We start from the raw sequence: 171325 nt of genomic DNA on the forward strand, positions 1-171325 counted from the left end.
CACGCAGCTTTTTCATATCACCTGCGATCCACAAGAAGCCGCCCGTGCGCCCATGGGAAATGCACTGGTCGGGGACATTGCCCTAACCCTGAAGGCTTTGACCGATGAGGTTTCCCCGAGCAGTCGCCCAATGCCCGAGCCACTGCAGCATCCGGAGCACTATACGGATGAGCCTCACCTGCTCCGCCCGGAAACCGTTTTCGATGTGATCAACGAGTGCGCGCCGAAAGACGCCATTTACGTGAAAGAGTCCACTTCCACGGTATCTGCCTTCTGGCAGCGCATCGAGATGAAAAAGCCTGGAAGCTACTTTTTCCCCGCAGCCGGAGGGTTGGGTTTTGGCTTACCAGCAGCAGTGGGCGTTCAATTGGCGCAACCACAGCGCAGGGTTATTGGAATCATAGGTGACGGCTCAGCCAATTACGGAATTACCGCGCTGTGGACGGCGGCCCAGTATCGCATCCCTGTCATTTTCATCATTCTCAAGAACGGCACCTATGGAGCGCTTCGCTGGTTTGCCGGCGTGCTTAAGGTTGACGATGCTCCCGGCCTGGATGTGCCCGGCCTTGATTTCTGTGCCATTGCTCAGGGCTATGGTGTGAAAGCCATACATACCGACAACCGAGAGACCTTCCGGCGCGCATTAACGGAAGCACTGGCTGGCAACGAACCTGTACTGATCGAGGTACCTACCGTGACTATCGAGCCGTAACCGCGGGTATAGCTATCCGATCGGACACCTATACCCCTGCGCTGCGACACCCACAACAAAAACAAAAGAGGTGGATATGCAACAGACATCAGTTGCCGAAGTCATTGGTAAAGCACGCTTGAACCGCACACACTTTACGATTTTGTGCTGGGGCTGTTTCATCATGTTGTTTGATGGCTATGACATGGTGATTTATGGATCGGTAGTCCCGCGATTGATGCAGGAGTGGTCCTTAACGCCTGTACAAGCCGGTACGCTGGGCAGCTGCGCCCTGTTCGGCATGATGTTTGGTGGAATGCTGCTTGCCCCACTGGCCGATAGGCTGGGTCGGCGAAAGCTGATCATTTCCTGCACATTGTTGGCCAGTGCTGCAGCCTTCACGACAGGCCATGCCACGACACCGTGGATGCTAGGCACCTGCCGTTTTGTCACTGGGCTTGCCTTGGGCGCGCTAGTACCTAGCTCGATCAACCTGATCAGTGAGTTTGCGCCTGCCTCACGGCGCAGTACGGCTGTTACCGTCATGTCAAGCTTTTATTCCGTGGGCGCAGTACTGTCCGCCTTGCTTGCTATCGTCCTTATTCCCCGCTGGGGCTGGCAATCGGTGTTTTACGTGGCGGTCCTTCCTGTTCTGGCCATTCCATTGATGCTGCGTTATCTGCCGGAGTCCGTAGCGTTCCTGGCGCTTAAAAAGCGTCGTGATGAACTGGACGGGCTACTGCGAAAAATCGATCCAACTTACCAGCCCGGGATGCCACTGAATCTGAATACTCCAACCGCAGCCCAGCAGCGTGCTCGGTTACCGCAATTATTCGAGGGGCGTCAGACGCTATGCACGCTGCTGTTATGGGTAGGCTTCGCAATGTGCATGCTGATGAGCTATGGACTTAATACTTGGCTGCCCAAGCTGATGGTGGCTGCAGGGTACCCGCTGGGGTCAAGCCTATCTTTTCTGGTAACCCTGAATATAGGGGCCACGCTTGGTGCACTATTTGGCGGCTGGCTGGCCGACCGTTGGGGTGCACGTGGCACACTCTGCCTATTTTTTGCCCTGGCTGCGGTCTCTTTGGCTTTACTTGGTTTGAAACCCGGCCCCATCTTACTCAACGCGCTTCTGCTTGTTGCAGGCGCAACCACTATTGGTGGTCTAGCGGTCATTCACGCCTTCGCTGCTTTACTGTACCCCACCCATATTCGCTCGACGGGCGTCGGCTGGGCGGCGGGAATTGGTCGTCTGGGAGCCATTGCCGGCCCGCTGTTAGGGGGCAGCCTGTTCGCCCTGAACCTACCATTCCAGCAGAATTTTCTGGCATTTGCATTGCCAGGACTAATAGGGGCTATAGCTATTGGCTGCATTCACGGTCACTCCCACAACCCTTATTCTGCAAACAAGCAGGCTCGCCCTACCGTAAAAAAACTCGTTTGAACGAAAGGAAACCGGAATGACCGATTCTACACCGAATGCCTTTACCGACTTTCACCTGCAGCCCCTTGGTGGGCAATGGCGCAAGGGTCGCGCAGACAAAACGCTAACGGTTAGTGATCCGTTCAACGGCGAAACTCTAGTCAACATTCCCCAGGCGAACCGGGATGATCTTGACGAGGCCTATCAAAAAGCAGCACAAGCACAACAGGAATGGGCCGCCCAAGGACCTTCTGTACGCGCAGCCGTTCTGCTCAAGGTGGTCGAGATTTTCGATCGCCGCCGCGAAGAGATTATCGACTGGATCATTCGGGAATCCGGCAGCACTCGCTTGAAGGCTCAGATTGAGTGGAGTTCGGCACGCAGTATTACCCTGGAAGCGGCTTCATTCCCCAAACGTGTACACGGACGTATCGTCGAGTCTGACGTGCCAGGCAAGGAAAGCCGCGTTTATCGCTCGCCTATTGGCGTCATCGGCGTGATAAGCCCATGGAATTTTCCGCTCCATCTGACTCAACGCAGCCTGGCACCTGCATTGGCGCTAGGCAATGCCGTGGTGATCAAACCGGCCAGCGATACGCCGATCTGCGGAGGCCTGTTGCTGGCTCGTATTTTCGAGGAAGCTGGCCTTCCCTCTGGTGTTCTCAGTGTTGTTGTAGGGGCGGGTAGTGAGATTGGTGACGCTTTTGTTGAACATCCGATTCCAGGGCTCATCACCTTTACAGGCTCCACACCTGTTGGCCAGAACATTGCGCGCCTAGCGGGAGGAGGCAAATATCTCAAACATGTTGCCTTAGAACTGGGCGGGAACAGCCCCTTCGTCGTTATGGCAGACGCAGACCTGAATCAGGCCGTTAATGCAGCAGTCATGGGTAAATTTTTACATCAAGGTCAGATCTGCATGGCGGTCAACCGTATTATTGTTGAGGAAGATGTCTATGATGACTTTGCTGCACGTTTTGTAGAGCGCGTCAGACAACTCAAGGTAGGCGACCCTTCGCGTGCAGAAACGGTCATTGGTCCGATTATCAACAAGCGCCAGTTGGAAGGGCTTCAACAGAAAGTCGAACAGGCCCGCCAGGAAGGTGCCAAAGTGCTGCTTGAGGGCCATGTCGATGGACAGCTTTTGTCACCTTATGTGTTTGGCGAAGTGACACGCGACATGGATATTGCACGCAACGAAATTTTCGGCCCGCTCGTTGGACTTCTACGTGCCCGAGACGAAGCCCATGCCCTTGAGTTGGCAAACGACAGCGAATTCGGCCTTTCCAGCGCCGTCTTCAGCGGCAATACAGATCGAGCTGTACGGTTTGCCAGGCAAATCAAGGCTGGCATGACGCATGTGAATGATATCTCCGTCAGTGATGAGACCAATGCGCCCTTTGGAGGTGAAAAGAACTCCGGGATTGGTCGGTTCAATGGCGATTGGGCGATTGACGAATTCACGACTGACCATTGGATCACCGTCCAGCACGCCCCTCGTCACTATCCCTTCTGATCAGTATGCCGGTCATGCCACCATGACCGGCCTCTTTCAATATCAAAACTTTTTGATGCTTCTCTTGCAGCTGGTCTCAGCGGCCACTAGACTGCGCACCCATGAACCATTTGCGCGTGCCTACATTTCGCCATGATGACTGCGACGAGCTGGCCGCGCTGTGCAAGGCGGGCGGTGATCCGCTGCGCCTGAATGTGTTACGTGCCTTGGCAAACGATTCGTTTGGTGTACTGGAGCTGGCTCATATCTTCGATACTGGGCAATCCGGGATGAGCCATCACCTGAAGGTACTGTCACAGGCGCGACTGGTGGCGACACGCCGGGAAGGCAACGCGATCTTTTACCGTCGCGCCCTGCCCCGGCTGGACACCCTGGGTGGTGCGCTGCACGCAGCGCTGCTGACGGAGGTGGACGGGTTGCAGTTGCCAGCTGAAGCGCAGGCACGTATTGAGGCTGTACATGCTCAGCGGGCCGAGGCCAGCCGGGATTTTTTCGCCAGGATGGCGGACAAGTTTCAGGCGCAGCAGGATTTGATTGCCGGATTGCCTCAGTATCAGGAGAGCCTTCTGGCCCTGCTGGACACGATGGCGTTTTCGCCAGTGGCAACAGCGATCGAGATCGGGCCTGGAGATGGAGGGTTTCTGCCCGAACTGGCAAGACGCTTCACGTCGGTCACGGCGATTGATAACAGCCCAGCCATGCTGGAGCTAGCGTGTCAGCGATGTGAGCGCGAGCAATTGAACAATGTGTCGCTGGTATTGGCCGATGCCCTGGACAATGCCTTGCTGAGCGCCGACTGCGTGGTCTTGAACATGGTGCTGCATCATTTTGCGGCACCCGCTGAAGCCATGAAATATCTGGCGGACTGGATCCGTCCCGGTGGCAGTTTATTGATTACAGAGTTGTGCAGCCACGACCAGAGTTGGGCCCGGACGGCCTGCGGTGATCTCTGGCTCGGGTTCGATCAGGAGGAATTGGCCCGTTGGGCCGTTGCCGCAGGGCTTGTGCCAGGCGAAAGCCTCTATATAGGTTTACGCAATGGCTTCCAGATCCAGATCAGGCATTTCGCCCGTCCTGGTTCGTAGACGATGCATAGGGTTGGCAGCTTGTCTGTCCAATCCGCAAGAGTGACTGTTTTAGACATGGCCTTCGGGCCGCCTCACCCACCGGTATATAGGAACCGTTAGATGAGCGAATACTCCCTGTTTACCTCCGAGTCCGTGTCTGAAGGACATCCGGATAAAATCGCCGACCAGATCTCCGATGCGGTGCTCGACGCCATCATCGCAGAAGACAAACACGCCCGTGTAGCCTGTGAAACGCTGGTCAAGACCGGTGTAGCCATTGTTGCCGGTGAAGTGACCACCTCCGCCTGGGTAGACCTTGAGCAGCTGGTTCGCGATGTCATCGTCGATATCGGTTACAACAGCTCCGACGTCGGTTTTGATGGCGCTACCTGCGGTATTGTCAACATTATCGGCAAGCAGTCCGTGGACATCGCCCAAGGCGTTGACCGCAGCAAGCCGGAAGACCAGGGTGCAGGTGATCAGGGCCTGATGTTCGGTTATGCCTGTAACGAAACCGACGTGCTGATGCCTGCTCCGATCCGCTTCTCCCACGCACTGGTCGAGCGCCAGGCCGAAGCTCGCAAGTCAGGCCTGCTACCTTGGCTGCGTCCGGATGCCAAGTCCCAGGTGACCTGCCGTTACGATGGCAACAAGGTTGTAGGTATCGACGCAATCGTCCTGTCTACCCAGCACAACCCCGAGGTCAAGCACACCGACCTGCAGGAAGCCGTGATGGAGCTGATCATCAAGCACGTCATTCCGGCTGAACTGCTGCACAAGGACACCAAGTTCCACATCAACCCGACTGGCCAGTTCATCATTGGCGGCCCGGTGGGTGACTGTGGCCTGACCGGCCGCAAGATCATTGTGGACACCTACGGCGGCATGGCCCGTCATGGCGGCGGCGCGTTCTCTGGCAAGGACCCGTCCAAGGTTGACCGTTCTGCGGCATACGCGGGTCGCTATGTTGCCAAGAACATCGTGGCCGCCGGCCTGGCTGACCGCTGCGAGATTCAGGTGTCCTACGCCATTGGCGTGGCTCAACCGACGTCCATCTCGATCAACACCTTTGGCACTGGCAAGGTGAGCGACGAGAAGATCATTCAGCTGGTTCGCGAGCATTTCGACCTGCGTCCCTACGCAATCACCAAAATGCTTGACCTGCTGCACCCGATGTATCGTGCTACAGCGGCTTACGGCCACTTCGGCCGTACTCCCTATGAGATGACTGTGGGTGAAGATACGTTCACTGCATTCACCTGGGAGAAGACAGACAAGGCTGAAGCGCTGCGCGCGGCGGCTGGCCTGTAAGGCTACAACCGACAAGAGAAACCCCGCCTGGTGTGGGGTTTCTCTTGTGCCTATTCGAGGCCGGACATCATCTGGATTGCACGGCGTAGATCATCGTCCGTACAGTCAGAACAGGCACCTTTGGGCGGCATGGCGTTTACACCTTTGATGGCGTTGCGCAGCAGGCCATCCATTCCCCCTTTCTGGCTCGCCAGAACCTCCCAGCTGGCTTTGTCACCTATTTTTGGGGCTCCCAGGAGCCCACTGGCGTGGCAACTCCTGCAACTGCGGTCTATGACCTGAGCGGGATCTTTCCCGGCAGGCTTTTGCTCACGGCTTACCTTACGGGACTCTGCAAGGCAGTCCTGCCCTTGAATACAAACCTTGCCCACCGGCGCCAGCCGCTTCTCCAGGGCGTCTCTGTCTACCTGTTCGGCCTGTGCAGAGAAGGTCCAGATCAACAGCATAAAGGCATATACCAGGATGCCTCGGGCGTTCATACCAGGTTTTTTTGAGCACTGCTAGAAGTTGGCCGGAGTCGTGGCGCTGATCAAACGCGCCGGCTCATCAAATGGATTGCGGAAGCGATGCGGGCGGCTGCTTTCAAAATAATAACTATCGCCTGATTCCAGCAGGTAGGTTTCTCCACCAACCGTAAGCTCCAGACGGCCTTCGATCAGCAGTCCTGCTTCCTCCCCCTCATGAGCCAGCATATCCATGCCAGTGTCAGAGCCTGGCGGGTAGGTCTCGTCGAGAAAGGCAATGGCGCGGCTGGGATGTGCCTTGCCGATCAACCGCATACTGACGGTATTGGCGCCACTGGAAATGTCGATCAGCTCGCTGGCCTTGTATACCACCTGAGTAGCGGACTCGTCTGCCAGATCCATGGAAAAGAACTCCACCAGGGACATGGGAATGCCGCTCAGGACTTTTTTCAACGAGCTGATGGAAGGACTGACACTGTTCTTCTCGATCATCGAGATGGTGCTGTTCGTCACACCGGCCCGCTTGGCGAGTTCGCGTTGTGAGAGACCTTTGAGTTTTCGAATGGTTTGTAGACGAGCACCGACGTCCAAGGGGGGTGTCCTCCTTCTCATGACAGACAGGCAGAGGTGAACGGCAGGCGCCGCAGAGCGCCGGCGCGCCGTATCATGGCAACAGCGTTCAGTATTTACAACAGAACGATGGAAAATCCTGCGCAACCCGACGAGCGCGGTGTTTTAACGGTTATTCACCCGTGTATTGGCGTGGCACCCGTTTCAGGTTGCAAAACAGCTGATAGGGGATCGAGCCACAGAGACCGGCCAGCTGACTGGCGGATACTTGCCTACCCCAAAGCTCTACCTGACTTCCCACCCCCGCTTGCGGCAGGTCCGTGAGATCAACCGTCAGCATGTCCATCGATACGCGACCGACAAGACGAGAGGCATGGCCATCAATCATGACAGGAGCGCCATCAGGCGCGTGCCGTGGATAACCATCCGCGTATCCCATGGCAACCACGCCAATGCGGGAGGGCTGTCGGGTTGTGAAGCGTGCCCCGTACCCTACCGGCTCACCCGGTGGTAGCTCACGCACACTGATGATGCGTGACTCCAGTGTCATGACCGGCTGCAGCTGATCGGCCACAGGCTGTTCGGTTTCAAAAGGCGTAGCACCGTACAGCATGATGCCAGGGCGAACCCAGTCACTGGGCACTTCTGGCCAACCGAGCACGGCAGGCGAGTTCCGCAGACTGGTTGCGCCTTCCAGGCCGGCCGTAGCCCGCTGAAAGGTCTTGAGCTGACCGATAGTGGCTGAGCAATCCAGCTCATCGGCACGGGCGAAGTGCGTCATTTTCACAACCTCGTCAACCTTGCCCGTCGCCTTGATCCGCTTATAGGCTGCTGCGTAATCCTCAGGAAAGAACCCTACCCGGTGCATGCCGGAGTCCAGCTTCAGCCAGACACGGATAAGCCCTGATAGAGCCGTACGTTCAAGCGCCTCGATTTGCCAGGGCGAATGGATGACGCACCACAGATTATGGCGAGCGATCAATTCCAGCTCGCTGGCTTCGAAGAATCCTTCCAGCAGAAGTATCGGTGCCTTGATACCGGCTTCGCGCAGCTCCAGCGCTTCTTCGATACAGGCAACCGCGAAACCATCCGCCTCATTCATCAGTGCCTGCGCACATCGAACAGCACCATGTCCGTAGGCATCCGCCTTGACAACAGCCAGCGCCCTTGCCCCGTTACTGAGTTCACGAGCAAGCCGATAGTTCTGGCGTAAGGCGCTAAGGTCGATCAAGGCACGGGCGGGGCGCATTTTTATCTCTCAGAAAACAGGCGGGTAATGAAAAGACAGGATGTATAAAAAACCCGGCAGGCGCCGGGCTCTTTGGTTCTTTATTTACGGTAGCGCAGCCACCACACTCATTTCGACCAGAATTTCCGGTTCACAGAGTTTGGCTTCCACAGTTGCCCGAGCAGGCGCTACACCTTCAGGCAGCCATTCGTCCCAAACACTGTTCATGCCGGCAAAGTGGGCGTCGATATCTTTCAGATAAACCGTAACGGACAGAATATGGTGAGTGTCCGTACCGGCTTCCTTGAGTAGACGCTCGATATTGGCCAGGGTCTCACGAGTCTGTTGTTCCACACCGGAGTTCAGGTCTTCACCGACCTGACCGGCCAGATAAACAGTACCGTTATGAACAACGATTTCACTCATGCGGCGATTAGTGTGCAGGCGCTGGATGGCCATTCTTACGGGTCTCCTTGGAGTCGCTGTAGCGAGAAATATCAAGGCCTTCGGCGCTGATCTGTGGACGTTTCCTACCGATGACATCCGCCAGGAAACGTCCGGAGCCGCAGGCCATGGTCCAGCCCAGTGTACCGTGACCGGTGTTCAGAAACAGGTTGCGATAACGGGTAGCGCCTACGATCGGAGTACCATCCGGTGTGGTGGGCCGTAGTCCAGTCCAGAAAGTTGCCGCCTGCAGATCCCCTCCCTGCGGGTACAGGTCGTTTACGATCATCTCCAGGGTCTCGCGGCGGCGGGGGTTAAGCGAAAGGTCATAACCCGATATTTCCGCCATGCCACCTACACGGATACGGTTATCGAAACGCGTCAGCGCCACTTTGTAGGTTTCATCAAGAATCGTGGACGTAGGGGCCATATCGCCATTGGTGATCGGCACGGTAAGCGAATACCCCTTGAGCGGGTATACCGGTGCCTTGATGCCAATGGGTGCCAACAGCTGAGGTGAGTAGCTACCCAATGCCAGGACATAGTGATCGGCTGTTATCAGCTGACCATCAATCCAGACGCCATTGAGACGATCTCCTACCGCTTCGAGCCGTTCGATCTTCTGACCAAAGCGGAATTCCACACCCAACTGACGCGCCAGCTCGGCGAGGCGATTGGTAAAGAGGAAGCAGTCACCTGTCTGGTCATTCGGCAACCGCAGCGCACCAGCCAGCTTGTCCTTGACATGGGCGAGCGCAGGCTCGGCGCGGGCGATACCGTCGCGATCCAGCAGCTCATAGGGTACGCCGGAACGTTCCAGCACAGCGATATCCTTGGCAGCGGCATCGACCTGCTGCTGCGTTCGGAATACCTGAGTCGTCCCTAACTGGCGTCCTTCGTAGGCAATACCCGTTTCGGCACGCAGCTCATCCAGACAGTCGCGACTGTACTCGGACAACCGCACCATGCGTTCCTTGTTGATCGCATAGCGCTCGGCCGTGCAGTTGCGCAGCATCTGAGCCATCCAGAGGTACTGATGAATATCGCCGGTCGGCCTGATTGCCAGAGGCGCATGCTGAGTCACCAGCCATTTGATGGCCTTGAGGGGCACGCCAGGAGCCGCCCACGGCGAGGCATAGCCAGGAGACACCTGACCTGCGTTGGCAAAGCTGGTTTCCAGCGCAGGGCCTTCCTGGCGGTCCACCACCACCACTTCAAAACCGGCCCGCGCCAGGTAATAGGCACTGACGGTACCGATTACACCACTGCCAAGCACCAGTACACGCATAACTGTGTCTCCTCGCCGCGAAGAATCGCCTACGTTTCATAAAATCTGAGGCAGATATGAAAAGTATAAAAAGCCTTAAGCAGTGGTATTCACTGAATGAAAGGCTATATTTGGTGTAATTCTTCGGTTAAGACACTATTTTTGGAGACGCCCAGGTATGCGAACCCAGCACCAAGCGAGACGCGAGCTCGACAAGATCGATCGTAACATCCTGCGTATCCTGCAGGAGGACGGCCGCATCTCGTTCACCGAGCTGGGCGAGCGAGTCGGCCTGTCCACGACACCCTGCACGGAGCGGGTACGCCGGCTGGAGCGGGAAGGCGTGATACTGGGCTACTCGGCGCGCCTGAATCCGCAGCATCTCAAGGCCAGCCTGCTGGTCTTCGTCGAGATCAGTCTAGATTATAAATCGGGTGATATCTTTGAGGAGTTCCGCCGCTCCGTCCTAAAGCTGCCTCACGTTCTAGAGTGTCATCTGGTTTCCGGCGCATTCGACTATCTGGTCAAGGCGCGCATTTCAGAGATGGCGTCCTATCGTAAGCTTTTGGGTGACATCCTGCTCAAACTGCCCCATGTGCGGGAGTCGAAGAGCTATATCGTGATGGAAGAGGTCAAGGAGTCCCTGACGCTTCCCGTACCGGACTGAGCCAGGTCTGCACTTCCCTGGCTTGGCGCAGGCGCCTACAAACGTTTATTGTCCGACCTCAACGCTTCGCCAGGATTGTCTTTCATGGATGCAACGACCCATTCATCCACTGACCCACACGCACATGCTTCGTCTTACTACGCGGCAACGGTTAACCGAGCGCTGCAGTTCGCCCCGCTCAAGGGTGAGATTCGGGCAGATGTCTGCGTAGTCGGGGGCGGGTTCTCCGGGCTCAATACGGCTATTGAGCTGGCAGAACGTGGGTATTCGGTTGTGCTGCTAGAGGCCCACCGGATCGGCTGGGGTGCTAGCGGGCGTAACGGTGGACAGCTGATCCGAGGCGTTGGCCATGATGTCGAGCAGTTTCGCCCAGTCGTTGGGGATGAGGGCGTACAGGCATTCAAGCAGATGGGGTTTGAAGCGGTAAACCTGGTACGCCAACGTATCGAGCGCTACGGCATCGAATGCGACCTTACCTGGGGTTACTGCGACCTGGCCCTGAAACCGCGTCACCTGGAAGATTTCCAGGCCGAACTGGAGGAGTTGCATCAACTAGGCTATCCCCATGCGGTTCAGCTCGTTGCACGCGACAGAATCCGCTCCGTAGTGGGTTCGGAGCGCTACCTGGGTGCGCTCATAGACTCCGGCTCCGGTCACCTGCACCCGTTGAACCTTGCCTTGGGCGAGGCCGCCGCCGCCCAGTCACTGGGGGTGCGTCTGTATGAGCAATCTGCGGTCACTCACATCGAGTATGGGTCGGAGGTATGCGTTCATACTGCGCGAGGTCAGGTGCGAGCCGAAACGCTGGTCCTCTGTTGCAACGCCTATCTCAAGGATCTGGAGCCGGCCCTCTCTGGGAAGGTGCTTCCGGCAGGCAGCTACATCATTGCAACTGAGCCACTTCCCGAAGCGTTGGCCGAGGAAATCCTGCCCCATAGTCGAGCCGCGTGCGATCAGCAGATTACTGTCGATTATTTTCGACTCTCACGTGATCGCCGATTGTTGTTCGGAGGCGCCTGCCACTATTCAGGCCGTGACCCGAAGGACATAGCAGGCTATATGCGCCCCAAAATGCTGAAGGTGTTTCCTCAACTCGATCGGGTCACCATCGATTTTCAGTGGGGCGGCATGATTGGAATCGGGGCCAACCGGCTTCCACAAATCGGCCGTCTCAAGGATCATCCCAACGTTTTTTATGCCCAGGCTTATGCCGGCCATGGGCTGAACGCCACGCACTTGGCAGGCCATTTGCTCGCGGAAGCCATTGCTGCCCAGTCGACAGGGTTCGACCTGTTCAACAGCGTTCCTCACGCCACGTTTCCAGGAGGGCAACGCTTCCGCTCTCCCCTGCTTGCCTTGGGTATGCTCTGGTATCGCCTGAAAGATGCCTTCCACTAAAAAGCCGCGGCAGTTACCCGGCGCGGCTTTTGAACGCAAAGCGTTTACAGACCAGTGTTCAGGCTGGTTGCTTCGTCTGCGCCGATGTGGATGTTCATGCATTGAACCGCTGCGCCTGCAGCCCCTTTGCCTAGATTATCCAGACGAGCCACCAGGGTCAGACGCTCCTCATTCCCGAACACGAACAGGTCGGCGCGGTTGGTATCGTTGCAGCCCTGTACATCGAAGAATCCCTCGTCAAGATTGCCGGCATCCTCAACCGGCATGACGCGAATGAACTGCTCGCCCGCGTAATGCCTGGCGTATGCCGCCTGAATCGCCTCGGCATTGGCGCCCTGGGCCAGGTGCTTGACATGCAGAGGAATCGTCACGGCAAGCCCCTTCAGGAAACTGCCCACAATTGGACTGAATACGGGCGCCTCATCAATACGACTCTGCACCTGCATCTCAGGGAGGTGCTTATGTCCCTGGGTCATGCCGTATGGCCGTGGACTGGCCAGCTTGGGCTCATTCCCAGCCTCGTAATCGGCAATCATCTTCTTGCCACCACCGCTGTACCCCGTGAGGGAAAAAGCCGACAGTGGATAATCAGGCGGTAGAAGGCCAGCCTCCACCAGAGGGCGAACCAGCAGGATAAATGCCGTGGCGTGGCAGCCGGGATTAGCAATGCGCTTGCTGGTACGGATTTTTTCACGCTGCCCAGCGGCCAGCTCAGGCAGGCCATAGGTCCAGCTGCTGTCGGTACGAAACGCCGTGCTTGCATCGATGATGCAGGTGTTGGGGTTATCCACCAGCGCTACGGCTTCGCGAGACGCAGCATCGGGCAGACACAGAAAGGCTACATCCGCTGCGTTGAGGAAACGAGCACGCTCGGCTGGATCCTTACGTTTGTCATCGGCGATACGTAGCAGCTCGATGTCATCGCGGCCGGACAGATAATCGAGCAGACGCAACCCTGTGGTGCCTTCCTGCCCGTCAACGAATACTTTGAACGTCATGACTTGCCCTCATGCAAAACGCGCCGGCCAGGCGTTGTATGAAACGGACCTAACAGCCGCAATGGAACATGCATTGTAGCCAGACCCTACTGCTTGACGCAGCCCTATTGCCAAACAGTTATCGGCCTGATGATCGGATCAGCACGCTTCATTGCCCTGCCGGGTGCGCTTTTTACCGGTACAGCAGGCTGCGTCACGAGGCTGTACCTCCTTCATTTCAACGTGTTGTGTCTGGAGAACACTGGTGGTTGAAGCCACAGTAAAATGCCGTCCTGAACCTGGATATTGCCATGCGACACCTGCCTGCGCTGCCCTCTCTCAGATCAATCCATTTGTCTGTTCATGGTTGTCATTGGCTGGCACGCTGTGCCCTGGGTGTATTACACGCCGTCTACTGTATGCTGCAGAAATGGCAGCAGAACGCCAAAACGCGAAGACAGCTGGCTTTTTTGAACGACCGTGAACTAGCGGACATCGGTCTGACCAAAACTGAGCAACAATGCGAGCTGAACAAGCCGTTCTGGCGCTAGTCTTGTAAGGACGGTACATACCGCGCCTTATTGTTCAGGAGAGATTCATGACCCGTTTGCACCTGCTGGGCGCTGCTGCCCTGCTCAGCCTGTCTACTGCTGCGTCAGCATCCAGTTTCTTTGTGACCACCGACATGATCGTCGACGCCATTGATGCGACGTCCGACGCCACATCCGGTATCACCCATTCCATTCGTGACGACAAGATCGTCCTGGCTGCACGTGACGATGCCGCCAGTTTTGTGGCTACCGAAGGCGGCATTCGCGGCGTACGCCTGGAAGCGGCCCTGGATCGTATCCGTGCCCTGCAACCGCAGCTCGAGGCAAGCGACGCTCAGCTGGCCCAGGCCATTCTCACGTTGTAAGTCCATCGGAACGGCACCGCTGGTATCAGCGGTGCCGTTCCGTTAGCCTTGGCCTGTAGTTTTTCTTGAAAGAGTTACCCTACCTGCCTATGCGCCTGCGTTATCTGTTCATTCTAGGCATTGCCGTTACGACCACGCCCGCCTTCGCGTTCGATCCCACTACAGGATTTATTGTTCGCAGCCTCTATGTCACCAGCAAGGTGACCTCCGCTCCGTTCGATAACAAAGTAGTACGTGATGCACGTGACGATGCGGCATTATTTGTTGCCAGCGGCGGGGCTCAGCGTAGCGTTGAGCTTGAATTCGCCTTACGTTGGCTGCGTTCACATAATCCAACGCTGACCGCCAGCGATGAGGAACTGGCTGAGACCATCCTCGCTCAATAAGCTGCTTTACCGTTCCGTTCAGGAGATTTTCCATGCGTCGTTCCTTATTTCTTGCAGCCGCGCTAGTTCTGGGTACGTCCAGCGCCGCGCACGCTCATACCGTTGTAGCGACCAGCAACATCATCGTGCGTGCGCTGGATCGCAGTATCGATTTCACTTCCGATACCACGACCTCCATCCGTGACATGAAAGTGGTGCAGGAAGCCCGTGGCGATGCGGCCAGCTTCGTTGCATCCGATGGAGACATCCGAGGCGCTCAATTGGAAGCGGCCTTCATGACCCTGCGTGAGCGTCTGCCGGAAGCACGCCAGGCCAGTGATACCGAACTTGCCCAGGCGATCCTTGCACTGTGAAACCTGCCCTTCGCCGAGCGCTCCTGGGAAAGCTCGGCCGCCTCGCCAGACCAAGCCTTCTCTGCACCGCGTTTATCGCCTGGCTAGGGGCCGGTAACGCTCACGCGACGCTGAACCTGCATCTGGACGACCACTCATTGTCGCCAGAGCAGGCCCAGGCCACCCAGCAGTTACTCAACGAGGCACTAGGCAAGCTGCCTCCCCGCTTCAAGCAAGCATTGGATGAGGATATCTCCGTCCGCTGGAGCCAGGACCTTGAGCCGCAGGCATACGGTCGTGCAGACCGTCGTACCCTGCTGCTCAATGAGCGCCTGCTACCGGCATTGACTGACGGCAGCGATGCTCATATTCAAACCGGTCGCCCCCACGGCACCCAGCGAGAAGAAATGCTGGCGACCGTTCTGCATGAGCTTACTCATTTTTATGACCGGGAGCGGGCCTGGACTCCAGCCGAGCGCAGGGAAATAATCGCCTGTAGTACCTTGGCCTCCTCAACCAAATCTGCTGACCTGCCTATCCATTGCCAGGGTCAGGCCGGTCGCCGCTACACTTTGTCCGATGATCCCCGCCTGTTGGATCTGGCGGGCTGGCAGGTCAAGGTCAAAAAGCACGGCGCCCGTGAGAGTCGCAACAATTTCATTGCACGCAGCCCCGATATCTACGAGGTAACCAACCCTCGTGAGTTCGTAGCAGTGAACATGGAGTACTTTCTGCTGGATCCCAGCTACGCTTGCCGTCGCCCGGCCCTGGCGCGCTATTTCACCGAGCACTTTGGTTGGTCTCCCCCTCACGATACCTGCTCCAGCAAACTGCCCTATCTGAACGCGGGCAGTGACTTTGGCAAGACCCCGCTAGGCTGGCTTGATCCTGAGCGCGTCTACGAGGTGGACTATCTGTTCGCCGAGGGTAACGAGCATGTCATGAGCCGCTGGGGACACAGTATGCTGCGCCTTGTCGTGTGCGCCCCTGGACGTCCGCGTGGCCCCGACTGTCGCCTTGACCTGCAGGAGCACCTCGTGCTGTCGTTTCGGGCCTTCGTCAACGATGTACAGATCTCCAATTGGGATGGCTTGACCGGTTCCTATCCTTCCAGGTTGTTCGTGCTTCCGCTGGCTCAGGTAGTCGAGGAATACACCAAGATCGAGCTGCGCGGCTTGCAATCCGTTCCGCTCAAACTCAGCCGTCAGGAAATCGCCGATCTCCTGGAGCGGACCGCTCAAACCCACTGGGGTTATGACGGGCATTATTACTTTGTCTCTAATAACTGTGCCGTCGAGACCTTCAAGCTCCTGCATGACAGCGTGCCGCGTCTGCAACAGACTCCGCTCGACAGCATTACGCCAATCGGCCTGCTGGACGCCCTGCGGATAGAGGGTGTCGCCGATACCTCCGTATTAAACGATCAACGTGAAGCCTTGCGCCTGGGTTATCGATTCGACTCCTTCCGGGACCGCTTCCAATCCATGTTCAAGGTTGCTCGTGATCGGCTTAACCTACCTCAGCAGAAAGTCGAAGACTGGCTTGAGCTGGAGCCACGGCAGCGCCGCGAATGGTTCGACCGAGCCGACCTGCGCGCCAGTGCGGCGCTTCTGCTACTTGAGCAGGCCGCACTGCGACGTGAACTGCTCCTCGCTCAGAATGAGCTAAAGGACCGCTCCTTGGGCCAAAATGGCGAGCTGGAAAAAGCCCGCTTCAGCAAGGCAGGCGATGCATTACAACAACTGCTAGCCGATAGCGGTTATCTCAGCCGACCTTCGGAGCTTTTGGGAGCCGGTGGCTATGGGCTTCCACAGCCAGGCGAATGGGATAAATTGACGGCTGAAAGTCAACGACGCCAAACCCACCTGCTCAGCTTACGCGAAACCCTCAACACGGAAGTCCGCACGCTATTGGATAGCCAGATACAGCGAGGTCTTGACGACACCGAAGCCAACCTCAAGCAGTTGGGTGATCACCTGAGAGCCTTACACAAGGCTTCGGGAGGACTGGAGCTGCCATGAGGCAGCTCTCTATTTTTCGCGTCATTCACAAGTACTGGAACTGCTAATATTGTCCGTGCCTTGATCTATAACGATAAGAAACCAACTGGCTGCGCCCTCTGTGACTACCATCCTTCTCGCTCTCTGGCCGCTGTTCGCCCTCATCGTGGCGGGGTACTGGATGCGCCAAAAAGGCTTTCCTGGCGAGGCCTTTTGGCCAGCTGCGGATCGACTCAATTACTTCATTCTTTTTCCATCGCTTCTGTTCAACAATCTCGCTACAGCACCACTTGATGACCCCGCTCTGGCGCATCTGGCGCTGGCGGCCCTGACGGGGCTGGGTGCTTTATGGATTGCTCTGTTGCTTGCTAGACGTTTTTACCACTGGCCTGCCGAGCGGTTCGGCGTCATTGCCCAGGGCACCCTGCGCTTCAATACCTACCTGGGGCTAGCAACCGTAGGCAGTCTACTGGGCAAATCGGGCCTGGGGCAGGCTGCGTTACTGCTGGCCCTGATGGTGCCTACCGTAAATGTCATGTCGGTTTGGGCACTGAAAGCCGAGCGCGGCGCTCGCTTGGGTGAGTTGTTATTACCCGTCCTACGCAATCCCCTTATCCTGGCCTGCGCAGCAGGCGCGTTGGTCAATCTGCTGGGATGGGGACTGCCCTTTGGCACGGATCGGCTACTGGGGCTTCTGGCAGCAACCAGCCTGCCTCTAGGACTTTTCTGCGTAGGCGCCGCCCTGAAACTTCAACAGATCGCCGGCGAATGGCGAGCCATTGGCAGCATGACACTGTTCCGCCTGCTGGCATGCCCTCTCCTGGCAGGGTTGATCGCTTACCTTCTAGGCCTGCCACCTCATGAGAGGCTTCTGCTCGTTCTGTTTTTCTCGCTGCCTACCGCACCGACCGCTTATGCATTGACCCGCCAGCTGGGTGGGGACAGCGCGCTCATGGCAGGTGTGATCACATTGCAGACACTTGTGGCTGCGTTCACATTACCACTGGTGATTTCGCTGCTGGGGGGCAGCCTCCCGCAAGGTTCATGAAAGCTTGCCCGGTTAGGATCAATTATCCAAAGGGTTAATGGCCCACTTATGGCAATGCCATGACGTGCACCTGCGGTACTAACAAAAACAAAGGATTAACTCCATGATTCGCTTGTCCCCAGCAGTGGCCCCCGCCGCTCCATGCCTCTCCATACGCTACTCGTGAGCCCTGAATCGCGCTTCGGTCGTTTCTTCACCTTTCACGCGTAACCGTTGGAGTTTCCCATGCTGACATTCCTTGGCTTCGCCATGGTCGTGACCTTCATGTTCCTGATCATGACCAAGCGGCTCACCCCTCTTATTGCGCTTACTATGGTCCCGATTCTCTTTGCCGTACTGGCATGGGCGTTGGGTAATCACTTTGCCAGTCTTGGGCATATCCAGCTCAATTCGCTTGGTCCCATGATGCTGGATGGATTGCGCACACTGGCGCCTACTGGCGTGATGCTGCTGTTCGCCATCCTCTACTTCGCCATCATGATCGATACCGGCCTGTTCGATCCGGCAGTTCGCTGGATTCTGAAGCTGGTGAAGGGCGACCCGCTCAAGGTTGCCATCGGTACGGTCTTCCTGACCCTGGTGGTATCGCTCGACGGTGACGGTTCGACGACTTACATGATCTGCGTGGCAGCCATGTTCCCGCTGTACAAGCGTCTGGGTATGAATCCGCTGATCATGACGTGCCTGATGCTGCTGTCCAGTGGCGTCATGAACCTTACGCCTTGGGGTGGCCCGACGGCACGCGCAGCCAGTGCGCTGCACGTAGACCCGGCAGATGTTTTTGTCCCGATGATTCCTGCCATGTTGGCCAGCATTGCCTGGCTGTTTGTCCTCGCCTATCTCTATGGACGCCGTGAACGGGCGCGCCTGGGCATTCTGGAAATCCATGAAAGCGAAGGTGCCAAGGTTACCGTTTCTCAGTGCGAAGAAGCCCGCCGTCCTCATCTGCGCTGGTTCAACGGCCTTCTGACCCTGGCCCTAATGGCAGCGCTGGTCAAAGGCATTCTACCCATGCCAGTGCTATTCATGATTGCCTTCGGCATCGCCATGACTATCAACTACCGCAATATCGATCTGCAAAAACAGCGTGTTGCCGCTCATGCGGAAAATGTTCTTGCGGTAGTTTCACTGATTTTCGCCGCCGGGATCTTCACAGGCATCCTATCAGGCACCGGCATGGTGGACGCTATGTCCAAAAGCCTTTTGGCCGTTATTCCGGAAGCGCTTGGCCCGTATATGGCCGTCATCACTGCGCTAGTAAGCATGCCGTTTACCTTTTTCATCTCCAACGATGCGTTCTACTTTGGCGTACTGCCCGTATTGGCCGAAGCAGCTGGTCACTACGGTATCGCTCCAGTGGAAATTGCCCGTGCGTCCATCGTAGGCCAACCGGTGCATCTCTTGAGCCCATTGGTACCTTCGACCTACCTGCTGGTGGGTTTGGCTAAAGTAGAGTTTGGCGATCATCAACGCTTTACTTTGAAGTGGGCAGTCGTGACATGTCTGGCTATGCTGGTAACAGCTTTGTTACTAGGTGTGTTTCCGCTGTTCAGTGGTACCTGAACTAACGAAATTTTCACATTTACCTGATTAGTTTTGTCGGTTTGTTTTCGGTACTCGTCGTACCGACGTTAATGAAGAGGAATTGGAATGGAGTGGCTGACAAGCCCGGAAATCTGGGTGGCTTTCTTTACCCTGACGGCCCTGGAAATCGTATTGGGTATCGACAACATCATCATGATCTCGATCCTGGTGAGCCGTATGCCCAAGGCGATGCAACCACGCACACGTTTCTTCGGCCTGGCACTGGCCATGGTGACACGGATCCTGCTGTTGCTCTCGATCACTTGGGTGATGCGCCTGACGGCCGATCTGTTCCATGTGTTTGGCCAAGGCATCTCCGGGCGCGACCTCATTCTGTTCTTTGGTGGCCTGTTCCTCCTGTACAAGAGCAGTACCGAGATCTATCACGGCCTGGAAGGTGAAGAGGAAGAAAGCGACGAGCCTAAGGGCAAGGGCGGCAGCTTTATCTCTACCATCGTCCAGATCGCGATCATCGACATCGTGTTCTCGCTGGACTCGGTCATTACGGCAGTGGGTATGGTGCAACATGTACCAGTGATGGTTGCGGCGATCATTGTTGCAGTACTGGTGATGATGCTGGCAGCGGGTGGTATCAGCAGCTTCATCGACAAGCACCCTAGCCTGAAGATGCTCGCACTATCCTTCCTGATCGTAGTAGGTACTGTGCTGATCGCTGAGAGTTTTGAGATTCACGTACCCAAGGGCTATGTCTACTTCGCCATGGCGTTCTCGCTGGCAGTGGAAGCCATCAATATCCGCATGCGTACCGCAGCCGCCCGCAAGAAGGCCCAGCAAGGGCATCCTGTGAAACTGCGTAAGAATACGCCGTAAGCCCTACGGCAGTGAAAGCCCCGGTTTACCGGGGCTTTTTTATGGCTTCCTTTCACCAGGCATAAAAAAGCCCACCCGCCTTTCAGCGAGTGGGCTTTTCAGTCGCGCGGTCGGGTTATTACACCTTGCTGCGCTCGTAACGCTTACGATCGTTTTCGTTGAGCAGCTTCTTGCGCAGACGAATCGACTTCGGGGTTACTTCAACCAACTCATCTTCAGCGATGAATTCCAGGGCCTGTTCAAGGGTGAACTTGATTGGCGGAACCAGGGCGATAACCTCGTCCTTGCCGGAAGCACGCATGTTGTCGAGCTTCTTGCCCTTGGTGGGGTTGAGCACGAGGTCGTTGTCACGGCTGTTGATACCGCATAGCTGGCCTTCATAGATTTCATCGCCAGGCGCGAGGAACAGCTTGCCGCGGCTCTGCAGAGTCTCCAGCGAATACGTCAGTGCAGTACCGGTAGCCATGGACACCAGTACGCCGTTCTGACGGTTGGTGACTTCACCTGCCTTGATCGGGCCATAGTGGCTGAAGGTCGAGGTCAGGATGCCAGTACCCGAGGTCAGAGTCAGGAAGTTGTTACGGAAGCCGATCAGACCACGTGCCGGAATGGTGTACTCCAGACGAACACGGCCTTTTCCGTCAGGGATCATGTTGCTCAGATCGCCCTTACGCAGACCCATTTGCTCCATCACGGGACCCTGGTGCTGCTCTTCGATGTCGATGGTGACGTTCTCGTACGGCTCCTGCTTCTCGCCGTTTTCGTTCTCGATGATCACCACCTCTGGACGGCCTACCGCCAGTTCAAAGCCTTCACGACGCATGTTCTCGATCAATACGGACAGGTGCAGCTCACCACGGCCAGAGACCTTGAACTTCTCGGGAGATTCGCCCTGCTCAACACGCAGTGCCACGTTGTGCAGCAGCTCCTTGTCCAGACGGTCCTTGATGTTACGGCTGGTCACGAACTTGCCTTCTTTGCCAGCGAACGGCGAGTCATTGACCTGGAAGGTCATCGAAACGGTCGGCTGGTCAACGGTCAGCGGAGGCAGCGCCTCGACGGTCTGCTGGTCGCACAGGGTATCGGAAATGAACAGCTCGTCCATGCCGCTGACGCAAACGATGTCACCGGCCTGCGCCTCAGGAACCTCGACACGCTGCAGACCGTGGTGACCCATGATCTTCAGAATGCGGCCGTTACGCTTCTTGCCATCGGCACCGATAGCGGTTACCGGAGTGTTGGCCTTGATCGTACCGCGTGCGATACGGCCAATGCCGATTACGCCGAGGAAGCTGCTGTAGTCCAGCTGGGAGATCTGCATCTGGAACGGGCCGTTCACGTCGACCTGGGGGGCCGGTACGTGGTCAATGATGGCCTGGAACACAGCATCCATGTTGTCGTCCATCTTTTCGTAGTCCATGCCGGCAATGCCGTTCAGGGCACTGGCGTAGACGATCGGGAAATCCAGCTGCTCATCGGTGGCGCCCAGATTGTCGAACAGGTCGAAGATCTGGTCGATGACCCAATCAGGACGCGCGCCCGGACGGTCGATCTTGTTCACGATCACGATCGGACGCAGGCCCGCCTTGAACGCCTTCTGGGTCACGAAACGGGTCTGAGGCATGGGGCCGTCTTGCGCGTCCACAACCAGCAGTACGGAGTCAACCATCGACATTACACGCTCTACTTCACCGCCGAAGTCAGCGTGACCGGGTGTATCCACGATGTTGATGTTATAGCCGTTCCACTTGATCGCCGTGTTCTTGGCCAGGATGGTAATACCACGCTCTCTTTCCTGGTCGTTGGAGTCCATGACGCGCTCACCTTCGGCTTCCTTGCGGTCCAGCGTACCGGACAGCTTCAGCAGCTTGTCTACCAGCGTGGTCTTGCCATGGTCAACGTGGGCGATGATGGCGATATTACGAAGATTCTCGATCACTTTTTCAGTCTCGTTATCAAGTTGAGCCGGGCCGCAGCGGCTGATCACAGCAAGCCCGACACGACATTCAGCAAAATTCATTCAAGCCCAAAGGGCATTTAATCCAGAGAAACAAAGGCGCCAATGAGATCTGCGCCTACGAGCAGCCCGACAGGCCTGCCCTCAACCCCGGTCGGGAGGGCGATGGCGAATGCTGCCGCCAAACAGCCCGGGCTGTTTAGTCCGGGCGATAAACACGTACATTCGCATGCCCCTCATTGAGCAAATGATGAGCATGCAGGCGACTCATGACACCTTTGTCACAGTAGAGAAGGTACTGGCGATTCTCGTCCAGTTCCTTGAATCGATTGTTCAGTGCAAAGAATGGCATAGCCTGCACTTCGACACCGTCCACGGCCAGAGGATCATCCTCCTGACTATCTGGGTGACGAATGTCGAGCACGATCTGACCAGGCAGCGCCTGGCTGACTTCCTCAACCTTCAAGTCCTTGCCAAGCTCGTCGATCACCTTGTCGACTGTCATCATCGTAGCGCGCTCAAGGGCTGCGTCCAGGATGGTCATGTCGAATTTGGTTTCTTCGTGCTCCACACGGTAGCCCTTGGCCTTGGTCGTCGGGTTCACCGAAATCACGCCGCAGTACTCCGGCATGTGCTTGGCAAATGCCGCCGTGCCGATCTGTTCGGCCGTGTCGATGATGTCCTGCTTGTGACTGGCCAGCAGTGGACGCAGCACCAGCGTATCGGTGACACGGTCGATTACGGCCAGGTTGGGCAGGGTCTGGCTGGAAACCTGCGAGATCGCCTCGCCCGTGACCAACGCATCGATGTCCAGGCGCTCGGCCATGCGGCTGGCTGCGCGCAGCATCATGCGCTTGAGGATGACGCCCATCTGGCTGTCATCTACCTTGGTCAGGATCTCGCCGACCACCTCTTCGAACGGCACGCTGATAAACAGCACGCGCTGGGAGCGGCCGAATTTCTCCCACAGATAATGGGCAACTTCCATAACGCCCAATTCATGGGCACGCCCACCCAGGTTGAAGAAGCAGAAATGACTGACCAGGCCGCGACGCATCATCTGGTAGGCAGCAACGGTTGAGTCGTAACCACCGGACATGAGCACCAGCACCTGTTCGAGGGCACCCAGTGGATACCCTCCCAGACCGTCGTGCTGCCGATCAATCACAAACAGGCGGTCATGGCGGATCTCAATGCGTGCAAGCACCTCGGGATCCTTAAGGGAAATCCCTGCACCGCCACAGCGCTGGCGCAGTCCGCCCCCGACGTAGCGCTCTACGTCCATGGAGCTGAAATCATGTTTGCCGGCCCGCTTGCAGCGCAAGGAGAATGCCTTGCCGCGAATGCGCTCACCGAAATGCTGGATGCATTTGTCGAGAATATCTTCGAAGTCACCCAGCGGGTATTCATGGACCTCCAGGAAATGACCGATCCCTGGCGTGCAGGATAGGCGCTCGATCATCTCGCGCAGAACCTTCGGCTCGGTCTGCTGTGTTTCGACTTCCAGGTTATCCCACTCACCCTCCACCGTCAGGTTCGGGTCCAGATCCCTCAAGACCACCCGGATATTCTTCGCCAGCTGGCGAATGAAACGCTTGCGCACCGGACGACTTTTGATAGTGATTTCCGGAAAGACTTTGACGATGAGCTTCATGAAATTTTAAAGAAGAGCGGAAACGACGAGAAAAGGTCGACAAGTATAGCTCAAACTGAAAGTTCTGACTTCCATTGGTCTAAATACATAAAAGCACCAATTTGGTGCTATAAAAAATATAAAGCACGCTTTTGGTGCTCGGTGGTCTATTCCAGAGGCACCATTAACGGCCAAGGCCTAGTGTTAGTGCGGCCCTGTCCATTACAGGGCACTGGCACGCTACTTGCTCCCTTGTGAGGCAGTAGCCCTTAGGCGAGGATAGGGCTCTTCTGAAAGCGCAACCGTTTTCAGAAGTGCCCTTGCTACGGGTACACCTGATCCTGGGAGTTACGCCAACCGCTCCCAGCCTCAATCCCTCTGGAGGAAAACATGTCGAAGGCGGTTCAACTGATCAAAGAAAACGACGTGAAGTGGATAGACCTGCGCTTCACGGACACCAAGGGAAAGCAGCAGCACGTTACTATGCCCGCTCGCGACGCCCTCGATGAAGACTTCTTCGAACACGGCAAAATGTTCGACGGCTCCTCCATTGCTGGCTGGAAAGGTATCGAAGCTTCCGACATGATCCTGATGCCGGACGACAGCACCGCCGTGCTGGATCCGTTCACTGAAGAGCCGACCGTGATCCTGGTCTGCGACATCATCGAACCGTCCACCATGCAGCCTTATGAGCGTGATCCCCGTGCGATTGCCAAGGCCGCTGAAGAGTATCTGAAATCCACCGGTATCGGTGACACTGTATTCGTAGGTCCAGAGCCCGAGTTCTTCATCTTCGACGAAGTGAAGTTCAAGTCTGACATCTCCGGCTCCATGTTTAAGATCTTCTCCGAACAGGCGTCCTGGAACACTGACGCTGATTTCGAAAGCGGCAACAAGGGCCACCGTCCGGGCGTCAAGGGCGGCTACTTCCCGGTTCCGCCGGTCGACCACGACCACGAAATCCGTACAGCCATGTGTAATGCGCTGGAAGAAATGGGTCTGGTTGTTGAAGTTCACCACCATGAAGTGGCGACTGCCGGCCAGAACGAGATCGGCGTGAAGTTCAACACGCTGGTAGCCAAGGCGGACGAAGTCCAGACGCTGAAGTACTGCGTACACAACGTCGCTGATGCCTACGGCAAGACCGTAACCTTCATGCCGAAGCCGCTGTATGGCGATAACGGCTCGGGCATGCACGTTCACATGTCTATCTCCAAGGAAGGCAAGAACACGTTCGCAGGCGAAGGCTATGCTGGCCTGTCCGATACTGCCCTGTACTTCATCGGCGGCATCATCAAGCATGGCAAGGCCCTGAACGGCTTTACCAACCCGTCCACCAACTCCTATAAGCGTCTGGTTCCCGGCTTTGAAGCACCGGTCATGTTAGCCTACTCGGCTCGCAACCGTTCCGCCTCGATCCGTATCCCCTACGTTTCCAGCCCGAAAGCCCGCCGTATCGAAGCGCGCTTCCCGGACCCGGCGGCTAACCCTTACCTGTGCTTCGCTGCACTGCTGATGGCGGGCCTGGATGGTATCCAGAACAAGATTCACCCTGGCGATGCTGCCGACAAGAACCTGTACGACCTGCCGCCAGAAGAGGCCAAGCAGATCCCGCAGGTATGTGGCAGCCTGAAGGAAGCGCTGGAGTCCCTGGACGCTGACCGCGCGTTCCTGACCAAGGGTGGCGTCTTCACTGATGAGTTCATCGATACCTATATCGAGCTCAAGAGCGAAGAAGAGATCAAGGTTCGCACCTTCGTTCACCCGCTGGAATACGACCTGTACTACAGCGTCTAAGCCACCGGTTGTACAGCAGAGGCCTCCTTCGGGAGGCCTTTTGCTTATGGGCGCTTGTCATAAGGGCCTGTCAGTGCAACGCTTATGACTTACTTCTTTCTCTATGTGACGCTAGTGTCACCCTAGGAACAGATATGCGCCTGCTGTTCGCCAGCCTAGTGTTTGCCATGACCTTGCCTGTTCACGCCGAAATCTATCGCTCGGTAGGCCCGAACGGCCAAACAGTCTTCAGCGACCAGCCGCCAGCGAACGCGCCTGCCGAACGGGTCGAACTGCAGCGCCCCAACACCGTGAAAGCCGAGACGCCGGCGTCGACCGCGCCCTCTCCGTCCCCGCCCGACACGGGCGCAGCCACGAGTCAGCCTTATCAAACCCTGCGCCTGGATGCGCCTGACGATGAAGCGCTACGAGCGAACAATGGCACTTTTTCCATTAGCGCGACCATAACGCCTGCCCTGTCACCCGGCCATGAACTTCGCCTGCTGGTGGATGGGCAACCTTATGGTGAGCCGGCCCGAGCACCTTTTTTTCATCTGACTAACATAGACCGTGGCACACACAGCTTGGCCATAGAGGTGGTCGAAGGTACACGTGTCGTACAACAGAGCGAGCCCGTTGAGATCACGGTGCAACGCATCAGCCTCAACAGTCCGAGTCGTTGATCCTTACCGATGCGCTTCATTTATCTGCTTGTACTACTCTTCCTGACGCAGCCGACCTTTGCAGCCGTGTACACCTACACCGATGCCGAAGGTAACCGCATCTTCACAGATAGCCCTCCAAAGGGCATCAAGGCCAACCCTGTCACGATTCAGCCTTCCAACAGCATGCCGTCGCCTGCTGCACCACGCACGATCAAGCTGTCACCCTCCAATCCGGATATTCGTAAACCGGTGCAGCCATCCGCCCCACCGCCACCGGCTCAGATCGCGTCCTACCAGATGCTGCGCATTCTTGTACCGGAGCCGGACGCTACGATTCGGAGCAATGCCGGTGAGCTGATCGTAACAGCCACCAGCGATCCAGAACTGATGCCTACTCATTTCTACCGGCTGATTCTGGATGGCCAACCCGCAGGAGCCCCTGGGCGCAGTCCGGTATTTCCACTTGAAAACCTGGATCGGGGCACGCATCAGATCGCGGTGGAGATCGTTACGGAAGGCGGCGTCGTGGTCGAGCGTACGCCTAGCCAACCTTTCCATATGAAGCGCATGTCGCTGTCTCAGCGGCGTCTGGCCAACCCCTGCAAGGACGGTGAGTGGGGTATTCGTCCCGAATGTCCGCTTTCTGAAAAACCCGAAGAAGAATAAAGCGCCAGCCCCTTATGCACCATATCAGTGCAATACTGTAGGCCGCACCAAAACGAGACATCCTGATTAGCTAGAAAACAGCTTAAGGCTACGTGCAGTGCACAGGTTATGGGCTTGCCCTAACACAGGGCAGCCTATTTACGTAGCTTGGTTTGTTTCTTGCATTTTCATGGGTCGTCACATCAAAGCTGATTCGCCATGCCTACGGAAATGATGCATCGTCTGCTGCTGGATAACCTTACGACGGCAGTCATTCTGCTCAACGCCGAGCTGCGCCTTGAGTACATGAATCCGGCAGCTGAAATGCTGTTGGCCGTCAGCGGTCAGCGTAGCCACGGTCAATTCATCAGTGAATTGTTCACCGAGTCGCCGGAAGCGCTCCAAGCCCTTCGTCAGGCAGTGGAGCACTCGCACCCGTTTACCAAGCGTGAAGCACTGCTGGTGTCCACTACAGGCAACAACCTGACGGTGGATTATGCTGTTACGCCTGTGCTCAGCCCTTCTACGACCTACCTGTTGCTGGAGGTGCATCCCAGGGATCGTCTCCTGCGAATTACCAAAGAGGAAGCCCAGCTTTCCAAACAGGAAACGACCAAACTGCTGGTTCGCGGGCTTGCCCATGAGATCAAGAATCCCCTTGGAGGTATCCGTGGCGCTGCGCAACTCCTCTCTCGAGAGTTACCGGACGAGTCCCTGAAGGATTACACGAACGTCATCATTGAGGAGTCTGACCGCCTGCGCAACCTAGTGGATCGCATGCTCGGCTCCAACAAGCTGCCCAAACTGGCACGTACCAATATTCATGAGGTGCTAGAGCGTGTTTGCAGTCTGGTGGATGCCGAAAGCCAGGGTGGTATCTCTCTGGTACGCGATTACGATCCGAGCATTCCGGACCTCCTTATCGACAAGGAGCAGTTGATCCAGGCAGTCCTCAATATTGTGCGAAACGCCATGCAGGCCATTTCCGAACACAATGAGCTGCGCCTGGGACGTATCACGCTGCGGACGCGTGCGCTCCGCCAGTTCACTATTGCCCATATTCGCCATCGGTTGGTGTGCAAGGTCGAAATCATCGATAACGGCCCGGGTATTCCTGCCGACATGCAGGAAACCATCTTCTATCCGATGGTCAGCGGTCGCCCAGACGGGACCGGTCTGGGCCTGGCCATCACGCAAAACATCATTTCTCAGCACCAAGGCCTTATCGAGTGCCTGAGTCAACCTGGACACACTGCCTTCAGTATTTTCCTGCCGTTGGATAAGGAGCCTTTATGAGCCGTTCGGAGACCGTCTGGATCGTCGACGACGACCGTTCCATTCGCTGGGTACTAGAAAAGGCCCTTCAGCAGGAAGGCATGACGACCGTTGCCTTTGAGAATGCGGACAGCGTCATGAATCGGCTCGGCCGCCAGCAGCCGGATGTCATCATTTCCGATATTCGCATGCCTGGCGCCAGTGGCCTGGACTTATTGTCACGCATTCGGGAGGTTCACCCTCGTCTGCCTGTGATCATCATGACGGCACATTCGGATCTCGACAGCGCTGTCGCCTCCTATCAAGGGGGCGCGTTTGAATACCTGCCCAAGCCGTTCGACGTCGATGAGGCCGTCGCGTTGGTCAAGCGCGCCGGCCAGCATGCCCAGGAACAGCAGGGATTCGAGGAGCCCGCTCACCTGACGCGAACACCGGAAATCATTGGTGAAGCGCCGGCAATGCAGGAGGTGTTTCGCGCCATCGGCCGGCTCTCCCATTCCAACATTACGGTTCTGATCAATGGCGAGTCGGGCACAGGTAAAGAGCTGGTTGCCCATGCCCTGCACCGCCACAGCCCGCGTGCGGCTGCGCCTTTCATTGCGCTGAACATGGCCGCCATTCCCAAGGACTTGATGGAGTCCGAGCTGTTCGGCCACGAAAAAGGGGCCTTCACAGGCGCGGCCAACCAGCGTCGAGGCCGTTTCGAGCAGGCCGATGGTGGAACCTTGTTTCTTGATGAGATCGGAGACATGCCAGCTGATACCCAGACGCGCCTGCTGCGGGTCTTGGCCGATGGTGAGTTCTATCGCGTAGGGGGCCATACCCCAGTCAAGGTGGATGTCCGCATCATTGCCGCAACCCACCAGAACCTGGAGGGTCTGGTCCGGGATGGCAAGTTTCGCGAGGACCTGTTTCATCGCCTCAACGTGATTCGTATTCACATCCCTCGCCTGGCTGATCGCCGCGAGGATATTCCAGCGCTGGCCCGGCATTTCCTGGCACGAGCGGCGCAAGAGCTGGCGGTAGAACCCAAGACGCTAAGACCGGAAACCGAGGAGTACATGAAGGGCCTGTCCTGGCAAGGTAACGTCCGGCAACTGGAAAATACCTGTCGCTGGATCACGGTGATGGCGTCCAGCCGGGAGGTACTGATCGATGACCTGCCGCCGGAACTCCTTAGCCAGCCGCAGGATGCGCAACCCGCCGCCAACTGGGAACAAGCCTTGCGTCACTGGGCGGATCAGGCATTGACTCGTGGACAGTCAAGCCTTCTAGACAGTGCCGTGCCTGCTTTTGAGCGAATCATGATCGAGACCGCGCTCAAGCATACCGCCGGCCGCCGTCGTGATGCCGCGGTTCTCCTGGGCTGGGGACGCAACACGCTGACCCGGAAGATCAAAGAGCTGGGCATGAAAGTCGATGGCCCCGATGAAGAGGGTGAAGACTAAGCCCTATAGGCTAAAAGGCGCCTTAAACGGCGCTTTTTATGCCTGAACTTTTTGTTCAAAAAATTATGAAAAGTTGGCACGCCGCCTGCTATGTACTTGGTAACCAACCTTTTTGGGGACCTCGGTACAGGCAGGCTGGGGAATCCCCTTTTTATTTCAAGACCACCTTCGGGTGGTCTTTTTTTGTTCTGAGATAAAAGGCTACTTCTCAGGCCTTTAAAATCAATAGGTTACAGATACAAAGCTGAAGCCCTTCAATTGCACTGGCTTTACAAGAAACACAGCACCATAAAAGAAGAATAATGTTTAGCATTCAAGGCTTGCACCAAAAATGTGCAGCAATTGAAATTTGCCTTAATTGTGCGCACGTTTACTGGCCAGCTGAGATCAGTGGAACCTCAATGACCAATTCCCAGTGGTCGCCTTCCTTTTTGTCCAAGTGGTCCTGAGTAGCCAGGGCTCCTCCTAGTCCAACTACAAGCACGTTGACGTCCTTGCCCTGCTGAGTGACTGACCAGGAAAAGCTGCGTGACTCTTTTGTTTTTACCTGAGCACTTTGATTGCCGCCTACCAAACTTATGTTGGGCAAACGCAGATTCAACGCACCGTCTGGGCGATAGCGCTCATACTGAAGGGCCTTGTTCAGGGACAGCACCAGACGATACATAGGCCTCCCAGAGCCTTCGTCAACGTATTCTGCAGCCTGAGCCACGCGTATCTGAGGAACGATTGGCTGCCGAGGCCCTACATCGCCGTGATAGATCCGGCCGACCATCAGCCCGAACAGCAGCCCGCCCAGTGACATGGCGCCCAACCACACTAGGAGGCGGCGATTGCGAGTCTGTAGCTCACGGCGTAGCTCTTCAGGATCATCCACCCGTTGGAGTTCTCTTTCACGAGCAGCCTTAGCTTCGCGTACCTCGAGAAACAGACGGCGTACGGCATGAAACAGGCGACTCAACATGCCACCGTTCCGCAACCAGCCCATATCCACCGTACGAAGCAGCAGCCATTGTCGCCGGGTGGCGTTACCATACCGCTCTTTATTCCTGTGTTAGCTACCATGTTTGACGTCATTCTGTTCGAGCCGGAAATTCCGCCCAATACGGGCAATATCATTCGCTTGTGTGCCGTTACCGGCTGCCGTCTGCATCTGATCGAGCCACTTGGCTTTGCGCTTGACGACAAAAAACTCCGTCGCGCCGGGTTGGACTACCATGAGTGGTCGACCGTGCGGTGTCACGCATCGCTGTCAGCTTGTATAGCAGATTTACAACCCCGTCGGCTGATGGCCTTTTCTACCAAGGCTACACAGTCCTATGCCGATGTCCGCTATGAAGTAGGCGATGCCCTGCTGTTTGGTCCCGAGAGCCGCGGGCTGCCAGCCGAGGTGCGTGATGCCCTTCCCCACGAGCACCTGCTACGCCTGCCCATGCTGCCGGATCGTCGCAGCCTCAATCTCTCCAACGCGGTAGCCATTACCGTTTACGAGGGCTGGCGCCAGCTGGGCTTTTTCATGCCGGAATAAATCACTGCAGCATAAAAAAACGCCCCGAAGGGCGTTTTTTCTACAGCGTAGATCAGGCCTGACCTGCAGTCTGCATGCGCGACAGCTCTTGAGCGTACAGCGCATCGAAGTTCACCGGCGACAGCATCAGCGCCGGGAAGGAACCACGCACGACCATGCTGTCCAGTGTTTCACGTGCATAAGGGAACAGGATGTTCGGGCAGAAGGCGCCCAGCGCATGACTCATGGAAGAGGCATCCAGACCCTTGATCAGGAAGATACCGGCCTGTTGTACTTCAGCAACAAAAGCGGTGTCTTCACCGTTCTTCACCGTTACGGTCAGCGTGAGGACGACTTCGTAGAAATCTTCGTTCAGCGCCTTCTGGCGGGTGGATAGATCCAGGTTGACGTTTGGCTGCCAGTCCTGACGGAAGATGTCCGGGCTCTTGGGCGCCTCGAAAGACAGGTCGCGAATATAGATACGTTGCAGGGAGAACTGAGCGCCTTCTTCAGTCTGCTGCGCTCCGTTTAGGTTATCAGTCATGACAGAACCTTATTGTTTATCGGTTAATTCAGGCAGAGAGGAGCGGGTCGAGACGGCCTGAGCGCTCGAGCGCATACAGATCGTCGCAGCCACCCACATGGGTTTCGCCAATCCAGATCTGCGGAACACTGGTCCGGCCGGCCTTGCGTGTCATTTCACTGCGCACTGCAGGCTGGCCATCGACGGCAATTTCTTGGTACTTCACACCTTTACTGTCGAGCAGGTGCTTGGCTCGATGGCAGTAAGGACACCAGGCACTGGTGTAGATGATGACTTCAGGCATGAGAGTACCTCCTGTCCGACAATTAGTTTTTCACGAGCGGCAGGTTTTCCCCACGCCAGGTAGAGAGACCTCCCGTCAACCGGGCCGTAGTGAATCCGGCCTGTTGTAGCGGCGTACAGGCAGCGCCGGCCTGCTGACCATTGCTGTCGACAACGATAAGGGTCTTATCCTTGTGCTTCTCCAATTGGGACAGGCTGCTGGCCAGTTTGTCCTGAGGAATGTTCATTGCACCGACGATATGACCGGTAGCGAACTCCTTCTTCGGACGAATGTCCAGCACAATGCCCTGCTCTGTATTGAGAAGCTTGGTCAGCTCCGCCGTTGACAGGCTGCGCCCGCTACGACGTGTCTCGTGTATCAGCAGAAGGATCAAGAGCACCAACAAGGCGCCAACAAGCAAGTAATGGTGAGTGGCGAACTCGATCAGCCGGGAAACGAATTGCATGGCACGAAGTATCCGGAGTCAAAAAATGCTGGCCAGTATACACACGCGACCTCATGCACCATACCCTGCATGCGTGGCGTCGCTAGGCGTTTGGCAGTTACACTTCAGATAACCGTTGCCTTTCGAAACAGCGCTAACAAGAGTCCGAAATCATGGCATTCACACCCAAACCTCTGGTCCTGATCATCCTCGACGGCTTTGGCCACAGCGAGGAAACCAAGCACAATGCCATTTACGCGGCAAAAAAGCCGGTCTGGGATCGCCTGCTGGCGACACAGCCCCATGGTCTGATCTCCGGCTCCGGCATGGATGTGGGCCTGCCTGACGGCCAGATGGGCAACTCCGAGGTAGGTCACATGAACCTGGGAGCCGGCCGTGTGGTGTATCAGGATTTCACCCGTATCACCAAGGCCATCCGCGATGGCGAGTTCTTCGAGAATCCGGTCATTGGCGAAGCCGTCGACAAGGCAGTCGGCGCAGGCAAGGCCGTCCATATCCTGGGCCTGATGTCCGACGGCGGCGTCCATAGCCACCAGGACCATCTGGTTGCCATGGCAGAGCTGGCGGCCAAGCGTGGCGCCGAGAAGATCTACCTGCACGCCTTCCTCGACGGTCGCGATACACCGCCCAGGAGCGCGCAAAGCTCGATCGACCTGCTAGACGCCACCTTTGCCCGCCTGGGCAAAGGCCGTATCGTGTCGCTGATTGGCCGCTATTTCTCCATGGACCGCGACAATCGCTGGGACCGCGTATCCGCTGCGTACAACCTCATTACGGACGGCACCGCGGAATACCATGCGGCAACGGCCACCGAAGGCCTCAACGCAGCGTACGAGCGCGGCGAGAGCGATGAATTCGTCAAGGCAACAACCGTCGGGACTCCCGTCAAAGTGGAAGACGGTGACGCCGTGGTATTCATGAACTTCCGCGCTGACCGCGCCCGTGAACTGTCCCGTGCGTTTGTCGAGCCGGACTTCAAGGAATTCCCCCGTACCCGGACGCTAAACCTGGCAGGCTATGTCATGCTGACCCAATATGCTGCCAGCATTCCTGCACCCAGTGCCTTTACCCCGGAAAGCTTGAACAATGTCCTGGGTGAATACCTGGCCAAGAACGGCAAGACTCAGCTGCGGATTGCCGAAACCGAGAAATATGCGCACGTCACGTTCTTTTTCTCGGGCGGTCGGGAAGAACCCTTCGAGGGCGAGGAACGTATCCTGATCCCCTCCCCCAAGGTTGCCACCTATGACATGCAGCCTGAAATGAGCGCCCCGGAAGTTACCGACAAGATTGTCGATGCGATTGAAAACCAGCGCTACGATGTCATCATCGCCAACTATGCCAATGGCGACATGGTGGGCCATACCGGTGTATTCGAGGCGGCAGTCAAAGCAGTGGAATGCCTGGACGCCTGCATGGGACGCATTGTGGAAGCGCTGGACAAGGTCGGCGGCGAGGCCATCATTACGGCAGACCACGGCAATGTCGAGCAGATGGAAGATGAATCCACGGGTCAGGCGCATACTGCGCATACCACCGAGCCGGTTCCGTTCGTTTATGTAGGCAAGCGCTCCGTTCACATTCGTGAAGGCGGTGTACTGGCCGATGTAGCGCCCACCTTGCTGACGCTTATGGGTATGGAGCAACCCAAGGAGATGACCGGTCGTACGATCATTACCGTGAATTAAATATCACGGCCTGCTCATTTACCCGATTGGGAGTATCGTTGCGTCTCTGAGGACTCAGCGGTACTTCTGATCATCAACCAATAAAAGAGCACCTAGTCATCTACGGCTCGTCTCGCCGTTTTTTTTGCTAGCCGCCCCGTGCATACTAGGGCGCTTCCTCATGGGATATTTGTTACTCGATGCTTCGCGCCCTTACCCTCGTTCTTCTTGCATGTCTGCTTACTCCGGCCGTGGCCGATCAGCGCGAGGATACCCAGCGCCAGCTGGAAGCCACCAAGCGTGACATCGCCGAACTGCAGAAGCTCTTGCAAGGCATCCAGACCGAAAAGTCCGGCGTGCAAAAGCAGCTCAAATCGACCGAAACGGAGATGGGCGACCTGGAAAAGCAGGTCAAGGATCTCCAGGATCAGTTGGATCAAGGTCAGGAAAAGCTGAAGAAGCTGGATGACCAGAAAAAAAAACTCGATCAGTCACGCCTTGAGCAACAAAAACTGATCGCTATTCAGATTCGTGCCGCTTATCAAAGCGGCCGTCAGGAATACCTGAAGTTGCTCCTTAATCAGGAACAACCGGAAAAGGTCAGTCGCACCCTGACCTACTATAACTATGTCAATCAGGCCCGCCTCGACCAACTCGCGACATTCAACGACACCCTGAAACAGCTAGCCGGGGTAGAGAGTGACATTCGTAACGAGCAATCGCAGCTGACCGCTCAGCAAGCCGCTTTGCAGGAGCGGCAGGACAAGCTGGCCGAAGTCCGCAAGGCACGCCAGGAGACCCTGGCCAAGCTGAACAGCGACTACTCCGACCGCAACCGTGCGCTGCAATCGCGTGAGCAGGATCAGGCAGAACTCGGCAAGGTCCTGAAAACCATTGAAGAGACACTGGCCCGCCAGGCTCGTGAGGCTGAGCAGGCTCGCCAGCGTGCACTGGCACAGGCGCGGGAAGCGGAAGAGCGTAGTCGCGCAAGCAGCAAAACGACACGGCCAACGAACACACCGGGCCTTGCGGTGTCTAGTTCTGCACCAGGCTTTGGCGGTCCGTTTGCCAGCGCACAAGGCAAGCTGCCTTGGCCTGTGAACGGTCGCCTGCTGGCACGCTTTGGCAGTCCGCGTGGCGATGACCCGCGCGCCAAATGGGATGGTGTACTGATTTCAGCCAGCGCAGGCACCCAGGTACACGCTATTCATGCGGGCCGGGTAGTGTTTGCCGACTGGTTACGAGGGGCCGGACAGCTGGTGATCATTGATCACGGCAACGGCTATCTCAGTTTATACGGGCATAATCAAAGCTTGTTAAAGAGTGCAGGTGATCAGGTCAAGGCGGGCGATGCGATTGCAACCGTCGGGACCAGCGGAGGTCAGGACACCCCTGCCCTCTATTTCGCCATACGTCAGAAGGGTCGTCCGTCGGATCCGCTTACCTGGTGCCGTGCCCAGGGTTAGTGCCGGACACATTAGGAGCTACGCATGCCGCATTGCTTTCGTCTCACCGCCTTGGCTTTCTCGCTGATAGGGCTGAGTGGCGTTTCAACCGCCTGGGCCCAGCAACAGACGCCAGGAGAAGTGCCCGCCGCGGTGACCCCGGTCGAAGGGGCAGCAGCGCCCATCAACAATGCGCCGCTTCCACTCGAAGAGCTGCGTACGTTCGCTGAGGTGATGGACCGCATCAAGGCAGCCTATGTCGAGCCGGTGGATGACAAGACTCTGCTCGAAAACGCCATCAAGGGCATGCTGAGCAACCTGGACCCGCATTCGGCATACCTTGAACCCAAGGATTTTGCTGAGCTTCAGGAAACCACCAGCGGCGAATTTGGTGGTCTGGGGATCGAAGTGGGTCAGGAGGACGGTTTCGTAAAAGTGGTCTCCCCTATTGATGACACGCCGGCTGCTAAGGCCGGTATCCAGCCGGGAGACCTGATCGTCAAGATCGATGGCCAGCCCACCAAGGGTCAGTCCATCAGCCAGTCCGTGGACAAGATGCGCGGCAAGATTGGCAGTCCGATTACCCTGACTATCGTACGCGGCGGTGGCCGCCCCTTCGATGTCAAGCTCAACCGGGCCGTCATCAAGGTCAAGAGCGTCAAGGCGCAACTGCTGGAGCCTAACTACGGCCTGCTGCGCATTTCGCAGTTCCAGGTAAACACGGGCGATGAAGTAACAAAGGCCTTCCAGCAGCTTCGCAAAGAGAACAAGGGCAATAAGCTCAACGGCCTGGTGCTCGACCTGCGAAACAACCCCGGCGGCGTCTTGCAGGCCGCTGTCGAGGTTGCGGATGCCTTTATGACCAAGGGTCTGATCGTCTATACAAAGGGTCGCATCCAGAACTCCGAGCTGAGCTTCTCGGCCGACGCGGCTGACCCCAGCGAAGGTGTTCCGCTGGTCGTCCTCATCAACGGTGGCAGCGCGTCGGCGGCGGAAATCGTGGCGGGCGCTCTGCAGGATTCCAAGCGTGGAATCCTGATGGGTACGGATACGTTTGGTAAAGGCTCGGTGCAAACGGTTCTGCCGCTTAACAACGACCGCGCACTCAAACTGACCACAGCGCTGTATTTCACACCCAAGGGCCGATCCATTCAAGCGCAGGGCATCACCCCTGATGTGGCGGTCGCACCCGCCAAAGTCACCCCGGAAGACAATCCTGAGTTCTTCAAAGAAGCTGATCTGGCCGGTCACCTGGGTAATGCCAACGGCGGCCCGGATCGTCCTACCGGAAGCAAGGCGCCTAACCAGACGCCCCGCCCGCAAGATGATGACTTCCAGCTGTCCCAAGCCCTCAGCCTCCTGAAAGGGCTGAGCATCACACGCAATCAGTGATCAGGCGTTGGATTGGCTCGCTCCTACTGCTCGCTCTGGCAGCTGGAGCCGCTGCGGCTGAGCCACCACGCCTGAGCATCGTAATCGATGACCTGGGACAGAACCTCTCCCAGGATCGTCGCGTTCTTGGTCTGCCCGGGCCGGTGACCCTGGCCATCATGCCGGGCACATCCTTCGGCGCGACATTGGCTCGCGAAGCCCATAAGGCAGGCCGTACGGTCATTCTGCATCTGCCTATGGATCCCGCGGGCGGCCCCTTCGCCTGGCATCCCGAGCTTTCCGGTGAGGAGCGCCTTAAGCGCCTCGAAAACGCCCTGGCGACTGTCCCCTATGTCAGCGGGGTCAACAACCATGAAGGTAGTCGGATGACGGCTGATCGCCCGGCCATGAGTCAGCTCATGCAAACCCTGCAGGCCAAATCGCTATTTTTCCTCGATAGCCGTACCAGTGCAGCCACGGTTGCAGCCGCCGAAGCTCAAAAGATTGGGCTGGCGAGCCTTTCCCGCGATGTGTTCCTGGACAATGTAAACCAGGCTGATGCAATCGCAGCGCAATTGCAGGAAGGCGTCAGGCTGGCACGCAAGCAAGGCACGGCCGTTCTGATTGGTCATCCTCGTCCAGCCACGCTAAGCGTTCTGGAGCGAGAGCTGCCCACATTGATCGCCAATGGCATCGAGATTATCGATGTCGAGCAGATGATCGCTCTACGCAGCAATAAAGCCATGGCAGGTCATGGCAAGAATGGTGTGTACCGCTAAAACAAAAAACCGGAGCCAGGCTCCGGTTTTGCTACAGGACCGTTGAAGGGTCACAGGTAGTTATTGGTAATCTGATCGACTACGCCTTCCTTGCGCATCTCATCCAGCGTCTTCTGCAGCTTGGCAACTACATCATCCGGCGTATCCTTGTTGACCGCCAGGTATAGGTCTGCCTCATCGATGACCAACGCGGTTTGCAGATTGGACACCCCTTCCTGCTTGGCCAGATACCGAGCCACAACATCGGTCGTTGCCCAGAAGTCGATTTCGCCCCTCTCCAGCTTGCCGACGTTTTCCTGGTCGCGAAGGGACTCGGTAAACGGAATCTTCTTGTCAGCCAGGATCTGGCTGACCGCCGAGCTTTTGTAAGTACCGATCTTGTACTTGTTCGCGCCTTCCAGGTTGGTCAACTTGATATTGCTGGCGTTAGTCGACATTAACACCTTACGCGTCTTACCCAGGGGCCCTACCCATTTGAACTGCGACTCGCGGGCAGGTGTGCGGGACGTGGAGAACAGCGCGTAATTAGGGTTTTCCAGCGCCAGGTTATAAAGCCTGTCCCAGGGGAAACGCAGAGAAAGGGAATAGTTGACTCCGGCACGCTTGAACATTTCACGGACAATATCCGTGCTGATGCCGTCAATCCCGTCATCCTTGGCGAAATTCTTTTCGTCGACAGCCATATTGAATGGCGGGAAATTCTCAGTCAGCAGGACCATCGAGTAATTGTCGGAGACCGCAGCCTTTGCTGCGCCTGCTCCCAGTAACAACCCCAACATCACCACACGCAATATCGACTTGGACATCACTTCAGCTCCTTGTTTCTTATAACTGCTGTGCCACCGGCAAAGGCACAATCGAATGCTTATTTAAAGGTAATGCTCCAGGATGCGCTGGACTTCACCATCCTTGCGCATCTGCTCCAATGCGTTTTGCAGTTTTTGCACCACATTGTCAGGTGTCTGCTTGTTCAAGGCTAAAAAGAGCTGGCTTTCGTTAAACCGCAGAACGGTCTTGAAGTCAGTAACCCCTTGTTGACGCGCTAGATAACGGCCCGCCGGATCGCCGGTGGCCCAGACGTCAATCTGCCCTGCCTGAAGTTTTTGAACGTTTTCCTGATCCCGTAGTGAGAGGTCTAGGTTTATGCCTTGCTTCACTAAACTTTCGGCGATCGCGTCACCTTTATAGGCGCCAATGCGCAAACCCTGACGCTTTACGTCATCCAGGCTGCCAATTTTTAGCGATGAGTCCGCACGGGCAAGCAGAATCCAGTCATCAGGTCCTATCGGCCCCACCCACTTGAAAGAATCTTCCCGCTCGGGGAGACGAGCCGTCACGAAAACGCCGTAGCCAGGCTGCTCCAGTGCGGTCTTGTAGATACGCTCCCAGGGAAAGCGGAGCGTCATCGAGTAAGCAATTCCGGCCCGCTTACAGGCCTCCCGGACGATATCCACGGCTATTCCGCTCAGGCTTTCCTCCTGTGCGAAGTTCTTGCCATCGACCGACATGTTGTAAGGGGGAAAATTTTCTGTCAGCAGATCAATACGATTGTTGGCACTGGCTGCCTGGGCGGCCCCAGCACTCACCATCAACACACTGACCCAAAACGCCATGACAACGTTGAACATGGACACGCCTCCTGCTTTGTTTTGGGCAATTTCTTTAACAGGAAGCGTGCCAAGTGTGACGCAAATCTCTATTTATCGGACCACAATACCCCGTTCAGCCATATAGGCCTTGGCTTGAGGCACGCTGTATTCTCCAAAATGGAAAATGCTGGCAGCCAATACCGCCGAGGCCCTGCCTTCCAGAATACCGGCAGCTAGGTGCTCAAGATTACCGACACCACCTGATGCGATAACAGGAATATTGATGGCCTCACTGATGGCACGTGTCACGCCGAGGTCGAACCCGCTCTTGGTGCCGTCCTGATCCATGCTGGTCAGCAGGATTTCACCCGCGCCCAAGTCCTCCATCTTGCGTGCCCAGGCAACGGCGTCCAGCCCGGTCGGCTTACGGCCACCGTGGGTAAAGATCTCCCAGCGCGGCGTTTCGCCCGGTGCCGAGACCTTCTTGGCATCGATGGCGACAACGATGCATTGCGAGCCAAAACGGTCTGCGGCTTCCCCGACGAACTCGGGCGTAAAGACTGCTGCAGTATTGATCGAGACCTTGTCTGCACCCGCGTTGAGCAGGTTACGAATATCCTGCACGGTACGAACGCCACCGCCCACGGTCAGCGGAATGAACACCTGACTCGCCATACGCTCGACCGTATGCAGGGTGGTATCGCGGCCCTGGTGGCTGGCGGTGATATCCAGAAAGGTGATTTCATCTGCGCCCTGCTCGTTGTAACGACGGGCAATCTCTACCGGATCTCCGGCGTCACGGATATTTTCGAATTTGACGCCCTTCACCACGCGGCCATTGTCCACGTCGAGGCAGGGAATGATTCTCTTGGCAAGTGCCATACGGTATCCCTCGTCTGTCGGCCTGTCTTATGCCTGATAACGATCGCACAGGGCCTGAGCCTCTGCGACGTCCAACGTGCCTTCGTAGATCGCGCGACCGGTAATGGCACCGATGATGCCGGGTGCCTTGGCGTCCAGCAGATTCTGGATATCGCCCAGGTTATGGATACCGCCCGATGCGATGACAGGAATTCGGGTAGCGTTTGCCAGCGCGGCAGTAAACGGTACGTTGCATCCCTGCATCATGCCGTCACGGGCAATATCGGTGTAAACAATCGCCGAAACGCCGTCTGCCTCGAAGCGCTTGGCCAGATCGATTACCTGTACCTGACTGACTTCCGCCCAGCCATCAGTCGCCACGAAGCCGTCTTTGGCATCCAGCCCAACAATAACCTTGCCTGGAAAGGCTCGGCAGGCTTCGGCGACAAACTCTGGTTCCTTAACAGCCTTGGTACCGATAATTACGTAGCTGACGCCAGCCTTTACATAGTGCTCAATGGTTTCCAATGAGCGGATACCGCCACCGATCTGGATAGGCAGGGAGGGATAGCGCTTGGCGATTGCGGTAACCACTTCGCCATTGACCGGCTGGCCTTCGAACGCTCCATTAAGATCAACCAAGTGCAAACGACGGCAGCCGCCTTCGACCCACTTGGCCGCCATGCTTACAGGATCGTCGGAGAAAACCGTGGAATCTTCCATACGGCCCTGGCGCAGACGCACGCAGGCGCCATCTTTCAAATCAATCGCAGGAATAATCAGCATAGATCTCTACCCAAGGCATTCGGGGCGGCCTGCATGGCACAGGTTCAGCACCAGGAATGCGTTCGCTAATGGTGATAAAACGCCACGGGTTGACTTTGCTTGCACTCAAGCCTTGCCATGGCGGCTAGTACAATCAGCCAGGCTTACCAGCGGCCGTCCCAGGCAACAAAGTTCTGGTAGAGCTGCAAACCGCAGGTTGCGCTCTTTTCGGGATGGAACTGCGTGGCAAAGCGCGGACCGTCAGCCAAGGCGGCGGTAAAGTCCACGCCATAATGGCCTCGGCCGGCTACCTGGCGAGCGTTGGCGGCCTCGATGTAGTAGCTGTGCACAAAGTAGAAGCGGCTCTGGTCTGGAATACCATGCCAAAGCGGATGATCGAGGGTATGCGCCACCTCGTTCCATCCCATGTGCGGGACTTTAAGCTTTTCACCATTCTCTACCATATCGGCAGGGAAGCGGCGCACCCGACCGGGAAACAGGCCGACACAGTCAACACCGTTGTTTTCCTCGCTGGTTTCCATCAAGGCCTGCATGCCCACACAGACGCCCAGGAAGGGACGATCCTGGCTGACTTCGCGAACCAGCACATCAATGCCCAGGCGGCGGATCTCAGCCATACAATCGCGGATAGCGCCTACGCCGGGCAGGACGATGCGGTCTGCCTCCCGAATGATCTGCGGATCGCCCGTGACCAGCACGCGTGCGCCGCCTGAATACTCAAGCGCCTTGGCAACCGAGTGCAGGTTGCCCATGCCATAGTCGATGACTGCTACCGTCTGCATCAGAGGCACCCCTTGGTAGACGGCATCTGTCCGGCCATGCGCTCGTCCTGGCTGACTGCCATGCGCAGCGCGCGTCCAAACGCCTTGAAGACCGTCTCGATCTGGTGGTGAGTGTTGATGCCACGCAGGTTATCCACATGCAGCGTTACCTGCGCATGGTTGACGAAGCCCTGGAAAAACTCGATGAACAAATCGACGTCGAAGCCTCCGACCGTAGCCCGGGTGAACGGTACATGCCAGTGCAGACCGGGACGCCCGGAAAAATCGATGACGACCCGGGACAGGGCTTCGTCCAGTGGCACATAGGCATGTCCGTAACGGTAGATGCCTTTCTTGTCGCCAATGGCCTGGGCAAAGGCCTGACCCAGCGTGATGCCCACGTCCTCAACGGTATGGTGATCGTCGATATGCAGGTCGCCCTTGCAATGGATGTCCAGGTCGATCAACCCGTGGCGGGCGATCTGATCCAGCATGTGCTCAAGAAAGGGAACCCCGATGTCGAATCGGGCTTGCCCGGTGCCATCCAGATTGATGGATACCTTGACCTGGGTTTCCAGGGTATTGCGCTCGACGGCTGCCTTGCGTTCGGCCATTACCTGCTCCGCGAAATGAGAGGGCAAAAAAGGGTAAACAGTATAGAAGCCATAGCCAGGAAGCAGAAGCCGTGAAAGGCACCTAAACGCAAACGAGAGGAAGGATGGGACGAGTGGCGGGAAACGCGGCAGGCATTGCACCTGCCGCGAGCGGTATCGCTTAGCCGAACAGCACAGCCGTTTTGCCCAGGGTAATGAGAACACCCCATGCCAACGGAATGACGACCACAGCCCAGGCCAGAATGACCCAAGTCTTGCTGGACGGGTCAGCCGACCATTCGATCACTAGATTGTCGAAGTTGTTGTCGTTGCTCTTGGAACGCTCAACAGCCAGCTCGGCCTCGGTCATGAAGTGCTTGTCTGCCACCGGGCGTACCAGCAGGTTACAGATAAAGCCGAGGATCAGCAGGCCCGACAGGATATAAAGCGTAGTGTCATAGACAGCTGCACGCGGAACCCCCAGGCCCAGCTGGTACTCACGCAGGTAGTTCACCAGCACCGGACCGAAAATACCGGCAGCGGCCCAGGCCGTCAGCAGACGACCATGGATCGCCCCCACCATCTGCGTACCGAAGAGATCCGCCAGATAAGCCGGCACGGTAGCGAAGCAGCCGCCGTACATGGACAGAATCAGGCAGAACGTGAACACGAACAGCGCTACGCTGCCCATGTGGCTGGTCCACGGAATGATCGCGTACAAGGCAAAGCCCAGCGCAAAGAACACGAAAAACGTGATCTTGCGACCGATAAAGTCCGAGAACGATGCCCAGAAGAAACGACCGCCGATGTTGAACAGACTGAGCAGGCCAGTAAAGCCGGCAGCGATCGTGGCGATCTGCGCCAGCTGATCCTTGTTCAGGTCATTGAAGCGGATACCAACGCTGATCAGGCGACCACCGAATACTTCCTGCAGCATGGGCGATGCCATACCCAGGATACCGATACCAGCGGAAACGTTCAGACAGAGTACCGCCCACACCAGCCAGAACTGGGGCGTGCGCCAGGCCTTGCTGACATGCACGTGACGGCTGGTGATCATGTCATTGCCGGTCTTTTTCAGCGAAGGCGACCATCCTTCCGGACGCCAGCCAGGCGGCGGTACACGGTACGCAAGCGCGCCACCTATCATGAAGACAAAATAGACGCCGGCCAGGACCAGGAAGCACTGCCAGACACCAACATCTTCAGCCGTTGCGAAATGGCGCATCAGCATGTCGGCCAGGGGCGCACCGACCATCGCACCGCCGCCGAAGCCCATGATCGCCATGCCAGCCGCCATGCCCCGCTTGTCAGGGAACCACTTCATGAGTGTCGAAACTGGCGAAATATAGCCAAGCCCCAGCCCGATCCCCCCGATCACACCAGCCCCCAGCCAGAGCAGCCAGATGTGGTGGGTGTAAACGCCCATGGCCGAGATCACCAGACCGCCGCACCACAGGAATGCCGACACGATGCCTGCCTTGCGAGGACCGGCGTGCTCCAGCCAGCTACCGAAAAAGGCAGCCGAGCAGCCCAGGAACAGGAAGAACAGGGTATACATCCAACCTAACTGGGAGATTTTCCAGTCGCAGCCCGTGGCGAAAAGCTGATCGAAAAAGCCCATGGTGGGCGCGCAGGCAATGGGTGCATCAATGCCAACGGCGCGAGACAGCGGCAGCCAGAATACGGAGAAACCGTAGGCCATGCCAATACACATATGAATGGCCAGTGCTGCTGGCGGTACCAGCCAGCGGTTGAAGCCATGGGTGGCAACGATCCGTTCCTTGGATAGGAAAGCGGGACGAGCGGAAGTGCCGCTCTGTGTGAGCGTAATGCTCATGAGAAATCCCCTATATGAAGTGTTGACGACTCGCTGAAATGTTCGCAGAAAAGACCGGGCATTCCCCAACGCACCGTTTTTTTCAAAAACGCGAACGAATTCTCCTTTAGTCGGGGCGCGACAATAGAGCGCATGGCGTGTAAATACCAGAGCACAGCACTCAATTTTTCGTGCCTACACGCCAAACGGCATTTACAGCGCGACAGAGAGTCTGAGGCCGATATCGCGCTTCTGACGTTCATCCAGCCAAAACGACCACTTGGCAGCGTTATACTCGGCCAATTACTTAAGTTTTTAGATAAGGACCCGTCAATGAAAGCGTTCGGAAAAGTGCTCGGCCTTGTCTTTCTTGGGCTGCTGCTGATCATCGTGGCGCTGGGCTTTGCCTTGACCCACTTGTTCGACCCCAACGATTACAAAGACGAAATCCGCCAACTTGCCCGGGACAAGGCCAACATCGAGCTGACCCTTAATGGCGATATAGGCTGGAGCCTCTTTCCATGGCTTGGCCTGCAACTTCATGATGCGACCATCGCCAGTGCCACCACACCACAAAAGCCGCTTGCCAACGTACAGCGGTTGGGCTTCTCGGTGCGCGTATTGCCGCTGCTTCGCCATGATGTCGAGATGAGTGATATTCGCGTGGACGGCCTCAACCTGACGCTGGCTCGCGACGAACAAGGCCAGGCCAACTGGGAAAACATTGGCCGCCCCGCACCCGATAAAACCCCCGGTACGCCAAACGACCAACCGGCGGAGCAGCCAGCCGGCCAGGATGATAAGCCACGCCGTCCACTCAAGCTGGATATCGATAGCCTGACGGTCAAGGACTCACGCCTCGATTACAGCGATGCCCGCAGCGGCGCGCATTATGCGTTCGAAGGCCTTGACCTGAGCACTGGCAGCATCCGCGAAGGCACCAATATTCCGCTGAAACTGCTGGGCACCCTCACGACCAATCAACCGCCCGTCAATGCCTCGGTGGTCTTGACTGGCGAGCTGCGCTTTGACAATGCCTTGCAGCGCTACCAGCTGGACAATGCCAACCTGTCCGGCGATGCCACAGGCGAACCCTTCGGCGGACAGCTGCTGAAATATTCAGCGGAAGGTCAACTTCTTCTGGACCGGGCCGCTCAGGTTGCTGAGTGGAACGGCCTCAAGCTGACTTTCAACCAGCTCAAGGCGCTGGGTGAACTCAAAGTGCATGACCTTGAAAAGGCACCCAAGCTTGAAGGCGGCCTGTCCATTGCACAGACCGATCTGCGCGCCTTTCTGACCGGCATTGGTGTCGCCCTGCCGGAAATGGCTGACGCCAACACCCTCAAGCAGGTTGAGTTCAATACACGCCTGTCCGGCAGCCAGAACAGCCTGGCGCTGGAAGACCTGAACCTTGTACTGGATGGCGGCACCTTCTCGGGTCGTATTGCCGTAGAAGACTTCGCCCGTAAAGCCTTGAGTATTGACCTCAAAGGTGATCGCCTCGACCTGGATCGCTACCTGCCCGCCAAGACGGCTGCCGCTCAGCACGAGAGCAATACCGCTCGCCAGAACGAAGTGACTGCAGCCGATGCGGTTGCCAGCCAGGGCAATTCACCGCTTCCCTCCTCCCCCACTCAGCATGCCTGGAGCAGTGAGGACATTCTTCCTGTAGAGCGGCTCAAAGCACTGGATCTGAACGCTTCGCTCAACCTGGATCACTTCGTGGTCACCAAGCTGCCTATTGATAACGCCAGCCTCAAGCTCAACGGTAAAGACGGCCTCGTCACACTGAGCGAATTGCGTGGCGACTTGTTCAGCGGTCGCTTTCAGGCCAATGGTGCCCTTGATGTTCGAGGAATCACACCCAAACTCAGTGTGACCGAACGTATTGCTCAGGTACCGGTTGAAAAAATTCTCCAGGCCCAGGGCCAAAAGCCACCCGTACGGGGGGCGCTGGATCTGGATGCCAACCTGACCGCGCAAGGCAATAGCCAGAAGGCATGGATGGATAGCCTGGATGGAACGGCGCGCTTTCGTCTGAGCAATGGTGTCCTAGCCAATGCCAACCTAGAGGGCCAGCTCTGCCAGGGCATCGCGCTGCTCAACAAAAAGACACTTGCCAGTGCGCATGATGGCCAGGACACTCCGTTCCGCGAGCTGAGCGGTAGTCTGACCATCAATAATGGAGTCGCCAGCAACCAGGACCTGATTGCCCGCATTCCCGGCCTGACGGCCAAGGGCAACGGTGATATCGACTTACGCGTGCTGGGCTTGGACTACCGCATTGGCGTAACCGTCGAAGGCGACAAGAGCGACATGCCCGACCCGGCCTGTCAGGTCAATGAGCGCTATACCGGCATCGAGTGGCCGTTGCATTGCCGGGGTCCGCTGGAGCTGGGCGCTAAGGCCTGCCGCCTGGATCGCGACGGCATGAGCAAGATCGTCGCCCGACTGGCGGGTGATCGACTTAATGAGAAACTGGATGAAAAGCTCGGAGACAAAGTCAGTCCCGAACTCAAAGATGCCATCAAGGGGTTATTCCACAAACGATGAATCCGGAACGCTTTTCCAGCGCAGTCCTGAATTGGTACGACATTCATGGCCGCAAGGACCTGCCCTGGCAGCAGAACATCACCCCTTATCGGGTCTGGGTCTCGGAGATCATGCTCCAGCAGACCCAGGTCAGTACAGTGCTGGGCTATTTTGACCGTTTCATGCAGGCGTTACCCGATGTCCAGGCGCTTGCCGCTGCCTCTGAAGACGAAGTACTGCACCTCTGGACGGGACTGGGGTATTACAGTCGCGCCCGAAATCTGCACAAGACGGCAAAGATTGTCGTCACCGAGCACAGCGGTGAGTTTCCACGTAGTGTCGAAGCCCTCGTGGACCTGCCAGGCATAGGCCGCTCGACGGCAGGTGCCATTGCCAGCCTGTCCATGAACATTCGCGCACCGATTCTGGACGGCAACGTCAAGCGGGTTCTGGCGCGCTATTCGGCACAGTCCGGCTATCCCGGCGAGCCCGCCGTCGCCCGAGCGCTATGGGACGTGGCGGAGCGCTATACACCTCACATTCGTGTGGGCAACTACACTCAGGCCATGATGGACCTGGGCGCTACACTGTGCACACGCAGCAAGCCCACCTGCCTGCTCTGTCCATTGAAAGAAGGCTGCCAGGCCCATCGGCTGGGACGTGAAACGGATTTTCCCGAACCCAAGCCACGGAAGACCTTGCCGCAAAAGCGGACCCTGATGCCACTGATCATCAATGATGACAATGCCATCCTGCTCCACCGGCGCCCTTCTTCCGGGCTCTGGGGTGGTCTCTGGAGTCCACCTGAGCTCGATACGGTCGATCAGCTGGGGGCCCTGATTGAGCGCCACAGCCTGATCATGGAACAGCGTCAGGCCTTGCCTGGCCTTACACATACCTTCAGCCATTTCCAGCTCAACATCGAGCCCTGGCTGATTCATGTGGACAGCCGCAATCAATCCATGACCGAACCGGACTGGCTTTGGTATAACCTCGCCAATCCGCCACGCCTGGGGCTGGCAGCCCCGGTCAAGAAATTGCTCAAGCGCGCCGAAGAGGCGTTGAAAGGAGAAACCGTATGACCCGCACTGTCATGTGCCGCAAGCTCAAGCAAGAACTGCCTGGCCTGGATCGCCCGCCTTATCCGGGCGCCAAGGGCGAGGACATTTACCTGAATGTATCCAAGCAGGCCTGGGATGACTGGCAGAAACATCAGACCATGCTGATCAACGAGCGCCGTCTGAACATGATGAATGCCGACGACCGTAAATTCCTTCAGCAGGAAATGGATAAATTCCTTTCTGGCGAAGAGTACGCGCAAGCCGAAGGATATGTACCGCCCAGTGAATGATCTGGGGGCTAGCCCTTCTGATTTTGGGGCAAACACTTAAGTCACGGTAAAAATTGAATTTTTTTCAACTCGCGCTTGACACAAATCGTTTATAACGGTTTAATGCGCCCCGTTGCCCAGGTAGCTCAGTTGGTAGAGCAGGGGATTGAAAATCCCCGTGTCGGCGGTTCGATTCCGTCCCTGGGCACCATGATTCTAAAAGCCCGATCACTGATCGGGCTTTTTTTTGCCTGCATGTTTGTCCCGCCTCGTATCACTGCCCCGAAAAGGCTTCAGCACGATTCTCTCCCGTTCGCTCAATTGCTCGTCTTGGGTCTTTTATTTGACAACCTGCGGTTAAACAGCTGTAAAGCTTATACAGACCTGTAGATGGAGGAATGAATGAAGCGGCTCAAGCGATGGGTTATTTCTTTGATGGCGGGCTTAAGCCTGTGCGGCACAGCTCTGGCAGCCGACGTTCTCAAAGTGGGCGTTCAAGGCTCGCTTCCCCCGTTCAGTAGCGTTAGTGGTAACGGCAAGCTGACCGGCTTCGATGTGGATATTGCCCAGGCACTGTGTGCAGAACTCAAGGTGCAATGCCAGTTCGTGATCACCAGCTGGGATCGCATGCTGCCTTCACTGAACGCACGCAAGTTCGACGCCATCATTTCCTCAATGTCGATCACACCGGAGCGCGAGCAGCTCGTCTCCTTCACTATCCCCTACTACATGAACAGCATTCAGTTCATTGCCCCCAGGGATAAACCGTTCAGCACAGACCCCCGCGGACTCAAAGGCAAGGTTATCGGTGCCGGCCGCGCGACGCTTTCGGCAGATTGGCTCTCCAACCATCTGGGCGGTCAGGTCAACATGCGCTTCTACGACTCCCAGGAGGAAGCCAACCAGGCCCTTGCAGATGGGCGTGTGGATGCCGTACTGGGAGACCGCTTTGCGCATTACGCCTGGCTGCAGACCCCAGAGGGGCAACGCTTCGAGCTTAAAGGCGAACCCGTCCTGCAAAAGGACCGCATTGCGATAGCGGTACGCAAGAACGATCCGCTGAAAGCCCGCCTGGATGAAGCTCTCAAAGGTATTCTCGCCAACGGGACATACCAGCAGATCAACGCCCGATACTTTCCGTTCAGCCTCTACTGATCACAGCGACAGGGCGGTGCGTTATGCTTCGCCGCCCCGTTAGCCTCCGTGATCGGCATGAGTGAGACCTATCCTGCTTCCTTCCTCCAGGGCAGTGCGTTAGAAGCACGCTTCAATGCCTTGGACAGCTTCCTGATACAGCACCAGGCGCTCTGGCGACCCAAGCCGTTCACCCAGCCAACACTGCCTTGGGAGAAGGCCAACCCGGGGCTATCCTCGTGGCTTCGCACCCGCTCACTTGAAGAGGCGGAGGCTACGCATACACATCCCCATGCACTCAAGGCCCCCTCGCCTTTTCCAGCCTGGGCCGAAGAGGCACGTCAGCTGTGCATGATCGGCGAGTTGCCCAGACAGTACAGCGAAGCGCCTAACAGGCTGAGCGTGGACGTGCCGGGACGCAAATGGCAGCAGGTGGAGGCATTCGCTCACCACGCCTTGTTCAGCAGCCCTCCCTCGCATTGGCTGGACTGGTGCTCAGGCAAAGGTCATTTAGGACGACGCCTGGGCGTCCATGGCGCTGCGTTCGACTGTCTGGAATACGATCCCTCACTGGTAGAGACAGGGCAACGTATCAGCGAGCGCCTGGGGCTTTCAGCCCATCATTATGAACAGGATGTAATGGCTGATTCTGTTACGGAAAGGCTTAAGGCCTTTCACACGCCTGTAGCGCTGCATGCGTGCGGTGATCTCCATGTGCGGTTGATGCAGGTAGCCAGCCAGACAGGCTGCCCTGCCTTGGCGTTAGCGCCCTGTTGCTATAACCGTATCAGCGGCGATGAGTACCGCCCGCTTTCCGCGAACGCCAGGCAGTCAGCACTTCTCCTGAGCAAGGAGGACCTTGGGCTGCCCCTGTGTGAAACCGTGACCGCCGGTGCCCGGGTTCGCCGCCAGCGTGACCTTTCCATGGCCAGAAGGCTGGGATTCGACCTGCTTCAGCGAGAGATCCGCGGAGCCGATGAATACCTTCCTACTCCTCCACTGGCAACCCATTGGTTGCAGTGCACCTTTCGCGACTACTGCCTGGAGCTTGCCACGCTCAAAGGCTTGCCGCCCATCCCTGAGCGCAACTGGGAGGCACTTGAGGCCGCCGGCTGGAAGCGTCTCGCCGCTGTTCGCAATCTTGAACTGGTCCGCGGGCTTTTCCGGCGACCGCTCGAGCTCTGGCTGCTCCTTGATCGGGCGCTCTTTCTGGAGGAACAGGGCTACGAGGTCAGACTAGGCAGCTTTTGCGACCCTAGCCTGACACCCCGCAATCTGATGCTGCTGGCTGAGAAACCTCAGAGAACGGCCGGCGCGCGCCTTACAGGTCGAGCCGGCAGAATGGCTTTCTGTAACGCCACTCCAGCCGGATGCTCAAAACGCAGCCCCGTGGTTACCTTACACTCTTCGGCCAGCCGCCCCTGATCCAGCACAGCCACCCGATGGCACAGCCGCTGTACTAGGCTTAGATCGTGGGTAATCAACAGAAAGGCTGTTCCTTGCGTTTCACGTATTTCGCTGAGCATATCCAGTATCTGCACCTGAAGGACTCGATCCAGATTGGACAGCGCCTCATCCAGTACAATAAGCGAGGGGTTTGATGCCAGCGCCCGCGCAATGCCGACCCGCTGGAGCTGTCCGCCACTGAGCTGGCCGGGGAGCCTGTCAGCTATAGAAGCCGCCAATCCAACCTGCTCCAACAGCTGCGCAACTCGCCGCAAACAGTCCGGCCTGGAAAGACCCATCAAGTGTCGAAGCGGTTCAGACAGACTCCAGCCAATCGAGTGGCGAGGGTTGAATGCGCTTGGTGCATCCTGGAAGACCAACTGGACACGGCGCTGAAACGTACGAAGCGCTTCACCCCGTAGCTCGGATAGCACCTCATTCCGAAAGCTGACGCGCCCGGTTACCGGTCTTTCAAGTCCCAGCAACAGACGCGCCAATGTACTTTTACCACTGCCGCTGTTTCCCAGAAGACCAACGCTTTCCCCTTCGTCAATGTGAAAATCCACACCATGCAATACGGTCTGCAAGGGCCGCCGTGACCAGAAACCTCCCGAGCGATAGCCGTGCCCGATACCCTCAGCGCTGAGCAGTCTCATTCATAATCCTCCGCCAAGGTGAGCGCCTGATGCGCAGCCAGCAGATCACGCGCGGCAGGGCTACATGGTGCGTCAAACAATTGCTCGACAGACGTAGCCTCCACAAGGCTCCCTTCATCCATCACCAACACATCGTGGGCGCAACGGGCAACAACTCCCATGTCATGCGTTACTAGCAGAATTCCTAGATCTTTCTCTTCAACCAGTCGATCAAGTACATCCAGCACACGTGCCTGCATGAGCAGATCAAGATCCGTTGTTGGTTCATCGGCCAATAGAAAAGGGGTTTCAGCCAGCAGTGCCAACGCAATCATCATGCGCTGTAACATGCCGCCACTCATTTGAAAGGAATAAAGGTCAAGCACCTGAGAGGAAGTATTCAGGCCAACATCCACCAGGCAGGCGTCCAGACGCGCCTGGGCATCTGCACCACGGATGTTACGCAGCGCCAGCACCTCGTAGGCATGCGCCCGCATCGTCAGTACAGGATTAAAGGCAGAACGGGGATTCTGCATGATCATGGAAACCTGACGCCCCCGCAGATGCTCGCCGCTCGTCCTTTGTCCGTCGCACAACACGTGTCCTGACACCCTTGTCACGCCTGTGGGAAGTTGATCGAGCATGCCCAGACAGGTCATGGATTTGCCAGAGCCACTGGAACCCACCAAAGCGGTAACACGCCCGGCCCTGACCGTCAGGCTCAGATCCTTGACCAAGACGTGATCATTAACAGCCAAGGTCAGGCCCTGGACTTCCAATACACGACCCATCAATGCCCTCCTGTGCGCAGCGAAGGATCCAGGCGATCCCGCAACGCATCCCCAAGCAGGTTGAAGGCCATTACGGTCAGAAAAATCATAAGGCCCGGCCAGAGTAAGAGTTGAGGATGCGTCCAGAGAAACTCTTTGGCGTCGTTGATCATCACACCCCACTCCGGCGTAGGTGGGCTGACGCCCAGACCGAGAAAGGATAAACCTGATACGTGCAGCATCATGTGGCCGATATCCAGCGAGGCCAGGACCATCAGTTGACCCAGCACGCTTGGCAGGATGTGGCTGACAAAGCTCTGCAGACGTGACGCACCCGCCAGACGGGATGCCAGCAAATAGTCTCGCCCACGCAGCGAGATCACGAGGCTGCGAACCATCCGGGCATACCAGGCCCAATGCGAAAGAGCGATGGCCAGGATGACATTCGAAAGCCCTGTTCCCAGCACACCAATAAAGAAGAGCGCCAGAACAAAGGTGGGTACGGTCATGAACAATTCGCCGACTCGCATCAGCACCGTGTCCAGTCGACCACCGATAAACCCGGCCACACCGCCTACGACAATGCCAAGCGTGAGGATCAGGCATAGCGTCAGCACAACCGTACCCAGGGACAAACGTGCCCCAGTAATGAGGCGCGACAGGACGTCACGCCCCAGATGGTCGGTTCCCAGCCAATGTGCTTCGCTCATCCCCTGTAGCCGCTGGCTCACATCGACGGCAGTCGGATCGTAGAGAGCCAACCAAGGCCCCAGCAGCGTCAAGGCGAGCAGAAGGATGACCAATACACCACCCAGCCAAGCCCCCCATGAGCGCGTCCGGGGTACATTCATCGTCTCTACTAGCATGCCTGTGCTCCTTCCAATCGCGTGCGAGGGTCGAGCCAGGCGTACAGTACATCCACAACCAGATTGCAGAGGACAAACAGCCCGGTCATCAGCAGCGTAAAGCACTGCAATACAGGGAAGTCCCGGTTGTAAACGGCACTGACTGCAAAGCGGCCCAGCCCGGGCCAGGCGAAAATCGTTTCGATGACCAGCGTGCCGCCAATCAATTCACCGACATGCATCCCGATGGCTGTCACGACGGGTAGCCAGGCGTTGCGCAGGATATGTCTGCGCCATACCTGCCCTTCCGGCAGCCCACGCAGGCGTGCGTACAACACATGTCGCTGCCCGCTGGCTTCCAATAGGCTGGCACGAAGAAGCCGCGCGTTGATCGATAACGACATCAGCGCCACTGCCAGTACCGGCATGACCAGATGCGCTATTCCTCCCCGCCCCATGGGAGGCAGCCATCCCAGGGTCACGGAAAACAGGGCGACCATCAGGAACGCTAACCAGAAATTGGGCATCGAGACGCCAAAAAAGGCGATAAACCGTACAAGCTGATCCGGCCAGCCACCCGGTCTGCGGGCCGCCCAGATGCCTAGCGGCAAGCTGACCAGCAAAGTGACCGCCAGCGCAGTGCCTCCTAGCTGAAGGGTGGCGGGCAGGTAATAGAGAAGATCATCCAGGACGGGCCGTCCCGTCACGAATGATGTTCCGAAATCCAGATGCAGCGCGCGCCAGAGCCACATCAAGTACTGCTCAACCAAGGGAAGATCGAGCCCGAGCGTATGCCGCGCCTCCGCCAGGGCCGCGTCCGTAGGCGGAATCTGGGAGAGACGCAGGTAATCCAGAGCAGGATCACCCCGCCCCATATGCAGCAGCACGAATACCAGTAGCGAAACAGCAAGCAGGATGGGTATCAGCAGGGCCAGCCGATAGGCGATATAACGCAGCATGAATTACTCTCCGCCCGGCTTCATGACCTCGAAAGGCACGTCGAAAAGAGTCGAGCCGAACTGCACGTTTTCGACTGAATCGCGGCTTACGCTGGTAGCGGTCAGGTATGAAATCGGCACGTAAACCGCTTGCTCATGCAAAGTAGTCAACACGTCCTTGTAGAGCGCCTGCCGTTTGCCCTCCTCTACCGACGCCAATATTTCACCGATCTCCTGGTCAATGGCGGCCTTCATTGGCAGGCCTTGCTGTGCCTGATAATCCGCATGCCCGGCATAACGCATGGAGCTGACGAAAGAGTGCGGATCGTAGGGTGCGCCCCATGTCTCTGCGAAGATCATTCCAAAGCGACCATCACGTTGGCGCTCTACCAAAGCCCCCTCGTCCTCTCCCTTGAGAACCACATCGAAACCCAGACTACCCAGGTTGGCCTGAACAACCTCAGCCACACTCTTCTGCAATGCATTTGCCCCATAGAAGCACAGCTCCAGGCGTAACGGCTGCCCATTCTTGTAGCGAATCTTCTCGCCTGGACTCAGTATCCAGCCAGCCTGTTCCAGCGCCTCGCTAGCCTTCTCAGGAGAATAGCCATACGGCTTCAGGCCAACATCGGTATACGGCAGGTTGGTTGAGAAAAGCGTATCGGCCCGTGGTTCCAGGCCATACAGGACGTGCTTGACGATCGCATCCTTGTCGACGGCCCAATTGATGGCCTGTCGCACCGCCAGCTCATTGGTAGGCGCAAGGTTGGTATTGAGTGCAATGACCCGGGTCGCCAGAGGCGCTGAGATAGCCGTATGGTAGCCCACCTGTTTCAAGCGAACGAAAGTGTCGGCGGAAACTTCACCCTCGGAACCCTGGATCAGGTCAAGCTGCCCCGTTTCGAGCGCAATCGCCCGCCCACTCGGGTCAGGAATGACCTTGACCAGCACCTCGTCATAGGCAGGCTTTGGGCCCCAGTAATAAGGGTTACGGGCAAAGCGATCAAACTCGCCTCGACGACTTTCAACCAGTTGCCAGGGGCCTGTTCCTATCGGCTGTCCAGGTTGGGCATTGGGCGCTGCAAACCGCAGGGGGCGCACCTGTGCCAACTCAAGCAGGGTAGGATAATAAGGATGCTTTAAAACCAGACGCAGCGTATGGGCATCTGGCGCTTCGGCATGATCGATGGTTTCAACCAGCTCCATCCAGGCATGCCGTTTGCGATTTGCCAGAACGGCTTCGATGTTGGCCTTTGCCGCTGCCGCATCAAACGCGCTGCCATCACTGAAGCGCACGCCATCGCGCAGGGTAAACGTATAGGTCCGTCCATCCGGGGAAATGTCCCACCGGGTCGCCAGCCAGGGCTCGACACTGCCATCGGCCCTATAGCGTACCAGTGGCTCATAGACCATCGCCTGGGCATACATCTGATTCGGTGAATAACCGCGAGGATCAAGCGGCCCGGCATTCGTCGGCCAGGAGTAGGTAAGCACCTCAGCTTGCGCCATAACAGGCAGAACCAATCCCGCTGCCAATAGAAGCACCCCGAGCTTTCTCTTGAAGCCAAGCTGATTCACACTCCCACTCCTGTTATGCGTAGACAAGCGCGGGAGAATAGTCAGGGAAGAGTATGATGTCTACGAGAAAACTTCATACTGAAGGTGATTGGTTTTTATGCAACGAGTAACGATTACACTGGATGACGACCTGTTGGCCGCTGTTGACGATCGTGTGGCGAGCCACGGTTATCAAGGACGCTCCGAGGCCATCCGGGACCTGCTGAGAGAAGGCATGCGCGAGCCCGTCGCGCAAGATCTGCCAGCCGACTCCACCTGTATCGCCACCTTGAGTTATGTCTATGACCATAATGCTCGTGAACTCTCGAAGCGGCTGACCCGTACGTTTCATGCCCACCACGACCTTACGCTGGCTACTTTGCATGTCCATCTGGATCATGGAAGCTGCATGGAGGTCTCAGTGTTGAAGGGAACTACCGCGGAGGTCCGAGAGCTGGCCCAGCATGTCACTGCAGAGCGTGGGGTACGCCATGGCAGAGCGTTCATCGTACCGATGCCCCCTGCCACTCATACCCATGAGCATGACCTCTAAAACCTGTGGATAACTCTGTGCGCAGTTTCTGTATAGCCTGTAGGAAAAGCCCTGATACCAAGGCTCTTGGTAATTTTCAATAGGTGAATAAGAAAATTTCAGCCTTAGAAAAAAGCACTATAAAAAGGAGGCAGACCTGTCCTTATTAGGCCTTATCCATACATTGCTACTGATACTACGAAGCGATCATGGAAACAGACCGGTATCGTTCCTATCTTATCGAGAATGCAGTTGAACTCAGACGCGGCACGTTCACATCGCATAAAGGCCATTATGCCGGCACCCATGCTGGCTATTTTGCTGGCCGCTCTGGATCAAACGATCGTGGCGGTTTCGCTGCCGGCCATCTCTGCACAGCTCAATGACACCGGACTTCTAGCCTGGGTAATATCGGGCTACATGGTTGCCATGACCGTCTCGATGCCGCTCTACGGAAAGTTTGGCGACCTCTATGGCCGACAAAAGATGATGTCGGCAGCTTTCAGCCTCTTACGGTAGCGTCACTCGCTTGTGCGCTTGCCCAAGACATGCCCCAACTGATCCTGGCCAGAATCTTACAGGGCTTGGGTGCAGGAGGGCTGATTGCCGTAAGCCAAGCGGTCATTGGCGACGTCGTACCGCCACGCGAGCGAGGCCGTTATCAAGGCTATATCAGCAGCATGTATGCGCTGGCCAGTATCGCAGGCCCCGTATTGGGCGGCTTGATGACCGAGTATTTATCCTGGCGCTGGGTTTTCTGGATCAATTTGCCCGTTGGCATTGCCGGGCTCTTCATTTGTTACCGCGTTCTAGCCAGCCTTCCCGTGCCCGGCCGCAAGGCCATCATTGACTACCCGGGCATTCTGCTACTGGCTACCGGCCTTACTGCGCTTTTAATGGCTACAACATTGATCGGCAAAGGAGCGCCCTTAAGCAGCGGCTATCTTCTCTGGCTTGCCGCTGCGGCAATAACAGCTTTGACATTATTCGCATACCATGAGCAGCGCGCCAGAGAACCACTTCTGCCCTTACGCCTACTCCGGAACAGAACGGCCGGGCTCTGCTGTATGCTCAACTTCCTTACCAACTTCCAGGCCATAGGGCTAACGCTGCTGATCCCCTTATGGTTTCAAGCTGGCGCCAGCCATGACATGAGCAAAGCGGCACTGCATCTGATTCCGTTTGCAGCGGGCATTCCCTTGGGTGCCTTTACCTGTGGGCGGCTGACCGCCGTGCTGGGACGTTACAAACCTCAGATCCTGGTGGGTACGCTAATCATGCCATGCGCTCTGGTAATGCTTGCCTTTATTGATCCGCGCAGTGGGTTACTGGCCGGCGGCAGTCTGTTTCTGGCAGGACTTGCAACGGGTATGCAGTTTCCCACTGCACTGGTTGCCGCCCAGAATGCTGTTCCACAGGCTGATATCGGGGTTATGTCCAGTACGATTTCGCTGTTCCGTTCATTGGGAGGTGCGGTAGGCGCCGCTGGCTTGTCCGCACTACTCTTGCTATGGCTACCCCCTATGCAGGGTCATGCGGACTCCGTTGAAAACGTGCTGCAGACATACCTGGTTGGGTCAGCCGGTACGATCGATCCATTACGCCAAACGCTTCTTGCAACCTTTCATAAACTGTTTCTGGTATCGGCTGGGCTTTCCCTGCTTGCACTTGCCTGCGCGTTGTCTGTACCCGAGCGTCCCTTGCGCGGCCCGACCGACCAGGCAGATCGATAATCCAAGCGATACGCGGAGCGGTATATCGAGCACGCTCCATCTGAAGCACTTGAAGGAATCCAATGATCTTTCAAGCCGCAAAGACAACAACTGTCACTCAAGGTCTAACGAACAGGTTTCAAAAATAATTTTCTAGAATTTGTAACAGATTCACAGCGACCTTTTATCCCTATGAGCACCGCTTATCGGTGTTGGAATACCTATAAAACTTGAACATCCGCCCACTTTTAACCATTAAAAGGTGATCCAATTCACCTTTTAAAACGACTATAACCACGCCTTCATCTTTTGCTCCTTGAATGAATCGGTAACCACTTATCGAGGGCTTCAAAGTCAAGGAACCTTTGAATCTTCGGGCGGTCCTACCGACGGCTATAGTCACCGTTGAAGCATTCCCTGAGTCAGCGCGATGGAATCCTAAACACGTTCGGTTGTTATCGACTACGAATGTTCATCGATCGTTGTCCATGACTATTCGGTCCTGTTGAAGTTCGTGCATACGTTTATGCACAAGGATGGAACTATGAATTTTAAAGAACGTGGTATTTTACATTCGAATTCATCAGCGATCTCATTATCACATCGCTTGTTAGATTTAATGGTAATTTCCGGAACAGCTTATCTGGCTGGCTCCGTGATTCCTGGCGTCCCCATGAAACCTGAGCACTGGGTAATAGTATTCCTTGCTCTTTTGATATTTCATTTCCTGACAGAAATGAATCAAATGTATCTTTCATGGCGTGGCGAAAGAATATCCAATGAACTAATAAAAATATCAACTTATTGGGTATTAACATTCTCAACTGTTTTCATGGTTGATTATTTCTTCTTTAATGAATCCTTTTTAATCAGCAGTACCATGAAGGCATGGCTGGCTCTTTCATTGATTGGCCTGTGCGGATATCGGGTGCTGCTGCGCTCTGTTATGCACTCGCTGCGAAAAGCCGGTTTCAATACGCGCCGAGTAGCCATCGTAGGTGCCGACAAGATCGGTCAGCGTCTTGCCCATACAATCGACAGAGCGCCATGGATGGGCCTGCAACTGCTCGGTTTCTATGTCGAGAATCCGCTAGACCATCCCGAGCTCAACCGTAGCGAGCCCGGTTTTTCGATTCGCGGCAACCTGGAACAGCTGGTAGACGATGCGCGCGCCGGTTATATCGACAAGGTCTACATCACCCTGAGCATGGCGCACCAGGAGCACATCAACTGGCTGGTGCAAGAACTCAGCGATACGACCGCTTCGGTCTACATCATTCCTGACGTCTTCATGTTCCACCTGCTCCATGCCCGCAGCGAAAGCATCGATGGTTTGCCCAGCATCAGTATCTTCGATACGCCAATGGATGGTGCCAGCCTGATCGTCAAGCGTATCGAGGACATCGTTCTGTCCCTGATCATTCTGTCGATCATTTCCATTCCCATGCTGGTTATTGCCATTGGCATCAAGCTGTCCTCTCCTGGCCCGGTATTTTTCCGCCAGAAGCGTTATGGCATGGACGGCAAGCCGATCGAAGTCTGGAAATTCCGTAGCATGAAGGTCATGGAGAATGGCGAGAAGGTGACGCAGGCGACCAAGAACGATAGCCGCATTACTCCCTTTGGCTCGTTCCTACGACGCACGTCACTCGATGAGCTTCCCCAGTTCATTAACGTACTGCGCGGTGAGATGTCGATCGTAGGCCCACGACCCCATGCGGTTGCTCACAACGAACAGTACCGCAAGCTGGTTCAAGGCTACATGCTGCGCCACAAGGTCAAGCCCGGTATTACAGGGTGGGCCCAGGTCAACGGCTGGCGTGGTGAGACGGATACCCTGGACAAGATGCAGAAGCGCATCGAGTTCGATCTGGACTACATCCACCACTGGTCCTTCTGGTGGGACGTCAAGATCATCTTCCTGACCCTCTTCAAGGGTTTCATCAACAAGAACGCTTACTGAGAACTGCTGCCGGACCTGACGACCGAAAGGTGATTCAGGCCGGCAACAGCTGAACTTTCTAAGGTAGAGATGTCAGAGCTTGCCTGATCGAATCCCAGTAGGAGTTCAGATGCGGAAGACATGTCAGGGTGAGCTCCAGATACGATTGGTAAATGCCATCAAGAGCATCTGATTTCCCGTCTGGAAGAGTTTTCATGATTAAGTCAGTTTTAGTGGTTTGCGTTGGAAATATTTGCAGAAGTCCAATGGCCGAAACGCTTCTAAGGGAAGGCCTGAAAGGGCGGAATATAGAAGTCAGTTCAGCGGGTATTGGTGCATTGGTAGGCCGCCCTATGGATAGTACGGCTCAAGAAGTACTAAGAGAAAACGGACTTGAGCTATCGACACATAAAGCTCGCCAGGTTGATGCAGAAATGCTTCGGAAGGCAGACCTTATTTTGACGATGGAAGAATTTCATTCTCGTTCTGTTGAAAGTATGGCGCCAGAAATCAAAGGGAGAGTTTTTCTGATTGGTAAATGGGTAAATAACCGTGAGGTACCCGATCCATACCGCCTCTCAAAAGAAATGTTCAAAGAAGTACATATACTTTTAGCAAAATGCGTAGATAGCTGGCTTCCATACATTAGATAAGGGGAAGAAGGAATTTCATGACCACGATGCCTCGTTTTACGGCCACTGAAGTTAAGAACGATACCGATATTAATTTCTCAGCACTGTTTGGAATCCTCGTTGATTACAAATGGCAGCTTCTTTCTATTATCGGTATCTTCACTTTCCTCGGTATTGCTTATGCCATGCTGGCTACGCCCATGTATGCATCCAATGCAATGCTGCAGATCGAAGAAAAGAAAGGTGTAACACGCCTGACTGATCAAACATCCGGCATGCCACCGCCACTTCCGGAGGCAGTGACTGAGATCGAGTTGCTCAAATCCCGTCTGGTGATTGGCAACGCGGTCAAGAATCTGCACCTGGATGTTGTCGTAACGCCCAAGTACTTCCCTATTTTTGGTGGCTATGTCGCTCGTCATTTCAAAGCTGAAAGCGAAGACGAAGTTGCCTCCCCTGTTCTGGGCCTGAACAGCTTTGCCTGGGGCGGTGAGGATGTAGAAGTTGCTGAGCTGCGCGTCCCCGACAGCGCCCAGGACAAGCCTATGACACTGAAAGTCGAAGAAAACCAGAGCTTCACGGTTTTCGATGCCGACAATCAGATTCTGCTGCACGGCACTGTCAACCAGCCTGTCGAGCAGGATGGCTATTTCATCCAGGTCAGCAAGCTGCAAGCACGTCCCGGTACTGAATTCACAGTCATGAAGAAGCGACTGTCCAGAACAATTCAGGAATACCAGGGCCGCATCAGCGCAGGCGAGCGTGGCAAGCAGTCAGGCATTCTGTCTGTTGCCCTGCAGGACTCCGATCCTCTGCGTGCTCAGCGCATTGTTCAAGAAGTGATCGATCTGTACGTTGCTCAGAACATTGACCGCAACGCAGCAGAATCGACTCAGAGCCTTGAGTTCCTGCGTAGCCAGATTCCGTCTGTCAAGAAAGAACTGGAAGACGCGCAGCGTGCGCTGAACGAATATCAGACCAACCGCCGCTCTGTTGATATCGACAGCGAGACCAAGGGTGTTCTGGATCAGATCGTTTCGCTGGATGGCCAGATTTCCGAGCTGAACCTCAAGCGTGTTGAGATGAGCCGCAAGTTCACCACTCAGCACCCGGCATTCCAGGCCGTACTCGGCCAGCTGCGCCAGCTTGAAGTTGAAAAGGACAAGCTTGAGAAGCGCGTAGGCAATCTGCCTTCTACTCAGCAAGAGCTGCTCCGCCTCAAGCGTGACGTTGACGTGACCAGCCAGACCTACACCCTGATGATGAACAAGGTGCAGGAGCTTGATGTTATCCGTGCTGGTACTGTCGGCAGCGTGCGTATCATCGATAATGCAAACGCGAACATTGATGATCCTGCAAGCCCCAACAAGCCGCTGATCGTAGTTGCTGCACTGGTTCTGGGCTGCCTGCTGGGCCTGGCCGTTATCTATACCCGCCATACCCTCAAGCGCGGTATTGAAACACCTGAAGCCATCGAGCAGTTGGGTCTGCCGGTTTATGCTTCGATTCCGTACAGCCGCAACCAGTCCGAATCCGAAAAGCTCTTTGGCCGCGGCTCCCGCAAGATTGGCGAATCGGCGCTGCTGTCCATCGCTCATCCTACGGACCTGAGTACCGAGGCGCTGCGTAGCCTGCGGACCAGCCTGCACTTTGCGATGATCGAGGCTAAGAACAACATTCTGATGATCTCCGGCCCAAGCCCGGATGTCGGTAAGTCCTTTGTTTCATCCAACCTGGCAGCCGTTATTGCCGAGTCGGGTCAGCGCGTTCTGCTGATCGACGGGGACATGCGCAAGGGCTACATGCACAAGATCTTCAATGTGAAGCAGAAAGACGGTCTATCCGATCTGCTGAGCAATCGCATTGCAATCAACGATGCCATCAAGAAGACCGAAGTCGACATGCTTGATTTCATGTCTTGTGGCCAGTTCCCGCCGAACCCTTCCGAACTGTTGATGAGCCATCGCTTTACCACTGTTCTGAAGCAACTCGGCGACCTGTATGACATCGTGATCATCGATACTCCGCCGATCCTGGCCGTAACCGAAGCCGCCATCATTGGCGCCCATGTAGGTACCAGCCTGATCGTCGCCCGCTTCGGCATGAACAGTGCCAAGGAGCTGGAGGCTACCAAGCGTCGCTTTGATCTCAATGGTGTACCGCTCAAGGGTGTGATCCTGAACGCTGTAGAGCGCAAGGCTTCCAACTATTCCTCTTACGGTAACTATCAGTACGCCTATGAGAGACCAAGCAAGAGCTGAAGCCTGTTATAGGCAGCAGCGCTTGCAAACATGGAATGGGACTAAAAAGCACCATGCATAGCATGAGAAAGCTTCAATTGAACGATGAAGCATAAAAGTCCACAGGTAGGAGCTCTTTTGAGCTCCTACGTTATTTCAAGGCTTTTGACCGTTTCAGATCAGTAAATTGATTTTCTAGGCTAAAGGGATATCGAAATGAACGTTGCAATGGTGCTGAACTACAAGGCTCCGCAAGAAAGCATTTCCTGCGCTGAAAGCATTCTTGGCTTTTGTAAGACAATCGACCACGTCGTCCTTATAGATAACGACTCCAAGGACGGCTCTTACGAAGCGATGAAACAATGGAAAGAAACCCATAACGTAGACCGGGTTTCCGTTATCGCCAGCCCTATTAACAGCGGCTATGCCGGTGGTAACAACTTTGGAATGAAATGGGCACGCGAACAGTTCAAGGTTGAGAACTTCTGGATTCTCAACAACGACGCCTATGTTAAAGACGATGCCTTTAAACCGTTACTGGATAAGATCACCGCTGACAAGAACACCATTGCCGGTTCGGTCATTCTGAGTTCTCAAACAGGAAAGATCGAATGCTATGGCGGCGGGATCATGTATCCCCTGTTAGGCAAATCCAAACTTCTCGGCAAAGGGCTTTCTATTGATGAGATCGGCCAGCTCAACCGTGAGCCGGACTACATCATGGGCTGCAGCCTGGCCTTCAACGCCGAGATACTGGATAAGGTTGGCTACATGGACGAATCCTACTTCATGTACTCCGAAGAAGTGGATTGGCAGCACCAGGCGAAAAAGCACGGTATTGCACTGTATGTCGCACCGGATAGCCAGCTCTATCACTATGGCTCAATGAGCTCAGGCGGAAAGTCCGAGTTTTACTACTACTTCCGTAACCGTGCGGCCACTCGCTTCAATAAGAAGTTCTATGGCTCACCGTATGCACTCATGTCTGCGGTTTTCCTGTCCGGCATAACCGTATTGAAGGAATACAAAAGTCCAAAGCTGGCCTGGTCTGGTATCAAGGGCGCGTTCAAAGGGGCAACAATGCATGTCTAATGGAGTAGTAAGCCAGGCATTCGGTATCGACTTTTTCCTGGGCACCAAGGATGAGCTACTGAAGCATATTTCAGCCAGCCTGAAAAAACCTTACACCTATATCGTTACGCCAAACATTGATCACGTTGTCCAGTTCCAGGAAAACGAGAATCTGCAAAAGGCGTATCGCACCGCTGACAAGCGTGTCTGCGATAGCCGTATCCTGTCGCCCTTGCTCAAATCCCTGGGCGTTGAGGTCAAGGAAGTAATCACAGGCAGCGACCTTACGGTCTCGCTTTTGAAGAAAGCCGACCAGGAAGACTTGTCCATTACGCTGATTGGCTCCGAAGAAAAGGACGTGGTAAAGCTCAAGGCTTTGTATCCACGTATCCGGTTGAATCACTACAACCCTCCGATGGGCTTTATCAACAAGCCTGACGAAGTGCAGAAGTGCCTCGACTTCATCTATGCCAACCCTTCGGACCTCATTTTCTACGCGGTTGGTGCGCCACGGCAGGAAATGCTGGCCAGCATGGTCGATGCTACCAAGCGTACAGGCGTTGGCCTTTGCATCGGGGCCTCGATTCTGTTTGCTACCGGCAGCCTGAAGCGAGCGCCGGTCTGGATGCAGAAAGCCCGTATCGAGTGGCTGCATAGAATGCTATCGGAGCCCCAGCGTCTGGTGCGTCGCTATGTTCATGACGCCACCCATATTCTTCCTATCTATCTCAAAGAAAGATCAGGAAGACGAAGCAGTGAAGAAGTAAATTAATCGATTGCGACTGCATTTTTTGGCCAGTCTGAGGACAGGGAAGACAGCCATGCTGGATGGAATGCAACGTTACGCTGGATGGGAAGCGATATGAGAGCAGTAAGCAAAAGCGGTGCCTACTTCATATTATTAATTTTCGTCTTCGTATTACATTTTGGTATTTTCGAAGAAACCCCCCATAACCCGATTGGCATCTTGTATGTCAGCGAGTTGTATCTGGTTATTTGTCTGGCGTTTACAGCCTTCTATGTACTGGCGTCCGTGGGAAAAGAGCAAAAGGATTTGAAAATCCTTTTAACTTATTGCGCCTACTCGTCGGTTATCTTCATTCTGCTGCCAGCGATTTTCTCGAATCTCTACTATGGGCAACCATTGATATACGGGATTATCGAAGAGCGTCGCATACTGTATTGCTTCACTTTTTCCGTCATGCTTTACCTCGCCCGGAACATGAGTGCTGCCCAATTTGAAAAGGCGTTCCTGTTTGTAGGTTTCATGGCGTGCATTCTGGCCTGGATGTTCAAGTTCTCTGTATTGCCGGACCTGCGGGACAAGGTGGCATCCTTCGACCGGCCAGACCGCTCCTCAATCGGTGCACTGGCACAGTGCCTGGCTTATTTCTATTGCATTCAGGTATGGAATAAAGGGATATCGCCCATTGATGGCTCGCCCAGGTCCAAGACGCCTTATATTGTGTTCGCCTGCTTCATTTTGCTGACTCTGGTCTTTGCAACACAAACGCGCCAGCTGATCTTCCTGTCCCTTTGCTTCACGCTGCTTTGCCTGAAGAGCAAGTCGGTTATCTGGATCGTGGTATCGGGTATTTTGATTTCTCCTCTCTACCTGTTCCCGGATCTGCTGAAAGAGCTGGGACTCAATCTTGACTTCTATGCCGAATCGCTGGAAAACGGTCCAACCGATAATGTCCGTGAACAAACCATTGGTTATATCTTCGGCCATTTGCATGCGAATAACTGGTTACCCAGTGGCTCCTTGTCCCTGATGTGGAACAATGGCTTTATCCCCCACTTTGGCGAGTACTTCTTCCTTTCCGACGTTGGGATATTCGGTACGCTGTTCAGATTCGGCTTCCTGGCCTTCCTGATCGTCCCACTGACCCTGTTCTGCTATTACTACTTCGCCAAGCGCTTACACAAGGATACCAGCTTCACCGTTACCGCCCTGCTGGCGTATATGGTGATCTGGCCGCTTCAGGGTATCTTCGAATATATGCAAGCAACGATTGCGTTCCTGCTTGTGATTCAGGCACTCAAGGCCTACCACCGAAACGTGGAAAGCCCAGCGCTGGATTCGTATGTTGAAGAACATCCACTGATGCAACCCAGCTTTAGATAGCCCCCTCCCCTGCATGTCTGCCCGGCCAGGGCAGACATGCCTTCTGCAAAAAGAGCCCTCCATGACAATGCTGAAAAACAGCACCTGGAATATTCTGGGTGTAGTCATTCCAAGCCTTATCGCACTCCCTACCATGGGTGTTCTTTCTCGAAAGTTAGGTATCGAGCAATTCGGCCTGTTTACACTGGCGTTTGCGATTGTCGGTTATGCCACCATTTTTGACGCGGGACTGACACGCGCCGTCATACGAGCCGTGGCCATGCACCATGGCAATGTCGAAAAGAATAAATCCGTTATCGCGACCGCTACTTATGCGGTGGTCGGTCTGAGCGCACTCGCGGTGCTCTTGTTATGGCTGGGCGCAGGAGAACTCGTTTCCCTGCTACACGTTTCGGCAGAAAACGTTGACGTTGCGGTGGCTGGCTTCAAGTGGCTAAGCCTTTCGATACCGCCCTTTCTACTCACCATGATCTGGTTTTCCTATCTGGAAGGAAACGAACGGTTTGCAGAATTCAACCTGTTACGCACCATCACCAACTCCATTCTGGCTGTTTGCCCCCTGGTAGCCGTGCTGGTCGATGAGTCTTTTACCGCGACGGCAATAGGGCTTGTCATCGCCCGCCTTATTTCGATGGCCGTGGCGTTCATTCCATGTTGGCGAGAATTTCCGCCGGGCTTTTACCGATTTGAAAAGAGCGTTTTCAAGGAACTCTTCGCGTTTGGCAGCTGGATGACTGTGAGCAATATCATCAGCCCTATCATGGTGTATTTTGATCGTTTTATCCTGTCCAACATGGTCGGAGCCCAGCGCGTTTCCTTTTATACCGCGCCCTCTGAAGCCATCTCACGCATGCTGATCATTCCCAATGCGGTCGCTCGGGTTATCTTCCCGCTTCTGAGCAAGCGTTCGGCGGATGCGACTGCTCAGGCCAATCGAGCGTTCTGGGCCCTGCTCGCTGCCTGTGTAGTCATGGTGCTACCTCTATTCATACTCGCCCCCATGGTCATGACTTTATGGATGGGACCGGAATATGGTCAGGAAGGCGCACAGGTGCTGCGTATTCTCCTGATTGGCTTCATCTTTAACGCGCTGGCACAGATTCCCTTTGCGAAAATCCAGGCGAAGGGCCATTCGAAGATCACCGCTTTTATCCATCTGGCTGAGCTTTTGCCTTATATAGGCTTGCTGGTCGTGTGCATACACCTGTTTTCTCTTCAGGGAGCTGCCATTGCCTGGTCGATCAGGGTGGCTGTTGACTTCATTGCTCTGGAAGTTATGTCACGAAAAATCAGCTAGTGGCTTATTGACATATAACGTCAGGATAAAGCCAAAAATTGGATCGATTTACTTTTAAAAAGAGTGTTTCCGCAAAAGTGAACTAATTTTTTAAGCTTCTGTCACAGCCTGCGCTGATATGTATGGTTTGGTTGGATACGGAGCTGTTACGAATTATCCAGCGCCAGGCGCGCCACAGGCCTACATGATTCATAAAGTTTCTTATGCCCAAACACGTTCTGACGCTTATAAATCGATCGATACGAAGTTTTTAAAAACTTTTTTACAGCGATCAAGGAAGAAAATAGATGAAACGTACCTTTACCCTTGCACTACTTTCCACCCTGCTTCTGCAGGGCTGCGTATGGTCTCCAGGCCAATACCTGCACCGGGACGATTTGAAGACCAACGGCTCCATTGAGGGGACAAAGGTTGAGCTGATTCCTATCACATCGGCTTATTTGAAAAGTCATGACTCCGTTAACCCGACTGCAGACACTGGGAACTGGCAGGAACTGCTCAAGTATCATCCAGCGGCTTATCGTGTAGGCAAGGCGGACCTGCTGTATATCACTGTATGGGATCACCCCGAGCTAACCGCTCCTTCTGGTGCCCAACAGCAGATCGAGGCGAACGGTCGACTGGTACGTCCTGACGGTACTATTTTCTATCCGTACGTTGGCACCCTGACAGCAGAAGGCAAGACGCTTGAGGAGATCCGTAAGGTCATCTCGACTCGTCTGGCGACCTTTATCGACAATCCTCAGGTCGACGTGAGCGTCCTGCGCTTTGGCAGTCAGAAAGTCACCCTGTCAGGTGCCTTTACCAAGGGCGACTCCATTCCGCTGACAACTGTGCCGATGACTTTGGTCGAAGCATTGGGTCAGGCGAACGTTGACACCCAGACAGCTGACCTGAGCGGCCTGACCCTGGTACGTGACGGCAAGGAGTACCGCCTGGATGCCGACACCTTGAACCGTAAGGACTCCAAGCTGTACGGCGTATACCTCAAGGATGGCGATAGCATTCACCTACCCTACAACGATAACCGCAAGGTTTACGTGATGGGTGAAGTGAGAAGCCCACTGGCAGCCAACTTCAAGACTACCAGCCTGACGCTGATGGATGCACTCGGCCAGGCAGGCGGCCTGAACCAGGAAACTGCCGATGCGGATGAAGTGTATGTAATCCGTGGTCCGGAGAATTTCAACTCCTCTCCAGCCGCGAAAGCTCAAGTGTTCCACCTGAGCGCTTCCTCACCAACCGCTTTCGTTCTGGCACAGCACTTTGCACTACAGCCGCAAGACGTTGTATTCGTAGGTCCTGCCGGAATCACCCGCTGGAACCGCTTCGTCAGCCAGCTGCTGGGCTCCTCAAACGTGCTTAGCTCCACTGCAAACGCCAACCAGAGCTTCAAGTAAGAGCTTTCTGGATGGTCAAAAAGCCCTTCGTTTGAAGGGCTTTTTTTATGCCTTAATAAATCCTTCGGAACCGCTTTACTGTTACTGCAGGCTCCCCTACAGGTATTAATGCTCAGGACAGGCTTGGCTGAATCTTCAATGCCGCGATATAGCCATAGCTGCTACATATGTACTTACAAGCAATAACTACCTGCAGCACTCAGCCGATACCAGGTCAAGTCAACACGCGACACTCTGCGAAGGGATCTTTATAACGAAGTTATTTGGCAGGCATAAAAAAGCCCAACGTTAGTGTTGGGCTTTTTGCTTATTACATGCCTTAACTAAGCGAGACTTTTTCCTGCAACTTCATTGCAGGCTTCTTCTTTGACTGTATACCAAAGAACGCCAGATTAAGCAGGCTGAAACGACCGACTGCCTTCTTGAGGGCCACTGGCAGGATAAGCCCCAGAATCATACTGACTGTAAAGGTAATCCATACATCATGGATTGCCAGTTTGTTCAATACGATACGGCTACCCGCCGTTCCGAATACATGAAACAGGTAAATTTCGAAAGAGAAATACCCCAACCACGCTAACGGTTTGAAATAGACCCGGCGGGTGATGATCATGTAAATGGCAGTAATCCCCAGAGCCGTCCCTATGTAATCCATTCCACGATCACTGATGGAAAGTTGATTCCACAGATAGGCCTGATCAATGACAACCAATGCCGCCAGCACGACGCCAATCACTAGCTGTTTTGAGGCGGTATTCAACTGGTCGGAGAAGCGATAAAGCCCCAGCCCCAACAGAAAGAAGGGCAGCAATTGGATGGCCTTGTACAGGCAGAAGAAGTCCGGGAATACTTCGTAATGCAAGGAGCCCACCAAGGCGATACACATGATGATCAGGTAATTCCTGAGAGAGGACAGCAGGCTGAACTTCTCCATCAGGGCAATCATGACAAAGATGCAGAAGATGGACTGCAGGAACCAGAAATGGGCATAACTGAAGAAATAGATACCGAACACATCGCTCCATTCCGGCTTCGTATTGGTGTTGGGCACCAACGCTTGCGAGATGAAGAAGAGCGTTGAGACAACGATCATCGGGATCAGAATCCGGCGAAACTTGCCCTGGTAGAAACGCGGCAGGGAGCTTGCGGAAGTAACGGGTCTCAAGGCATATACATACCCCGAGATGGCCGTGAAGAGCGGCATGCGAATGTAAACAAGCGAGTCGTAGAGATAACGGAGGAATGAGTCATCCGCGACTTTCATTCCCTGATCACCCGAACTGCCAATAACGTGACCGGCTACCATTAAAAATAGCGCCAACCCCCTGATCGTTTCGATCCTTAAATCTTTTTCGGGTTTGGTAGTGCTCATTAGGCGCCCTTCCTTAAATCAATACATATGATATCGCTCGGATATCGACCACTATTAATCTACTGACCTGAGAGGATAGGCCACAGAAAGCCCTCCATTTTTATATTCACTCAATACTTGGCTTGTATTTGAACTGAATCACTTTCTAACTGCCATATGCTGACCGATGTACAGCGTTTAAGCTCGGAAGGATGCAGTAGTTTTCAATTAATATTGCGTCTCTTCATTGAAAACCTGTGAAATAGAGCTCGCCAAGTCGCTCAATTATCTTTTGTATCTGCCAGTGTCAAACTAAGCGACATATCGATATCGTATTGATATCAGACTTCAGCGAACTCAAGCAGGATAAGGACAGATCAATACCCTTATTGTTCGGGTTTATATATTTTTTTTGAGTGAAACTCATTACAAATAGATAAACGGGACTGTTTTGATGGCGGGCGTATCTGCAACGGTCCGCATTTTAGCCGCATGCCGTGACAGATACGCTATGAGCATTATGCGTTAGACGAACGCTTTACCGTCCAGGACTGCTTTACGCCACCGCACGATATTGACCTTTTCTGGCAGGCCAACCTGGCTAAAGGGATCCTGTGCCAAAAAGGCCTCGGCTTCTTCGCGGGTTTCGACATCCACGATATAGACACTTCCGCTGGCGTTTGCCCCTTCGTCGTCAAGCTTGGCTCCACAGGCGAGCAGCTTGCTGGCATTTTCACGGAGGAAATCCAGATGGGCAGGACGGTTGTCCTGGCGCAGCTGGGTAGTGTTGGGCTTGTCCCAGGTTTCGATCAAAAAAGGCATGGCGTTTTCCTTGGTTGATAGCGTCTCCCTAGCATACCTGTATGACCAGGCCCTGGGTAAAGCGTATCGATCAAGGAGGCATGTCCTTATGCCTCGCCAACCGCGTTATGCCGCGCGGAACAAAGCGTGCGGATCAATCACAAACTTCTTGGGTACGCCCGCATCAAATTCGCTATAGCCCTTGGGTGCATCATCCAGGGTAATAACGTCGACACCTACAATGTCAGCAATCTTAATGCGGTCCCACATGATGGCTTGCATCAGCTGTCGGTTGTACTTCATGACAGGCGTTTGCCCGGTATGGAAGCTATGAGATTTAGCCCAGCCGAGGCCGAAGCGAATACTCAGGCTACCCTGCTTGGCTGCCTGGTCCGCAGCACCAGGATCTTCCGTCACGTAGAGGCCAGGAATACCGATCTTGCCGGCGACACGTGTAACACCCATCAGTGAGTTAAGGACTGTGGCAGGTGCTTCGTGCTGTGATCCGGAGTGACCATGGCCGCGGGCTTCGAAGCCGACCGCATCCACGGCGCAATCCACCTCCGGCTCGCCTAGAAGTGCCGCAATTTGTTCATGTAGGGGCGTGTCTTGGGACAAGTCAGCAATTTCAAACCCTTGTGCTTTGGCATGAGCCAGACGTACCGGATTGACGTCACCCACGATGACGACCGCAGCGCCCAACAGGCGCGCTGAAGCAGCGGCGGCTAGGCCGACAGGACCTGCGCCGGCGATATAAACGGTACTACCCGGTCCGACGCCCGCCGTGACGGCTCCGTGGTAGCCGGTGGGCAGAATGTCCGAAAGGCAGGTCAGATCGCGGATCTTTTCCATGGCCCGATCCCGGTCAGGCAGCTTGAGCAGGTTGAAATCGGCATAGGGCACCATGACATATTCCGCCTGGCCACCGACCCATCCACCCATGTCAACGTAGCCATAGGCGCCGCCAGCACGGGAGGGATTTACCGACAGGCAGACGCCGGTGTGTTGCTCTTTGCAGGTACGGCAGCGGCCACAGGCTACGTTGAAGGGGACGGAGACCAGATCCCCTACCTTGAGGTTTTCCACCCCTTTGCCCGCCTCGATGACTTCTCCAGTGATTTCATGGCCCAGTACGAGACCCTCGGGGGCTGTAGTACGGCCACGCACCATGTGCTGGTCGGAGCCACAGATGTTGGTGGAGACGACTCGCAGGATCACACCGTGGTCGATTTGACGTCCCTGGGGCGTTTCCATTTTGGGGAAGGGAATGTTCTGTACTTCGACTTTACCAGCGCCCAGGTAGACGACGCCTCGATTGCCTGACATACGCGTTTCCTCTTGTTGTTGTAGTGAGCCCATGAGTGGGCGGTGGTTCATGAAAAGCGATACAACAGTGAATGCTATGGGGTAGCGCTACGCTTAAGCCCTTCTGCGACGGGCATTCTGAGCGTAGAAAACGTGAACCGAACGTCAATGAAAGCGTGCGGTGAGCGCACGGAAAGCGGCAGGTTCTGCTTTTATAATTGGACTATCCTTGATGGATATCGCCTTGCTCAACCCATCCCGTACGCCTCAATTCATCGCGCGACCAGAGCTTTCCTAAACCTCCCGAAAAATTTATGAGTGACATGAGGCGCGGCTATAGCACCACCGTCCGGTTGGCATTCAGGAAAACACGGCGCTCCAGGTGATACCCCACAGCTCGAGCCAGGGTCAGGCATTCGATGTCTCGGCCTTTGGCTACAAGGTCTTCTGGGTAATACGCATGATCCACACTCTCTACGCCCTGCGCGATGATTGGCCCTTCGTCGAGGTCATTATTGACGTAATGGGCGGTGGCACCGACCAGCTTTACCCCCTTCTGATAGGCCTGATGGTAAGGCTTGGCGCCCTTGAAGCCTGGCAATAGGGAGTGATGGATGTTGATTGCCCAGCCATCGAGACGACGGCACAACTCGGGCGAAAGCACCTGCATGTAGCGTGCAAGCACGACCAGTTCCGCCTGGGAATCCTGCAGCACCTGCCAGACGCGGGCTTCCTGGGCAGGTTTGTCGTGGGGGTCCAGCGGAAAGTGGTGATAGGGAATGCCATGCCAGCGGGCCAGGGGTTCAAGGTCCGGGTGATTGGAAATCACTGCGACCACATCCATCGGTAATTGGCCGATGCGCTGGCGATAGAGCAAGTCGTTCAGGCAATGATCGGCTTTAGAGACCATGATCACCACCTTTGGGCGGTAGCCTGGCGCGGTCAGCTCCATTTGCATGTCGAACGGTCCCAAGGCATCGGCAAGACCGGCACGAAAAGCAGTCTCGTCGAAGGCAGTCGGCGCCTTGAACTCCACGCGGATAAAAAAGCGCGCGGCCAGTCGGTCATCAAAGGAGTGATGCTCGGTGACGTAGCACTGCTGCTCGAACAGAAAGCGGGTCACGACGTCCACGGTCCCCAGTCGGCTTGGGCTCTGGGCAGTGAGAATCCAGGTATCAGGGGTGCGGCTCATGGATAGCTACCGAATAGGTTGGATGTTGTGGGTTGAATGACCTGGGGCCAGGGACACAGGTATCGCTGCGCCCCACGCACCTTACTGATCAAATGTATACGTTTAACCTGTTGTATCCAGCCAAATGGTTAGTTCGCGGAAGGATGGGATCGATACGCACAACCCATCCTGTCCGTACGCGGTCAGCTGGCGATGGCCAATCCGTATTCGGCGCTGGCGTCCTGTAACCAGAGCCAGATGTAGTCGGCAAAACTGCGGCGAACCACCAGCTCCCACGTCTCCTCACCGGTGTGGCGGATAACCAGCTGGGATTTGGCAAATACCGTCCCGACCGCCTTGCCTACCGGAAATTGACTGGGGTGGACATCGTAGGATGTGGACTTCATCAGGACGTTGCGTACATTCGGTCCTGTCAGCTCATACAGGGTCTGGCCACCGCTGACATTGACAATGGAAATATGCCGATCGCCGATCGCCTCACGCAGGCTCAGTTCGGTGGAGTACTCCTCGCCCTGCGGAATGATCAGGAGCCACTCATCCGGCCCCAGCCATTGCAGGGAGGTTTCACCTTTCACAGTCAAGCCCAGGGCGGGGGGCAATTCCAAACCCAGTACGGATTCGACCGCACCGGTAAACCCGGTATCGCTGGCCTCTCCCCGCAGGACCAAATGGCCCCGCAGCTTTTTCTCGCGCAAGGTCACGCCTGCGCTGCCAGCGCTCCGGCCCGCCAGCTTGTCGAGCTCAGCATGAAACAAGGGGGATTCGGCGCGTGCAGGTCCGGCGGGACGCTGCTGATAAACGTTCACGTTAGACATGCTGACGCTCCCCTTTCGGATCGTAGAAAACGGAAGAAACGATTTCGGCTTCGACGAAGGTGCCATCCCTGAGCGCGGCATAAACCTTTTGTCCCATCTTGCCCAAGCCACCCCTTACAACGGCCAAGGCGAAGCCAAAGCCCATCGAGGCGCTGTAATAACTGGATGTGACGTGCCCCACCATGGTCATTGGAATCGGCTGCTGAGTGTTGAACACCAGCTGTGCACCTTCCGGTAGAACCGCCTTGGGATTGGCCGGCTTGAGGCCCACCAACTGCTTGCGGTCTGCTTTAAGACAATCCTGCCGGTTCATACCGCGTTTGCCGATAAAGGAGAACGGCTTGTTCATGCTGACGGCCCAGCCCATGCCCAAGTCCTGTGGGGTGACGGAGCCATCGGTATCCTGACCAACGATAATGAACCCCTTCTCGGCCCGCAGTACGTGCATGGTTTCGGTACCGTAGGGTGTTAGGCCGTACTTCTTGCCAGCCTCTATCAGCTGCTCCCATACGCCCATCGCATAATCGGCCTGGACGTTAATCTCGTAAGACAGCTCGCCGGTAAAGGAGATGCGGAACACCCGAGCCGGTACGCCGCCCACGGTGCCTTCCTTCCAGCTCATGAAGGGGAACGCATCCTTGTCCAGATCGATGTCGGTCAGCTCGGCGAGCAGGTTACGGCTTTCCGGACCAGACAGGGTCATGGTCGCCCAATGGTCGGTTACTGAGGTGAAATACACCTTGAGGTCCGGCCATTCGGTCTGATGGTAGAGTTCCAGCCACTCAAGGATACGCGCGGCGCCACCGGTCGTGGTGGTCATCAGGAAATGATTGTCGGCCAGGCAGGCCGTGACGCCATCGTCCATGACCATGCCGTCTTCCTTGCACATCAGGCCGTAACGGGCCTTACCGACCTCCAGCTTGGTCCAGGCATTGGTATAGACGCGATTGAGAAACTCACGGGCGTCCGGGCCCTGAATATCGATCTTGCCGAGGGTCGAGGCATCAAGGATGCCGACTTTCTCGCGCACGGCCTTGCACTCACGGGCCACGGCGGCATGCAGATCCTCTCCGGCCTTGGGGAAGTACCAGGGGCGCTTCCACTGACCGACATCTTCAAACAAGGCACCCTGCTTGACGTGCCAGCCATGAAGCGCGGTGAAACGTACCGGCTCCATGAGATGGCCGCAGTGGCGACCGGCGACGGCGCCGAACGTGACCGGTGTGTAGTTAGGGCGAAACATGGTGGTGCCGACTTCGGGAATCGCCTTGTTTTGTACACGGGCAGCGATGGCGAGGCCGTTGATGTTTCCTAACTTGCCCTGGTCGGTGCCAAAACCCAGGGCGGTGTAGCGCTTGACGTGCTCGATGGACTCGAAACCCTCACGGCACGCCAGCTCGATACCCGCTGCCGTCACATCATTTTGCAGATCGACGAACTGCTTGGGTGCGCGGGCCGTGGATTTTTCGTGAGGCACCTGGAAAAGCGCCAACGATGGTTCTTCGAAGCGGTGCTCCGCCCGGGGCACTTCGCCGGCTACCGGCTTCAAACCCGCCTCGCCGGCAGCCGTGGCGCCCGCTTCAAAGCCATCGGCCAGCACATCGCCCAGGGCGAACACGCCGTTCACAGCGCCAGCACAGACCCGTTTTTGCGGAGCCGGGCCCGGTACGAACGCCTGGATATCCTCACGCCACAAGGGACGACCGCCCAAGTGGGATGCCAGGTGCACCACAGGGCTGTAACCACCGGATGTGGCGATCAGGTCGCAGCTCAGCCACTCGCCGGGACTGGTAGTACGGAACCCCTTGATGTCGATGGCGACGACACGCGCGCCGGTCACCCGCGTTGAGCCACGGGCTTCGGTAACCGCTGCGCCGGTCAAGACGCGAATCCCCTTCGCCCTCGCCTCTTCAACCCAGGCCCCACGCGGATTTTGACGTGCATCGGCGATGGCAACGACTTCACGCCCTGCTTCCAGCCAGTCCAGCGCGACACGGTAGGCATAATCATTGTTGGTGGACAGCACCAGTTTTTGACCCGGCGCGACGCCATAGCGACGTACATACGTGGAGACAGCACCCGCCACCAGGTTTCCAGGCAGGTCGTTATTGGCGTATACCAACGGACGCTCATGGGCACCACTGGCCAGAACGACACGCTTGGCGCGGACACGGTGCACTCGGTGGCGCACCTGTCCCATTGGGGCCTTTTCGCCCAGATGATCGGTGAGACGCTGATGGATGGTCAGAAAATTGTGGTCGTGATAGCCGTTGACGGTCGCCCGAGACAGCAGGGTCACGTCGGGGGTAGCTTCCAGCTCCGCGATGGCCTTGGCAACCCAATCGGCGGCGGGCTGGCCATCCAATAGCTCACGCGTGTCGAGCAGGCTGCCGCCAAACTCTTCCTGCTCGTCAGCCAGGATGACACGCGCCCCACTGCGGGCAGCCGCCAGGGCGGCAGCCAGACCGGCCGGTCCGGCACCTACTACCAGCACATCGCAGTGCTGGTTCATGTGATCGTAGCTGTCCGGGTCGACTTCGGTCGGCACACGACCCAGCCCCGCCGCCTTGCGGATGTACTTCTCATACGTCAGCCACAGGTTTTGCGGGTACATGAACGTTTTGTAGTAGAAGCCGGGCGGCATCATCTTGCCGCCGACCTTGCCAAGAATGCCCATCAGGTCATTGTTCACGCTCGGCCAACCGTTGGTGCTGGCGGCCACAAGCTCTGCGTAGAGGGGCTGTTGGGTAGCACGCACGTTGGGAATCTGCGTGGCCTCGGTGGAGCCGATCTGCATGATGGCATTGGGCTCTTCAGCCCCGGCGGCCACGATGCCGCGCGGGCGGGAATATTTGAAGCTGCGCCCGATGACATCGACACCATTGGCCAGCAGCGCCGACGCCAGCGTATCGCCGACAAAGCCCTGGTAGCGCTGACCATTGAAGGTAAAGGTCAACGGCTGGCGGCGATCGATCCGACCACCGTGGGTAAGGCGATTGACCTGACTCATACGGTTTCTCCTTCGATAGCCTTGGCCACCACGACCGGCTTGCCGTTTACCTGCGGTTGCTCGTCAATCTTGTACGTTTCGAGAATTTCGTAGGTTTCCGTATTGCGGGTCACGTTGAAATAGTGACGGCACCCGGTGGCATGGACCCATAGTTCATGGTGGATGCCCCGCGGGTTATCGCGAAAGAACATGTAGTCGCCCCACTCCGCATCGGTGCAGTTGTCCGGGTCCAGCGGGCGCGGGATATGCGCCTGGCCTGCCGCATGGAATTCCTCTTCGGAGCGCAGTTCCCCACAATGAGGGCAATGGATGTGCAACATGATCAGGGCTCCTTAGTGCGCGACAGCCGCCGCGCCATGCTCGTCGATGAGCGCGCCGGTATGGAAACGGTCGATGGAGAACGGAACCGCCAATGGGTGCATTTCCCCTTTGGCGAGCGAAGCAGCAAAGACGTTGCCGGAGCCGGGAGTGGCTTTGAATCCACCAGTGCCCCAGCCGCAATTGAAAAACAGGTTTTCTACCGGTGTCTTGGAAATGATTGGACAGGCATCAGGCGTGGTATCGACGATGCCGCCCCACTGGCGATTCATCCGTACGCGAGAGAGAATCGGGAACATCTCGACGATGGCTTGCAGAGTGTGCTCGATGACCGGGTACGAGCCGCGCTGACCATAGCCGACATAGCTATCGATACCGGCACCGATCACCAGATCGCCTTTGTCCGACTGGCTGATATAGCCATGCACTGCATTGGACATGATCACACTGTCGATCACCGGCTTGAGCGGCTCGGACACCAGCGCTTGCAAGGGGTGGGATTCCACCGGCAAGCGAAAACCGGCCAGCTTGGCCATATGACCCGAATTACCGGCCGTCACGACACCGACGCGCCGGGCCCCAATGAAGCCCTTGTTGGTCTCGACGCCAACGACTGCGCCATTTTCCTTACGGAAGCCAACGACCTCGGTGTTTTGAATCAGGTCCACGCCCAGCGCATCGGCTGCACGGGCGAAACCCCAGGCTACCGCATCGTGGCGGGCTACCCCGCCCCGGCGTTGTACCGTCGCGCCCATGATCGGATAACGAGTGCTCTTGCTACAGTCGAGGTAAGGCACCTCTTCGGCCACCTGCCTGGCGTCGAGCAGTTCGCCGTCTACGCCATTCAGGCGGTTGGCACTGACGCGGCGCTCGGCTTCGCGCATGTCCTGCAACGTATGGCACAGGTTGTAGACGCCGCGCTGCGAAAACATGACGTTATAGTTCAGGTCCTGCGAGAGCCCTTCCCATAGCTTCATCGCATGCTCATACAAGTGAGCCGATTCATCCCACAGGTAGTTGGACCGTACGATGGTGGTGTTGCGCGCCGTATTGCCACCGCCCAGCCAGCCTTTTTCGATGACCGCGACGTTTTTGACGCCATGCTCCTTGGCCAGATAATAGGCCGTTGCCAGACCATGACCACCGCCGCCCACGACAATTACGTCATACACCGGCTTGGGGGTTGGCGTGCGCCACATGCGCTGCCAGTTTTCATGATGGCTTAGGGAATGCTTGAAAAGGCCGAAACCGGAATAGCGCTGCATCTGTTTGACTCCTGAACCTGTCCCCACGCATGAATAAGGATTTTCGTAGGGTGGCCTATGACTAGCTGACTCAATCGAACAGGGGTGGGTTACGCGCCTGCCAACCCACCTTATGAAGGGCTAATTAGCGGTAGACGGGATAATCTGCGCAGAGCCCGGCCACACGTTCGGCCACATGCGCCTCCACATCGGCATCGCCCAAGTGATCGAGGATGTCGCAGATCCACCCGGCCAGCTCCTGGCACTGGGCCACGCCCAGGCCACGCGTGGTCACAGCCGGAGTGCCGATTCGCAGGCCGGAGGTCACAAAGGGTGACTGAGGATCATTGGGCACGGCGTTCTTGTTGACCGTGATACCGGCGCGCCCCAGGGCGGCGTCGGCATCCTTGCCAGTAATGCCCTGTTTGATCAGGCTGACCAGGAACAAATGGTTGTCCGTCCCGCCGGAGACCACGTCGTAGCCGCGCTTGATGAACACCGCAGCCATGGCCTGGGCGTTGTGGATGACCTGCTGCTGATAAGTCTTGAAGCCGGGTTCCAGGGCCTCCTTGAAACACACCGCCTTGGCTGCAATCACGTGCATCAGGGGACCGCCCTGTCCCCCCGGGAAAACGGCGGAATTGAGCTTTTTCTCCAACTCCTCGTTGGCCTTCGCCAGGATCAGCCCACCGCGGGGGCCACGCAGGGTCTTGTGGGTGGTGGTGGTGACCACATCGGCAAACGGAAGGGGATTGGGGTACAGGCCCGCCGCAACCAGCCCCGCCACGTGAGCCATGTCGACGAACAGATAGGCACCGACCTTGTCGGCAATCTCACGGAAGCGCGGGAAGTCGAGCGTTTTCGAATAGGCCGAAAAACCGGCAATGATCATTTTCGGCTGATGTTCTACGGCCAACCGCTCGACCTCGTCATAGTCGATCAGGCCCGTTGCGGGATTCAGCCCATATTGCACCGCGTTGTAGAGCTTGCCGGAAAAGCTGACCTTGGCACCATGGGTCAGATGTCCTCCATGAGCCAGACTCATGCCCAGCACTGTGTCACCTGCTTGCAGCAAAGCCAGGAAGACCGCCGCGTTGGCCTGGGAGCCAGAGTGCGGCTGAACGTTGGCGTAGTCAGCACCAAAGAGCTGCTTGGCCCGCTCGATGGCCAACTGCTCGACCTTATCGACGAACTCGCAACCGCCGTAGTAGCGCTTGCCCGGATAGCCTTCGGCATACTTGTTGGTCAACCCGCTGCCCTGCGCCTCCATTACCCGTTGGCTGGTGTAGTTCTCCGAGGCGATCAATTCGAGGTGAGCTTCCTGGCGACGCTCCTCTTCGCTCATCGCAGCGAACAAGGCGTCGTCGTAACCCTGGATGCGGTCTTGCTTGGTAAACATCGCGTCTCTCCTGCAGCGCAGCGGAAGGCCGGCATGGCCGTCAATGGGCTGATCCTTGAGAGCGATGGTAGGACCGAGGCTGCGCATCAGAATGCCTGTTCACGCCACAAGGCGGTGCGTTTGCGACATCGCCCTCGCATCCATGCGCCAGACGAGTCGGCTGCATCGAACAGGCCGTCGATCACAGGTGCACAGGTAGGCATACATAAGAATGGCGCCATTGGTCTCTTGTCGCCTGTGAGTCAGGAACCCCGGCATGCCCTTACAGCTCACACCAGAACGGTGCCGATCTGGCTAAAAGCCTTATGCCAGAGCGGGTGCATTTATCCTATGATCGTGTGAGGCCTTATGACCACACCCCGCTTCGCCATCAGTCAACTCACCACCACACCCTGGCCACTCACACGTGACCTGGAGCTGTTTGCCCATCTCAACGCCGACATCGAGCTGGCGGAAATGAAGTTCGACAAGGACGACGGCAAGCTCGCCGAACAATTCGCTCAGTTGAATGCGCATGGGTTAAGGCCCGTCTCGCTGCAGCCTGAAGTCCGTACGATTTATCCGGCGACCAGTGCACTCGAACCGGCTGATCCTGCTGAACGTACGGCCCTGATCAAGGCTACGATTGATCGCTTCGCCCCCTTCTGCACAGGCATTCCGGTCATTACCAATACCGGCGCGCTCGGCCAGAGCGGCAACGAGGCGGAAGTCTGGGAGGGCTGCATAAAGCACTACCGCGAACTGGCCGATCACGCCGCGGACAAAGGGTTGAGCATTGCCATCGAGCCGCTCAGCCCGCCCATGATGAGCCGCGACAGCATTCTCTATACCTTCATGCAGGGGTATGAGCTGGTGCAGGCGGTGGCACGAGAGAATGTAGGGCTGTGCCTGGACCTGTATAACAGCTGGCAGGATGCAGACCTCACCGACGCCATTCGACTGGCGGGTGACCGAATTTTTCTGACCCAGCTTTCCGACTGGCAGCGCCCGCGGTCCTATTTTGATCGTCGTACCCTGGGCGATGGCATCATTCCGGTCAATCGCCTGCTCGCTGCCGTGAATGAAACCGGCTACGACGGGCCCTACGTTCTGGAAATTTTCTCGTCTGATGTACCCGGCGCGCTCTGGGAGGACGATGACGCGCTTGAGCAGGCCATTCTTCGCAGCAAGGCCCGCTTCGAAGAAGCCTGGGCCACAGGAGATGCGTTGGCTAATCTGGGCATCTAGGAACCCTCAGGGGGCCTGCTCGTGTCGGGGCGCCGGCCGATCCAAAGGCGGTCGGGCGGCTGAGGGTGTCGGCCGGTGGGCTTCCAGCTGGCGAATCTGGCGATCCTGCAACCGCGAGCAGGTCACGAGCGCTACTGTTGCACCGATCAGGGCATAGAACATGTCGGACTGGGTATCCCATTCATACCCCTGCGTACCTAGAAACTCCTCTGCGCCCTGCCCCAGCGCCAATGCAGCCCACCACTCGATCATCTCGTAGACGGCGCTGACCGCCACCGCCACGCACCCGCAGAGAAACGCGAGCATCTTGTAACCGGACACCTGCCGCTCACGGATCAGGATCTCGCGAGCCAGCAGGCACGGCACGAATCCTTGCATGAAGTGCCCCAGCTTGTCATAGGGATTACGGTCCATGTCCAGCCACTCCTGAATCCAGCTCCCCAGGGGCACGCGGGCGTAACTGTAGGCGCCTCCTGCAATCAGCCCCAAGGCGTGAATCGTAATCAGGATGTAAAGCAGCGGTGTGAGGCTGAAGCGCTCATGCGTGGTGATCAGCAGCGGCAGCACAATCAGCACCGGAAAGATTTCCATCAGCCATGTCGTGCGGTCATAGGGCGTGATGCTGGAGGCGACCAGTGCCGCACATACGATGAGGACGAGTGATCGAAGCAGCCATTTGTGTTGAGTCATTCCATCCGCCTTACGTCGTTCCGCAGTCAGGCCAGCCTGCGAGGAGCAGACCGCATTACAGAACGGTAGACCGCAGGAAGCCAGCGTTGGGTCGGTGGCAGACTCAATTCGTTACGTTACGTTTATACCTTGCGCCAGACCGACGCCAGCCAAGGCTGCTGCTCCCGAGGCAAACCGGCGGGCCGGTAATAGTGTTCCAGTTCGACGAACCCCGTGTCGGTTAGATAACGCTTCCAGCTGTCGAAGTCGTGGTAGGCACCATAGCGCCGACCATTCCAGCCTTCGCGGTTGTCACCTCGCGGATTGGAGCTGAACAGCACGCCGCGCGGCTTGAGCGTGGCATGCAACGCCTTGAGTACGCGTGGTAACTCGCTGAGCGGGACATGAAACAGCGTGGCGTTGGCAAATATCCCATCGAAATGCGCTGGCGGAAGATCCAGGGCAAGAAAGTTCTGATGCAAGACCTCGCACCCCGAATCGGCGCGAGCCATGGCTACGAATTCGGCAGACCCGTCGATGCCCACGGGAGAGTGCCCCAGACGCGTGAACGTTTTCAGGTCCCGACCCGGCCCACAGCCAAAGTCGAGAATGCGCTGCGGGGCCTGACCTTCCAAATGCCTGAGCAGCGCTTCGATGTTCTGGCTGACATCATGATCTCGTGTGCCCTCGCGAAAACGCTCGGCCGTCTGGTCGTAGTCCGCCAGCGTCAGGGCAGTGATTCGTTCGAGCTCATCAGGCAAGGTCATGGCGTCGTCCAGGTCAATCAACGGTTTCGTTCAAATGCCGCTTCCAGGGCATCGTTGATGGTACGCAATACCTTGACCCGGGCGAAGCGTTTATCGTTGGCTTCGACCAGTGTCCAAGGGGCAATTTCGGTGCTGTTGCGCGCGACCATGTCTTCGACTGCGGCGCTGTACACATCCCACTTGTCACGGTTGCGCCAGTCTTCCTCAGTGATCTTGAACCGCTTGAACGGGGTCTCCTCACGTTCTTTGAAGCGCTTGAGCTGCGTATCCGAATCGATGGCCAGCCAGAATTTGACCAGTACGATACCGGCATCTGTCAGCTGCTCCTCGAAATCGTTGATTTCGCTGTAAGCCCTGAGCCAGTCCGCCTCGCTGGCAAAGCCTTCTACCCGCTCTACCAGCACGCGGCCATACCAGGAACGGTCAAAGACGGTAAAACCGCCTAATCGTGGAATATGCCGCCAGAATCGCCACAGATAGGGTTGCGCACGCTCCTCTTCAGACGGCGCGGCAATGGGAATGATACGGTATTGCCGAGGATCGAGCGCACCGGTTACCCGGCGGATCGTGCTGCCCTTGCCAGCGGCATCGTTTCCCTCGAACACGGCGACCAGCGCATGACGCTTGAAGCGCTTGTCCCGCACGAGTCCGGCCAGCCGTGCCTGCTCGGCGATAAGCTGCTCCTTGTATTCGTCCTTGCTAAGGAACTGGGACATATCCAGGCTGCTCAACACGCCACGTCCATCCAGGTTAGGCGGTAGTGGAGCGGTGTGTGGGCTGCGGGGCGGCTGTGCGTCTCGCTCAAGCGCGCCGTTCAAGGCTTCGAGCAGGATGTTGCCTACCATCAGGCTGCGGTAATTTTCGTCGTAACCGGCTACCACATACCAGGGCGCATAGTCGCGGCTGGTCCGCCGCAGAACGTGCTCGCCGTGCTCGACAAACTTGTCGTAGGTCCGGGACTGTTGCCAGTCCAGCGGGCTGATGCGCCAGCTATGCAATGGGTCGTCCTTGAGGACCTTGAGCCGGTGCTTGAGCTGTTTCTTGGACAGGTGAAACCAGAACTTGAGGATCAATGCACCCTCGTCACTGAGCATGCGCTCCAGGCGCTCGGCGTCGCCGATGCCCTCCTCCAGCTCAGCCGATTTGATGCGTTTTTCCACGCGGGCGTGCAGGAGCTGGCTGTACCAGTTACCAAAGAAAATGCCGATCCTCCCCTTGGGCGGCAGGCGCTGCCAGTAGCGCCAGGCCGGTGGGCGCAGCCGCTCTTCCTCGGTTCGCTCCAGAAAGGATTCGACCTGGATCAGGCGCGGGTCCATCCATTCGCTCAACAGCTTGACTGTTTCGCCCTTGCCGGCACCCTCTACGCCATTGATCAGCAGAATGACCGGAAACCGCCCCTGCTCCTTGAGTTTATACTGCGCATCCAGCAGCGCCTGACGCAGCTTTGGTACAGCCGCCTCGTAGGTTTCCCTGTCGATGACGTGATCGGTTTCGGCGGATTCAAACATGCGGCTCTCCCCTGTCAGCCCAGCCTTTCAAGCGCGTATGGCACAGTAATCGTCTTGTATTGGAACCCAAGCGATGCGGGTCGTTCGTTCCAGTGAACGTGACTTTACCGGGTCTAACGACCCCTACATTCAAGATACCGTAATTACCGGACGCTTCATGAAAGAACACATTACGCCTTTTCAACTGCTGATCCTGGTCTTGTCGTTTTATGTATTGGGCTCACTGGTAGCCGATCTGTTTTTTGCCCTGCCGCCAGAAGTCTCGCAGTTGCTCGGTTATCTGGATAATGGGGTTTGTGTCTTTTTCTTCATCGACTTCTGTTTGCGCTTTCGCGCAGCGCCCAACAAATGGCACTTCATGCGCTGGGGCTGGCTTGATCTGCTGGCCTGTATTCCCGCAGCCGGTTTTCAGGGCGCCAAGCTGGTCCGCGTGGTGCAGATCTTGCGCATCCTGCGTGCGATCAAGTCGCTTGCGATGATCTGGCGACTCCTGTTTCGCAATCGCGCCGAAGGCATTGTTGCATCGGCCGCCACGGCGACCCTGCTTCTGGTGGCATTTGGTGCCATTACCATGCTAATGGTCGAAGCACCCAACCCTGAAAGCTCCATTAACACTGCCGAAGAAGCGCTCTGGTGGGCCTTTGTGACCGTGACCACCGTAGGCTATGGCGACTTTTATCCAGTCACAACGCTAGGCCGCATCGTGGCTGTCATGCTAATGATTGGCGGCGTGGGGTTATTCGGCAGCTTTGCCGCGTACATCGGCTCGCTGGTTCTGACGGACAAGGATGAGCAGGACGCCCACGAGCAGAACACTGACCGCGAGATGATGCGTGCCTTAATGGCCAAAGTAGATGAACTGCACGAGGAAGTCCGAACGCTGCGCCAGGAACTGCATGCCACCCGCGCGGCGGAAATACCGGATCCGACGAAGGATAGCTAAGGCTGCGCCCTGCTGAATTGACCGGGCATTACAAAGAAAACGTCGATGGGCGTCGGTTGGACTGGCGTCTTTATCAGCACGCTAGATCTCTAGCGGTAAAACTCCCCGGCGTGAACGGCCACACGCTCTAGGGCCGAACTAACCCCCTGCTTTTTCACTCATCTTTACTGAACCCACCGCTTGGCTGACAGCGAAACGCACAGGCAAATCTTTAACTATTGTCAGGCTTATATGACAGTTTGATGAAGATTGATCGACGCCACTGGTTCGCCAGCAATGCCCCCGATACTCTCGGAGGCGATATGCTCAGCTGAGCACCAAGTCCTTACAGGAGAGGGAAATGTCGTTTCGTATTCAAGCGCGTAAGCGGGTTGACGATGAGATCCGCCGTGTAGTGGTTGAACGGATAGAAAAAGCCCAGGAATCCTTGAGCGCAGGCTCGGCCAAAGGCGTGCACAACGCCCGCAAGCGGCTAAAAGAAATCCGCGCCGTGCTGAGACTGGTGCGCGAACCCTTAGGCAAAAAAGTCTTCACGGCTCAAAACATTCGCTTTCGCGATCTCGGTCAGGGCTTGTCCAGCCTGCGTGATGCCGCAGCCGTCATCGAAAGCTGGGATGCCCTGACCGAAACCAACCGCAAGCGCTTCAATTCACCGGCCATGAAGCGCGTCAGGGGTCGACTCGTCGAGCGGGCTGAAAAGGCGTCCCAAGGCGAGGCAGCCAGTTCCCATGCCGATCTGGTGGAAGAACTGGAAGACGCCAAGTACAAGGTGTCTACCTGGAAGTTCAAAGGCAAAGACTTTGGCCTTTTGGAAAGCGGCATTCTCAAGACCTACAAAGACGGCCGTCTGGCACTTAAGGTCGCTCGCAGTAATGCCACTGACGAAACCCTGCACGAATGGCGCAAGCGTGTGAAGGATCACTGGTATCACACACAGCTGCTGATGGACGCCTGGCCAGAGCACTTCAAATCACGCCAGAAGTGCCTGGAAAAGCTGTCTGCCTATCTGGGTGATGACCACGACCTGGCGGTGATGCAGCTTTTGCTCGAGCAGGAGTCTGATCTGTTTGGTGCCGTCAGCACACGTCAGGCCATCAACGAAAGCATTCTTGTCCACCGCGCGCAATTACAGGCCAAGGCCATGGAGCTGGGGCAGCGTATTTACGTAGATAAGCCGGACGCGCTCCTGGAGCATTGGGAAAAGCTGTGGAACATCACAGCCATGCCGAGCAAGGCTAAAAAAGCCAAGAAACACGAGCCAGCCGGCCTGTTGCCCTATCTGGTCGAGCCGGTCACCGCATAAGCGGATCGACTCGCCTCATGCGGGTCAGGGCAGCTAATCGCCGCTCTGGCCCGAGCTAGACATGTTCCTGCCTTTTTCTGCAAATTTCGCAACATTAACGGGCACATTTCCTTCAATTAGCCTTGGAACTTGTCTTCCTCGGTGCGCTTCGAAGCTAGTGTTCGATGCGGGATGGTCGGTCAAGCCAGGCAAAAAGATCAAAGGGAGCGGCAACAGCGCCTGCACTCTTTCAGATATGGCCAGATCAAGCCGACCGTCACAAATCAACACTTTGTGCATGACGCATGCTGGACGAGACGTGCCAGCCCGTGCGGCGGCCATCCCCTATTTCCTTGAGGTGTGTGCCATGAAGACGAAACACGTGATTGCAGGTCTGTTGCTGTCGGTTGCCGGCACTGGCTTCGCCTGGGCCGATCAGCCTGGTGCGGACTGGATGCCCAAGAAAGAAGTCGAAGCCAAGATCATTGAAAGCGGTTATACCTCCGTGAGCCGCCTGGATGCCGAAAATGGCGAATGGGTTGGCAAGGGCCTCAAGCTCAACTCGGAGAAGTATCGTTTCCGGGCCGATCCCCGTACCGGCAATATCATCCAGGAAGAAATCGATCGTGAAGAAGTAGGTCGTAAGACGATCGATTGATCCGCTGTTTACCAGCCCTGCGTAGAACTTGGTCTCTTGCAGGGCTGAAACCTATTCTCCATCAGCCTTTTCTCGTGGACGGATCTTGCCGCGGAACACCCAGAAGCCGTACGTGCTGTACGCCAGGGTGAACGGAATCAGTACGGCAAACCCAGTCAGCATGAACGCTTGGCTCGCGGTCGGTGACGATGCCTGAAAAATGGTCAGCGCAGGCGGGATGACCAAGGGGTACAAGGCCAGAATCAAGGCGGCGTACGCCACCATAAACCAGCCTAATACAGCAAACAGGGGCAGATAATGGATGCGGCACGGCAATGCCTTCCAGAAGGCCAGCGCCAGAAGCGCCATCAGTCCTAGAAGGGGGATCACCCACTCGCCCTGGGCCCAGCGCTCCCGATACAGGGGGTGAAGTCCTGCGGTCCACACGATGACCAGCCCCATGAGCAGCAAGGTGAACCCACCCAACAGCGATGCCTGTTTTCGGGCCCGAGCCTGCAAATCACCCTCCGTGCGCCAGACCAGCCAGCAGGCTCCCAGTAGCGCGTATCCCACCACCAGGCCGATGCCACAGGTCAGCGTAAAACCACTCAGCCAGTCCCAGCCATTACCCGTGTACCGGCTGCCATCGTTTGGAATCCCCTGAATCAACCCACCCAGGACAATGCCCTGGCAAAGGCTGGCCAGCGTAGACGCCCCTGCAAATGCCGCATCATGCCAGCGCCGATGTGCCGGAGTTGCGCGGTCACGAAACTCCAACGATACGCCCCGAAACACCAGAGCCAGCAACATGGCAATAATGGGTACATACATGGCGGTAAAAAAGATGCTGTATGCCGCGGGAAACAGAGCCAGCAATCCGCCGCCACCCAGCACCAGCCACGTCTCGTTGCCATCCCAGATGGGGAGAATGGAAAACGCCATGACATGGCGGCTCTGCGTCTCTTTGTGGAACGGAAACAAAATACCGACACCCAGATCCGTCCCGTCCAGCACCACATAAGTGATGATGGCGAATGCCAGCGCCGCGGCAGAAAGTTGATGGATCAAATCGGCGGACATGGAATTACTCACCGGTCTCGTTGGCAAGGGAGGGTTCGGGGCCCTTTTCATCAGCCCTGGGTGCCCTGGCCATGGCCCGAAGCATGTAGAGAAGCCCGATCCCGAAGACGATCACATAGGCAGCCAGAATGCTTAAGGTTGAGGTCATGACGAAAGAAAAGGACTGTGCCGAACTGCTGTCAGCCGTGCGCAACAATCCATAGACCGTGAATGGCTGTCGCCCGGTCTCGGTCACGACCCATCCGGCCAGCATGGCGATAAAGCCGGCCGGTCCCATCGGGAGCACGATCCAGTGCAGCCAGCGGGCGGTGTACAGGCGTCCACGCGTACGCACGATCAGGCTGGCAATGCCGACGGTCGCCATCAGCAGGCCCAGCCCTACCATGAGCCGAAAGGCAAAGAATACGATAGGGACTGGAGGGAGATCGCTGGCCGGAAACTCGCTCAGGCTTTGGATGGTGCCGGTCCAATTGTGGCGCAGGTACAAGGAGCCGATATGCGGGATCGCCAGTTCGAAATGATTACGCTGCTGATCCATATCCGGTACGGCAAACAGCCGTAGCGGCTCGCCCTCCCCCGGTGCCGGTCGGTTCCACGACCCCTCCATAGCCGCGACCTTCTGCGGCTGATGTTCCAGGGTATTTTCCCCATGCAGATCCCCGGCAATGATCTGCAGCGGCCCAACGATGGCTACTACCCACATGGCCATGGAAAACATGATCCGCGCCCGCGGATTCGACGCATCGCGCAGCAGATGCCAGGCGCCAACAGCCCCCACCATGAAAGCGGTGCCTAGAAAGGCGGCAAAGGTCATGTGAACGAAGCGGTAAGGAAAGGAGGGATTGAAAATAATGGCGAGCCACTCTTCCGGCACGAAACGGCCATCCGGCCCGATGGAGTAACCGGCAGGCGTGTGCATCCAGGAGTTGGCGGCCAGAATCCAGAAAGCGCTGAACAGCGAACCCACCGCTACCGCACAGGTTGTGAAGAAGTGGAGCTTGGGGCCTACCTTCTTCATGCCAAACAGCATGACGCCGAGGAAACCGGCCTCCAGAAAAAACGCCACCATGACTTCATAGAACATCAACGGGCCGATGATCGAGCCCGCCTGAGTCGAAAGGCGCCCCCAATTAGTCCCGAACTCGAACTCCATGACCACACCCGATACGGTCCCGACCGCCACGTTCAGCGCAAAGATCTTTAGCCAGAACTTATAGAGATCAAGATAGGCCTGCTGTCTTTTCCACAGCCAGAGCCCTTCCAGGGCCATGAGAAAATTGGCGAGTCCGATGCTGAACGCAGCCAGCACGATATGAAAGCCGATAGTGATGCCAAACTGGGCTCGGGCGATCTGCAGGGCGGGATCAGTGACGTCCATAAAAACCTGAAGGGCAAGCGTTACGAAGCGAGAGGCTTTGGCCGCTCGGCTTCAAACCTCGCTATTGCGACAACAGGGATGGCGTTTCAATTCCATTTTAATACTGACCCAGCGCCTCACATCTTGCTTAGCGGAGGATAAACCCGGTCGCGCCCGGCCGCCTTGGCGGCGTAGAGCGCCTCATCGGCTGACTTGATCAAGTGCTGGCTGGTCGCCCCCTTGCCCTTGGGAACACAACTGAAGACACCGGCACTGATCGTGACGATACGGCCGTTTTCATTACCCTCATGCAGGATCGCCAATTTGCGAACAGCGTTGAGCATGTTTTCGGCCACCTGATGGGTACCGGCATCGTCTGTATCCGGGAGCAGCACTGTAATCTCTTCGCCCCCATAGCGGACAGCCAAGTCGACAGCGCGACGGGTACAGGACAGCACGGCTTCCGCTACGGCCTTGATGCACTCGTCGCCAGCTGGATGACCATAGAGGTCGTTGTAGCGCTTGAAATGATCGATGTCGATCATGATGATGCCCAGCGACGTCTGCGCCCGCCGGGCCCGGCTGATCTCGGCCTTGAGGGCCATGTCGAACTGCCGCCGGTTCGCAAGCCCGGTCAGGCTGTCTTCCATGGCCATTTTCTCCAGCGCATGGTGCGACTCACGTAGCGCCCGCTCCGTCTCCAGGTCGATACGGATCTGCCGAATCAGGGCCAATCCGAACCCGGCTACGGCAATCAGCAGAATCCCGGTAATAAACGACCGGCTCATGTCCTTGTACCAGGACGCCAGGGCCGCTTCCTTGGAAACAGCCGCCATGACCACCAGTGGGTACTTGTCCATCTTGCGGTAGGCCGACATACGCTCGACCCCATCCACAATGGATTTCACCATGCCCGTCCCGGTTGCTGAGACCGGTAGCAGCTCGCTGAAGATACGCCCCTTGGCCAGGCTTTTGCCGATCAAGGCTTCGTCAAACGGGCGGCGCACCAGTATGGTTCCGTCATGGAGGGCAAGGAAGATAGTCCCCTGCTGATCGATATCGAAGTCTGCGTAGAAACGATTGAAATACTCGACTCTCAATGTTGCCAGCGCGACGCCGGCGAAGCGCCCGTCGGGATGATTGATCCGCCGAGACACCGGAATCACCAGCTCGTTTGTCGTGCGGCTACGGATGACCGGCCCGATATGCGGTCCCAGGTCCTTATGGGTACGGTGATAGGCAAAATATTCCCGATCCCCATTGTTCATGTTTACCGGATCGTGACTGTTCGAGGTGACGATCCAGCGCCCGTCCTGGTCGTAGATGAACAACCCATGCAGCTGGGGCAGTGCATTTATCCGATCCTGCAACCAGGCCTTCATGCGGACCCGGTTGGTCTCTTCGATTCCATCCCAGGCTAGTCGCTCGGCAATGCCGGCCAGAACAATATCGACCTCTTCGACCGTATCATCGGCATGTTGCGCCAGTGAGCGTGCCAGGTTGGAAGTGGCGACCTCGGCCTCCTGAAGCCGCTCGCCCCGCCCCCGTAAGGCCTGCCAGATATCCAGACTGAAAAGGGACAGGCAGACCAGGATCACGAAGCCGAGCGCGAGACGCTGTGACGGCCATCGGCTGGCCCTCTTCGAGATCTCGTGGGGGTCTGGCATGCTTCGCTATCCTTATAATCTTCTTACGACGGCGAACCCATCACCGCAGTGTTTCAATCATAGCCAAAGGTCATCAGACAAGCCGCTGTTTTATTTGATCTTCTGGTGTCAATGAGGTCTGGGACAGCGCGAACCCCTTCTTGCCGCGCCGCTTGACCTCATACATGGCCCGATCGGCATTCTTGAGCAGCTCGTCCAAATCCACACCCTGCTCCGGATACAGAGCGATACCGATGCTGGTAGAGAGGTAAAGGCGGTGCGGCCCGATGATCAGGTCAGCCTCAATGGTCTTCAGGATCTTCGTGGCGACATTGCTGGCATCCTCGATCCGCTTCAAATCACCCAACAGCACAACAAACTCATCGCCCCCCAGGCGGACCACCGTATCACTCTGGCGTACAGCACTCTTCAGGCGATGCGCTACTTGCCTGAGGACTTCATCGCCCACGTCATGCCCCAGGGTGTCGTTGATCTCCTTGAAGTGATCGAGGTCCATCAGCATGACCCCCAAGACCTCCTGATTTCGCTTGGCCCGCTCGATGGCCATGCTCATCCGGTCGGCCATCAGCGTGCGATTGGGCAAGCCGGTCAAACCGTCATGCAGAGCCTGATAACGCATCAGCTCCTCGGCCCGCTTGCGCTCGGTAATGTCGTAGGCAATCCCCAGATACCCCGTGATCTGGCCCGTCTGGCCACGCAACGCCGTCACTGCCAGGTTGACGGGTAACCTTACCCCGCCACGGCAGACAAAACCGCATTCGTGTTCCTCCTCGGGCTTTTCCTGCGCCAGCCTGACAAAGCTCTCCCACTCCGTCACCGTACGGCCCAGCGCCTGGCTCAGCTGCTCGGCCTTGACCGATTGCTCATTGGCATCCAGCAGGTCGCTGATGTACTGCGTCTCGACCAGCTCTGCCCGGGAGTAGCCCAGCAGCCGCTCACCGGCCGGATTAACTGTACGCAGGCGGCCCTCAGGATCGGTCGAGAAGATGCAGAACGGCGAATGCAGCAGGATCGCCTCGTTCAGAGCACCTGTCATCAGAGCCTGCTGCCGTGCCTGATGCAGGTCAGTCTGGTCACTGATCAGCACAATCAAACGCTGGACTCCATCCTGCTCGGCGACCGTAATGGCCATGTTCAGGCTGCGGCACTGACCTTTTGCCGACGCGTATTGCGTGTCGAGCCAGACACTGCTGGTCGTACCCTGACGCAGATCATTCAAAATGCGATCACCCTTCATAGCCAGCAGATGCGCCAGCGAGCGCCCCTTGGCCTCAGCAGCCGGCAAACCCAGCATCTGCTCACCTGCTGGATTGATTTTCAAGACAGTCATGGCCGGGTCGCTTTCCGTGATCACGATGCCTTCCGCCGCCCCGTCGATAATAGAGCGTATCCGCGCTTCGCTTTCCCGGTAGGCGCGACTCATACGATCTGCCAGTTGCTCGGCACGGGCACGCATGGTGGCCAATGACGCCACCAACACACAGAGCAGCAGGGTAAGTCCCAGACCACTGAACAATACGACCTGTGCACGGCTGGCAGGGGCTGCTGTCTCGAAGGCAGGCAAGGTAACGAAACGCAATGTCCACTGCCGTCCGGCTACGTCAATATGTTGGAGGCTGTCGAAGCGGGGTATGTAACCTGGCAGGGTACTTACTAGATCCATACGCCTTGAATACAGGCGGTTTGCCGCTGCAGGTTGCTCACCATCGTAGATTTCAAGTGCCAGATCATCGGCACGGTCTTTCAGGGCGGCCGTCATCAGATCGCCCATCCTGAAGGGGGCGAAAACAAATCCTCGCAAGGCCTTGCGTCGCTGCTCGACCGTCTGGGTCGGCATGTCGCTGAAATAGGACGGTACGAACATCAGGGTACCGGCCTGAGGGTTCTCGGTCTCCTGCACAAGCGTGATCTTCCCGCTCAGGCTTACCTGGCCTGAGTCACGGGCCTGTTCGGCCGCCGCTCGCCGGTTCGCCTCGGAAAACATATCGAACCCGAATGCCCTCAGGTTGCGTCCCATAAAGGGCTCAATATAGAGAACAGGAATGAACGTATCGCGTCCGCTGCCGGTTCTGATCTCGTAACCTGGAAAGCCCTCTTTCTGGACACGCTCCTCAAAACTGCTCTTATCGTAAGCGGCAATCAACGGGGCGAAACCAAAACCCTGCATCCCCGGGTAATCCTCTTCGAGTCGCATGTTTTCGGCAAACTGGCGCCATTCCAGTCGGGAAATTTCATCGCCGGCATTGAACAGACTACTCCCCGCCCGCAACAGGCGTTCATAGCGCGCCATTGCGCCATCCAGCTCCCGGGTAATTTCCGATGCGCCACGGGAAAAGCGCTCACGGGCGGCCTCCTGCTCAGAACCTTGCAGGATGTGCCAGGCAAACAGCGTCACGGTAAGCCCAAGGGCTGCCACACTGGAGACCAGTACGAGGGAGCGCTGGGTTAGCCACAGGGAAAACGAGGATTGAAACATGATCATTCAACGAGACAGTCAGATGGATAGGCGGTAACCCAGTCTTCATATCGGCAGAAAGCAATGGAGTTTAAGGTCTGACCTGCAGCGAAAGCCGACCGGTGTAAGGCATGCAGATGAGCGCAGAACAGGTATAGCCAAAGGCTTACACGCACAAGGCGTCATTGGCTCTAGGTATGAATGCGTAAGGTGCGTAATCTACACCTATCGGACTGCTGCGCAGGAAGCGCTCAGGTAGATCAAGGATGAATGACCAGGCCAGGATGGCAGCTCGACAGGACGTTGAGTAAGGTCAACCAGAAAACCCGCTTCGGCGGGTTTTTTGTTGCCCGCCAGAAAGTCTTTTTCCTCGCCTTACCATCCCCGCGTACCCATGCAAGTCGTTTAGCCTGTTTTTCTTGCCGCGGTCACATAACGTGATCAGAAATCAGTAGCAGGATGCCAACCGTTTCACTACCCTACGCCGCTTCTTGTTGGCAAATAGCCATCAATCGGCAAGGCTAGCAGCAGATGATCGTCCGTCTGCCCGTTGCACCTTCGTACTCATGTTTTTGTGAGGGGCGCCGATACAACGATCAAGCTGATTGAGCTGATGAAGCCAACTGAAAACGCTCAGGCATGAGCCTTAGGTGGCAGGAAATTCGACGGACCGTAAATACCGTCCAGTTAGTTTGCGTCATCCAGTTTGCTGAGCCTTGTTAGCCCTTAGAAGCAAATACAGATCATGAATACACACAACACTCAAAAGCATTACGAACAACGCCAGCCGCAAGCCTATCGGGGCACGCCGTTTTGTGTGCATTCGACCCAGTGGCTGGGCGCTGTACTGCGCAAGTTTGATGTCGCTGAAACCAATTATGCTTCGGAGCAGGCCCGCTATTCGCGCCTGAATGCCAGCTCCGATCCGGAAGAGGTACTCGCCTTCTTCGTCCTGATAAGCACCCTGGTAACCCAGGCACTGGACTGCCATCCGTTCCCCGAGCCGCTGCAGGCTGAGTTGGAGCGTCTGGAGCAGCACCTTGAGATGACTGTCAACGGCATGCGCGCCCTCTGCGACGCGTGACTGTTCAGGGGTAGGCCTTGCCAGACAATGCCTGCCCCCCTGCATTATCTCCTCTTCTTGATACCCCGCCCCGCCTGCCAAACTTGGCGCCTGTCTATTTGCTTTTATCCGTTGTAGACCATGACACAGGCTCGCCCTGCCCGCTTGGCCTCATACAGGGCTTCGTCAGCATGACGCAGCAGGGTGTGCACAGACAGACCGGCATCAGGGTAAAGCACCACACCAATGGACGAAGTGGTCTTGAGCTCTCCACACGGCAGCATCCATGGCGCTTGCAAGGCCAGACATAACCGCTCAGCAATGGTGACCGCCTGAACCTCGTTTACCTGGGCCAGTACGATCACGAACTCGTCGCCGCCAATACGGGCATACAGGTCGTTGGCACGCAGGTTCTGCTTGAGCCTGCTGGCGAACCTAATCAGCAGCTCGTCCCCCACATCATGCCCCCTCTCGTCATTGATGGGCTTGAATCGATCAAGATCCAGATACAGGACGGCAAAGTTTGAATCGGCCGATGCCTGATCGATCCTGAGCTGAATCTGGTCCATCAGGAAGCGTCTGTTGGGCGCTCCCGTCAGAGGATCGTGGTAGGCCAGCGTTTGAAGATGCTGATCGTAGGCTTTACGTGCTGAGATATCACGGCAGGCAAAAACGACATTGTCCAGAACGCCCTCATTCGTATAGGTACTGGAGAGATGCGTTTCGAACCATATGCAGTGCCCTTGGGCATGGTAACAGCGGCATTCGACCGTCGTATGCGAGACGCTACCCTCCAATAGCATTCGAAACGCACTGCGCAAGGGATCAATATCGTCCGGGTGGATCAGTTCGAACATGTCACGCCCCAGATAGATAGCCGCCCGATGCCCCAGGACATGCTCAAAGGAAGGCGAAACATATTCGATGCCTACTTCCGGCTTGAACACACCAATGATGTCGAGCATGTTGTCAGCAATCAGCCGATAACGCTGTTCACTGGCTTCCAGTGCCTGCTCAGCCACACGACGCTCGGTAATATTGCGGCTGACGATCACAAGCTGGTGGCGATTACCCGCTTCATCGAAACTGGGTGTCTTGATCACTTCCCACGTGTTGAGACGGCCGTCCAGCCCCATGAAGGATTTCTGGATACGCAGCGCCGACCCTTTTTGCCAGGCCTGCTCGTCGGTCTGCACGTTGTAGACAAAAGCCTCATGGAACTCCGGTCGAATCAGCGCCAGCTCCATGTCGGTCTTGCCCACATAGTCAACGCCTTGCAGGCGATAGGTGTCGATCACGATCCTGTTGGTAATCAGCCATCGTCCCCGCCCATCCTTGAGCACAATGAACTCCTGTATGGCATCGATAAGGCCACGGAGCTGAGATTCGCTATCGAGCATGAAAGCAGAAGTGGTCATGGCAGAAGTCTGGTAACTGGGGTGCCTCCAGGTAGGACGCATCTTGTACACCCTGTATCGGCGCAGCCTGCAACAAATTGACATGACCATCCGATCGCCCGATGGATGACCATCAGACCGTGGATACCTCATGCAGGCAGCAGGCCCTCAGCCAATCTCAACTTTTCGTTGAGATGCCTTAAATTATTTCTCATAGAGCAAATCTGCCCAGCGCTTAGAGTGGATCGTTCAATGGAGCGGAGACGATCATGATTGTTCTCAACAAGGCGGTTGGTGACGCCCTGCGTCAAAACAAGTTTGCCAATGTGAAAGGAGCAGACTTCAGCCTGACGGGCAACTTTGACGAATTCGTCCGGCTGACCCATAGCTGGGAAGCTATGGAGCGCGACAGTTATTATGGCCAGGCCGAGTCGGGCGCACGGTTCAGACGCTACAGCGATTTCGAGTACCACCCCGTCAATCAGGAGCTGCGCCAGCTCGAACATCGCCCCTATGTACAATCCTTGGCTAACAATCGCTATGTAGGCGGCATGGAGCGGCATTTTCAGGACTTCTCCGATGAAGTAATCGCCTCCCCTGTTCTTCGCAGCCTGATCGCCCTGGATTTCGAGGTGTACAAAAGCGTATTGCCAGCGCATCTGCATAACGATATGTGGCAGTGCCAGATTCACCAGATTCGGATCGAGATCAACCCCGGCCAGCAGGTCGAAATCACGCCTGAGGGAATTCACTGCGACGGCTACCCCTTCAGCGCAATGCATTTCTGGGGTCGGCATAACATCACAGGCGCCGAAAGTCGGTTATATAACGTACAAGAGGAGCTGCTCGCCGCGCTGACTTACGAGCACATCCTGGACACGACGTTTTTCCTGGACCGGGAGATGCGTCATTACGTGACGCCTGCGTCCACGAAGGACCCAAAGCGCCCGGCATTCCGTCAGATCATCGCCATCTCTTTCTCTAAACCTGGGACGGCCCATGACATTGTGCGGTAAACCTATGAACGGTCCGATTTCAGCCCGGCAATGAGAGGATGGTGTGAATACGCGTGTTTTAACCCGGAAAGCTCCTGAGCTACGCACCTTCAGCGAGGCCAGTCCGGTCGTCGCTGGCTATTTTACGGTCTCGTTCGTTTTCAGCCTGATGGCTGTGAATGCAGGCTATCCGCTCTGGTTGCCGGTCGCCATGTGCTTGTTCGTCTATGCCGGTGCCTCGCAGTTCGCCGCTCTGGCACTGATGACGGCTAACGCCTCGATCATCACTATCGTGATGACCACCTTTCTGATCAACGCCCGTCACATGCTGATGTCGATGTACATGTCCAGAGCCCTGCGCACGACAGGCCTGAGCCGTCTGGAACGGTGGGTGTATGCGGCGGAGCTGACGGACGAGTCCTTTGCCTTTCACAGCAGCAAGTTGCAGAAAGGCGTTGCGGTCAATGCCCGTTATCTGATCTCGTTCAACCTCTTCTGTCACAGTGCCTGGGTGCTGGGCGCGCTGCTGGGTGCTCTCAGCTCGACCTACACTGCCCACCTGGTCCAGTACAAGCTCGACTATGCCTTGACCGCCATGATGCTGTACGTGCTGGTCTCGCTTTGTGATTCCAAGGGCAAGCTGGTGGCTGCTCTGGCGGCGGTGGCCTGCATGGGTGTGCTGAACCTGCTGTTCGAGTCCGCCCTGAATGTCTTTATCGCCACGTTCTTTGGCTGCTGGATAGGCGTATGTCTCAAGAAACGTTCCTGATCCTGATAATCGTCCTGATGACCGCGGTGACACTGCTACCACGGGTGCTACCGATGCAGCTCAGTACCGAGCGCTGGCCAGGATTCCTCACGCGAACGCTGGAGTTTCTGCCCGTCTGCATCGTTGCGGCCATTACCCTCACACCACTGGTGGTGACGGAAAAGCATGTGAGCCTCATGCGGCCCGAATTCGTTGCCGCCATACCGACGCTGTTATGCGCTTATTTCAGTAAGAACCTGCTCCTCAGTGTGGCGGTAGGCCTGTTGTCGTATATTGCGCTGGGGCGAGTGCTGTAAGGGACGGGTCAGCTGCTCCAGGGCACGAATAGGCAAGTCGACATTGTTGACGACCAGGCGTACCGGCAGCGAATCCTCAAACCCCGGTACGATGGACAATCCATGCTTGCAAGCCGCCGCCCGTGAAACGACGCCCAAGCCATCGAGTTGTTTGATCAGCGAGACGGTCAGGGTTTCGCTACCCGAATAGATCATGCGATGCCCCCATTGGCTCACCGTCTGACCACTGTCCAGAAACCGCTCGAAACTGGTGGAATAAGGGCAGTCGCTGGTCGGCCTAACAAGCAGCTTGTCACTCAGGTCGCTGTACGCCTCTGCATCGGCACCGTGGTAAGCACCTACGACATCAATATGAATATCAGCCAGCTCAAGGCTGGCCAGATCGGCTTGCGGTGGTCCGATCAGTACCGCAAGGTCGATATTGTCGTTACGCAGCTTGCTGAGGTTCTCGATGGACTCGGCAAAGCTGAACTCCAGGTGATAATCGCTGAAGACCTGCATCATCCGCTTGACGATGCACTGGTTGATATCGGCCGGTAGCGTGCTGTTCAGTGCGGCCCGCAGCAGCCGTGGCGTGGCTTGGCTTAACTCGGCAGCTTTGCTGTCCAGTTGCCGGGCGGACTCCACCACCTTCTCGATATAAGGCATGAGCGCGTGACCACGCTCGGTCAGGTGCAATCCCTTGTTGGATCGCTTGAAAATCCTGAACCCGAACTGGTCTTCCGCCTTGTTCAATTGCGCCGCCAGGGCCTGCACGGTCAGGCAGGCCTCATCTGACGCGGCAGACAGAGAGCCTGTACGCGCCACCCGCGTCAGGTTGCGCAGCGTTCTGACATCCATTTTGACGCCCTCGATCAGAAAGGAGCGATGCTGTAGCGATCTGATCACACAATGCTGCGATCTTCTACCTTACCTTAGCAGCTGTCTCAGTGCCTGGCGGTATTAGAGCAGGAATAGCCCACATGAAAAATAGGGGCATTGTGCCGCTGCGGTAATATCAGACGGGAAAAGGAAACGGTGACGGACACGCCCAAACAGGCATGTCCGCTGTAGAGTATTTAGAAATCGATTTCAACGTCCCCTTGCGGAACGCTGCAGCAGGACAGGATGTAACCTTCGGCCTCGTCCTCTTCGGTAATGCCGCCGTTGTGCTCCATGACAACCGAACCACGGGTCTTGAGCACCTTGCAGGTGCCGCAGATGCCCATGCCGCATGCCTTTGGAATATGCAGGCCCAGCTTGGCAGCCGCTCCGTGCACAGTCTCACCTGGTCCAACACGTACACTCATGCCGCTGCCCGCAAATAACACCTCGCACTGATCCGCCAGCGGAACCGGCGGTGTGTCGGCCGCAAGACCGGCCTGTTCGAGAACCTCTTCCTTGACATCCGCAGGCGTCGCGCCAAAGGACTCCTCGTGATAACGGGCCATATCGTAGCCCAGCTCGCGCAGCATGGTCTTCACAGCATTCATATAAGGTGTCGGGCCACAGCAGAACACCTCGCGATCACGAAAATCCGGCGCCATCAATTCCAGCATGCGCCGATCAAAGAAACCGCGATATCCCGCCCAGGCCTCACCAAGATCACTCCGCTCGCACACAAGATGCAGCGAGAAATTAGAGACCCGCGAGGCCATATGCTCCAGCTCGCGGTGATAGATGATGTCCTTTGGCGTGCGGGCACTGTGTACAAACACCATGTCCACGTTAGCGTTCGTGTCGAAGAACCAGCGGGCCATGGACATCACCGGTGTGATACCTACGCCACCGGAGAGCAGTAGGACCTTGTCGGACGGGTAGTCGATGGCATTGAACAGCCCCACCGGCCCATGCACCGCAAGCTCCTGCCCTTCACGCAGGTTGTCATGCAGCCAGTTCGATACCTTGCCACCCGGGACACGCTTGACCGTGATCGAGAAGCTGTAGGGCACGGAGGGCGAGCTGGAGATTGTGTATGAACGCATCATCTGCTGACCCTCAATCTCAAGCTCCAGCGTCACGAACTGACCGGGTTTGAAAAAGTACATCAGGGGTACGTCCGCCATGAAGCAGAAGGTTCGTACATCCCAGGTTTCCTGAATCGCCTTGACGCAACGTACCGCATGGCGACCATTGGCCCAGGTCTGCGTAGTAACCGGATTCAGAAAGCTGTTCATGCACGTGCCCTCACGCGTTGAGACCCGCCGCATCTTCAGGCGGTGATGGGGCGATTGTGGAGAGGCCCTTTCGTCGGCATTTACCTGCCAACGACATCGGCATGCTTAGAGCGACCAGCCCAGCGTCCACGGGACTTGCCGCGTCGGGAAATGATTCGACCATGTCGCGCGTGGATAAGGCCCCATCCAGACGCAGCCCCACACTGATTTCACCAACCACACGGGCAGTCTTGAACAAGCTGTCCAAACGCCTTGCATCACAACCCTATCAGCCACTTTTTCACCGGCGCACCTGTATGCCGCCGCATGAGGATACCGATGGACGTCACCTACCCTTTGAGTCTGGGCGATCCGCTGGAATCGGCCCGCAAGGCCACCGCAGAGATGCTGCGTACCCGTGAGCGAACTTACTCGATGCCACAGCCGTTCTATAACGATGAGCGTCTGTTCCAGATCGACATGCAGGAGATCTTTGGCAAGGAGTGGCTGATTGCCGGAATGACGAGTGAAATCCCTGCCAAAGGCAATTTTCTCACGCTGCAGATTGGCGATAACCCCGTCATGGTGGTGCGTGGTGCTGAAGGCAAGGTACACGCTTTTCATAACGTGTGTCGGCACCGCGGTTCTCGCCTGTGCGTCAGCGAGAAAGGCAAGGTGGCCAAGCTGGTCTGCCCCTATCATCAATGGACCTACGAGCTGGACGGCCGCCTGCTGTTTGCCGGTACCGAAATGGGCGCTGACTTCAACATGGCGGACTTCAACCTGAAGCCGGTGCATGTGAAAACGGCGGGCGGATACATCTTTATCTGCCTGGCCGAAGAGCCTCCCGCTATTGATGACTTCCTGCGTACGCTCGACCATTACATGGAACCGTACGACATGGAAAACACTAAGGTCGTAGCCCGTACGGACCTGATGGAAGCCGCCAACTGGAAGCTGGTGCTTGAAAACAACCGCGAGTGCTACCACTGCAACGGCTCGCACCCAGAGCTGCTCAAGACACTACTGGAATGGGACGATGTAACCGATCCGCGCGCCAACCAGGCCTTCAAGGATCACGTTGCCGAAAGCGCCGCCGCTTGGGAGGCCGAGCAGATCCCGTATGCCCACGCCAGCTTTGGCCTGCGTAACCGCATTGTGCGCATGCCGCTACTCAAGGGCACGGCGTCCATGACGCTGGATGGCAAGCCCGGCTGCAAGAAGCTGATGGGACGTATCAAGAACCCGGAGTTGGGCTCCATGCGCATCCTGCACCTGCCGCACTCCTGGAACCACGCCATGGGGGATCACCTGATTGTGTTCACTGTTTGGCCAATCAGCGCCCAACAGACCGTGGTTACCACCAAGTGGCTGGTGCACAAGGATGCAGTAGAGGGCGTCGATTATGAGGTAGAAAATCTGCGCAAGGTTTGGGATGCCACTAACCAGCAGGACCGAATGCTTGCCGAGGAAAATCAGCGCGGCATCAACTCCAAGGCCTACCAGCCCGGCCCGTATTCACAGACCTATGAATTTGGCGTCATTAATTTCATTGACTGGTACAGCGAACGCCTACTGGCCAACCTGGGCGAGGAACAGCCTGTACCCCATCTGCGTCAAGTGGGTGCCGATGGCTGATTGACTACTCTGTTTTAAGAACCCCGCTTCGGCGGGGTTTCTTTTGTTCAGTCAAAAACCGTTGCATTTTCAACTGCCAAGCACTGCACGCTTCAGGAAAGCACAGCGCAATGCAGACTTGTCGCTATGAAATAATCCGGCCAGTCGTTGGGCCCTGGCTGCCAAGCCTTTCGGCACCCAAAGGACTCAACGCAATCCATTCAAGGATCTGACATGAACAACAACAGCCTGAAAATGGCCCTGGCTTCGGCTGCCCTTGTATTCGGCCTTGTCACTCTACCGGTCCAGGCTGCCAGCAAGGCCGAAACCACCCAGACAGCCAATAGCCACTCCATCTCCCTGCTGAACCATCAGCTAGTGCTGGCATTACCCGAGGGGTTCGATGTCAGTCCCCTGCCGCCCGGCACAACTGCCGAAGACCCGTCAGCACGCGGCAAACTGTATATCAACAAAGCCAGCCAACAGTTGATCGTTACCTCTGAAACACCAACGCCAGAAGATAAAACCGCCAGCAACCGAGTCGTGCTTGCCAAGGCCAAAGCCGCATTCTATGCACGGCAGAAACTGAGCGGCAGCAAATTCAAAGTGCTCAAGGAAAAGACCCTAAAGCGCGACGGCCTGACCCTTCAGCAACTGGAAACCACGTCAGTCATGAACGGCACGCCCATGCGCAGCACCGCCTTTATTGCCGAGGCAGATGCGCGGGTTGCGGTTGTACAGCTGCTGTCTGACCGAAAGGACGAAGCCGCTCACAAGGCCCTGGTACAACACGTCCTGGGCGAGCACTGATTCTGTCTTAACCTCTTAAGCGGTCTTGCCCCTTTTCTGTAGAGGTCGCAAACGTTTGGCTTTTAGCTGATGGCTACCCTTAAGCATTCCCGATCGCGTCCGATATGCAGGCATCCCTTACAGAGCGAAGGATCGCCTGCCCTTATTTTCTAACAGGACCGATCATGTTCAGACATTTGAAGATCTCTTACCGGACCCTTCTGAGCTTTGGTGCAGTAGCCCTGCTACTGATCATCCTTGGCATTTCCAACTTGGTGCAAATGGCTGATATCCGCCGTGCCGGACAAGTCATCGAAAACAACGCCATGCCGAGCCTTGCAACGGCAGACGAAATTGCGCTGAACATCACCCGTCTTCGTGTCGAGGTGCTTCGCCTGGTAGCGAACCCGGACAAGGCGGTGCAGGCCAAGAGCAACCAGACCATTGCCACACTGGATGGAAAGATCCAAGAAACTTTCAAGAAATACGAGACGCTGATTTCCAGCGAACAGGAGCGCCAGGCACTCTCCACGCTCAAAACCACCTTTCAGGAATACATGAGCATTCTGGCCAAGGTACAGGGCTTTGTAAGCGAAGAGGATCTGTCCTCCGCCAACAAGCTGATCAATACCGAACTGGCGCCTCGTGGCATCATCGTCAACGATCAGAACCTGCTGCTGCAAAAGATCAACCAGGATGCAGCGACCAAGGCTGGTCAGGCCGCAGCCGAGAGCTACAGCCAGGCCCAGGCGATCGTGATCGGTATCATTGTACTGGCCGTGATCGTCACGATCGCATTGGCCCTGCTGCTGACAGCCAGCATCGTCAAACCTATTGGCCAGGCAGTAAGCGTTGCCAAACAGATTGCCGGTGGCGACCTGAGCCAGAACGTGAAAGCCGAAGGTCGGGACGAGGCAGCGGAACTGCTTCAGGCATTGGCCGCCATGCAGGTCAACCTACGCCAGACCATCGGCCAGATCGGCGACTCGGCTACTCAGCTGTCATCGGCGGCTGACGAAATGAGCGCAGTCATGGAAGAGTCTACCCGGGGTCTTCAGCGCCAGAACGATGAGATCGAGCAGGCGGCTACCGCTGTGAACGAAATGACGTCTGCTGTAGAAGGCGTTGCCAGCAACGCGGTCAGCACCTCTGAAGCATCACAGGCGTCCAGTCATTCAGCTCAACAGGGCCGTGCACAACTAAGCGATGCCATTGCCTCCATTGAAGCACTCACCAGCGATGTCTTGGGCGCTTCTCAAAGTGCCGAGGAGCTTGCCGAGCAGGCCCTTAATATCAGCAAGGTCCTGGATGTGATCCGCGCTGTGGCTGAGCAGACCAACCTGCTGGCGCTCAACGCCGCTATTGAAGCCGCCCGTGCAGGTGATGCTGGCCGTGGCTTTGCCGTCGTGGCCGATGAAGTCCGTGCCCTGGCACACCGTACCGGGGAATCGACCCGTGAAATCGAATCCATGATCGGTAGCATCCAGCAGGGGACCGGCCACACCGTACAAGCGCTTCAGAGCAGTGCCGAGCGTGCCCGCAGCACGCTGGAAAAAGCCAACGCGGCTGGCGAAGCGTTGTCGACCATCACGTCGAATGTGGCCGACATCAACGACCGTAACCTGCTGATTGCCAGCGCCTCCGAGCAGCAGGCTCAGGTCGCCCGTGAAGTGGACCGCAGCCTGGTCAGCATCCGTGACTTGTCTGTGCAAACGGCAGCCGGTGCACAGCAGACCAGCGTTGCCACGCAGGAGCTTGCCCGCCTTGCCGTAGACCTCAACGGTCTGGTGCGTCGCTTCTCGCTGTAACCCTGATACAACCGGTGCCATCACACTTGGCACCGGTTGTATTTGTCGCAGGCGTCCGCCCCGGCTACTCTCTCTTCTCTTCCTATCACGGCCAGCCGCCCTGCCCATGCGCTACCAACTTGTCATTTTCGACTTTGATGGCACCCTGGCCGACAGCTTTCCATTCTTTCTCGAGTCGCTCGACACACTGGCTCAGGCACATCGCTTCAACCGGTACGACCCAGCCGACTTTGATCGCATCCGCAGCTACGACACCCGTCAGCTGCTGCGTTACTTTGGTATTCCCTTGTGGAAAATTCCACGTGTCGCGCGCCACTTTCAACACCTGATGGCGCACGGCGGCCATACCGTGCGGCCCTTCGAAGGGGTACCGGCCATGCTGGAGGCCCTGCATCAGGCCGGAATACAGTTGGCGCTGGTCACGTCCAATTCACTTGAAAATGTCGAGTGCATTCTTGGTCCGTCGGCTCGCTATCTGGACTGTCTCGAATGTAACGCGCCCCTGCTCGGCAAAAGCTCACGCCTTAAACAGGTAGTCGCCCGTTGTAATGTCTCGCCCGATGCCACGATCTGCATTGGGGATGAATTGCGGGATATTCAGGCGGCGCGCAAGGCAGGTATTGCCTGCGGTGCGGTCAGCTGGGGGTATGCCAGTCCAGAGGCGTTACGCAGAGCCGGGCCCGACTATCTTTTCGAACGCCTCGACGCGATTACTCACACCCTTGTCTCTCACCCTACAACGGAGCTTGCATGAAGCGCTTGCCCCTATGCGTTTTCGGCCTTATCTGGACACTGGGCCGTGCCCATGCTGCTGATCTCAACGTGACCTTTACCGATATCGAGGAGGCCAAAGGTGAATTGCTGGTAGCCGTATTCGCTTCGGCCGACGCGTGGGATAACGACAAACCATTGGAGGCATCCGCCCATATTCCAGTTACAGGGACCACGGTGCAGCATACCTTCAAGAACCTGAAGCCCGGCACCTATGCGGTATCGGTCATTCGAGATGCCAACGGCAATCAGAAGCTCGATACGAACTTTATCGGGATGCCGACTGAGCAGTATGGCTACAGCCAGAACCCTCCACTGAAGATGCGTAAGGCCACGTTTGAGGAAACACGCTTCGAGCTCAACGACTCTATTGAAGCTATTACCATCAAGCTTCGCTGACCAACAAAACTGCTCAAAAAACGATCAATCCTCTGGAGGCCTTGTATGTCGTGGCCTCCAGGCAATCATGAACACTGTATCCACAAGCGAAACCACAGTAATAGTGAGTAGAAAAATCGATCTTGAATTAATTGATCAATAAATGAGCAACTGTCTGGACGCCGCATGGCGCAAGGCTTGGCGACATTAACGAACATGCTGTCCACAGCCAGACGCACAGTAATTGTGGGAAAGCGGTTAGGTATGGCTTGAGCGGGCGAGCCCTTCGGATGGGCTCTGCCTGAATAAAAGGCTAAACCGTCTCATAATTGCCCTGTAATGGCTTAATAATGGCCTTTGTGGATGACAGAGTTTTGTCATCCAAGTCATTGACAGATGAGTTAACCAACCCTCAGCAACAGCTTATCCACAGCTCTTCCCACGGTTCATCCACCTTTTCAGGGCATTTTTAGCTTTATATCGGGTGGATAACTCAATGAAGCGCACGCTCTTCATACAGTGCTGAAATAGAGAGCTCATTAGCTTTGTCAACACTGATCAACAATACAGTAGTTGCCTCTATCCCTTTAAAATCAAGGCTTACAGCCTCTTCCAAACATATTACTCACAAACTTATCCACAAGTTGTTGTGATTACAGGAAAAGCCATCCCTGTCATTTTGATCAAAAAGTGACCACTTCAGCTAAAGCCGCATGGTTACTAGGGTCGAATAATTATCCAACAGATTATCCACAGGCTCGTGCACACAATTTGTGGGCTTGAAGGGATAAAAAGACAGGCACCCAAAAGCCTCCAGCAAGCCGGAAGCCGACATGAGATATGAAAGTCGTCCTACCGAACGACGCCTTCCTCACGCAGGACCTTGAAAATGGCTTCTGCGCCCGCCTGCGGGGTGACATCTCTCAGGATCTGACCGCCATCTCCTGTTGCCTTGGCCGTGGCGGCGCGAAAACGATCGGCAGCCGTCTTGGCCTTGATGACTTTCAGCCGCTTCGGCCGTGGACGAGCCGGCTGCAAGACGGCCTCTTGCCACAGGAGGTCATCGACGATATCCACGTCTTCAACCTTGATCTCTCCACGCCTTGCGGGCCCAAAGGCGCTTTGACGGGCGGCTGGCGCTGCGTTGTCCACACTGGCGACAAAAGGCAGGCGTACCCTTAGCCGTCGCCTTTGTCCGCGCGGCAGGGCTTGCAGTACCTGGGCATGTCCGGCGTCTACCGATTCAACGTCTGCCAGCCCAACTACCAGGGGCCAACCCAGCGATTCGGCCAGAAGATAGGGCAGCATGCCCGACCCTTCCCCAGTCTCGGCTTGAGTGCCGGTCAATACAACCTGGACCTGAGCCTCCCGAAGGTATTCCACCAGCACCGGTAGAGCATCGGCGCCCTTGGGCTGCTCCAGGACATGCAGGGCAGGCAATCCCATACCCAGGTAGGCGCGCAGCGACTCCTCGTAGGGATTACCGGCATGCAGTACCGTGAGTCGATCACCCGCCAGATGCAGCCCCAATTCGACCGCTCGGGCATCCTGCTCTGCGCGGCGGGCGCGGGCCGACATGGGATGCGACCCCACCGATACCAGCGTAATCACATTCAATTGGCCGTCGGACATACCGTTTACCTCCTTCAAGACTCACGTTGCGTTGCTGAAGCGGTAGTCCTGCGGACGACCGCTTCAGGCCGCTTCCCTCTGCTCACCGCGGCGGTAGGCCTCGACCAGATCGATCAAGGCTTCCAGCACGGCGTTCGAATCTGCAATGACTGACAGGTCTGCCCGCTTGATCATGTCGCACCCCGGATTGAGGTTAATGGCAATGACCTTGTCGCAGGCACCTATGCCCTGTAAGTGCTGTACCGCGCCGGAAATCCCGACGGCCAGGTAGACCCGTGCCGTTACCCAGGTCCCCGTAGCGCCTACCTGCCGGTGACGTGGCATATGCCCGTCGTCTACCGCCACCCGCGAAGCCCCTTCTGTTGCCCCAAGCGCCCGGGCTGCCCGATGGAAGAGATCCCAGTCCTGAACGCCATTACCACCGGACAGGATGAATTCCGCCTCGGCCATGGGAACAAGCGCCGGATCGACGGCCACGGCTCCCATGTCCTCGATACGCACAAGCGCTCGCAACTGATTGCCGTCAGCCAGCGTGACCGTACGTGCCTCATGTCGTGTTTCACTGACCGGCTCCGCACACTCGGCAGAGGCCAACACTACCCTGGGGACAGGACGCGTCAGATCTTCGCTGCCTGCGCCGGCACGGCCGGTACATAGGCCATCCTTTATCTGCCAGACACGTGTGGCAGGCCGCTCATGTAGCGTAGCAGCGAAACGACGACCCAGCTCGCCACCACCGGTACGGCTGTCCGGCAACAACCAGTGACGTGGCAAGAACTGGCTCTCTACTGCACGCAGCGCCAGCACGCGCTGTTCAGGTGAGTATCCCGTGTATTCATGACCGCTCAATTGCAATAGCCGGTCAACGCCTGCCTTATCGAAGCCAGACTCCTTGTGCTCGCCAAAGACAATGGCCAACACCGCCCCTGTTGAGCCTGCCAGCTGTCGCGCCAGACCGAGCAGATCGCGGTCGTGGCTGGAAAGCCGTCCGCCTACCAGATCGGGCACTACGGCAATGATGAAGGCGGGCTCTTCGACCCGATGCAACGGCAGTAGCACCTCCTGGGCCTCACCCAGCCGACGAACCCCGTTGCCCTGCTGAGCGCCACTGCGATCGATACGGCGCAAGCCGCTAGGCCCCTTGAAGCCCAGAGCTGCGTGGGGATTCTTGCGAATGATGCCGTTGGGGCCCATCCAGCGAGGCTGCTCATCGCGCGTACTCGCCTGCATCAAGGCGTGCAGGGGATGAAGCCGGTTACGGGCGATCCATTCGGCATGCGGATCACGGCGGATGATGTCAGTCATGCCCTGCTCCTTTGAAAAACGTCCGTGCGTGATTGGATATCGCGGCACTCAGGGCCAATCGGGTAATACGGGATGCGCTCATCAGGAGATCTCCACCGCTTCACGCCTGGGCGTGATTGGTTGCTTTACCGGCACGGCGGGTGCCTCGATTACAACTTCGGCGACCAGCTCGGCAATGTCCTTTACCTCTGGACGGGGCGCGACTACTCCCTCCAGCATGGCAGTACATTGAGGGCATCCCACAGCGACAACCTCCGCTCCAGTCGTCTTGATATCGGCCATGCGCATGTCGGGAATCCGCTGCGTACCGGGAATATCGGTAATCGGCGCGCCTCCTCCACCGCCACAGCAGCGAGCCCGGAAGCCGGAGCGCTCCATTTCCTTGACCTCAATCCCGATGGCCTTGAGTACCTTGCGAGGCGCCTCGTACTCACCGTTGTATCGACCCAGATAGCAGGGGTCGTGATAGGTCACGCTGCCCCCCTTGTGCTGCCCGAGATGAAGCGCCTGGGCATCCAGCAGCTCTGCCAGAAAGGTGCTGTGATGCAGGACCGTATAAGCCCCGCCCAGCGCGCCGTATTCGTTTCTCAGCACGTGAAAGCTATGCGGGTCGCATGTCACGATCCGGTTGAAGCGGTACCGCGACAGCGTGGCGATATTGCGCCTGGCCAATTGCTGAAAGGTCGCCTCGTCCCCCAGGCGTCGCGCCAGGTCACCGCTGTCGCGCTCTTCCAGCCCCAGCACGGCAAAATCAACCTTGGCAGCCTTGAGAATCTTGACGAAAGCCCTGAGGGTCCGCTGGTTGCGCATGTCAAACGCGCCATCACCCACCCAGAACAACACATCGACGCGCTGCTGGTTGGCGATCAGAGGCAGATCAAGGTCCGCAGCCCAGTTCATCCGGTTGACCGGGTTGAAGCCGTTGGGGTTATCCGTGGCAATTAGATTATCGAGCACCTCAGCGCCCTTGTTGGGGGTTGCCCCTTTCTCCAGGGTCAGATGGCGACGCATATCAACGATGGCATCGACGTGCTCGATCATCATCGGGCACTCTTCCACACAGGCCCGACAGGTGGTGCAGGACCATAGCGTCTCGGCATCGACCAGCGCCTTGCCTTCAAATGAAACAATGGGCGAATGGGCATTGCCGCCGTGCTCACCAATTGGCTTCCCGGGATAAGGCGAGCCGAAATAACGCGCGTCGGTGCCACCCGCCATGCCGATAACCATGTCCTGGATCAGCTTTTTCGGGTTGAGCGGCTGACCGGCCGCATAAGCGGGGCACATGGCCTCGCAGCGGCCGCACTGCACACAGGCGTCAAAGCCCAGCAGCTGATTCCACGTAAAGTCCTTGGGTTTCTCCACACCCAACGGTGCAGCAGGGTCATTCAGGTCCAGCGCTTTCAAGCCACTGGAGCGCGCCGCGCTGGCGTTATAAGGAGTACGGAACCGCTCGGGCCGACGGTGGAAGGCTAGATGCAGCGCACCGGCAAAGGCGTGCTTCATCGGACCGCCCCAGGTCATGCCGAAGAATAATTCCGACACGCCCCAAGCCACGCCTACGGCCAGCACGGCCGCCAGTATCCAGCCGCCAAAATTTTCCGGGAGTACGCCCGCTACGGGCAGCGTAGCAATGAAAAAGCTCGCGGAAAACATCAGTAGGCTTTTGGGCAAGCGCATCCATGGCCCTTTGGACAGGCGTGCCGGTGGGTTGCGGCGACGCTTGGCCACGAACAAGGCACCCGTGAACATGCAAGCGGTGGCCGCCAATAGCGCCCAACCCAGAACACGGTTATGCAAGCCAAATCCATGAACCAGTACAGCCAGCACGGCGGCCAGAACGAAGCCGCCTGCGGTGGCCACATGGGTTCGCGACATATAGCGATCCCGCTCGACCACATGGTGCAAGTCCACCAGATAGCGCCGCGGCATGGCCAGCAGACCCCGAATCAGGTCGACATGGGCGGGCCGGCCCTGCCGCCAGAGCCGTACGCGTCGAAAAGCACCGATCGCAGCCAGTGCCAAGGCCGTAAAGAGCAGAACGGGAATAAGGATATCTAACATACCGGAGCCTCGTAGGGTGGGTGAGCCAGAGGCATTACCCATCCTCAACATGTCAGGCGGTACCTAAACCGCGGGTAGCCCTCGTGGTGGGTCAGACTGCTCTGCAGCTAACCCACCCTGCGGTTCGCAAAGGCGCGTACTTAAAAGTCCTTGCACAGCCGCAATGCGTCGTAGATTGCGGCGTGGGTGTTGCGCTGCGCCACGCAGTCCCCGATGCGATACAGGAGATAACCGCTACCCTGCTCATTCAAGGCGGGTTGTGGCTCGATAGCAAACAAGGCCTCGATATCGATCTGACCCTTGTTACGCGAACCGTCCTTCAGCGCGTAGTACAAGGTCTCGTCCGGTCGCACGCCGTTCTCGATAACGATCTGATCGACCACCCGCTCCTCCTTGGCGCCGGTATATTCGTTTTCCAGTACGGCAATCTTCTTGTCGCCCTCGGGATATACCTTTTCCAGCATGAGATCGCCGGTCATGATCACCTCCTTCGGGTAGAGGCTGCGGTAGTAGGTCGGGAACGTGGTCCCGCCAATGGCTACGCCCGGTTTGATGTCATCGGTGACGATTTCCACCTGTGCGCCTTTATCGGCCAGATAATCAGCCGCCGACATCCCGGAAAATTCGCAAATGGTGTCGTAGACCAGCACGTTTTTGCCCGGCTCGACCTTACCGGAAAGAATGTCCCAGCTGCTGACGACCAGGCCTTCGGCCGCGCCCCAATGCTCGTTCTGCTCCATGAATGGATGACCGCCATTGGCCAGCACAACGATGTCCGGACGCAGATCCATGATCGTGTCAGGATCAGCCGCCGTCCCCAGCCGCAGGTCGATATTCAGGCGAGCCAGCTCCAGTTGATACCACCGCGTGATACCCGCGATCTGGTCACGCTGAGGCGCCCGGGCCGCGAGAGTAATCTGCCCACCCAGCTGCTCCTGCTTTTCGAACAGGGTCACGTCATGCCCCCGCTCAGCCGAGACGCGGGCCGCTTCCATTCCCGCCGGGCCGCCGCCGACAACGACTACCTTGCGCTTGGGCCCGGTGGATTTCTCGATGATGTGCGGAACCCCCATATACTCACGGCTGGTTGCGGCGTTCTGAATACACAGCACGTCCAGCCCCTGGTATTGACGGTCGATGCAGTAGTTGGCGCCAACACACTGGCGAATCTGGTCCACCTGCCCTATCTTGATCTTGGCGATCAGATGCGGATCGGCGATGTGGGCACGGGTCATACCGACCATGTCCACGTAACCGCCCTCAAGGATGCGTGTCGCCTGGTTCGGATCCTTGATGTTCTGCGCATGCAGTACGGGCACGCTGACCACATCCTTGATACCGGCCGCCAGATGCAGGAACGGCTCCGGTGGGTAGGTCATGTTGGGAATTACGTTGGCCAGGGTATTGTGGGTGTCGCAGCCGGAGCCGATTACGCCAAAGAAGTCCACCATGCCGGTGTCGTTGTAATACTTGGCGATCTGTTTCATATCGTCATGGGTCAGACCGTCCGGGTGGAATTCATCACCACAGATCCGCATGCCGACACAGAAGTCATCGCCAACTTCGGCCCGTACAGCCTTGAGCACTTCCAGGCCAAAGCGCATACGGTTCTCGAAGCTGCCGCCCCATTCATCGGTACGCTTGTTCACACGGGGCGACCAGAACTGATCGATCATGTGCTGGTGCACAGCAGACAGCTCGACGCCATCCAGCCCACCCGCTTTCGCCCGGCGTGCGGCCTGGGCAAAATTGCCGATCACCCGCCAGATCTCCTCCGGCTCGATGGTCTTACAAGTAGCGCGATGCACAGGCTCGCGGATACCGGACGGCGACATCAGGGTTGGCCAGTGACCACCGTCCCAACGGGAACGGCGACCCATGTGGGTAATCTGGATCATGATCTTGGCGCCGTGCTTGTGCATGGCATCCGCCAGGTTCTGAAAATGCGGAATGATGCGGTCGGTAGCAAGGTTTACCGAACTCCACCAGTGCTGTGGACTATCGATCGCCACGACTGAGGAACCGCCGCAAATGGCAAGGCCAATGCCGCCCTTGGCTTTTTCTTCGTAATATTTGACGTACCGTTCGGTCGTCATGCCGCCATCAGTGGCATACACCTCGGCGTGCGCCGTGCTGAGTACGCGGTTGCGAATCGTCAGCTTGCCGATCTGGATTGGTTGGAACATTGCTTCAAAGGCCATCACGGCACCTCATCTCAGCGAATTACGCACGGTCGGTCTTGTTATCGTTCATTGCGCCGTTACAGCGGCTTCACCACGAACAGGCCGTCGTCATGGCCTTCTTCCGCCCCGCTGTACACCTGCTCGGCCACGGTACGGACCGCGCTGCCTCTGGCGGCGAGGATCTGGTCCATGGCCCCGGCAAACCAGCCGGTAAACATGTAATCCACCTTGCGGTTGACCTTGCCGTACACGTAAACGAAGGCGGAGTGCCGCAGCCGAACCTGGGCCGTACCGGCATCCACGTCGATCTGCTCGATATCAAACAGCCCCCAGCCGCGCTGGGAGAGGCGCTTCATGTAGTGCTCATACACCTCGACGCCAACCAGTCCATGGCACTCGGCCTCTTTCTCACACCAGTGCCAGGCAGACTTGTAGCCAGCCTTGTAAAGAATCTCGGCATACTTCTCTGCACCGAGCACCTCTTCGATCCCCATGTGGTTATTGACGAAGAAGTGACGCGGTACATACAGCATGGGCAGTGCATCGGTGGTCCAGACGCCGGTTTCGTCGTCGACCTGGATTGGCATTTCGGGAGCATGTGTGGCCATGGTGAAACTCCAAACGAATGTGCTTGTGTAGGGTGGGCTACGCCGCGGTACGGTTGATCCACCCTACCGGTGATCGTCGAAGATCAGTGCAGGCTGAATCAGGTCATGGCGGGATCCAGCCGCGGATCTTCAAGAAATGAAATGACTTACTCGCCCCACACCTCGCTGAGTACCCTTACCCAGTTCTCGCCCATGACTTTGCGCACAGTGCGCTCGGACATGCCTCGCTTGAGCAGCGTCTCGGTCAGATTGGGAAATTCGCCTACGGTGCGGATGCCCAGGGGGTTCACGATCTTGCCGAAGTTGGTCAATCGACGGGCGTAACCCTTGTCATGGGTGAGGTATTCGAAGAAGTCCTGGCCGTGGCCTTGGGTAAAGTCGGTACCAATGCCGATGGCGTCTTCGCCAACGATATTCATCACGTACTCAATGGCTTCGGCATAATCATCGATAGTGGATTCGATGCCCTTGGCCAGGAACGGCGCAAACATCGTAACGCCCACGAAACCACCATGATCGGCAATGAACTTAAGCTCTTCGTCGGACTTGTTGCGTGGATGCTCCTTCAGGCCGGACGGTAGGCAGTGGGAATAACAGACCGGCTTTTGGGATTCGAGGATGACTTCTTCAGAGGTCTTGCTGCCCACATGGGACAGGTCGCACATGATGCCGACGCGGTTCATTTCGGCAACGACCTCGCGGCCAAAACCGGACAGACCGCCGTCGCGCTCATAGCAACCTGTGCCTACCAGGTTCTGGGTGTTGTAGCACATCTGCACGATGCCTACGCCCAGCTGCTTGAAGATCTCTACGTAGCCGAGCTGATCCTCAAAGGCATGAGCATTCTGAAAGCCGAAGATGATGCCGGTCTTGCCTTGAGACTTGGCCTTACGGATGTCAGCGGTGGTGTAGACCGGCATGACTAGGTCACTGTTTTCGCGCATCAGCTTCTTTTGCGCCGCGATGTTGTCCACGGTCGCCTTGAAGCCTTCCCAGACCGACACGGTGCAGTTGGCTGCCGTCAGCCCTCCCTTGCGCATGTCCTCAAAGAGCTCACGGTTCCATTTGGCGATGATCAGCCCGTCGATAACGATGCTGTCGGCGTGCAGTTCAGTGGCATTCATCAGGGCAGCTCCCAGGTTTCGCGACGCCGGATCATGTGCCGACGCTTTGAAAGGAGCATATCCCTCAGGTTTTCTGCGCTATCGCGTAAAAACGACAGGGGGATTACCAGAAGCGTCAATGCGCGTTCAACAGGCAGTAACGGCTGACCGCGCCCTGTCTCCAGCGCCAGCCAAAAGCCGGGCAGACGTCTGGAGCAGAACGTTCTAATGCAGACGAAAGACGGAAAAGCGGAAAAATGTCGAAAAAAAACCCCGCAATGCCTTAGCAAGCACGCGGGGTTAAAATGCCCTGTTGGGCCTCAGTGTGTTTCGTCCAGACCAAGCGTAAGGGCGCTTTTCCCGGAAATTCGAGGAGCTAAGCCGCTCAACTCGACAAGAAGCGCTACTTTAGCAGCACCTTCCCAAAATCACCCTGTGACATATTGCCCCTCCCTGACGCCATTAGACTTTCGTTTTATTACAGATAAATAACCATTGAGCGCTCTGCTTGCTGGAAAGCGACCTGCGCGTATCCAGTACCGTCTTGTGCACTTGCCTTGCCATTGACCGCTGCCAAGAATCGGTACGGGACTTAACGGAGGATTCGTCATGATGCATGCAGACCTAATCGACCAGGACGACTTCAGGGACCGCCTGATTGCACTGGGTATCGCCGTACCGTCGGGTACTACTCCCGAGCAAGCCTGCCAGCAGGCGCTATGCGGGCTGAACCCTGAACGAGTCACAGCCCTGCGGCGTCTGGTCGAAGAACTCCTGTCAGGTCATGCGACACTATTACCGTCCGTTCGCGAAGCTATTGCTCGTCAGCTGCTACCTGCCCTGGCCCAGCATCGCTAGGCCAGGGCAGCACGTCTATCAGCCAAGCCTTACACTGGCAAACGTCGACTCTCCTTGCGCCTGACTGAGCGCGGCCAGGGCCGAGGATGTCGGGAGTAAGGCCAACTCCTGCGGAACCGGCACCAGCATCACAGGCTGCCCCATCGATACGCCCTGCCGCTCATCACGCGGGGGAATCCCAAAATACTCCCGGTAACACTTCGAGAAGTGCGGCGTGGAAACGAATCCGCATACCGATGCCACTTCGATGATGGACATGGTGGTCTGTTTGAGCAGTTGTCTGGCTCGAATCAGGCGCAGCTTCAGGTAATAGCGCGACGGCGAACAGTGCAGGTATTTCTGAAATAAGCGCTCCAGTTGGCGACGCGACACATTCACATAGACGGCCAGCTCGTCGAGGTCAATGGGCTCCTCCAGGTTGGCCTCCATCAGCGCGACGATTTCCTGCAGCTTGGGTTGATTGGTGCCCAGCATATGTTTGAGCGGCACACGCTGATGATCCTGCTCGTTGCGGATACGTTCATAAATGAACATTTCAGAAATCGCAGCGCACAATTCGCGACCGTGCTCACGGCCGATCAGGTGCAGCATCATGTCCATGGGAGCCGTACCCCCCGATGACGTGAAGCGGTTACGGTCGATGGAGAATAGCCGCGTCGTCAGTGATACACGCGGGAAGGCTTCCTGCATGGAGGCCAGCATCTCCCAATGCACGCTGCACTCGTAACCATCGAGCAGTCCGGCCTTGGCCAGCGCCCAACTGCCCGTGCAGACAGCGCCCAGCTTGCGGCCCTGCCGTGCCTGCGCCTGCAGCCAGCTCACATGTTCCCGCATGACGCTTCGCTGAATGCCCACACCGCCACACACGATGACCATGTCCATGGCCGGTGCAGCCGCGACAGCACTGTCCGGAGTAATTTGCAGGCCGTCACTGGCCTGGACCGGACGGCCATCCAGGCTGAGCGTAGACCAGCGGAACAGCTCACGACCCGACAGCTGATTGGCCATCCGCAGTGGCTCTATCGCCGACGCCAGTGAGATCAGGGTGAAGTTGTCCAGCAGCAGGAACCCGATGGATTGCGGAACACGGTATTGTGGCTGACTTTGATTCAATGACATTGGAACGCCCTCTTCACGCTAAGCCCGGTATGGCCTCATCGAGGCTCTTTTTATCGTCGTGAGTCGTGTCCAGCTGCTGACGGAATCACTCGTTGTCACGGGATGTAACACCGCCAGGCCGTATGACCTTGGATAGAGGCTTCGCAAATGTCATGCCTACCTTGAACAGCCATTCAATTAAAGAGAAAGAAGATGCTTGGCAAAGCGGTTCCGAGGCTGGTAGTGCCAAAGGCCATCAGTGACCGATGGGTCATGGCAGGCTGTGTCCGTGTGCAAATCCGTAGCAACTCGCAGAGCTGGCTTGTGTGGAAAAAGATTTCTACAGTAACAAAGGGCGGATCGAATTTTCGCTTTCTGCCAAGCAGTCCCCTGCACAAAGATGCGCCAAAAGGTGGCAAAGCTTTCCCGGTGTGTGCAAATTCAGTTCAGGCTCACTAATTACCCACGGATCGCATTGCGGTGACACTCATTACTTAACGTGAAATCCCCCTCAAAAAGCATATCTATTCCTTTTAGGCCGCCCCGGTAATCAATAAAAAGGACTATTAACTGTCCTATCGCCTACAGCCCCTATAGGCCATGGTCTGCATGTCTTTAGCCTGTACATGTAGAGGCTAAAACAGCGTTTGGGACATAACAGGCGCAGCAACAGGTTGCAACATTGTCGGCTGCCTGGATGTTGGGTAACCTGAATGACTGAGCATGGCGACCGGCCATCTCGCAAGACGCTATCTCTATTTCGAGCACGGCTTGCCGGCTCGATGAAACTGGATGAACCAGACAGCTTGGCTGCCATGGCTATTAAAACGATAAAACTACTCGGCACCGAACCGGGCACCTTCTCGCTTTACCTGTGCGCCAATTCCAGGGCAGAGGCCGCCGTCGCTTTCCCGTTAGAAACCGGAAATGTCCAGGCATGCTCCCTTGGTTACAGGGAAGCGCTCGCGCTTTGATGCGTGAAACCTGGGTTTATCAGGCAGGCCGCTCAGGTGCCCTGCCTCTTACCGGTAGACCCTCTCCCTCAATGAATGGATTCTCTCTCATTCGTGAGGTCACCCAGAAGGCAAAAGTCCCTACCTCTGGACCGCTTTCCGCCGTCTCAGGCACGGCTCTTTCCGGCCGCCCTGTTTCACCCGTTGTTTTAACGAACACTCCGATCATCAAATTGCCGCGGTCAGGGCCTGCCATACGGCACAACTGTGCTGGCTACGACGCCTCGACCTCTGGTTACGACGCCGCCTGCACTGGATGCGACGTGACTGGTAGGCGGTTGATGAACGATCGGTTACAGATAACCCATCACGCAGCGGAGTACATCGGCCTGACCCTTGCCGAACCACGCCCGTCTGCCACGATTTGCTGCCCTATGCCTTGTGCATGCGCGGCAGCATCAGGAAGGAGACATTCACCATGAAAGGTTGCAATGCGTTACTACTGGCCCTGAGCTTAGGCGCCCCGCTTATGGCCCAGGCGGCCGAGCCCGAGTCCTGCGCCACCGTTCGCTTTGCCGATGTCGGCTGGACCGACATTACCGTCACTACCGCCGTAACGTCCGAAATCCTGCAGTCGCTGGGCTACAAGACCAAGACCAACATGATCTCCGTTCCTGTGACTTACAAGTCGATGCAAAACAAGGATATCGATGTCTTTCTGGGTAACTGGATGCCGAGCATGGCGGCCGATATCAAGCCCTACAGCGACAACGGCAGTGTCGAAACCCTGCGCGCCAACCTCGAAGGGGCCAAATACACCCTGGCAGTCCCGGAATACGTGTACGACGCCGGCGTGAAGACCTTTGCCGATATCGTCAAGAATGCCGACAAATTCGGCGGCAAGATCTATGGCATCGAGCCGGGTAATGACGGCAATCGCCTGATTCAGAGCATGATCGACAAAAATGCGTTCGACCTGGGCAAGTTCAAGATGGTCGAGTCCAGCGAAGCGGGCATGCTCTCCCAGGTTCAGCGCGCCGAGCGTCGTAAGCAGTGGGTCGTCTTCCTGGGCTGGGAACCGCACCCCATGAATACCCGATTCAAGATGAAGTATCTGGAAGGCGGTGACGACTACTTCGGCCCCAACCTGGGCGGCGCCACGATTTACACCAATGTGCGCAAAGGCTACGTCCAGGAATGCCCGAATGTCGGCAAGCTGCTGACCAATCTGAACTTCTCGCTAGGCATGGAGAACCAGCTCATGGACGACGTACTCAATGGAGGTAAGACGCCGGAGGCCGCCGCAAAAGCGTGGCTGAAGGCAAATGCCCAGGTAGTGGACACCTGGCTGGCCGGGGTGACGACTCGAGACGGCAAGCCCGCCTCCGAAGTCATGGCCAAGCTCACGCAGTAACCACCCCAACGACCTGGACAGCCCGGCCGCTAAAGGCGGGCTATCCAGGTCGCTGGATTGTTGATACTCAACTCCAGGGATTTTATCTATGTTCCTTACCGACCATAAGCTCCCGCTGGGGCAAGCCATTTCCGATTTTGTCGACTGGCTGATCATGAACTTCTCGGGATTCTTTGACCTGATTTCCGATGCCCTTTCTACCGTCATCTCAAGCACCACGGGAGCCCTGCTCTGGTTCAACCCCCTGGCCCTGACCGCGATCCTTGTGGCGTTGGTCTACCTCATTCAACGCAGCCTTGCCCTCACGCTGTTTGCCGCCGCCTCGCTACTTCTGATCATTAACCTGGGATACTGGCAGGAGACCATTGAAACCCTGTCTCAAGTCATCTTCGCCACCCTTGTCTGTATCGCCATTGGCGTGCCGCTGGGTATCATAGCGGCCCATAAACCCTGGTTCTTCGCCACATTGCGTCCGTTGCTGGACTTGATGCAGACCGTGCCGACGTTCGTGTACCTGATCCCCACGCTGACCCTGTTCGGCCTGGGCGTCGTACCCGGCCTGATCTCTACCGTAATCTTTGCGATCGCCGCCCCGATCCGCCTGACGTGCCTGGGCATTCAGGACGTTCCGGAAGAACTCATGGATGCCGGTAAAGCCTTTGGCTGCTCCCGCTGGCAGCTCCTGACACGGATTGAGCTTCCCCATGCCATGCCCAGCATTGCCGCGGGTATCACGCAATGCATCATGCTGTCGCTCTCGATGGTAGTAATTGCCGCACTCGTAGGTGCCGACGGCCTCGGCAAGCCTGTGGTGAACGCTCTGAATACGGCGGATATCGCCCTAGGCTTCGAAGCGGGCCTGGCCATCGTACTGCTGGCCATTCTGCTCGACCGTGTCTGCAAGCAGCCCAATGCCAGAGGAGAACACTGATGAGCGCAATCCGTTTCGAGAATGTCGACGTCATCTTCGGCAAACAGACCAAACAGGCCGTCGAGCTGCTGGACAAAGGCCTTGGCCGATCCGAAATCTTCGAGCAGACCGGCCAGGTACTGGGCGTGGAAAATGCCTGCCTGGAAATCCAGAAAGGTGAAATCTGTGTCCTCATGGGGCTGTCCGGCTCAGGCAAGTCCAGCCTGCTGCGCTGCATCAACGGCCTTAACACAGTCAGCCGTGGTCGCCTGCTCATTGAGCACAATGGCAGCGAAGTGGACATCGCCAATTGCTCGCCCTCAACCCTGAAAGAAATGCGCACCTCCCGCATCGCCATGGTGTTCCAGAAATTTGCCCTTATGCCCTGGCTGACTGTTGCGGAGAATGTTGGGTTCGGCCTGGAAATGCAGGGCCGCTCCACGGCCGAGCGCAAGAAAATCATCGATGAAAAGCTGGAGCTGGTAGGTCTTACCCAGTGGCGCAACAGCAAGCCCTCTGCCCTTTCAGGCGGCATGCAGCAGCGCGTCGGTTTGGCCCGTGCCCTCGCCATGGACGCCGACATTCTCTTGATGGACGAACCTTTCTCCGCGCTCGATCCGCTGATCCGCCAACAACTGCAGGACGAGCTGCTCGCCCTACAGAGCAAGGTCAACAAGACCATCGTATTCGTCAGCCACGACCTGGATGAAGCGCTCAAGCTCGGCACCAATATCGCGATCATGAAAGACGGACGCATCATCCAGCATGGCAAGCCCGAAGATATCGTGCTCAATCCGGCAGACGACTACGTACGAACCTTCGTAGCCCATACCAACCCGCTCAACGTGCTGTGCGGTTACAGCCTCATGAAGCCGATCGAACAGTGCCGCCGCGAAGGCAATGAACTCTGCCTGGACAGCACCCGTGACTACTGGGCCAGCCTGAGCGATGCACGTAACGTCAAATCACTGCGGCGCAGCGGCGACAGTGTCAGCGTACAGCGCTGGGCGCCTGGCGAGCCGGTCGAAGCGCTCAAGCGTCAGCCTACCCTGGTCGACGCCAGCATTCGGATGCGCGATGCGCTGGAAATCCGCTATCACACCGGCAACAAGCTCATCCTTCAGCAAAACGGCTGCGTGGTAGGCATTCTGGGAGACACCGAGCTCTATCATGCGCTGTTGGGTAAAAACCTGGAGAAAAGCCATGAGGAGTCCGAGGTGACTCCTCTCCCGACCGCCTTTTCCCAGGCCGGCTGACCCATGACAGGCCGCCCACCCGGGCGGCCTCAATGCCTCTGACATAGATCGGCTTAGCCGTCCCGAGCCTAGTAAACACAGGCTTAGGGCTAGCACTCACACGTCCCGGGCTTTTTATTGATTGATCGTTCAATTAAAAAACAGTAGACTGAAGGCAACTCAGGTGATGCGTGAATGCGAGGAGATAACCGCAATGCCAAAAGTCGGCATGCAACCTATCCGTCGTTCCCAGCTGATTGCTGCCACGCTGGAAGCGGTTGACGAAGTCGGGATGAGCGAGGCGAGCATCGCCCTCATTGCCAAGAAGGCCGGTGTATCCAACGGGATCATCAGTCACTACTTCCAGGACAAAAATGGCCTGCTCGAAGCGACCATGCGCCACCTGATGTCGGCGTTGCGCACTGCGGTTCGCGAGCGTCGCGCCACGCTGACCGATAACAGCCCGCGCGCCCACCTGCGCGCCATTATCGAAGGCAACTTCGACGACAGTCAGGTTAACGGTCCGGCCATGAAGACCTGGCTGGCCTTCTGGGCCAGCAGCATGCATCAGCCGGCCCTGCACCGCCTGCAACGCATCAACGATGCACGGCTGTATTCAAACCTGTGCTGTGAGTTCCACAAGGCGCTGCCTGCACAGGAAGCCCGCCGTGCCGCACGCGGCCTGGCCGCAATCATCGACGGCCTGTGGCTGCGCGGTGCCCTTGCAGGCGGTGAATTCGACATCGACGAAGCGCTGCGCATTGCCTTCGATTATCTAGACCAGCAGCTGGCCCGAGCGGCTAACTGAAAAGGGAGAGAATCATCATGACCCAGCTCGACACTCAAAAGCTCTACATCGGCGGCGGTTACGTCGATGCCACCAGCGGCAAAACCTTCCAGGCAATCAATCCGGCCAATGGCGAGGTCATCGCCCACGTACAGCAGGCCAGCCGGGAGGACGTTGATCGCGCCGTGGCCAGTGCTGCCGAGGGCCAAAAGGTCTGGGCCGCCATGACGGCCATGCAACGTTCCCGCATCCTGCGCAAGGCCGTAGATATTCTCCGTGAGCGTAACGATGAGCTCGCCGCCCTGGAGACGCTGGATACCGGTAAGCCGCTGACCGAAACCCAGGCCGTGGACATCGTGACCGGTGCCGACGTGCTTGAGTACTACGCTGGCCTGATCCCTGCACTGGAAGGCGAACAGATCCCGCTGCGCGATACCTCGTTTGTCTATACCCGCCGCGAGCCGCTGGGCGTGGTCGCAGGCATTGGCGCCTGGAACTATCCAATCCAGATTGCCCTGTGGAAATCCGCCCCAGCCCTGGCCGCCGGTAATGCCATGATCTTCAAGCCCAGCGAAGTCACTCCCCTGACGGCGCTCAAGCTGGCCGAGATCTATACCGAGGCAGGTGTGCCCGATGGCGTGTTCAATGTGCTCAACGGTGCTGGCGCCGAAGTAGGCGTAGCCCTGACCGAGCACCCGGGCATCGAGAAGATTTCCTTTACCGGCGGCGTGCCCACCGGCAAGAAGGTTATGGCCAGCGCTGCCGGCTCGACGCTCAAGGAAGTCACCATGGAGCTGGGCGGCAAGTCGCCACTGATCATTTTCGATGACGCCGACCTCGACCGTGCGGCCGATATTGCCATGATGGCCAACTTTTTCAGCACCGGTCAGGTATGCACTAACGGCACCCGCGTCTTCGTGCCGAGCGCCCTCAAGGAGCGTTTCGAAGCCAAGATTCTGGAGCGCGTACAGCGCGTCCGCCTGGGCGACCCGCAGGACCCGAACACCAATTTTGGTCCTCTGGTCAGCACGGCACATATGGAAAACGTCCTGCGCTACATAGAGCGTGGCCGCAGCGAAGGTGCGCGTTTGCTGTGTGGTGGTGAGCGTGTTACTACCGGTGAGTTCGCCAACGGCTGTTACGTGGCCCCTACGGTCTTTACCGATTGCCGTGACGACATGACGATCGCCCGCGAAGAGATTTTTGGTCCGGTCATGAGCATTCTGGCGTACGACACCGAGGAGGAAGTAATCCGCCGCGCCAACGACACCGAATACGGTCTGGCGGCGGGTCTTGTGACCAAGGACCTCGCCCGTGCTCACCGTGTGATCCATCGTCTGGAAGCCGGTATCTGCTGGATCAATACCTGGGGCGAATCCCCAGCCGAGATGCCTGTCGGCGGTTACAAGCATTCCGGCGTAGGCCGCGAGAATGGCCTGGTCACCCTCGGCAACTACACCCGCATCAAGTCTGTACAAGTTGAGCTGGGCGACTACGCCTCGATCTTCTGAATCGCATCACCGTTACCCGTAGGGTGGGTCAGCCGACGCGCATGACCCACCGCTTTCGCGCGAGCCGCTGCGTCACGCAGCCAATCTCGACGCCCTTTACGGAGGAGTGCCACCATGGCTAAAGAATTCGATTACATCATCATCGGTGCCGGTTCTGCCGGTAACGTTCTGGCGACCCGTCTCACTGAAGACAAAGACGTCACCGTCCTGCTGCTGGAAGCCGGTGGCCCCGACTATCGCCTCGATTTTCGCACCCAAATGCCTGCCGCCTTGGCCTACCCGCTTCAGGGTACCCAGTACAACTGGGCTTACCAGACTGACCCCGAACCACACATGAACAACCGCCGGATGGAATGCGGCCGCGGCAAGGGCCTGGGTGGCTCTTCGCTGATCAACGGCATGTGCTACATCCGCGGTAACGCTATGGACTTCGATGGCTGGGCCAAGCTTGATGGTCTGGAGGACTGGACATACCTCGATTGCCTGCCCTACTTCCGCAAAGCCGAGACACGTGACGTCGGCCCGAACGATTATCACGGCGGTGACGGTCCGGTATCCGTGACCACTTCCAAGCCCGGCGTGAACCCACTGTTTGAAGCCATGATCGAGGCAGGTGTACAGGCGGGTTACCCTCGTACAGAAGACCTCAATGGTTATCAGCAGGAAGGCTTCGGTCCAATGGACCGTACCGTGACGCCCAATGGGCGACGTGCCAGCACCGCCCGTGGTTATCTGGATCAGGCAAAGGGCCGCCCCAACCTGACTATCATTACCCATGCCACCACGGACCGCATCCTGTTCAGTGGCAAGCGCGCCATCGGTGTCGCTTTCCTGGAAGGCAACAGCAGCGATATCACCACCGTTCATGCCACCCGTGAAGTGCTCCTGTGTGCAGGCGCCATCGCTTCGCCACAAATTCTCCAGCGCTCCGGCGTAGGTGCAAGTGACCTGCTACGCCAGTTCGATATTCCCGTCGTGCACGATCTGCCCGGGGTTGGCCAAAACCTGCAGGACCACCTGGAGATGTACCTGCAGTACGAGTGTAAGCAGCCGGTCTCCCTGTATCCGGCGCTGAAGTGGTACAACCAGCCCCAGATCGGTCTGGAATGGATGCTCAAGGGCACCGGCATCGGCGCCAGTAACCACTTCGAGGCAGGTGGCTTTATCCGCTCCAGCGATGAATTCGAGTGGCCGAATATCCAGTACCACTTCCTGCCGATCGCTATCAATTACAACGGCAGCAATGCCATCGAAGCCCACGGCTTCCAGGCTCATGTGGGCTCCATGCGCTCGCCGAGCCGGGGTCGCGTTCACCTGAAATCACGCGATCCGCGCCAGCATCCCAGCATCCTTTTCAACTATATGAGCACCGAGCAGGACTGGCAGGAATTCCGTGACAGCATTCGTCTCACCCGCGAGATCATGCACCAGCCAGCGCTCGATCCCTATCGCGGTCGCGAGCTGAATCCAGGCGCGGATTGCGTAACAAATGCCCAGCTGGATGAGTTCGTGCGCCAGCATGCCGAAACGGCCTACCACCCCTCCTGTACCAACAAGATGGGTACCGACGACATGGCTGTCGTCGACGGACAAGGCCGCGTACATGGCCTTGAAGGCCTGCGTGTGGTGGACGCATCGATCATGCCGCTGATCATTACTGGCAACCTCAACGCCACCACCATCATGATTGGCGAAAAGATTGCCGACCACATCCGCGGCCGTCAGCCCCTGGCCCGTAGCACCGCCTCCTATTACATGGCAAACGGCGCTCCAGTACGCCAAACACCGGCGCAAAGTGAAAAAAAAGAAAATAAAGCAAATTCACGGGTTTACAACTGATTCAGAATCCTTATAATGCGCACCATTGATGCCGGTATAGCTCAGCTGGTAGAGCAACTGACTTGTAATCAGTAGGTCCCGAGTTCGATTCTTGGTGCCGGCACCATAAAACTCAAAGGCTCGCAGAAATGCGGGCCTTTTTAATTTCTGCTTTTAGGGCTCTAAGCTTCCTAAGCTATTCCGCTATATGGCCGCTTTACTAAAGCGTGTTTCCTTTCATTACCATAAACTCTCCATCGCCACTAGCGATACCTCAAACCTGATCCATCTATGGTCCGTTATAACGGTGCGTTATAAAATAGAAAAGATTTACCTTTCGAATATTTTTACTCTCACCTGCTTAGACTCTATCTGAAAATTTCTGCCACCTGTGTTGAAGCTCTTTTTTAATGTCTCACCATCATCTCAAATTAATGAATTAGAAAACCGAATCAGCAGACGCATAACGGATATATAATACTTCCACATAGAGTCTAAGAATTTCAGACGACATGGATTTTATAATGTATAAACTCAACCCAAGCTAATTTAAAAAATCTCAAACTCATTTAATAAAAATGTGGAAATAACATTAGTTCAGCTCTAAATTTTTAATTAATATGGCGCAGATAATTTAAAATAAATTTACTGCGCCGACTCAAATAAGAGAATTATATTTTAGGACTATAACCTTACTTCATTATAGAAAAAGCAGTAGCGATTTTTTTATCAAAAACTACTTTATCCGCTACTCCGAGGCCGTTAATCACTGCCAAGACGAATACATCAGTCGTAACCCTTCCTTGAGATAGCTCATTAACCCAATAGACCTTACCTGCCGTATCTGCGGTACGGTTCAATACGTTCAGATAAACCTTTTCAACAAGGCCCTCATAATTCAAGCCAGCATACTTAGATCGATACTCGTCGCTTAAGGTAAAGCTCTTAGCAATAAGTTCAATAGTCATTTTGCCAGAAGCTATTTCCCCTGCCCAATACTCTAATCCTGCTTTATCAGAGGCTCTGCCCATATAGGCCAAGTAAAGCTGCTGTATAGCATTAAGTTGACTTTGTGTCGCTGCTGTAGTGCTAGCGCTTTCTGGCGCAGCGCTTGTCGGGGTCGGGCTCGCGTTATAACCAATAGTTAAAGGGCCGTAATTAATACAACTTGTATCATTAATATATTTTTTTAATACAGCCCACTGCGGTCGGTCTTGTCCGTTAATAGGTTCGACTGAAAGGTTGTAATTTCCCCAACCTGGCCCAGCAGCCCAATAAGTTGAAGGAATACAGTTCTGCTGCAAATATGCGAGAAGGTTATCTATTATAGTTAGCCAGCGAGAGTCATTGTCTGGCACACCAAACTCTCCAATCATTCCCCGCTTACCATGCTTTTTAAGCCACTCTATAAAGGGTTTGACTCTCTCTACGCCATAATTTGGGCTTAAAGCACCAACATTAACATTTATATAGTTCCCTCCCGCATTGTCATCAAAATATGAATGCGCTTGGAAAATTATATTATTTGAGGGATCCTTTAGATTTAGCAGGACGTCATTCCATAGAGCCCAGCGTGTTGCTTCAGACCACCCATTTCCTTCAACCATGATTGGACGCACTTTATCAATGGCGCGAACGCCATTGATTCCATATTGTGCCGCTGTTGGCCAATATGCTAGGGCGTCATGCGGCTCATTCATTATATCGTATGCATATAATGAGGACTGCCCGCTCCAACGTTGAGCTATCATTGTCATGATAGCTTGATAATGATTATAAGATACTTTCCCCGCTCCTATAATTTCACCACGATACCGCATATAATTATGAAGATCCAAAATTACCTTCATATTATATTTTCCTGCATAGCTAAAAGTTCTGTCTATTAAGCCAGCATAGGTTGGATCAAGCGGGCCATCTAAGACTGGCTGCAAGCGCTCCCAAAGAATAGGGAAACGAATTAATTTAATACCCCTCGAACTCCATTGCTGAAAATAGGACTCAACCGGGAATATATAGTTAGTTCCGTTCACACCAGGTAGTACGCTTCCTGCAAAGCCGGCGCCGGACATATTCAAGCCAACTAAGCTTACTTGCTCTGCCCTTGCCTCGGCACATCCTAAAAGTAGAACAGTAGTCATAATTAGAGATTTTGTAAAAAACAGGGGCTTAAGCATGCACATCACCAAATTGCTAAGTGGTTCTGCCATTCGCTATACCTAGCGCAACTTACTTGAAACGCTTGACGGTTAGTAGCTTTGGCCATACGTAAACAGATCCCTAAGGGCTTCTGAGTGAATGCCACAACAATTTTCATGCCAGATCAGTACGGTGATTTAAACCATTGTTTTTAATAAACTTTATTTATTTAAAATTTCCTTTGTCATAAATTTGGCGTCTTCATGCGTTAAGAAGGCTGTGTTTCTAAAATAGACCTAACGGTGAGTCTATCTTCACACCTAGCGAGGTTCCGTACTAAAGTAATGCCGTAGGCATCGCAGCGTGCAGGCCAACGTGACTATGGCGGCAAAACTTCTTGCCAGCTTGTCGTAACGAGTACCGATCCGGCGGCTTTCCTTCAGCCAGCCGGACATCCGCTCGATGATGTTTCGCTGCTGGTATTTCGTCCGGTCGAACAGTCGAGGCAGTCCCGGTTTGGACTTGCGTTTCAGGGTTTGCAGCGGAATCACAGGCTGCACTCGGTAACTCGTAACGCCTTGCCATGCGGCCCTCTGCTTAATCAGGACCTCACATTACCTATTCGAACTTTTTGCACAAAACTTAGAAACATTCTGTTGCATCTTACCAATGCTATACATCCCTCTGTTGAAACCTCGGCTCACTCCGGGACTCAGGTCTATTGAGACAAGAGAAGAAGAGAGATAAACGATGGCTAAGGCATTGATGAAGCTCCTGAAAACACCTACCGACAGGGGCGTATTCGACTGGCTAGGTGATATAGAAGGACGCCTCGAATAACAGCTCCTGATCAGCGAGATGTTATTCAGCCCGCTGGGAGCAGGTCGCACGCAGGAATGGCCGCACCTCTCCCAATCAACCTCGCCTCCCCTACTTCAGTTTCTTGATCAGCTTCACCGCCCGGCTCCCTTATACTGGCGCCGCTTCGCTATCAAGCAGGCTCCAGAGCCGAACCTCGCCCGGTCGCGCGCTGGAAGGACATCTAACTTGAAAGGAAACCATTGTGGCAGCAGGTAGTTTTTTTGCACTTTTCGATGACATCGCCACGGTACTGGACGATGTCTCCGTCATGTCCAAGGTGGCTGCAAAAAAGACAGCCGGCGTATTGGGTGATGACCTTGCACTCAATGCGCAACAAGTAACTGGAATCAAGGCAGAGCGAGAGCTGCCTGTGGTCTGGGCCGTAGGAAAAGGCTCACTGATCAACAAGGCCATTCTGGTTCCCGCCGCGCTGCTCATCAGCGCCTTTGCACCGTGGCTGGTAACACCTCTCCTGATGCTAGGCGGTGCGTACCTCTGCTTCGAGGGTACAGAAAAGCTTGCGCATAAGTTTTTGCCTTCTCATGGTCACGATTCTTCAGAGCACGTAAAAGCTGTCGCTGATCCAAACATTGACCTTGTGGCCTATGAAAAGGAAAAGATCCGCGGAGCGGTTCGAACAGACTTCATTCTGAGCGCGGAAATCATTGCCATCACCCTGGGTATCGTGGCTGAAGCGTCGCTCATGCAACAAGTCGTGGTCATGTCACTGATTGCCATAGCCATGACTGTTGGCGTCTATGGATTGGTCGCCGGTATCGTAAAGCTGGATGATCTTGGGCTTTATCTATCCAAGCGCGGCGGCTCGGCTGTACAGGCAATCGGGCGAGGCCTTGTGAATGCGGCTCCGATGCTAATGAAGGGGCTATCCGTTGTCGGAACGATTGCCATGTTCATGGTAGGCGGTGGCATTCTGACCCATGGCATCCCGGCTCTTCATCATCTGATTGAAACCCTGGAACACGTGGCTGCAGGCGTACCGGCAATAGGCCCTGTTCTAGGCGTACTGACGCCTACGCTGTTCAATATTGTATTCGGCATCTTCGCCGGTGCAGTGGTCATGATAGTGGTCGGCATCGCCAGCAAGCTGCTTCGTCGTAAACCGTCCGCTAGTCATTAAGCTCCGCCCGATCATAAGGCAGAACAACAGCAGGCCCAGGTGGCATAGCCACTTCGGCTTGCCGTTAGCCTTTGCCATGAGCCGCAAAGGCTGCGTTCATTTGTCGATGGCCGCCTAGCCTTATTAAAAGACTCAGCCCACGCCATTCCTCTTGATCTAGACTACGGCGGCTGCCAAGCCATGAAAGATGCCTGGATCCAGACTCAGCTACTGCCACAGCACAACGATATATAAACAACACTGGAAGCGTACGCCACCTCCATCATCACTCGCGCCCACAACGCATTAAGACCAGCCATAGTCATGACTCGGCGCCACACAGGCGTGGTGTCAGGAGCTGACAAGAGATACGGGAGAGGAGGCCTTGGCAGGAATTGAAAAGACGGCTGGAAGGGGACAGCTGAAGTAATTTTCAATCTTATCCATACCTTATTTATGTCGCTTGCACAACGTTACTGTCCCCATCTCAAGAGGCTACTAGAGCTTATACTCAACCCTTGCGCAGCCTATCCAGAATCTTCTGCGTCTCCCGCTCTGCCTTGGCTTCGCTCGAAAGTTCTTTGGCCAATATGCTCAATACCAGCATTAGATTGCCTCGGCCCTCCTCGCTCAATGCGTCCCACTCCTCAACCAGAGTCTCGAAAAGCAAGGCGCCTGTCATCGAGGGGCTAAAATCAGGTAGGTCACCTGAATCAATGGCACGGGTAACAATAGCGATCAGCTCTTTTTCGTTCATCAACAGCTCTCATGATGTTGGGCGAATACGTTAGAGCCTAATAGACAGCTCTTGAGGCTCTAAAATACAAAAGGCCTGCATAAGCAGGCCTTAGCGTTAACGCGGAGCTTACTCAGAAGCACTGGTCTCCACGGCGGAAGTCAGCGCAAGCTTTTTGGCCGAGGCAATATCTGCCTTGCCGGAGCCTAGCTTAGGCAGCGCATCCACGTGAATCCAGGTAGAAGGCACCATGAGCGGGTTATAACCTGCTTCAAGCATGCGCTTTTCCAGCGCACCAGTGTCCAGAGGCTGCTCATGAAGAATCACAATACGTTCGCCTTTCTTGGCATCCGGCACATTGACAGCCATGACTTCGATTTCGGAGTTGTCGATCAGCTTGATGAGAGCCTGTTCAACAGAGCCCAGGCTAACCATCTCGCCCCCGATTTTCGCAAACCGTGAATACCGGTCCACGATGGTCAGGAAGCCATCCTCGTCCAGTCGACCCTTATCGCCCGTCACGTACCAACGTACACCGTCAAGTTCATGAATGGCGCTGGCTGTTTTGGCAGGATTGTTCAGGTAGCCCTGCATGACCTGAGGGCCGCCGATAAGAATCATGCCTTCTTGGCCTGAAGGTAACTCTTCAAAGTTTTCTGGATCAACGATCTTGAGACTGGTACCAGGTAACGGCATCCCTACTGTGCCCTGTTTACCGCCGCACTGTACCTGCATATAGGCTACATCAATGGCGTCCGGCAGGTTGACCGAGGCGACAGGCGCCGTTTCAGTCGCACCGTAGCCCTCATAAATCTCCTTGTTGAATTTGAGTTTGAAGGACTCGCGGACATCATCACTGAGCTTTTCGGCCCCTGCGACGATGATGCGCAAGCTGTCCAGCATAAGCGGGTGCACCTTGCGGTTACGGGTAAAGAGCCGCAGGAAGGTGGATGTGCCGCACATGATAGTGGCACGATACGTCGTGACTGCCTTGGCAATGCCCATGACATCGGTCGGGTCCGCATGGCAGACCATTGGCAGCCCTTCGATCAATGGCAGGAACTGTGTAACCGTCAAACCAAACGCATGGAACAGCGGCAGCGAGGCCATGACAACGTCGTCATTCTCAGTATTGAGCACATCGGATGTCTGCTTCAGGTTCGCCATGATATTACGGTGACTGAGCATGACCCCCTTAGGCGCACCCTCACTGCCACTGGAGAACAGAATGGCCGCGGTTGCCTCAGGATTGTGCGCTCGACTCAGCAGCGGCCGCAGCATCCAGACAGGCAATAGGCGGATCGCCAGCCAGGTTGCCGCAAGCTCGGTCTTGCTGAACTCCTGTCGCATATCTTCCAGATAGACAACACGGCGCCCTTCCAGTACAGCCTTGACCGGCAGCCCTCGCTGCTCGAGCTTTTCGACGAAACGTTTGGAGCTATAGACCGTTTGTATGCCGGCCTGCTCCAGTGCTGAGCGGAGGGCCTCCTGACTTGCCGTATAGTTGAGATTGACCAGCGTCTTGCCGGCCAGCAGGGTTGCCATATTAGCCAGCACACCACCGGCACTGGTCGGTAGCAACAGCCCCACATTCTGCTCTGGGCTGAGTTTGGTGATACGACGCGCCATGGCACTGCTAGCGGCAAGCGCCTGAGCCGCCTTCATTGGCTTGCCGAGGCTGTCGGCAATCGCCAACTGCCCGCTGCGACGCTTAACAGTTTCGATCCAGGCATCGGCCAGGGTTGGCAGGTCTTCCATATAGATCTGCCAGGAGCGAATGGTCTGGTCGAATATCCGGCGCTTGAGAACATCGGCAGGCGTGTCTTTGGGCAAGGTCTTGCCAAAGGCGACGACTACAGAACGGTGCAACGGTGAGTCGCGCAGTTCCTTCAGCTTGCTGGATGAGCGCGAGAACTGACTACCCCACAACCCACGCAAATAGAACGGTACGATCAGTACATCTGCATTGGCCTTTTCACATGCGCGCTCATAGCCCTTCCGAAACTCACCCAGCTGACCGTTGCGGCTGATGGCTCCCTCGGGGAACAGGCAGACCACCTCGCCAGCATTGAGTAATTCTGCTACCTGATCCAACGCCTGGGCAGCACCGGCACCCGGCTGAATCGGAATACAGCCTAAAGACTTGAAGAACCACCGCATGAACCACAGGTTGTAGATGTCCTTGAGCATCACGAAGCGAACAGGCCGTGGGCAGGCAATCTGCACAATCGCCCAATCGACCCAACTGATGTGGTTACCCAGCAACAAGACGCCGCCCTGTGCGGGCAGATTTTGCAGGCCATGCACTTCCACCTTGTAATGACGGGTCATGAAAAAGCTGAGCAGAAAGCGGACCAAACTCTGCGGCAGCTTGCCTACGGTGTAAGCGCCACCTATCAACGCAACCAGAGCAATCAGGCCCAGCAGATAGCGACTATCGACGCCTAGCAGTGCAAAAACTGCCGTCAGGATCAGAAAGCCCAGCATGGATAGATTCTGTATCCAGTTACTGGCGGCAAGTACTGTTCCCAATTCCTTTTCAGGTGCGTGGAATTGAATCAGCGCGTTGAGCGGTACGATGAACAGGCCGCCCATCACACCGATGAAAACAAAGTTGAGCGCATGAGAGAGTGGTGAATCTAGCAGCAGCAAACCGCCCAGCCCCACGGCGATACCCAACGCCCCCAGCGGAACAAGGCCAGTCTCGATGCGATTGCGCGACAGGCTGCTTGCCAACGCCGAACCCAGCGCAATGCCGATACCGCTGCAGGCCAGGATGCCCTGGACGACCAGAGTATTACTGACGCCCAGACTGTCCTTGGCGTAGGACGGAAAGGCTGCCAGCATGACCTGCCCAACCGACCAGAATGTTGCCAGCCCAACAATGGCTAGGCGAATAACCGATTGCGCCTTGACCGTTTGCAGGTTTGCTACAGCCGCACGACCATGGATGTAATCCTGCCAGTTAAAGGGTCGGCTGGAGGCGGGTACTTCCTTATCAGGCAAGCAGTACAACAGCGCCAGCTCAATCACGCTATTGATTACCAGAAGCCATCCGAGTGGGGCGATATCGCGCAGCATCTCGTCAGCGGTTTTCGACTCAGCAGAAAGGCTGCCTTCAAAAAGCGCGGTAAAGACAAACGTACCAGCCAATATCGCTACGATCGAAACAGCCTGAACCAGGCCATTGGCCTCAGCGAGCCGCGCCTTTCCAAACAAGGTCTTGATATAGCCGTACTTGGCTGGTGAGTAAAAAGTGGCCTGTACAGCAAGCAGCAGCGTCATGGCAAACGCCAGCCAGAACCAGCCGGCATAGTACGACCAGGTAATCAGTCCGGTAATCCCGACAGCCGCCCAGGCTGATAGCCGCATGACGGATAGCTTGCGAAAGGTATCCGCCACATAACCGGAAGGGCTGAATAAGAGAATGAAAGGCAGAAGCATCAGCCCATTGACCAAGGCAGTCAGCACAATCTGAGTAGAGCCGTCATAGATTTTAAAGACGGTATTTTGAATGATGATCTTATGGCCCAGATCGACGAATGCGTTCAGAAAGATCGCGATCAGATAAGGCCAGGCGCCCGATAGTCGGTGCAGTTTGTCCATAACAAGCCTCTGGAGCGGGATGGAAGTGCAGGCAGACTGCCGGGGCCCTTCAAAATCCACAACTAAAATGCAAAACGTAGCGTTAAGAAATGTCTTAGGTATTAATTTTCGATACTTTTGGCCGCTATTACCTTTTCCTTCGAGATTTTGAGATGGCCCAAGTTTCTTCCCTGATCGAAACCCTGAAAAAACAACTGAAAGCACACGGTAAGACGTATGCCGATGTAGCAGCGGCACTAGACCTAAGCGAAGCCTCGGTCAAGCGTCTGTTCGCGGAGGAGAGCTTTACCCTGCAGCGCTTGTCACTCGTATGCAATGTGATCGACATGGACATTACCGAACTTGTACAGGCCATGTCCGTGCAGCAGCGACAAACCGATGAACTGAGCGAGGCTCAGGAACAGGAGATTGCCAGCGACGGCTTGCTTCTGCTTGTAGCCGTATGCGTGATCAACGGCTACAGCTTTACCAACATTACTGAGCAATATCAGCTGACAGCCGCTGAATGCACCCGATTACTGGTACGGTTGGATCGTTTGAAGCTTATCGAATTGCTACCCAACAATCGCATCAAGTTGTTGATCAGCCGAAATTTCCGCTGGCGTTCAGGTGGTCCGATCCAGCAACTTTTTCAGGAGCAAGTCGCCAAGGACTTCTTTCATTCGCGCTTCGAAGGTGAGTCGGAGCAACTTCTGGTCTTCAACGGCCTGCTATCACGCGCGGGAAATGCACAGTGGCAACAAAAGCTTCAGCGCTTGGGGCGAGAATTTAACAACCTGTGTGAGGAAGAAGCAGGACTGCCCATAACGCAGCGTTTTGGCACTACGACCGTCCTGGCAGTACGGCAATGGCGCTATGGGCTGTTCGAACGTTACAGCAAGCGCTCCGCCGAAAAGAAAAAATCAGGCAAATGAGAAGCTCCGGTAGTTTCTACCCTATTTCCCAAATTTGATGCATAAGTTTGGCTATTTTATGGTCAAGTTCAAATATCCAAAGCATAGAGATACCCAACCCTCGGCTATAACTTGACGCCCCTCCGCTACTTTCTAGACTTCGGGATGGCGCTCTGAAATCGTCTGTATTGTTTAGTGCCATCTGTACCAGGGTCACTGTTTCTAGGATCGACCCGCCACTTCGTCAGAGAAATTCTGATTTACAGCAGTGTGCGTAGCCATCGGAGCGCCCGCTCCAGACGCGTCTTCCGCCTGACGTTCATGGCCTGCTGATATTGCCGTCCTGACATACGCATGGAATGCCTGCCACCTGCCGGGCTGTCTCCGCTTGTTCATCTGCGCCCGGCTTTTGAAGACCTTTCAGCTATGCCAAAGGGGGTAAAGATGAAGAGTTTGGATTATTCGTTAGAAACGGCCACGTATTCGGAGCAAAAACCTTTCTATTTAGGAATAGTGGCCGTCTGTATCTTATTGGCCATCTCTCTTTTTTTCAGGCTACATGATTTTGAGAAGGTAACAGGCTCCCAGAACCTGGAAGCGAGTTACCACGTCCTGATTACTCTGAATGCGTTAAACGAGTCCGATGTCACGCACCATTGGTATCTACCCACCATTTCGCTAGGCGAAGAAAAGGACAAGCACATCGCCTGGGGCGCGACCATTCCTACACGAACAGGTGATTACGTCTATACCAGTTTTACGCCCTATGGCTTTCTGGCACCCTACTTTGCACTGAAGGTATCGGGCCAGAATATATCGTTGGAAAGCTTGGCCTTTTTCAATTTTGTCCTAGGCTCGGTCATCACGCTGCTGCTGTTTACCTTCTTGTTCAAGGTTCTTCGCTTCAATGGTCTGAACGCGTGGTCAGCAGTCTCCGGCGCACTCATGGGCTGCGTAATTGGTATTTTCAGCCGTGAGGCTTTGCTTTCCCATGGCGTTATCTACTGGGTACAAAGCTTCTATCAGCTGATCCTGCTGTCTTCGCTGTTTGTCTTGTTCAAGTACTGTTCAGTGACCGATATACAGAGTCGTCAGCGCTACGCCTGGGCGCTTTGTGCGCTGGCCTTCTTCGGCGCATTAACCGAATGGACAGGATACTTCTTCAATTTCGGGCTGTTCTGCATTCTTTGGGTAAACACCCTGAGAATCGAGGGCTCACGGTGGCTATCCAAGAAAATCTGTATAGCCACCATCCTGGCAGGCGTTATCACTATCCTGCATTACAGCCTTGCTGCCGGTTTGCTGCCCACACTCAAGGCCTTTGCCAGACGCTTCCTGGCCCGTAGCGCGGGTGCCGGCAGTTTGTCCGATCTGCTGCATGCCTATGTGCTCTCCTATGGCTATTTCATCGCAGCCATGCTGATAACAGCGGCGGGACTCATCTGGCTGAAGAAAAGCCAGAGTACGTCAAACAGAGCATTATCGATTACGCTGGTGGTTCTCATCGCGGCTAGCGTACCGCTACTGGAAAATCTGATCATGCTTCAGCATGCCACGCAGTTTTCATTTGACCGCTTGAAGTTCATCTTCCCGGCAGCACTGCTGGTTGGGTTGTCCTTGCTTTACTTCAGGACCAAAGGCAGAACCGTATTGGCAGGGCTGATCGTCCTGGCAGCAATACAAGGCTGCATGACGTATAAGAAGGACATTAATACCTACGCGGCCTGGCCCCAGATTGATGAGCAAAACAAGCAGTTGGCATCGCTGGTCGAGCAGGAGCTGGATGTTAAATGTGCAGTGCTATCTACTGACATGAGCGTTCGCGGCTATGCAAACCTGCTTTTTCATCGGGGTATTTACGAGCTACGACCGCAGCCAGCAGACTTTCGCAATGACCCGAGCAATTGCGGTGGGGTTTATCTGGAAGGCAGAGATTTTCAGGTCGACTTGCCTGAGTACACCAAGGCAACCATTACCGAGAAGGATAATCGCGTTGTGACTTTTGTAAAGGATCAAGGGCAGTGGCGGCGACTAGATACAGCACCTAATCGAAAAGGCTAGGCCAAAGTTTCCAGGCGGCCAAGCTGATTAGAGCCACCGTCTGGAAACATTGTCACCCTTTCTTTGATACTTCGCCTTCCTTAACGCCTGTGCTGCGCTTTTCGCCTGGTACGGGGACGCTCAGCCAATCGTTAATCTTGCGAATATCGGCATCTGCCAGATCTCCGCGCCAGCGGAGCAGAACAAGCTGATTGGTAATAAAATCATATTGCGCTTTTAAATAATCTCGACGTGCAGAGTACTCCTGCTGCACGGCATTCAAGACATCTACTGCAGTAGCCACACCTAAAGATAAAGAGCGCTCATTAGCCTCTCGGGATTTGATAGCTGAGTCCAAGGCACGACGTGACGAGGCGATCTTGCTCAGATCAGAGGCACTTTTCATATAAGCCGTCCGCGTTTCCTTGATAACCTGCCGCCGCACAGCTTCATAATCCTGCTCGGCGGCATCTCGCGCCCCATAAAGTCCCTCTACACGAGCGCTGGTGGAGCCTCCGCTATAAAGAGGGACCTGAAGCGTAATACTCGCGGAGTACGTATCAGTTCGAGGCGAAGGCACATTTTGATAAGCAAAATCACTTCGTTGCGCACCGAGACCCAAACTCAGTGTAGGAAGATGGCCAGCCCGTGCTTCTTCAACGGCATAATTAGCTGAATCTACTGCTTTCTGCTTCGCCTGCAGCGCAGGATTATTAGAAACGGCCAAGCCAACCCATTGTTCTTCAGTTTCCGCCGGCATGTCAAAATGCGCATTAGTATCGATCCGCTTGAGTGGTTGATAGACCTCGCGACCTATCAACTCAGCTAATGCTTCTCGAGTTACTTGGATCTGATTTCTTGCCTCAATTTCGGAGCTTTCTAGGCTGTCTACCTTTGCAGAAACCTGTAATACATCAGTTACTGTTGCCAGCTTCCGGTCAAACATTGCCTGTAAGCGATCCAAATTGCGCTGGGTAGCCTTCCGCTCAGCAATCGTTAATTCCAGCTCATCCTCAGCAGCCAAGGCAGCGAAGTAACGTTGAACAAGCTCAGCTGTAGCCTGTATTTTTGCATCCTCATACTGAGAACGGTATTGCGCAGTCATTTCTGAGTATTTTTTGTACCCTCTCCAGGCAGCAGGATTATAAATTGCTTGATTCAAATTTATCGTATAGGTCTCACCGCTTGTATATTCCTTTATTTCTTGCTCTCGGCTCAACCGAGTGAAAGAAGTACTAGCGCTCACTTGAGGCAACATTTGGCCAAAGGCAGACTTTTCTTGGCCTTGCGCATTATTTATTTGCGCCTCTGCACTTAATATATTCGGATTCGATATATTATTTTGTTGATATAAATGCCAGAGGTCAATATAACTTTCAGGATCTACATTCCGGTAGGACTGGGCATGACTAGCCAATGGTAAGGCTATGCAGGCAATCAATACAAAAAACTTCCTTAACATTTTAAATCTACTCCTCAATCATTGAACGCGCCATTGCGTTACGTGCTGGCTTGAGTAAGTAGTTGAGGAAAGTTCGGGCACCTGTATTAATTAGAACCTCAGCGGGCATGCCAGGCAAAAGCTCACGGTTCCCTAAATCTCTACGACCTTTTTCAGTTAATGCAACTCTACCTAGATAGTACGGAGCCCCAGACTTCTCATCAGTCAATCTGTCAGCAGAAACGTACACTAGCTCGCCTTCTAAAATTGGCGTTGTTGCATTCTTAAAAGCACTAAAACGGACTTCAGCTTTTTTCCCTAGCTCTACCCTATTAATATCGTTTGGTTGTATTTCCACCTCGACAACCAAGTCTGATCCGCCTGGGACTATATCCAAAAGCTTGGTTCCAGGCGCGACAACACCACCAATAGTATGGACTGCCAATCCCATAACCATTCCACTAACAGGAGCACGAATCAAAGTACGGTTTACGGTATCTTGCAGTGCTCCTACGCGCTCACGCAGCTCATAAATCTTTGACTGAGTATCTGCTAGCTTGTTAGCAACGTCGGATTTGAATTTTTGTGTAGTCTGAAGAATTTGAAGCTTATTTTCGCCAATCTGTACCTTGGCACGAGCAATTGCTGATTGCTGATCTGCTATCTCAGCTTGTAACCGAGAAAGATTTCGCTCTTGATCACGTAAGCGCTCATTATTAACAAAACCTTCCCTCAAAAGGTCGCTCAAGTCTTTAATCTCGCTATTATAAGACCTCGAAAGTACCTGCTTGCTTTGGACAACTTCATTCAACCCGCGAATCTGTTGCTCTAATTCTGAAATTTTATTTTTAAGCAAATCAATTTCACCTAAACGCGCATTGCGCTGAGCTATAAAAATTTGCCGCTCACTATTGCGAGCCTCTTGAACACGTCTATCTTCCTCGGGAAAGTCAGTAGGCTCAAAGCTTATACTTTCTTTATCATCACGCTCGGCGATCAGTCGTGACTCCAGAGCTTGTGCAGCAATCAACTGGCTACGAGCAGCCTCAAGCTGAGCTCGTGCCTGAGTATCACTAAGCACCATCAAAACATCGCCAGCTTTAACATGATCGCCATCATGCACATTTAACTCTTTAACGATCCCGCCCTCTAAATGCTGGACCGTTTTGCGGTAGCTTTTTACGGTTAAATAGCCCGACGCCAAAGCCGCACTATCTAAAGGCGCTAGCCCAGCCCATAAGCCGCCCAAGCCAAAGACCACAAACAAAATAATAAAACCCAAACGGCGAATTGGCTTGTCAGAAACTTTAAGGTCCTCCGACTCGACCTCCAAACGTTGGACATTCATTTAACTAATACTCTGGGAACTTGTAGTACCACTTGCGCCAGCCGGCAAAGGCGAACTTGCAGGTGCAGGAGCGACAGAAGAAGCTGGCTTACCACCTTGCAATTGAGCCAAAACTTGATCTCGCTGCCCAGACATTACGATTTGGCCTTCATTCATGACCAAAAGGTTATCTACATAAGCCAACACACTTACGCGGTGGGTAACAATAAAAAGTGTTGCGCCGGTTTGCTTTAATCGCAAAAGCGCAGCGCCCAAGGCTTTTTCGCCTTGTTCGTCCAGATTGGAGTTGGGCTCATCCAGTACGACTAATCTAGGCTTTCCATAAACAGCGCGAGCCAGACCTATCCGTTGGCGCTGGCCGCCCGAAAGCGCTCCATTGTTAGCGCCGATAATGGTGTCATAGCCTTGAGGTAGACGAAGTATCATCTCGTGTACCCCTGCAAGCTGCGCCGCCTCTACTACAGCCACAGGGTCCACTGTTCCAAAGCGAGCAATGTTTTCACTAATAGTACCGTCAAACAGTTCGATGTCCTGAGGTAAATAACCTATGTGAGGGCCAAGCTCTTCGCGCTTCCAATTAAATATATCGGCACCGTCTAGACGAACCTTGCCGTTTTGCGCAGGCCAAATACCTAACAAGGCGCGAGCTAATGTTGACTTGCCCGCGGCGCTAGCGCCCAAAATACCAACCGAAGCACCAGCCGTAACATTAAAAGAAATACCTTTGAGGACTGGCTGAAATGCACCTGGCGGAGTCAATATCAATTGCTCAACAGAAATATGTCCTTTGGGCTCCGGCAAAGACATTCGGGGAGGTTCAGCCTGGACCTGCCTTAACATCTCATTTAGGCGAGTGTATTGGCCCCGAGCTGTTACGAACCCTTTCCAGCTACCGATCATCAAGTCAATCGGTGCGAGAGCTCGCCCTAGTAGCAGTGAACCCGCAGTCATGAGTCCTGGCGTAATCTGGTGATCAATAACTAGATACGCGCCAACCCCCAGAATTGATGACTGCAAGATCATCCGTAATGTTTTCGAGACGTTACTTAGAGCACCGCCATGTTCGCTTGCCCTTGCCTGTAAAGCTAACACCTTGTTATTACGAGCTTTCCATGCACGAAACAAGTTCGGTAGCATACCCATTGAGGCAACCACCTCGGCATTACGCAGGTTTTTGCCAGTAAAATTGGTAGCGCTTAGATTTTCCTTATTAGCTTCAGCCAGACGCTTGCTTGTAAGCTTCTCGTTGGCAATAGCTAGTAAAACCAACATAACCGCGCCCAGTACCGTCAACCATCCATACCAGGGATGGAAGAAAAACATAACGGCAACATAAATCGGTAGCCAAGGCGCATCGAAAAAGGCGAACAGCCCACTACCAGTTAAAAACTGGCGAAGTCCAGTCAAATCATTAAGTGGTTGTGCTGATGCTTGAGTGCCGCCTGTATAAAGGGCCTGCTTGAAGCTCGCATCATATAGTCGCTCGTTAAGCATCAGATCCAAGCGTGTAGAAACTCGAACCAAGATACGCGAGCGAATCCACTCCAGGGAGCCATACGTTGTCATCAACAACAGCATGATCAATGTCAACATGACGAGTGTAGTCACACTATTGCTGCTTAGGACTCGGTCATAAACCTGCAGCATGTAAAAAGAAGGCACGAGAAGAAGAAGGTTGATAAACAGACTAAAAAAGCCAACCGTGAGAAAGCTGCTCTTGCAGGCAAGCAATGCCTTCTCAAGGTCCGTCTTGGGTTTGGATTGCATTACAGACACCGAAAAGAAAAGACGTACAGGCGAAAAAGAGTGCGAACTTTAACACACTCTTTTAAAGGAAAAGGACCCTTTAGGCTTTTCGCCCCAAGGAAAAAGCAGGCTGCATAGAGTCATCATTAGATGGCAAAGGACGCTGCTCCTTGATGCTAAGTGAAATCCGCTCAACGAGCTGTATAGTCGCTTCTCTCCAGCCGACCCACTGCCATTCAGCTAAGACCCGCTCAGCAGGAAAAACACTTGTCTGCTCATACTCTTTAACCAAACGAGCCAATGAGCACGGCTGCTCTAAATTAAAATAGGCCATAAACTCGCCACCTACTTCTCGAAACACAGGTATGTCGCTTCCCATCGCAGGTAAGCCTCTCTGCATGGCCTCAACCAATGGCAAGCCAAACCCCTCGACATACGAAGGAAAGACCAAGGCCTTTGCGTGCGCGTAGGCATACTCAAGACTGACATCACTTAAATTGTTAAACATGAAAAGCCTCCTGCTAAATTCAGGGTGCCTCCGAATGCGCTCTACCAGGTCTTCGCACTTCCAGCCGATTTTGCCAATTATGCAAAGCCGTACGGACTGCCCTTGCTGCCAAAGTAAATCAAATGCATCAAGCAGATAACGGTGGTTTTTTCGCGGCTCTATAGTGCTTACCATTAGGTAGACAGATTCATCCGTCTGTGAAAAAAGGGCCCGGACTGTTGGGTCACATGTATCGTTATCCTTTCGTAGGTCCAGCTCTGAACCTAAATGAAAATAACTGTGCCACTTTTGGCCGGCTTCCTTAGGACCCAAACGATTTTGAATCTCAGCTTCGATCTGTTGGCTAATAGTCTTGGAGATAGACATGAAACCATCGGCTGCCTTGGAGACCCAGTTAAACCATTGGTCAAAGACCCTAACGAGGTGACTATCGCAATAATGCGGATGCGTTAAAGGAATCAAGTCGTATATTACAGAAACAATACCTACACCTTGGGCCTTTAAGTTATCAACGCATTTGAAAAACCCTGCATGCCAAGACGAATCTAGCAAGACTAGATGATCATCGGGCTGGACGGATAAAGGCACTGCTCGTCGTGGATCCTCTCCCAGCCACTTGTCAATCTTAATTAGAGTCTTTAACGGCAATATGATTGATTGGCTAGCCAGCCTGCACGGCCAATACCAAAGCCGGCGTATAGCCAACGACTCCCTATAAGGAAGTCGTTGCTCTACCTTCCGGTGCACGCTCCAGAAGCGGTGCTGTAACCGTTCTAACCGTGCAATCCATTTTTGTCTGAAAACGCCTAACTCATTGGCACAGACAGGTTCCAAGTTAAGAACCTGATAGACCCGACCATGCTTCATGATGACTGGTATGCAATCTACTTCCGTCTGAATATGCGCAAGTTGCTTAATTACATTTCGTACTACTCGCTGGATGCCTGAATTATCAGACGGGTGCTCATACACGTAGGTGCATTCAATCAACAAACGCATGCAACATTAGCTCCTCGCAGGGCCCTCATGCCTAAACAGCCCAAGCTGTTGTAGAAGCATGAAGATCACGCCTTGTAAACACCTCGAAGAAGCAAGCGGCTACTTACCTTCCGAGCCGTAATGAATAAATTTAATAGTTATAGCTGCGTGGAATCTTGACACGATCTGAACGACGGCTCCAAGCCATTCATCTCTTCAGCCCTGCCAATGCTCCTAGCGCTTCACCAAAAGATATTCCGGCGATGGACTAATGGCTGTCGTTGCGGATAATGCGTTTCTTTTTATAGCCACTCACGGAAACTCTATGTTCATTCCAGTCATCATGGCAGGCGGTAGCGGCTCTCGCCTGTGGCCACTGTCTCGTCAAGCTCACCCAAAGCAGTTTCTTGCCATTGGCAGTGACGACTCCATGCTTGTTCAGACATTGCGTCGCTTAGACGGACTAGAACATAACGCTCCGCTAATTGTGACCAATGAAGATCACCGATTTATGGTAGCAGAGCAGCTTCGTTTAGCGGGCTTCCAGAATACTAAGCTGCTATTAGAACCAATGGCCCGCAACACTGCCCCAGCAATTGCTTTAGCTGCATTAGCAGGCCTATCCGAAGCGCAAGATCCTATTCTTCTCGTTTTGGCCGCAGATCACCATATTCACGACACAACGGCCTTTCACGCAGCGGTAAAAAAGGCGCGCCAAGAAGCTGAAAACGGCAACCTAGTAACGTTTGGTATTACCCCAACGCATGCAGAAACAGGGTTTGGTTATATTCAATATGGTGAACCCTCTACGGCTGGCTACAAAGTCACTCGCTTTATAGAAAAGCCCGATCAGTCCAATGCCGAGCGCTATATCTCTGAAGGCAACTATCTGTGGAATAGCGGGATGTTCATGTTTAAAGCCTCTCGCTACCTTGAGGAACTGAAGCACTTCAGACCGGACATTTATCGCTCTTGTAAAGAAGCATTTAATCAGCGGAGCACTGATCATGACTTTATCCGCGTCAGTAAAAGCGCCTTTGCTGCCTGCCCTGAAGACTCGGTTGACTATGCTGTTATGGAGCGCACCGAGGCCTCTTATGTCATTCCACTTAATGCAGGGTGGAGTGACGTCGGTAGCTGGTCCGCTATTTGGGAAGTTAGCCCTCATGATGAGTCGCGTAACACTATTCAAGGTGATGTCATTAACTTGGGGTCACACAATTGCTTGATTCATGCAGAGCATCGTTTAGTAGCGACCGTTGGGCTTGAGGATCTTGTCGTTGTAGAAACCAAGGATGCCGTTCTTGTTGCCAGACGAGAGGACACCCAACAGGTCAAGCAGGTAGTTGACCAGCTTAAGCAGGCAGGGCGCCCGGAATATCAGCATCATCCTCTGGTCGCTCGGCCATGGGGACATTACGACAGCGTTGATAACGGACCAAGGCACCAAGTTAAACGCATTAGTGTCCTGCCAGGTGAACGTTTGTCTGTCCAGATGCACTATCACCGAGCCGAGCATTGGATCGTCGTTTCAGGAACTGCCAAAGTAACATGTGGCGATAAGACCATCCTGTTAACAGAGAATCAGTCTACTTATATTCCAGTTGGTGTCGTTCATTGCCTGGAAAACCCCGGAAAAGTACCGCTGGAGCTGATCGAAGTGCAATCAGGTTCGTATCTCGGCGAAGACGATATTGTTCGCTTCGATGACCGCTACGGCCGCCTAGAAAAGGTTTAAGCCACAGAATGAAGGTCTTTGTTACTGTTAATGTCTTAAAGCCGCCATTAACCGGAATCGGTCGCTATACACTCCAGTTACTTGAGCAGCTACTAAATCATCCAGAAATTGAAGACATCAAAGGATTTGGTGACCAAGGCTTTTTGGATCGAATAACAATTGCAGAGCTAGTAAGTCGGCTCAACTCCCAGGAATCCCCGTCCGCTGCGCAGGTGCGCGGCGGGAAACTGCGTCGCTGGTTAGGTCACCGCTCTTTTTTGCGCCGCCTTTACCGCTTACAACTACAACATCGCTTGAAGCCCCACCTTTCTACCTTGAAAGGCTATGTTTATTGGGAGCCCGGATATTTCCTACTGCCCTTTCAAGGGCCTTGCATTTCAACACTTTACGACCTTTCTCATATTCGTCATCCAGAAATGCACCCAAGGGCTCGCATTGTCGAGATGAGTCGACTTTTACCTCAAACACTGGCTCAGGCGACCCGTCTCATTACCATTTCAAACTTCACTCGCCAAGAGCTGATTGATGAGCTAGAGCCAAAGCAGCCTATCGACTTGGTCAGCCCGGGTGTTGCAGATACATTTATAACAATTGATGCCGTTCAGCGTCAGGCATGTCGCGATACCTATGCTCTTCCTGAGCGCTACATCCTTTCAATAGCTACGCTTGAACCCCGTAAAAACCTCAGTGGATTATTGAAGGCTTATGCTCAGCTTCCTGAGGCAATGCGGCAAACATATCCTTTGGTTTTGGCGGGAGCGCCGGGTTGGCATGGAGAGGAACTAAATGCGCTGATCAGCCATCTACGTGAAGCAGGTGAGCTTTTGTATCTAGGCTATGTTGATCAGGCATATATTCCCTCGCTATATGCAAATGCGAGCCTAATGGTCTATCCCTCTTTTTATGAAGGATATGGCATGCCTATCGCTGAGGCCATGGCGACAGGTTGTCCTGTCATCACATCAAATTGCAGCTCAATGCCTGAGGTTGCAGGGGATGCAGCGATATTGATCGACCCTTACGACATTCAAAGCATGACGCTGGCTATTGCAGAGGTTCTTACGAACACTAGCCGCCAGAACCTTATGCGTAAATTGGGACTCCAACGTGCAGAGGAAATGTCTTGGAAGCAACGTTGTGAAGCCCTAGTAAAAAGTTTAAAGGCTGCCCAAACAGATTATGAATATGTTATTTATTAGCGGGCGTCTATTGATCAAATCGTTTACAACCATTGCTTAATAGTGGCCTCACTTGCTCAATAATGCGCGCAGTATTATCCAAACGCGCCTCATCTACCAAATGATAATTAGTATCGAAAAAGTCATTTTCTGGTCGTAAAAAATCAAATGGCTCGCCAATATAATTTAAACCATGTTGACGAGCTTTGTCGGGTAACGACTCGTAATAATTACGCTCAACAGGATCAGAGTGATAATCCGGACGATCAAGCATAGGAGCAGGCAAAAATACTGCACAACCTCCACGCTGATTAACCTCGCTTGCAAACGTCTGCCAAAGCGCCCAGCTACCGTTGTACGAATTAGCCTGTGCGCCGTAATGCTGAATAGCTGACCTTTGAGCACCAGAGAAAAATGCCTCTGAGCGTTCCGCGCGACGGCTAATTAACTGATCCCCCCAGTCATCAAGGTTGTGCGCACCATAAAGCCCAGCGACAGTAAAACCTTCTGGCACCCCTAGATATCCTTGAGCTACACGCTCTAGCGGCGTAGAGGCGATCAACTGTATTAAACGCCATGCATTCAGTCCATAGGTAACAGGGTGGCTCAGCCAGTAATCCTGATAGACCTGATTGACTTCGTAACGGTCATGGTAGAGGGGATACTCTAAAGGAAGAATAACCCAGTCCCCAGGATGAATCGCCTGGCGAGCATATATGAGTAGATACGGACTCAGGATGCCAGCGTTGACGCCCAGGTTAACAGCAGGACGCCCTAATGCTTGCTCCAACATCTTGGTATTGACCCCGAACATTGCACTTGAGCCGGCAACAACAATTATCTTGGGCTCCGTAATAGATGCAGCTCGAGCAAGCTTTTTAGCATAAGCACCTTCAACCCATAAGTTATTAACAAAAGGATGGCCTAACTGGCCCACCAGTAGAGCAGACCAGGCTCCTACCCAAAGCAGGCCGCCCACGAAAAGGCCCAAACCAAAATGACGCGTACGCCTTGCCATGTCACAGCCTTAAAAATTGAAGTACAAAAAGGCTCGATCAGGTTTTGCTATCAGTGCTTTAAGGACCATCAGCAACAGTACAGAACTAACCAGACCTCTCCATAGCGGAGAGAGCCTCAAGACGAAAGGCAAGCCACGTGGCGCAACCAACGTGCATAGGAGTAAAAATGGCGCAGCAAACCATAGACCTTCTATTATCTGTAAGCGAAGTAGCTCGCCCATTAATAGCCGCGCATCTAAAACAGGCCGCCATTCTCCCCATATTATCAAGCTTTTATAAAAGTCAATGGCATGGCTCAGGTCAGACGCCCTAAAAGGAACCCATGTCAGCATGACAGCAAAAAGCGTAATAACTAGCGCTATAGACGCTGGTAAGCGCCAGGGAGAAAAGCGCCGCCAGAGATGGTTCAAGCATAAAAAGACGCCATGTAGAGCTCCCCATAAGATGAAATTCCACCCAGCACCATGCCAAAGTCCACCTAGCAGCATAGTGATCATAAGATTGAGCATCTGCCTTAGATACCCTTGGCGGCTACCACCTAAAGGTACATACAAATAATCCCGCAAGAATCTTGAAAGCGAAATATGCCAACGCCGCCAGAAATCAATAATGGACAGACTTCGATAAGGTGATCGAAAGTTTACAGGCAATTTGATCCCAAATATCAAGCCCAACCCGATAGCCATATCGGCATATCCGGAAAAATCGAAATAAAGCTGAACTCCGTAACCAAGTGCAGCCAACATTACCTCTAGAACGCCAACTTGGGATTTTGCAAATAGCGCATCCACTCCCGGAGCGATGCTGTCCGCCAGCAGCACTTTTTTAGCCAAACCAATACACAATATGGTGAAGCCTAACTGCCACGCCCAAGGTCGCTTCTTAAAGCCTTGCTCAATTTGGGGAAGAATACTCGAAGGACGACAAATCGGCCCGGCTATAAGGTGTGGGAAAAAGCTTACACATAGGACGAAATCACTAAACGTTCCAGGCTTGTAAAGGCGCTTCCTATGCAGATCGACCTGCCAGGCGATCTGCTGGAATGTATAAAAGGATATCGCTAGCGGTAATACCCACTCTCCAGCCCATTGCACCCCAAAAATCGATGCGAAGAAGCCTAGGTACTTATAATAAGCCAGAACACCCAGATTGAAGATCAACGCAACAATCAGCCAGGCACGTCGTCGACTAGCCCAGACCTGAATCCCGATTACGTAGTTAACCCCCATCGAGGCCCAAAGTAATAGTAAATAACGCCAGTCCCATAAGGCATAAAAAATCCAGGACGCCCCCGTAAGAAACACAACCGGCCACCGCTTCGGCCAACCACGGAGCAAAGCAAACCCGAGCCAGCTCAACGGTAAAAACAGCAGCAAAAACGAGAATGAACTAAAGATCATGGAGGGTTCGCTATCGGCGCAAGCTAGGCAAAGCTGGCTATGGTATGCTCCCGCGCCCATTTGATGAAGAGCGCCTTGGACATGGCGCACTTATATTCCATGCACATATTGCACGTCTTTAAAACGTATTTGCCCGATACTCACGGCGGCATTGAACAAGTGATCCGGCAAATGTGTCGAGCGACCACTCCGCTGGGCGTGGAAAATCAGATTCTGACACTAAGTACACATCCACAGCCTCAGTGCGTGGAGGTAGACGGCACGCCTACATACCGTGTGCAGCAACATTTAGATATTGCCTCAACGGGTATGTCGCTAACAGCCTTCCAGGCTTTTAATAAGCTGGCCCGCCAAGCGGATCTTATTCACTACCACTTCCCATGGCCGTTTATGGACCTTATGCAGGTGCTTTGCAGGCCCGGGCTTCCTTATGTAGTAAGTTACCATTCCGATATCGTTAAACAGAAATACCTGCTCAAGCTTTATCAACCTTTAATGCATCACTTCCTAAAGGGAGCCGAGCGCATTATCGTAGCAACGGAGCCCTACCGAAAAAGCAGCGAGATACTTAAAGCCTTTACCTCCCGAACAGAAGTGATTCCGTACGGGCTGGATGAAAGCAGTTACCCTAAACCAATGCCCCAGCTTCTAAGTCATTGGCGCCAGCGTCTTGGTCCACGCTATTTACTTTTTGTAGGCGTACTCCGTTATTACAAGGGCCTGCACCTCCTGCTTGATGCACTTGCTGGCCTTGATTACCCCATAGCGATTGTAGGTGATGGCCCCGAAGGCACTACACTACAAGAGCAGGCTCTACGCCTTGGCTTGAAAAACTGTCATTTCCTTGGCCGGCAGGACGAAGCCAATTTGTCAGCCCTTTATGCGCAATGTGAGACGTTTGTTTTCCCCTCTCACTTACGGTCAGAGGCGTTTGGCATAGCTTTGCTGGAAGGGGCCATGTATGGAAAGCCCTTACTATGCTGCGATATCGGTTCTGGCATGAACCAGATAAACCTCAATGGTGAAACGGGGCTGTGCGTACCTCCAACGGTCGAAGCCTTGCGCATGTCCCTACAACAACTGTGGAATGACAGTGCTCTCCGGGATCGCTTCGGGATCGCCGCGCGTAAGCATTTCCTCTCTCATTTCCAAAGTTGGCAGATGGGCAAAAAGCTAGAGGAGTGCTATCAAAAAGCCTTGGACTCACACCAGTCAAATCTATAAAAGTGTACCCAATGAATCAGGTAAGGCTTGGTGTAAGGCAAGACACATATATCCTGCCCCTATCCCCATCACCACACCGCCGGTGTTAGCAACCATATCAGCAATGGAGAAATCCCTCCCGGGAATGTACCGCTGTACGATCTCGATTAGAAACCCGGCAATTGAAAGTCCAATTGCGATGAGTAGTAGCCTTGACCAAGATTGGGTAACAAAGGCCATTGGGAATGCCAGAGCGAAATAAGCGCCAAAATGCAGGAGCTTGTCGTTAGGCAACCATGTAGGCAGACGATGAGCAGGCGTAAAACACCCTGCTGCAATACAAGCAGCCAAAACAAGCCAAGCCAGCCCTAAAAATAACAAGCGACCCCCTAAGCGGTCCAAAACCTGAAAAGATACAGGCAAACCAATAACACTTACAGATGGGTGTTATAACCAGATGAGCGCGAAAGCTTGTCGAGCGCCATCAAGTATCATGACTGTCTTTGTCTGTATCACAAGCAATACATCATGATAGAAATTACCAACCGCAGCATCCCCCCATATCAATCCGTTTGTTTCATTCAAACTCTTTGGCCTGACGGTACAGCCAGTCGAGGATCAGGCAGCGTGGTAGGTGCGAATGATGTGCTCACCGCTTTGCATGTTGTTTATGATGACTCGCATGGCGGGTGGGCGACTCAGGTATTGGTAAGCCCAGGGGCAGATATCGACCAATACTCATTTTCTGCACCACTTGGCACTTATTCTGCCACAAGCTGGACAGGCCGTACGGGCAATTGGGACACCAATCATAACGGCCTACTCAGCCCAGATGAGTCTGAGCATGACCTAGCCCTGATCAACCTCAACGTCAATCTGGGCGCCTTAACAGGGATACTAAATGTCTCTAACCAGGCAACAGACTTTCAAGCAACGTTGCTTGGATATCCTGCAGTGGGTACTGGCCTTATGGAGGAGCATGCAAATGCATACTCGACGCTTGGCTATGGTTACTCATTATATGAAGTAGATGCCGGCTTAGGGGCGGGAGCATCGGGCGGACCGTTACTTGATTATAGCAATGGGATACCAACGATCCGCGGAGTACTTTCAGGAGGAGATGAAGCGGACACCATGTCCGTTTACGCTGGCCTTTTTGGTGGTGGAAATTGGGCCTGGTACAATCAGGCAATAAAAGCAAACGATTATTTGCTAGACGGGAACGAGCAAAGACCTGTAGGTCCTGGTGTGAATAGCGGAAGCCAATATGATGATGTATTTATGGAAGGCCGTATTTCACTGAATAGCGATAACTCAGGTAGCTTTTATGGCTACAGTGGCCGTGATGTTTTATATCTAAACGGCAGTTCCACTAGTTATCAGCGCTATATCGATAGCTCCAGCCCAGATATCTTACACTTAGACAGCACAATCGCAGGCGGTCTTAAGTTATCATTGAAAGATATTAATATCCTAGACTTTTCCGATAAACTCCTTTATGTCCTTGATGAAAATCAAGCCCAAGTTGCTAGGCTTTATAACGCTGCTTTTCACAGGACGCCCGATACCGCTGGACTAGAATATTGGTTAAATGATAATGCCCATGGCGTTTCTGCCGCAGGAATAGCAAACTCTTTTACTCAGTCCAGTGAGTTTAAGAGTCTCTTTAATGCAGCTGATAACCGTGACTATGTAACGCAACTTTATGCGAACATCCTTGGCCGCACAGGCGAAACATCCGGCATTGATTACTGGCTAAGTGATTTGGCAAACAATCAGACCAGAGCTGATGTATTATTATCATTCTCTGACTCTGCTGAAAACCAGACCATTACCGAAGGTAACTCAGGGTTCATTCAGCTTGTTGGGCACAGCGAGTGGGTATAGAAAACTTATAGCTTAAATAAGGCGCCTTTCTTCTAGCGATCAGAGGCGCCTATGTAAATCTTAACGTAGCAAGAAAAACATCCCTACCGCAATAAATGCCAAACCGGCAGATTTGGACAGGGTAAGCGGCTCGCCGAACGCGAAATAGCCAACCATATAAATAAGCACAAAAGTACAAGCGGCCATAAAAGGCGCTACAACAGATAGTTCGTTTACTGAGTAAATACGTACTGTTAAGACAAAGCTTAGCCCATATAGGAATACAGCAAATATCAGCATAGGATTTAATATCTGCTGAAAGATTGATGCTGGAACACCTGTTCGCCCTGCTAATTTAATAGACAGTTGAGCACCTACGTTCAAGAGAATTGCCAGAGCAATAAGCCAGAGCTGCCTCATGAGCGCTTCCGCCTTGGGACCTTTTTGATATAAATAGGCCGCCCCTTGATCTCGTGATAGATCTTGCTGACATAATGGCCAATGATGCCCAAGCTGGTCATGATGGAACCGCCCACCAATACCAAAAGCACGTTGACTGTTGTAAACCCTTCCTCAGCAGAACCTGTTATCTTCTGCCAAAGACTGATTACAAGCAGGGCAAACCCTACAGCCAGTGTCAAGCAGCCAAGCCATGTAACAATAGTCAATGGCAAGGCAGAAAAAGCGGTCACGTTATTGAGTGCATAGCGCAGCAGACTGACTTTATTCCAACGGCTTGCTTCACCCGCCCGGGGCTCAACCTCAAAGTGAATGACCGCACCGTCTACGCCTAGCCAGTTCACCAAGCCTCGGAAAAAGCGATAGCGCTCAGGTAATTGCAAATATAGGTCAACGACCTGCCTGTCCAACAATTTGAAATCTGAATGACCTTCAATATCAAAACCAGAAAGCTTGCGGTAAAAGCTATAAAAGCCTTTAGCCAGCCAGGCATCCAACTTTGAAGCATCGTTTCTCTTTTGCTTTACTGCCTCAACGACCTGAGCCCCCTCCTCCCACTCCTGCACCATTTGTGAAATTAACCGAGGCGGATGTTGTAAGTCTGCATCCAGTACGATGACGGCCTCACCTTGAGCATGCTCCAAACCAGCATAAACGGCAGCTTCCTTGCCAAAATTACGTGTAAACGCAACTAGGCGGACTCGGCTATCCCCAATGGCCAGCTGTGCGACTTGCGCGGCGCTATCGTCACGTGAGCCATCGTCTACGACAACCAGCTCCAGATCATGCCCGCATGGCTCAGCAGCCGCCAGAATTTGCTTGAGGTTAGCAATGAGTTGCCGCCCTTCGTTATAGGCTGGAACGACAAGACTTATCAGCACACGTCACTCGCTTTTATGTTCATTGTTGATTATCTACTAGCATGCCATGCGATAGCGCAGAGAATCACCGGTCATATCAATCGCATATGCTTGCTCTGCATCGAGCCGGATGTACCGTTATATCCATCAAGGTACTGTACATACAGTACCTATCGCCTCTTCCTGGCACCATTCCGCATAATGCCCTTGCATGGCGTGCTCAATCCGCTCTTGGGGTACTTTGTTCTGAGTACCATGACCAAAAATGAACAACTCTTTTGATTGGCGAGGCCGATCAAGCACTGAAGCTTTATCCTCACAGGCAGTGACGACACGGGCAATAAAGCCTGTATTTAACGGAACGGCATGAAGGGCAGAGAAATACTGCAGGAATAACGCGTCGGTTCCTGAGCCCCCGCACCCATAGGTAGGCAATAAATAAACCTGCCGGGCATTCGCCACACGGGCGTCCCACTCATTACGATCGTAAGCAAAATAAGGCTGACGACCTGCTGCCTCCGCAAGATATCCCCTGTGATGACGGGTATCGATATATTGCAGCACAACGAGCAGCAATAATATCAAGCGATACCCTGGATGAGCCCGGCATAAAAAGAGCCCCAGCGCGCTTATAAGTAATGCATATCCGACTGGCCAAAAAAAGCGTCCAGAACCTCTAAACACATGTGTCAAAGGCTCCATAAACCCTGGCAGTGGATATTCGGCAACAACGGTGCTACCTAAGTAGATGCGATTGGATAATGAATAGAGCGTCAGCCCAAGCATCAATAGCGCCATTAGCCAATGTTTACGCAGGCTGATCAATAGCTGTTTGGTATGGAACATAATGAGGTAGATCAGCATTAGTAGTAGGCTGACACCTAAATAATTGTGGCCATCAATCTGCATGCCGGTAGCATCAAGCGTTATCCCTTTTGAGGGTAGGAAAACGCTAGGCGCCAACTGCGTACCTAACAAAGGTGACAGCAAATTCATGGAGGATTCTATAAACCCTCCTTCTGGCGGAGGCAGCCCTTTTGCCAGCGAAAGGTAACCCAGGCAATAAAGCACCGCAAACAAGAGAGGCAGCGGGACTAAAAGACCTGCAAAAGTACCGCGCCAAGAAATCATTGAGCCAGAAAGCTGGGCCGCCAGAAGCGCTACAGCGTATAGCGGAAAGAGCATCGCTAGAAGATAGGGATGAATCGTAGCCGCCAGTAAGAGCAAACTGCCACCGGCTAGCAAAAAGCCACGCCCAGACAGCTCGCCTCGCCGCAGCCGTACATAGAATGCCAGCATAAAAATTAATAGAAACTGGGCGTTTAATGCTGCGTGGGGAATGCGGATCATCAGCGAAGGCATCATCACTGCGAACAGCGTGCCGGCAATGGCAGCACTCAATGTATGTGCCTTGAAAGAAGCTGCAGCATAGGCTCCAGCTATACCCTGCATCACATAGCAGCCCAACATCCAGACCCCAAAGAAATGACTGTCTGGAGCAAGCCACTTGTAGATAAATTTGAATGGAATAGCGGCAAGCGGAATGCTATCGGTAAAAGCTGCCGAGACGCCCTGCGGTGCGTTAAGCAGATCGGTATAAAGCAAGGGAAAATGCCAGGCATCCTGTGCAAACGCCCACATTCCAGTGATGTGCTGAGTAGGATCGGTGCGGGTATCGAACCAGAAGCCGGAGCTTCCTGTGAAAAAGCTCAGCGGGAAAACATGGCAGGTATATATCAGGGCAATTAAAAAGGCTAAACCGTAATAACGGTCCCTGGTAAGCGGCTGATCCAGTATCGCCAGCCAGCCTGTCCGTATCTGCATATGCGTTGGGCCCTGCCCGCTTTTTATGGAAAGCGGATTTTATAGAAATCTTGAGCAACCTGCTGCGCCATGAACGAATATCCAAAGCGCAGTCAGGCCGAGCCGACTGGACTTTCTTTAGGCAATGCCCAGTTGCTGCAAGACAGGTAACCGCTTGGCAAGAAATGCTTCGTAACGGGCATTTAGCTCAACCAGATTGTCCTGTTCACTGTCCAACACTTTACCGTCTTTAAGCAGGCGCTGGTTTTGGCCTTTGAAAAGATCCCATACAAATCGCTCAGGCGCCTTATGCTTCTGCTCATGGCAAAGCAAGAACAGGAGATCAGCACGACCCAGGCGATAACCGCTACCAGTGATGGGAGAAGCCAAGTACTGTAAATTCTCGGAAAAGCAGGCGCGCCGCATGACAGCAAGATTGAATGGTCTGGTCCGGCTGGCACGTTCGGTATCGCCAGTCATATCCAGACAAGGCGCTATATGGTTTGCGCCAGCCAGAATCGTTAATGCCTGCTGCAGGGCAGCCCAGCCCAAAGGTGCAATACTAGGGAAGGCAAAAAGCTCCTGAACCGTTCTTGGTCCATTGGCCAGCGCATCGAGAATAGGATCATAAATGGATGCATGGAGAGTGGCCTCTCCTAGCGCCCCCTTTACTTTTTCAGGCACTTCACTGCGTAGCTTGGTCAACACAAAGCGCGCGTTCATCCACTTTTGCAGCAGTTCCGGCGGGGTCAGAGCAAGGCAGCCTTTGGCAAATACATCTTTTCGAAACTGCCGGTTAATAATGTAATCCCGTATGGTCTCGCGAAGCGTAGGATCAGGTTGACCAGCCAATAGCGTCTGTTGCTCGGCCGTCAAGTTCACGGCATCGACGTAATCAAGGACCTCAGCCGAGCCTATAAAGGTCAACTTGGCGCTACGCATATCCTTGGCTACGTCCGAGTGATAAAAAGGGGTCCAGACCTCGTTCATATACTCATGTACGAGGTAATGCGGGTTGTGCGTTTTGAGTTGCTCAAGGCGAGCTTTGACTTGGGGTGCTGCTCGGAAATACGCAGCGTTCGCCTGCTCTAGTTGCTCCATGAAGCCAATTGCAGACTCTACTCGTGCAGTTGAGGCTTCTCCTTTGCCATGAAGGTAGATCAGATGCCGCATTGGCGCAGCCGCAGACCAGCCAGGCAAGGCGTTATAGGAGACATAAGCCAGACCACCAGGCTTTAGCTTTCGCCGGATGAACTCAATGATGCTGTGCCGATGCTCAGCTGCCACCCAGCTATAAATGCCATGCAAAACGATAAAATCAAATTGCGGAAGGCTGGGCTCGTCAGAAAATACATCAAAGCTGGATTCGTAAAAATGGATATTCTTGAGCTCTGCTTCGTCAGCTAGCCGCTGGGCGCCAGCAATATGTGACGGGTTAAAGTCTGTAGCGTAAAACTCAACAGCAGGATTACTCGCCGCAAGAGTGTTGGCTGTAAAACCCTGCCCACAGCCTAGCTCACAGTAGGTTTTCAAGCTGGCCTCATGGCTGGCTTTGCCTGATAGAAGGCTAACTAATGAGAGATGTGCGGGCGATAACTCTGCGTAAAAACCATGGGTGTAATCTACATCGACAACATAACCTGAGTTCCATCCTGACATGCCATCCCCTCTTTACTTAGCAAAACTCCAAGAAATATAGGCAAAAAAAAACGGAGGGCTCTTAGCCCTCCGTTTTTATTACTCAATACCTAATTAGGCGTGAGCAAAGTTGGCATCGGTCAGCTGGCCAGTGAAGCCAGTCAACTCGATTACGCCGTCGCCAGAGCTCAGGCTGCCAGCAGTACCACCGTCAGTGAACACGTAAGTATTACCACCAAACTGGAAGGCGGTAGAAGAACCATTGGCGAAGCCAGCAGCTACGTTCAGTGCTTCTGCCAAAGAGGCAGCGCCAGTAACAGCAGCGTTCTGAGTATTGTTCAGAGCAGTGTAACCGCTGGAGAGAACCAAACGATCCTGAGAGCCGTTGAAGTCAGTAACAGTTACCAGATCTTCAGCAACAGCAGCGTTAGCAGCAGTAATGTGAGCAGCAGTGTCTACAGCAAACGCACCGTCTTTTCCGCCCAGGTTGGCCAAGCTCAGAACATTCAGAACATCAGCGCCGTCACCCAGAGTGATGGTTGTGGTGTGAGCAGCAGTTACATCATTGCCCGCAGTAACAGCGGTCAAGTTAACGATGTCATTGCCTGCACCAGCGTTGATAACCAGAGCTGCGCCACCAGTAGTAGCGTTGATAGTATCGTTACCAGCGCCAGTGTTAACAGTCAGAGCTGCAGTACCAACAGTAGCAGTTACAGTATCGTTACCAGCGCCAGTATCAACAGTCAGGGCAACTGCATCAGTAGCTGTAGTAGCAACAGTCAGTGTATCAGCACCAGCACCAGTGGTTACATTGGCCAGAGAAGCCAGACCGGACAGGTCACCCAGGTTCAGGTTGGCAGTGGAAGCAGCGCCGTCGATGCTGGTTAGAGCGTCAAGGTCAGTTACATCCAGAGTCAAAGTCTTGTCCGCAGCAGTTGCATTGGCAGCAGCACTGCTAGAGGCATTAACGTGAAGAGTAGTAACAACTGAGTCGTCAGTTGTGCTCTCAACGATCTTCAGCGATTCGGCAGCGCTGATAGAGCCCTTAACAGTCAAGTCAGTAGCTGCGTTAGCGGCGTCTAGAGTAGCTGTGTGAGTACCAGCAGCACGATCAAGAGTGATAGTACCAGTAGTCAGAGCCTGGAAGTTTACAGTCACATCAGTTGCAGTATTGCCAGTAATTACTGGAGTAACGGCAGCGTTAGCAGCGGTAGTAGCTAGACTAAAGAACTGTGCGGCCGCTTGGCTAGCTGTAACTGATGCAGAAGTGTTAGCAGTAACGTACTCCTGAAGAGTCTGACCGTTTACTTCTTGAGCGCTGTAAAAATCAGCAACGCCTGCAGCAGTACCTTCAGGACCTTGTTGTGCAGTTACAACCTGGGCGTATTGAACCTTGTTGTCCAGCAACAGACGGTCAGTACCCAGAGCGCCATTAACTAGCGCTAGAGCCAGCTGGTCTGGAGTGACGTCAGTGCTGTTGTTCCAGTAAGCCAGATCAGCGCTGTCAGCATTGCGGCCAAAAAGATTCTGATACAGGTTCTGGATCAATTGTGCGCGAGTCAGGCCACCATATACGTCAGTATATTCAGGCTGCTGTACAAAGCTGGCGCTGATACCTTCAACTGTAGCGTTAGCGTCAGCCGTCCAGTATGTCAGACCCGCTTGCTCAGCAGGACGACCAAAGTAGGCCAGATAAAGTTCTTGTACCTGATTAGCAGTTACAGCCATTTCCTTGCATCTCCTAAATTGTCGAATTCGACTACAAGCATTCCGGAAGGGTTAAGGCCCGTCGGCCTTTGCTTGTCGCCTCACCCCAACTGTTGGGGCGAAGCCCCCATGATGGGTTTCGTTTCGATATCAGCGTTTACTCACGAGTTCGCTCATCCTGATAAACGGTCTTAGCGAGTCGGCTGACATCGGCGGCAATCCTACACAGGATTTAAGAAGCCAAACAAGCATTTCTTCAAACCACTTCACGTAAATACTTGGAACTTTTTTTCAAGCAGCCAAATTTGTAATTGAAATTTGACGCTTGACTCAAGGTATAGCACAAAATTTTGACGGAAAGCTTTCTTTTAAAATTTCCGTCCTTTTTGTCTAAAAATTGTCAGATAAAAACGCCAATAAATGGCTCAATGTCCATTAGAAACTCTTCGCAACGCAACAGCGAGGTAACCCAGCGTTTGTATTTTTTATTCGAAAAAAAGAGCAGACCTACGAACGTCAAAAAAACATCACTTTATTGGTTAAAATTTAAACAGATTTGAGCATATTCAAAGCTGACAACAGGCGAAACGAAGGCGACGAACGGCTGGTAAGCAAGAAGAAAAAAGGGCCAAATTTTTGAAATTCTTCAAATTTCGGCCCTTCGTATAGATATAGGAACAATAGCTATTTAATGCTTAGCTAGCTGCTCCCAATGCAGAGCGGTTAATAATCCTTGGAGGCGTTTGGAAATGCTTGGCCAGGCATTAGCCTTAAGCCAAGCCTGCTGGCGTGGCGCTTCAGGATGCGCAAAATACTCACTCAGCCCTTTAGCCATATCCGCAGGAGCTGTACCCGGTAAGGTGATGACTGCCTCTTCCACATCCTCAAAAATAGTTAGCGGTGTACAAAGTACCGGCTTACCAGCACAGAGTCCCCAACGCACTGCTGCACTGGATGACTCCTGAGTGTGCTGGTAAGGGAAGACAATTACATCAGCCAGGCTGAGCCATGCCAGCGAGTCTGCATCCTCCAGATAGTCAGTGATAAACGTAATACGTGAATCTAACCCAAGTTCAGCAGCACGTGCGCGGCAACGCTCAGCTTCATCTGCTGAAAGCTGTACGGGGTAGATGGCATTGACCAATAACAGATGCAGATCGGGTTGTTGCTTGGCGAGTAATGCAAACGCATCGATTAATTGGTAGATACCTTTATGAGGCAACAGGAAGCCATAGCTGGCTATAACGCGCTTATGCTGTAGCCCGCTGGCAAGCTGTGCCGGGCCTGGCTCAACTTCGGCAAGCGGCATGACACCGTGCGGAAAGAGCATAGCCTTCTCAGCCAGACCGAAGTCCAGCAGTCGGTTCAAATCGCTGACTGCGTGCACAAGCAAGCGAGCACAACTTGCAAGTTCGACCTTTAGATGTCGCAAACTCTTCAGCTCTCCTCCATGGTCCACATCGGCCGTCGAATGGAAGGTTACCAGCGTTTGGATGCCTCGCCGGTGGGCGTGCTGCAACAAGCCGCGAAACGCCTCCATATTAAAGAAGGAAAAATTAAATTGGATAAACAGTTGCTCAATGTTGTGGCGATCAATGGCTTCGATGAGGCGATCCAGCGAGTGAGTAGTGCCAGCTGTCCAGCACCGTTCGATATTGGGGCCGTCTTGAGCAGTAAGTATGGCATCATCATTAGCGAACACTAGGCAATCGCCTAATGCAGGACTGAGTAACTTCTGACTATAGGTAGCTATACCGCAGGCGCTGTTCCAAGTACTTACGCAGGCCAATTTTGCGCAGGGTTTAAGCAAGGGCTGCTGGCGCGCCTCTTTGATCGCGTGCTCACTACGCTCGGCTACCTTAGCCCATGTAAACTCGCTGCGAATGAGATATTCCGCCGCTGCCAAGCGCTCAGCCGTAAACCCCTCCCAACGATTTTCCTGCCGTGCTCGATAAAAGTCTTTCATCAAGGTAGCAAGATGGCTCCCTTGTGGCTCTGCCCAAACGGAGCCTGTTAGCTGCATATGTGTTTGAGCACGGGCGAAGCGGTAGTCAATCAGCCAGCTGTTCTCAGGCGTACAAAAATCACGCTGACCACCATAACCTGTTGTAATGACTGCACAACGATGCAGCATGGCTTCCGCCATAGGCAGGCCAAACCCCTCTCCCCGGCTGGGTGCTACTAGCGCATGCGCCCACTCATAAAGGGCGCGTACTGCACTATCAGGCAGATCTTGATTAATCAGCTCAACACGTGGCGGGTTAGTATGCTGTAAGCGCCAATCTTTTAATTGTGCTTCAATCTGGTGATGAGGATTAGGGAAGGTTTTGAGTACTAGTACTACGTCATCCGCTGCTGAAAAGGCCTGCCCATAAGCTGCCAATAGTACATCTACGCCTTTTCGCGGGAAACAGGATGAAATGTGCAGCAGTCTTAGGGTAGACGAGCCCACCACGGGCAACGTGGACAGCCGCTCCGGTGCTGCAGGGGTACGCTCAATGTGGTCTACCCCGATTCCCACCGTTGCCAATGGAGCATCAACACCATTGTCCTGCAAGACCCGTGTGACGTAATGAGACATCGTTGTGACCAAGCCAAGCTGATGGTTAAAGTCACGGCACGCTTGCTCGGGCAAGCGAGACTCTTCCCAGCCGTAGCAATTCAAAACATTAAGCTCACCGCCCATGTCAGTAACACGAGGGGGATACAGCAAGCGCAACACCGCGTCAGCAGGCTCTTGTGCACGGGCGTACATTTCAGCGCAATCCGGGTTTTCCTTGAGAAAATCTGCCGATACCTCAATCGGTCCTGGCCCTTCGGTTGCCCTTAACGCCACTCTAGCGCCGCGTGCTTTTAATGCACGCGCCAACTCTCGATTGACCAAGGCCAGACTGTAGCTGCTATCAAAAGGGCCTTCGACTCGGTATTGGCTTTGCGGCAGCAAAACCGCTTCGTCAAACTGATGGCCCGGCAAATGCACATTGAAGCCATCAAGATAATGACGCAAACGGTCATACAAGGCTTGATGGGTAAACGTTTTAAGATGCTCATTACCGCGCGCAACCATGGAATGACGCAAGGCAGGGTTTTTCATCAATACCGCAATTGTTGCCGCACAGGTTTTGGCATCCTGGCTTTCCAGTACCAGCCCCGCATTGCCAAGAGTATACGCGACGTTACTTCTTGGGGCGGCGTAAGCAAGCACAGGGACCTGATGGGCCATAGCCTCAATCAACGGCATGCCAAAACCTTCATGGCCACTTAAGCTGACAAACAAGTCGCTTCGCTGGTAGAGCTGATTAAGCGTTTCGTCACTCACCTTACCAGTAAGATTTACGGCATGTTCAAGTCCATACTGAGCGATAAGCCCGTGCAGCTTTTCTTGGTACTCCCTATCTGCTGTGCCGCCTACCAACAAAAGCTCGACAGGGACATCTAACATTTGCATTAAGTGATATAACGTCTCAATCAGCTGCCCTTGAGCCTTATGCGGCATGACACGACCTACAAACAGCAGTGTAAAAGGACGAGGCTCATCTGAGCGAACAGGTGCGCTAACTTGAATACGATCCAGATCGACGAGTAGCGGAATATCGACTGTAGTAGATGGGTTATAGCCCCGCTCTAACAACTCCTGCTTATTTTGCTCGGAGTCGGCAATTGCTCCCAATAGCCAGTTTTTCCAGCTACTTACTTGCTCCCAACCATGCGTTAATAAGGGCTGGATGGGATGATCGGCTGAAAAATGCTCTGCTGGCGTAATATTGTGGAACACCATAAATTTCTGGCTAGGCAGCTCCTTTAGCCAGTCTTCTTGGTTATTGCTAATTCCATGATGAATTAATAACACTTGATTTGAATCAGGAACAAACTCTGACTGAAGTGTTATTTGCCCTTTTAACGCCTCAGGCACCTTAGGGCAGTAAATTTCCGAGCGAACCCCAGCGCCTTGTAGCAATTTACGGATCAACAACATGCCATTGGTGATGCCATCACCCGAAGAGCAGTCAATAGAAAACTGGTGAATGGCTGGAGTATCAGACATGATAAGACCCGGCAGTTTATAGGCTAGAAAACAACAGTTTGGTTGCTAAGGTTTAAAACTCAAAATAACGATTAGGCTGCATACTTGGTCATAAAACCAAGCTCGGCCAGCCAATTTGATAGCTGTGGAAGTAGCCGCTCAGCCGAAAAGCGTTGCAAATTACGCTGGCCTGCGTCGATTACAGCTTTTCGTAACTCATTATCTGTAAGCAAAGCATGGCTGGCGCAGGCAAATGCCAGAGGGCTTTCGTCTTCTAAGATAAGCCCGGCCTCTCCTAAGGTATCGGGAATATTGGAAGTGGCGATTGCAACAGCTGGCAGACCAAAATAGCTAGACTCGATCAAGGGCATGCAGAAGCCCTCATGCTCACTGGCGCACCAGTATTGGTTGGCGTTACGGTACAGCCAACGCAACTCGTTGTCGGCGCATTTTCCTATAAAATGCACTTGCTGCTCGAGGCGTAACGTGTGCACATACTGATGTAGAGCAGCCGTATAGTCGTAAGAAGTAATCCCTCCTGTTATTACAAGATGAGGCTTATTCGGCCCTTCGACTAAATCTGATAAATAACTCAATGCGCTAATCAGCAGGTGTTGCCGTTTGTTTTCTACAAGCCGCCCGGTTGCTAGAAGTAACGGTGCTTCAGGCTTGATATGATCAATAAACGCAGGCTTTTGAAAGCTACCGCTTAGTCGATCTAAATCAACCAGAAGCGGGATGGTCTGGACATTGCTATATCCTAATTCAAGCAATTCCTCGCTATTAAGTCGAGAATCGCCTATTACTGCACAAAATTCATCCTTCCAATCATGCAACTGTTGTCTGCCAAGCAGGGAATACCGATGAAAGAGACTATCCGGTGCAAAATGATGGGCAGGCGTTATGTTGTGATAAATAAGTGCTTTAGGGCAATGCTGATTAAATAGCCAACTTTCTTCTTCATGCCCTAGCGAGTGATGATAAAGCAGCAAGTCACACTGACTTTCTTTAAAGTCGGCGTAAGATCTTACTTGACCATATAACCCGCTTGGAATGTTTTTGGCATAAATTTCTGACTCAAAGCCTAACTGGCGCAACAGCTTATGGGTATAAATCATCCCATTCGTTACACCATCACCTTCTGCCGTAGAGACTGAAAATTGGTGTATACGAGGTACTGTGCTCATGCACTAGCACCTCGTTTCACCGCACAGACGGAATAATCCTGTGGCCCGTAGAATAATGTGTTACATCTACGTGCCACTTCACTGTCCTCTATAAGCGCATATTCAGCTGGAATCGCATTTACTCGATGAATTGATACTTCATCGAACCCTTTGAACTCACAGAAGAATTCTACAAAGGCTGGAGGCAAAGGATGAATATGTGTTGGATCTGTCCAGAAATGCGTTGTACCACTGACAAGGTTTTCAGGATTAGGCGTTTCAAACAAAATCATTCCGCCAGGTGCAAGCTTGCGCATACAGATATCAAGCAATTGGTTTAGCTGCTCAAAACTTATATGCTCGATCACATGAAAGGCCGAAACCGCACCAAGGCTTTCGTCCTGCTGCTGAGCAAGCCAAATCAAAGCGTCAGCATGATGAGCTTGGAGCCCTTGTTCTAGGCATGCTTTGACGTTGGTAGTATTCAGGTCCACACCCAACCGCTTTACAGATTCTGGCAATAATTTCAGCCATTCTCCACGACCACAACCAATATCAATTAGTGGATAGCCTTCTTGTAAAGCAACATTTTTCTCAATAATAGGCAAATAATAACTTAACCGCTGAGCAATATCTTCTTCAGAGCCACGGAAGCGATTTTCAAAGGCCAAATAAAAACTATCTGGGATAGAACTTGCTGGTAGATTAGTTTGCACTTCGTCTTTTGAAAGTTTTTCCCGCTGCTTATCATCCAAATTAGTCGAAACTGACGAGGATGCTGTCTGTTTACTTTCGAGATCCGCAAGACGTGCGCGTAGCTCTTGATTTATACGTAGAGCTTGTTCTAAACGCTGCCCAAGAAGATGAGCTTGCTGCTCAGATTTCTCCGCTCGTTGTTGAAACCTCTGGTCCAGTTGAGTCTGTTCTATTTGTAGATCAGCCAGAGCTTTATGCAGATCGCCTAAGCGATAATCTTGTTTGGTTAGATGTTGCTGCTGCTCGATAAGCCGCTGGTTTTGCTGGCTTAAAACACCAGCATGGTGCAGCGCTGTTCGAGTTATATAATTGAAGCGTGAGTTGTTGACGCGATGGCGGCTTTCGCTTGCGAGCAAGCCCATAACCCATAACGCAACCTTACCAATAACAGGCCATCGACGTAACCGAAGCTTCAACTGCGCCCTACGGAGCCCAGGTGCTGACGCGTTATGCGCTTTTCCTTCCGATGACTGACTTAGTTGAGCCAGAATTTCAAATTTATCTTCGCCTATACGTAGGCGTTCTAGGTAGTGATCAAGTCCAGGCTTATCAATAGGGCGCCCAAGCAGATACAAGTAAGCCGCCTTGAGTAACTCTTCATCCTCAAGGCCAATGACTTCATTCCACGTCAATGGCTTAGGAGCGGGACGAGCAGAAGGATCAAACCGGGGCAGTAATTGGGGCTGAGCTTGCTGATAGTGCTCAAGCGTGGCAGCTATGCGCGCATTAAGCTCTTTGAAATCTATTTGGGAATTATTAGGCCTAAGCATGCTGAATATTTCTAGGGTCCGAAGAAATACCTTGGATATTAATCTTTCGAAGAGTAGGCGCTAAATCGCATACCCCGCCAAACACATTGCCTGTAATACCAGCGACCTCAAAGCGAATCATGTTGTCACGCCAGTGATAACAACGCTGGGTATGGTCAGGACCTTCATGCAAGGCCAACGTCAATGTGTACTTTCCTGGAGCAAGGCGCATTGGAAATTCATAACGTAAAGTAAGTGTCTCTCCAGAATATACTTGTAGGGGTACACCAAGATGATAGCTATTAGTCCCAAATATATCCTGACCAAATCGGTCACGAATCATCATTCCGAGAGTGACATCAGATAGATCTTGCTGACCACTTACAGTTACATCGAGTAAGGCTGTATCGCCACAGGCCATGACGGCACTTTCTGAGGCCTGTCCGATGAGTACAGCATCGACAATTTGTGCTTCACCAGAGCCATACCCTTTTTCTTTAGGTATCTCTGCTAGCGAATCGTCTCCACCGAGCAACTTATTATAAATATTAACCGCTTCTTCAGGGGCATCGTTAGCAACGATCCGGCCTTCACTTAATACAATGCAGCGATCACACAGCATCTTCATCGCATTAAGGTCATGTGAAACGAAAATAATCGAGCCGCCCGCGGCTCTAAACTCCTTGATTCGGCGCATACATTTTTGTTGGAAATGTCCATCCCCTACAGAAAGCGCTTCATCAATCAAGAAAATATCTGGTTCTGCATGTATGGCAATCGCAAAGGCAAGACGCATAGCCATACCTGAGGAATACGTCCGCAGAGGCTCGTCAATGAATCGTCCTAATTCGGAAAATTCAATGATAGCCTGACGCCGCTCTTCAATTTCACTACGGCTCATTCCAAGCAATAAGCCGTTACCTAAAATGTTCTGGGCACCTGTAAGGTTGGCATCAAACCCTGTACCTAATTCCAAGAGTCCTGTTACGCGGCCGCTCACTTCAATATTCCCGCCATCTGGTACGAGAACACCATTAAGTATTTTAAGTAACGTAGACTTTCCTGCACCATTACGGCCGAGAATCCCTACTGTTTCGCCATCTGCAACTTCAAAAGACACATCGCTCAATGCAGCATGGCGGCTATGATAACTACGGCGAAACAGGATTTCCTTAAGCCTATGAGAAGGCCGGCTGTAAAGCTTGAACTCTTTACGAACATGATTAACGCGAAGCATGCAGCACCTCTAGAGGAAGTCGCGAATATCGCGCTCTAACTTACGACCTACGAAGATGCTGAAACCTAGCAAAACAAAGCCGATAATAAACAGAACGCATAAGGCCTGGATATCAGGTGAAACACCTTGAATAAGCACTGCTCGATATGCTTCAACAATATGATAGAAAGGATTAAATACAAATAGCGTATGCCAGCGCTCCGGCAGTATGTTGAGAACATAAACAATAGGTGTCAGCCAGAACCAAAGCTGCATAACAACACCAACTATTTGCCCAACATCACGTAAAAAAACGCTCAAAACTGCAAAAGCTAAACCAGCAGCATAAGCCAAAAGTTGTTGACATATAAAAATAATCGGCCAATAAAGAACAGATTTTGGAAAATGAAAGCCAATTATAATCAAGAATGCGACAAAAAACGCCATCGATATGGCATATAGAATAGTTTCACTAAGTAAAATATATAAAGGTAGAGACCACAGTGAAATCTTCACTTTCCCTATTAAATGGGCTTTTTCATGAAATACCTGAGTAATACGTGTTAGCGTACTAGAAAAACAGTTCCAAGCCAAAACACCTGTGACCAAATAAATGCTGTAACTATATTGGCCTAGCTGCTGCATTCCCAGAGTGTCTAGTCGCATTCCCATAATATTAGAGAATACAAGAGTAAAGATCAGAATATTGACTAGCGGAAGAATAAAAGTCCAAGCTGCGCCAAGTACTGAGGCGGAATGCCGGTCAATTAAATCTTGCCGAGTAAAGTTGAAAATTAAAGATAGATTCATTGAGAACTGCCGGAACGGTCTTTTTTGACTCGCAGCCGCCAGTCTTCAAGTACACTGGCAGCCAGCTCGTAATGGTCACAGCTAGGCTTCCAACCTATAAGCCTTTCTAATAAGGATGGGTCCCCGCTTGCGCAAGGAATCTCACTTGGGCGTAAGCGTGCAGGATCTACTTCGACCTCGATTTTGCACTGCGCCGCTGTAACGAGGTGATTTAAAAGCTCTTTGATTGGAATAGGTTTTCCAGAGGCGATATTTACAGCAGTACCAGAAGGTACTTTACCAGCGTGGCGCAAAAGCTCGACATAAGCGTGCACAACTTCGGTTACTGGTAAGAAATCCCGCTTGGCATTTAAATCACCCACTTTAATAACAGGTGGCTGCAGACCAATCTCTATGTTTGCTATTTGACTAGCAAAATCAGTTAAAACGTATCCTTTACTCTGTCCTGCCCCGCTATGGTTAAAAGGACGAGCTCGAATCACATGAAGCTTTGATGTCGCTGCAAACTGAGCAGCAGCCAAATCAGCAGCAGCCTTGCTTGCCGAATATGGATTCAAAGGATGAAGCGCTATCAACTCATTAACATGTGCAGAGTGTTTAAAGCTAGCTCCATACATATCGCCGGACCCCACCTGAAGAAATACAGGCGGCAGCTTCTGCGCAGCAGCTGCTTGAAGTAGATTAAGTGTTCCCTGCAGATTAACTTCCCAACATGCGTCTGGGTGAGCAAAGCTTCCCGCTACACTGGCATATGCTGCCAAATTAATTAACGCTGTAGGGCGTACTAGGCCCAAGAGGAACCGGGTGGCGTCAGTATCTGTGATATCGAGAACATGCCACTTGGCATCTGTCATATCTTCATGTACGTGACGTGAAGTTGCATGGAGCCGAGCTTTAGGAAAAGCTTGGCTCAATGCTCTAAGAAGGTAACGGCCAACGAAACCGCTGGCACCCGTCACCATGATAGCTTCATAAGCCATCTCAGGCATTCTTACGAAGACGGGCCAAATCTGCCTCTACCATCTCGGTAATCATTTCTTCCAAAGTAGTAGTCGCTTGCCAGCCCAGCTTAGCTTTTGCCTTAGACGGATCACCGAGCAGTACGTCTACCTCAGCCGGACGGAAGAAGCGCGGATCAATAATCAAGTGCTTATCCATTTCAAGTTCTACTGCCTCGAAAGCGATACGGCACATGTCTCGCACAGTTGTTGTGCGGCCAGTTGCAATAACATAATCGTCGGCCTCGTCCTGCTGCAACATCAGCCACATTGCCTGAACATAATCTCGGGCATGTCCCCAATCGCGTTTAGCATCAATATTGCCTAAACGAAGCTCGTTATCTAGTCCCATCTTGATGCGTGCGACACCATCAGTCACTTTACGAGTGACAAACTCTAAACCACGTAGGGGGGACTCATGGTTAAACAGAATGCCGCTACAACTAAAAAGCTTGAAGCTTTCGCGATAGTTTACTGACATCCAGTGTGCATAAAGTTTTGCAGCCGCATAGGGAGACCGCGGGTAGAAAGGAGTAGTTTCCCGCTGCTCAGGCTCTTGGATAAGCCCAAACATTTCAGAAGTAGAAGCTTGATAGCATCTTGCGTCTGGCTTAATTAACCGAGCTGCTTCTAATACGTTCACCGCACCGATGCCGCTGACCTGACCTGTCAACAATGGCTGACTCCAAGAGGTCTGTACAAACGACTGAGCACCAAGGTTGTATACTTCGTCCGGCTGGTACTGTTGAAAGATGCGGATCAGGCTAGACAAATCTGTCAGGTCACCATCGACCAATTCAACATCATTAGCTATACCAAGCCATTCAAGACGGGTCAGATTAACCTCTGAAGTACTCCGGCGTGGATTAAGCCCGATTACCTTATAGTTTTTATTGAGCAGTAACTGCGCTAAATAAGCGCCGTCTTGACCAGTAATGCCCGTAATCAGTGCTATTTTTTGAGCCATCTCGATACAGATTCCAAAGTTGACGGAGGAGATGAGACATTCTCATCTCCAAAAATAATTCGGCAAGAATAACATGAGGTCTTTACCCGCCCCAGTCTCCTTCGTTTTATTCGGTGCTCATGGTTGCACATCTTGCTTGAAAGATCATTGCCCGCATGACGTATTGTCTTGCTTTAGCAAGACAATACGTCACTTGCAAGGTTGTTTATAATCACTATCTATATATGAATAGCTCACCTGTGCCTCTAAACCGCCCTCGTTGGCGTACCCTGGCTGTATTGGCCCTTCTTCTTGCGCCCTTGCTTTGGCCCTTGCATTACGCGGCTCACAGATACTACAGCCAGCAATTGGCTGAGCAGAACCGACAAACGCTGGATCTCTACGTAGCGAACCTATTGGGTACGCTTCGGCGCTATGAAGTCTTACCGGATCTGCTGGGCGATATGCCCGCGCTTCGCGCCTCGCTGCATGATCCGGTCGATGCAGATACGCAAAGATCAGCTAATCAGTTGCTGGAGCGGATTCGGCAGCGTACCGGGGCAGACGTGATTTACCTGATGCGAGCCGACGGATACTGCCAAGCCACATCGAACTGGAATGAGCCGGACAGCTTTGTTGGGCGTGATTTTTCTTTCCGTCCGTATTATCAGGAAGCAATGCAGAACAAATCCGGTCGTTTCTTTGGACTTGGAACCACATCCGGTAAACGAGGCTACTATTTCGCAGCGCCCGTACATGATGGTGGAAACGTCATCGGAGTCGTGGTCGTCAAAGTAGACCTGGATGGCCCTGAAAAGCTCTGGGGACGAACGCCTGAACAACTCCTGGTCACTGACAGCTTTGGTGTAGTGATCCTGACCTCCCGCAATGAGTGGCGCTTTCGAGCCAGCCGCCCGTTGAATGATGAACAACGTGACGTTATCGCACGCAATCTGCCTTACCCCAGGGGCTCACTCGAACCCTTGGAAATTAGTGATAACCAGTGGCTAATCCAACAGCGCTTTCTAGATGAAATTGGCTGGACAGCACGAATCCTGGCTCCCCGTGATTTGCTTGAACGTCAGGTACGTAGCGTTCTATACATCGGAGGGGCGACACTATTAGCCCTGCTGCTTCTGTTGGCCGTCATGACCTTAAGGCGTCGGCACTATCTCGAGCGAATCGCATTGGATGCCCGCGCTAAGCGCGATCTGGAGTTGAGCGTACAGGAGCGTACTCAGGACTTGCAGACGCTAAACCAACGCCTGCAACAGGAGGTACATGATCGCGAGCAGGCCCAGCGTGAACTTATGCGAGCACAGGACGAGGTCGTACAAGCGGGAAAGCTGTCTGCTCTGGGCACCATGTCAGCCAGCATCAGCCATGAGCTGAACCAGCCGCTGGCGGCCATTCGCAGCTATGCCGAAAACGCAGCGGTCTTGTTGGATCATAGTCGAGTGGATGACGCCCGTGGCAATCTGAAGCTGATTGGTGAATTGACGACGCGCATGGCCAATATCATCTCTCACCTCAAGGCGTATGCTCGTGGTGCACGAAGAGCACCAGAAAGCGTTGCGCTACAAGCAGCGCTGGAAGACTCGTTAGCATTACTGGCAGCCCGTCGGCGGGCCATGAACGTCGAGCTGATTAGGGATTTGCCTGACGCTCCATTATGGGTGCAAGCAGGTGAAACACGGCTGCGCCAGATTATCAACAACCTGCTCACTAATGCTCTGGATGCGTTGATAGAAAAAGGGCCGCCTCGTCGACTTTGGTTGATTGCCAGTCAGGATGAGAAAGGCGTGACACTGATTATCCGCGACAATGGCCCAGGCTTTTCTGCTGAAGCACTGGCTAGAGCACATGAGCCGTTTTTCACAACAAAGGCGACTACCCAGGGGCTTGGGCTGGGTCTTGCGATCTGCGATACATTACTTCGCGCATTAGGCGGACGCCTGCACCTGTCCAATCATATGGAAGGCGGTGCCGAGGTTCGCCTGTTCTTATTACACGGCAAGCCTGGCGTAGCATCAGTACCGCAAGAGGAAATGCGTGGTTGATCGCTCGGATCGCTCGGCTTATGCAAAACTTATGACGACAACAATACTTCATTCATGCTTAATGATGATCAGGTTTTAAATTACTCATGACGTCTCCTCTGCCTTTCGATACCAATAGCCAAGTGCTTTTGATCGACGACGACCCTCACCTTCGTCAGGCCTTAAGTCAGACACTAGACCTGGCAGGGCTTAACGTTATAGCGCTTGCAGATGCGCGTACGCTGGACGTGCAACTTGTACGTGAATGGCCAGGCGTTGTAGTCAGTGATATCCGCATGCCTGGTATCGACGGTATTGAGCTCCTAGAGCAATTGCATAACCAGGACGCTGATCTGCCTGTCGTATTGATTACGGGGCACGGCGATGTTCCATTGGCTGTTCAGGCCATGCGGGCAGGCGCCTATGATTTTCTAGAGAAGCCTTTTGCGAACGATGCTCTGCTTGATAGCGTGCGTCGTGCACTGGAAGTTCGCCGCCTTGTCCTTGAGAACCGCAGCCTTAGGCTGGCACTGGCTGAACGCAAGGAATTGCAGACCCGGCTGATTGGCCAAGCACCTAGCATGAGCCGCTTACGTGACCAAATCGGCGCGCTGGCATCTACTCATGCTGATGTACTCATTCTAGGAGAGACAGGAGCAGGCAAAGAGGTTGTTGCCCGGGCATTGCATGATCTTTCTACACGAAAAGGCGGGCCCTTTGTCGCTATTAATGCTGGTGCACTGGCCGAGTCGGTGGTCGAGAGCGAGCTTTTCGGCCATGAGCAAGGCGCATTTACAGGCGCCCAAAAACGACGCATCGGGAAGTTCGAGTACGCTAACGGCGGAACTGTCTTTCTAGATGAAATTGAAAGCATGAGCCTGGATGTTCAGGTCAAGCTATTGCGGTTGCTTCAAGAACGTGTTGTAGAAAGAGTTGGTTCTAATCAGCAGATACCGTTAGATATTCGAGTAATCGCTGCAACCAAAGAAGACCTGAGACAAGCGGCAGACCAAGGCCGCTTTCGAGCCGACCTTTATTACCGCTTAAACGTTGCCAGTCTGAAGATCCCGCCACTTCGTGAGCGAAGCGAAGATATCCTGACACTCTTCCGTCACTTCACCGACGCAGCCGCAGCGCGGCATCATTTACCCTTACGGGAGCTGGATGGCTCACAGCGTGCTGCTCTCATGGGGCACCGCTGGCCTGGAAACGTCCGGGAACTACAAAATGCAGCAGAACGGTTTGCATTGGGACTAGAGCTCGCTTTGGACAACCATGATGCTCATAGCTCTGCAGCTCCGTCCGCTCATGTTATGGAAATGTCAGGCTTGACCGGCAACCTGAGCGAGCAGGTGGAGTCATTCGAGCGGGCGCTACTTGTGCAGGAGTTAAACCAATCACATGGCTCATTGCGCAGCATGGCGGAAGCGCTGGGGCTGCCACGCAAAACGCTTTCAGACAAGTTGAAAAAGCATGGCCTACATTTCAACGGTGGAGCAAGCGAAGATATTGAGCAGGGTTCTTAGCCTATAGGCTTCAGGACTTTTTAAGTATCTAAGGGCAGGCATTGGTACAACCTGCCTCTTTTAAGGTCGGGAACAGCCCATCGTCTTTACTTCTGCCGCAAAAGCAAAACCCCCGGGCGGTTAGGCCTGGGGGTTCTGGGTATAGGTGCTTGACGATGACCTACTCTCACATGG

General features: G+C 54.7%; 141 protein-coding genes, 2 tRNA genes and 3 pseudogenes (1 of these 146 only partly in view). 72 read left to right on the top strand and 74 right to left on the bottom strand.

Going from position 1 to position 171325, the window contains the following annotated elements:
- The 5 genes from mdlC to metK form a co-directional block, all read left to right on the top strand.
- A protein-coding gene (gene mdlC, locus GM154_RS07730) for a benzoylformate decarboxylase (protein ID WP_219651708.1) crosses the window boundary here: on the top strand, nt 1-712 show its end. It extends 875 nt beyond the left edge of the window; 712 of the gene's 1587 nt are visible here — the last part of the coding sequence; its start codon lies beyond the left edge, outside the window; its stop codon occupies nt 710-712.
- Nucleotides 713-788: 76 nt separating this feature from the next.
- Nucleotides 789-2138, top strand: a complete 1350-nt coding sequence (locus tag GM154_RS07735; RefSeq protein WP_219651710.1) for an aromatic acid/H+ symport family MFS transporter — start codon at nt 789-791, stop codon at nt 2136-2138.
- A 16-nt stretch (nt 2139-2154) separates the two neighbouring features.
- Nucleotides 2155-3633 carry an aldehyde dehydrogenase family protein gene (locus tag GM154_RS07740; RefSeq protein WP_219651712.1) on the top strand — a complete coding sequence of 493 codons (1479 nt, stop codon included), beginning with the start codon at nt 2155-2157 and terminating at the stop codon, nt 3631-3633.
- A 101-nt stretch (nt 3634-3734) separates the two neighbouring features.
- On the top strand, nt 3735-4718 hold the full coding sequence (locus GM154_RS07745; RefSeq protein WP_074827109.1) for a metalloregulator ArsR/SmtB family transcription factor: 984 nt from the start codon (nt 3735-3737) through the stop codon (nt 4716-4718).
- A 102-nt stretch (nt 4719-4820) separates the two neighbouring features.
- Nucleotides 4821-6011 (top strand): methionine adenosyltransferase, encoded by a 1191-nt coding sequence (metK, locus tag GM154_RS07750; RefSeq protein ID WP_010796109.1) that lies wholly within the window; start codon nt 4821-4823, stop codon nt 6009-6011.
- Nucleotides 6012-6061: 50 nt separating this feature from the next.
- Here the strand turns inward: metK and GM154_RS07755 are convergent, their stop codons facing one another.
- The 5 genes from GM154_RS07755 to dadA all read right to left on the bottom strand — a co-directional run bounded on the left by GM154_RS07755 (nt 6062) and on the right by dadA (nt 10005).
- Nucleotides 6062-6490, bottom strand: coding sequence for a cytochrome c5 family protein (locus GM154_RS07755; RefSeq protein WP_219651714.1), 429 nt, complete (start codon nt 6488-6490; stop codon nt 6062-6064).
- A gap of 21 nt (nt 6491-6511) precedes the next feature.
- Nucleotides 6512-7066 carry a cupin domain-containing protein gene (locus tag GM154_RS07760; RefSeq protein WP_010796111.1) on the bottom strand — a complete coding sequence of 185 codons (555 nt, stop codon included), beginning with the start codon at nt 7064-7066 and terminating at the stop codon, nt 6512-6514.
- A gap of 151 nt (nt 7067-7217) precedes the next feature.
- Nucleotides 7218-8294 carry an alanine racemase gene (gene alr, locus GM154_RS07765; RefSeq protein WP_219651716.1) on the bottom strand — a complete coding sequence of 359 codons (1077 nt, stop codon included), beginning with the start codon at nt 8292-8294 and terminating at the stop codon, nt 7218-7220.
- 84 nt (nt 8295-8378) lie between these two features.
- Nucleotides 8379-8732: a RidA family protein gene (locus GM154_RS07770; protein WP_010796113.1), complete on the bottom strand. Its 354-nt coding sequence runs from the start codon at nt 8730-8732 to the stop codon at nt 8379-8381.
- Nucleotides 8707-10005, bottom strand: a complete 1299-nt coding sequence (dadA, locus tag GM154_RS07775) for a D-amino acid dehydrogenase (RefSeq protein WP_074827111.1) — start codon at nt 10003-10005, stop codon at nt 8707-8709. The genes GM154_RS07770 and dadA overlap by 26 nt, the downstream gene beginning before the upstream one ends.
- A 157-nt stretch (nt 10006-10162) precedes the next feature.
- Between dadA and GM154_RS07780 the strand changes: the two genes are divergently transcribed.
- Both GM154_RS07780 and GM154_RS07785 read left to right on the top strand, forming a co-directional pair.
- Complete coding sequence (locus tag GM154_RS07780; protein ID WP_010796115.1) at nt 10163-10651, top strand: AsnC family transcriptional regulator; 489 nt, start codon at nt 10163-10165, stop codon at nt 10649-10651.
- 84 nt (nt 10652-10735) lie between these two features.
- Nucleotides 10736-12049 (top strand): FAD-binding oxidoreductase, encoded by a 1314-nt coding sequence (locus GM154_RS07785; RefSeq protein ID WP_219651718.1) that lies wholly within the window; start codon nt 10736-10738, stop codon nt 12047-12049.
- Nucleotides 12050-12093: 44 nt separating this feature from the next.
- On the opposite strand, the gene argC is transcribed toward GM154_RS07785, so the two are convergent.
- On the bottom strand, nt 12094-13047 hold the full coding sequence (gene argC / locus GM154_RS07790) for an N-acetyl-gamma-glutamyl-phosphate reductase (protein WP_074827114.1): 954 nt from the start codon (nt 13045-13047) through the stop codon (nt 12094-12096).
- Between the two features lie 398 nt (nt 13048-13445).
- Between argC and GM154_RS25600 the strand changes: the two genes are divergently transcribed.
- The 8 genes from GM154_RS25600 to GM154_RS07830 all read left to right on the top strand — a co-directional run bounded on the left by GM154_RS25600 (nt 13446) and on the right by GM154_RS07830 (nt 20123).
- Nucleotides 13446-13577, top strand: a complete 132-nt coding sequence (locus GM154_RS25600; RefSeq protein WP_125888499.1) for a DUF1127 domain-containing protein — start codon at nt 13446-13448, stop codon at nt 13575-13577.
- Nucleotides 13578-13624: 47 nt separating this feature from the next.
- Nucleotides 13625-13942: a DUF2388 domain-containing protein gene (locus GM154_RS07800; protein WP_010796119.1), complete on the top strand. Its 318-nt coding sequence runs from the start codon at nt 13625-13627 to the stop codon at nt 13940-13942.
- 95 nt (nt 13943-14037) lie between these two features.
- A complete protein-coding gene (locus GM154_RS07805) occupies nt 14038-14328 on the top strand; it encodes a DUF2388 domain-containing protein (protein ID WP_374940307.1) in 291 nt (96 codons plus the stop codon).
- Nucleotides 14329-14360: 32 nt separating this feature from the next.
- Nucleotides 14361-14681, top strand: coding sequence for a DUF2388 domain-containing protein (locus GM154_RS07810; protein ID WP_010796121.1), 321 nt, complete (start codon nt 14361-14363; stop codon nt 14679-14681).
- 23 nt (nt 14682-14704) lie between these two features.
- Nucleotides 14705-16681 carry a DUF4105 domain-containing protein gene (locus tag GM154_RS07815; protein ID WP_219651859.1) on the top strand — a complete coding sequence of 659 codons (1977 nt, stop codon included), beginning with the start codon at nt 14705-14707 and terminating at the stop codon, nt 16679-16681.
- Between the two features lie 100 nt (nt 16682-16781).
- Nucleotides 16782-17708 carry an AEC family transporter gene (locus GM154_RS07820; RefSeq protein WP_219651722.1) on the top strand — a complete coding sequence of 309 codons (927 nt, stop codon included), beginning with the start codon at nt 16782-16784 and terminating at the stop codon, nt 17706-17708.
- Between the two features lie 225 nt (nt 17709-17933).
- Nucleotides 17934-19271 (top strand): CitMHS family transporter, encoded by a 1338-nt coding sequence (locus GM154_RS07825; RefSeq protein ID WP_074827122.1) that lies wholly within the window; start codon nt 17934-17936, stop codon nt 19269-19271.
- An 87-nt stretch (nt 19272-19358) separates the two neighbouring features.
- Nucleotides 19359-20123, top strand: coding sequence for a TerC family protein (locus tag GM154_RS07830; protein WP_010796125.1), 765 nt, complete (start codon nt 19359-19361; stop codon nt 20121-20123).
- Between the two features lie 118 nt (nt 20124-20241).
- Here GM154_RS07830 and typA read toward each other — a convergent pair whose 3' ends face one another.
- Together typA and thiI are read right to left on the bottom strand one after the other, a co-directional pair.
- Entirely contained in the window at nt 20242-22062 is a 1821-nt protein-coding gene (gene typA / locus GM154_RS07835) for a translational GTPase TypA (protein WP_026004159.1), read from the bottom strand.
- Nucleotides 22063-22279: 217 nt separating this feature from the next.
- Complete coding sequence (thiI, locus tag GM154_RS07840) at nt 22280-23734, bottom strand: tRNA uracil 4-sulfurtransferase ThiI (protein WP_219651724.1); 1455 nt, start codon at nt 23732-23734, stop codon at nt 22280-22282.
- Nucleotides 23735-24103: 369 nt separating this feature from the next.
- Between thiI and glnA the strand changes: the two genes are divergently transcribed.
- From glnA to ntrC, 5 genes are all read left to right on the top strand, one after another.
- Entirely contained in the window at nt 24104-25510 is a 1407-nt protein-coding gene (glnA, locus tag GM154_RS07845) for a glutamate--ammonia ligase (RefSeq protein WP_010796128.1), read from the top strand.
- Nucleotides 25511-25644: 134 nt separating this feature from the next.
- On the top strand, nt 25645-26172 hold the full coding sequence (locus GM154_RS07850) for a DUF4124 domain-containing protein (RefSeq protein ID WP_219651726.1): 528 nt from the start codon (nt 25645-25647) through the stop codon (nt 26170-26172).
- Nucleotides 26173-26181: 9 nt separating this feature from the next.
- On the top strand, nt 26182-26820 hold the full coding sequence (locus tag GM154_RS07855; protein WP_010796130.1) for a DUF4124 domain-containing protein: 639 nt from the start codon (nt 26182-26184) through the stop codon (nt 26818-26820).
- 198 nt (nt 26821-27018) lie between these two features.
- Complete coding sequence (glnL, locus tag GM154_RS07860; protein ID WP_074827128.1) at nt 27019-28095, top strand: nitrogen regulation protein NR(II); 1077 nt, start codon at nt 27019-27021, stop codon at nt 28093-28095.
- Nucleotides 28092-29522: a nitrogen regulation protein NR(I) gene (gene ntrC, locus GM154_RS07865; protein ID WP_019367298.1), complete on the top strand. Its 1431-nt coding sequence runs from the start codon at nt 28092-28094 to the stop codon at nt 29520-29522. The genes glnL and ntrC overlap by 4 nt, the downstream gene beginning before the upstream one ends.
- Nucleotides 29523-29892: 370 nt before the next feature.
- Here ntrC and GM154_RS07870 read toward each other — a convergent pair whose 3' ends face one another.
- The gene (locus GM154_RS07870; protein ID WP_219651727.1) at nt 29893-30486 is read right to left on the bottom strand and encodes a hypothetical protein; all 594 of its coding nucleotides are present in this window, start codon (nt 30484-30486) and stop codon (nt 29893-29895) included.
- A gap of 99 nt (nt 30487-30585) precedes the next feature.
- On the opposite strand from GM154_RS07870, the gene GM154_RS07875 reads away from it, so the two are divergent.
- On the top strand, nt 30586-31050 hold the full coding sequence (locus GM154_RS07875) for a tRNA (cytidine(34)-2'-O)-methyltransferase (RefSeq protein ID WP_010796134.1): 465 nt from the start codon (nt 30586-30588) through the stop codon (nt 31048-31050).
- A gap of 52 nt (nt 31051-31102) precedes the next feature.
- Here the strand turns inward: GM154_RS07875 and secB are convergent, their stop codons facing one another.
- Genes secB through GM154_RS07890 form a run of 3 tightly spaced genes read right to left on the bottom strand, consistent with a single transcriptional unit; the run spans nt 31103 to nt 32301 of the window.
- Nucleotides 31103-31573 carry a protein-export chaperone SecB gene (gene secB / locus GM154_RS07880; protein WP_010796135.1) on the bottom strand — a complete coding sequence of 157 codons (471 nt, stop codon included), beginning with the start codon at nt 31571-31573 and terminating at the stop codon, nt 31103-31105.
- Between the two features lie 28 nt (nt 31574-31601).
- Complete coding sequence (gene grxC / locus GM154_RS07885; protein ID WP_010796136.1) at nt 31602-31856, bottom strand: glutaredoxin 3; 255 nt, start codon at nt 31854-31856, stop codon at nt 31602-31604.
- A gap of 22 nt (nt 31857-31878) precedes the next feature.
- Nucleotides 31879-32301 (bottom strand): rhodanese-like domain-containing protein, encoded by a 423-nt coding sequence (locus tag GM154_RS07890; protein ID WP_219651729.1) that lies wholly within the window; start codon nt 32299-32301, stop codon nt 31879-31881.
- A 152-nt stretch (nt 32302-32453) separates the two neighbouring features.
- Here GM154_RS07890 and gpmI point away from each other — a divergent pair, with 152 nt between their 5' ends.
- The 4 genes from gpmI (at nt 32454) to GM154_RS07910 (ending at nt 37563) form a co-directional block, all read left to right on the top strand.
- Nucleotides 32454-33989, top strand: coding sequence for a 2,3-bisphosphoglycerate-independent phosphoglycerate mutase (gene gpmI, locus GM154_RS07895; protein WP_074827132.1), 1536 nt, complete (start codon nt 32454-32456; stop codon nt 33987-33989).
- Nucleotides 33990-34168: 179 nt separating this feature from the next.
- On the top strand, nt 34169-35434 hold the full coding sequence (locus tag GM154_RS07900) for a murein hydrolase activator EnvC (RefSeq protein ID WP_074827134.1): 1266 nt from the start codon (nt 34169-34171) through the stop codon (nt 35432-35434).
- 24 nt (nt 35435-35458) lie between these two features.
- Nucleotides 35459-36805 carry a S41 family peptidase gene (locus GM154_RS07905; RefSeq protein ID WP_010796140.1) on the top strand — a complete coding sequence of 449 codons (1347 nt, stop codon included), beginning with the start codon at nt 35459-35461 and terminating at the stop codon, nt 36803-36805.
- On the top strand, nt 36802-37563 hold the full coding sequence (locus tag GM154_RS07910) for a divergent polysaccharide deacetylase family protein (RefSeq protein ID WP_219651731.1): 762 nt from the start codon (nt 36802-36804) through the stop codon (nt 37561-37563). Before GM154_RS07905 ends, GM154_RS07910 begins: the two co-directional genes overlap by 4 nt.
- A gap of 50 nt (nt 37564-37613) precedes the next feature.
- Here the strand turns inward: GM154_RS07910 and GM154_RS07915 are convergent, their stop codons facing one another.
- From GM154_RS07915 to GM154_RS07945, 7 genes are all read right to left on the bottom strand, one after another.
- Nucleotides 37614-38369 carry an ABC transporter substrate-binding protein gene (locus GM154_RS07915; RefSeq protein ID WP_150348482.1) on the bottom strand — a complete coding sequence of 252 codons (756 nt, stop codon included), beginning with the start codon at nt 38367-38369 and terminating at the stop codon, nt 37614-37616.
- Between the two features lie 63 nt (nt 38370-38432).
- Nucleotides 38433-39152, bottom strand: a complete 720-nt coding sequence (locus GM154_RS07920) for an ABC transporter substrate-binding protein (RefSeq protein ID WP_258019772.1) — start codon at nt 39150-39152, stop codon at nt 38433-38435.
- 111 nt (nt 39153-39263) lie between these two features.
- Nucleotides 39264-40034, bottom strand: a complete 771-nt coding sequence (gene hisF / locus GM154_RS07925; RefSeq protein ID WP_181123647.1) for an imidazole glycerol phosphate synthase subunit HisF — start codon at nt 40032-40034, stop codon at nt 39264-39266.
- Nucleotides 40035-40061: 27 nt separating this feature from the next.
- Nucleotides 40062-40799, bottom strand: a complete 738-nt coding sequence (hisA, locus tag GM154_RS07930; protein WP_074827141.1) for a 1-(5-phosphoribosyl)-5-[(5-phosphoribosylamino)methylideneamino]imidazole-4-carboxamide isomerase — start codon at nt 40797-40799, stop codon at nt 40062-40064.
- A 143-nt stretch (nt 40800-40942) separates the two neighbouring features.
- Entirely contained in the window at nt 40943-41581 is a 639-nt protein-coding gene (gene hisH, locus GM154_RS07935) for an imidazole glycerol phosphate synthase subunit HisH (protein WP_010796146.1), read from the bottom strand.
- Nucleotides 41581-42174, bottom strand: a complete 594-nt coding sequence (gene hisB / locus GM154_RS07940) for an imidazoleglycerol-phosphate dehydratase HisB (protein WP_010796147.1) — start codon at nt 42172-42174, stop codon at nt 41581-41583. Before hisB ends, hisH begins: the two co-directional genes overlap by 1 nt.
- Before the next feature lie 160 nt (nt 42175-42334).
- Entirely contained in the window at nt 42335-43993 is a 1659-nt protein-coding gene (locus GM154_RS07945) for an OFA family MFS transporter (protein ID WP_219651736.1), read from the bottom strand.
- Between the two features lie 312 nt (nt 43994-44305).
- Here GM154_RS07945 and GM154_RS07950 point away from each other — a divergent pair, with 312 nt between their 5' ends.
- The 6 genes from GM154_RS07950 to GM154_RS07975 all read left to right on the top strand — a co-directional run bounded on the left by GM154_RS07950 (nt 44306) and on the right by GM154_RS07975 (nt 50393).
- On the top strand, nt 44306-46525 hold the full coding sequence (locus GM154_RS07950) for an AsmA family protein (RefSeq protein ID WP_219651738.1): 2220 nt from the start codon (nt 44306-44308) through the stop codon (nt 46523-46525).
- Nucleotides 46522-47586, top strand: a complete 1065-nt coding sequence (mutY, locus tag GM154_RS07955; RefSeq protein ID WP_074827147.1) for an A/G-specific adenine glycosylase — start codon at nt 46522-46524, stop codon at nt 47584-47586. Before GM154_RS07950 ends, mutY begins: the two co-directional genes overlap by 4 nt.
- Nucleotides 47583-47855, top strand: a complete 273-nt coding sequence (locus GM154_RS07960; protein WP_010796151.1) for an oxidative damage protection protein — start codon at nt 47583-47585, stop codon at nt 47853-47855. Before mutY ends, GM154_RS07960 begins: the two co-directional genes overlap by 4 nt.
- 114 nt (nt 47856-47969) lie before the next feature.
- Nucleotides 47970-48045, top strand: a tRNA-Phe gene (locus GM154_RS07965).
- A gap of 191 nt (nt 48046-48236) precedes the next feature.
- Nucleotides 48237-48989: a transporter substrate-binding domain-containing protein gene (locus GM154_RS07970; RefSeq protein WP_122041366.1), complete on the top strand. Its 753-nt coding sequence runs from the start codon at nt 48237-48239 to the stop codon at nt 48987-48989.
- Nucleotides 48990-49046: 57 nt separating this feature from the next.
- Nucleotides 49047-50393, top strand: coding sequence for an SAM-dependent methyltransferase (locus tag GM154_RS07975; protein ID WP_258019756.1), 1347 nt, complete (start codon nt 49047-49049; stop codon nt 50391-50393).
- On the opposite strand, the pseudogene nikE reads toward GM154_RS07975, so the two are convergent.
- From nikE to nikA, 5 genes and pseudogenes are all read right to left on the bottom strand, one after another.
- A pseudogene (nikE, locus tag GM154_RS07980) lies at nt 50276-51070 on the bottom strand (nickel import ATP-binding protein NikE); the annotation flags it as partial. The gene GM154_RS07975 and the pseudogene nikE overlap by 118 nt on opposite strands.
- Nucleotides 51067-51840, bottom strand: coding sequence for an ATP-binding cassette domain-containing protein (locus GM154_RS07985; protein WP_219651740.1), 774 nt, complete (start codon nt 51838-51840; stop codon nt 51067-51069). The pseudogene nikE and the gene GM154_RS07985, both read right to left, overlap by 4 nt.
- Entirely contained in the window at nt 51840-52685 is an 846-nt protein-coding gene (gene nikC / locus GM154_RS07990; protein ID WP_219651742.1) for a nickel ABC transporter permease subunit NikC, read from the bottom strand. Before nikC ends, GM154_RS07985 begins: the two co-directional genes overlap by 1 nt.
- Entirely contained in the window at nt 52679-53623 is a 945-nt protein-coding gene (gene nikB, locus GM154_RS07995) for a nickel ABC transporter permease subunit NikB (protein WP_219651744.1), read from the bottom strand. The genes nikC and nikB overlap by 7 nt, the downstream gene beginning before the upstream one ends.
- A gap of 3 nt (nt 53624-53626) precedes the next feature.
- On the bottom strand, nt 53627-55180 hold the full coding sequence (gene nikA / locus GM154_RS08000) for a nickel ABC transporter substrate-binding protein (RefSeq protein WP_219651745.1): 1554 nt from the start codon (nt 55178-55180) through the stop codon (nt 53627-53629).
- 97 nt (nt 55181-55277) lie between these two features.
- Here nikA and nikR point away from each other — a divergent pair, with 97 nt between their 5' ends.
- The 10 genes and pseudogenes from nikR (at nt 55278) to GM154_RS08050 (ending at nt 68113) form a co-directional block, all read left to right on the top strand.
- The gene (nikR, locus tag GM154_RS08005) at nt 55278-55712 is read left to right on the top strand and encodes a nickel-responsive transcriptional regulator NikR (protein ID WP_010796159.1); all 435 of its coding nucleotides are present in this window, start codon (nt 55278-55280) and stop codon (nt 55710-55712) included.
- Between the two features lie 225 nt (nt 55713-55937).
- Nucleotides 55938-57424: pseudogene (locus GM154_RS08010) on the top strand (MDR family MFS transporter).
- 523 nt (nt 57425-57947) lie between these two features.
- On the top strand, nt 57948-59366 hold the full coding sequence (locus GM154_RS08015) for an undecaprenyl-phosphate glucose phosphotransferase (protein ID WP_010796161.1): 1419 nt from the start codon (nt 57948-57950) through the stop codon (nt 59364-59366).
- A gap of 194 nt (nt 59367-59560) precedes the next feature.
- On the top strand, nt 59561-59998 hold the full coding sequence (locus GM154_RS08020) for a low molecular weight protein-tyrosine-phosphatase (protein ID WP_019367274.1): 438 nt from the start codon (nt 59561-59563) through the stop codon (nt 59996-59998).
- 17 nt (nt 59999-60015) lie between these two features.
- Nucleotides 60016-62238, top strand: a complete 2223-nt coding sequence (locus tag GM154_RS08025; RefSeq protein ID WP_010796163.1) for a polysaccharide biosynthesis tyrosine autokinase — start codon at nt 60016-60018, stop codon at nt 62236-62238.
- A 195-nt stretch (nt 62239-62433) separates the two neighbouring features.
- Nucleotides 62434-63309 carry a glycosyltransferase family 2 protein gene (locus GM154_RS08030; RefSeq protein WP_074827161.1) on the top strand — a complete coding sequence of 292 codons (876 nt, stop codon included), beginning with the start codon at nt 62434-62436 and terminating at the stop codon, nt 63307-63309.
- On the top strand, nt 63302-64060 hold the full coding sequence (locus GM154_RS08035) for a WecB/TagA/CpsF family glycosyltransferase (protein ID WP_019367272.1): 759 nt from the start codon (nt 63302-63304) through the stop codon (nt 64058-64060). Before GM154_RS08030 ends, GM154_RS08035 begins: the two co-directional genes overlap by 8 nt.
- Nucleotides 64061-64150: 90 nt before the next feature.
- Complete coding sequence (locus GM154_RS08040; RefSeq protein ID WP_258019757.1) at nt 64151-65416, top strand: hypothetical protein; 1266 nt, start codon at nt 64151-64153, stop codon at nt 65414-65416.
- A 61-nt stretch (nt 65417-65477) separates the two neighbouring features.
- Nucleotides 65478-66713, top strand: coding sequence for a flippase (locus tag GM154_RS08045; RefSeq protein WP_219651749.1), 1236 nt, complete (start codon nt 65478-65480; stop codon nt 66711-66713).
- A gap of 287 nt (nt 66714-67000) precedes the next feature.
- The gene (locus tag GM154_RS08050) at nt 67001-68113 is read left to right on the top strand and encodes a polysaccharide biosynthesis/export family protein (RefSeq protein ID WP_010796168.1); all 1113 of its coding nucleotides are present in this window, start codon (nt 67001-67003) and stop codon (nt 68111-68113) included.
- Between the two features lie 319 nt (nt 68114-68432).
- Here the strand turns inward: GM154_RS08050 and GM154_RS08055 are convergent, their stop codons facing one another.
- From GM154_RS08055 to glyA, 9 genes are all read right to left on the bottom strand, one after another.
- Nucleotides 68433-69485, bottom strand: a complete 1053-nt coding sequence (locus tag GM154_RS08055; RefSeq protein WP_010796169.1) for an acyltransferase — start codon at nt 69483-69485, stop codon at nt 68433-68435.
- A 504-nt stretch (nt 69486-69989) separates the two neighbouring features.
- Nucleotides 69990-70286, bottom strand: a complete 297-nt coding sequence (locus GM154_RS08060) for a YciI family protein (protein WP_019367267.1) — start codon at nt 70284-70286, stop codon at nt 69990-69992.
- 105 nt (nt 70287-70391) lie between these two features.
- A complete protein-coding gene (gene fdhA, locus GM154_RS08065) occupies nt 70392-71591 on the bottom strand; it encodes a formaldehyde dehydrogenase, glutathione-independent (RefSeq protein WP_010796171.1) in 1200 nt (399 codons plus the stop codon).
- A 313-nt stretch (nt 71592-71904) separates the two neighbouring features.
- Complete coding sequence (gene purU / locus GM154_RS08070; RefSeq protein ID WP_181123646.1) at nt 71905-72762, bottom strand: formyltetrahydrofolate deformylase; 858 nt, start codon at nt 72760-72762, stop codon at nt 71905-71907.
- 182 nt (nt 72763-72944) lie between these two features.
- A complete protein-coding gene (locus tag GM154_RS08075; RefSeq protein WP_219651751.1) occupies nt 72945-73577 on the bottom strand; it encodes a sarcosine oxidase subunit gamma in 633 nt (210 codons plus the stop codon).
- On the bottom strand, nt 73570-76587 hold the full coding sequence (locus GM154_RS08080) for a sarcosine oxidase subunit alpha (RefSeq protein ID WP_219651753.1): 3018 nt from the start codon (nt 76585-76587) through the stop codon (nt 73570-73572). The genes GM154_RS08075 and GM154_RS08080 overlap by 8 nt, the downstream gene beginning before the upstream one ends.
- Nucleotides 76584-76907, bottom strand: a complete 324-nt coding sequence (locus tag GM154_RS08085; protein ID WP_219651755.1) for a sarcosine oxidase subunit delta — start codon at nt 76905-76907, stop codon at nt 76584-76586. The genes GM154_RS08080 and GM154_RS08085 overlap by 4 nt, the downstream gene beginning before the upstream one ends.
- 12 nt (nt 76908-76919) lie before the next feature.
- Nucleotides 76920-78170: a sarcosine oxidase subunit beta family protein gene (locus GM154_RS08090; protein ID WP_010796176.1), complete on the bottom strand. Its 1251-nt coding sequence runs from the start codon at nt 78168-78170 to the stop codon at nt 76920-76922.
- A 124-nt stretch (nt 78171-78294) separates the two neighbouring features.
- A complete protein-coding gene (gene glyA / locus GM154_RS08095) occupies nt 78295-79548 on the bottom strand; it encodes a serine hydroxymethyltransferase (RefSeq protein ID WP_010796177.1) in 1254 nt (417 codons plus the stop codon).
- A 348-nt stretch (nt 79549-79896) separates the two neighbouring features.
- On the opposite strand from glyA, the gene GM154_RS08100 reads away from it, so the two are divergent.
- Nucleotides 79897-80775 (top strand): sugar phosphate isomerase/epimerase, encoded by an 879-nt coding sequence (locus tag GM154_RS08100; RefSeq protein ID WP_150348464.1) that lies wholly within the window; start codon nt 79897-79899, stop codon nt 80773-80775.
- A gap of 6 nt (nt 80776-80781) precedes the next feature.
- On the opposite strand, the gene GM154_RS08105 is transcribed toward GM154_RS08100, so the two are convergent.
- The 3 genes from GM154_RS08105 to pap all read right to left on the bottom strand — a co-directional run bounded on the left by GM154_RS08105 (nt 80782) and on the right by pap (nt 83719).
- Nucleotides 80782-81465, bottom strand: coding sequence for a DUF2238 domain-containing protein (locus GM154_RS08105; RefSeq protein ID WP_219651757.1), 684 nt, complete (start codon nt 81463-81465; stop codon nt 80782-80784).
- Between the two features lie 122 nt (nt 81466-81587).
- Nucleotides 81588-82211 (bottom strand): bifunctional 2-polyprenyl-6-hydroxyphenol methylase/3-demethylubiquinol 3-O-methyltransferase UbiG, encoded by a 624-nt coding sequence (locus GM154_RS08110; RefSeq protein WP_010796180.1) that lies wholly within the window; start codon nt 82209-82211, stop codon nt 81588-81590.
- 17 nt (nt 82212-82228) lie between these two features.
- The gene (gene pap / locus GM154_RS08115; protein WP_219651759.1) at nt 82229-83719 is read right to left on the bottom strand and encodes a polyphosphate:AMP phosphotransferase; all 1491 of its coding nucleotides are present in this window, start codon (nt 83717-83719) and stop codon (nt 82229-82231) included.
- 157 nt (nt 83720-83876) lie between these two features.
- On the opposite strand from pap, the gene GM154_RS08120 reads away from it, so the two are divergent.
- The 3 genes from GM154_RS08120 to GM154_RS08130 all read left to right on the top strand — a co-directional run bounded on the left by GM154_RS08120 (nt 83877) and on the right by GM154_RS08130 (nt 86602).
- Nucleotides 83877-84662 carry an ion transporter gene (locus tag GM154_RS08120; RefSeq protein ID WP_219651861.1) on the top strand — a complete coding sequence of 262 codons (786 nt, stop codon included), beginning with the start codon at nt 83877-83879 and terminating at the stop codon, nt 84660-84662.
- A 340-nt stretch (nt 84663-85002) separates the two neighbouring features.
- Entirely contained in the window at nt 85003-85965 is a 963-nt protein-coding gene (locus GM154_RS08125; protein WP_219651760.1) for a CHAD domain-containing protein, read from the top strand.
- Between the two features lie 346 nt (nt 85966-86311).
- A complete protein-coding gene (locus GM154_RS08130; RefSeq protein WP_010796185.1) occupies nt 86312-86602 on the top strand; it encodes a PepSY domain-containing protein in 291 nt (96 codons plus the stop codon).
- 51 nt (nt 86603-86653) lie between these two features.
- On the opposite strand, the gene cydB is transcribed toward GM154_RS08130, so the two are convergent.
- The 4 genes from cydB to GM154_RS08150 form a co-directional block, all read right to left on the bottom strand.
- Nucleotides 86654-87661, bottom strand: a complete 1008-nt coding sequence (gene cydB, locus GM154_RS08135; protein WP_219651762.1) for a cytochrome d ubiquinol oxidase subunit II — start codon at nt 87659-87661, stop codon at nt 86654-86656.
- 4 nt (nt 87662-87665) lie between these two features.
- Nucleotides 87666-89039 carry a cytochrome ubiquinol oxidase subunit I gene (locus tag GM154_RS08140; RefSeq protein WP_010796187.1) on the bottom strand — a complete coding sequence of 458 codons (1374 nt, stop codon included), beginning with the start codon at nt 89037-89039 and terminating at the stop codon, nt 87666-87668.
- A 116-nt stretch (nt 89040-89155) separates the two neighbouring features.
- Nucleotides 89156-90685 carry a sensor domain-containing diguanylate cyclase gene (locus tag GM154_RS08145; protein WP_074827188.1) on the bottom strand — a complete coding sequence of 510 codons (1530 nt, stop codon included), beginning with the start codon at nt 90683-90685 and terminating at the stop codon, nt 89156-89158.
- A 73-nt stretch (nt 90686-90758) separates the two neighbouring features.
- The gene (locus tag GM154_RS08150; RefSeq protein ID WP_219651764.1) at nt 90759-93161 is read right to left on the bottom strand and encodes a CHASE domain-containing protein; all 2403 of its coding nucleotides are present in this window, start codon (nt 93159-93161) and stop codon (nt 90759-90761) included.
- Between the two features lie 724 nt (nt 93162-93885).
- Between GM154_RS08150 and GM154_RS08155 the strand changes: the two genes are divergently transcribed.
- Nucleotides 93886-94224 (top strand): hypothetical protein, encoded by a 339-nt coding sequence (locus tag GM154_RS08155; RefSeq protein ID WP_010796190.1) that lies wholly within the window; start codon nt 93886-93888, stop codon nt 94222-94224.
- Nucleotides 94225-94328: 104 nt separating this feature from the next.
- Here the strand turns inward: GM154_RS08155 and GM154_RS08160 are convergent, their stop codons facing one another.
- Nucleotides 94329-95621, bottom strand: coding sequence for a sensor domain-containing diguanylate cyclase (locus GM154_RS08160; protein ID WP_074827192.1), 1293 nt, complete (start codon nt 95619-95621; stop codon nt 94329-94331).
- 248 nt (nt 95622-95869) lie between these two features.
- Between GM154_RS08160 and GM154_RS08165 the strand changes: the two genes are divergently transcribed.
- From GM154_RS08165 to GM154_RS08175, 3 genes are read left to right on the top strand one after another with little or no spacing between them, the layout of a single operon-like run.
- Entirely contained in the window at nt 95870-96616 is a 747-nt protein-coding gene (locus tag GM154_RS08165) for a 2OG-Fe dioxygenase family protein (protein ID WP_219651766.1), read from the top strand.
- Between the two features lie 43 nt (nt 96617-96659).
- Nucleotides 96660-97364, top strand: coding sequence for an AzlC family ABC transporter permease (locus GM154_RS08170; RefSeq protein WP_308460602.1), 705 nt, complete (start codon nt 96660-96662; stop codon nt 97362-97364).
- Nucleotides 97343-97660, top strand: a complete 318-nt coding sequence (locus GM154_RS08175; RefSeq protein ID WP_219651768.1) for an AzlD domain-containing protein — start codon at nt 97343-97345, stop codon at nt 97658-97660. The genes GM154_RS08170 and GM154_RS08175 overlap by 22 nt, the downstream gene beginning before the upstream one ends.
- On the opposite strand, the gene GM154_RS08180 is transcribed toward GM154_RS08175, so the two are convergent.
- Both GM154_RS08180 and GM154_RS08185 read right to left on the bottom strand, forming a co-directional pair.
- A complete protein-coding gene (locus GM154_RS08180; RefSeq protein ID WP_074827276.1) occupies nt 97577-98500 on the bottom strand; it encodes a LysR family transcriptional regulator in 924 nt (307 codons plus the stop codon). The two genes, GM154_RS08175 and GM154_RS08180, sit on opposite strands and share 84 nt — an antisense overlap.
- Before the next feature lie 218 nt (nt 98501-98718).
- Nucleotides 98719-99816, bottom strand: coding sequence for a hybrid-cluster NAD(P)-dependent oxidoreductase (locus GM154_RS08185; RefSeq protein WP_219651770.1), 1098 nt, complete (start codon nt 99814-99816; stop codon nt 98719-98721).
- Nucleotides 99817-100134: 318 nt separating this feature from the next.
- On the opposite strand from GM154_RS08185, the gene gbcA reads away from it, so the two are divergent.
- The 5 genes from gbcA to GM154_RS08210 all read left to right on the top strand — a co-directional run bounded on the left by gbcA (nt 100135) and on the right by GM154_RS08210 (nt 105179).
- Complete coding sequence (gbcA, locus tag GM154_RS08190; protein WP_197871226.1) at nt 100135-101433, top strand: glycine-betaine demethylase subunit GbcA; 1299 nt, start codon at nt 100135-100137, stop codon at nt 101431-101433.
- Nucleotides 101434-101646: 213 nt separating this feature from the next.
- The gene (locus GM154_RS08195; RefSeq protein WP_074827200.1) at nt 101647-102222 is read left to right on the top strand and encodes a hypothetical protein; all 576 of its coding nucleotides are present in this window, start codon (nt 101647-101649) and stop codon (nt 102220-102222) included.
- A 164-nt stretch (nt 102223-102386) separates the two neighbouring features.
- On the top strand, nt 102387-104009 hold the full coding sequence (locus tag GM154_RS08200) for a methyl-accepting chemotaxis protein (RefSeq protein WP_258019758.1): 1623 nt from the start codon (nt 102387-102389) through the stop codon (nt 104007-104009).
- 106 nt (nt 104010-104115) lie between these two features.
- Nucleotides 104116-104763 carry an HAD hydrolase-like protein gene (locus GM154_RS08205; protein WP_219651772.1) on the top strand — a complete coding sequence of 216 codons (648 nt, stop codon included), beginning with the start codon at nt 104116-104118 and terminating at the stop codon, nt 104761-104763.
- Nucleotides 104760-105179, top strand: coding sequence for a DUF2141 domain-containing protein (locus GM154_RS08210; protein ID WP_219651774.1), 420 nt, complete (start codon nt 104760-104762; stop codon nt 105177-105179). The genes GM154_RS08205 and GM154_RS08210 overlap by 4 nt, the downstream gene beginning before the upstream one ends.
- 831 nt (nt 105180-106010) lie before the next feature.
- Here the strand turns inward: GM154_RS08210 and GM154_RS08215 are convergent.
- From GM154_RS08215 to GM154_RS08240, 6 genes are all read right to left on the bottom strand, one after another.
- Complete coding sequence (locus GM154_RS08215; protein ID WP_010796203.1) at nt 106011-106790, bottom strand: hypothetical protein; 780 nt, start codon at nt 106788-106790, stop codon at nt 106011-106013.
- A 63-nt stretch (nt 106791-106853) separates the two neighbouring features.
- Entirely contained in the window at nt 106854-108095 is a 1242-nt protein-coding gene (locus tag GM154_RS08220) for an electron transfer flavoprotein subunit alpha/FixB family protein (RefSeq protein ID WP_219651776.1), read from the bottom strand.
- Between the two features lie 81 nt (nt 108096-108176).
- On the bottom strand, nt 108177-110159 hold the full coding sequence (gene dgcB, locus GM154_RS08225) for a dimethylglycine demethylation protein DgcB (RefSeq protein WP_219651778.1): 1983 nt from the start codon (nt 110157-110159) through the stop codon (nt 108177-108179).
- Nucleotides 110160-110299: 140 nt separating this feature from the next.
- Nucleotides 110300-112360 carry a dimethylglycine demethylation protein DgcA gene (gene dgcA / locus GM154_RS08230; protein WP_219651780.1) on the bottom strand — a complete coding sequence of 687 codons (2061 nt, stop codon included), beginning with the start codon at nt 112358-112360 and terminating at the stop codon, nt 110300-110302.
- 59 nt (nt 112361-112419) lie between these two features.
- Nucleotides 112420-112950, bottom strand: coding sequence for a DUF5943 domain-containing protein (locus tag GM154_RS08235; RefSeq protein ID WP_074827213.1), 531 nt, complete (start codon nt 112948-112950; stop codon nt 112420-112422).
- Between the two features lie 146 nt (nt 112951-113096).
- The gene (locus GM154_RS08240; RefSeq protein WP_010796208.1) at nt 113097-114074 is read right to left on the bottom strand and encodes a dipeptidase; all 978 of its coding nucleotides are present in this window, start codon (nt 114072-114074) and stop codon (nt 113097-113099) included.
- 588 nt (nt 114075-114662) lie between these two features.
- Here GM154_RS08240 and GM154_RS08245 point away from each other — a divergent pair.
- Nucleotides 114663-114911 (top strand): hypothetical protein, encoded by a 249-nt coding sequence (locus GM154_RS08245; RefSeq protein WP_010796209.1) that lies wholly within the window; start codon nt 114663-114665, stop codon nt 114909-114911.
- Nucleotides 114912-114929: 18 nt separating this feature from the next.
- Here the strand turns inward: GM154_RS08245 and GM154_RS08250 are convergent, their stop codons facing one another.
- Nucleotides 114930-116030 (bottom strand): GlxA family transcriptional regulator, encoded by a 1101-nt coding sequence (locus GM154_RS08250; protein ID WP_219651781.1) that lies wholly within the window; start codon nt 116028-116030, stop codon nt 114930-114932.
- A gap of 692 nt (nt 116031-116722) precedes the next feature.
- Between GM154_RS08250 and GM154_RS08255 the strand changes: the two genes are divergently transcribed.
- The 6 genes from GM154_RS08255 to betB all read left to right on the top strand — a co-directional run bounded on the left by GM154_RS08255 (nt 116723) and on the right by betB (nt 122819).
- Nucleotides 116723-116983, top strand: coding sequence for a hypothetical protein (locus GM154_RS08255; RefSeq protein ID WP_150348444.1), 261 nt, complete (start codon nt 116723-116725; stop codon nt 116981-116983).
- Between the two features lie 457 nt (nt 116984-117440).
- On the top strand, nt 117441-118376 hold the full coding sequence (locus tag GM154_RS08260; protein ID WP_197871208.1) for a choline ABC transporter substrate-binding protein: 936 nt from the start codon (nt 117441-117443) through the stop codon (nt 118374-118376).
- An 88-nt stretch (nt 118377-118464) separates the two neighbouring features.
- Complete coding sequence (gene choW, locus GM154_RS08265; protein ID WP_197871206.1) at nt 118465-119307, top strand: choline ABC transporter permease subunit; 843 nt, start codon at nt 118465-118467, stop codon at nt 119305-119307.
- Nucleotides 119307-120542, top strand: a complete 1236-nt coding sequence (choV, locus tag GM154_RS08270; RefSeq protein ID WP_010796213.1) for a choline ABC transporter ATP-binding protein — start codon at nt 119307-119309, stop codon at nt 120540-120542. The genes choW and choV overlap by 1 nt, the downstream gene beginning before the upstream one ends.
- A 193-nt stretch (nt 120543-120735) precedes the next feature.
- Nucleotides 120736-121329: a transcriptional regulator BetI gene (gene betI / locus GM154_RS08275; protein WP_197871202.1), complete on the top strand. Its 594-nt coding sequence runs from the start codon at nt 120736-120738 to the stop codon at nt 121327-121329.
- A gap of 17 nt (nt 121330-121346) precedes the next feature.
- Nucleotides 121347-122819 (top strand): betaine-aldehyde dehydrogenase, encoded by a 1473-nt coding sequence (betB, locus tag GM154_RS08280; protein ID WP_219651783.1) that lies wholly within the window; start codon nt 121347-121349, stop codon nt 122817-122819.
- Here betB and GM154_RS25605 read toward each other — a convergent pair.
- Nucleotides 122801-122935 (bottom strand): hypothetical protein, encoded by a 135-nt coding sequence (locus GM154_RS25605; RefSeq protein WP_256205514.1) that lies wholly within the window; start codon nt 122933-122935, stop codon nt 122801-122803. The genes betB and GM154_RS25605 overlap by 19 nt on opposite strands.
- Here GM154_RS25605 and betA point away from each other — a divergent pair.
- Both betA and GM154_RS08290 read left to right on the top strand, forming a co-directional pair.
- Nucleotides 122934-124658: a choline dehydrogenase gene (gene betA, locus GM154_RS08285; protein ID WP_219651785.1), complete on the top strand. Its 1725-nt coding sequence runs from the start codon at nt 122934-122936 to the stop codon at nt 124656-124658. The genes GM154_RS25605 and betA overlap by 2 nt on opposite strands.
- A 30-nt stretch (nt 124659-124688) precedes the next feature.
- Nucleotides 124689-124764: transfer RNA gene (locus GM154_RS08290), tRNA-Thr, on the top strand.
- Nucleotides 124765-125329: 565 nt separating this feature from the next.
- Here GM154_RS08290 and GM154_RS08295 read toward each other — a convergent pair.
- A complete protein-coding gene (locus tag GM154_RS08295; protein ID WP_258019759.1) occupies nt 125330-126814 on the bottom strand; it encodes a cellulase family glycosylhydrolase in 1485 nt (494 codons plus the stop codon).
- A 282-nt stretch (nt 126815-127096) separates the two neighbouring features.
- Nucleotides 127097-127342 (bottom strand): annotated as a pseudogene (locus GM154_RS08300) (transposase); the annotation flags it as partial.
- Between the two features lie 497 nt (nt 127343-127839).
- On the opposite strand from GM154_RS08300, the gene GM154_RS08305 reads away from it, so the two are divergent.
- Complete coding sequence (locus GM154_RS08305) at nt 127840-128775, top strand: DUF808 domain-containing protein (RefSeq protein ID WP_219651789.1); 936 nt, start codon at nt 127840-127842, stop codon at nt 128773-128775.
- A gap of 490 nt (nt 128776-129265) precedes the next feature.
- On the opposite strand, the gene GM154_RS08310 is transcribed toward GM154_RS08305, so the two are convergent.
- A complete protein-coding gene (locus tag GM154_RS08310) occupies nt 129266-129511 on the bottom strand; it encodes a hypothetical protein (RefSeq protein ID WP_019366858.1) in 246 nt (81 codons plus the stop codon).
- Between the two features lie 108 nt (nt 129512-129619).
- The gene (locus tag GM154_RS08315) at nt 129620-133096 is read right to left on the bottom strand and encodes an acyl-[ACP]--phospholipid O-acyltransferase (protein WP_219651791.1); all 3477 of its coding nucleotides are present in this window, start codon (nt 133094-133096) and stop codon (nt 129620-129622) included.
- A 152-nt stretch (nt 133097-133248) separates the two neighbouring features.
- On the opposite strand from GM154_RS08315, the gene GM154_RS08320 reads away from it, so the two are divergent.
- Both GM154_RS08320 and GM154_RS08325 read left to right on the top strand, forming a co-directional pair.
- A complete protein-coding gene (locus tag GM154_RS08320; protein ID WP_150348439.1) occupies nt 133249-134010 on the top strand; it encodes a helix-turn-helix transcriptional regulator in 762 nt (253 codons plus the stop codon).
- 423 nt (nt 134011-134433) lie between these two features.
- Complete coding sequence (locus GM154_RS08325; RefSeq protein ID WP_258019760.1) at nt 134434-136050, top strand: hypothetical protein; 1617 nt, start codon at nt 134434-134436, stop codon at nt 136048-136050.
- A gap of 52 nt (nt 136051-136102) precedes the next feature.
- Here the strand turns inward: GM154_RS08325 and GM154_RS08330 are convergent, their stop codons facing one another.
- The 4 genes from GM154_RS08330 to GM154_RS08345 all read right to left on the bottom strand — a co-directional run bounded on the left by GM154_RS08330 (nt 136103) and on the right by GM154_RS08345 (nt 142071).
- Nucleotides 136103-137491 (bottom strand): TolC family outer membrane protein, encoded by a 1389-nt coding sequence (locus GM154_RS08330; protein ID WP_219651795.1) that lies wholly within the window; start codon nt 137489-137491, stop codon nt 136103-136105.
- Between the two features lie 7 nt (nt 137492-137498).
- Entirely contained in the window at nt 137499-138818 is a 1320-nt protein-coding gene (locus tag GM154_RS08335) for an HlyD family type I secretion periplasmic adaptor subunit (RefSeq protein WP_219651797.1), read from the bottom strand.
- Nucleotides 138819-140585 carry a type I secretion system permease/ATPase gene (locus GM154_RS08340; protein WP_219651798.1) on the bottom strand — a complete coding sequence of 589 codons (1767 nt, stop codon included), beginning with the start codon at nt 140583-140585 and terminating at the stop codon, nt 138819-138821.
- A gap of 79 nt (nt 140586-140664) precedes the next feature.
- Nucleotides 140665-142071 (bottom strand): glycosyltransferase family 1 protein, encoded by a 1407-nt coding sequence (locus GM154_RS08345; RefSeq protein ID WP_219651800.1) that lies wholly within the window; start codon nt 142069-142071, stop codon nt 140665-140667.
- A 304-nt stretch (nt 142072-142375) separates the two neighbouring features.
- Here GM154_RS08345 and GM154_RS08350 point away from each other — a divergent pair, with 304 nt between their 5' ends.
- Together GM154_RS08350 and GM154_RS08355 are read left to right on the top strand one after the other, a co-directional pair.
- Complete coding sequence (locus GM154_RS08350) at nt 142376-143788, top strand: mannose-1-phosphate guanylyltransferase/mannose-6-phosphate isomerase (protein ID WP_219651866.1); 1413 nt, start codon at nt 142376-142378, stop codon at nt 143786-143788.
- A gap of 8 nt (nt 143789-143796) precedes the next feature.
- Nucleotides 143797-144987 carry a glycosyltransferase family 1 protein gene (locus GM154_RS08355; protein ID WP_219651803.1) on the top strand — a complete coding sequence of 397 codons (1191 nt, stop codon included), beginning with the start codon at nt 143797-143799 and terminating at the stop codon, nt 144985-144987.
- 7 nt (nt 144988-144994) lie between these two features.
- Here the strand turns inward: GM154_RS08355 and GM154_RS08360 are convergent, their stop codons facing one another.
- On the bottom strand, nt 144995-145984 hold the full coding sequence (locus tag GM154_RS08360; protein WP_219651804.1) for a hypothetical protein: 990 nt from the start codon (nt 145982-145984) through the stop codon (nt 144995-144997).
- A gap of 9 nt (nt 145985-145993) precedes the next feature.
- Nucleotides 145994-147475 (bottom strand): MBOAT family O-acyltransferase, encoded by a 1482-nt coding sequence (locus GM154_RS08365; RefSeq protein ID WP_308460603.1) that lies wholly within the window; start codon nt 147473-147475, stop codon nt 145994-145996.
- 9 nt (nt 147476-147484) lie between these two features.
- Between GM154_RS08365 and GM154_RS08370 the strand changes: the two genes are divergently transcribed.
- The gene (locus GM154_RS08370; RefSeq protein WP_219651807.1) at nt 147485-148609 is read left to right on the top strand and encodes a glycosyltransferase; all 1125 of its coding nucleotides are present in this window, start codon (nt 147485-147487) and stop codon (nt 148607-148609) included.
- Here the strand turns inward: GM154_RS08370 and GM154_RS08375 are convergent.
- Complete coding sequence (locus GM154_RS08375) at nt 148604-148969, bottom strand: VanZ family protein (RefSeq protein WP_219651809.1); 366 nt, start codon at nt 148967-148969, stop codon at nt 148604-148606. The two genes, GM154_RS08370 and GM154_RS08375, sit on opposite strands and share 6 nt — an antisense overlap.
- Nucleotides 148970-149116: 147 nt before the next feature.
- Between GM154_RS08375 and GM154_RS08380 the strand changes: the two genes are divergently transcribed.
- Nucleotides 149117-150475 (top strand): DUF4214 domain-containing protein, encoded by a 1359-nt coding sequence (locus tag GM154_RS08380; protein WP_258019761.1) that lies wholly within the window; start codon nt 149117-149119, stop codon nt 150473-150475.
- 60 nt (nt 150476-150535) lie between these two features.
- Here the strand turns inward: GM154_RS08380 and GM154_RS08385 are convergent, their stop codons facing one another.
- From GM154_RS08385 to gmd, 12 genes are all read right to left on the bottom strand, one after another.
- Nucleotides 150536-150874, bottom strand: coding sequence for a hypothetical protein (locus GM154_RS08385; RefSeq protein WP_219651812.1), 339 nt, complete (start codon nt 150872-150874; stop codon nt 150536-150538).
- On the bottom strand, nt 150871-151794 hold the full coding sequence (locus tag GM154_RS08390) for a glycosyltransferase family 2 protein (RefSeq protein ID WP_219651813.1): 924 nt from the start codon (nt 151792-151794) through the stop codon (nt 150871-150873). Before GM154_RS08390 ends, GM154_RS08385 begins: the two co-directional genes overlap by 4 nt.
- Before the next feature lie 126 nt (nt 151795-151920).
- Nucleotides 151921-153597, bottom strand: a complete 1677-nt coding sequence (locus GM154_RS08395; protein ID WP_219651815.1) for a DUF6311 domain-containing protein — start codon at nt 153595-153597, stop codon at nt 151921-151923.
- Nucleotides 153598-153714: 117 nt separating this feature from the next.
- Nucleotides 153715-155235, bottom strand: coding sequence for a class I SAM-dependent methyltransferase (locus GM154_RS08400; RefSeq protein WP_219651817.1), 1521 nt, complete (start codon nt 155233-155235; stop codon nt 153715-153717).
- Between the two features lie 93 nt (nt 155236-155328).
- Nucleotides 155329-156942, bottom strand: coding sequence for a DUF4214 domain-containing protein (locus GM154_RS08405; RefSeq protein WP_219651819.1), 1614 nt, complete (start codon nt 156940-156942; stop codon nt 155329-155331).
- 667 nt (nt 156943-157609) lie between these two features.
- Complete coding sequence (locus GM154_RS08410; RefSeq protein ID WP_219651821.1) at nt 157610-160966, bottom strand: glycosyltransferase; 3357 nt, start codon at nt 160964-160966, stop codon at nt 157610-157612.
- Nucleotides 160967-161037: 71 nt separating this feature from the next.
- A complete protein-coding gene (locus GM154_RS08415) occupies nt 161038-162132 on the bottom strand; it encodes a glycosyltransferase (RefSeq protein WP_219651823.1) in 1095 nt (364 codons plus the stop codon).
- On the bottom strand, nt 162129-163637 hold the full coding sequence (locus GM154_RS08420) for a class I SAM-dependent methyltransferase (protein ID WP_219651825.1): 1509 nt from the start codon (nt 163635-163637) through the stop codon (nt 162129-162131). The genes GM154_RS08415 and GM154_RS08420 overlap by 4 nt, the downstream gene beginning before the upstream one ends.
- Nucleotides 163630-164853 carry an ABC transporter ATP-binding protein gene (locus tag GM154_RS08425; RefSeq protein WP_219651826.1) on the bottom strand — a complete coding sequence of 408 codons (1224 nt, stop codon included), beginning with the start codon at nt 164851-164853 and terminating at the stop codon, nt 163630-163632. Before GM154_RS08425 ends, GM154_RS08420 begins: the two co-directional genes overlap by 8 nt.
- Nucleotides 164854-164862: 9 nt before the next feature.
- On the bottom strand, nt 164863-165642 hold the full coding sequence (locus GM154_RS08430; RefSeq protein ID WP_219651828.1) for an ABC transporter permease: 780 nt from the start codon (nt 165640-165642) through the stop codon (nt 164863-164865).
- The gene (locus GM154_RS08435) at nt 165639-166622 is read right to left on the bottom strand and encodes a GDP-mannose 4,6-dehydratase (RefSeq protein WP_219651830.1); all 984 of its coding nucleotides are present in this window, start codon (nt 166620-166622) and stop codon (nt 165639-165641) included. The genes GM154_RS08430 and GM154_RS08435 overlap by 4 nt, the downstream gene beginning before the upstream one ends.
- Before the next feature lies 1 nt (nt 166623).
- The gene (gene gmd, locus GM154_RS08440) at nt 166624-167607 is read right to left on the bottom strand and encodes a GDP-mannose 4,6-dehydratase (protein ID WP_219651831.1); all 984 of its coding nucleotides are present in this window, start codon (nt 167605-167607) and stop codon (nt 166624-166626) included.
- Nucleotides 167608-167831: 224 nt separating this feature from the next.
- On the opposite strand from gmd, the gene GM154_RS08445 reads away from it, so the two are divergent.
- Together GM154_RS08445 and GM154_RS08450 are read left to right on the top strand one after the other, a co-directional pair.
- Complete coding sequence (locus GM154_RS08445; protein WP_219651833.1) at nt 167832-169646, top strand: ATP-binding protein; 1815 nt, start codon at nt 167832-167834, stop codon at nt 169644-169646.
- Between the two features lie 86 nt (nt 169647-169732).
- The gene (locus tag GM154_RS08450; protein ID WP_219651835.1) at nt 169733-171151 is read left to right on the top strand and encodes a sigma-54 dependent transcriptional regulator; all 1419 of its coding nucleotides are present in this window, start codon (nt 169733-169735) and stop codon (nt 171149-171151) included.
- Nucleotides 171152-171325 lie beyond the last annotated feature (174 nt).

The sequence above is a fragment of the Pseudomonas sp. MAG002Y genome (assembly GCF_019400845.1).
In the GTDB taxonomy this organism is placed as follows: Bacteria; Pseudomonadota; Gammaproteobacteria; order Pseudomonadales; family Pseudomonadaceae; genus Chryseomonas; species Chryseomonas luteola.

Coding starts and splice junctions, on each gene's coding strand:
- GM154_RS07735 (WP_219651710.1), top strand. CDS start 789: ATGCAACAGACATCAGTTGCCGAAGTCATTGGTAAAGCACGCTTGAAC.
- GM154_RS07740 (WP_219651712.1), top strand. CDS start 2,155: ATGACCGATTCTACACCGAATGCCTTTACCGACTTTCACCTGCAGCCC.
- GM154_RS07745 (WP_074827109.1), top strand. CDS start 3,735: ATGAACCATTTGCGCGTGCCTACATTTCGCCATGATGACTGCGACGAG.
- metK (WP_010796109.1), top strand. CDS start 4,821: ATGAGCGAATACTCCCTGTTTACCTCCGAGTCCGTGTCTGAAGGACAT.
- GM154_RS07755 (WP_219651714.1), bottom strand. CDS start 6,490: ATGAACGCCCGAGGCATCCTGGTATATGCCTTTATGCTGTTGATCTGG.
- alr (WP_219651716.1), bottom strand. CDS start 8,294: ATGCGCCCCGCCCGTGCCTTGATCGACCTTAGCGCCTTACGCCAGAAC.
- GM154_RS07770 (WP_010796113.1), bottom strand. CDS start 8,732: ATGGCCATCCAGCGCCTGCACACTAATCGCCGCATGAGTGAAATCGTT.
- dadA (WP_074827111.1), bottom strand. CDS start 10,005: ATGCGTGTACTGGTGCTTGGCAGTGGTGTAATCGGTACCGTCAGTGCC.
- GM154_RS07780 (WP_010796115.1), top strand. CDS start 10,163: ATGCGAACCCAGCACCAAGCGAGACGCGAGCTCGACAAGATCGATCGT.
- GM154_RS07785 (WP_219651718.1), top strand. CDS start 10,736: ATGGATGCAACGACCCATTCATCCACTGACCCACACGCACATGCTTCG.
- argC (WP_074827114.1), bottom strand. CDS start 13,047: ATGACGTTCAAAGTATTCGTTGACGGGCAGGAAGGCACCACAGGGTTG.
- GM154_RS25600 (WP_125888499.1), top strand. CDS start 13,446: ATGCTGCAGAAATGGCAGCAGAACGCCAAAACGCGAAGACAGCTGGCT.
- GM154_RS07800 (WP_010796119.1), top strand. CDS start 13,625: ATGACCCGTTTGCACCTGCTGGGCGCTGCTGCCCTGCTCAGCCTGTCT.
- GM154_RS07810 (WP_010796121.1), top strand. CDS start 14,361: ATGCGTCGTTCCTTATTTCTTGCAGCCGCGCTAGTTCTGGGTACGTCC.
- GM154_RS07825 (WP_074827122.1), top strand. CDS start 17,934: ATGCTGACATTCCTTGGCTTCGCCATGGTCGTGACCTTCATGTTCCTG.
- GM154_RS07830 (WP_010796125.1), top strand. CDS start 19,359: ATGGAGTGGCTGACAAGCCCGGAAATCTGGGTGGCTTTCTTTACCCTG.
- thiI (WP_219651724.1), bottom strand. CDS start 23,734: ATGAAGCTCATCGTCAAAGTCTTTCCGGAAATCACTATCAAAAGTCGT.
- glnA (WP_010796128.1), top strand. CDS start 24,104: ATGTCGAAGGCGGTTCAACTGATCAAAGAAAACGACGTGAAGTGGATA.
- GM154_RS07850 (WP_219651726.1), top strand. CDS start 25,645: ATGCGCCTGCTGTTCGCCAGCCTAGTGTTTGCCATGACCTTGCCTGTT.
- GM154_RS07855 (WP_010796130.1), top strand. CDS start 26,182: ATGCGCTTCATTTATCTGCTTGTACTACTCTTCCTGACGCAGCCGACC.
- glnL (WP_074827128.1), top strand. CDS start 27,019: ATGCCTACGGAAATGATGCATCGTCTGCTGCTGGATAACCTTACGACG.
- ntrC (WP_019367298.1), top strand. CDS start 28,092: ATGAGCCGTTCGGAGACCGTCTGGATCGTCGACGACGACCGTTCCATT.
- GM154_RS07870 (WP_219651727.1), bottom strand. CDS start 30,486: ATGTTGAGTCGCCTGTTTCATGCCGTACGCCGTCTGTTTCTCGAGGTA.
- GM154_RS07875 (WP_010796134.1), top strand. CDS start 30,586: ATGTTTGACGTCATTCTGTTCGAGCCGGAAATTCCGCCCAATACGGGC.
- secB (WP_010796135.1), bottom strand. CDS start 31,573: ATGACTGATAACCTAAACGGAGCGCAGCAGACTGAAGAAGGCGCTCAG.
- grxC (WP_010796136.1), bottom strand. CDS start 31,856: ATGCCTGAAGTCATCATCTACACCAGTGCCTGGTGTCCTTACTGCCAT.
- GM154_RS07890 (WP_219651729.1), bottom strand. CDS start 32,301: ATGCAATTCGTTTCCCGGCTGATCGAGTTCGCCACTCACCATTACTTG.
- gpmI (WP_074827132.1), top strand. CDS start 32,454: ATGGCATTCACACCCAAACCTCTGGTCCTGATCATCCTCGACGGCTTT.
- GM154_RS07900 (WP_074827134.1), top strand. CDS start 34,169: ATGCTTCGCGCCCTTACCCTCGTTCTTCTTGCATGTCTGCTTACTCCG.
- GM154_RS07905 (WP_010796140.1), top strand. CDS start 35,459: ATGCCGCATTGCTTTCGTCTCACCGCCTTGGCTTTCTCGCTGATAGGG.
- GM154_RS07915 (WP_150348482.1), bottom strand. CDS start 38,369: ATGTCCAAGTCGATATTGCGTGTGGTGATGTTGGGGTTGTTACTGGGA.
- GM154_RS07920 (WP_258019772.1), bottom strand. CDS start 39,152: ATGGTGAGTGCTGGGGCCGCCCAGGCAGCCAGTGCCAACAATCGTATT.
- hisF (WP_181123647.1), bottom strand. CDS start 40,034: ATGGCACTTGCCAAGAGAATCATTCCCTGCCTCGACGTGGACAATGGC.
- hisA (WP_074827141.1), bottom strand. CDS start 40,799: ATGCTGATTATTCCTGCGATTGATTTGAAAGATGGCGCCTGCGTGCGT.
- hisH (WP_010796146.1), bottom strand. CDS start 41,581: ATGCAGACGGTAGCAGTCATCGACTATGGCATGGGCAACCTGCACTCG.
- hisB (WP_010796147.1), bottom strand. CDS start 42,174: ATGGCCGAACGCAAGGCAGCCGTCGAGCGCAATACCCTGGAAACCCAG.
- GM154_RS07945 (WP_219651736.1), bottom strand. CDS start 43,993: ATGAGCATTACGCTCACACAGAGCGGCACTTCCGCTCGTCCCGCTTTC.
- GM154_RS07950 (WP_219651738.1), top strand. CDS start 44,306: ATGAAAGCGTTCGGAAAAGTGCTCGGCCTTGTCTTTCTTGGGCTGCTG.
- mutY (WP_074827147.1), top strand. CDS start 46,522: ATGAATCCGGAACGCTTTTCCAGCGCAGTCCTGAATTGGTACGACATT.
- GM154_RS07960 (WP_010796151.1), top strand. CDS start 47,583: ATGACCCGCACTGTCATGTGCCGCAAGCTCAAGCAAGAACTGCCTGGC.
- GM154_RS07970 (WP_122041366.1), top strand. CDS start 48,237: ATGAAGCGGCTCAAGCGATGGGTTATTTCTTTGATGGCGGGCTTAAGC.
- GM154_RS07975 (WP_258019756.1), top strand. CDS start 49,047: ATGAGTGAGACCTATCCTGCTTCCTTCCTCCAGGGCAGTGCGTTAGAA.
- GM154_RS07985 (WP_219651740.1), bottom strand. CDS start 51,840: ATGGGTCGTGTATTGGAAGTCCAGGGCCTGACCTTGGCTGTTAATGAT.
- nikC (WP_219651742.1), bottom strand. CDS start 52,685: ATGCTAGTAGAGACGATGAATGTACCCCGGACGCGCTCATGGGGGGCT.
- nikB (WP_219651744.1), bottom strand. CDS start 53,623: ATGCTGCGTTATATCGCCTATCGGCTGGCCCTGCTGATACCCATCCTG.
- nikR (WP_010796159.1), top strand. CDS start 55,278: ATGCAACGAGTAACGATTACACTGGATGACGACCTGTTGGCCGCTGTT.
- GM154_RS08015 (WP_010796161.1), top strand. CDS start 57,948: ATGAATTTTAAAGAACGTGGTATTTTACATTCGAATTCATCAGCGATC.
- GM154_RS08020 (WP_019367274.1), top strand. CDS start 59,561: ATGATTAAGTCAGTTTTAGTGGTTTGCGTTGGAAATATTTGCAGAAGT.
- GM154_RS08025 (WP_010796163.1), top strand. CDS start 60,016: ATGACCACGATGCCTCGTTTTACGGCCACTGAAGTTAAGAACGATACC.
- GM154_RS08030 (WP_074827161.1), top strand. CDS start 62,434: ATGAACGTTGCAATGGTGCTGAACTACAAGGCTCCGCAAGAAAGCATT.
- GM154_RS08035 (WP_019367272.1), top strand. CDS start 63,302: ATGTCTAATGGAGTAGTAAGCCAGGCATTCGGTATCGACTTTTTCCTG.
- GM154_RS08040 (WP_258019757.1), top strand. CDS start 64,151: ATGAGAGCAGTAAGCAAAAGCGGTGCCTACTTCATATTATTAATTTTC.
- GM154_RS08045 (WP_219651749.1), top strand. CDS start 65,478: ATGACAATGCTGAAAAACAGCACCTGGAATATTCTGGGTGTAGTCATT.
- GM154_RS08050 (WP_010796168.1), top strand. CDS start 67,001: ATGAAACGTACCTTTACCCTTGCACTACTTTCCACCCTGCTTCTGCAG.
- GM154_RS08055 (WP_010796169.1), bottom strand. CDS start 69,485: ATGAGCACTACCAAACCCGAAAAAGATTTAAGGATCGAAACGATCAGG.
- GM154_RS08060 (WP_019367267.1), bottom strand. CDS start 70,286: ATGCCTTTTTTGATCGAAACCTGGGACAAGCCCAACACTACCCAGCTG.
- fdhA (WP_010796171.1), bottom strand. CDS start 71,591: ATGTCAGGCAATCGAGGCGTCGTCTACCTGGGCGCTGGTAAAGTCGAA.
- purU (WP_181123646.1), bottom strand. CDS start 72,762: ATGAGCCGCACCCCTGATACCTGGATTCTCACTGCCCAGAGCCCAAGC.
- GM154_RS08075 (WP_219651751.1), bottom strand. CDS start 73,577: ATGTCTAACGTGAACGTTTATCAGCAGCGTCCCGCCGGACCTGCACGC.
- GM154_RS08080 (WP_219651753.1), bottom strand. CDS start 76,587: ATGAGTCAGGTCAATCGCCTTACCCACGGTGGTCGGATCGATCGCCGC.
- GM154_RS08085 (WP_219651755.1), bottom strand. CDS start 76,907: ATGTTGCACATCCATTGCCCTCATTGTGGGGAACTGCGCTCCGAAGAG.
- GM154_RS08090 (WP_010796176.1), bottom strand. CDS start 78,170: ATGCAGCGCTATTCCGGTTTCGGCCTTTTCAAGCATTCCCTAAGCCAT.
- glyA (WP_010796177.1), bottom strand. CDS start 79,548: ATGTTTACCAAGCAAGACCGCATCCAGGGTTACGACGACGCCTTGTTC.
- GM154_RS08100 (WP_150348464.1), top strand. CDS start 79,897: ATGACCACACCCCGCTTCGCCATCAGTCAACTCACCACCACACCCTGG.
- GM154_RS08105 (WP_219651757.1), bottom strand. CDS start 81,465: ATGACTCAACACAAATGGCTGCTTCGATCACTCGTCCTCATCGTATGT.
- GM154_RS08110 (WP_010796180.1), bottom strand. CDS start 82,211: ATGACCTTGCCTGATGAGCTCGAACGAATCACTGCCCTGACGCTGGCG.
- pap (WP_219651759.1), bottom strand. CDS start 83,719: ATGTTTGAATCCGCCGAAACCGATCACGTCATCGACAGGGAAACCTAC.
- GM154_RS08120 (WP_219651861.1), top strand. CDS start 83,877: ATGAAAGAACACATTACGCCTTTTCAACTGCTGATCCTGGTCTTGTCG.
- GM154_RS08125 (WP_219651760.1), top strand. CDS start 85,003: ATGTCGTTTCGTATTCAAGCGCGTAAGCGGGTTGACGATGAGATCCGC.
- GM154_RS08130 (WP_010796185.1), top strand. CDS start 86,312: ATGAAGACGAAACACGTGATTGCAGGTCTGTTGCTGTCGGTTGCCGGC.
- cydB (WP_219651762.1), bottom strand. CDS start 87,661: ATGTCCGCCGATTTGATCCATCAACTTTCTGCCGCGGCGCTGGCATTC.
- GM154_RS08140 (WP_010796187.1), bottom strand. CDS start 89,039: ATGGACGTCACTGATCCCGCCCTGCAGATCGCCCGAGCCCAGTTTGGC.
- GM154_RS08145 (WP_074827188.1), bottom strand. CDS start 90,685: ATGCCAGACCCCCACGAGATCTCGAAGAGGGCCAGCCGATGGCCGTCA.
- GM154_RS08150 (WP_219651764.1), bottom strand. CDS start 93,161: ATGTTTCAATCCTCGTTTTCCCTGTGGCTAACCCAGCGCTCCCTCGTA.
- GM154_RS08155 (WP_010796190.1), top strand. CDS start 93,886: ATGAATACACACAACACTCAAAAGCATTACGAACAACGCCAGCCGCAA.
- GM154_RS08160 (WP_074827192.1), bottom strand. CDS start 95,621: ATGACCACTTCTGCTTTCATGCTCGATAGCGAATCTCAGCTCCGTGGC.
- GM154_RS08165 (WP_219651766.1), top strand. CDS start 95,870: ATGATTGTTCTCAACAAGGCGGTTGGTGACGCCCTGCGTCAAAACAAG.
- GM154_RS08175 (WP_219651768.1), top strand. CDS start 97,343: ATGTCTCAAGAAACGTTCCTGATCCTGATAATCGTCCTGATGACCGCG.
- GM154_RS08180 (WP_074827276.1), bottom strand. CDS start 98,500: ATGGATGTCAGAACGCTGCGCAACCTGACGCGGGTGGCGCGTACAGGC.
- GM154_RS08185 (WP_219651770.1), bottom strand. CDS start 99,816: ATGAACAGCTTTCTGAATCCGGTTACTACGCAGACCTGGGCCAATGGT.
- gbcA (WP_197871226.1), top strand. CDS start 100,135: ATGGACGTCACCTACCCTTTGAGTCTGGGCGATCCGCTGGAATCGGCC.
- GM154_RS08195 (WP_074827200.1), top strand. CDS start 101,647: ATGAACAACAACAGCCTGAAAATGGCCCTGGCTTCGGCTGCCCTTGTA.
- GM154_RS08200 (WP_258019758.1), top strand. CDS start 102,387: ATGTTCAGACATTTGAAGATCTCTTACCGGACCCTTCTGAGCTTTGGT.
- GM154_RS08205 (WP_219651772.1), top strand. CDS start 104,116: ATGCGCTACCAACTTGTCATTTTCGACTTTGATGGCACCCTGGCCGAC.
- GM154_RS08210 (WP_219651774.1), top strand. CDS start 104,760: ATGAAGCGCTTGCCCCTATGCGTTTTCGGCCTTATCTGGACACTGGGC.
- GM154_RS08215 (WP_010796203.1), bottom strand. CDS start 106,790: ATGTCCGACGGCCAATTGAATGTGATTACGCTGGTATCGGTGGGGTCG.
- GM154_RS08220 (WP_219651776.1), bottom strand. CDS start 108,095: ATGACTGACATCATCCGCCGTGATCCGCATGCCGAATGGATCGCCCGT.
- dgcB (WP_219651778.1), bottom strand. CDS start 110,159: ATGTTAGATATCCTTATTCCCGTTCTGCTCTTTACGGCCTTGGCACTG.
- dgcA (WP_219651780.1), bottom strand. CDS start 112,360: ATGGCCTTTGAAGCAATGTTCCAACCAATCCAGATCGGCAAGCTGACG.
- GM154_RS08235 (WP_074827213.1), bottom strand. CDS start 112,950: ATGGCCACACATGCTCCCGAAATGCCAATCCAGGTCGACGACGAAACC.
- GM154_RS08240 (WP_010796208.1), bottom strand. CDS start 114,074: ATGAATGCCACTGAACTGCACGCCGACAGCATCGTTATCGACGGGCTG.
- GM154_RS08245 (WP_010796209.1), top strand. CDS start 114,663: ATGATGCATGCAGACCTAATCGACCAGGACGACTTCAGGGACCGCCTG.
- GM154_RS08250 (WP_219651781.1), bottom strand. CDS start 116,030: ATGTCATTGAATCAAAGTCAGCCACAATACCGTGTTCCGCAATCCATC.
- GM154_RS08255 (WP_150348444.1), top strand. CDS start 116,723: ATGACTGAGCATGGCGACCGGCCATCTCGCAAGACGCTATCTCTATTT.
- GM154_RS08260 (WP_197871208.1), top strand. CDS start 117,441: ATGAAAGGTTGCAATGCGTTACTACTGGCCCTGAGCTTAGGCGCCCCG.
- choW (WP_197871206.1), top strand. CDS start 118,465: ATGTTCCTTACCGACCATAAGCTCCCGCTGGGGCAAGCCATTTCCGAT.
- choV (WP_010796213.1), top strand. CDS start 119,307: ATGAGCGCAATCCGTTTCGAGAATGTCGACGTCATCTTCGGCAAACAG.
- betI (WP_197871202.1), top strand. CDS start 120,736: ATGCCAAAAGTCGGCATGCAACCTATCCGTCGTTCCCAGCTGATTGCT.
- betB (WP_219651783.1), top strand. CDS start 121,347: ATGACCCAGCTCGACACTCAAAAGCTCTACATCGGCGGCGGTTACGTC.
- betA (WP_219651785.1), top strand. CDS start 122,934: ATGGCTAAAGAATTCGATTACATCATCATCGGTGCCGGTTCTGCCGGT.
- GM154_RS25605 (WP_256205514.1), bottom strand. CDS start 122,935: ATGGTGGCACTCCTCCGTAAAGGGCGTCGAGATTGGCTGCGTGACGCA.
- GM154_RS08295 (WP_258019759.1), bottom strand. CDS start 126,814: ATGCTTAAGCCCCTGTTTTTTACAAAATCTCTAATTATGACTACTGTT.
- GM154_RS08310 (WP_019366858.1), bottom strand. CDS start 129,511: ATGAACGAAAAAGAGCTGATCGCTATTGTTACCCGTGCCATTGATTCA.
- GM154_RS08315 (WP_219651791.1), bottom strand. CDS start 133,096: ATGGACAAACTGCACCGACTATCGGGCGCCTGGCCTTATCTGATCGCG.
- GM154_RS08320 (WP_150348439.1), top strand. CDS start 133,249: ATGGCCCAAGTTTCTTCCCTGATCGAAACCCTGAAAAAACAACTGAAA.
- GM154_RS08325 (WP_258019760.1), top strand. CDS start 134,434: ATGAAGAGTTTGGATTATTCGTTAGAAACGGCCACGTATTCGGAGCAA.
- GM154_RS08330 (WP_219651795.1), bottom strand. CDS start 137,491: ATGTTAAGGAAGTTTTTTGTATTGATTGCCTGCATAGCCTTACCATTG.
- GM154_RS08335 (WP_219651797.1), bottom strand. CDS start 138,818: ATGAATGTCCAACGTTTGGAGGTCGAGTCGGAGGACCTTAAAGTTTCT.
- GM154_RS08340 (WP_219651798.1), bottom strand. CDS start 140,585: ATGCAATCCAAACCCAAGACGGACCTTGAGAAGGCATTGCTTGCCTGC.
- GM154_RS08345 (WP_219651800.1), bottom strand. CDS start 142,071: ATGCGTTTGTTGATTGAATGCACCTACGTGTATGAGCACCCGTCTGAT.
- GM154_RS08350 (WP_219651866.1), top strand. CDS start 142,376: ATGTTCATTCCAGTCATCATGGCAGGCGGTAGCGGCTCTCGCCTGTGG.
- GM154_RS08355 (WP_219651803.1), top strand. CDS start 143,797: ATGAAGGTCTTTGTTACTGTTAATGTCTTAAAGCCGCCATTAACCGGA.
- GM154_RS08360 (WP_219651804.1), bottom strand. CDS start 145,984: ATGGCAAGGCGTACGCGTCATTTTGGTTTGGGCCTTTTCGTGGGCGGC.
- GM154_RS08370 (WP_219651807.1), top strand. CDS start 147,485: ATGCACATATTGCACGTCTTTAAAACGTATTTGCCCGATACTCACGGC.
- GM154_RS08380 (WP_258019761.1), top strand. CDS start 149,117: ATGATAGAAATTACCAACCGCAGCATCCCCCCATATCAATCCGTTTGT.
- GM154_RS08385 (WP_219651812.1), bottom strand. CDS start 150,874: ATGAGGCAGCTCTGGCTTATTGCTCTGGCAATTCTCTTGAACGTAGGT.
- GM154_RS08395 (WP_219651815.1), bottom strand. CDS start 153,597: ATGCAGATACGGACAGGCTGGCTGGCGATACTGGATCAGCCGCTTACC.
- GM154_RS08400 (WP_219651817.1), bottom strand. CDS start 155,235: ATGTCAGGATGGAACTCAGGTTATGTTGTCGATGTAGATTACACCCAT.
- GM154_RS08405 (WP_219651819.1), bottom strand. CDS start 156,942: ATGGCTGTAACTGCTAATCAGGTACAAGAACTTTATCTGGCCTACTTT.
- GM154_RS08410 (WP_219651821.1), bottom strand. CDS start 160,966: ATGTCTGATACTCCAGCCATTCACCAGTTTTCTATTGACTGCTCTTCG.
- GM154_RS08415 (WP_219651823.1), bottom strand. CDS start 162,132: ATGAGCACAGTACCTCGTATACACCAATTTTCAGTCTCTACGGCAGAA.
- GM154_RS08420 (WP_219651825.1), bottom strand. CDS start 163,637: ATGCTTAGGCCTAATAATTCCCAAATAGATTTCAAAGAGCTTAATGCG.
- GM154_RS08425 (WP_219651826.1), bottom strand. CDS start 164,853: ATGCTTCGCGTTAATCATGTTCGTAAAGAGTTCAAGCTTTACAGCCGG.
- GM154_RS08430 (WP_219651828.1), bottom strand. CDS start 165,642: ATGAATCTATCTTTAATTTTCAACTTTACTCGGCAAGATTTAATTGAC.
- GM154_RS08435 (WP_219651830.1), bottom strand. CDS start 166,622: ATGGCTTATGAAGCTATCATGGTGACGGGTGCCAGCGGTTTCGTTGGC.
- gmd (WP_219651831.1), bottom strand. CDS start 167,607: ATGGCTCAAAAAATAGCACTGATTACGGGCATTACTGGTCAAGACGGC.
- GM154_RS08445 (WP_219651833.1), top strand. CDS start 167,832: ATGAATAGCTCACCTGTGCCTCTAAACCGCCCTCGTTGGCGTACCCTG.
- GM154_RS08450 (WP_219651835.1), top strand. CDS start 169,733: ATGACGTCTCCTCTGCCTTTCGATACCAATAGCCAAGTGCTTTTGATC.